We start from the raw sequence: 227,853 nt of genomic DNA on the forward strand, positions 1-227,853 counted from the left end.
GCGCGGCCATCAAGGTGGCGTAGTTCGGGGCCAGGGCGCAGAGAATATTGCCGAGGATGAACATCAAGGTCATGCCCAGCAGGGTGGCCTTGCGCGGCATATTGGCGGTACCGATCGCCAGAATGGGTGCGCCGAACACCACGCCCAGGGCGTAGCCGGTGATCAACAGGCCGGCATCGGGAATGCTCACCCCAAGGTCTCTGGCGACGTCTGGGAGCAAACCCATGATGACGAATTCAGTGGTGCCGATGCCGAAAGCGGCAACAGCCAGTGCAAGCAAAGCGAGTGGCATGCGCAAGGTCTCTGTCTGTAGTCTTGACGCTCTGATCAGGCATACGCATGCCAGCTGCCGTCTCCGGTGGAGTGGGGCAGCAGCAAAAATTTATTGGAATAGGTATGTGCGCAACTGAGTGCGGCGTGGTCGGTTGCAGTATAAACAGCTGCCGACATATGGCGAATCAATTCTCTAAGTCCGGACAAGGAGTATGCCGTGCTTGCGACGGCTCTGGTGTTGGTGGCGGCGCTGTTGCATGCGGCCTGGAATACCCTGATCAAGTTCAGCGGCGAGCGGTTGCTGGTGGTGGCTTGCATGGACAGCGTGGCGATGCTGTTCGTGGCGCTGATGCTGCCTTTCGTCTCGCTGCCTCCGGCTGAAATGTGGCCGTGGATCCTCGCCTCGGCGGCATTCGAGTTGCTCTATCGCTATCTGTTGATCCAGGCCTATCGGGTCGGTGATCTGGGGCTGGTGTATCCGCTGATGCGCGGGCTGTCGCCGTTGGTGGTGCTGGCCTTGACTCTGATTTTTGCCGGCGAGGTGCTGAGTACCCAGCAGATCCTCGGCATTGTGTTGATTCCGTTCGGCATGCTCTGCCTGCTCTGGCAAGGGGGCGGCGGCGAGCGCCTGCCGTGGTCGATGCTGCCGGTGGTGGTGTTGATCGGCCTGTGCATCGGCTGCTACACCTTTATCGATGGCCAGGCCTTGCGGCGCTGGTCGCATCCTCTGGATTACCTGGTCTGGGTGACGCTGTTCAGCGCCTGGCCGTTTCCCTTGCTGGCGCTGGTGCGCAAGCGTCCGGCGTTTCTGTTGTTCTGGCACGAGCAATGGCGCCTGGGGTTGAGCGTCGGATTCTGCGTGCTGTTCAGCTACGCTTTGGTGCTATGGGCCATGCAGCTGGGCTCGATTGCCGAAGCGGCAGCGCTGCGTGAGATCAGTGTGATTCTGGTGGTGCTGTTCGGGATGCGCTACTTGAAAGAACCTTTTGGCCGGCCGCGGCTCTTAGCCTGCGGGCTGGTGCTGATCGGCATGCTGGTCATGAAGTTTTAAGCCGGACCTCAATAGAACTCTAAAAAGGAATCTGCAATGACCGTCGCGTTCTGGTGTGTGTTGATCGCTATTTTTCTTCCGTACCTGTGCACAAGTGTCGCCAAGTTCAGTGGCGGTAGGTTCGGGTTACGGGAAAACCATGATCCGCGGGCCTTTCTCGACAATCTTGACGGGTTCGCCAGGCGTGCTCATTCTGCGCAGCTGAACAGCTTCGAAGTGACGCCGGCGTTTGCCGCTGCGGTGATCATTGCGTACATCAGCGAAAATGCCGAGCTGGTGACCATTGATGTGTTGGCGGTGTTGTTTATCACCAGCCGCTTGCTCTACATCATTTGTTATCTGGCGGACTGGGCGGTCTTGCGTTCGCTGGTGTGGTTTGTGGGTATGGCGCTGATTGCGAGTTTCTTTTTTGTGTCGGTGTAGAAGGATTACGCAGTTTTCATAGCAGCTGGCATAGCCTGCGTCCGGCTCGGTCCGCATTCGGCGAAGCGGTCGTAGTGATGCCATACCGCGATTTACCAGGCAGATTGCGGTCGTCGGTTTACGACCGCTTCGCGGCCGGACGCAGCCTTCGCCAGCTGCTACGGGGCAGTGGGCACGTCGGGCACTTTGGGCAACACCGCGCCTTTGGGCCACAGCATCCATATCTGCCCCTGCTGTTTCATGTCTCCAGCCAAATGCCCCGCCGCATCGCCGGTGCCCCAGAACAGGTCGGCACGGACTTCACCAGTGATTGCGCCGCCAGTGTCCTGTGCCGCCACCGGACGTACCAGTCCGGTACCGTCAGGGCGGGTGGTCGAGAGCCATAACAGACTGCCCAGTGGAACCACCTTGCGGTCTACCGCGACGCTGTAGCCGGCGGTCAGCGGCACGTTCAGCGAGCCGCGCGGGCCTTCATTACTGTCGGGATTGCGATTGAAGAACACATAGCTGGGATTGCTGCCGAGCAACTCGGGTATCCGTGTCGGGTTCGCCTTGGCCCAGGCGCTGATGGTGCCCATGGTCACCTCTTCTTTTTTCAGCTCGCCCTGATCAACCAGCCAGCGACCGATTGGCCGATACGGGTGGCCGTTCTGATCGGCATAACCGATGCGCAACTGACGACCATCGTCCAGCCGAATGCGCCCCGAGCCCTGAATCTGCAGAAATTGCAGGTTCATCGGATCGGTGAGCCAGGCAATGACCGGTGCCTTGACGCCTTTGGCATCAATCGCGGCGGCGTCGTCATAGGGCTTGAGTACCCGGCCTTCGAGCCGGCCGCGCAGGCGCTTGCCTTTGAGTTCTGGGTAAATGCTGTCGAGCGACACGATGATCATATCTTCGGGCACGCCGTAGACCGGAACGCTTGCTTGCGCAGTCTGGGTCAGGCTGCCGGGATAAACCGGTTCGTAATAGCCGGTAATCAGGCCGTTGCCGCTGCCATTGGCGGACCGCAGGCCATAAACATCCAGATGCTCCTTGAGAAAACCACGGATATCTCCAGGCGACTGCGGCACGTTAGCGGCCGAAGCGCAGGTGGTAGCCCAGATAGGGTCGGCCTTGAGTCGAGTGCAGGCGCTGCGCCAGGAGCCGAAACCGGCCAGCAAATCTTCGTCGGAAACAGCGGGCAGGGCCTCCCAGGTCGCGCTGACATAGGTTGCAATCGCATGTGTTTCCGGCTTGGTGCTGTCGCCACCGTTGCAGCCGGCGAGCAGGGCGACCATCGGTAGGGTCCAGGCCAGGCTACGACGCCATGCCTTGAAATGACTGTTCATTCGGTACTTCCTTTGCCGGTTGCCCAAGCGCTCGAGGCGTTCAAACAACCCATATTATTAATAGGGCTATTGGTCTTTGCGGGTGACGCGAGGATACTGGGCGCCGTTTCCCGTGACCTGAAGCCCCCATGACTTTTAAAAGACTTTCAGTTGTATTGCTGGCCTGCCTGACGTTGTCCGCCTGCGGTGGTGTCGACCCGAATTCGCCGCTGGGTCAACGCAAGGCGATTTTCAAGCAAATGCTCAAGACCAGCGAAGACCTGGGCGGCATGCTGCGCGAGCGAATTCCCTTCGACGGAGCGCGTTTTGCCGAGGGCGCAGTGAAGCTGGATAGCTTGTCCCGTGAGCCGTGGAAGCATTTTCCCCAGGTCAGAGAAGAAGACCACAGCAGCGCCAAGGACGATGTCTGGCAGCAGCAGGCACGCTTTCAGGAGCTGGCCCGCACGCTGGAAGCGGCCACCGGTGAATTGGTGATCGCCAGCCAGGTTAAGCCCTACAAGGCCAGTGACCTGGGCCCGGCAGTGCAGAAGGTCGAAGACGCCTGTAGCGCGTGCCATAAACAGTTTCGTGATCATTGATTTTGCAGCTCGATAGCTAAGCCTGTGGCGAGGGGGCAAGCCCCCTCGCCACAAAAACCCTTCACCACAACGGTTTATTACTTATCCAGCTCATCCAGCGCTTCCTGCAATTCTTTGCGGGACTTGGCGAGTTTGTCTTTGAGTTTGTTGATCTTCTCGGAATCATCCTTCTTCATGGCCTTCTCAAGGTCACCCTGACGGCGGCTGACTTCGTGCTTTGCATCCAGCACCTTGTTTTCCCGTTCTTTCTTCAAAGACGCGTCGGTGCAGTTGGCCGTAACTTCGCTCAGGGCTTTTTCCAGGCCCGCTTGCTGTTCACTATTGCCCTGGGCCTTGGCCTGCTCGATCTGGGTGCTGATAGCCTGACGTTTAGCCGCGCAGCCGGTAAGTTCAGGGGCTTCTTCAACGGCCAACAGAGGGGCAGCCATCAGGCTGCAAACGGTGAACAGGGCGAGCGGTGACAAAAAATTCATGAAAGCTCCGTGAAAAAGATCGCTATCAGGTCAGCGTACAGATCGCTATTGGAGTTCATCTGTACTCTTGGGTTCAAAGCTGCCAGGCATCCTGGCTTCGAAAAAACCATCGATCCCGGCAGTGCGTAGTTCTTCGCTCAGGGCCAGTACCTGCGGGTCGCGAAAAAATGCGCTCAATTGCGCTGCGCGTCCCGGGCCGATCCCGGTTTCGGTCTGCCATTGTGCGGTACTTCTTGCCGCCAGCGTCTGCCATGGCCCGCCAAGGTCGACGTCGGCGGTCGGTGGCATGCCCAGTGCTTTGAGCCAATTGTCGAAGGGACGCTGCCTGGCACTTTGCAAACTGCTCAGCAAGCGGGCACTGCTGCGCTCGCCGAAGCCGTCAATGTTAGCAAGCTCTTGCGCATCGAGGGTCAACCAATCGAGCAGGTTGTTGATGCGCCCGGCGCTGATCAGTTTTTCCCAGGTGCCGGGGCCGATATGCGGCAGCGCCAGTCCCTGTTTGCCACTGAGCCAGGTCAAGCGTGCCAGGAACTGGCTCTCGCACCCTGGGGTGGACTGCCAGCAGCTCAGTTGATGAAAGTCCTGTGCCCGTGGCGCAACCACCTCCAGGCGCTGGGTGCCGCGTAAAACAACGCTGTCGAGGCGAGGAATGGTCAGGCCCGCCAGGCTTATCGCGACTTGATCTCCGGGTCGAATATCCAGGGTCTGCCAACGTTGCAGTGAACCGACACTGACGTGTTTGACCTGCCGGTCATCGAGGGTCAATGGTTTGAGTTCCAGTACGGGGGTAATTCTCCCGGTGCGACCAATATTGAATTTCACCCCGCGTACTTCTGCCAGTGCCTGAGCGAAGGGGTATTTCCAGGCAACGATCCAATAGGGCGCCTTTACCTGCCAGCGCTGCGCGGGCGGGCGTTGGCTCTGACGTAGTACGAGGCCGTCGGTGGCAAACGGCAAGGGTGAGCGATACCAGTGTTCGCGCCATCGTTCGGCGTCGGCGAAGCTGGTAATCGGTTGGCTATAGTGCGCACTCTGGGCAAACCCAAGCGCCTTCAGGCCTGCCAGCCGTTCGGCCAAGGTCGGCGGGCCTTGCGGCCAATCCCAGACAAACAGCCCGATGCCGCCTGCGTCTACGGCACTGAGCTCCTTGCGTGCCATCAACCGGGCAACGCTGCTACGGGCGTTGAGGCTACCGGCCGTGGCCTGGATATGGTCGGTGAGATGCCAATAAAGCTCGCCTTGAAGCACCAGGTCCAGTGGTTGTGGCAGTTGCGCAGGGATAGCCCCGACCTTGCGCGCCGAGGCGGTCCAGTCTTGTCCGCGCACGCCATTACCACGACTGATCACTCGCTCCAGTTGGCCCTGGCGATAGACCAGCGTGACTGCCACACCGTCGACTTTCGGTTGAGCCCAGACGTCCTCGCGGTCCTTGAGCCATTTAGCGATGTCACGGCCATCGGCGAGCTTTTCCAGGCCGGTCTGGGGGATGGGGTGGGAAATCGGGCCTCCTGCCGTGCGCAGCGGATTGTCCGGTTGCCGGTTGATTGTCGGAAAACACTCACGCCATTGGCTGAGCAGGGCGCGGGATTGATCGTAAAGTTCGTCGGCAACCAGCGAGCGACCTTGCCGGTGATAACTGTCGTCCCAGCGATTGAGCTGTTGTCGCAGTTGAGTGATTTCGTCCTTGGCGCGACTGAGCGACCAGTCTGGGCAGGTGTTCTCGTTGGCGTTGGCGTTCAGGAAATAGAGGGTTAGCCAAAAACCGACTAACAGGCGTGCAGTAGCAAGCATCATGAGCATCCTTGCTCGAGAGGAATGTCTTAAGGCTATATCAGGAGGGGTGTTGGCATTCGGCGAGTATTTTTCCGAGTGTGTCGGTAGGCAGATGTCGGGTCTCTGCGCGATGGAGGGTAGCTATAAGGACGCTTTCGCGGGCAAGCCCGTTCCCACAGGAAGGGCGGGGGCGGCACGCATGAAAAAGCCCCGCAGGGCGAACCGTGCGGGGCTTGGGTGCAGCCGAAGAGCGCTTACAGACCGGCAGCAACGCGCAGGGCGTCGACGCGGTCGGTTTTTTCCCAGGTGAACGTGGTGAAGGTGTCGTCGCCGACGGTCTTCACTTGCGGCGTACGACCGAAGTGGCCGTAGGCTGCGGTTTCCTGGTACATCGGGTGCAGCAGGTCGAGCATGGTAGTGATCGCGTATGGACGCAGATCGAAGCACTCGCGGACCAGGTTGATGATCTTGTCATCGCTGATCTTGCCGGTGCCGAAGGTGTTCAACGAGATCGAAGTCGGTTGAGCGACGCCGATGGCATAGGACACCTGGATCTCGCAACGCTCGGCCAGGCCGGCAGCGACGATGTTTTTCGCCACGTAACGACCGGCGTAGGCCGCGGAACGGTCAACCTTCGATGGATCCTTGCCGGAGAACGCGCCGCCGCCATGACGGGCCATGCCGCCGTAGGTGTCGACGATGATCTTGCGGCCGGTCAGGCCGCAGTCGCCCACCGGGCCACCGATGATGAAGTTGCCGGTCGGGTTGATGTGGAACTGAGTGTCCTTGTGCAGCAGTTCGGCAGGCAGCACGTGCTTGACGATCAGCTCCATCACGCCTTCGCGCAGGTCTTTGTAAGACACGTCCGGGTTGTGCTGAGTCGACAGAACAACGGCGTCGATGCCCACTACCTTGCCATTTTCATAGCGGCAGGTGACTTGGGATTTGGCATCCGGACGCAACCACGGCAGCAGGCCGGATTTGCGGGCTTCGGCCTGGCGCTGCACCAACTGGTGAGAGAAGGTGATTGGCGCTGGCATCAGCACGTCGGTTTCGTTGCTGGCGTAGCCGAACATCAGGCCCTGGTCGCCAGCGCCCTGGTCTTCCGGTTTGCTGCGGTCAACGCCCTGGGCGATGTCTACCGACTGCTTGCCGATGATGTTCATCACCGCGCAGGTGGCACCATCGAAGCCGACGTCGGAGCTGTCGTAACCGATGTCGATGATGACTTTACGGACGATGTCTTCGAGGTCAACCCAGGCCGAAGTGGTGACTTCGCCTGCAATGATCGCTACGCCGGTTTTCACCAGAGTCTCGCACGCCACACGGGCGAACTTGTCTTCAGCAATGATGGCGTCCAGCACCGCATCAGAAATCTGGTCGGCGATTTTGTCCGGATGCCCTTCAGACACGGACTCGGAGGTGAAGAGGGAGTATTCGCTCATCTCGATGTTTTCCTGAATTTACCGATGGTGAGTGTCGCCAGCCGGTCGCTGAAAGTGGCGGACCTGGATCTGGAAACCATTACGTAAGCCTACATAGAGGCTTTCCCCGGGAGCGAGTCCCGCAGCGGTGGCCCAGCGGGCCAAATCGTCCTGTTCAAAACCCAACCAAAGATCACCGCAGGCCTCCTTGGCCCAACTTTGATTGTGGCTACACAACTCTGTCACTAACAGGCTACCGCCTGGTTGCAGCAATTTGGCCATGTGCTTGAGCGCATCGGCCGGTGCCGCGAAATGATGCAGCACCATGTTCAGTACTACGCAATCGGCCTGCAGACTCACGCCATTCAATGCATCGGCCAATTGCAGGCTGACGTTAACCAGCGCTTCACGCTCACAGACCTGACGCGCCAGCTCGAGCATCGCCGGGCTGTTGTCCAGTGCCGTGACCTGGCTGAAGCGACGTGCCAGTTCCGGCAGAAAGCCGCCGTCGCCGGGGCCGACTTCAATGGCGGTGGCCTCGTCGATGAAGCTCAACTTGTCGAGCAGCGCCACCACGCTTTCACGGTACTGCGCCAGGCCGGCGATCAAGTCCTGCTGGGCGCGAAATTTTTCCGCGACCCGGGAGAAGAAGTCCTGACTGGCTGCGGCCCGTTGCCCGTGGACCTGACTGATCCGCGACCGCACATCGGCCGACAGGGTCAGGTTATCCACTTCGTCGAGCAGGGCCGCGTGCAGCTTGCCGCCCAGCAATTCACTGTGGGGCAGGGCGCGGCGGTAGAAAATCGCGTTGCCTTCGCGCCGGCTCGCCACCAGGTCGGCCTGGGCCAGGACCTTTAAATGGTGGCTCATGCCGGACTGCCCAATGTCGAAGATCTGCGCCAGCTCCAGCACGCCGAACGAATCGTTGGCCAGCGCCCGCAACACATTCAGCCGCAACGGATCGCCGCCGGCTTTGCACAGGGCAGCCAGCTCATCACAGTCGTCATGGCGAATGGAGGGCACGCGTAGGTTCATAGGGCTGGCAGTCTAGTGAGGGGCCTGAATCCTCGCAAGAGCAATATCAAAAAGTTTTGATATTGCTCGATAGATGGCACTTCTGAGGCCTGGGCTCACTCTACAAACCAACAGCAGAATGGTTTCACCAAAAGATTAGGCCTTTATCCACAGGAAAAAGTCGCTTCAGTGACTATCTGTCATTGCCCCAAGGCATGCCGCTGGGGGAAAATGCTCGCCTTTTTTCCGTTTCGTTTTACTTAATCCCCAGGAGATCAGCGATGCCCAGCCGTCGTGAGCGTGCCAACGCCATTCGTGCCCTCAGCATGGATGCCGTGCAAAAAGCCAACAGCGGCCATCCAGGTGCCCCAATGGGTATGGCGGATATCGCCGAAGTACTTTGGCGTGACTACCTCAAGCACAACCCGAGCAATCCATCGTTCGCCGACCGTGACCGCTTCATCATGTCCAACGGTCACGGCTCGATGCTGATCTACTCGCTGTTGCACCTGACCGGCTACGACCTGTCGATCGATGACCTGAAAAACTTCCGTCAACTGCACAGCCGCACTCCGGGTCACCCGGAATTCGGTTATACCCCGGGTGTCGAGACCACTACCGGCCCGCTGGGTCAGGGTCTGGCCAACGCCGTCGGTTTCGCCCTGGCAGAAAAAGTCCTGGCGGCGCAGTTCAACCGTCCTGGCCACAACGTTGTCGACCACCACACCTATGTGTTCCTGGGTGACGGTTGCATGATGGAAGGCATTTCCCACGAAGTCAGTTCCCTGGCCGGTACTCTGGGCCTGGGCAAGCTGATTGCCTTCTACGATGACAACGGCATCTCCATCGACGGTGAAGTCGAAGGTTGGTTCACCGACGACACCCCCAAGCGTTTCGAAGCCTACAACTGGCAAGTGATCCGCAATGTCGACGGTCATGACCCGGAAGAGATCAAGATCGCGATCGACACTGCACGCAAAAGCGCGCAACCGACACTGATCTGCTGCAAAACCACCATCGGTTTCGGCTCGCCGAACAAGCAAGGCAAGGAAGACTGCCACGGTGCCCCACTGGGTGACGCGGAAATCGCTCTGACCCGCGCCGCGCTGAAGTGGAACTACGGCCCGTTCGAAGTTCCGGCCGAGATCTACGCCGAGTGGGATGCCAAAGAAGCCGGTCGTGCTACCGAAGCCGAGTGGGACCAGCGTTTCGCTGCCTACTCCGCTGAATTCCCGCAACTGGCCAATGAGTTGATTCGTCGTCTGAGCGGTGAATTGCCGGAGGACTTCTCCGAGAAGGCTGCGGCCTACATCGCTGAAGTGGCTGCCAAAGGCGAATCCATCGCCAGCCGTAAAGCCAGCCAGAATACATTGAATGCCTATGGCCCGCTGCTGCCGGAACTGCTGGGCGGCTCCGCTGACCTGGCCGGTTCCAACCTGACCCTGTGGAAAGGCTGCAAAGGCGTCAATGCTGAAGACGCCAGCGGCAACTACATGTACTACGGCGTTCGTGAGTTCGGCATGAGCGCAATCATGAACGGCGTGACCTTGCACGGCGGTCTGTTGCCTTACGGCGCAACCTTCCTGATGTTCATGGAATACGCCCGCAACGCGGTGCGCATGTCGGCACTGATGAAGAAGCGCGTGATCTACGTCTACACCCACGACTCCATCGGTCTGGGCGAAGACGGCCCGACTCACCAGCCGATCGAGCAGTTGTCCAGCCTGCGCTGCACACCGAACCTCGACACCTGGCGTCCAGCCGATGCGGTTGAATCGGCGGTGGCCTGGAAATTCGCGCTGGAGCGTGACGATGGTCCGTCGGCGCTGATCTTCTCCCGTCAGAACCTGCAGCACCAAACTCGCGATGCGGTGCAGATCGAATGCATCAGCCGTGGCGGTTACGTGCTCAAGGACTGCGCAGGCGAGCCTGAGCTGATCCTGATCGCCACAGGTTCCGAAGTCGGCCTGGCGGTTCAAGCCTTCGACAAACTGACAGAACAAGGCCGCAAGGTGCGTGTGGTTTCCATGCCATGCACCAGCGTCTTCGACGCTCAGGATGCTGGCTACAAGCAGGCAGTTTTGCCGTTGCAGGTCAGCGCCCGGATCGCCATCGAAGCCGCTCATGCCGACTACTGGTACAAGTACGTGGGCCTGGAAGGTCGCGTCATCGGCATGACCACCTACGGCGAGTCGGCGCCTGCGTCTGCCCTGTTCGAAGAGTTCGGCTTCACCCTGGAAAACATCCTGGGTCAGGCTGAAGAGTTGCTGGAAGACTAAAAAGCACGAACGCGGTGGCCACTGGCTGCCGCGATTCCCCCGTAGGAGCTGCCGATAGGCTGCGATCTTTTGATCTTGTTTTTACAAGCAAAATCAAAAGATCGCAGCCTATCGGCAGCTCCTACGGGGGGGTGTGTTGTTCATAAGAATTCGTCTGTCCGCGCATTATCGAGAACCCCATGCCTCAACCGCGTCCCTACAAAGTTGCACTCAACGGCTACGGCCGGATTGGTCGTTGCGTCTTGCGTGCTTTGTTCGAGCGAGGAGCGGCGGCCGGGTTTGAAATAGTTGCGATCAACGATCTGGCCGACATGGCCAGCATCGAATACCTGACACGCTTCGACTCCACTCACGGGCGTTTTCCCGGTGCGGTGAAGGTCGACGGCGATTGTCTGCATATTAATGGCGACTGCGTGAAGGTTCTGCGCAGTGCCACCCCTGAAGGCATCGACTGGGCAGCACTGGGTGTCGATCTGGTGCTCGAATGCTCGGGTGCCTACCACACTCGGGTCGACGGCCAGCGCTTCCTGGATGCCGGCGCGCCGCGGGTGCTGTTCTCCCAACCGATGGCCAGCGAGGCGGATGTCGACGCCACCATCGTCTATGGCGTCAACCAGGATTGCCTGACTGGCGACGAGTTGCTGGTGTCCAACGCTTCCTGCACCACCAATTGCGGTGTGCCGCTATTGCGCCTGCTGGATCAGGCCATCGGCCTGGAGTACGTGTCAATCACCACCATTCACTCGGCGATGAACGATCAGCCGGTGATCGACGCCTATCATCACGAAGACCTGCGCCGCACCCGTTCGGCGTTTCAGTCGGTGATTCCGGTGTCCACTGGTCTGGCGCGTGGCATTGAACGGCTGTTGCCGGAACTTGCCGGGCGAATTCAGGCCAAAGCAGTGCGAGTGCCGACGGTTAACGTGTCCTGCCTGGATATCACCCTGCAGACCGCACGCGATACCAACGCCACCGAGGTCAACCGGATCCTGCGCGAGGCCGCCACCAGCGGCCCGCTCAAAGGCCTTTTGGCCTACACCGAGTTGCCTCATGCCAGTTGTGATTTCAATCATGACCCTCACTCGGCGATTGTCGACGCCAGTCAGACCCGCGTTTCCGGCCCACGGCTGGTTAACCTGCTGGCCTGGTTCGACAACGAATGGGGGTTTGCCAATCGAATGCTGGATGTTGCGGAGCACTATCTGCACACCGCTACTCCAAAACCAGCTCTCTAATACAGTAACCCAGGAAATGCGACCCATGACCGTGTTGAAGATGACCGACCTCGATCTGCAAGGTAAACGCGTACTGATCCGTGAAGACCTCAATGTCCCAGTCAAGGACGGTGTTGTCACCAGCGATGCGCGAATCCTGGCTTCGCTGCCGACCATCAAGCTGGCCCTGGAAAAAGGCGCGGCCGTGATGGTCTGCTCACACCTGGGCCGTCCGACCGAGGGCGAGTTCTCGGCCGAGAACAGCCTCAAGCCGGTTGCCGATTACCTGAGCAAGGCCCTGGGCCGCGAAGTGCCGCTGGTCTCCGATTATCTGGGTGGCGTCGACATCAAGGCCGGCGACATCGTGCTGTTCGAGAACGTGCGCTTCAACAAAGGCGAGAAAAAGAACGCTGACGAACTGGCCCGGCAATACGCGGCCCTGTGCGACGTGTTCGTGATGGACGCCTTCGGCACCGCTCACCGCGCCGAGGGCTCGACCCACGGCGTGGCCAAATTCGCTAAAGTCGCGGCCGCAGGCCCGTTGCTGGCGGCCGAACTGGACGCACTGGGCAAAGCCCTCGGCGCCCCGGCCCAACCAATGGCCGCCATCGTTGCCGGCTCCAAGGTCTCGACCAAGCTCGATGTGCTCAACAGCCTGAGCCAGATCTGCAACCAGCTGATCGTTGGCGGCGGCATCGCCAACACCTTCCTCGCTGCGGCCGGTCACCCGGTCGGCAAGTCGCTGTACGAACCGGACCTGCTGGACACCGCCCGCGCCATCGCCGCTAAAGTCAGCGTGCCATTGCCGGTCGACGTGGTGGTTGCCAAGGAATTTGCCGAAAGCGCTGTGGCCACCGTCAAGCTGATCGCTGATGTCGCCGAAGACGATATGATTCTGGACATCGGCCCGCAAACCGCGGCGAACTTCGCTGAGCTGCTGAAATCGTCCAGGACCATTCTGTGGAACGGTCCGGTCGGTGTATTTGAGTTCGACCAGTTCGGTAACGGCACCAAAGTTCTGGCCCAGGCTATCGCTGAAAGCTCGGCGTTCTCCATTGCCGGTGGTGGCGACACACTGGCGGCCATCGATAAATATGGCGTTGCAGCGCAAATCTCCTACATTTCTACCGGCGGTGGTGCGTTCCTCGAGTTCGTCGAGGGCAAAGTACTGCCAGCCGTTGAAGTGTTGGAAAGCCGCGCGAAAGCCTAAGGGTTTATCTGGCCTGAAAAAGGAATATTCAAATGGTCAAGACGTTAGCGCTGTTGCTCTTCGCGGGTTTGTTGGCCGGCTGCGGGAGTACCCCTAAGACCCAGCCTGAGCCTGCCGCGGGCGAGCCGGAACGCGGCTGCTATCAGGCCGATTGGCAGGCCGAAACCGCCCCGGTGATCAACAAGCGCTCGGGGCCGGAAGGTCTGGACAAATATGAGACTCCAGCCAAGGCCAAGGAACATGGCTGCCCTTGACGGGTCAGATTCAATAACGCGCGGTGCTTGCGGCTGTCAGCCGTAAGCCGAGGGACGCCGATGAAAGGCTTTATCGCCGTGACGGCGCTGGTAGTGCTCGCAGGATGCGCCAACCTGAACCTGTTTGAGTCGCCGCAGCAGGACAGCTGGACGACCTGGAGCTGCGACAGCCAGGCTCAAGTAGTCTGGCGCTACGCCGACAGTAACCGTACGCAAGTCGATTTACGTCTGGGCGGGGCCGATCGGGTCTACCGCCTGAAACTTGAGCCAAGCGGCTCGGGTTCGCTGTACAGCAATGACATGCTGGCGTTTCACATAAAAGGTGAGGAAGGCCTGGTTTACTGGGTCGCCACCAATGATTTGATCGGCCGCGGCTGTAAATAACCGTAAGGCCGGATATCCGTAGCAGCTGCCGCCAGGCTGCGTTCGGCCACGAAGCGGTCGTAGAACCTGGCACCTCGGTTTGTCAGGATAATCCGGATGACCGTTTTTACGACCGCTTCGTCCGAGTGCGGCCCAGACCGAACGCAGGCTTCGCCAGCTGCTACGGACTGTAGATTTATGCACCACCGAATTGGCAGCCAGGGCTTACCCCCGATCTGCAATAACTTGAATAGCAGCCGCCGCTACGGCAGGCTTGCACGATTAACGACCCTCAACCGGGAGATACACACCCAATGGCACTTATCAGCATGCGCCAGATGCTGGACCACGCAGCCGAGTACGGCTACGGCGTTCCAGCCTTCAACGTCAACAACCTTGAGCAGATGCGCGCCATCATGGAAGCCGCTGACAAGACTGACTCCCCGGTGATCGTCCAGGCTAGCGCCGGTGCGCGTAAATACGCCGGTGCACCGTTCCTGCGTCACTTGATCCTGGCCGCGATCGAAGAGTTCCCGCACATCCCGGTGTGCATGCACCAGGACCACGGCACCAGCCCTGACGTCTGCCAGCGCTCCATTCAACTGGGCTTCAGCTCGGTGATGATGGACGGTTCCCTGGGCGAAGACGGCAAGACCCCGACCGACTACGACTACAACATCCGCGTTACCCAACAAACCGTAGCCATGGCTCACGCCTGCGGTGTTTCGGTAGAAGGCGAGCTGGGCTGCCTGGGTTCGCTGGAAACCGGCATGGCCGGTGAAGAAGACGGCATCGGCGCAGAAGGCGTGCTCGATCACAGCCAGATGCTCACCGACCCGGAAGAAGCCGCTGACTTCGTCAAGCGCACCCAGGTCGACGCTCTGGCCATCGCCATCGGCACCAGCCATGGCGCCTACAAATTCACCAAGCCACCTACCGGCGACGTGTTGGCTATCGACCGCATCAAAGAAATCCACAAACGCATCCCTAACACCCACCTGGTGATGCATGGTTCTTCTTCGGTTCCGCAAGAGTGGCTGGCGATCATCAACCAGTACGGCGGCGACATCAAAGAAACCTACGGCGTACCGGTTGAAGAAATCGTTGAAGGCATCAAGCACGGCGTGCGCAAGGTCAACATCGACACCGACCTGCGCCTGGCATCCACTGGCGCCATGCGTCGCCTGATGGCTACCAACCCGAGCGAATTCGATCCGCGTAAATTCTTCGGCGCCACCGTGACTGCCATGCGTGACGTGTGCATCGCGCGTTACGAAGCTTTCGGCACTGCGGGCAATGCTTCGAAGATCAAGCCAGTCTCGTTGGAAGCGATGTTCCAGCGTTACGCCAAAGGTGAGTTGAACGCCAAGGTCAACTAAGCCTGGGTGTTTGATAGCGTTCATAAAAAACCCGCAGAGATGCGGGTTTTTTTGTGGGAGCGTTCTGGCGAGTCTGCAATCAGGCAGTAGGTAAGTGTACGTTCCCCTGTGGCGAGGGAGCTTGCTCCCGCTGGCCTGCGCAGCAGGCCCGAAACCTGCAATCGCGTTTTATCGGCTAGAACGCATCGGCCGGTTTTGCGAGTGCTGCGCACTCGAGCGGGAGCAAGCTCCCTCGCCACAAAAGGCTGCATTCCTGCAGGGGCCGCAATCCACCACTACTTATTGTGATCGATATCCAGCCTGGAAAACGTCGCTTTGCCGCCTTCGCTTTTGTAGCCGGTATTGTCCTGGACGTAGACCCCAGCCTTGAAGTACAGCGGTTTGTCGCGCCAGGCAGCACCGATCTGCGTGTCCCACTTGTAGCCGGCAGCGCTGATGCCGAGGGCGCCACCAGGGCTGAGGTGGATCTGGTAGGAGAACTCACTGTTGAGTTTCACGCCCTGGGCGATATTGATCACCCGGCCTTCGTTATCATCGGGGCGCATGCGCACTTTGGCGACAATGTTGCCGCTCTTGGAGCTTTCCTTGTACTGGTACTCGACCTTCACCATGGGTCTGGTGCTCTTGTAGGCGTGGATCTGGCCGATGACGATCTTGCCAGTGGATGGCACCTGGTTTATCACCAGGGTGGCACGCAGCAGATTGTCGGCGGCGGGGTAGAGCCAATTGTGCAATTTGCCGTTGGAGTAGGTTTCGCGTAATTCGGTACGCGGAAATTTGGCATTTGCAGTGCGTGTACCGGTCACGGGTGTCCAGAAATATACGGTGCTGCCATCGGAATTGAAGTACTGATCTTTGAAACCATTCACCAGTCTGGAGGTTTCGATGGTCGCCGGAGGGCTGCCGACGGGAACGCTCAAGTTCCAGGATGCCATATCGATCATGTTCAAACCTTTTGCTGATTCATGCTGCGCGCGAACCGCCAGAGGCTTTAGCTCGCGCTTTTAGAGGGCAGTCTTTATAAACGCGCAGCGTCAATTTGTTAACGCCCATATGGCGGAGAGTTGACGTCAACCTTCTGGCTAAACGCCATCTTTCCCGGTTTACGGGGCCTGTGGAGCATACCGTTAGTCGGGTGCCTGAAGGATTGGCGCAATGATGGCTTGATGACACCTACTGCTTTCGCGGATCCGGGTCTAGAGTGAAACCTCAGTATTTGTCCGGTTTTCCCTCCGTTACCGGCACGACACCCAGACAAGAGAAGCAGCATGGAATGCGCGCAACCCAAGCCAGGTGAAGTCCGTTCAGTCCTTTTGATAGTTGATGACTATCCCGAAAATTTGATCAGCATGCGTGCGCTGCTGCAACGCCAGGACTGGCATGTCATCACGGCGGCCTCTGGAGTCGAGGCGCTGGGCTTGTTGCTCGAGCATGAAGTCGACCTGGTACTGTTGGATGTGCAGATGCCCGGCATGGACGGTTATGAAGTGGCGCGCCTGATGCGCGGCAGTCAACGAACTCAGCAGACCCCGATCATTTTCCTCACCGCCAACGAGCAGTCCCAGGCCTCCGTGATCAAGGGCTATGCCAGTGGCGCAGTCGACTACCTGTTCAAGCCGTTCGACCCGCAGATTCTCAAACCCAAAGTCCAGGCATTGCTCGAGCATCAACGCAATCGACGGGCATTGCAGCGTCTGAGTCATGACCTGGAGGTGGCGCGGGCGTTCAATGCCTCGGTGCTGGACAACGCGGCAGAAGGGATTTTGGTGGTGGATGAAGGCGGCTTGATCCGCTTTGCCAACCCGGCGATCTCACGGTTGCTCAATGCGCCGGTGGGAGAGTTGCAGGGTGCGGAGTTTGTGAGTTTTCTGCAAAGTCCGCATGTGCCCTGCTGGATCGATTCAGAGCTTTATCTGGTCTACCGCCGCGGTGAAACCTGGCGCTTGCACGATGCCATGCTGCGCACCGCGCCGGGTCAGCAGGTGCCCGTGGCGCTGTCGTGCGCGCCGTTGCCGGCGGACCAGAAAGCCATGGTGGTGACGGTGCTGGATATGTCGGTGGTGCGCCATCTGCATCAGCAACTGGAGTTTCAGGCCGTCACCGATCCCTTGACCGGGCTGCTCAACCGCCGTGGGTTCTACCAGACCGTGGAGACTATTCTGCTGCGCACCGAGCGTTCGAACTCCACGCCGGTGCTGCTGTATCTGGACCTCGATGGCTTCAAACGAGTCAATGATTCTTTGGGACACGATGCCGGGGATCGGGTGCTGCGCTGGGTGTCGGAGCAATTGAAGGCCTGCCTGCGCTCATCCGATATCCTGGCGCGCATGGGGGGCGATGAGTTTACCGCGCTGCTGGATCTGGAATTCCCCGAACAGGCGGCAAAAATAGCGGAAAAGCTCATAGAGCGAGTGTCGATCTGTCAGCAGATAGAGGGGCTGGACATGACGCTTGGTGTAAGTATCGGAATCGCCACCTACCCGGACTGCGGCTCCAATCTCGACGGCTTGCTGCGGGCGGCCGATATCGCCATGTACGAGTCCAAGCGCGCCGGACGTCAGCAGTATCGATTCTACGATCACGAAATGAATGGCCGCGCCCGTTCGCGCTTGATGCTCGAAGAAAGCGTGCGCTCAGCGATTGAGAACAAGGATTTCAACCTGGTGTATCAGCCTCAGGTAGCGATAGCCGATGGTCGCCTGCGCGGCTTCGAAGCGTTACTGCGCTGGCAGCACCCGAGTGTCGGTGATGTGCCACCGGGGCTGTTCCTGCCATTACTGGAAGAAGCACGACTGATCAGCCGCCTGAGCAGTTGGATCTATCAGCAGAGCGCGGTTCAGCGCAGCGCCTGGGAGGGCGTGTTTGGGGACGACCTTGTGCTCTGTGTAAGCCTGAGCGGGAGCCAGTTCAGCATGCCGAACCTGGTCACCGAATTTCGGCAGGTGCTTGAGCGTCATGGCTTGCAGCCGCGCCAGCTGGAAGTCGAAGTGACGGAGAGCGCGCTGATGCAGAATTTCGAGGAGTCGCGCAAACAATTGCGTCTGCTGCGCAACCTTGGGGTGCGGGTGGCGCTTGATGATTTTGGGGTGGGCAACTGCTCTCTGGCGCACCTGCGAGACCTGGAGTTCGATAGCCTCAAGCTCGATCGGCAGCTGATCGCCCGACTGCTCGACTCGCCGCGGGATGCTGCGATGGTCCGTAGCGTTATCGAGCTGTGCAGACAGTACGGTTTGCAGGTGATCGCCGAAGGGGTGGAAACGCTTGAGCAATTCCAGTGGTTGCAGGCCAATGGGTGTGAGTACGTGCAGGGGTTCCTGGTGGCGCTACCGCTGACGGCCGGTGATGCCGGCCGCTTCGCGCAGCCGTTTGACTGGGGCGCGCTCAGAGGCTGAATTCGCTACACTGTTAACCTTTCGTGACTGTGTTGCCCGCTCCCATGACCGCGTTGAAGTACCTCCAGGCTTATCCCGCCGCACTGCAAGAGCAAGTGCGCCAGCTGATCGCGCAAGATCGGTTGGGCGACTATCTGAGCCAGCGTTATCCCGACAAACATGCGGTGCAAAGCGACAAAGCGCTGTACAGCTTTGCTTTGGCCTTGAAGCAGGAACACCTGCGTAACGCGCCAGCCATCGATAAAGTGCTGTTCGATAACCGCCTGGACCTGACCCATCGCGCCCTTGGCCTGCACACGGCGATTTCCCGGGTGCAGGGCGGCAAACTCAAAGCCAAGAAGGAAATCCGCATCGCCGCATTGTTCAAGGATGCGGCGCCGGAATTTCTGCGCATGATCGTTGTGCATGAACTGGCGCACTTCAAAGAGTCCGACCACAACAAGGCGTTCTATCAGCTCTGCGAGCACATGCTGCCGGGCTACCACCAACTGGAATTCGACCTGCGCATCTACCTGACTTATCGGGACATGCAGGGCAAGGCTGTTGTGGCCCCGTAACGGTACCGAGAAGGAGTTTGTGAATGGACGTAAGCAAGACCAAGAGCAGCTTTTACCGGCGCTTGTATGTGGCATATCTGATCGACAGCCAGCTGGCCAGTAGCGTTCCGGCCATCACCGAGGTCACCGGCATGCCCCGGCGCACGGCGCAGGATACGATTGCCGCGTTGGCGGATCTGGATATCGTCTGCGAGTTCGAGCAAAAGGATGGCGCGCGCAACCATGCCGGGCGTTACCAGATCCATAGCTGGGGGGCGATCGACAAAGGCTGGATTACCCAGCACCTGGGGCAGGTAAAGGCGGTGCTGGGGTATCCCTGAAATCTGGCGACTACTTGTGGCGAGGGAGCTTGCTCCCGTCGGCCGGTCCGCGCTCGGGCGAAGCAGTCGTAAAATCGCTGAATGCGGTGTGCCTGATACAACACCTTTGCAGTTTCTAGGGCCGCTGCGCAACCCAGCGGGAGCAAGCTCCCTCGCCACAGGGTTCACCTGAAAGCATTTTCAAGGCTTACGCATCCCGATATGCGGAATATCGTCTTCCAGGTACTCCTCGCCCGCCACGACAAACCCATAGCGCTCGTAATAACCCTGCAAATGCGCCTGTGCCGACAGATAGATCGGCACCTCGGGCCAATGCTTTTCAGCCTGCTTCAAGGCATTGGCCATCAGCTCATGGCCCAGGCCTTTGCCTCGTGCCTCTGGCGCAATCACCACACGGCCGATGACCACGTCACCGCCTTGGGAAACCGGGTCGAGCAAACGTAGATAAGCCACCAGCCGATCACCCTCCCAGGCCATCAAATGGCAGGTGTCGCCCTCCAGGTCCTGGCCATCGACATCCTGATAAGCGCATTTCTGTTCGACCACGAAGACTTCCGTGCGCAATTGCAGAATGGCGTACAGCTGTTCTTTGCCCAGATCGCTGTGGTGTTTGCAAATCCAATCAATTGTCATCACTTCATCCTGTAAGAACTCTGGTTCTGATACTAGGCGCCATTCAAATGGATGTCTGCTGGCGGAAAAGGTCGTTTATGTAAACGCAATCAAATTGCCATCATTCATTTTTGCTCGGCACGGTCATCTTTGTGTAATCTGTTTTGCAGCTCTTTGCAGTGGCTCCCATGAGCTAATGTCAGGACCGGAGTTGTGGCCGTTTGCCGGCACACGGACCTTCGAGTTGGCTAAACACACGCTGGGCACCCCCCGCTAAGGATGTTTTAGCATGCCGCGATTGCTTCGAGCCTTTGCATTGATAGGATTGCTCTTGCTGGGTCAGAGCGTTTATGCGGAAAAATTGCGTCTGGTAGCCGATGCGTGGCCGCCGTTTACCGACTCCACGCTGGTCAATGGCGGGTTAGCCACCGATATTGTCAGTACTGCCTTGGCGCGGGCCGGCTATGCCAGTGAATTCGAACAAGTGCCTTGGGCCCGGGCCTTGCTGGGGGTTGGCGAAGGGCGTTACGACGTGCTGGTGAATGCCTGGTTCAACGAGGCCAGGACCCGGTTCGGGCAATACTCCAGTGAATACCTGCTCAACCGGGTGCGCTTCATCAAACGCAAGAGCGAGCCGATCGAGTACCACAACCTGCAGCAGCTGCATGAGTACCCGATCGCGGTGGTGCGCGGTTACGCCTATTCGTCGACGTTCGACAGTGACCCGGACCTGCAGAAAGTGCCGGTGCATAGTTTTTCGATGGCGGTGCGTATGCTGGCTGCGGACCGGGTGAAACTGACCCTGGAGGATGAATTCGTCGCACGCTATTACCTGGCCCGCGAGTCGCCCAAGGTGCGCAATGCGGTGGAGTTTGTGCCACAGCCGTTGAGTGAAAACAGCCTGCACATTCTGGTCAGCCTGAAAAACCCCAGACACCAACAGATCGTCGCCGGATTCGATCGGGAGATAGCCGCGATGAAGGCCGACGGCAGTTATGACCGGCTGCTCAGGCAGCACGGGATGTAACGTCTCAAAGGGCCGCGGGCTCTCAAGCCTCGCTCGTATCCTTGATCAAATGCGCCGCCAATGTCCGCAACGGCCCCAGTTGCCGGCAGATCAGCGCCAACTGCGACTGCACCAACCGTTGACCTTCATCAATTTCGTCGGGCATTAGCTCCAGATCATTGGCCAGCGCTTCTTCGGCATCGCTCTGAATCGCAATCGGCAGTTTACTTGCCAGCCCTTGGGCAATTTCGTCGATGCTCGCTGCCAGGCTGACACCGGCACCATTGATCAAATGCTCGCGCACTTCGCCGGGTAGCTGGGTTTCACGGTGGGCGCCGAGGCCCGACAGGTAGCTGAGCAAGGTGTGGGAGAGCACCAGGAAACGGAAGCCGACATCGGCTTCCTTTCGAAAATGCCCTGGTTCCATCAGCATATTGGCCAGGGTGGTCGACAGTGCTGCATCGGCGTTATGGGCATTGCGCCGGGCCAGGCGATACGCCAGATCGTCACTTTTGCCAGCCGCGTATTGCTGCATGATCTGCCGCAGGTAGATGCTGTTGCAGGTCAGGGTATTGGCCAGCACCTTGTTCAGGCGGCGACCCTGCCAATCCGGCAGGAACAGGAAGACCGCCAGGCCGGCAATCAGGCTGCCCAGCAGAGTATCGAACAGTCGCGGCAGTAACAGGCCGTAGCCGTCACCCACCTGGTTGAAGCAGAACAGCACCATGATAGTGATCGCTGCGGTCGCCAGTGTGTAACGGGTAGTGCGGTTGATAAAGAACACTACCCCGGCGGCAATCGCGAACAGCGACTGGATCAAGGGGCTCGGGAACAGGTCGAACAGCGCCCAGGCTACGATCAAGCCGATAGCGGTGCCGATGATCCGCTGGCCGAGCTTGCGGCGGGTGGCGCCATAGTTCGGTTGGCAGACGAACAGTGTGGTGAGGATGATCCAGTAACCCTGGGACGGGTGGATCAAATGCACCATGCCATAGCCGATGCTCAGCGCCAGGGGCAAACGCAGGGCATGCCGGAACAACAGCGACGTCGGCGTCAGTTGGGTCCGCAGGCGGGTCCAGACGTCCTTGAGGCTGCGCGGCGAACGGTCCAGCAGGCTGCTGTCGGTGGCGTCGGCAAGAGTATCCGGGTTACTCGCGTCGCTGATCAGCCGGTCGAGGGTGCCAAGATTCGCCGCCAGCGCCCGCAAAGAGCGCAGCAGGCCGCGCCAGGCCGGGTTGTTCTGCATGCGCAGGTGGTCGAGGGAGGCATGCAGGTCGCTCAGGGCTTCGGCGAAGCTGGCGTCATAGACGAACGGCTGACGCATCTGGATCGACTCCGCCAGTGCCCGGCAGGCCTTGCCCTGTTGGCGCAGCAGGCGTTGGCAGCGGAACAGCACGTCGCTGTGAAAGAAGGCTTCGGCCAGGGCGTTGTAGGGATAATGGGAAGAGCTGGCACGTTCGTGGATGTCTTGCGCGAGGAAGTACAGCTTCAGGTAGCGACTGACTTTCGACCCCGGCCGGCCATTGCCGACCCGGTGCAGGATGATTTCCTTGGTGGTATTGAGCGCTGCGACGACCCGACCGTTTTGCTGGGCCAGTTCCAGACGCCGTGCTTCGACATCCAGTTGGTGGATCGGTTCGAGCAGCGACGACTTCAGCTTCAGGTAGTACCCCAGCTCCCGGAACAGTCGCGCCAGGCTTTGCTGCACCGGTTGGTTGGAAAACAGTACCTGCCACAACACCGACAACAAGCCGTACCACGCTGCACCGGCCACCAGCAGGACCGGTTCATGCCAGAGGTCGGTGACCTCGCCACCACGCTGCTCCACGCCGATCATGGTGTAGACCGAGAGGATCAAGGTTGCCGAAGCAATCGCCCCATAGCGCTCACCCAATGCGCCGAGCATGGTCAGGCCGAAACTGGCCAGTGCCAGCGCCACGACGAAAATCAGCGGGTAGGGAAACAGCAGTTCGACGGAAAACGCCGCAACGCTGAAGCACACCAGAGTCACGGCCAGGGCATTCAGGCGGCCTTGCCAACTGTCGTCGGTCTCGGCCAGGGCGCTGGCGATAATCCCCAGGAACAACGGGATCAGCAACGCCATTTCATCCTGGTACCAGCACAGCGCCATGCTGCCGGTCAGAGCGATGAATACCCGCACGCTGTAGCTGAATTTATCCAGCGCCCAGAGGCGACGCAGAGACTGACGAAACGAAGTCGATGACATGTAGTGGAAAGGCCTTCCGGGGCAATGCAGCTAAATTGAGCCAGTAATGACGACGATGCAATGGCGCCGATCACATCTGGCAGCAAAATCTGTTCCGCCCTTGAAGTACGGTCCCTTGGAAACCCATGCCGTGGCTTTGAAATACGGTCTCATGTAGGAGCTGCCGCAGGCTGCGATCTTTTCGGGACCGGCACCTATTGAAGATCAAGATCAAAAGATCGCAGCCTGCGGCAGCTCCTACAGTGAGCGTTGGGTCAGACGAATTGCGCTGCAGCGTAGCCCGAGGCCCAGGCCCACTGGAAGTTGAAGCCCCCGAGGTGGCCGGTGACGTCCAGCACTTCGCCGATGAAATACAGGCCAGGGCTTTTCAGCGATTCCATGGTTTTCGACGAAACCTCGCGGGTGTCGACGCCGCCCAAGGTCACTTCGGCGGTGCGGTAGCCTTCGGTGCCGGCCGGGACCAGCCGCCAGCTCGCGAGTTTTTCGGCGATATCGGCCAATTCAGCGTGGGTGTACTGCTTCATGGGCTTGGAAACGAACCAGCTATCGGCGAGCAGGTTGGCCATCTTTTTGGTGAAGATCTCGCCGAGCAGGGTTTTCAGCTCGCTATTGGGGCGTTCGGCCTGTTGCTGCTGCAACCAGCTCGGTACGTCATGATCCGGCAGAAGGTTGATTTCCAGCGTGTCGCCGGATTCCCAATACGAGGAAATCTGCAGAATCGCCGGGCCGCTCAGACCGCGGTGGGTGAACAAAATGTTCTCGCGAAAGCTCTGATTGTTGCAGCTCACCAGGCAATCCACCGAAGTACCGGACAGCTCGGAGCACAGCTCCTTGAGCTGATCGGTAATGGTGAACGGCACCAGGCCGGCGCGGGTTGGCAGCAGCTCGTGACCGAACTGCCTGGCCACCTGATAACCGAAGCCGGTAGCGCCCAATGTCGGGATCGACAAGCCGCCCGTGGCAATCACCAGGGATTCGCAGGTCAACTGGCCCAACGTGGTTTCCAGCAGGTAGCCGCTTTCGAGTTTTTCGATGTTCTGGACCGAGGTGTCCAGGTGCAGGCTGACGCCGACCTGAGCACATTCGTCGAGCAGCATGCCGAGGATGTCGCTGGACTTGTTATCGCAGAACAACTGGCCGAGTTTTTTCTCGTGGTAGGGCACGCCGTGCTTGGCCACCAGCCCGATGAAATCCCATTGGGTGTAGCGGGCCAGGGCGGATTTGCAGAAGTGCGCGTTCTGCGAGAGAAAATTGTTCGGTTCGGTGTACATGTTGGTGAAATTGCAGCGTCCACCACCGGACATCAGGATTTTCTTGCCGGCCTTGTTTGCATGGTCGATCAACATCACCTTGCGCCCACGCCCGGCGGCAGTCAGGGCGCACATCAAACCTGCGGCGCCAGCGCCAATGATCACGACTTCGGTAGAGCGCAAAACGGTGTCCTCAAAATAAACAACCCAAGGAGCTGCCGAAGGCTGCGATCTTTTGATCTTTCGGCGATTAACCGCCGAAAAAAGCAAAATCAAAAGATCGCAGCCTGCGGCAGCTCCTGCAGTCAGGTACGTAGCGTTCTTACAAAATCCGCACGCGCAACGAGCGGCCTTTGATTTTACCTTCGCTCAAACGCTGCACGGCCTGCTTGGCCATGCTGCGTTCCACGGCCACATAGGCCTGGAAATCGAAGATGGCGATTTTGCCGACCTGGGCACCCGGGATGCCGGCATCGCCAGTCAGTGCGCCGAGGATATCGCCCGGGCGAACCTTGTCTTTACGGCCGGCACCGATGCACAGGGTGCTCATGGCCGGCAGCAGCGGGGCGCCGCCCTGGGATTTCAGGTTGTCCAGCTGGTCCCAGCTCAGTGGCGATTTCTGCAACTGCTCGATGGCCTGGGCGCGATGTGCTTCGGACGGCGCGACCAGACTGATCGCAATGCCTTTCTCACCGGCACGACCGGTACGGCCGACGCGGTGAATGTGGATTTCCGAGTCACGGGCCAGTTCGACGTTGACCACCATGTCCAGCGCATCGATGTCCAGGCCGCGAGCGGCAACGTCGGTGGCGACCAGTACCGAGGTACTGCGGTTGGCGAACATCGCCAGCACTTGATCACGATCGCGTTGTTCCAGGTCGCCATGCAGGCCGACGGCGGAAATGCCTTTGGCGGTCAGATGGTCAACGGTTTCCTGGACCTGCTGCTTGGTGAAGCAGAAAGCCACGGTGGATTGCGGACGGAAATGCGCAAGGACTTTGACCACCGCGTCCATGCGCTCTTCTGGCGAGATCTCGTAGAAACGCTGCTCGATCTGCGTGTCGTCGTGGAACGCCTCGGCCTTCACTTGCTGCGGGTTGCGCATGAATTTCGACGCCAGCTGCTTGATGCCCACCGGGTAGGTGGCGGAGAACAGCAGGGTCTGACGACGTTCCGGACACTGGGCGATGATTTCTTCGATGGAATCGTAGAAACCCATGTCGAGCATACGGTCGGCTTCGTCGAGGATCAGGGTGTTCAGGCCGTGGAGCACCAGCGAACCCTTGCGCAGGTGCTGCTGGATGCGCCCCGGGGTGCCGACGATGATGTGGGCGCCGTGTTCCAGGGAACCGATCTGCGGGCCGAACGACACGCCACCGCACAGGGTCAGGACCTTGATGTTGTCTTCGGAGCGGGCCAGTCGACGGATTTCCTTGGCGACCTGGTCGGCCAGCTCACGGGTCGGGCAGATGACCAGCGCCTGGCAACCGAAGAAGCGCGGATTGATCGGGTTCAGCAGGCCGATACCGAAGGCCGCGGTCTTGCCGCTGCCGGTCTTGGCCTGGGCGATCAGGTCCATCCCCTTGAGGATCACCGGCAAGCTTTGCGCCTGGATCGGCGTCATCTGGGCATAACCGAGGGAGTCGAGGTTAGCCAGCATGGCGGCGGACAGCGGCAAAGTATTAAAAGCGGTGGCAATGGTGGTCACGGGACTGGCCTGCAAAACAAAATGTCGCGCAGTGTACCAGTCCCCAGCATTTTCCCTGCAAGTTCTGGACGAAAAGTAGCCAAGGTAGCCACCTTTTGTCAGAAATCAGGGCTCGATGTGCTCCTGAGGGCGTCGAACCCGCCTGCCGTCCGTGGGCGATAGCTGGGAAAAGATCGCCGCTGCCAGCATCGCCATGATGCCGACGGTCACGAAGGTCAGCTGAAACGCCTCCAGCACGCTGTTCACGCCGTCATTGCCGGTCTGTGCGGTAAAGCCCCCGAGGAGGGCGCCGGCGCAGGCCACGCCCAGACTCAGGGACAATTGCGCGACCACCGACAGCAGGCTGTTGCCGCTGCTGGCGCTGGCATCGTCAAGGTCGATCAGGGTCACGGTGTTCATGGCGGTGAACTGCAGGGAGTTGATCGCACCCAAAATAGCGAGCTGGAACAACAGTAACCCGTAAGGCGTCTGCTCGCTGACCAGGCCCATGCTTGCCAGCATCAGGCCGAGCGCCAGGGTGTTGCCGGTGAGCACGATGCGATAGCCGAAGCGCTCGATCAATGGTCGGGCGACGGATTTGGCAATCATCGCCGCCGCCGCCAGTGGCAGCATGCTCATCCCGGCCTGGGACGGTGAATAACCCAGGGCGATTTGCAGCAGCAACGGCACCAGGAACGGCAGCGCGCCGCTGCCCAGACGGGCGAACAGATTGCCGAGGATGCCCACGGCAAAGGTCCGGGTCTTGAACAGCGAGGGCGCAAACAACGGATTGTCGATATGCCCGGCCCGCAGCCAGTACGCCGCGAGGCAGGCCATGCCGGCGAATAGCAGCAACATCACCCGCAGATGCGGCAAATGCAGTTCGCCGAGACCTTCCATGGCGATGGTGATCAACACCATGGCCGCGCCGAACAGCACAAAGCCCACACCGTCGAAGCGCGTGCGCTCGCTGCCGCGTAAATCGGGAATGAAGCGCCACACCGCGTAGCAACCGATCATGCCGACCGGAAGGTTGATCAGGAAGATCCAGTGCCAGGTCAGGTACTGCACCATCCAGCCGCCCATGGTCGGGCCGAGTAGCGGACCGAGCAGCCCGGGAATGGTGATGAACCCCATGATCCGCACCAGTTCCGAGCGCGGGTAGGCCCGCAGCACCACCAGCCTGCCCACCGGCAGCATCAGTGCGCCGCCGAGACCTTGCACGACCCGCGCGCCGATCAGCATGCTCAAGGAGCTCGACAATGCGCAGAGCAGCGAGCCAAGGCTGAACAGCAAAATCGCGCTGAAGAATATCTTCTTGGTGCCGAAGCGGTCGGCGATCCAGCCCGAAGCGGGAATCAGCAGGGCCACGGTGAGCATGTAGGCAATGATGACGCCTTGCATGCGCAGCGGGTCTTCCGCCAGATCCCGGGCCATGGCGGGTAGCGCCGTGTTGAGGATCGTCCCGTCGAGGGACTGCATGAAAAAGGCGATCGCCACCACCCAAGGCACCCAGTAGGCGGTTGTTGCATCGAGAGCCGGGCGGTTGGGCATGGAACCTCTTGTGGGTGTGAGTCGTTTTCGTGTGTGCCTTGAAAAGATCGCAGCCTGCGGCAACTCCTACAGGATTTGTGTACATCGGCAATATCACGGGTGTATTGGGCCGGCGTAGGAGCTGCCGCAGGCTGCGATCTTTCACGGTGTCACAGGGTCAAGGTGAGTCGGCTGACCAACGCTCCCGGCAGCAGCGCCGAGGCGGTTTGTCGTTGGCTGTAGGTGCTCGCCGACAAGATCAGTTCACGCTCGCGGGTCAGCGCCTCCAGTTGCGAGCCGAGCAGGCTATAGGCGCTGTCGTCGAAACGCATGGTGCTGACGGGGGCCTGGATTTCGCCATTTTCCACCCAGAAGGTGGCGAAACGGGTCATGCCGGTCAGGCGTGCGGCCGGCTGGTCCGAGTAGTTCAGGTACCAGAGGTTGCTGATGTACAGGCCGGTTCCCAGCTGCTTGAGAATCTCTTCCGGTGCCAGTGAACCCGCCGCCATGTTTAGCGCGCTCGGCGATTCGCCGTCGCTGGCACCGTTGGCACTGAGGCCGTATTCGGCGGCACTGCGTGAGTTGACCAGCTGCGCGTCGGCCTTGCCGGCGTTGATCAGCGTCAGGTCGCTGCGCGGATAGCCTTCATTGGAAAACGCCGGGCTCAACGATCCGGTGACTTTTTCATCGAGGGACAGCAGCGGGCTGAACTGGCTTTCACCGCCATACAGCCGTTGCAGCGGACTGTTCTTGTTGGCGATCGACTGCGCCGAGAAACCACCCCAGCAAAGCATGCCGATGATTTCCTCGAGGGCAGCCGGGGCGAGGTACGCTCGGTAGTGTCCCGGCGCCAAGGTGCGCAGTGGCCGGCTCAGGAAGTCCAGCTGCTCGCGGGCTTGCTCGAAGCGTTTGGCAAAACCCTCATTGCTCCAGTCATGCCCGGCGTAGCTGGCTTTGACTGCCTGGCCGTTGGCGTGGAACAGGCTGAAATCGAAGTTGAAACTATTGGCCTGGTGCCAGCCGAATGCTCCGGCAGAACTGGCAAAGCCACGGCTGATGGGACCGGCGGCATAGAAACCGACCAGGTCGAGGCCGTCAGCGGCGCGAGCGATTTCGGCAACCACCTGCTCGGTATCCGGTAGCGGGTGGTCCTGCACATTCTTGCTCTTCCAGCCAGTGTGGTTGAGCAGCAGATATGGGTCCTGCGGCAACAATGGCAAGGTTTCGCGCAGCTGTTGCAGCCCCTCGGCCAGGCGTTGGCGATCGACTTGCGGGTCGCCCGCCAGGGTGATGCCAAGGTCTGCGTGACGTCCGGCGTTGATCAGTTTGAAGCTCAGGCTGGCCTGCTGCACATGCCCGGCCTGGCGCACCTTGGCGTGGTTGAAGCGAATGAATTCCGAGGACTCGGCATCGTAGCCGAGGGTGAACTGTTCCGGCTCGCGCAGGTTGTTGCGCAGCCAATCGACCAGTGTCTGGAATTGTTGCACCTGACTCGGGGCAGTACTCATCAGGCATCTCCTCCAAACACATCAACGTTACTGAACACACAGGCCGGCGACGCATGGCCGACCCGAATCACCTGATTCGGTTCGCCCTTGCCGCAGTTCGGCGTGCCGAGGACCTTGAAGGTGCTGGTGTCGCCAACGGCACTGAGGTTGCGCCAGAACTGCGCGGAAATCCCTCGGTAGTTGGGGTTCTTCACCACCCCTTTGAGTTCACCGTTTTCAATCAGCTGGCCCCATTCGCAGCCGAACTGGAATTTGTTGCGCGCATCGTCGATCGACCAGGAGCGGTTGGTCGACATCAGTACGCCGCGCTCGATGCCGCCGATCAATTGCCCAAGCGACTGATCGCCCGGCTCGATGTTCAGGTTGGCCATGCGATCGATCGGCGGACGGTTCCAGCCGCAGGCGCGGCTGTTGGCGACGCCGTCGAGGCCGGATCGGTACTGCGACAGCGCACCGCCCAATGGGCGCAGCAGCAACCCTTCGCGGATCAGCAATTGTTTGTTCGCGGCGGTGCCGTCGTCGTCATGGGTGTAGCTGGCGAGCTGTTCGGGAATGTCCGGGTCGAAGCTGACATTGAGCAGTTTCGAGCCGTATTGCAGGCTGCCGAAGTCGCTGGCCTTGACGAAACTGGTGCCGGCGTAATTGCGTTCGTCGCCGAGAATCCGGTCGAGCTCCAGCGGATGGCCGATGGACTCGTGGATCTGCAGCATCATCTGGTCCGGCATCAGCAACAGGTCGCGAGGGCCTTGCGGGGTATTCGGCGCCAGCAGCAGTTGCAAGGCCTGTTCGGCGACTTTGGGCCCGGCACCCACCAGCCCGCAGCGGCTGACTACGTCAAAGCCGCCTTGCTGGCCGAAGTTCTCGCGGCCCAGGCTGCGGGTCTGGCTGTCATTGCCGTCGTAGGCGGTGACCTCCAGGCTCGGGTAGACGAAACGTTGGGCCTGACGCAGTTCGGCTCCCGCGCTGTTGAGATAGATCTGCTCGACGTGGGCGATGCCGATACTCACCTCCCAGTTCACCAGCCGTTGGTCTTTCGGCACGGCGGCGGACTCGTCGCCGAGCAATTGGTAGCAATCGCTGAGGGACGGGAAGGGTTGTTCGAGGTTCGGCGAAAGGTAATCGGCGCGTTCACTGGATACTGGCTGTTGGCGCAGGTCGAGCAAGGCGTGGGCGGCAATCAACCGGGCTTGCTGCTCGGCCCTTTCGAGGGCGGCTTGCAGGCCGGCTTGGGACAGGTCGTTGGTCGCGGCGTAGGCTTCAACGCCATTGACTCGTGCGGTCAGCATTACGCCTTCGTCACGGCCAAGGTGGGGAGGCTCCGCAACGTTCTTGCGCACCGACAGGTACTGGCCCGACTCGCGCACATAGCGCAACGAAAAGAATTCAGCGCTTGTGCGCAAGGCAGCGAAGCGCTGCTTGAGCCGGGGGTGGAAATCGAACATTCGGGGACCTCCTTGTTATGGAGTGGCGGCAGTGGGAACCACCCTCACCCTGGCCCTCTCCCCACTGGGGAGAGGGGTGGATCTCAAACTCTACACAATCAGACCGGACAACCCTTGGCCCGCAGAATCGCATCAAACCGATCCGGGTCCAGGGTGCCGGCTTCGATCGCGGCCAGCGTGGCTTTTTCGCGGGCCAGCAGGTCGTGGCAGCGAGTCAGCAGTTCCGGCAGTTCGGAGCGCGAAGCTGCGACCACGCCGTCACCGTCGCCGATCATCAGGTCGCCCGGTGCGACGAGCATCCCGGCACAGGAAATCGGCACGTTGATCTCGCCGCCACCATCGGTGCTCGGACCCCGGTGAACGCCGCCGATGGCGTAGGCCGGCAGTTCACCGGTCTGCCACTCGTCGAGGTCGCGCAGGGCGCCGTTGATCACTACACCGACGATCCCGGCCTTGAGGGCCATGGCACGCATGATGCCGCCAAACACGGCACGGGTGAGGTCGGCGCTGCCGTCGATCACCAGCACATCGCCGGGGCGGGCCATCTGCATGGCTTTGAGAATCATCAGGTTGTCGCCAGGGCGCACACGCACGGTCAGCGCGCTGCCAAGCATCGGGGCGTTACCATGGAAGGCCTTGAGGCCCAGGCCGCCGACATTGCGACCCAGGCAGTCGCTGACAGCAGCAGCGGGGATCTTGCTGAATTCCTTTAGCCATTTTGGATCGAGGGGTTCAGCGTTTGGATTGATCATGTAGCCGGTGGGCCATTTGCTCGAAGAGACGACATCAAACATGAGAAAGCCTCGTGGCCAGTCTAGTGGCAGCTTGTCGATTGGGGCGGGGGTGAAACGATTGCGCGGCACTAGATTAGGCCTGCGCAGGGGGTTGGATCAAGGGTGAAGCGGTAGAGGGAGGGTTTACGCAAACCCGTAGCAGCTGGCGCCAGCCGTTGCGGTTGGCGCCATTCCGGTTATTGCGCAGTCCGGCTCACTTCCCGCAGCGGCTTGCCGCGTACCGGCGCATCACCTGCGACGTAGTAGTCGGCGGTGCTGCGTGGCAGTGGTTTACGGCCACGGATCTTGTCGGCGATTTTCTCGGCGATCATGATCGTCGGCGCGTTCAGGTTGCCGGTGGTGATGATCGGCATGATCGAGGCGTCGACCACGCGCAGGGCTTGCATGCCATGCACACGACCTTCGGCATCGACCACGGCCATCTCGTCGGTGCCCATCTTGCACGAGCAGGACGGGTGGAACGCGGTTTCGGCGTGTTCGCGGATAAACGTGTCCAGCTGCTCGTCGGTTTGCACGTCGATACCCGGGCTGATCTCACGACCACGGTACGCGTCGAGAGCCGGCTGTTGCATGATTTCCCGAGTCAGGCGGATGCCATCGCGAAATTCCTGCCAGTCCTGCTCGGTGGCCATGTAGTTGAACAGGATGCTTGGGTACTGGCGTGGGTCCTTGGACTTGGCCTGGATGCGCCCGCGGCTTGGCGAACGCATGGAACCCATGTGCGCCTGGAAGCCATGTTCTTTCACGCCGTTGCTGCCGTTGTAGTTAATCGCCACCGGCAGGAAGTGGTACTGGATGTTCGGCCATTCGAAATCCGGACGGGTGCGGATGAAACCACCGGCCTCGAACTGGTTGCTGGCACCGATGCCAGTGCCATTGAACAGCCACTCGGCACCGATGCCCGGCTGGTTGTGCAGCAGCAGCGACGGGTACAGCGAGACGGGTTGAGTGCAGGCGTATTGCAGGTACAGCTCAAGGTGGTCTTGCAGGTTTTCACCGACGCCCGGCAGGTCGTGGACCACCGGGATGTCGAGGCTTTCCAGCAGTTTGGCCGGGCCGACACCGGAGCGTTGCAGGATCTGCGGCGAAGCGATGGCGCCGGAGCACAGCAGCACTTCCTTGCGTGCTTTGACTTCAACACGCTCTTCGGCGTCGCCCACCAGATAACGTACACCGACTGCACGCTTGCCTTCGAACAGGATCTTGTCGGTCAGGGCGTGGGTGACGATGGTCAGGGTCGAGCGCTTCTTGGCGATGTCCAGGTAACCACGGGCGGTGCTGGCGCGACGGCCGCTCGGCGTCACGGTACGGTCCATCGGACCGAAACCTTCCTGCTGGTAGCCGTTCAGGTCTTCGGTACGCGGGTAACCGGCTTGCACGCCGGCTTCGACCATGGCACTGAACAGCGGGTTATTGCCGGCTTTGGGCGTGGTCACGCTGACCGGACCGTCGCCACCGTGGTAGTCGTTCGGGCCGATGTCGCGGGTTTCAGCCTTGCGGAAATACGGCAGGCAGTCGAGGTAAGTCCAGTCTTCCAGACCTGGCAGCTTCGACCAGCCGTCGTAGTCCATGGCATTACCGCGGATGTAGCACATGCCGTTGATCAGCGACGAGCCACCCAGGCCTTTGCCACGACCGCATTCCATCCGGCGACCGTTCATGTGTGGTTCCGGATCGGTTTCGTAGGCCCAGTTGTAGCGACGACCTTGCAGCGGAAACGCCAGGGCGGCCGGCATTTGCGTGCGGAAGTCCAGGCGATAGTCCGGGCCGCCTGCTTCGAGCAGCAGTACGGTGACGCCTTCGTCTTCAGTCAGACGGGTCGCCAGGGTGTTACCGGCAGAGCCGGCCCCGATGATGATGTAATCGAATTCTTGGGACATTGAATGCACCCTCTTTGTGTTGGGTCAGGTCGCAGTCGCCGAGCTGTCACTCACTGTGGCGAGGGAGCTTGCTCCCGCTCGGCTGCGCAGCAGTCGCAAATCAGCGACCGTGTTCTGTCTGAATGAGTGCCGAACCTGAGGTTGGGGCCGCTTCGCAGCCCAGCGGGAGCAAGCTCCCTCGCCACAAAAGGCCCTCAGCCTCAGGTTTTGCGTCAGATCAGAAAACCGAGGCGTAATCGCCCAGCTCGACCTGTACCGATTTGATGCGCGTGAAGTTGTTCAGCGAGCTGATCCCGTTCTCACGGCCCACGCCCGACTGCTTGTAGCCGCCGACCGGCATTTTGGCGTCGGACTCGCCCCAGGCGTTGATCCAGCAGATACCGGCTTCCAGCTGGTGAATCACGCGGTGAGCGCGGTTCAGGTCCTTGGTGACGACACCGGCCGCCAGGCCGAAGTCGGTGTCGTTGGCGCGACGGATCACTTCTTCTTCGGTTTCGTAGGTGAGGATGCTCATCACCGGGCCAAAGATTTCTTCGCGAACGATGGTCATGTCGTCGGTGCAGTCGGTGAACACGGTCGGTGCCACGAAGGCGCCTTTGGCGAATTCGCCGTCGGTCAGACGATCACCGCCGCACAGCACACGAGCGCCTTCTTCCTTACCTTTGGCGATGTAACCCAGCACGCTTTCCATGTGGGCGAAGCTGACCAGCGGGCCGAAGTTGGTGTTCTCGTCTTGCGGGTTGCCGATGCGGATGCGCGCCACACGCTCAACGATCCTGGCTTCGAAAGCGGCTTTCAGGTGGCTCGGTACGAACACGCGGGTGCCGTTGGTGCAGACCTGACCGGAGCTATAGAAGTTGGCCATCATCGCGGTGTCGGCGGCGCGATCGAGGTCGGCGTCGTCGAAAATGATCAGCGGGGATTTGCCGCCCAGTTCCATGGTCACGTCTTTCAGCGAGGAGCCGGAAGCGCTGGCCATGACCTTCTTGCCGGTGTCGGTACCACCGGTGAAGGAGATTTTTTCGATGCGCGGATGCTCGGTCAGCCAGGTGCCGACTTCACGGCCGCTGCCGGTCAGAACGTTGAACACGCCCGCTGGCAGGCCTGCTTCGGTGTAGATCTCGGCCAGTTTCAGGGTCGTCAGGGAAGTGACTTCGCTTGGCTTGAAGATCATCGCGTTACCGGCCGCCAGGGCAGGTGCGGATTTCCACAGGGCGATCTGGATCGGGTAGTTCCATGCGCCGATACCGGCCACGACGCCCAGCGGCTCGCGACGGGTGTAGACGAAAGAAGTGGTGCGCAGCGGGATCTGCTCGCCTTCGATGGCTGGAACCAGGCCTGCGTAATACTCCAGCACGTCAGCGCCGGTAACGATGTCGACGTAGCGGGTTTCGGAGTACGACTTGCCGGTGTCCAGGGTTTCCAAGGCGGCCAGTTCATCGTTGCGTTCGCGCAGGATATCCACGGCGCGACGCAGGATGCGCGAACGCTCCATGGCGGTCATCGCGGCCCAGATTTTCTGGCCTTTTTCAGCGCTGACTACAGCGCGCTCAACGTCTTCTTTGGTCGCACGCTGTACTTTTGCGAGGACTTCACCGTTAGCCGGGTTGATGGCTTCGAAGGTGGCGTCGCTGCTGGCGTCGGAGTAACCGCCATCGATGTAAAGTTTTTGCAGTTCGAAACGGGCCATAGTGTCCTCGCAAGTGCATAAGTGGTTGGCGTTGACCACCAGGCGTGCCGTAAAGCAGTTGGCATCGCCCATCGGTAGCGTTCAGGGGCTGAGCGTTTTATGTGTGCTCTAACTCACCTGCTTGGCCAGTTGGAAATCCATGTATTCGTAAGCGATCTGGTGCGCCTGCCCGGTGTCGAAAGCATCTCCTGACAGCGCGCCGCGCAACCACAAACCGTCAATGAGGGCTGCCAGGCCGCGGGCGGCGCTGCGCGCTTGATCAAGCGGCAACACACGGCGGAACTGGCAGCACAGGTTGGAATACAGACGGTGATCGTTGATCCGCTGCAACCTGTGCAAAGACGGGTGGTGCATGCTGGTGGCCCAGAAGGCCAGCCAGGTTTTCATTGCCGGGCCATTGACCTGGCTGGCGTCGAAGTTGCCTTCGATAATCACCTGCAGATGCGCCCGGGGGCTGTTATCTGCCAGCGCCTGCCGGCGCGCGGTGACGTTCTCGCTGAGGACACTCATCAGATACTGCGCCGTGGCAGCGATCAGGCCGTTCTTGTCCTGAAAGTAGTGACTGATGATGCCGTTCGAGACACCGGCCAAACGGGCGATCAGCGCAATGCTGGCGTCCCCCATTCCGACCTGATCGACGGCCTGCAATGTGGCTTCGATCAATTGCTGGCGGCGGATGGGTTGCATACCGACCTTGGGCATCTTGCACATCTCCTTAGGCCTTCCGGCAGACGCAAAACGTCTATCGGATTGAAGGCCAGTCTATTTTGTTTTGATTGAACGTTCAATCAACAAAGAATAAGATCTGCGACAAATCGTCGCTGCCTACAGATTTTTCCTACGCGTAGTTAGCGGAAAAACGACATCTGAAAACGCTCGAAACCCAAGCGCACTAGCGCTCCCGGGCTTCGGGCTTTTTTCGGGGTGTCTTTATATCACCCGCCGGTCGGCTGCCAACTAATCGATTGGTCGGGTAACGCGTTGCCTTGTGTTCTTCTCTCGCACTGCCTGGAGCATCTGTGCCATGAGTTCTGCCTCTCTTATAAAGACCCCGCCCGAGAAGGTGACGGTCAACGGTTGGGTGTTCTACACCTCTACCGCGCTGATCCTGCTATTGACCGCCATTCTGATCATCGCCCCGCAAGAGGCCGGCAGAATGCTCGGCATTGCCCAGGCCTGGTTGTCCCGCAGCTTCGGCTGGTACTACATGGTGGTGATCGCCGCCTATCTGGTGTTCGTCATTGGCCTGGCGTTTTCGTCCTACGGCAAGCTCAAGCTGGGCAGCAAGGACGACACCCCGGACTTCAGTTATGGCGCCTGGGCCGGGATGCTGTTCTCGTCCGGTATCGGCATCTCGCTGCTGTACTTCGGGGCGTCGGAGCCGCTGGACCACTATTTCAATCCACCGGAAGGTGTCGCGGGCAGCAACCTCGCCGCGCGTCAGGCGGTGCAATTGACGTTCCTGCACTGGGGCCTGCATGGCTGGGCGATCTACGCGCTGGTCGGTCTGGCCGTGGCCTACTTTGCTTATCGTCATAACCAGCCGCTGGCCCTGCGTTCGGCGCTGTACCCGCTGGTGGGCGAGCGTTGGGTCAAGGGCGCGGCCGGTCATGCGGTGGACGGCTTTGGCATGTTCGTGACCCTGCTGGGCCTGGTGACTAACCTGGGGATAGGCTCGCTGCAGGTGTCGTCGGGGCTGGAAAACCTGTTCGGCATGGAACACAGCAACACCAACCTGCTGATCGTAATCATCGTGATGAGCACCGTCGCGACCATCGCGGCTGTGTCCGGCGTGGAAAACGGCATCCGCCGGTTGTCCAACCTGAACATCGTGCTGTTCAGCGGTCTGCTGATTTTCGTGCTGCTGTTTGGCCCGACCCTGCACCTGCTCAACGGCTTTGTGCAAAACATCGGCGACTACCTCAACGGTGTGGTGTTGAAGACCTTCGACCTCTATGTGTACGAAGGCGACAGCGACAAGTCCGACCGCTGGCTGGGCCTGTGGACTCTGTTCTACTGGGCCTGGTGGATTTCCTGGGCCCCATTCGTCGGCATGTTCATCGCGCGTATTTCCCGTGGCCGTACGGTGCGTGAACTGGTGGCCGGCGTGTTGCTGATTCCACTGGGCTTCACACTGGCCTGGCTGTCGATCTTCGGCAACTCGGCGCTGGACCTGGTGATGAACCATGGGGCGGTGGAACTCGGGCGAACAGCCCTGGAGCAACCATCCATGGCGATCTACCAGCTGCTTGAGCACTACCCGGCGTCGAAGATCGTGATCGGTGTGTCGATCTTTGTCGGCTTCGTGCTGTTTCTGACCCCGGCGGATTCCGGTGCGGTGATGATGGCCAACCTGTCCTGCAAGGGCGGCAATGTCGACGAAGACGCGCCGCACTGGCTGCGGATCTTCTGGTCGGTGGTTATCACCCTGGTGACCATCGGCCTGTTGTTTGCCGGCAACTTCGAAGCCATGCAAACCATGGTGGTGCTGGCGGGGCTGCCGTTCTCGGTGGTGCTGGTGCTGTTCATGTTCGGCTTGCACAAGGCCATGCGCCAGGACGTGCAGATTGAACAGGAGCAAGCGGAACTGGCCGCTCGCGGTCGCCGTGGTTTCAGTGAGCGATTGACCCAGTTGGACCTGCAACCGAGCCAATCGATTGTTCAGCGTTTCATGGACAAGCACGTCAGCCCGGCGTTGGAAGATGCCGCTGCTCAACTGCGTGCTCAAGGTCTGGACGTGCAAACGTTGTTGGGCAAGGCCAAGCGTTGCATGGGCGTGCGGCTGGAGATGGAAGAGGGCAACCCTTTTGTCTACGAAGTGAGCCTGGAAGGTTATCTTGCGACGCCGACCGAATCGGCTCAGTCCGATGAGGCGCGTCAGCGTTACTACCGCGCCGAGGTGTATCTGCACAACGGCAGTCAGGACTATGACTTGATGGGCTTCACTCAGGATCAGATCACCCGTGACGTGCTCGATCAGTTTGAAAGCCATCGGCAGCTCCTTGGCCGGGTGTATAGCTAGGATTTGAGTGGGCGCGGTGGAGGTTTGTGTACACCCAGCCCATCGCGGGTGTACCCGGTCGGCGCGTAGGAGCTGCCGCCAGGCTGCGATCTTTTCGGCGGCGCCACCAATGCCGGATCAAAAGATCGCAGCCTGCGGCAGCGCCTACGAAGGTTTGTGTACACCCACCCCATTGCGGGTGTACCCGGTCGGCGCGTAGGAGCTGCCGCAGGCTGCGATCTTTTCGGCGGCGCCACCAATGCAGGATCAAAAGATCGCAGCCTGCGGCAGCTCCTACGGGGGTTGTGTACACCGCCCCATTGCAGGTGTACCCGGTCGGCGCGTAGGAGCTGCCGCCAGGCTGCGATCTTTTCGGCGGCGCCACCAATGCCGGATCAAAAGATCGCAGCCTGCGGCAGCTCCTACGGGGGTTGTGTACACCGCCCCATTGCAGGTGTACCCGGTCGGCGCGTAGGAGCTGCCGCCAGGCTGCGATCTTTTCGGCGGCGCCGCCAATGCCGGATCAAAAGATCGCAGCCTGCGGCAGCTCCTACAGGGGTTTGTGTATACCCAGCCCATTGCGGGTGTACCCGGTCGGCGCGTAGGAGCTGCCGCCAGGCTGCGATCTTTTCGGCGGCGCCGCCAATGCCGGATCAAAAGATCGCAGCCTGCGGCAGCTCCTACAGGGGTTTGTGTATACCCACCCCATTGCGGGTGTACCCGGTCGGCGCGTAGGAGCTGCCGCCAGGCTGCGATCTTTTCGGCGGCGCCACCAATGCCGGATCAAAAGATCGCAGCGAAACCGTCCATGACCGATAAAACAAAAACGCCGCGATCATCGCGGCGTTTTTGTGTGGGCTGTCCTTACCCCAGATTCTTCCCTAGCAACGCGTGGTAGAGCTCGCTGTCGCCGAGTATCCCGACCACATGCTGGTTGTCATGCAGCACCAGTTTGTTGCCGGTCTGGTAGCGGATCTGCAGCGCTTCGCGCATGCCGATGCTGGAGTCCACCAGGGTTGGCCGACGGCCCAGGCCTTCCACTGCCTGACCCGGTACCCAGTTCTGCAGATCAAGGCTGGCGCCGTTCTGGCGTGCGCCCTTGATGGTGTTGCCTTCGGCCAGGTCGAGCCAGGAGTCGCCGCCCGGGTCCAGGCATACAGAGCCGTTGATGCGTTTGCAGTTATCCAGGGTGCGCATCAGGCTGCGACCGCAGAGGACGTTGAGCGGATTGGTATGGGCGACAAAGGTCCGTACGTAGTCATCGGCCGGGTTCAGCACGATTTCTTCCGGCTTGCTGTACTGGACGATCCGGCCGTCTTTCATGATCGCGATCCGGCTGCCCAGCTTCAGGGCTTCATCGAGGTCGTGGCTGACGAACACGATGGTTTTGTTCAGCTTGTTTTGCAGTTCCAGCAATTCATCCTGCAGGCCCTGGCGGATCAGCGGGTCGAGTGCCGAGAAGGGTTCGTCCATCAGCAGGATGTCGGCGTCCATCGCCAGCGCACGGGCCAGGCCGACTCGTTGCTGCATACCGCCGGAGAGTTCATCGGGCTTCTTGTTGCGCCATTGGGTCAGGCCCACCAGTTCAAGCTTTTCATCGACCAGCTTGCGCCGTTCCTTCTCGGGCCGGCCCTGCATCTCGAGGCCGAAACTGATGTTCTCGCGCACCGTCAGCCAAGGCATCAGGGCGAACTTCTGGAAGACCATGGCGATGCGCTTGGTGCGCATCATTTTAAGTTCGGCCGGGGTGCAGGAGGCGATGTCGATTTGCCTGCCTTCATGCTCGACGAACAGTTGCCCGCGGCTGACGGTGTTCAACCCGTTGATGCAGCGCAGCAGGCTGGATTTGCCGGAACCGGAGAGGCCCATCAGTACACAGATTTCGCCTTTATCGATGTCCAGGCTGGCCTTTTCGACACCGACAATCTGCCCGGTCTGTTTCAGGATCTGGTCACGCGTCATGCCCTGGTCCAGCAGCTTGAGGGCCTCACGCGGATCTTTGGAGAAGACAACGTCTACCTTGTCGAAGCGGATTATGCTCATGCCTCACCCCCTACCTTAGCGTCGGGTTGTTTGCAGATACGGTCGAGCATGATCGCCAGCAATACGATCGCCAGGCCGGCTTCGAAGCCCAGGGCGATATCGGCAGTGTTCAGTGCGTTGACCACGGGTTTACCCAAGCCATCAGCACCCACCAGCGCGGCAATCACCACCATCGACAGTGAGAGCATGATGCACTGGGTGATGCCGGCAGCGATGCTTGGCATGGCGTGGGGCAGTTCAATGCGCGAGAGCAACTGACGTCGCGAGCAGCCAAAGGCCTTGCCGGCGTCCATCAACTCTTGCGGTACATCGCGGATACCCAGGTAGGTCAGGCGGATGGGCGCGGCAATCGCGAACACCACCGTTGAAATCAGACCAGGTACCACACCCAGGCCGAACAGGGTCAGGGTAGGAATGAGATAAACGAAGGTCGGTACGGTCTGCATCAGATCGAGTACCGGACGCATGAAAGTGTAGAACATCGGCTTGTGCGCCGCGACTATGCCCAGAGGCACGCCGATGACCACACAGACCAGTGTCGCGAACAGCACCTGGGCCAGGGTCTCCATGGTTTCCTGCCAGTATCCCAGGTTCAGGATCAGCAGGAAGGACAGTGCGACAAAGGCCGTGAGACCCCATTTGCGTTGAATGAAATGTGCCAGTAGCGCGATCAGGCCGATCAATGCCAGCGGATTGAACCAGGTCAGCGCAAACGTCACGCCGTGGATCATCGTTTCCAGTGTCACGGCGATCGCATCGAAAGTGCTGGCGCCATTTTGCGTCAACCATTCAACGAAGGCAGAGATGTACTGGCCCAGGGGAATTTTTTGATCAGTCAGCATGGTATTGAACGTCCACATGCAAGGAAAATTACGTATCCAGGCGGGCGAACCCGCCGGGAGCCTGCGGTTACTTCGCCAGCTTGGCTTTAACGGCCTCCAGGCCTGGTTTACCGTCAATGGTGGTCACGCCAGCCAGCCAGGTGTCGAGCACCTCCGGGTTTTTCTTCAGCCAGGCCTTGGCTGCTACATCAGGCTTCATCTTGTCGTCCAGGACGTTGCCCATCAGGGTGCTTTCCATGTTCAAGGTGAACGACAGGTTTTTCAGCAACTGGCCAACGTTGCTGCATTCCTGTGTATAGCCCTTGCGGGTGTTGGTGTAGATGGTTGCCTGGCCGAAGTTGGGGCCGAAAAAGTCGTCACCGCCAGTCAGGTACTTCATCTTGAAGCGAGTGTTCATCGGGTGCGGTTCCCAGCCCAGGAAGACCACCGCGGTGTTGCGGCGCTGAGCGCGATCGACCTGCGAGAGCATGCCTGCTTCGCTGGACTCGACCACCTTGAAGCCGGCGTCCTTGAGGCCGAAAGCGTTCTTGTCGATCATGCTCTGGATCAGGCGGTTACCGTCGTTGCCCGGTTCGATGCCGTAGATTTTGCCGTCGAGTTCCTTCTTGAACTTGGCAATGTCGGCGAAGTCCTTCAGGCCCTTGTTGTACAGGTCTTCTGGCACGGCCAGGGTGTATTTGGCGTTTTCCAGGTTGGCGCGCACGGTGTCCACGGTGCCGGCTTCGCGGTAGGCCTTGATGTCGTTCTCCATGGTCGGCATCCAGTTACCGAGGAAGATGTCCATGTTCTTGCCGTCGGCCAGAGACTTGTAGGTCACTGGCACGGAAATCATCGTGGTCTTGGTTTTGTAGCCCAGCGCATCGAGGACGACGCTGGTGGTCGCGGTGGTGACCGTAATGTCGGTCCAACCGACATCGGAGAAGTTTACGGTGCTGCATTGAGCCGGTTCTGCGGCTTGAGCCAGAACCGGCAGACTCAGCATGGCGGCCAACAACAACGACTGGGAACCTTTCATGGGTGGACTCCTTGGTGTTTTTTTCGGCGGTGTTCCAACTGGACGACCGCGCTTATATGTTGCGGTTGGATGGCGTTTTGGGGACTGCTCTGCCACGGCGCCTTGCAATCGAGTCGATACGATCATGTACCAGTGAAAATCTGACGCCTACAGGGGGAGTCGTATCCAGTACAGGGAGGGTCGCATCCAGTGTCGGTGACGTCGTTTACAGGTTTTTTCAGCCCGGCAACCGCACTTTTTGCCCATCTGCACCGCAAAAAACGGCCAGAACCTGCGGTTGGCAGATAGCGACGTTAGTGAGCATGAGTGGGTCGGTGTGAGACGTCGTGCCTTGCTGCAAAAGCCTGATGATGCGGGGGTCTCGGCGTTGAGCGTAGCAGCTCCGTCACCGGGCGCCTTGGCGCCTGGAGTGTGCTCATCAGGAGGTTTGCGGTAATGGCTATCAGTGTGTTTGACCTGTTCAAGATTGGTATCGGCCCGTCCAGTTCGCATACGGTTGGGCCGATGCGCGCAGCCGCGCTCTTCGTGCAGGTTTTGCGTGAACACAATGTGCTGGAACAGGTGCGGCGAGTTGAAGTTCAGCTTTATGGCTCGCTGTCGGCCACCGGTATCGGTCACGGCAGCGACAATGCGGTGATCATGGGCCTGATGGGCGAATGGCCGGATGCTATCGATCCGTCGCAGATCGGCGTGCGTATCGAGACCCTGCGCGAAACCGACACCTTGCTGCTCGACGGTCGTTTACCGGTTCCCTTCGTTTGGGCGCGAGACATGCGCCTGATCGATGAGAACCTGCCGTTTCACCCCAATGCCATGACCCTGATCGCCGAAGGTCAGAATGGCGAGCTGCATCGCGACACCTATTACTCGATCGGCGGCGGTTTTGTCGTCGATGAGGCGCAAGCCAGCAGTGGTGTGGCGGACCTTGATCGCACCGAGCTGCCATACGACTTCTCCAGCGCGGTCGAATTGCTCAGCCTCTGCCAGAAGCACAACCTGCGCGTTGCCGAACTGATGCTGGCCAACGAGAAGGTCTGGCGCTCGGAGGAAGAGATTCGCAGCGGTCTGATGACGCTCTGGCGCGCCATGCAGGATTGTGTCGAGCAAGGGCTCAAGCACGAAGGCATCTTGCCGGGTGGGCTGAATGTACGGCGCCGCGCGGCCAAGCTGCATCGCAGCCTGCTGGAGTTGAACAAACCCAATGTGATCGGCTCGACCCTGAGCGCCATGGAGTGGGTCAACCTGTTCGCCCTGGCGGTCAATGAAGAAAATGCCGCTGGTGGGCGCATGGTCACCGCACCGACCAACGGCGCAGCGGGGATCATCCCGGCGGTGCTGCACTATTTCATGAAATTCAGCGAAGTGGTGACCGAGGCGAATGTCGTCGACTATTTCCTCAGTGCGGCGGCAGTGGGGATTCTGTGTAAAAAGAACGCCTCGATTTCCGGGGCCGAGGTCGGTTGTCAGGGCGAGGTCGGTTCGGCCTGCGCCATGGCCGCGGCCGGGCTCGCGGAAATTCTCGGCGCGACCCCGGAGCAACTCTGCAACGCGGCGGAAATCGGCCTGGAACACAACCTGGGCCTGACCTGCGATCCGGTCGGCGGCCTGGTGCAAGTGCCGTGCATCGAGCGCAATGCGATTGCTGCAGTGAAGGCGATCAATGCCGCGCAGATGGCCTTGCGTGGAGATGGTCAGCACTTCATCTCCCTGGACCGGGTGATCCGTACCATGCGCGATACCGGGGCTGACATGCACGATAAATACAAGGAGACATCGCGGGGTGGGTTGGCGGTGAGTGCGGTGGAGTGTTGAGTCGGTTCAGGCTGTGATACCGGGGTGCTCCCAATCGCGATGAGGCCAGACCTGGCAAAACTGCGCGTTAAGTGAACACTGATTCGAATAAGCGCCGCTTTTTGGCGCGTCGTTTACAGATAAGAGAAACATCCTCAGGTCAGGGCTCGAATTCGACCCTGACCGTCGGTCGCCCGTGCTTCTGGTGACACTCCATTACGACGGTTCTCAACGTCGTTCCCAAAAGTGCTACCGATTTGCTCAAACGCAACGGGCTAGAGCACTTGCCTGCCTTGTTGGCACACATAACCCCACTCGGCGCACGGCGTGTATAGACACATCGCGACGTCGTTTTCAGGAGTTATTGAATACGCATTCAACTTTAGGCATGGCAATTGCTCTGTCATAACAAAGCCCGTCTCCCACGCGAGAACGATGGCAATAACAAGAGCCTCCGCCTGAGGCCATCACCCGCTTTGTGTGAGGAGATACCGCGATGACGTCGTTCAACTCCGGGGCCCAACCCCAGAACCGTGCGCCTCAATCCATCGGCTTTTTGCTGCTGGACAATTTCACGCTTATTTCTTTGGCTTCCGCAGTAGAACCCCTGCGCATGGCCAACCAATTGTCCGGTCGCGAGCTGTATCGCTGGACGACCCTCACCGCTGACGGCGGCCAGGTCTGGGCCAGCGATGGCTTGCAAATCACCCCCGACGCCTCGATGCACAAAGCGCCCGCCATGGACACCATCATTGTCTGCGGCGGTGTGGGTATTCAGCGCACTGTGACCCGTGAACACGTGTCATGGCTGCAAAGCCAGGCGCGTCAGTCCCGTCGCCTCGGTGCGGTCTGCACCGGTAGCTGGGCGCTGGCCTGCGCCGGCCTGCTGGACGGCTTTGATTGCAGCGTGCACTGGGAATGCCTGGCGTCGATGCAGGAAGCATTCCCGCGGGTCTCCATGAGCACCCGTTTGTTCACCCTCGACCGCAACCGTTTCACCAGCTCCGGCGGCACCGCGCCGCTGGACATGATGCTGCACCTGATCAGTCGCGATCACGGTCGTGAGCTGTCGGCAGCGATCTCCGAGATGTTCGTCTACGAACGCATTCGTAATGAGCAGGATCACCAGCGCGTACCGCTCAAGCACATGCTCGGCACCAACCAGCCGAAGTTGCAGGAAATCGTCGCGTTGATGGAAGCCAACCTGGAAGAGCCGATCGATCTCGACGAACTGGCGGTGTACGTCGCCGTGTCGCGACGTCAGCTGGAGCGCCTGTTCCAGAAATACCTGCACTGCTCGCCGTCGCGCTATTACCTGAAACTGCGCCTGATCCGCGCGCGGCAGCTGCTCAAGCAAACGCCCATGTCGATCATCGAAGTGGCCTCGGTCTGTGGCTTCGTCTCAACGCCGCACTTCTCCAAGTGCTACCGCGAATATTTCGGCATTCCACCACGTGATGAACGCGTCGGCTCCAACACTGCTCAACAGGTGGCAATGTTGCCGCTTCCACAGGCATTGGTACTGGCCCCGTTGTCCGGACCACTGTCTGCGTTGAGCCAGGCAAGGAATGAGTCGACGTTTGCCAGTGTGAGGCTGTAGGGCTGCTGGACCGAGCGGGCTTTTTGTGGCGAGGGAGCTTGCTCCCGCTCGAGCGCGTAGCGGTCGCAAATCCGGCTGATGCGTTTTACCTGACAAAAATGCATCAGCCGATTTCAGGACTGCTTCGCAGCCCAGCGAGGGCAAGCCCCCTCGCCACAGGTCGGTGTCATCTGCTGCTCCAGCATTAGCGGGAGCGGTGATCAATCAAGCGCTACGTCTTTGTTTGTACTGCGCCAAAGCTGGCAACAATTGCTGGTCGATAGCCTGGCGCACGGCGGGGAGGATGGTCGCGTTGCCGGTGAGCATCTGCTCAACCATGCCTTTGAGTGCCTTGGCCCGGGCATCGCTCAAACCGCGTACCGCGTATTCGCAAGCCTGGTCGGCGGTCGCACCTGCCGGCATTTCAAAACCCAGGGCTCTCAACTGGCCCAGCAGGTCATCCTGGTCAATCAAATCTGCGTGCATCATGACTCTTATCCTTATTCAGGGAGTGTGGTCGTGGCCCGATTCTGGTTGGCACCCGAGGGCCTCGGCAAGGGCGATTTGTCGTTATGGCCGCAATGACTATGAACAGGTCGTTTTCGGCTAACTCACAGGGGATATGAGTGGGCACACTGGACTCAGCTCATGTGTCGAACGGTTTGGTCACCCTCCGCGCAAAGCTCCTCAGCAACAAACCTCTGCCTCGATCTTGTCACGGCTTGATCGGGGCTTTTTTTGTCCGGGTGTTGGGGTATTCAGGTCGATGTGTGTTGCCTGGGAGCAAGCCGGATCGCCGCACCGCTGCTCCCACAAGGACAATGCATATCCTGTGGGAGCAGCCGGTCGACGCTCGATTGCTCGCGATGAACGATGACGAGGTCTAGCGCTGCAACACCAATATCCGCGACAACAACTCATCACGGTCAATGTAGCAACCCTGGAAGTGCCGGGCGCCGGTGGCGGGGTCGAAGGCGTTGCGGGCGTGGAGGGTGCGGCGATTGTCGAAGCACCACATTTCGCCGGGGTTGAGTCGGGTTATCAGGCGAAAGCGTGCCTCGCGGGTCATGGCGATAAAGCGGCGATAGGCCTGATACAGCCTGGGCATTTGTTCCGCCGATGCGTCGAACGGCCCGCGCAGAAAGTTGGCCATGCGGATCTCGCTGACCTGGCCAAGCGCATCCAGAGCAATGATTGGCGCCAGGCAGCGGTAGTCGCTATGGCGGTCCTTGTTGCGAAATTCCACGGGGATTTCGCAGAGGCTGTGAAAGGCTTGCGGATCTTCCTGGCGCAAGGCTTGGGCGATCGCAAAACCATCGACAAAAATGCTCTCGCCACCGTCCGCCTCATTGACCAGACAATGCAGAAATTGCAGCCCCGGTTGCAACTCGCGGGTCGGCAAGTCGCTGTGCAGCGGCAGGTTGAAAGCGGTGTAAGCATTGCTGTCGGCGTCGGCCTTGGATTGCACGTTGAACAGCACGCCGAAGTTACTCTCGCGGATAAAGGAAATGCGCTTGGCAATCTGCGTCAGCGAGCCTGGTTCGGTGGGCACGCCACGTACTTGTGTGAGGCCGATATCACGCAGCGCCAGCAGCCATTGCAGCAGCGCCTGGGGATCGTCCATCACGGCTTGATACTCGAATACCGGCAGCTTCAGTTCGCTGTTCCATAATTGGCTTTTTGGCCGGCCGGCGCGCCGTTCGGCACGAGATTGATCGTCATAAGCATGAGCTCTCAACCAACCGGGATCGAAGCGGCTGCCGTGGCCATCCTGCCACTCGATGCACAGGCAACCGTCGTCATCGATATGGGTCAGGAAGGGCGCCAGGTCTTCGGCGACGTCGACGATTTCCAGCACCTGCTCACGAGTCACGCTATAGACGCAGGTCGGACACGGGCAGTTGTCCCGTAGCCACTGATGGTGAAACGGGCTTGATCGGCCGTCGGCCCACTGCACCTGAACCCGATCCGCCAGGGATTGCGCGGCGGTCAGGGCACTGATCAGTGGATAACTGCGGAAGTCGGCAAAAGCGGCGGCGGTGTTCATGCGGTCTCCTTGTTTTTGGCTTGTTATTTTTCCGCTGGCAGGCCAATTACCCGGCCAATGTAGGCCGGTCTTGGCAGATCGGTCTGTAGTGCAGTAATGGCCCGCAATTTGTTCAGCACTGCTTCGCTGAATGGCGCGGAGCGTGGGCCGGCGAGGTCGACGTGCAACAGCATTTGCTCGTTGCCCGCCAGCTCCTGTTCTTCACCGACCAGGTGCAGGCTGTGATAGAGGTGCAGGCGTTTGCGGTCGTGACCGATGATCTGGGTGTGTACCTCGACTTCGGCGCCAAGTTTCACCTCGTGCAGATAGTTGAGGTGCAGTTCGAGGGTAAATAGTGAGTTGCCGCTGGCTTCGCGGTTGTCGCTGTCCATGCCCAGTTGATCCATCAGCGCATCGGTGGCATAGCTGAAGATCAATAGGTAAAACGCGTCGCGCAGGTGGCCGTTGTAGTCGACCCAGTCGGGGATGATGGTGGTTTTGTAGGTGGTGAGGGTTGGCATGGTGTGGGTTCCGACATTGGTAGTGACTGGACTGATGCTATCGCGAGCAAGCTCGCTCCCACATTTAACCGCATGCCTCTGATAGAACTCGGTCACCTGTGGGAGCGAGCTTGCTCGCGATGGGGGCGGGCCTGCTGGCGGGTTATTCGCTAAACGCCATCCCATGCTTGGCCTTTGTGATCTTCACCGCCTCAAGCACCGCCAGCAGGCAATCATCACGATAGCGCTCCAGGGCCGAAATGCTGTGTTTGCCGAGTTGCTCGCTGGTGCCGTCGACCACGTCGTCGATCAGCTTGTCGGTCAGTTCCGGCGCCGGCAGATAGGTCCAGGGTAGTTTCAGTGCCGGGCCGAACTGGGCCATGAAGTGCCGCATACCGGCGTCGCCACCGGCCAGGGTGTAAGTCAGGAATGTGCCCATGAACGACCAGCGCAGACCCGCTCCAAATCGAATCGCATCGTCGATTTCGCCGGTAGTCGCCACGCCATCGTTGACCAGGTGCAGTGCCTCACGCCATAAGGCTTCGAGCAGGCGGTCGGCAATGAATCCCGGGACTTCCTTGCGCACATGCAGCGGGCGCATCCCCAGGGATTCGTAGACTTTCATCGCCGCCTGTACCGCTTCTGGCGCAGTGTTTTTGCCACCGACCACTTCCACCAGCGGCAACAGGTATACCGGGTTGAACGGATGACCGACCACGCAGCGTTCCGGATGGGTCGAACCCTCGTAGAACTCGCTCGGCAGCAGGCCAGATGTGCTGGAGCCGATCAGTGCGTCGGGCTTGGCCGCGGCGCTGATTTTGCCGTGCAGTTCAAGTTTCAGTTCCAGGCGTTCCGGAGCGCTTTCCTGAATGAAATCGGCGTCCTTCACGCACTCTTCAATGGTCGCGACAAAACGCAGCCGGTCTTGCGAAGCACCCGGTGCGAGCCCTTGTTTCTCAAGCGCGCCCCAGGCATTGGCGACGCGCTTGCGCAAGGCTGCTTCGGCGCCCGGCGCCGGGTCCCAGGCCACGACGTCCAGGCCGTGGGCGAGGGCGCGGGACACCCAGCCGCTGCCGATGACACCGCTGCCCAGCGCCGCGAAAGTTTTGATTTCGGTGATAAAGCTCATGGTGACTTCCTGAATGGTTCGGTGGTCCCCTGTGAGAGCGGGCTTGTGTGGCGAGGGGGCAAGCCCCTCGCCACATACGCCTGCTCCCACAGATGAGGTGTAAGTTCGGGTTAGCCGCGCTTGGTCAGACCCATTTTTGCCCGGCCTTCAGCCGGGCTCAGGACGCGGGCGCCCAGGCGGCTGAGGATTTCCGAAGCGCGTTCGACCAGTTGGCCGTTGGTCGCCAGCACGCCTTTGTCCAGCCAGAGGTTATCTTCCAGGCCGACCCGCACATTGCCGCCGAGCAGTACCGCTTGAGCCGCCATCGGCATTTGCATGCGGCCGATGCCGAACCCGGCCCAGACCGCATTGGCCGGCAGGTTGTCGACCATGGCTTTCATGGTGGTGGTGTCGGCCGGCGCGCCCCATGGGATGCCCAGGCACAGCTGGAACAGCGGATCGTCCAGCAAGCCTTCCTTGATCATCTGTTTGGCGAACCACAAGTGACCGGTGTCGAAGATTTCCAGCTCGGCCTTCACGCCCAGTTCTTGAATGCGTTTGGCGCCAGCGCGCAGTTGCGCCGGTGTGGAGACGTAAATAGTGTCGCCGTCGCCGAAATTCAGGGTGCCGCAGTCCAGCGTGCAGATTTCCGGCAGCAGAGCTTCAACGTGGGCCAGGCGGGTCAGGGGGCCCACCAGGTCGGTGTTAGGGCCGAACTCCATCGGGTTTTCACCGGCGCCGATTTCGAGGTCGCCGCCCATGCCCGCGGTGAGGTTGACGATGATGTCGACGTCCGCTTCGCGAATGCGCTCCATCAGTTCGCGGTACAGCGCCACGTCACGGCTGAACTTGCCGGTTTCGGGGTCGCGAACGTGACAGTGGACCACGGTGGCGCCGGCCTTGGCGGCTTCCACTGCGGCAGCGGCGATTTGTTTCGGGGTGACCGGCACGTGTGGGCTTCGGCCGGTCGTGTCGCCAGCACCGGTGAGTGCGCAGGTGATGATGACGTCGTGGTTCATGAGGCGGTTTCCTTCAGACGGTGTGAGTCACTGCGCAGCCGTTTGGCGCTGCGCAGATTGATTTGGGGCGGGTTATTTGCTGGTCAGTTTCAGGTTTTCAGCAGCCGGCTTGCCGTCGAAAGTGGTCACGCCTTCAAGCCAGCGCTGCTGGTCTTGCGGGTGATCCTTGAGCCACTGTTTAGCTGATTCGAACGCGTCTTTGTGATCGAGCAGCGGTTGCATCATCCGGCTCTCGTCCTCGGCGGTGAAGGTCAGGTTGCTCAGCAGGCGGCTGACGTTCGGGCATTGCTCGGCGTAGTTCGGCGCGGTGACGGTCCAGACGGTAGCCATGCCTTCATTCGGGCCGAGGGCGTCCTGGCTGCCGGTGAGGTAGGTCATTTTCTGGTTGACGTTCATCGGGTGCGGCGCCCAGCCGAAGAACACGATGGCCTCGTTGCGTTTCACCGCCCGGGTCACCGCCGACAACATCCCGGCTTCACTGGATTCGACCAACTGGAATTTGCCGAGACCGAACTGGTTCTTGGCGATCATCGCTTTAATCTGGGTGTTGGCGCCTGAGCCAGGCTCGATGCCGTAGATCTTGCCGCCCAGCTCTTTCTCGAATTTGGCGATGTCGGCGAAAGTTTTCAGGCCTTTGTCGGCGAGGTAGGTCGGTACTGCCAGGGTGGCGCGGGCATCTTTGAGGCTTGGCTCGGCCAGGACTTTGACTTGCTTGCCATCGACGAACGGGGTGATGGTCTGGGTCATCAACGGATTCCAGTAGCCAAGGAACATGTCCAGGCGCTGGTCGCGGATGCCGGCGAAGATGATTTGCTGGGAGGCGCTGGTTTGTTTGGTCTTGTAGCCGAGGCCGTCGAGCAGGACTTGGGTCATGGCACTGGTGGCGATTACGTCGGTCCAGTTCACCACGCCCATGCGCACGTTCTGGCACGCGGCGGCGTCGGCCGCCATGGCGCCGGAACTCAAGAAAGCGGTACCGCTGAGTGCAAGGACACAGCTGCTGATCAGTCGTTTCATGGAGGGTTCCTCGGCAGATCGTTATTGTGGGTTCCGGCATCTTCGTGCGCCGGTGATGCCAAGTTACGCAGCTCAAGGCCCGTGAAAGAGCACTGCGGCGACCAGCTCTTGCACTGCAGCGACCTGCGCTCTTGAATGCCGCGTGCAACTGGCGTATCAACGTCCACACGCTACCCGCCAACCGAGTGCGCTCCATGTCCCAGGATTTCTACTTCTTGTTGATGCCGGGTTTCTCGGCCATCGGCTTTATCTCGGCCATCGAACCGCTGCGCGTGGCCAACCGCTTTCGTGGCGAGCTGTACCGCTGGCATGTGCTGAGCGGCGATGGCGGAGCGGTGCTGGCCAGCAATGGCATGTCGGTCAATGCCGATGCGGCGCTGGAACCGTTGAAGAAGGGGGCGACCTTATTGGTAGTGGCCGGATTTGAACCGCTGAAATTTGCCACGCCCGCTCTGGAGCACTGGCTGCGCCGTCTCGACCATGAAGGCGTGATCCTCGGCGGGATCGACACCGGCAGTGTGCTGTTGGCCGAGGCCGGCCTGCTCGAAGGCCATCGGGTCACCCTGCATTGGGAAGCCATCGATGCCTTCAAGGAATCTTATCCACAGCTGGAAGTGACTCAGGAACTCTTCGAAATCGACCGCCGGCGCATCACCTCCGCCGGCGGCACCGCCTCCATCGACCTGATGCTCGATCTGATTGGCCAGGCCCATGGCCCGGAACTGGCGATCCAGGTGTCCGAACAATTCGTACTCGGCCGGATCCGCCCGCGCAAAGACCACCAGCGCATGCAGATCGCCACCCGCTACGGCATCAGCAACAAGAAGCTGGCACATGTGATTGGCGAAATGGAACAACACAGCGAACCGCCCCTGAGCACTCTGGAGCTGGCGGACTCGATCAAGGTGACTCGTCGCCAGCTGGAGCGACTGTTCCGCCTGCACCTCAATGACACACCGAGCAACTTCTACCTGGGCTTGCGCCTGGAGAAGGCCCGGCAGCTGCTGCGCCAGACTGACATGAGCGTGCTGGAGGTGAGCATTGCCTGTGGCTTTGAATCGCCATCGTATTTCACCAGGAGTTATCGGGCGCGGTTTGCGCGTTGTCCGCGGGAGGATCGGCGGGGGGTGGGGGATCGGCAAGGCGTGGAAGCGGATGCGCAGTGACAATGCAGCGCACAACGACTGATCGCGTTTAGGTCTTGGAGGGGGCTGCTTGGTGCTGCACGCACCTATCTTTAGTGAGTGGGCTCGCGCCTGAATTGAAGGGCGAGGGCAGTCAAGCTATCAGCGTTGTGAGTTGTGATCGCTATTTGTGCGTTCCACGGCAGACTTGCTTTTGCCTGGGAAGTTGCTCGTGCATTTGAAATGAGTTTCTGGAACGCAGGTTTGTTCTTTTCTTTGATTTTTGAGCGGTCAGGTGAGTTGCTGGCAATCGCCAGGGATTTCTCAAGTGCGTCATTCATGTTGCCCTCAATAGTTGCTTCCGTATCGTCGCGCGATGAATCGGAAAACAGATACCAAAAGTCCTTGGTTTTAGCATGAACATGGCTGAGTTCATGAAACATCGTCCCCGCTCTTCGTGAAGCTGATTGTTGGCGAGCCTTGAGGTGAAAGTAGATAAAGTCCGACCCCTGACTCCTGGATTTTACCCGGTGTGCACGTTGCTCTGGTTTTAGGGGGTTGTTCTCGGTGAATACAAAACGTTCACCTTTGGCCTGGTCATTTAACGCGCCGCGAAGGGTTTGCTTAAGTTTTTTTCTAGCAACACGCGCAGCGATATTCAGGTGTTGCTCATCCATGTATGGACCGTAAATGTGCCTCAGTTTTTCCTGCGTCTTATCCGACAGCAGAGGACCTGCGAGAGCGGCAATCGCTTTTTTGGTGAAATCGACCATCACTGCAAAATCTTCGAGGAACTCGGCCTTCTCATCGTCAGGTAAGTGATCTGCGCGTCGGTAAAGTATCGACTGTCCGGCCGCGGCCATCTTTCTTTCGAATTCATTCAGGGGCTCGACCGGCGCGAGGCCTTCGCGGTCCTTGAATCTCAGCGGATTGTTATGAACCATCCGGTACCTGTTCAACCCATCGATGTCTCCTGCCGGATCCGGATTGACCCAGCGCTGTAACCAATGGGCGTAATATCGAAGTCCATAGTAGTAAAGTCCGGTTGCATCTCGCTCTTTCCCGGAGTAACGAATGCTTTTGTACTTGGCTTCAGTTTCATTCCGGGCTGCCCACCAGGCTGTACCGCCGAAGGGGTAGTAACCTTCCTGGCTTAACAGGGCTGCATCCTCGTCCAGCTCTAGCATGCTGGAACCCAGAAGGTCGCCCAGGCTGTAACGGATCTGGTCATTGGCGATGTTCTTGGGAGGTATTTCATTCCAATGCAATACCCGCACGCTGCTGGTGCCGGCCTCAATGCTTACCACATGACGTACCTCGGCAGTGCCGCTGTAATGGACTTCCAGGCCTGGCAAATAACGTACTTCGGACGTTCGGGTTGCAGATTTGGTTCTGGTGCTGAGGACCTTGCGTAGCCGCTGGCCGTGGCCGTCGTAGCAATAAAGTTCGTTGTCGTTCTGCGCATCCTCTCTGGCGACCTGAATGACTTCACTCAATTGGTTTCGCGTGTTCCAGCGCATGGCCTGTGCGCCAGGTATTAAGGTCTGAAGATTGCCGTTGCTGTCGAAGCTCTTGATGAAGTCCGGTTCACCATTCGGTGTTTTCAACAGGCTACGGTTACTGAAAGGCGCCGTTACCATCTCTCGGGTGTAGCAGCGGCTGCCTTCATGGACGAGGGTGTGCAGATTGCCTGCAGGGTCGTAGGAAAATGTCTGTTTATAAGAACCCATCCGCTTTGGATCGATGACAGGTTTTTGCAATTCGGGCAGTTCGGGGCCTTGGCTTGCCGGGATGGATTCGCGACCGGTCGCTTCAATCAATTGATAAAGCGTGTCGTATTGATAAGTGTTGGCAGGTTCCGTGCGCTGATTCCTGAAATAACGGATAGCCTGCACGGAGTCCCGGATGCTGGTGATATTGCCGACCGGATCATAGAGGTAGCAATAATCCTGAAAGAGGTGGCCGGGACGGCTTGAGGTGAGTTGTAGCAGGCGATCACTTTGGGCCTCATAACGCCGCGTCGTCTCGACACCATTGCCCGCAGTCTCACGTTCGATCTGGCCTGTGGCACTGTAGATAATAGTGCTGAGCAGCGTTTTGTCGGGCAAGTTCTTGCGTTTCAGTTGGATCTGATCGATCTGGCCGGCGACGTTATGCGCCAGTACCTGTTGATTGCCCCGTGCATCGGTCTGGATCAGCACATCGCCCATGGCGTTGAATTGCCACTGAGTAGTTGCGGTCTCGACTTCGAGTTTTTTATCGCGATCAGTCTCAGCGGCTGGCCAATTCGGGGTCGGCAGGTCATTCATGAATCGCCGGGACTCGTTCAATTTAGAACCCGCCAGGCTGTAATCATTGATGCAAAGGCAGCCTGCCGTGTCGTCGTGGCGAATCAATTGCCCGCATTGATTATGCGCAGAGAATTCAATTCTGCCATCGGCGTAGGTCAACCGCTCGGTTACGGATGGGAACTCGTTGGCAGCTTGTTCCAACACCGCAACAGGGCGTAGCAATCTGTCGTACTCGATCTGGCGCAGGTTTTGTCGACCATCCCATTCACAAAGCATTTCGTCCGCCTCTCCCAGAAGCTTCAACCGCCAGCCGGCATCGACGCTTTTGGTCAGTAATGGCTGAACGGAAAGGGAGAATGTTGTCGCCAGATTCGGTTCGCTCTGAGCTGCCAGTAAACGTGAGTCCCAACTAGCCACCGGGCGTGCGCCAGTGTCGAAAGCCTGGCGGGTGATGCGTGCCTCAGATGTCTGATCTGGATGGGAGCGATGATAAGCCACGCTTCGAATCTGCAGGCCGCGTGGGTCTATTACCGAAAGAGTCGGTGTGGCGCCATGAAGATTCACTTGCGAGATTATGGTCATCTGATAAGCGAGCATTCAATCTAGGACAAGTTCGAATGTGCGCTTTTTGGGAGAGGCTGCCTACTGTCAGAAATAACAGGTGTGCAGTGTTTTGAGGTGGACGTTTACCCTAAGTAAAGTCAGTAGCGGTTCGAGGTCAAGGAAACCGGGGGCTGTCGACGTGATAGGGATAGCCGTGGTGGCTTCCATTCATACCCCATTATTGCCGCGACTATAAAATGTAGTCAGGTCAATAATCGGGTATGAATCACTAGAAAACGCCTCACTTACTTCTTCATTAGCGCCGAACATGCCGCCTTGTAAGCTTCATGTTGATACTTGTTCAGCGTCGCCGGCAGTTCGAAGTCGAATTTCTTGTTCTGCGCGTTGATGGTCTGCGGGGAGAGCAGGGTGACGTCACAGTTTTCCAGCAACTGGAAAATCCCTTCGATCTTGAAGGTGGTCGGGCCGCCGGCGAATTCGCCTTTCTTGCTGCGCTTTTTGATGGCGATCCGGTCGATGGAGTTTTCGCGAACAAAAGACCCAACCTGAGCGGCAAATATTTTGACGTTGGCGGCTTCGTCATCGTCGTCGAGGGCGATTTTCTTGGTGGCCAGGGCGACGTGGGTCAGGAGCCGATTGTCGAGGGAGGCGACGGCGATGATTGCCTCGCTGGCTTTGATTTCGATGCCGCAGACTTTCATGGAAGGATGGACCCCTGTGAGTGAACCGGTTTGGCCATCGATGGTGACGTACTTGAAGTGTGAAGTCATCTTGAGGGTGGCGTTTGCGGATCTGATACCGGAGACCATTCGTCAGTCAATACTCAAGACTGTTATTTCTGACAGTGGGCGCTGATCGGTATCCAGCCTGGGTTTTCGCCCCGGTGTCCGCGGACTCAGGCATGCCGACAACAGCGTCGGTGCAGCCTGTGGGCGCGAAGGTTGCCCAAAACCGTCACTCCTGCCCGATCGACTCCAGGAATTCCGACCGTTCGTCACTCATCCGCGCCACACAATCATTTTGCGCAATGGTGTAGGCCTTGCTGCCGGGTTTGGCAGGGAAGGATTCCACTGCACAGTCGGCATCGCGTTGTTTTTGCCACAGTTGCTGGGCATTTTTAACTTTGCCGGTGATGTCGTTGAGCTGGGCCTTGTCGTTGCCATACAGGGTACCCAGTCGCTCGAACAGGGCCTGGACGTTGTCGTTGAGCAATTGTTCGGCAGTCGTTTTGTTGAACGTCGCGCATTCCAGAGTCTGTTGCTCATGTTCCACTTCATCGCACGGCGTGATATCGGCTTCTTCAGCCGCCTGTGCGGCGGTCGCTATTAGTGCCAAAGCCAGGAAGATCGATTTCATTGCGTCGCCCCAAATTCGTTGATGCGGCGAATTCTGGCCCAAGCGCAAGGCAAAGAACAGATGAGCTTTGGTCGTGTCTTGAGACCCTTTGTCGCGGATTGACGCTTTCGGCAATTCCCCTGTCGTTTTTGCACCCGGCTGCCCCAGCCCTCAGGCATATGCTGACCCCAAAGCGCCGGCAGACGATTCGGCGCATGAATCGCTAATAGGGGACAGCCTGATGAGCCCAGCCGAATTGCACGCCGACAGCATCGTTATCGACGGGCTGATTATTGCCAAGTGGAACCGTGAGCTGTTTGAAGACATGCGCAAGGGCGGTCTGACCGCGGCCAACTGCACCGTGTCGGTGTGGGAGGGCTTCCAGGCCACCGTCAATAACATCGCCGCCAGCCAGAAGCTGATTCGCGAGAACAGCGACCTGGTGATTCCGGTGCGTACCACCGCTGATATTCGCAAGGCCAAGGAACAGGGCAAGACCGGCATTCTCTTCGGCTTCCAGAATGCCCACGCCTTCGAAGACCAGATCGGCTACGTCGAGATCTTCAAGCAGCTGGGCGTCGGTATCGTGCAGATGTGCTACAACACCCAGAATCTGGTGGGCACCGGTTGCTACGAGCGAGACGGCGGCCTGTCGGGCTTCGGTCGCGAGATCGTTGCCGAGATGAACCGCGTCGGGGTCATGTGCGACCTGTCCCACGTCGGTTCCAAGACCTCCGAGGAAGTCATCCTCGAGTCCAAGAAGCGGGTCTGCTATTCCCACTGCCTGCCGTCGGGCCTTAAAGAGCACCCACGCAACAAGTCCGATGAAGAGCTGAAGTTCATCGCCGACCACGGCGGTTTCGTCGGCGTGACCATGTTCGCGCCGTTCCTGGCCAAGGGCATTGATTCGACCATCGACGACTACGCCGAAGCCATCGAATACACCATGAACATCGTCGGCGAAGACGCGATCGGTATCGGTACCGACTTCACCCAGGGCCATGGCCAGGACTTCTTCGAGTACCTGACTCACGACAAGGGCTACGCCCGTCGTCTGACCAGTTTCGGCAAGATCATCAACCCGCTGGGCATCCGCACCGTGGGCGAGTTCCCGAACCTCACCGAGACCCTGCTCAAGCGCGGTCACCCTGAGCGCGTGGTGCGCAAGATCATGGGCGAAAACTGGGTGACAGTCCTCAAGGACGTCTGGGGCGAATAAGCCCAAACCCCAATCCATTCCCCCTCTGCCGTCCGCGCAGAGGGCAACAAAACGAATTTTCTGGAGTTAAGTTTCCATGGCCAAGATCGCCCCGCAATTGCCTATCGAAGTCGACAGTGAGACTGGTGTCTGGACCTCTGACGCCCTGCCGATGCTGTATGTGCCACGTCATTTCTTTGTTAACAATCACATGGGTATCGAAGAAGTACTGGGCGCCGACGCCTACGCAGAAATCCTCTACAAGGCCGGCTACAAATCCGCCTGGCACTGGTGCGAGAAAGAGGCTGAGTGCCACGGCCTGGAAGGCGTCGCGGTATTCGAACACTACATGAAACGCCTGTCGCAACGCGGCTGGGGCCTGTTCAAGATCCAGGACATCGACCTGGAAAAAGGCACCGCCAGCGTCAAGCTCGAGCATTCGGCGTTCGTCTACGTCTACGGCAAGGTCGGGCGCAAGGTCGATTACATGTTCACTGGCTGGTTCGCCGGCGCCATGGACCAGATTCTCCAGGCCCGCGGCAGCTCGATCCGTACCGTAGCAGAACAGGTTTACGGTGGCTCTGAAGAAGGCCACGACGACGGCTTGTTCACCGTCAAGCCGTTGTAAGTCGAGGAACCCGCCATGGCTTTCGAAGCAATGTTTCAACCGATCCAGATCGGCAAACTGACCATCCGCAACCGCGTGCTCAGCACCGCGCACGCCGAGGTCTACGCCACCGACGGCGGGATGACCACCGATCGGTATGTGAAGTACTACGAAGAGAAAGCCAAGGGCGGGATCGGCCTGGCGATTTGCGGCGGTTCTTCCAGTGTGGCCATCGACAGCCCGCAAGGCTGGTGGAAATCGGTCAACCTGGCCGACGACCGGATCATTCCGCACTTCCAGAATCTGGCCGATGCCATGCACAAGCATGGCGCCAAGATCATGATTCAGATTACCCACATGGGTCGTCGTTCGCGCTGGGATGGCGAGCATTGGCCAACCCTGCTGTCGCCGTCGGGCATTCGTGAACCGGTGCACCGTGCGACCTGCAAAACCATCGAGCCGGAAGAAATCTGGCGGGTGATCGGCAACTACGCCACCGCTGCCGGGCGGGCCAAGGCCGGTGGCCTGGATGGCATTGAGTTGTCGGCGGTGCACCAGCACATGATCGACCAGTTCTGGAGCCCGCGAGTCAACAAGCGTACTGACGAATGGGGCGGCAGCTTCGAGAACCGCATGCGTTTCGGTCTGGAAGTGATCAAGGCGGTGCGCAAGGAGGTCGGTCCGGACTTCTGCGTCGGTATCCGTCTGTGCGGCGACGAGTTCCATCCCGATGGCCTGAGCCATGAGGACATGAAGCAGATCGCCAAGTACTACGATGACACCGGCATGATCGACTTCATCGGTGTGGTCGGTTCGGGGTGTGACACTCACAACACCCTGGCCAACGTTATCCCCAACATGAGTTATCCACCGGAGCCGTTCCTGCATTTGGCCGCCGGCATCAAAGAAGTGGTCAAGGCCCCGGTGCTGCACGCGCAGAACATCAAGGACCCGAACCAGGCCACGCGGATTCTGGAAGGCGGCTACGTCGACATGGTCGGCATGACCCGCGCCCACATCGCCGACCCGCACCTGATTGCCAAGATCAAGATGGGCCAGGTCGACCAGATCAAACAATGCGTGGGTGCCAACTATTGCATCGACCGTCAGTACCAGGGCCTGGACGTACTGTGCATCCAGAACGCCGCGACCTCCCGTGAATACATGGGCGTACCGCACATCATCGAGAAATCGACCGGTGTGAAACGCAAGGTGGTAGTGGTCGGTGCCGGTCCTGCCGGCCTGGAAGCCGCACGGGTATCTGCCGAGCGTGGCCACGACGTGACCCTGTTCGAGAAGAAAGACACCCTTGGCGGGCAAATCACCACCGCGTCGAAAGCCCCGCAGCGGGATCAGATCGCCGGTATTACCCGCTGGTTCCAGCTGGAGCTGGCTCGCCTGAAAGTCGACGTGCGCCTGGGCACCGCCGCCGATGCCGCGACCATTCTCGACCTGCGTCCGGATGTGGTGGTGCTCGCTGTCGGCGGTCATCCATTCCTTGAGCAGAACGAACATTGGGGCGCCGCTGAAGGCCTGGTGGTCAGCAGCTGGGACGTGCTCGACGGCAAAGTCGCGCCGGGCAAGAACGTGCTGGTCTACGACACCATTTGTGAATTCACCGGAATGTCGGTCGCCGACTTCCTGGCCGACAAAGGCAGCCAGGTCGAGATCGTCACCGACGACATCAAGCCGGGCGTGGCCATCGGCGGAACGTCGTTCCCGACTTACTACCGCAGCATGTACCCCAAAGAAGTGATCATGACCGGCGATATGATGCTGGAAAAGGTCTACCGCGAAGGCGACAAGCTGATTGCGGTGCTGGAAAACGAATACACCGGCGCCAAAGAGGAGCGGGTGGTCGACCAGGTGGTGGTGGAAAACGGCGTGCGTCCTGACGAAGAAATCTACTACGCGCTGAAGGAAGGTTCGCGCAACAAAGGCCAGATGGACATCGAAGCCCTGTTCGCGATTCAGCCGCAGCCTTCACTGAGGGCTCTTGATGAAAGGGCGGCGGGTGACGGCTATTTGCTGTTCCGCATCGGCGACTGCGTGGCCCAGCGCAACACCCACGCGGCGATCTACGACGCGCTGCGGCTGTGCAAGGATTTCTAAGCCAGGCGAACCCCCTGCGTAGGAGCTGCCGAAGGCTGCGATCTTTTGATGTTGATTTATCGCGCCTCATGAAGATCAAAAGATCGCAGCCTTCGGCAGCTCCTACGCGCCGACCGCGTTTTTCCGAGATGTACTGGTGGGAGCTTCACCATGTTAAACACCCTTCTTCCAATCCTGTTGTTCGCTGCCCTGGGCCTGGCTGTCCTGGGCGCGTTGCGGCGGGTGGCTATGTGGCGCCAGGGCCGGGCTTCCAAGGTCGACCTGATCGGTGGCCTGTTCGCCATGCCCAAGCGCTACATGGTCGATTTGCACCATGTCGTGGCACGGGACAAATACATCGCCAATACCCACGTCGCCACCGCCGGCGGCTTTGTGCTGGCTGCGCTGCTGGCGATTCTGGTGCACGGCTTCGGCCTGCATAACCGCATCCTCGGCTATGCCTTGCTGTTCGCCTCGGTGCTGATGTTCGTTGGCGCGGTCTTCGTTGCCCTGCGTCGGCGCAACCCGCCAGCGCGCTTGTCGAAAGGCCCCTGGATGCGTCTGCCGAAAAGCCTGATGGCGTTTTCCGTCAGCTTCTTCCTGGTGACCTTGCCGGTGGCCGGCATTCTCCCTGCCGACTTCGGTGGCTGGTTGCTTGCCTGCGTACTAAGTCTGGGAGTGCTGTGGGGCGTGTCGGAAATGTTTTTCGGCATGACCTGGGGCGGGCCGATGAAGCACGCCTTCGCCGGTGCCCTGCACCTGGCCTGGCACCGCCGCGCCGAGCGCTTTGGCGGTGGTCGCTCCACCGGGTTGAAACCGCTGGACCTGAACGATCCAAACGCACCGCTGGGCGTAGAGAAACCCAAGGATTTCACCTGGAACCAACTGCTCGGCTTCGACGCCTGCGTGCAGTGCGGTAAATGCGAAGCCGCATGCCCGGCGTTCGCCGCCGGCCAACCGCTGAACCCGAAAAAACTGATTCAGGACATGGTCGTCGGCCTGGCCGGTGGCACCGATGCCAAGTTTGCGGGCAGCCCTTATCCCGGCAAGGCAATTGGTGAACACGCGGGCAACCCGCATCAACCGATCGTCAACGGTCTGGTGGACGCTGAAACCCTGTGGTCCTGCACCACCTGCCGCGCCTGCGTCGAGGAGTGCCCGATGATGATCGAGCACGTCGATGCGATCGTCGACATGCGTCGTCACCTGACCCTGGAAAAAGGCGCGACCCCGAACAAGGGCGCCGAAGTCCTGGAAAACCTGATTGCCACCGACAACCCCGGCGGTTTCGCCCCGGGCGGTCGGATGAACTGGGCGGCGGATCTGAACCTGAGCCTGCTCAGCGAGAAGAAAACCACCGACGTGCTGTTCTGGGTCGGCGACGGTGCGTTCGACATGCGCAACCAGCGCACCCTGCGCGCCTTCGTCAAAGTGCTGAAAGCGGCCAAGGTCGACTTCGCGGTGCTGGGGCTCGAAGAACGCGACAGCGGCGACGTGGCACGACGCCTGGGCGATGAAGCGACCTTCCAGACCCTGGCCAAACGCAATATTCAGACCCTGGCCAAGTACAGCTTCAAGCGCATCGTCACCTGCGACCCCCACAGTTTTCATGTGCTGAAAAACGAATACGGCGCCTTCGACGGTAACTATGTGGTGCAGCACCACAGCACCTACATGGCAGAAATCATCGGTGCCGGCGCGCTCAACCTCGGCCAGCACAAAGGCAGCAGCGTGACCTATCACGATCCTTGCTACCTGGGCCGCTATAACGGCGAATACGAGGCGCCGCGTGAAGTGCTGCGGGCGTTGGGGATCGAGATCAAGGAAATGCAACGCTCCGGTTTCCGCTCGCGCTGCTGCGGCGGCGGCGGCGGTGCGCCGATTACCGACATTCCCGGCAAGCAGCGGATCCCCGACATGCGCATGGAAGATATTCGCGAAACCGGCGCCGAGCTGGTGGCCGTGGGTTGCCCACAGTGCACCGCGATGCTCGAAGGCGTGGTCGAGCCCCGGCCGCTGATCAAGGACATTGCCGAACTGGTAGCCGATGCGTTGCTCGAGGACGCCGCGCCGGGAAAGCCATCGGCACCGGCCAAACGTGAACCTGCGGAGGTGCATTGATGAGCGATATTATCCGCCGCGACCCTCACGCTGAATGGATCGCCCGCAACCGCCTGCACCCGCTGCACGCGGCCATGCAGCCGGTGCAACACAGCTGGATGGGGCCTAACGGCATCATTCGCAAAAACCCCCACGGCATCGGTTTTATCGGTCCCAACGGAATCAAGCGCATTGACCGCAGCGGTGCCCAGCAGGGTGGGGCGGCCAAGCGTTCGGCCACGGTTGAAGTGCAATTGCCACTGCATCAAGTGGTGCAACCGGCGTTCTACATCAGCGTCGTTCCGGACATGGTCGGTGGTCGCTTGAGCAGCCACGACCGCGACCTGCTGGGCCTGGCCCATCAATTGGCCGGCAAGGACGGTGCAGTGCTGGCCGTGGTCTTTGGCGAGCACAAAGAAAACGCTTTTGCCACGGCGGGCGTCGACCGCTTGCTGGTACTCGAAGGCGATGAGTTCAGTGGTTATGCACCGGAACAACGGGTCCAGGGACTGCGGTCTGTGGATAACCAGTTCAATCCGCGGCACTGGTTGCTGCCGGACAGCCGCAGCGGTGGTGGCGAGTTGGGCCGGCGCTTTGCTGCTGCCCTGGGCGAACGCCCGGCGACAAGGGTCTGGCAGGTCAAGGGCGAGGAATGTATCGGCCGCGCCGGTGCCGGCCTGCAGGATCTGGCACGGCCAGTCGCACGCTTGATTCTGGCAGCTGCCGAGTGTGCCGAACCGGTCAGCGAAACCCGCCACGAGGCCCTGCCGGTAGAGTTATCCACAGCGGCTGCGCGCAGTTTGTCGCGCATCGAAGACCTCGGCGCGGTGGCGGTCGATCCGGCGGCGATTCCGATGGCCGAAGCCGAGTTCATTTTCTCCGGCGGCAATGGGGTCAAGGACTGGTCGTTGTTCCATAAGACTGCAGCGGCCCTTGGCGCTACCGAAGGCGCTTCGCGGGTGGCGGTGGACGATGGTTTCATGGCCCGCGACCGTCAGGTCGGGGCCAGCGGCACCTGGGTCACGGCGCGGGTCTATGTTGCCGTGGGGATCTCCGGGGCGATCCAGCACCTGCAAGGCATTGGTGCCTGCGACAAGGTGGTGGCGATCAACCTCGATCCGGGTTGCGACATGATCAAACGCGCCGATCTGTCGGTGATCGGCGAGAGTGCAGAAATTCTTCAAGCCTTGATCGCGGCGGTAGAGGCTTACCGCAACGAAGCCAAGCGCGATGCGGCTTAAGGGAAGGACTTAGCTTATGAGTACCAATGTGATCAGTCTGGTGTCCATCGGCGCCCACCCGACCTCAGGCCGCCCTCGGCGTGCCGAACAGGATGCCCGGGCGGTTGAGCTGGGTCTGCAATTGGCGGGAGACAAGCTGCAGGTGCTGCACGCCGGCGATATCGCCGAACCGGCGCTGCGTGCCTATCTGGGCATGGGCCTGGACCGGCTGCATGTGCTGGAACAACCACCCGGTGCCGATGCGCTGCCAGCATTGACCGAGTATTTGCGCGGTGCCGGGGTTCAAGTGGTGCTCACCGGCAGCCAGGCAGAAACCGGTGAAGGTTCGGGCATGCTGCCATTCCTGTTGGCCGAGAATCTGGGTTGGCCGCTGGTGGTGGGCCTAGCCCAGGTCGAGTCCATCGACAGCGGCGTGGCCCTGGTGCTGCAAGCCTTGCCGCGTGGTCAGCGTCGACGCTTGAAAGTCCGTCTGCCGTTCCTCGCCACTGTGGATAACGCCGCGCCCAAGCCTCGGCAGAGCGCCTATGGCCCGGCACGACGCGGGGTATTGCAGGCCGATGAAGTGGAAGTCGTCGACGATGAGTTGCTCGCCGTCGCAACGCTGCAGCCGGCCAAACCGCGGCCAAAACGCCTGAAAGTGATCAAGGCCAAGAGCGGCGCCGATCGGATGAAAGCGGCCACCGCCAAGGCCAGCGGTGGTGGTGGGCAGGTGCTCAAGGGCGTGAGTGCCCAGGAAGGCGCCGAGGCAATCCTCAAATTGTTGATTGAAGAGGGCGTGGTTCGTCAGGGTTGAGCTGCGACGGTCAGGCATTCGGGCAGGACGTTATTTGACGTGTGGGGATTGGGGTAATGACGGTTGAATTTCGTTCGGCTCAGCGCTCAGACGCGCGTGAGATTGCTCGTTTGTTCCAGATTTCCTCAGAGGGCGCTGCAGATTACATCTGGAGCCAGCTCTCGCGACCCGGGCAGGATTTACTGGATGTAGGCGCCAGTCGATATGCTCGGGAAGATGTGGATTTTTCCTATCAGAACTGCCTCATCGCCGAGGCAGAGGGGCGCGTTGTTGGCATGATGCACAGCTACGTGATGCGTCACGATCCTCAAGCCGCTCCCGTCACCGACCCGGTCCTGGCGCCTTATGCCGACCTGGAAATACCCGACACACTCTATATTTCGAGCCTGGCGCTTCATGAAGGCTGGCGAAACCAGGGCCTCGGCGCTCAATTCCTCGAATATGCCCGCAAGCGTTCCAGTGATCTCAAGCTCGTCGGTTTAAGTTTGATTGACTATGCGGCCAATACCGGAGCCTGTCGTTTTTATCAGCGGCATGGGTTCCGCATCGTCGACACCTGTCAGGTCACTCCACATCCGATGATCCGGGTGACGGGCGAAGCCTATTTGATGCAGTGGCCATAGCTCGGCGACCACTTTACCCACAATCCCTGTTAGCGCTTCTGTGGATAAGATGTTTGCGCCTCGCTGCACGCCATGCAATTCAACGCTTACAGCCCTCTGTACGAAAATCAACCAGCCTGACTTCTGGTTTTCCTGAGCTTTTTTCTGTGGATAAAGAAATCCCCAAGCTCCCTCCCGGTGAATAGTTGCCCCCAAAGTCTGTTGGCGCTTCTGTGGATAAGATGTTTGCTCTCGGCTACAGGCCTTGTGAATCAATGCTTACAAGCTTTTGATCATAAAGTGATCAATTGCAGTTTTTGGCAGGCTAAACAACGCTGAAAGCCCTCTATTTCCCGGTTTTAAGCGGTTTTCCACAGAAGAGTGGCTTTGCTCGTAAGTTGCCCCCAAAGTCTGTTGGCGCTTCTGTGGATAAGGTGTTTGCCATCAGCTACAGGCCAGGCTCTGCGTGGCTTTGCGCGATATGATTAAAAAATAGCCAGCCTTTGATGAAAACCGGGCTTCTGGATAAGTCACGGATTTTTTTGGGTTTGTGTGGAGAAAGTTGTCGAGAAATTCCGACTTGCCCACATTAGCTGTGGGTGGCTTTGTGGATAACTTGTTGGCGAAGCGCCAGGACCTGTGCTGTGTATAGGCTCGGCAGCTATAGATCATATTTCGTACAGTTATAAGGATTTTCTCGAAGTGCGGCGGCTGTGGAAAACATCATCGAGGAGTTTATTGGAGAGGGGATAAGGTGGACGTCGAATGGAGCGGGTTTACAGCCTTGGATAGGTGGTGATGGTCAGGACGCTTTCGCGGGCAAGTCGAATCGGCGGTGCGGCGATCCGACTTGCCCGCGAAGTTTTTACTGCGCCGCGACGCCCTTGAGGTAGGCCGGAGCTTCGGCGCCCAGGTTGTTCAGCAGACGCTCGCTGTACCAGTCCACAAAGTTAACCACGCCGAACTCATAGGTCTTGGAGTACGGGCCCGGCTGATAGGCAGTGGAGTTGATCCCGCGCTGGTTCTCTTCGGCCAGACGACGGTCCTGGTCGTTGGTCGCATCCCAGACCTGGCGCATGCGCTCGACGTCGTAATCCACACCTTCGACCGCGTCCTTGTGGACGATCCATTTGGTGGTGACCATGGTTTCCTGGGCGCTGATCGGCCACACGGTGAAGACGATGATGTGATCGCCCATGCAGTGGTTCCAGGAGTGCGGCAGGTGCAGGATGCGCATCGAGCCCAGGTCCGGGTTCTGGATCCGGCCCATGAGTTTTTTGCAGCCTTGCTTGCCATCGATGGTCATCGACACGGCACCCTTGAGCAGCGGCATGCGCACAATACGGTTACGCAGACCGAAGCTGGCATGCGCGTAAGGGATCTTCTCGGCTTCCCAGGAAGCGGCGGAGGCGGCCACGTGGTCCTTGAACGCCTGGTCGGCGCGCGGGTCGGTGACGTCATCCCATTCCAACAGGGTTTTCAGCAGTTCCGGGTGCGAGGCGTTGCAGTGGTAGCACTCGCGGTTGTTTTCCAGCACCAGCTTCCAGTTGGCTTTTTCGAACAAGGTGGTCTGAATCGCCACCTTGGTGTTCTCCATGTCGTACGGTTCCATGTAATGGTTCAGCGTCGACAGGAAGTCATCAATGGCCGGTGGATTCTCCGCCAGGCTGATAAAGATGTAACCACCAGCGGTCTTCACATTCACCGGCTTGAGGCCGTACTGCTTCATGTCGAAGTCGGCGCCCATCTCGGTGCCGGCAAACAGCAGCCGACCGTCCAGTTCGTAGGTCCATTGGTGGTAATGGCAAACCAGCTTGGCGACCTTGCCTTTTTCACTGGTGCATAGCCGTGAACCGCGGTGGCGGCAAACGTTGTGGAACGCATGCACCTGACCTTCAGCGCCACGAATGACGATGATCGGGTTCTTGCCGATTTGCAGGGTCAGGAAGTTGCCCTTGGTCGGGATTTCGCAGGTCATGCCGGCGATCAACCACTCTTTCTGGAAGATTTCCTGCATATCGATATCGAACAGCCGTTCATCAGAGTAAAACGGCTGCGGCAGAGAAAAAGTCCGCTCGCGGCTTTGCAGCATCTCTGCGGTGGCCTTGCGTGCGGGTTCCAGCGGATCGCCCAAGCTCAGGGTTGCGGTGACGTCCATCGTTTAAGTCCTCATGGCCATTCTGTGTGGCCGGCGAAAGTGGCTAACTGTGGCCTGTGTGGCGGGTTTTGCTGGTCGAGTTCGGCGCCTGAAGTCCTGATCCTGCGTTGCCGCTCCTCGCCATAGCGGGCTATGACTCGTCGCGTCGCCTTGGCTAAGAACTCCATGCATCCGAACTTGATCCAGCCAAACCTGCCGTACAGGCCATGGTGCTACGCAAGGCTATTAAAATAGCTGTTATCTGTTGAAGCGAGTGTGCGGTCGCGCGCATCCCGAACCTTATCTATGGGCGACATGGCCCAATCTGTTCCCGACGCGCAAGCCCCGGTGGTTGGGGGCTGGTCGCGATAAGTATGTGAATGTCGCAGATAGGTAAGTGGTCGATCTTCACCTTGAGCAGAATCGCCAACATGAGGCCGACAGTCGGCCGTGGAGACCCGCATGTCCAACAGCTTCCTGAACCCGGTAACAACCCAGACCTGGGCCAATGGTCGGCACATCGTCCGTTGCGTCAAAGTCATCCAGGAAACCTGGGACGTGCGCACCTTTTGTTTCATGGCCGACCAGCCGATCCTGTTCTTCTTCAAGCCCGGGCAGTTCGTCACCCTGGAGCTGGAAATCGACGGAGTGCCGATCATGCGCTCCTATACCATTTCCAGCTCGCCTTCGGTGCCTTACAGTTTTTCCGTGACCATCAAACGCGTGCCCGGCGGCAAGGTGTCGAACTGGTTGCACGACACCTTGCATGAAGGCCAGGAACTGGCGGTGCACGGTCCGGTCGGGCTGTTCAACGCCATGGACTTCACCGCGCCGAAAGTGCTCTACCTCAGCGGCGGCGTCGGCATCACTCCGGTAATGTCCATGGCCCGCTGGTTCTATGACACCAACGGCAATGTCGACATGGTGTTCATTCACAGCGCCCGCTCACCGAAAGACATCATCTATCACCGCGAGCTGGAACACATGGCGTCGCGGATCGACAACTTCAGCTTGCACCTGATCTGCGAGAAACATGGTCTGGGCGAGCCTTGGGCCGGTTATCGCGGTTACCTGAATCACAAGATGCTTGAACTGATGGCGCCGGACTTCCTTGAGCGCGAAGTGTTCTGCTGCGGCCCGACGCCGTATATGAACGCGGTCAAACGCATGCTGGAAGCCCAAGGCTTCGACATGTCGCGTTACCACGAAGAATCCTTCGGTGCGACTCCGCCGGAAGCGCGTGCCGATGCCGTGGAACAAGCCGAACAAGCGGCCGAAGCCCCGGAAATTGACGTCGCCGACCTGCACCAGGTGGAATTCACCGCCTCCGGCAAAAGCATTCGCGTCGCACCGGGCGAAACCGTCCACGCCGCCGCGGCCAAGCTCGGCCTGCTGATTCCCAAAGCCTGCGGCATGGGCATCTGCGGCACCTGCAAGGTGATGAAACTCGGCGGGGAAGTCGAGATGGAACACAACGGCGGAATTACCGAAGAAGACGAGGCCGAAGGTTTCATTCTCTCGTGCTGCAGCGTGCCGAAGGGTGATGTACGAATTGAGTTCTGACAGGCTCAGCACTGTCCCCCGTAGCAGCTGCCGAAGGCTGCGTTTGGCCGCGAAGCGGTCGTAAAATCAGCCACTACGGTGTTCCAGACAAACCGTGCAAACAGGATTGCGACTGCTTCGCAGCCGAACGCAGCCTTCGGCAGCTGCTACGGACCGTTAGCGCAAGCCCACAAGGCTCGATGTTGTTCTCAGGTGCGATGCTGGATCAGTTTGTTGCGCAGCTCGGCGCTAGCCTGCTGATCCAGTTCCAGCCAGTAGTACTGCTTGCCGGCGATTTCCGCGGCGGCGGGCAGGCCGTCGCGATACACCAGTCGATTGCTGGCCAGCGCCGGAACTTTGTTACCCGGCAGCAGCGTGCCGGCGAGGTTCAGCGGATCGACACCGCAGACTCCGATCAGGCTCCCGTCATGGGGCCGCCGACGCACTTCGCGCAATAGCGGAATCGCCTCTGGCAACGCGAACTGCTCGCCCGCCAGGCCACTGACAAAACGTCCACCGCGAATCTCGCCTCTGGCCTCCAGCCGGTGGAAGGTGCGCAGCAGCTCGCGCCAGCTGGGCAGCCAGTCGGCCTCGCGCTCCAGCAGGCGCCAGAACACCACGCCATAACGCCGCAGCAAGGTCATTGCAACATGCTCCAGGGTCGCCGCGGGCGTTTGCCCGGGACGAGTGACTTCGCTCACTGCAGTGGGCGCCGGACGGCGCAACAGTGCCCAGCGCCCGGCATCGTCCATGCCGCCGATAAACGCCCCGCGTCCACGCCGACCGCTGCGGGCCTGACGTTTGCTGGCCGGGGTAATCAGCGCGCGCAGCCCGGCGAAGCTGTCGGCATTCACCAGCCCGGCGCCCACCAGTTCCTGCAATGCGCTTTCCAGTTCGCTACGCAGCAGATGGGCTTCGTGCAGCAGTTCGTCGAAAAACAACGCGCCATGTTGGCTCAGGGCCAAGTGGACTTTTTGGGTTTTTGGCGACAACTCGCTGCTGTCGGTCTGCTCGGTCAAACTACTCCAGAGCGCTACCTGGCTGCGCGGCAGCAACACGATTGGAGTACTGCGCAGCGCCGCACTCGCCGGCTTGTTGTGCGCGGTCAAACGGCTCCAGACCAGTTTTCCGCTACGGCATAGGTCATCCAGCCAGCTGGCGCTATAGCCTTTGAGGCGGGCCGGCAGGATGTCGCTGTCCCAGGCCGCCGCCGCGGCCGGATAGCCTTCGAACTGGCTGACGATTTCTGGCAAAACGGCATTGCCCTGGCCTTGGGTAGCTGTGGACACATGCTGCCAGTCGAATAGAAAGCGCATGAAGTCCTGCAACGCCACCGGTTCGATTTCCCTGCGCAGGCGTCTGACCGTGTAGCGATGAATGCGCGCGAGCAAATGTCGCTCGCACCATTGTTCCTGAGTTGCACCGGGGCTGAAGTGGCCGCGCAGCACGTATCCTTCAGCTTCCAGTTGCGCCAGGGCCTGAGTGATGCGGGCTGGCGGCAATGCCAGTGGTTTGGCGATCTCGTTTAATGGCAGCGGCCCGAATCCGCTGAGTCGGGCACGGAGCACTTCCACCAGTGCCTCATCGCCATCCCAGGCCTCATCGAAGCCGGGCAGGGCTTGCAACTCAGGTTGCAACGGGGCCTCGGGATAGAGCGCTCGCAGCAGCGTCAGACGCTCCAGCGCCAGCCACAACGGCTGCCCGGCATTGATCTGCAAACGACCGGCGCGGCCAGTCTCGGCCAAGGCCTGCAGCCAGGTCAGCCATGGCTCATTGGCCTGTGCTTCGGCATCAGTGATACACGCCAGACTCATCAAGGCTTCGTGCATTTCATCGACACCGGTGGGCCCCGGCCAGGCTTCGTCACGCACCGCTTGAATCGCCTCGGTATCCAGCGCACCAAGGTCATCGGTCGATTGCGGGTCGCTCCAGCGGCGGTTGAGCACGGCCTGGGTGCGCCGCTCCTCCAGCGGTGCGTCATCGAGAAAGGTGTAGGGCCGCGCGCTCAGAATCTCTGCGGCCAGGGGCGAGGGAGCCGGCAGCTCGCGGCTGATCAGGCGGATTTCGCCGTTCTCGATCCGTCGCAGCAAGGCGAGCCAGCCCTCGCTGTCCATGGCCTCGTGCAGGCAGTCATCAAGGGTTTGTTCCACCAGCGGATGCTCGGGGATTTCCCGTTCCCCGGCGAGGTTTTCCAGGCAGGCAATCTGATCGGGAAACACGCTGGCGATCAAGTCTTCACTTTTCATCCGCTGGATCTGCGGCGGGACTTTGCGGCCGCCGCTATACCGTGGCAGGGCCAGTGCAACGCCGGCATTCCAGCGCCAGCGCACGCCGAATAACGGCGCCTCCAGCACGGCCTGAATCAGAATGTGCTCGGCGCTGTTGCTGTTGAGGTAGCGCCAGACTTCATCCAGCTCGAAGCTGTGACTGCTGGACAGCGACAACACGATGGCGTCCTCGCTGGCGGCAGCCTGCAACTCGAAGTTGAAGGTGCGGCAAAAACGCTTGCGCAGCGCCAGGCCCCAGGCGCGATTGATCCGGCTACCGTACGGGCTGTGGATGATCAGCTGGGTACCGCCGGACTCATCGAAAAACCGCTCCATGATCAGCGTGTCTCGGGACGGCAAGGCGCCCAGGGCCAAACGTGCGCGAGCCAGGTATTCCACCAGCTGCTCGGCACTGGCGAAATCCAGGCCGAGGCTGTCGGTCAACCAGTCGAGGCTGTTTTGTAGCTCGCCGGGCGTCGCGCCGAGCAATTCATCGAGGCGGGCTTGCAAGCGCGCCACGGCGAACGACAGTTGCGCACTGCGCCCTGGCGCTTCGCCGAGCCAGAAGGGAATGGTCGGCGGTTGTCCCTGGGCGTCTTCGACCCGAACCTTGCCGGTTTCGACCCGCAGGATCCGGTACGAGGTATTGCCCAGCTGGAAGATGTCGCCGGCGATGCTTTCAACGGCAAAGTCCTCGTTGACGCTGCCGATGTTCAGACTCTGGGGTTCCAGCAGTACGCTGTAGTCAGCATTGTCCGGGATGGTTCCGCCGCTGGTCACGGCCGTCAGTTTGCTGCCGCGCCGACCGCGCAGGGTGCGGGTCAGCGCATCGCGATGCAGGTAGGCGCTGCGGATGCCCTGCCGACCGTTGTAGCCCTCGGCGAGCATCCGCAATATGGCCTGATAGTGCTCTTCATCGAACCCGACATAGGGCCAGGCGCGGCGGATCATCTCCAGCAATGGCTGCTCTTGCCATTCCTGGCAGCTAACCTCGGCGACGATTTGCTGGGCCAGAACATCCAGCGGTGCCGTGGGGATCAACAGGGTGTCGAGTTCACCGCGGCGCACGCAGTCGAGCAGGGCTGCGCATTCGATCAGGTCATCGCGGGTGGTGGCGAACAACCGCCCCTTGGGGGTGCCGCCGACCTGGTGTCCGGAGCGACCGACCCGTTGCAGGAACGCAGCGATAGACCGCGGCGAACCGATCTGACAGACCAGGTCGACATCGCCGATATCGATACCCAGCTCCAGCGACGCGGTGGCGATCAGTACTTGCAGCTCGCCGCGCTTGAGCCGTTGTTCGGCGTCCAGGCGGAACTCCTTGGCCAGGCTGCCATGGTGGGCCGCCACCGCTTCTTTGCCGAGGCGTTCGCTCAAATGTCGGCTCAGGCGTTCGGCCAGACGCCGGGTGTTGACGAAAATCAGTGTGGTCCGGTGTTCGCGGGCGAGCACGGCGAGCCGGTCATACACCCGTTCCCAGATGTCATTGGCCATCACCGCCGATAACGGTACTGGCGGCACCTCGATGGCCAGGTCCCGTGAGCGGGCGTGGCCAATGTCGATAATCTCGCAAGGGCGGTCGCGGCCTGCCAGAAAGCGCGACACCGCTTCGATGGGTTTTTGCGTGGCTGACAGGCCGATGCGCATCAAGGGTTCGCGACACAGTGCCTGCAAACGCTCCAGGCTCAAGGCCAGATGACTGCCACGCTTGCTGCCAGCGACGGCGTGAATTTCGTCGACGATCAAGGTGCGCACACTGCCCAGCATGCGTCGGCCGGAGTCCGAACCGAGCAACACATACAACGATTCCGGAGTTGTCACCAGAATATGCGGGGCACTTTTGCGCATCGCCGCGCGGTCTTTTTGCGGGGTGTCGCCGGTACGCACTGCGGTGTTGATCTGCAATTGAGGCAAACCCATGCGCCGCAATTGCTCGGTAATCCCCTCCAGCGGATTCTGCAGATTGATCTGAATGTCGTTGGACAGCGCCTTGAGCGGCGAGACATAGACCACCAGCGTTTCGTCCGGCAGTTGGCCACCGTGCTCGAGGCCGCGATGGACCAGGTCATCCAGCACTGCGAGAAACGCAGTCAGGGTCTTCCCCGAGCCGGTGGGCGCGGCGACCAGGGTCGAGCGACGCTGGCGGATCAACGGCCACGCCCGGGCCTGGGCGGCGGTGACCGAGGGGAAAGTCGCGTTGAACCAGGCGCTGACGGCGGGGTGAAAGCCCGTCAGGGCGTTGTCCGCTGATTCGGGAAGATTCATGAAGAGATTTATGCTGCCGATGGGCAGAAGTTGCAACCCTGGTAGCAGCTGCCGAAGGCTGCGTTCGGCCGCGAAGCGGTCGTAAAACATGCCGTCGTGATCTGTCAGGTTAAACGAGTGAGTCCAATTACGACTGCTGCGCAGCCGAACGCAGCCTTCGGCAGCTGCTACGCCGGGATGTTATGCAGCACTTTATAAGTGACGGTTGCGCTGGAAACCCGCAAAATGCAACGATTCTGGTAATTATCAACGGCAAGGCCCATAAGGCTTTGCGATAAAACCATCGTTCTACACAGACTGGGCCTGCTGACTCTATGCGAATGCGCCTTATGTTACTGGGCGGCGGAAATGCCCTTGGGCAGGCGCTGATTCGCCTCGGTGCGGAGGAAGACATCGGTTTCCTCGCCCCCCGTCCGCCAGAAGCCGGCTGGGATGCCGCGAGCCTGACGCAACTGCTCGACGACACCCGGCCGGATGCCTTGATCAATCTTGCGTACTACTTCGACTGGTTTCAGGCGGAGTCGGTACCCGAGGTGCGCCTGGCCGGCCAGGAACGGGCGATCGAGCGCCTTGCCGAGCTGTGCAAACATCACAACATCGTCCTGCTGCAGCCTTCCAGCTACCGGGTGTTCGATGGTTCGCGGGCCACGGCCTACAGCGAAAAAGACGAACCGGTACCGCTAGGCCTGCGTGGCCAGGCCTTGTGGCGGATCGAGCAGAGTGTGCGTGCAACCTGTCCGCAACATGTCTTGCTGCGATTTGGCTGGCTGCTCGATGACAGTCCCGACGGAACCCTTGGGCGTTTCCTGGCGCGCGCAGAACAACCTGAAGAATTACTGATGGCCGACGACCGGCGGGGTAACCCGACCCCGGTGGATGATGCGGCGCGAGTGATTATCTCGGTGCTCAAGCAACTGGATTGCGCGGCGCCGCTGTGGGGCACCTACCACTACGCCGGGCATGAGGCGACCACGCCGCTGGCATTGGGTCAGGCCATCCTGACCGAAGCGCGTCAGCTACACTCCTTAGCGATTGAATCGCCGACTGCACAAGCCCATGCCGCGCGCCCGGATGCTGCGGAAGAGCCACAGCACGCGGTATTGGCCTGCAAGAAGATTCTGCACACATTCGGGATCAAGCCGCGTGCCTGGCGCGCGGCACTCCCGGGCTTACTGGATAGGTTTTATCGCCATGGCTGACGGCCCTGTTTTGATCACCGGCGGTGCCGGCTTTATTGGTTCGCACCTGGTCGACGCCTTGCTCGCCAAGGGTCATTCGGTGCGGATTCTCGATGACTTGTCCACCGGCAAACGCAGCAACCTGGCACTGGACAACCCTCGGCTTGAACTTATCGAGGGGGATGTCGCCGACGCTGCTCTGGTGGCTCGGGCCATGCTCGGTTGCCAGGCGGTCGCTCATCTTGCGGCCGTGGCTTCGGTGCAGGCTTCGGTGGATGACCCGGTGCGCACACATCAGAGCAATTTCATTGGCACCCTGAATGTCTGCGAAGCGATGCGTCAGGCCGGGGTCAAACGCGTACTGTTCGCCTCGAGCGCGGCGGTCTATGGCAACAACGGCGAGGGTGAGTCGATCGACGAAGACACACCCAAGGCACCGCTGACGCCTTATGCCGTGGACAAATTGGCGAGCGAGTACTATCTCGACTTCTACCGCCGTCAGCACGGGCTGGAGCCGGTGGTATTCCGCTTCTTCAACATCTTCGGTCCACGCCAGGATCCGTCATCGCCGTACTCCGGGGTGATCAGCATTTTCAGCGAGCGGGCGCAAAAGGGTCTGCCGATCACAGTGTTCGGTGACGGAGAGCAGACTCGCGATTTCGTGTATGTCGAAGATCTGGTGGACGTGCTGGTGCAAGCCATCGAAGCGCCGCAGGTGGAAACGGGCGCAGTCAACGTCGGGCTGAACCAGGCGACCACGCTCAAGCAAATGCTCGCGGCACTGGCCGAGGTGGTGGGAGAGTTGCCGCCGGTGACCTATGGCCCGGCGCGTTCCGGTGATATCCGTCACTCGCGGGCGAATAATCAACGGCTGCTGCAGCGTTTCAAGTTTCCCGAGCAGACACCGATGAGTGTCGGACTGGCGCGGTTGTTGGGACGTTGAGGTTTTATTGAAGTCATGAAAAAGGCGCCCGGTGAGGCGCCTTTTTTATCTGGCCTGAATTAGATCCAGTGTTGGCGCTCTTGTGGAAGAGGCTGACTCAGAACTTGTAACCGATACCCACCATGTAGACCCATGGATCGACGTCCACGTCGACTTTGGTGCGGCCGACGCCCAGGGCGGTCGGGCCGTCAACGCTGGCTTCGGTGTCGATGTCGACGTACCAGACCGAGGCGTTGACCAGCATGTGATCGGTAATCATGTAGTCGAAGCCCAGTTGCCCGGAGATACCCACCGAATCATTGAGGTCCAGGTTACTGAAGCCTTCTTTTTTACGCTGGCTGGTCAGTTCTTCGTCGAAGAACAGGGTGTAGTTGATACCGACACCGGCATACGGCTGGAACCTGGACGAAGCGTCCAGCGGGTAGTACTGCAACGACAAGGTCGGTGGTAGTTGCTTGACGTCGGCAAGCTTGCCGTCCAGCGCCGGGCCAAGACCTTTGACGCCGACTTCGTGCTGGAACGGGGTGGCCGCCAGCAACTCGAGACCGAAGTGGTCGGTGAGCATGTAAGCGAATGTCAGGCCTAGTTGGGTGTCGCTGGTCAGGGTCGCTTTGGTGCCGGATATTTTCGCACCGTCGAGCTTTAGCTCACCGCTGTCTTCGTTAGGCGCAGTGGTAATGGCACCGGCACGAACGATGAAATCACCGGTCTGGTGAGCGTGAGCGAGCGGGGCTGCGAGCGCGAGGGAAAACAGGGAAGCGCTAAGCAAAGACTTGTGCATGGGGGCTCCAAAGGACGATTCAAATTATCTGTGTCCAATGGTAAAGAGCATCAAGGATGGGGCTTTGACTCAGCTCAATGAAAGCGTGATGGCCAAAAAAGATCGCAGCCTGCGGACGCGCCCTGTAGGAGCTGCCGCAGGCTGCGATCTTGGCGTCATCGCGGACAACGAACAACTGTTGGTCTTACTCCGGCAACTCATACACATAAATCTTCTCGGCATCCATCTGATACCCCGCGTCCGCCAGCTCACTGCTGGAGGCTTTGACCTGCAACGCACCTTCGATCCAGTACGGCTGATACAACTCGTCGAGTTTCACTCCAACCTCGCTTTTTACGTGGACGATCTGGTTCGACGGCGGTGGCGGCACGTGAATGCAGGCGCCGAAATACGGCACCAGCAGGAACTCCGTGGTGCGGCCTTCTTCGCTGACTTCCAGCGGCACGATATAGCCGGGCAGTCTGATCTCTTTGCCATCGAGGCTTGTCACCACCGGTGCGTTGGGCATGTCCTGCCTGGCCACCGGTGCAGCTTCGGCGGCCAGGGCGTCGCCGAGCTTCGACAGGTCGTGCAGCGGCGTCATGTTCGGGACTTGCGGCGCGGCACCCGGCGGGATCATTTCCGACCAGGTCAGGTCGATCGGTTCGGCGGCCCACGATGGCATGGCGACCAGGAATAACAGCGCAAACAGGGCGCGGGACATGACGTGCTTCCTCATAAACAGAGAGCGATAAAACGGGGCGGTCAAACAGATGCTCATAACCGAATGGACAGGCCATCGGCCAACGATTGTCGATAGGCGCGCCAGGCAGGCACGCTGCCCATCAGCAGCGCGGCGAGCAGGATACCGCCAAGCAGCGTCCACTCATACTCGCTCGGCCAGGCCAGCGGCAGGTACAAACCGTAAGTCGACTGCACATAACCTTGCGCGAGGGCGATGCTCAGGTACAACAACCCCAATCCGGCAATTACCCCGGACAACGCCAGGGCAAAGGCTTCAAGCACCAGAAGGGTCGCGATGTGCCACGGCCGGGCGCCGACCGAACGCAGGATCGCCATCTCTCGACGGCGTTCGTTGAGGCTGGTGAGAATCGCCGTGAGCATGCCGATCAGCCCGGTCAGCACCACGAACAAGGAAATTACAAACAAGGCTTTTTCCGCCGTGCCCATCAAGCTCCAGAGCTCCTGCAGGGCCACGCCCGGAAGGATCGCCAGCAGCGGTTCGCCACGGAACTCATTGATCTCGCGCTGCAGGGCAAAGGTCGAAATCTTGCTGTTGAGACCAAGCATGAACGCGGTGATGGCTTGCGGTGTCAGGTCCATATTGCGGGCCTGATCGGCGTTGATGCGACCGTTGCCTCGGGCCGGCGCGCCGTTCTGCCAGTCGATATGGATGGCTTCCATGCCGCCGAGGCTGATGTGCAGCGTGCGGTCCACCGGAGTACCGGTGCGCTTGAGAATGCCGACCACGGTGAACGGTTTGTCGTCGTGTTTGACCAGGCTGATCACCGCCACGCCGTGGGCCAGCACCAGTTTGTCAGCGAGTTTGTAATGCAAGGCGTCAGCCACCTCGGCACCGAGTACCACTTCAAACGGGTCGCTGGCGAAGGCGCGGCCGCTGGCCAGTTGCAGGCGTTGTTGACGACCGTACTGGTAGTGCTGGAAGTAGGCGTCGGTGGTGCCCATCACCCGATAACCCCGATGGGAATCGCCGAGGGACATCGGGATCGCCCACTTCACCTTCGGGTTGTTGGCGAAATGCTCGAAGCTGTCCCAGCGGATATTGTTGGTGGCGTTGCCGATGCGGAACACCGAGTACAACAGCAGGTTGACCGAGCCGGAACGGGCGCCAACGATCAGGTCAGTGCCACTTATGGTGCTGGCGAAACTGGCGCGGGCTTCGGTGCGCACTCGCTCGACCGCCAGCAACAGACACACCGACAAGGCGATGGCGAACGCGGTGAGGATCGCGGTGAAGCGGCGGTTAGCCAGGCTGGCCATGGCTAGACGAAACAAATACATCTCAAACCTCGAACGGCGTGGCGGCGCGATTGAGTTCGGCCAGCGACAGATTACGATCGAACAACGGCGCCAGGCTCTGATCGTGGCTGACGAACAGCAGGCTTGATCCGGCTTCGCGGCATTCGGCGAACAACAAGCGGATAAACGCCTCGCGGGCGTCATAGTCCAGCGCCGAAGTCGGCTCGTCGGCGATCACCAGTTCCGGCTGGCCGATCAACGCCCGGGCCGCGGCAACCCGTTGTTGCTGGCCAATGGACAATGAATCCGCGCGTCGGCCGAGCAGCGCTGGATCTTTCAGCCCCAGGTGGGCGAGCAGTGTGGCAGCGGCCTGATCGATACTGCCGTGGCGCTGGATAGCGCGGCTGGCGCGCAGTTTCGAGAAGTGGCAGGGCAACTCGACGTTCTCGCGCACCGAGAGAAACGGCAGCAGGTTGAACTGCTGGAAGATGTAGCCGGTGTGATCGACCCGAAAATGGTCGCGAGCGCCGGCCGAAAGTTCGGTCAGTTCCTGGCCGAGCAGGCGAATGCTGCCGCGATCGGGCTTTTGCACCCCGCCGAGCAGGCCGAGCAGGGTGGTCTTGCCGCTGCCGCTGGGACCTTTGAGGAACAGTGTTTCACCGGCTTGCAGGCGAAACGTCGGGATGTCCAGCAATTGCGGATGCCCTGGCCAACTGAAGCCCAGGTCGGACAGTTCGATAAGTGCTTGGGTCATGTGAAACCGGTCAGGATGAAAGTGAACCCCTGTGGGGCGCGAGCTCCCACATCAGGATTGGGGGGGAATCAGAATTTCAGTGCCGCGGCCTTGGCCGTCACTTCAACCCCTTGTTGCCCATTTGGGCTGATCAGTTGTACCTGAATTGTCCGGGTCGCCGGGAAGGTGTTGAAGATGTTCGCCAGGTTTAGAGTCTTCAGTGCACCAGGTGTGGCACAGGTGAATTGGTAATGGGCGTGGATTTCGCTGTGGTCATGGTGATGCTCATGGCCGTCGGAGTTCTTGGTATCTTTGTCGTGGTCGTCATCGGTATCCGGCTTGTCGCCAAACAACGGGCTTTCCAGTTCCTGACTGGCTACCACGCAGCCTGCAGCATTCGGCAAGTTGAACAGTGCCAGGGGTTTTTCCAGTTGTGCACGGGTGGCGGTGACCTTGGCCTTGTCGGCGTCCGAGGTGGCGATATGTTCGAAACCCACCAGGTTCATCGCCGGGCTTTCCAGTTCCAGCTCCAGGGTCTGACCGTCCAGCGCCGCATTCAATCGCCCGACGCCATGTTCGTGGGTGCCGAGGCTGCCGTGTTGATGCTCGTGATCATGCTCATGGACCTCGGCGGCCTGGACGACAGCCAGCGGCAACAGGGCAAACGGCAAGGCGAGTAGCAGACGGCGCATGACAGGACTCCGGGAAAGAAGATATAAATATTGTTATGTGATCTTATAACAATATCGGCGAGAGTTTGACCGCCTGCTTGGCGTTATGCAAGGCGCATGGGAGCATGCTCATCAGAAACCTGAGGGAAAACCTATGTTGCGGATTCGTGGAAGCATCGGCGAATGGCCGGTGGATTTGACCCTGGAGCTCGATGCAGGTGATTGGGCGCAGTTGGGTGCGCAGCTGCAGGCGGCCAAACCTGAGAGCATTAAGTCGGTGGTCATGCCGGCGAATCAGGACGATGCGCTGTGGCAGGCCGCCAAGGACCTGCTGCGCAAGGCCGGGCAATTGAGCGGGCCGGATCTGCTTGAGCAGATGGAGGCTCTGGCCGGCAGCGCAGCGGCTGGCAAACGCTTGTTGGTGCGCTTGCGCCACTGTGCCGAGGTCAAGGTGGTGAGCGGCGGGGATACGCCGATCTACAGCTGGCGCCAGCCAGCGTAGGAGCTGGCGCAGCCTGCGATCTTTTGATCTTGTTTTTGCGGCGGTTGAATCACCTGAAAATCAAAAGATCGCAGCCTTCGGCAGCTCCTACGCCGTCCGCGTGTAAACCCAATCCGTAGGAGCTGGCGCAGCCTGCGATCTTTTGATCTTGTTTTTGCGGCGGTTGAATCACCTGAAAATCAAAAGATCGCAGCCTTCGGCAGCTCCTACGCCGTCCGCGTGTAATCCCAATCCGTAGGAGCTGGCGCAGCCTGCGATCTTTTGATCTTGTTTTTGCGGCGGTTGAATCACCTGAAAATCAAAAGATCGCAGCCTTCGGCAGCTCCTACGCCGTCCGCGTGTAATCCCAATCCGTAGGAGCTGGCGCAGCCTGCGATCTTTTGATCTTGTTTTTACGGCGGTTGAATTGCATGAAAATCAAAAGATCGCAGCCTTCGGCAGCTCCTACGCCGTCCGCGTGTAAACCCAATCCGTAGGAGCTGGCTCAGCCTGCGATCTTTTGATCTTGTTTTTGCGGCGGTTGAATCACCTGAAAATCAAAAGATCGCAGCCTTCGGCAGCTCCTACGCCGTCCGCGTGTAATCCCAATCCGTAGGAGCTGGCGCAGCCTGCGATCTTTTCGGGGTCGCTCAATACAGCGCGGCGAACAGCTTGCGGCGGTAGGTGGTCACCAGTGGGTGATCGTTGCCCAGCAGGTCAAACACTTGCAGCAACGTTTTGTGCGGCAGGCCTTCGCTGTAGCTGCGGTTGCGGATGAACAGTTTTAGCAGCCCGTCCAGTGCCGCGTCGTATTGCTGGCGGGCCAGTTGCTGAATGGCCAGTTGGTAGGCCGCTTCATCGTCCAGCGGATTTTGTGCCAGGCGGGTTTTCAGGTCGGCGACATCCGGCAAGTCAGCGGCTTGTCCGAGAAACTCCAGCTGCGCCTTGGCACCGGCCAGCGCGGCTTTATGTTCGTCGCCCTGGACTGAGTCAAGCACGGTCTGTGCTTCACTCAGCTCGCCGCGTTCGGCCAGGCAGCGGGCATAGAGGATCAGCGCCTTGGCGTTGCTGTTGTCTTCGCCCAAAAGGGTTTTCAGCGCGGCTTCGGCGTCAGCGAAACGACCTTCGCTGAACAGCGCCTGAGCCTGTTCGAAGGGATCGGCAGCGGCTGGCGGTGGCATTTGTACATGGGGCTCGAGCAACGCCCGGACCGCGGACTCCGGTTGTGCACCGGCAAAGCCGTCTACCGGTTGACCGTCCTTGAACAGCACCACGGTCGGCAGGCTGCGAATGCCGAAGCGGGCGACGATGTCCGGTTCGGCATCGCAATTGACCTTGGCCAGCAGCAACTCGCCCTGATAGCTCTCGGCAATCTGCTGCAGCATCGGCATCAGCGCCTTGCACGGCGCACACCATTCGGCCCAGAAATCCACCAGCACCGGTTTGTGGAAGGAGTTCTCGATCACCGACTGGTCGAAATCGGCAGTGCTGGCGTCGAAAATGTATGGGGTGTCCTGGCTCATTGGGGATCTCTTGGGAGCGTGAATTCACTCACTATAAGGGTTGGCGCAAAAGATCGCAGCCTTCGGCAGCTCCTACAAGGGTTGGCGCAAAAGATCGCAGCCTTCGGCAGCTCCTACAAGGGTTGGCGCAAAAGATCGCAGCCTTCGGCAGCTCCTACGGATCGGATTGACACGCGGATACCGAAAAAGATCGCAGCCTGCGGATCGGATTGACACGCGGATACCGAAAAAGATCGCGGTCGGCGTAGGAGCTGCCGAAGGCTGCGATCTTGGCGGTATCAGCCACGCCGCGCGTGGTACAGGCTCACATTGCGAAACTCTTCCGGCTCTGCCAGATCCGGCAAGGTGAAGGCTTCCAGCATCTCCAGTCGCTGATACAACGGATGCCGAAAGTCTCGCACCCGCGAATCCGCCACCAGGGCTTCCCGACCTCGGCTCAGGAATTCGTCGAGCAACGGCAGGTTGGCTCGGTCATACAGCACATCCGCCACCAGGATCAGGTCGAAACGGTCTGCCTCGTCGAAGAAGTCACTTGAATAGCTCAGTTCCACGCCATTGAGTTCGGCATTCGCCCGGCAAGCGGCAATGGCCAGTGGGTCGAGATCACACGCCACCACCTCCAGCGCTCCGGCCTTGGCCGCGGCAATGCCGGCAACGCCTGAGCCGGCGCCGAAATCCAGCACCCGTTTGCCTTCGACCCAGTGCGGGCGTTCGGCCAGATAGCGCGCCAATGCCAGGCCACTGGCCCAGCAGAAACTCCAATAAGGCGGCTCATGCAGAATCCGCCGGGTTTCTTCCGGGGTGAAGGCGCGGTCCATGTTGTGTGCATCGATCAGCCAGAGCTTCAGTTCGGTCGCGGGCAACTGACAGGCGACAAGCTGTGCATCTCCAAGCAGTTCGCCCAGCGCCTGCTGCAGGTCGAGCGGTGCATTCATGGCGCTTTGACGAATTGCAGCTGGCCCAGGGCCTGGGTGGTCGGTTGGCTGATGCGTTGCGTTGGCAAGTGCAGAATCAGCTGCCCGGACTGACTGGCGCGACCTCGCAATTCGACGCGAGCACCGACCGGGAAGGACTCCGGATTGAAACGCAGGCGGAACGGCAGCACATGGTCGTTGCCGATCAGGTTAGAGTTGGCCAGCAATTGTTGAGGCCGGCCGCGCTCGTCGATCACCAGCAGCGCCAGTTCGACTTCAGCGCCGGTTGGCACGCCCTGCAGGGTGCCGCTCAATTCGCGTTGAAAGGCCGGCAGCGGACCGAGGTTGACCGACTCCTGAGCTTTCTTCTGCGCCTGCTGTGGCGCCGGCCCGGGCAGAGGCGGTGCGGGCTTGGGCGCACTGCTGCACGCGACCAGCAGGCTGAAAAGACTGAGCAAAACGAGCGGTCGTAGCGGCATGTGTAGCTCCAGCAAGGCTAAATTCCGTGTGCATACATAGTATGCCGGTCTATATACCGTAAAGCCTATGGCTTGTCTTGCCAGTGGGATGCGCTACCATGGCCCTCCCTTTTTTTGTTGCCTGCCACCATGCACTGTCCCTTCTGCGGTGCCAACGACACCAAGGTCATCGACTCGCGTCTGGTCGCCGAGGGCGAACAGGTGCGTCGTCGGCGTGAATGCCTGGCCTGCGGTGAGCGTTTCACCACCTTCGAAACCGCCGAGCTGGTGCTGCCGCGCCTGATCAAGACCGACGGCAGCCGTCAGCCGTTCGACGAAGAAAAACTGCGTGCCGGTATGCAGCGCGCCCTGGAAAAGCGTCCGGTGAGCGTCGAGCGCCTGGAATCGTCGCTGGCGCATATCAAACACAAACTGCGAGCCACCGGCGAGCGCGAGGTCAAATCCCTGGTAGTTGGTGAACTGGTGATGGCCGAGCTGCAAAAGCTCGATGAAGTCGCCTATATTCGTTTCGCCTCGGTGTATCGACGCTTCCAGGACCTCAATGAGTTCCGCGAAGAGATCGATCGCCTCGCCCGTGAGCCCGCCAAAGAATGACTATTTCCTCAGAGCAGGCCGTTCTCGATGCCCACTACATGGCGCGAGCCCTGGAGCTGGCGCGCAAAGGCCTTTACACCACTCACCCTAATCCGCGAGTGGGGTGTGTGATCGTGCGTGACGGGCAGATTGTCGGCGAAGGCTGGCATGTGCGCACCGGCGAGCCACACGCCGAAGTCCACGCCTTGCGCGCCGCCGCTGAAAATGCCCGCGGTGCCACCGTCTATGTGACCCTTGAGCCTTGCAGCCATCACGGCCGTACACCGCCGTGTTCCGATGCGCTGGTGAATGCCGGCGTGGCGCGGGTTGTCGCGGCCATGCAGGACCCCAATCCTCAGGTTGCCGGCCGTGGCATGCAGCGTCTGGCTCGGGCCGGCATCGCGATCCACAGCGGTGTGCTGGAAAGCGAGGCGCGGGCGATCAATCAAGGTTTCCTCAAACGCATGGAACACGGTCTGCCCTTTGTGCGGGTCAAACTGGCCATGAGCCTGGATGGTCGTACGGCCATGGCCAGCGGCGAAAGCCAATGGATCACCGGCCCCGCCGCGCGTTCTGCGGTGCAGCGCCTGCGAGCCCAGGCCAGTGTGGTTCTGACCGGTGCCGACACGGTGTTGGCGGACGGTGCCCGGTTGACGGTGCGTGCTGACGAGCTGGGACTGGATGCCGAACAAACCGCGCTGGCACTGAGCCGGCCGCCCCTGCGCGTGCTGATCGATGGTCGCTTGCGGGTACCCCTCGACGCGCCGTTTTTCAAGGCCGGGCCGGCGCTGGTCGCCACCTGTGTCGCGGTGCAAGAGCAATACGCCAATGGCCCGGAGTGCCTGATCGTCCCCGGCGACGATGGCCAGGTTGATCTGCGCAAGCTGCTGAGCGCACTGGCGGCCCGTGGCGTCAATGACGTGTTGGTGGAAGCCGGTCCGCGTCTGGCAGGGGCTTTCGCTCGGCAAGGGCTGGTGGACGAGTTTCAAATCTTCATCGCCGGCAAGTTTCTCGGTTCATCGGCACGTCCATTGCTGGACTGGCCGCTGGAGCTGATGAGTGAGGCGCCGCAGCTGAAAATCATAGAAATGCGCGCGGTTGGCGATGACTGGCGAGTCACTGCCGTTCCTCTGCCACCTGCGGGCGTATAATTCCCGGCCTGCGCCAAGCGACGGCCCCGTTCTCGAGGAGGACTCCATGTTTACCGGCATCATCGAATCCATCGGCAGCATCCGTGCATTGACCCCTAAAGGCGGCGATGTGCGGGTTTATGTAGAAACTGGCAAGCTTGATCTGGGCGACGTCAAACTCGGCGACAGCATCGCGGTCAACGGCGTCTGCCTGACCGCGGTCGAGCTGCCGGGTGACGGTTTCTGGGCCGATGTCAGCCGCGAAACCCTCGACTGCACAGCCTTCAACGAATTGAAGAGCGGTAGCCGGGTCAACCTGGAAAAAGCCCTGACCCCGACTACCCGTCTGGGCGGTCATCTGGTCAGCGGTCACGTTGACGGAGTCGGTGAAGTGATTGCCCGGGAAGAAAATGCCCGGGCGATTCAATTTCGCATCCGCGCGCCCAAAGACCTGGCCAAGTACATCGCCCACAAAGGCTCGATCACCGTCGACGGCACCAGCCTTACGGTCAACGCGGTCAATGGTGCCGAGTTCGAACTGACCATCGTCCCGCATACACTGGCCGAAACCATCATGGCCGACTACCGGCCGGGGCGGCAGGTCAACCTCGAAGTCGACTTGCTGGCACGTTACCTGGAGCGTCTACTTTTGGGCGACAAGGCCGCAGAGCCTGCCCAGGGCAATATTACCGAAAGCTTTCTGGCCGCCAACGGCTACCTCAAATCCTGACCCAAGGGGGTGCCGCGTGGCGCTCAATAGCATCGAAGAACTGGTCGAAGACATCCGCCAAGGCAAGATGGTCATCCTCATGGATGACGAAGACCGCGAGAACGAAGGCGACCTGATCATGGCCGCCGAGTGCTGCCTGCCCGAGCACATCAACTTCATGGCCAAGCATGCCCGCGGCCTGATCTGCATGCCGATGAGCCGCGAGCGCTGCGAACTGCTCAAGCTGCCATTGATGGCGCCGCGCAACGGTTCCGGCTTCGGCACCAAGTTCACCGTCTCGATCGAAGCCGCTGAAGGCGTGACCACCGGCATCTCCGCTGCCGACCGTGCGCGCACCGTGCAGGCTGCTGCCGCCAGGGATGCCAAGGCTGAAGATATCGTCAGCCCCGGCCACATCTTCCCGCTGATGGCCCAGGCCGGTGGCACCCTGGCTCGCGCCGGTCACACCGAAGCTGCGTGCGATCTGGCACGGATGGCCGGTTTCGAGCCGAGCGGGGTGATCTGCGAAGTGATGAACGACGACGGCACCATGTCCCGTCGCACCGAACTGGAAGCTTTTGCCGCCGAACACAACATCAAGATCGGCACCATCGCCGACCTGATTCATTACCGGATGATCCACGAACGTACCGTTCAGCGGATTGCCGAGCAGCCATTGGACAGCGAACTGGGTCAGTTCAATCTGGTGACCTACCGTGACTCAGTGGAAGGCGACGTGCACATGGCGCTGACCCTGGGCACCATTTGCGCCGATGAACCGACCCTGGTTCGCGTGCACAACATGGACCCGCTGCGCGACCTGTTGATGGTCAAGCAGCCCGGCCGCTGGAGCCTGCGCGCGGCTATGAGCGCAGTGGCCGAGGCCGGCAGCGGTGTGGTGCTGTTGCTTGGTCACCCGCTCGATGGTGATGTGGTGCTGGCGCATATCCGTGAAACCGCGGAGCACCTTCCGGTGAAAAAACCGACCACTTACAGCATCGTCGGTGCCGGTTCGCAGATCCTGCGTGACCTCGGCGTGCGCAAAATGCGCCTGATGAGTGCGCCAATGAAATTTAATGCGATATCCGGTTTCGATCTGGAAGTTGTAGAATACGTGCCCTCCGAATAAAGACCGGCAGTTCCGGCCTTTGATTCGCGGTTCAAATATCACTGAGGGACGCGTACTGAACGCGTCCCGGCTCTTTAAGAGATTTGTCGAATGACCCTGAAGACCATCGAAGGTACCTTCATCGCCCCCAAAGGCCGCTATGCCCTGGTGGTCGGCCGCTTCAACAGCTTCGTCGTCGAAAGCCTGGTAAGCGGTGCCGTTGATGCCCTGGTTCGCCATGGCGTGAGCGAAAGCGACATCACCATCATCCGTGCGCCTGGCGCCTTCGAAATTCCGCTGGTTGCGCAGAAAGTCGCTCAGCAAAGCGAATATGCGGCGATCATCGCCCTGGGCGCGGTCATTCGTGGCGGCACTCCGCACTTCGAATACGTGGCTGGCGAATGCACCAAAGGCCTGGCCCAGGTGTCCATGGAGTTCGGCGTGCCGGTCGCCTTCGGCGTGCTGACGGTCGACTCGATCGAACAAGCCATTGAACGTTCCGGCACCAAAGCCGGTAACAAAGGTGCCGAAGCTGCCTTGTCCGCTCTGGAAATGGTCAGCCTGCTGGCGCAGTTGGAGGCCAAGTGATTAGCGACGAAAGCGATCGTTTCAACCCCCGCGATCCGAAACCTGCGGACGCTGGCAAGCCATCCAAGAGCGTCAAGCGTCGCGAAGCCCGTCAGCTCGCGACTCAGGCGCTGTACCAATGGCACATGGCCAAAACTTCGCTGAACGAGATCGAAGCGCAGTTCCGGGTCGATAACGATTTCAGCGATGTCGATGCCGCCTACTTCCACGACATCCTGCACGGCGTTCCGGCGCACAAGACCGAGATCGATTCTGCCCTCGCTCCGTGCCTGGATATCACCATCGACGAGCTCGATCCGGTTGAACTGGCGGTGTTGCGCCTGTCCACCTGGGAGCTGCTCAAGCGCGTCGACGTTCCATACCGCGTGGTGATCAACGAAGGTATCGAGCTGGCCAAGGTCTACGGTTCCACTGACGGCCACAAGTTCGTCAACGGTGTGCTCGACAAGCTGGCTCCACGTCTGCGTGAAGCTGAAGTGAAGGCGTTCAAGCGCTGATTCGCGCTTGCAGTGCCCTGTCTCGCCAATACGTTCCTTTTTTGGCGCGTGGCTGTTGTTGCCAGGCAAGGCGTCGCGACAAGTCATAGCCCGCTATGGCGAGGAGCGGCAACGCAGTATGGCGATAACAGACGCCGCTCAAAAGGAACAGTATTGGTGAGACAGGACACAAAGCCATGGGCGAGTTTGAGCTGATCCGTAACTACTTCGCCACCGCGCCTTGTGCGCTGGTCGGCGCTGGCGTGGCACTGGGGATCGGTGACGACTGCGCCCTGTTGGCTGTTCCCCCTGGGGAACAGTTGGCTATCTCCACCGACACCCTGGTGGCCGGTGTACATTTCGCAGACCCCTGCGAGCCTTTTCTGCTCGGCCAGCGTTCGCTGGCGGTGGCGGTCAGTGATCTGGCAGCCATGGGTGCAACACCTCTCGCGTTTACCCTTGCCCTGACCTTGCCGACGGTTGCTGCCGATTGGTTGCAAGCCTTCGCCCGTGGATTGAACGCCATGGCGCAAAGCTGCGGTGTGCGTCTGGTGGGCGGCGATACCACCCGTGGCCCGCTGAGCCTGACCATGACCGTGTTCGGCCGTGTACCCGCCGGTTTGGCCCTGACCCGCAGCGGCGCGCAGCCAGGGGATCTGTTGTGCGTCGGTGGCGAGCTGGGCAATGGGGCGGGCGCCTTGCCGCTGGTGTTGGGTCAGCGTACGGCGCAAGCGGCTATCGCCGAGCCATTGCTGGCGCACTACTGGTCGCCACAGCCACAGCTGGCATTGGGCCTGGCACTGCGTGGCAAAGCGACCTCGGCACTGGATATCTCGGACGGATTGCTGGCGGACTGTGGGCACATCGCGCTCGCCTCCGGCGTCGGTTTGCGGGTTGAGCGGGACAAGCTGCCGCTGTCCAGGGCGTTGGTGGCGTTTCTCGGCCAGCAAGCCGCTGAAGAGGCCGCCTTGAGCGGTGGTGACGATTATGTGCTGGCCTTTACCTTGCCTCCCGTCGAGCTGCCGCAGTTACTGGCCGAAGGCTGGCCGGTGCATGTGCTCGGTCGTGTCGTGGCCGGCGAGGGCGTAACGCTTGTGGCCGCCGATGGGCGCGACATCACCCCGGCAAACCGGGGTTATCAACATTTTCGGGAGACACCGTGACAGATCACCCCAAGCAGGTCCCGGCAGAGTTCGTGCCGCCTTCGGTCTGGCGTAATCCCTGGCATTTCCTGGCGTTCGGCTTCGGTTCAGGCACCCTGCCAAAAGCGCCGGGCACTTGGGGCTCGCTGGTGGCGCTACCCTTTATCCCGTTGTGGCAGATGTTGCCGGACTGGGGTTACTGGCTGATGCTCGGCATCACCATGCTGTTCGGCTTCTGGCTGTGCGGCAAGGTGGCGGACGACTTGCGGGTCCACGACCACGAAGGCATCGTCTGGGACGAAATGGTCGGAATGTGGATAACCCTGTGGCTGGTACCGGAAGGTTGGTATTGGCTGCTGGCGGGGTTCCTGATGTTCCGCTTCTTCGACATTCTCAAGCCGTGGCCGATTCACTGGATCGATCGGCATGTACACGGCGGTGTCGGGATCATGCTCGATGATGTGTTGGCGGGTGTGTTTGCCTGGCTGGCCATGCAGGGATTGGTGTGGTTTTTCGTCTGAGGGAACAAGGATGACTGGCCGTTGGTTATTGATACTGCTTTGCGTGTTGTCATGCACTGCGGCACGGGCGCATGAATCGCCGAAGATCCCCAGCCAGATCCGCCTCGCCAGCGAGGAGTGGATCGACTACACCGCCGCCGATGGCCGTGGTCTGGCCTGGGATGTGTTGCGCGCAGTCTTTGAACCGGCCGGGGTCACGGTGCAGATTCGTTTAGTGCCTTACACTCGCTCGATCGGGCTGGTGCAGCGCCAGGAGGTGGATGCCGTGGTCGGCTCCTACCGCGATGAGGTGGGCAATGTGCTGTATCCACGGTGGCACTATGATGTCGACCCCATTTACGCACTGGGCCTGGCCAGTAATCCGGCACCGACGCTGGCCACTCTGGGTAAATATCGACTGGCTTGGGTGCGCGGCTACAAGTACGAGAAATACTTGCCGAATATCCACGGTTTCAATCAAATCGAGCGCCGCACCGGCATTTTGCCGATGCTCAAGCTCGGTCATGCAGATTACTATCTCGACGCCCGGAGCGAGATCGACTATGTACTGAGTGAAGCGCCGGATCGGTCGTTATACAAACGCACGTACCTGGCTCAACTACCGCTGTTTCTGGGGTTCTCCGACACTCCTGAAGGCCGGGCACTTTTGGCGCTGTTCGATCAACGCATGACGTTGTTGGTGAAAAACGGTCAGTTGCGACCGATCTTCGAACGCTGGAAACAACCTTACCCATTCGAAGAAAGGTAGGGGGTTGCAAGGTTTTTCAGGCTAGTGATCAAACATCCTGATCATTATGGCCGATAATTCAGCCTAAGCGTCTGTAGGAACCTGCTGTTACAATGCCGCCTCTGCGAATCTCCAGTCCTCATACAGATCAGGAGCACACGGTGCCCGTCGTTTTCGTCGCTGCTTCCAAGCTGCCAACCCCTTTTGCGCAATTCACCATGCATGGTTTCCTCGATGAGGCCACCGGCCGCGAGCACGTTGTGCTCAGCCTGGGTGAGTTCGCTGATGGCGCACCGGTGCTCGGCCGGTTGCATTCCGAATGCCTGACCGGCGATGCCTTGTTCAGCCAGCGTTGCGACTGCGGTTCGCAACTCGAGGCGGCGTTGCAGGCGATTGCCCGTGAAGGCCGTGGCGTGTTGCTGTATTTACGTCAGGAAGGCCGTGGCATTGGCTTGCTGAACAAGATCCGCGCCTATGAACTGCAGGATGGCGGTGCCGATACGGTCGAGGCCAACGAACGCTTGGGCTTTGCGGCCGACCAGCGTGACTACGCCATCTGCCTGCCGATGCTCGAGCACCTGGGGGTAAAATCCCTGCGGCTGATGACCAACAACCCACGCAAGGTCAAAGCCATGACCGACATGGGCATCGTGGTCGCCGAACGCGTCCCGCTGCACACTGGCCACAACCCGCACAACAAACTCTATCTGGCGACCAAGGCCAGCAAGCTCGACCACATGATGGGCAACGAGCACCAGGGCGAGGTTGATCGGGCGTGACCCGCGGTCAAGTACGGCGGCGCCTGGCCGTCAACTGGTGGCAGTACCTGGCGCTGGCCTTGCTGCCGCTGTTCGTGATCAATATGGTGTTTGGCCGGACCGAAGCGATATTGCCGATGCTGGCCATGCCGTTCTTTATCGCTGGCATGGCGTCAATGTTCGTCAGCCTGCGTTTCTTTGGTGGCTACAAGCATGGCTTGATCGCCACCCAGCAAGCCCTCGATACCCCTGAAGAGCCTGCCGCCTGGGTGGATTTGGCGGCCAAGCGTCGCACGGCGTTCCTGGCTGCCGGGTTACCGGCCTGGATCGGTGCAGTGGCCGTGTTCGTCGGCCTGGAAGCCGTGCCGCTGATTCTGCTGGCGCTGTCGACGACGGTGCTGTTTTACCTCTACCGTATTCCGCGTCAGCTCGGTTGATGCGCGGCTGGCTGGCGCTCCTGCTGCTGGCCGTCAGCGGTTCGGCGCTGGCCGTGGAACGGGTGGTCAGCCTCGCGCCATCGCTCTCTGAAATCGTCGTTGAGCTGGGCTCTGCCGATCTGCTGGTCGGTGTGCTCGATGCCGGTGAGCGACCTCCTGAGTTGAGCGCTGTGCCCTCGGTCGGGCGCTACGGTCAGCTGGACATGGAGCGTCTGCTCAGCCTCAAGCCCGACTTGCTGTTGCTCTGGCCTGGCAGCGTCGGTCCGGCGCAGCGCGAGCAACTCAAACGGCTGAATATTCCCACCTACGTCGCCGAACCCCACAGCCTCGAACAACTCACCACCCAGATCGAAGCCATTGCCGAACAACTCGGGCGGCCTCAGCGCGGGCAAAAACTCGCCGGTGACTTGCGCAAGCGGTTGGCTAACCTGCGCCAGCGCTATCAGCGGGACGCGCCGTTGCAGGTGTTCTATCAGGTCTGGGATCAGCCGCTGTACACCGTCGGCGGAGGGCAGATCATCAGTGATGCGCTGGAGGTCTGCGGCGCTCGTAATGTGTTTGCCGAGCTGCAACTGCCGGCGCCGCAGGTCAATCTGGAGTCGGTGTTGCAGCGCAACCCCGAGGTCATCCTGGCCGGCGATCAGGCGCAGCTCGATGCCTGGAAAGCCTGGCCGCAGGTGAGGGCGGTGGCTCAGGGGCGATTGCTGTTGGTGACGGACAAGGGCCTGGAGCGGCCGAGTGGGCAGATGATCAATGCCACGGCCAAGCTGTGTGAGTTGATAGCGCCGGGTCGCTGAAACCGAGGCGCCTGCTTCGCGGGCAAGCCACGCTCCCACAAGTTATCAGGCGTTCACGGAATTGATGTCAGGCTCATACCCTGTGGGAGCGAGCTTGCTCCGGGCGGCGATCCGACGATGGCTAGATCTCCGGCATCCAGGTCACCCCAAACATCCAGGCCCGTCCTTCTTCGCGATAGCCATAGTTATTCCCGTCAAAGCTGTAGAGCGCCCGGCTGTAAGCCTTGTCCAGCAGGTTATCGACTTTCAGTTCCAGCCGGATTTCGCGATTCACCGCCCAGCTGCTGCGCAAGCCGAGCAAGGTATAACCGCCTAGCGGTTCCTGGTTATCCTCGTCATCGTAGCTGCTGCTCACCGCTTGCCAGGTGGCGCCGATGCCGAGTCGATCGAATTGCCGATCCAGGTCCAGGCTCAAGGTGCGTCGGGCGCGGCGGCTCAGGGTGTGGCCGGTATCGCGGTTGCGCGGGTCGATGATCGCCAGGCCGAGGTTGCTCTGCCAGCCGAACAGCTCTTGTTTGAGCGCGGCTTCGAAGCCATTGATCCGCGCCGAAGCGACGTTTTCCGGACGAAAGTTCTTGCCGAAGATAATCGCGTCTTCAAGGTCGGTGCGGTACAGCGAAGCTTCCAGGCGGCTGGAATCGCTCAACTGACTGCGCCACTGCAGCTCATAGCTTTGGGAGGTCTCGGGCTTGAGGTTCGGATTGCTGAAACCCGGGTAGTACAGGTCATTGAAGGTCGGTGCGCGGAAGCCTTCGCTGTAGGTCAGCAGCACATCGTTGTCCGGGTTCAATGGCAGGGTGAAGGTACCGCTCCAGCTATTCTGGCTGCCAAATTGCTGGTTCTGGTCGCGGCGCAGGCCCAACTCGGTGGAGAAGCTTTCTGCCTGGAAGCGATGCTGGATAAATGCGGCACGGTTCCAGCGGCTGTCTTCATCGAAGGCGGTGCTGCTGTTGATCCGGTCTTCGTACCAGTCGGCGCCGAGGATCAGGCTGTTGCGGTCATCGAGTGTCAGGTCATTCTGCCAGTTGAGCGAATCGCGATAGGTGTTGAACACGCTGCGCTCGTCGCTGAGCGTGTCGATGGTTTTCTCGCGGTTTTCGCTATGGCCGAACTCGACGCGGGATTTCCAGATGTCATTGATACGCGCGTCGAGGTAGCTGCTGACGCTGCTCACGGTGAAATCGCTGTAGGGCTGCTGCTGGACTGACTCAAAGGTGTTCATGTCGAAGCGACCGAAGGGGCTGTCGAACTCGCTTTTACCACGGTTATCCAGCAGGCTCAGGCCCGCTTCGAGGTCATCATTGAAGGCGTGACTAAGGCTCAGGCTCAGGGACTTGTTGCGGTAAGCATCGTGGTCGCCGTCGCTGGGGAAAGATTCATGAGTGCGATTGATCCCGGCGCTTTCATCGAGGCTGGCGCCGAGATTGAAGCGGGTTTGTGCGTCACCGCCGGACAGCCCCAGGCTGCGCTCCCAAGTCTGATTGCTGCCAAACCCCAGCTGCAGGCGCGGTTTCAGACCCTGTTCGGCGCCACGGCGGGTGAAGAGCTGAATCACCCCGCCAATCGCGTCACTGCCGTAAATCACCGAGCGTGAACCGCGCAGCACTTCCACGCGTTCGATCTGATCGATGTTCAGGTGTTGCAGGTTGCTGTCGCCGGAAGTCGAGTTGCCGATGCGCTGGCCGTCCACCAGCACCAGGCTCTGCGCCGATTTGGTGCCACGAATGAAAACCCCCGGCAGGCTGCCACGCCCGCCCGCTTGCGCGATCTGCACGCCCGGCACCCGACTGAGCAAGTCAGTCACACTGCTCGGTTGCAGGCGGTCGATGTCTTCGCGGGTGAACACTGTGTTGGCGGCGCTGCTATCGTTACGGGCTTCAACCTGGCGATTGGCGCTGATCAGCACATCGGGCAGTTTCAGGGCTTGTTCGCGTTCGAAGGTGTCAGCCAAAAGCGGTCCGGCAGGCAAAAGGGTCAACGTCAGGGCGATGCGGGAGAGATTCATGGGCACTACTTTCAAAATGCGCCGCAGCCCCCGTAGGAGCTGCCGCAGGCTGCGATCTTTTGATGTTGATCTAACGGCGATTCTGGAGCTGCCGAAGGGCAGGATCAAAAGATCGCAGCCTGCGGCAGCTCCTACGGGGGGGTTACAGCCCCAAAAGTTGCAGGCGCTCGCGAACCGACGCTTCGATCCCCGCTGCGTCCAGCCCGCACTCGGCCAGCATTTGCGCCGGCTTGGCGTGTTCGACATAGGCGTCCGGCAAGCCCAGGTGCAGCATCGACCTGAGGATGTTCTCGCGAGCGAGGAACTCGCTGACCGCGCCACCGGCGCCGCCCATGATCGCGTTTTCTTCGATGGTCACCAGCAACTCGTGGCTGCCGGCGATTTCCCGCACCAGAGCTTCGTCCAATGGTTTGACGAAACGCATGTCGACCACCGTGGCATCGAGCTTCTCGGCAACCTTCAGCGCTTCGGCCAGTTGCACTCCGAACACCAGCAGGGCAACGGTGCTGCCCTGACGGCGAATCACGCCCTTGCCGATCTCGATCGGTTCGAGGTTTTTCTCGATGGTCGCATTCGGGCCAGTGCCGCGTGGGTAACGCACTGCGGCCGGGCCGTTGTAGAGGTGGCCGGTGCTGAGCATTTTGCGCAGTTCGTTCTCGTCGCTCGGGGTCATCACCAGCATGCCGGGGATGCAGCGCAGGAACGACAGGTCGAAACTGCCGGCGTGGGTTGGACCGTCTTCGCCCACCAGGCCTGCGCGGTCGATGGCGAACAACACGTCGAGGTTCTGCACCGCAACGTCATGCACCAGCTGATCGTAGCCGCGTTGCAGGAAGGTCGAATAGATCGCCACCACCGGTTTGGCACCTTCGCAGGCCATACCGGCGGCGAAGGTCACGGCGTGCTGCTCGGCAATCGCCACATCGAAATAACGCTGCGGGAAACGTTCGCTGAAGGCCACCAGGTCGGAACCTTCCTTCATCGCCGGCGTTATCCCGACCAGTCGCGGATCGGCGCTGGCCATGTCGCACAGCCACTCGCCGAACACGCTGGAATACTTCGGCCCACCGGCTTTTTTCGGCGCAGTCGCCGGAGCATCCAGGGGTTCGAGCTTGGTGATCGCGTGGTAACCGATCGGGTCGACTTCCGCCGGAGCGAAGCCTTTGCCTTTCTTGGTGACCACGTGCAGGAACTGCGGCCCCTTGAGGTCACGCATGTTGCGCAGGGTAGCGATCAGGGTCGGTAGATCGTGGCCGTCGATCGGGCCGATGTAGTTCCACCCCAGCTCTTCGAACAACGTGCCCGGGACCAGCATGCCCTTGGCGTATTCTTCGGTACGACGGGCGATCTCCCAGGCGCCGGGCAGGCGCGACAGCACTTTCTTGCTGCCTTCACGCATGCTTGCGTAAGTGCGGCTGGAAAGAATTTTCGCCAGATAGTTGGACAGTCCGCCGACATTGCGCGAGATCGACATGTCATTGTCGTTGAGGATCACCAGCATGTTGGCGTTGACTTCCGGCGCATGATTCAGCGCTTCGAAAGCCATGCCTGCGGTCAATGCACCGTCGCCGATCACTGCGATAGCCTTGCGTTCACTGTTTTGCAGGCGAGCAGCAATGGCCATGCCCAGCGCGGCACTGATCGAGGTGCTGGAGTGGCCGACGCCAAAGGTGTCGTACTCGCTCTCGGAACGGCGCGGGAAGGCCGCAATGCCGTCCTTTTGGCGCAGCGTGCCCATGCGCTCGCGACGGCCAGTGAGGATCTTGTGCGGATAAGCCTGATGGCCGACGTCCCACACCAGCCGGTCGTCCGGGGTGTCGAAGACGTAATGCAGCGCAATGGTCAGCTCAATGACGCCAAGGCCGGCACCGAAATGCCCGCCCGTCTGGCCCACGGAATAGAGCAGCTCCAGGCGCAATTCATCGGCCAGGGTTTCGAGCTCGGCTTCACCTAACCGGCGCAGGCCAGCCGGCGTGTCGGCACGGTCGAGCAGGGGCGTGGTCGGGCGTTTGCGGGGAATCTCATGAAACGTCGTGGGCATCAGGCGAATCGTTATAGGTATAGAAGAGGCGGCAGTTTACCTTATGCATCGCAAGCTGCCCACGCAGAGCTCAGAAGTTGGCCAACAATATGCAGTCGTGCGTAGCGGCGGTTTTAGCTGCGACGTTCAACGATATAGCGCGCCAGGTCGCGCAACGGCTCAGCCGCCGCGTCGAACGGTCGCAGGGCGTGCAAGGCTTGATCGCGCAGTTCCAGGGCATAGGCTTTAGCCGCATCCAGGCCGAGCAAGGCCGGGTAGGTCGGCTTGTCCCGGGCGATATCGGCGCCCTGGCGTTTGCCGAGCGTCGCGGTATCGCTCTCGACATCGAGAATGTCGTCCTGCACCTGAAACGCCAGGCCGATGGCTTGGGCATAGGTCTGCAAGGATTTCAGTTCATCTGGTTCCGCATGGCCACTGGCCAGGGCACCGAGCTTGACGCTGGCTTCGATCAACGCGCCGGTCTTGTGCCGATGCATGTATTCGAGTGCTCGCTGATCGAGTTTGAGACCGACCGAGCCGAGGTCGATGGCCTGGCCGCCGACCATGCCCGCCGGACCCGCCGCCAATGCCAGGGTGCTGACCATGCGCAAACGGGTTTCGCTATCCACGACGCTCAGCTGCGGATCGAGCAAGGCACTGAACGCCAGGCTTTGCAGGCCGTCACCGGCGAGAATCGCGCAGGCTTCGTCAAAGGCCTTATGCGTAGTCGGCTGGCCGCGACGCAAATCGTCATCGTCCATCGCCGGCAGATCGTCATGCACCAGCGAATAAGCGTGAATCAATTCCACCGCGCAGGCGGCGCCGTTGGCGTGTTCCGCTACGCCACCCAGGGCTTCGCAGGCCGCATAAGCCAGCAGCGGCCGCACGCGCTTGCCGCCATTCATCACGCTGTAGCGCATGGCTTCATAGAGGCGAGCCAGTTCAGGGCTTGGAGCGCGGAACAGGGTTTCCAGTGCAGCATTGACGCGGGCCTGGCTGCTGGCCTGATAGACGGCAATCATTCTGGCTGTTCCGGGTCGAAGGGTTCCTCGGCCAGCTCACCATCGCGTTCCAGCAGGATCTGCACCTTCTGCTCAGCCTGGGCCAACGCCGCCTGGCAATCGCGGGTCAGGCCGATGCCCTGTTCGAAGGCCGTCAACGAGTCTTCCAGCGACAGCTCGCCGTTCTCCAGACGCTCGACCAGCGTTTGCAGGTCAGCGAGGGATTGTTCGAAATCCAGTGCAGCTTTTTTGCGGGCCATGGCGGCAATTCCGGTTGACGGTAAACCGGCGCGACACTAGCAGAGAGAGGCTTTTTGGGCAAATGAGCGGGCGTATAGATGAGCCAGGAGTGCCTTGCGCGGGGCTCACCGGTTCAGCGTTTTCCATCGCCCGGATAGTTGATCTGGTAGCGGGTACTACGGCCGCCGCCGGGCAAGCGGATCAAGCAACCCTTGTCCAGCAGGTCAGCCAAGTGCCGAGTCGCAGTCGCCTTGGAGACCTTTGCTACGGCCTGGTACTGGGCGGCACTGATGCCTTCTTCAAATCCTTTCTCGCCACCATCGAGCAGGCGGTTGAGCACTTTGGCCTGTTCCGGGGACAGAGCCTGACCCCGGTGGTTCTGCCAGAAACGGGCCTTGCCGAGTACCAACGCGATACGGGCCATGGCTTGCTGCAGGCTGCGCAATAACGTCTGCAGGAACCATTCGAGCCAGTCAGTGATATCCAGGGTGGCTTTCTGACTGGTTTCCAATACACGGTAGTAGCCCGAACGATCGTCGAGAATGCTTGCCGACATGGCGTAGAAGCGGATGGCCTGGTCCTCGGCCTGGGCGAGGGCCAGGTCGGTGATAGCCCGAGTCAGGCGGCCGTTGCCGTCGTCAAAGGGATGGAGCGTAACGAACCAGAAGTGAGCGATGCCGGCCCTCAGCAATGGATCGAGCCGGGGTTGGCTACGGCTGGCTTCGAACCAGTCGAGGAACGCGTCGAGCTGTTGTTCCAGGCCTTGGCGCGCAGGTGCTTCAAAATGCACGATGGGTCTGTCCAGGCTACCCGATACCACCTGCATCGGTTCATCGCCACGCAGCACGCCAACTCGAATGTGTTGCGGGATCAATCCTTCGTCTTGAGCGGGAAACAACCATTCATGCCAATTCAGCACGCGCGCGAGGGTCAGAGGCTGGTCGAAATGCTGGGTCGCGTCCAGCATCAACTCCGCCAGTCCCTCACTACGCTTGCTCACATGGTTGCCTTCAATCTGTTCCATGCCCAAGCGACGCGCCAGAGATGAACGCACCGAGCCAAGGTTCAACTGCTCACCTTCAATGGCGGATGAAGTCACGATGTTCTGCAACAGCGTGTCCAACTCGCTTTGCGCACTGAGTTCTCCACCTGCGGAACTGGACATGCCCAACAGCCGTCCTTGCGCCTGCACACACTCGCGCAACAACGGGGCGAGGCGCTCGGGTTGCATTTGAAAATGCGGCCAATCAGGCTGTTGCCAGATCCAGCGGGGGTGTTCCATGGGTTCGTGCTCTAGATGATGAGCCGAATAAGAATTTATTCGGCTCATTTAGTGAGCCGATTGTGCGAGCTATTCGGCTCAGCGTCTAGTGTTTTGAGGGACTGAACCTAATTGGCTCATCGACCAGTTTGGGCAGCAGGCTGCTGCACAATTTCCTTGGTCGCGTCTCCTCACCGATTCCTGATGTTTGAACGCAGCAGCGAGCATGCGTCCAGGCGAGCATCTTATGAAAAGTTTGTTATGTTTCGTCAGTCGTTTGCGATGTCGGTGCGCAGGCTAATGCGACCCACGCCAAATTTTGTGTTCGGTAAGGAATGTCGAATGAGTGATATCAAGCTATTCCAGTTAACCAACGGTATGGCCACGGAGCTGAATGGGCAGGCCTCTGATCTGGAAAAGCCATTACAGACACTAATCGAACGCAACCTCGACCCACTGCTTAGCATTCGGTTTCTCGCGACTGAATATTCGACCGGCAAGACTCATGCTGGACGCATCGACACCTTGGGGTTGGATGAGAACTTCAGCCCGGTGATTGTGGAATACAAGCGTTCGGTCGGGGAGAACGTCATCAACCAAGGGTTGTTCTACCTGGACTGGCTTCTGGACCACCAGGCGGAATTCAAACTCTTGGTTATGGAGGGCTTGGGGAACGAAGCTGCAGCACGGATTGACTGGACCTCGCCGCGCCTGCTGTGTATCGCCGCCGACTTCACGAAATATGACATCCATGCCGTTCAGCAGATCAACCGGAACGTCGAGCTGATTCGGTATCGCCGCTTTGGCAATGATTTACTGTTGTTGGAACTGGCCAGCGCAACCAGTGCGAGCTATAAGACCAAGTCTGTAAAAGCTGCAAAGGCGAAAGTCGAACCTGCCCAAATTAAGCCAACCAATGGCGACAAAGGTTACACCGAATGGTTATCCATTTTGCCAGCCCCGATGCTGGAACTGCTGACCTCTCTGGAAAACTTCATCGGTTCCTTGGGGGACGACATCCAGCGCAAAGAACTCAAGCTCTATGTCGCATTCAAGCGGCTTAAGAACTTCGCCACGATCGTGCCGCAGAAAAATCGATTGCTGCTTTTTCTACACTTGAATCCTGACTCTTTGGAATCGTTACCTGCCAATACACGAGATGCTCGGCTATTTGGTCACTGGGGAACAGGAGATCTGGAGGTGGCTATTAGCAGTTTTGCGGATATGGAGCAGAGCAAGGGATTGATTTTGAGTGCTTATGAGGGGCGGGGGGGATCTGCGGTCAGTTTGCCTGTCTGAGTGCTCAATTTGGTCAGCAGCTTGCTGACCAAGCTAAGCATCTTGCCGAGCAGTGAAATTGTCCAACAGACTGTTGGACAATTTCACCGTTTGGCAAGGTCTGGGTAAAGATGCGAGTGGCGAATACTCACCTCGTGCGTACCCAGCCCGGATTGCGCGGTTTTACATGTCCTAACCTCTTGCGTATGCGCTAGTTTTACGAGGCATACAGGCATGACACAAAAGTCTCAGCACTGCTGCGACAATTACCCTGCCCCCAAAACCTGATTATCCTCAATCAAAGCAAGCAGCCTGAAGAGCGCGAGTTTTACCTGCGGATGGCGATTCAGGAGAAGTGGTCGAGCCGGGAGCTCGAACGCCAGTTCAAGGCCGCGCTATTTGAGAAAAGTCTCGCCCCTGGTGAGGCAAATGCATCCAGAAGCCTTGAGCGTGTTCAATGACGCGTACATGGTTGAATTTCTCGATCTGGCACACGGGGATGTCGATGCTGATTTGCATGGTGGGTTGCTGCGAAAGCTCAGGGATTTCCTGATCGAGTTGGGAAGGGACTTTTGTTTCGTTGGCTCGCAGTATCCGTTGCAGGTTGGCGGCCGCGATTTTGCCTTGGATCTACTGTTCTTCCATCGGGGGTTGAATTGCCTCGTGGAGATTGAGCTCAAGGTCGGGCGCTTCGAGCCAGAGTACGCGGGAAAGTTTGATTTCTACCTGGAGGCTCTGGATCGCAATGTCCGCAAACCTCATGAAAACCCGGCGCTCGGGGTTTTGCTGTGCGCAAGCAAAGATGATGAAGTCGTCGAGTACGCCCTCAACCGTTCACTTTCGCCAGCATTGATCGCGAAATATCAGACTCAGCTGCCGGACAAAAAGCTGTTGCAGGCCAAGTTGCATGAGTTTTATGCACTGAATGCAGATGGGGCTTGAGCGATTTCCCGTTGTGAATCACTTTCTTTCAGACATTAAAAAGCCGGCTTGTGGCCGGCTTCTCGGGGACTGGCTTGGCTTATTTTTGGTAAGCCGCGCCAGCCTTCAAAACGTACACCCGGATCTTGCGTCCGGCTGTGGGACTTGGCGAGAAAATCATCTGCCGCGTCGGGGCGATCTGGCCGTGCTGGACGGTCGATGCCCGAATGTGGGGCGCAGCATACTGATTTTTTTGAAAAATTCCCAGCCCAAAGAGCAATCCAGAGCTCTCGCATGCTGAACGGCGGCCCAAAGGTTACTTGAGTGGTAAGGATGGGCGGCGTTTGTTGAGTGTCGACCACCAGAATACCCAGCCCAGGATCTGGATGTTTTGCGCCTTGATTTGTTCGGCGCTGAATATTTCATCCGGGTAGTGGGCGTTGTTGTGGCTGTGTAGTCGAAGCGCGCCAGCAGGGAGACGGTACAGGTAGTTCACCCGGAGCCTGCCGTGGTGCTGGAGGGCGTAGATTTCGCCGTCGACGATTTGGCTCAGGCCTCGGTCAATGGCGATGGTGGATCCGTCCTGGATCCTCTCCGCCATGCTGTTGCCGATCATTGGTGCGCAGACAGCCTGGTCTGGATCGACTTCCAGTGACTCCAGATAGTGGCGTGGCAAACGCACGCTGTGACCGGACACTTCGATGGATTTATTTGAATCGGCTTGGGTAGAAGCATCTTTATAACAAAGGATTTCTACATCCGCCGACGGCAACTGGTCTTTATAAATGCCAATAGTTTCCGTGGTCGCATAGGCAGCGGTGTGTTGCCGGTGAGTGGGGTATTTAGGGCCTTCGCCGGTGTACAGCCACTTGCTGTTGACGGATAACAGCCGGGCAAACTCGTCCATACGCCAGAGGGGCACGCCGCGCTTGTACCAGTTGTTCACGTGCTGAGGCTTTGCATTGCAAAATTTTGCAAACTCTGTGGGCTTGAGATTGACCTCTTTGAGGAGTGCCTTGAAGCGATCGCCGGATGTATTCATGAAGACGGATTTTACGGAGGAGCGATAATTGTTTAAATAAACAAAGTGTTCAATTTTTATAGGAAGTAGTTAGTGTTTCTGACGGTATTAAGTGCGATATAAACAAATAGTACTATTTGTGTTTAATTGGGGAGGTTGTGTAAGTTGTTGTGTTTTCCAAGGCATAAAAAAACCCCGGATAACCGGGGTTTTTAGCTTGCTACGCTTGCGAGCGAAGGCAGGCTCAGCCTTTATAGGCTTCAACCGACTTCATGATCTCGGTGCGAGCGGCCTCTGCGTCGCCCCAACCTTCGATCTTCACCCATTTGCCTTTTTCGAGGTCTTTGTAGTTCTCGAAGAAATGCTGGATCTGCTCGATCAGCAGTTTTGGCAGGTCGGTGTACTCTTTGACGTCGACGTACAGCTGGGACAGCTTGTCGTGTGGAACTGCGACCACTTTGGCATCGCCGCCGCCATCGTCGGTCATGTGCAGGATGCCGACCGGACGTGCGCGGATCACCGAACCAGGAGCAACCGGGTAAGGGGTCACGACCAGCACGTCGAGGGGGTCACCGTCGTCAGCCAGGGTGTTGGGGATGAAACCGTAGTTGGCCGGGTAGAACATTGGGGTGGCCATGAAACGGTCAACGAACAGGCAGTCGCTGTCTTTGTCGATTTCGTATTTGATCGGCGCGTGGTTGGCCGGAATCTCGATGGCGACGTAGATGTCGTTCGGCAGGTCTTTGCCAGCCGGAATCTTGCTGTAGCTCATTGGGCGGTGCCCCCGTGATTGGCCAATTGACTTGGCCGGATTGACCTAAAAGTGGCGGCGATTATAGGCATATTCCGCCGTCGATGCCACGTACCAGAGGTCGTGTAGACCTTAGTCGTGTACCCGGTAGTCCGGATGGACTGCCTGCAGTTGCTTGAGTCTGGCCAATGGGTCCTGACGATAAAACAGCTGCAATTGCTGGTAAACCCGCGGATAAGCGCCACTGAGCAGGTCTGGAGCGCTGAAGAAATATTCGCTGGTGACGGCAAAGAACTCGGCGGGATCTTGCGCAGCGTACGGATCGATTGCTGTTTCGGCGTCGGGATTGCGATCCAGTTGGCGATTGAGGTCGTCGTAGGCGTGTTGCATCACCGATGACCATTCGCTGGCGCGCATGTCGCTGTGCAGTGGTGGCATGCCATTGGCGTCGCCGTTGAGCATGTCGAGTTTGTGCGCCAGTTCGTGGATAACCAAGTTGTAACCTTCCCAGCCGCCGCTGGCAAGGACTCCGGGCCAGGCCAGAATCACCGGCCCCCGTTGCCAGGCTTCGCCGCTGTGTTCGCCCTCCCACTCATGCTCGACGCCGGCGGCATCGCGGTGCCGCTGTGGGCTGAGAAAGTCGTCCGGGTACAGCACGATTTCGTGAAACCCCTGATACCAGTTCAGTTCGCCCAGATGCAGCAGCGGCAATTGCGCCTGCGCCGCCAGCAGCAGGCGCTCCTCCTGGTGAAGTTCGACACCCGGCAGGGTGGTGAGGTGCTTGGCTTGCAGGAACAGCACGCTGGACTCGCGCAGCCATTGGTCTTCGGCGTCGCTCAGGCCATCGAGAAAACGCAGGTGTTCATGCACTCGTTGCCAGGTTTCAGCAGCAACCGGGTGTTTGGCCAGCGTGCGCTGCCGGCGCCAGGCATTGAGTGACCACATGGGCGGATCAGCGCGATCCGGCCTTTGAGGCTGCGTTGGCCAGGCGGCTGCGGACGATGCCGATAATCATCGGCAGCAACGACACCAGGATAATGCCTACGACCAGCAGCGACAGGTTCTGCTTGATGAACGGGACATTGCCGAAGAAGAAGCCGAGTGTCACCAGCCCGCCAACCCAGAGGAGGGTGCCGGCAACGCTGAAAGCAAGGAATCGTGGGTAGGGCATCTTCGCCACGCCGGCGACGAACGGCGCGAAGGTCCGAATGATCGGCATGAAACGCGCAAGCGTTACTGTCTTGCCGCCATGCTTGTCATAGAAATCGTGGGTTTGCTGCAAATAGTCGCGGCGGAAGATTTTCGAGTCGGGATTACTGAACAGGCGTTCGCCGACCGTTCGGCCAATTATATAGTTGGTGCTGTCACCAAGGATCGCCGCCACCATCAACAGGCCCGCCAGCAATACCGGGTCCATGCCGCCGCCTGCTGCTACGGCTCCGGCGATGAACAGCAGCGAATCGCCAGGCAGGAACGGCATCACCACCAGACCGGTTTCGCAGAAGATCACTAGAAACAGGATGGCGTAGATCCATGACCCGTAGTTGGTTACCAGCAAATCGAGATACACGTCGAGATGCAGGATAAGGTCGAGCGGGTTGAAATCCATGGAGGGTACCTGTGGTGATGGCCCGCCTCGGCAGATCCGTGCGAAGGCTTCGAAATAGGTGGCTACAGAGCGCTGTAATTTTTCTTACAGGCTGCAAGGGTCGGCATTATACGGTCTGTGAGGTGAGTTGCGTGTCGAGAGTGTAGCGGGGGATTTCGCCTGGGGGCGGCGGGGTAGGGCTTTCAGGGATTTGAAGGTGTTGGACATACCTTTGTGGCGAGGGAGCTTGCTGTGGTGAGGGGGCAAGCCCCCTCGCCACAAAAAGCCCCACTCACCACAGAAATCCGCCTCAGCCACAGGGATTGCGTTTTAATCGTCGCTGATAGGCAGTATGTAGTTCTTGAACTCGGTGTCTTCGCGAAAACCGATGGATTCGTAGGTTTTCTGCGCCACTTCGTTGTTGCTGCTGGTGGATACCCGCATGCGCACGGCATGGGTTTCCTTGGCCATTTTTTTTGCGGCGCGGATCAAGTTATCGGCCACCAGCTGTCGACGGGACTCTTCGGCGACATAAATATCGTTGAGGATCCACACGCGTTTCAGCGACAGGGAGGAAAAACTCGGGTACAGCTGGCAAAAGCCCAGCAACTTGCTGTTGTCTTCATCGGACAAGGCCAGGTAGATCACCGATTCCTTGCGTCGCAGGCGCTTTTCGAGAAAGGCTCGGGAGGAGTCGGGATACGCCAGCGAACCATAGAACTCACGGTATTTGACGAATAAGGGAGTCAGCAGATCCAGGTGTTCCAGCGTCGCTTGAGTAATGCGCATGGCAGGCCTCAACTTCAAGTGGGAGTGACGGCAGACGGATCATTACTCGGGTAGCCGTGATCCGATGCTGCCTAAAGCCTACAAAAAGCGCAATCAGGATACTGCCATTTATAGCGGTTTTGAGAGTAGGAAGTTGCCATTTGAGTGGGTGGAAGTGTCTGAATCCAGCGTCTGAATCTGTGTATCGTCTTTCAAATTGACCCCGGAAAGCTGCCGGCGACAGGCTTCGCGCATCAAATACAGCAGGCGATGGGCGGCCATGCCGTAACTCAGCCCTTCCAGCCGTACATTGGAAATGCAGTTGCGGTAGGCGTCGGTCAGGCCGACCTTGGGCTCGTAGGTGAAATACAGGCCGAGGCTGTCCGGCGAGCTGAGGCCGGGGCGTTCGCCGATCAGGATCACTACCATCCTGGCGCCGAGCAGCTCGCCGATTTCATCGGCCACCGCGACCCGGCCCTGTTCCACCAGGATGACCGGTGACAGCGACCAGCCTTCGGCCTGGGCCTGTTCTTCCAGACGAGCCAGAAACGGCAGGGTATGGCGATGCACGGCCAGCGCTGACAAACCATCGGCGACTACCACCGCCAGGTCAATGCCGCCGGGATTGACCTGGGCATGCTCGCGCAACTTCTGCGCCGAGTCGTCGCTCAGCCGTCGGCCGAGGTCGGGGCGTTGCAGGTAGCTGTTGCGATCGGTAGCTGCGCTGTGCAGCAACAGGCTGTCGCGCCCACGCTCGGCCAGTTGCGTGCCCAGGCCCGCGTGATCGAAGGGGAGGTGCACCGCATCCCGGGCCTGCGCGTGTGCGTACTGGAAATCCAGCTGCGCAGCAGTCGGCATGCTGGTGCCGGTGCGGCCGAGGGCGATTCGGGCCGGGGTCAGGCGGCGCAGTTCCAGCCAGGGGTTCTGGTTGTCGGTAGGGGGCTTATCCATCACTCGATCATTCATCCCAGTTGCGCCATGGCTTGGCGGAAGGCCGGCGGCAGGCTGTTGCCAAACTGCACTTTGCCATCCGTTTGAGTAAAGATGCCCATTTTTGCCAGCCATTGCTCGAATTCCGGCGCCGGCTTGAGGCCCAGGGTCTGCCGGGCATAGAGCGCGTCGTGGAACGAGGTGGTCTGGTAATTGAGCATGATGTCGTCGGAGCCGGGAATGCCCATGATGAAGTTGATTCCCGCCACGCCGAGCAGGGTCAGCAGGGTGTCCATGTCGTCCTGGTCGGCCTCGGCATGGTTGGTGTAGCAGATGTCGCAGCCCATAGGTACGCCCAACAACTTGCCGCAGAAGTGATCTTCCAGCCCGGCGCGGATGATCTGCTTGCCGTTATAGAGGTATTCCGGACCGATGAAGCCGACCACGGTGTTTACCAGGAACGGCTTGAAGTGCCGTGCCACGGCGTAGGCGCGGGTTTCGCAGGTTTGCTGGTCGATGCCATGGTGGGCGTTGGCCGACAGCGCGCTGCCCTGGCCGGTCTCGAAATACATCAGGTTCTGCCCCAGCGTTCCGCGATTGAGGCTCAAGCCGGCGTCGTAGCCTTCCTGCAGGAGATTCAGATTGATCCCGAAACTGGCGTTGGCCGCTTCGGTGCCGGCAATCGACTGGAACACCAGATCCAGCGGTATGCCGCGGTTGATCGCCTCGATGGAGGTGGTGACGTGTGTCAGTACGCAGGCCTGGGTGGGGATTTCGTAGCGCTGGATGATCGCGTCGAGCATTTCCAGCATGGCGCAGATCGAGGAAGTGCTGTCGGTGGCCGGGTTGATCCCGATCATCGCGTCGCCGTTGCCGTAGAGCAGGCCGTCGAGGATGCTCGCGGCGATTCCGGCCGGTTCGTCGGTCGGGTGGTTCGGTTGCAGGCGGGTCGACAGGCGCCCGCGCAGGCCCATGGTGCCGCGGAATTGGGTCACCACACGAATCTTCTGCGCCACCAGCACCAGGTCTTGCACGCGCATGATCTTCGACACGGCGGCGACCATTTCCGGCGTCAGGCCCGGTGCCAGGGCGCGCAGGCTTTGCTCGTCGGCTGCATCACTGAGCAGCCAGTCGCGGAAACCGCCGACGGTGAGGTGACTGACTGCGCAAAAAGCGGCTGCATCGTGGCTGTCGATGATCAGCCGGGTCACTTCATCGGCTTCATAGGGGATCAGCATCTCTTCGAGAAAGTGCTTGAGTTCGATATTGGCCAGGGCCATCTGCGCGGCGACCCGTTCGCCATCGTTGAGCGCGGCGACACCGGCCAGAAAGTCTCCAGAGCGGGCCGGGCTGGCTTTGGCCATGACCTCCTTGAGGCTGTCGAAGCGATAGGTCTGGGTGCCGACCGAGTGGGAAAAACTTGCCATACAGGTTCTCCATGACGACGCAGTCAGTGCCTGCGTCGTGGTTTTCGGCGTTTAGTGCAGGGCTTTTTCAGCTTTCTGAATGGCCGCGAATTCTTCTTCCGGCGTGCCTGCTACCAAGTGGTGACGACTGTAGAAGGCAAAGTAAGCAATTAATACTCCATAGATGATCACCGCACCAATGACCACCCGTGGATCGACCAGGAACCCCGCCACCACCGCGACACAGGCCAGCACCAGGGCCACGCCGGAGGTAAAGATGCCACCCGGTGTACGGTATGGGCGCTCCATTTTGGGGCGGCGAATGCGCAGGGTGATGTGGGCGGCCATCATCAGCACGTAGGAGATGGTTGCGCCGAATACGGCCACCAGAATCAGCAAATCGCCCTGGCCGGTCAGCGACAGGCCGAAACCGATGATGCCGGGGATGATCAGTGCCAATACCGGTGCTTTGCTTTTGTTGGTCTCGGACAGCTTGCGCGGCAGGTAGCCGGCGCGGGACAGGGCAAAAATCTGCCGCGAGTAGGCGTAAATGATCGAGAAGAAACTGGCGATCAAGCCGGCCAGGCCCACCAGGTTGACGAAGTGGCCCATCCAGGTCGAACCGCCATAGGCTTTGGACAGGGCTTCCACCAAGGGATTGCCGGACGTCATCAGTGCATTGGCACCGGCGCCGCCGGGACCGATCACCAGAATCAGCAAGGCAAAGCTCACCAGCACCAGCATCGCGCCGATCAAGCCGCGTGGCAGGTCGCGTTTCGGGTTTTTGGTTTCTTCGGCCGCCAGTGGCACGCCTTCGACGGCCAGGAAAAACCAGATCGCGTAGGGGATCGCCGCCCACACACCCACATAACCGAACGGCAGGAAGCTGCTGGCGCCTTTGGCATTGGTGACCGGAATGTCCAGCAGATTGGCGACGCTGAAGTGCGGGACCATCGCCATCAGGAACACCGCGAGGGCAATGGCCGCCACGGCGGTGATGATGAACATCAGCTTGAGCGCTTCACCGACCCCGAATATATGGATGCCGATGAAGATGATGTAGAACGCCAGATAGATCATCCAGCCGCCGATACCAAACAGCGACTCGCAATAGGCACCGATGAAAACCGCGATCGCCGCGGGCGCGATGGCGTACTCGATAAGAATCGCCGTGCCGGTCAGGAAACCGCCCCAGGGGCCGAAGGCGCTGCGGGCAAAGCCGTAACCGCCGCCTGCGGTGGGAATCATCGAGGACAACTCGGCGAGCGAGAAGCACATGCACAGGTACATGGTGGCCATCAGCAGGGTGGCGAGAAACATCCCGCCCCAACCGCCTTGCGCCAGGCCGAAGTTCCAGCCGGCATAGTCACCGGAAATCACATAGGCAACGCCCAGGCCGACCAGCAGGACCCAGCCTGCGGCACCTTTTTTCAATTCGCGTTGCTGAAAGTATTCGGAGCCGACTTTTTCAAAGTCGACGGAAGAGCCGGCCGCCGGGGCGCCGATAGGTTCGCTAGGCATAGCAGTTCACCTGTTTTTATTGTTTTGTCCGACCTTTTTGGGCGGATCGGTGTAGCGGGGTTGAATCTTTGCTGCCTGGAAGATCGCTTTCGCGGGCAAGTCGGATCGCCGCACCGCCGCTCCCACAGGAGCGAGCTTGCTCGCAAAGGCAATCCTGAGGGCGATACAGCATCCTGCATCGCCCTCGCGGGCTTGCTTAGAAGAAGCCCAGTGGATTGATGTCGTAGCTCACCAGCAGGTTTTTGGTCTGCTGATAGTGGTCGAGCATCATCTTGTGGGTTTCACGACCGACGCCGGACTTCTTGTAGCCGCCGAACGCGGCGTGCGCCGGGTACAGGTGGTAGCAGTTGGTCCAGACGCGACCGGCCTTGATCGCCCGGCCCATGCGGTAGGCGCGGTTGATGTCGCGGGTCCAGAGACCGGCACCCAGGCCGAACTCGGTGTCGTTGGCAATCGCCAGGGCTTCGGCTTCGTCCTTGAAGGTGGTGATGCTCACCACCGGGCCGAAGATTTCTTCCTGGAACACCCGCATTTTGTTGGTGCCCTTGAGCAGGGTCGGCTGGATGTAATACCCGGTCGCCAGGTTGCCCTCGAGTTTTTCCACCTTGCCGCCGGTCAGCAGTTCGGCGCCTTCACCCTTGGCGATTTCCAGGTAGGACAGGATCTTGTCGAATTGCTGCTCGGACGCTTGGGCGCCGACCATGGTGTCGGTGTCCAGCGGGTCGCCACGTTTGATTTGCAGGACCTTCTTCATCACCACTTTCATGAAGTCGTCGTAGATCGACTCTTGTACCAGCGCCCGTGATGGGCAAGTGCAGACTTCGCCCTGGTTGAAGAACGCCAGCACCAGGCCTTCGGCGGCCTTCTCGATGAAGGTCGGTTCGGCTTGCATGATGTCTTCGAAGAAGATGTTCGGCGACTTGCCGCCCAGTTCAACGGTGGACGGAATGATGTTCTCGGCGGCGCATTTCATGATGTGCGAGCCGACCGGGGTCGAGCCGGTGAACGCGATCTTGGCGATGCGCTTGCTGGTGGCCAGGGCTTCACCGGCTTCACGGCCGAAGCCTTGCACCACGTTCAGCACGCCCGGCGGCAGCAGGTCGCCGATCAGCTCCATCAGCACGGTGATGCCCAGCGGGGTTTGTTCTGCAGGTTTGAGCACCACACAGTTACCGGCAGCCAGGGCCGGGGCGAGTTTCCAGGCGGCCATCAGGATCGGGAAGTTCCAGGGGATGATCTGCCCGACTACGCCCAGTGGTTCATGAATGTGATAAGCCACGGTATTGCCGTCGATTTCCGCGGCGCTGCCTTCCTGGGCGCGAATGCAGCCGGCGAAGTAGCGGAAGTGGTCCGCGGCCAACGGGATGTCGGCGTTCAGGGTTTCGCGCACGGCTTTGCCGTTGTCCCAGGATTCGCTGACCGCTAGGACTTCCAGGTTCTGTTCGATGCGGTCGGCGATTTTCAGCAGGACCAGCGAGCGAGCCTGAGCCGAAGTACTGCCCCAGGCCTCGGCGACGGCATGGGCGGCGTCCAGCGCTTTGTCGATATCTTCGGCGGTGGAGCGCGGGAATTCTGCGATAGGTTGGCCGTTTACCGGCGAGGTGTTGGTGAAGTACTGACCTTTGACAGGCGCGACGAATTCGCCGCCGATGTAGTTACCGTATTTGCTCTTGAACGAAACGATTGCGCCTTCAGTACCGGGGTGAGCGTAACGCATGGTGGGTATCTCCTGGCTTTTGTTATTGGGGAGGACGCGCTGTAGCGCTTATATAAGCGTAGAGCAAAGGTCGGGCCAGTGCTTTGCAGGGTAATAAAATCAATAGGTTACGAGTTGCCCGGGAGAGGGTTGGGCCTTCGCTGTGACAGTTGTGGCACGGCCTGGGTGACACTTTGTGCCATAAGCGGTACAGCCTGTGACTCATAGGTCGAGCCGGGATTGCAATGCGTCGGAGGCTGGAGGATGCTGGGCCCCTCTCGATTGCTTCGCTTTTGTAGCAGCTGCCGAAGGCTGCGTTCGAGTGCGAAGCGCTCGTAATAGGGTTGATCTCGGTTTTTCAGTTAGATGTGGGATTCAGGTTTCACGACCGCTTCGCGGCCGAACGCAGCCTTCGGCAGCTGCTACACGGAGCGAGCCAGGCTCTGCCGGGAGAACAATAAGAAATGCACAACAATCATCTGAGTCGGCACGCCCAGCAGGTGCTGACCGTGACTCAGGGCAAAACCCACTTGCATGGCCCCGGTAGCGATCCGTCCATCGCCCGTTCCTGGTTGCGCTGCCTCGAGGACTATCACCTCGACCCGGCCCTGAGCATCGCGCCGACGGTGCTCGAGCATGGGCGGGTGCTGGAAAGCCGCGAGCGCTTGCAGCAGGTGCTGCAGATCGCCGGCAACGAAATGGCCAGCCTGCATCAGCAACTCTCCGGTGCCGGCCATGCCGTGCTGCTGACCGATTCCCGTGGGGTGATCCTCAACTGTGTCACCGCGCCCGCCGAGCGGAAGATTTTCGAACGTGCCGGGCTCTGGCTCGGTGCGGACTGGAGCGAGGCCTGCGAAGGTACCAACGGTATCGGTACCTGCTTGGTGGAGCGCCAGTCACTGACCATCCATCAGGACGAACATTTTCGCGGTCGCCACACCGGGCTGACCTGCTCGGCGAGCCCGGTGTTCGATCCCCATGGTGAGCTGCTGGCGGTGCTTGATGTGTCGTCGGCGCGCCATGAAGTCTCGCGTCAGAGCCAATTCCATACCATGGCGCTGGTCAACCTCTCGGCGAAGATGATCGAAAGCTGTTATTTCCTGCGCTACTTCGACAATCAATGGTTGCTGCGCTTTCATTTGCAGGCCGAGTCCGTGGGACTGTTCAGCGAAGGATTGTTGGCGTTTGACGGCGAGGGGCGGATCAGTGCAGTCAATCAGAGCGCCTTGAACCTGCTGGGGCATGTGCGTGGTGGGTTGCTGGGCAAGCCGGTGGAGGCCTTTTTCGATTGCTCCCTGGATGAGCTGCTGGGTCGCGCCAGTGTGAACGCCAGCGCCAGTTGGCCGCTGCGCACCCGCGACGGGCGCGGCTTGTTCGCGCTGTTGCGCGGTCAGCCGCGCAGCGTGCCGACCCCGGTTATTTCAGCTCCGCTGGTCACCGAGCGTGTCCGGCTGTCCGGCATCTGCCTCGGCGATGCGGCGCTGCAAAACGACTTCCGCAAAGCCTTGCGGGTGTTCGAACGTGATGTGCCGCTGCTGATCAATGGCGAAACCGGCTCCGGCAAAGAAGCCTTCGCCAAGGCCGTGCACCAGGCCAGCCAGCGAACGGATAAAGCCTTCGTTGCGCTCAATTGCGCGGCGATTCCGGAAAGCCTGATCGAGAGTGAACTGTTCGGCTATCGCGGCGGCAGTTTTACCGGCGCGCGCAAGGAAGGCATGCGCGGCAAGTTGCAGCAGGCCGATGGCGGCACCTTGTTCCTCGATGAAATCGGCGACATGCCGCTGGCGTTGCAGACCCGTCTATTAAGGGTTCTGGAGGATCGGCTGGTGGTGCCCATCGGCGGCGAGCCGCAGGCGGTCGACGTGCGAATCATCAGCGCGACCCACCGTAACTTGCTCGAACGAGTGCAGGACGGCAGTTTTCGCGAGGATTTGTACTACCGGCTCAACGGCCTTGAAATCGCCTTGCCGGCGTTGCGTGAGCGCAGCGACAAGTCGCAGTTACTGGACTTCCTGCTGGCCGAAGAGGCCGGCGAACAAAACGTTCTGCTCGACGGGCCAGCGCGCCAGGCGCTGCTGGACTTCGCCTGGCCGGGCAATGTGCGGCAATTGCGCAACGTGCTGCGTACGTTGGCGGCGCTGTGCGAGGACGAGCGGATCGGCTTCGAGGATTTGCCGGTGATGATCCGTCAAAGCCGTCCGGCTCCGCTGCTGATGGCCGTCGACGAGCCTTCAGAGCGCCCGCTGGACGACGCCGAACGCCTGGCGTTGCTCAATACCCTGGAGCAACAGCGCTGGCACATGACTCATACCGCCGAGCAGTTGGGGGTCAGCCGCAATACGCTTTATAGAAAGCTGCGCAAGCATGGGATCGCGCGGTAGAACGGTGCCGTTGATTTTGTGGGAGCGGGCAAGTCCCAAATCAGGCGACTCAATCTTACAGTAAGTACCGAGTCGACTGATTTTACGACTGCTTCGCAGCCGAGCGGGGGCAAGCCCCCTCGCCACAGGGGGACGCGTCACGCTTACTAAAGAGTGCGAATTTTTCCACCCTACGCTAACCTGCCTCGATGTTTTACGAGGTCGACTATGCACATTCATATTCTTGGTATTTGCGGCACCTTCATGGGTTCGATGGCAGTTCTGGCCAAAGAGCTGGGCCATCGCGTGACCGGCTCCGATGCCAACGTCTATCCGCCGATGAGCACCCAGTTGCAGGCGCAGGGTATTGAGCTGACTCAGGGATATGATCCCGCCCAGCTTGATCCGGCTCCGGATCTGGTGGTGATCGGCAATGCCATGTCTCGCGGCAATCCGGCGGTCGAGTACGTCTTGAACAAAGGCCTGCCGTACGTTTCCGGTCCGCAATGGCTGGCCGACCATGTGCTGCAAGGTCGCTGGGTGCTGGCGGTAGCCGGTACGCACGGCAAGACCACCACCAGCAGCATGCTGGCCTGGGTGCTGGAGCATGCCGGCATGAGCCCGGGCTTCCTGATCGGTGGTGTGCCGCAGAACTTTGCGGTGTCAGCGCGTTTGGGCGATACGCCATTCTTTGTGATCGAGGCCGATGAATATGACAGCGCCTTTTTCGACAAGCGCTCGAAGTTCGTTCACTACCGCCCACGCACGGCGATCCTGAACAATCTTGAGTTCGATCATGCGGATATCTTCCCCGATCTTCCAGCCATCGAGCGACAGTTCCACCACTTGGTGCGGACTATTCCGAGCGAAGGGCTGGTGATCCATCCGACCACTGAGCCGGCGCTGCAGCGAGTCATCGACATGGGTTGCTGGACCCCGGTGCAAACCACTGGGGCCGGCGGACAATGGCAGGTCAAACTGCTCAGCGCAGATGGCTCGAAGTTTGAAGTGATGTTCGACGGCGTGGCTCAAGGCGTGGTCGATTGGGACATGACCGGTCAGCACAACGTCGCCAACGCCCTGGCTACCCTGGCAGCCGCCAGGCATGTCGGCGTGGTGCCGGCCATGGGTATCGCCGCGTTGAGCGCGTTCAAAAGCGTCAAGCGCCGGATGGAGAAGGTGGCTGAAGTCCACGGCATCACCATTTACGACGACTTTGCCCATCACCCGACGGCGATTGCCACCACCCTTGATGGCCTGCGTAAACGCATCGGCGACGCACCGCTGATCGCAATTATCGAGCCGCGCTCCAATTCCATGAAGCTTGGCGCGCACCGTGATGGCTTGCCGGAAAGCGTGGTCGATGCCGATCAGGTGATCTGGTATGCGCCGGCCAACCTTGGTTGGGACCTGGGCGCAACCGCGGCACTGTGCACGGTACCGTCGATCGTCAGTGATTCGTTGGAAGGCATCATCGAGCGGGTGAAATGCCAGGCTCAACCCGGCACCCACGTGGTGATCATGAGCAATGGCGGCTTCGGCGGCCTGCACGGCAAACTGGCCGAGGCGCTGCAATGAACAACGGCCCGGAACGCATCACCCTGGCGATGACTGGCGCCTCCGGCGCGCAATACGGTTTGCGCCTGCTCGACTGTCTGGTGCGTGAGGATCGCGAGGTGCATTTCCTGATCTCGAAAGCCGCCCAATTGGTGATGGCCACCGAGACCGACGTCTTGCTGCCGCCAAAACCCCAGATGATGCAGGCCTTCCTCACTGAATACACCGGTGCCGCCGCCGGGCAGATTCGCGTGTATGGCAAGGAAGACTGGATGTCACCGGTAGCCTCCGGTTCTGGCTCGCCGAGTGCGATGGTCGTGGTGCCATGCTCCACCGGTACCCTGGCGGCAATCGCCAGCGGCGCATGCAACAACCTGATCGAGCGCGCCGCGGACGTCACGTTGAAGGAGCGTCGTCAGCTGATTCTGGTGCCTCGCGAAGCACCGTATTCCAGCATTCACCTGGAAAACATGCTCAAGCTGTCGAACATGGGTGTGACCATCCTGCCAGCTTCGCCGGGCTTCTATCACCAGCCGCAGACCATCGACGACCTGGTCGATTTCGTGGTGGCGCGGATTCTCAATCGGCTGAACATCCCGCAAGACATGCTGCCGCGTTGGGGTGAACACCATTTGAGCAGCGATGAATAAACTACTGAGCCTGGTCCTGGCCCTGCAGTTGGCCGGTTGTGCCACGGCCCGAACCCTGGATGCTGCCAAGCCGGGGGCGCCGGTCGTGTATTCGGGCACGCGCCTGGATTTGTATGCGATGCAGGGCGGGTGTTGTGCCATGGACCGTTTCGGCGCTGAAGCGCCGAGCTATCCCGGCGTCGACCTGCCGGCCAGCGCCTTGCTCGACACCCTGCTGTTGCCGTTGTCGTTGTTGACGGTGATTGGGGTTGAGTTTCAGGCGACGGGTGGGTTGTAGCCGCTAAAAGATCACAGCCTATCGGCAGCTCCTACGGGTGTACGCGGTCAATGTAGGAGCTGCCGCAGGCTGCGATCTTTTGATCTTATTTACCCAGCCTGCGCAACTCATCCGACTCGACGATTCGCACGCCATCCTGTTCTTCCAGTGCCAGGCGCCACATGGCTCGGGCCAGTTGGCAGGCTTCGATGCCGTGGTACTTGCCGGGTAACAGTCTGGAAAATGGTGCTGCCAGTTGTTCGGCCAGGCGCGGTTCCAGACGCTCACCCAGCAACAGGGAAGGACGGACAATGGTCAACTGCGGCCAGTTCTGGGCCTTCAAGGCATATTCCATTTCGCCTTTGACTCGGTTGTAGAGTGCCGAGGACCTCCGATCGGCGCCGATGGCACTGATCACGATCAGATGGCGTGCGCCCATTTCCCGGGCGCGTTTGCCGAAGGCCACGACCATGTCGAAGTCCACCGCACGGAAGGCTTTCTCGGAGCCAGCCTTTTTGATCGTGGTACCCAGACAGCAGAAAGCGATATCGACGCGTCCGCTTAGCTTTGGAAATAAGACTTCGGGGTCGCCCACCGGGTTTTCCAGGTGAGGATGCTTGGCCAATGGCCTGCGTGAGGGTGCCAATACACGGCTGATCGTCGGCTCGTTGAGTAGCCGGTCAAGTAGATGTTCACCGGTCAGGCCGGTGGCTCCTGCAAGCAAGACATGCTGAGGCGTCAAGTACATAGTGTTTCTCCCTTGATACTGCTCAGCTTAGTTGTTCTTTGCTTGAATGCCTTTGGGCGGAGCGCTTTCGGGTGTTTTATGTGCTTGCGTGCCTTTTAAAGAGACGTTTTCGAGTGCTTTGCGGGCTTGCTGCTTGCGTAACAACTGCCAGCGCGCAAGGACGCCCTTGGGTGCCCAGATCTGTGGTTCCGAGGCTTCGAAGTTGTCGGCCAGTTCCCGTTTGGCGACCGTTGCCCTGGCCAGGACGAAGGCTTGTTGCAGGTCGTCGGTCTGGTTCAGTGCCTGGGCGAACAGTGCATCGCCGAAGTAGGTGAAGTCCGCCTCTTCCGAACAGCCGAAGGACACCCGATCAGTTCGCGAGGCGGTCATGATCAGCGTCCGGTCATCCTTGAGTGCAGGGATAAAACCACCGGAATAGCAGGCCGAGATCACAATGATCTTGTCGCGATTTTTCAAGGGTGCGAGCACGCTGGCCAATTCGTCGGCAGGCACGTCGGCCAGTTCCATGCGCGGCTGGTCCAGCACCAGTTCATGTTGGTGGGTGCCGTGGCTGGTCAGATAGATGAACAGCAAATCTTCCGGGCCGCTGCGCTCGGCCAGCGTCAGTGCGGCGCGCCGCAGGCTCTCGCGACTCGCCATGGGGCGGTCACCCAGGTGGTCGCGGTGGTTGACCAGGCGGATCTGGCCATAGGCGCCAAAGCGGCTAACAAGCATGTTGCTGACGTAGTCGGCCTCGCGCAGGAATACACTTTGTTTGCCGTCACCGGCCAGCGTCAAACTGTACAACTCCACCGCCGGGGTGGACGCGGGTACATTGGCCAAGGCTTGATCAAGCAAGTGGCCCTGAGCCAACACCCCGACCTCAAGGGTATCTGGCAACAGCTGGCCACTGGCATCACGCACCCGTTGGCCGTTGACCCAATAGCCGCTTTGCACCACGCCATCGTGAAGCACCAGTGTGCCGTAGCCCTGGTAAGTGTCATTGCCGAACTGGCCGACATAAAAACTGCCATCGCTGAGATTCAAGCGGCCTTGGCCCCGCAGGCGCCAGTCGCTGAACTGGCCCACATAATGGCTGCCATCGACACCGATCAGCTCGCCTTTGCCGGTCAGCGCACCCTCCTTGAACTGGCCGACCCAGACATCACCGTCAGCATTCTCGTAGCGGCCTTTGCCGTGCAGCTGGTTCTGCTTGAAGGCGCCGACATACTGGTCGCCTTCGGCGCTATTGAAGGTGCCGTTACCTTCCAGTTGGCCATTGACGAAGTGCCCGGTGAACTGGTTGCCGCTGGCATCGCCACGCTGACCTTCGCCGTTGGGTTTGCCGTGGGCGAACTGGCCCTGGTACTGGCTGCCGTCTTCGAGTTCCAGGCGACCGAGCCCGGAATACTGGTCAGCCTTGAATTCGCCACGGTAGGTCATGCCGCCTTCTTTGAGGGTGCCTTCACCGTCGCGCCGACCGAGCTTGAAACCGCCGGTGTAACGGCTGCCGCTGGTGGTCAGGGTTCCCTGGCCGTGGAACAGCCCGTGCTCGAATTGTCCGCGGTACACCTCGCCATTGTTGCCGTGCCATTCGCCCTGGCCATGCCACTGACCCTGGTCGAATTGCCCGGCGTACCAGCCGCCATTCGGGTAGTCGACGCGGCCCTGGCCCTGCAGCAATCCGTTGACCATATCGCCGCGATAGCGCCCACCGTCCGGCAAGCGGGCATCGGGCGGTAACAGCGATTCGCCGTCGCCGCATGCGGCGAGCAACAGGATTAGAGCGAGGGGTACAAGTGGGCGCATAGCGGGATCCGGGCAATTAGGTGATCGAGTATGCCGCAGCTATGTGTCGTATAAATAGAGCCGAGCGAAACAGCGTGGGCTGTTCCGCATCAGGGAAGGCTTAAACGAAGCAGAGAGAAAGTGGTTCAGCGATGTAGGCCGGTTTTTCCTGCCCTTCGATTTCCAGGGTGGCGGTGATTTTGAGCAGCCATTGACCGGGTTTCTTTTCGGTGACTTCGGCCAGGTCGACCTTGAGTCGAACCCTGGAGTCGACCTTGACCGGCTGGATGAACCGCACGCTGTCCAGGCCGTAATTGATGGCCATCTTCAAGCCTTCTGGCAATACCAGAATGTCTTCCATCAGTTTGGGGATCAACGACAGAGACAGGAAACCGTGGGCAATCGTGCTGCCAAAGGGTGTTTGTGCAGCCTTTACCGGATCAACGTGGATGAACTGAAAATCACCCGTGGCTTCGGCGAACAGGTTGATGCGTTCCTGATCGATAGTGAGCCATTCGGAACGTCCGAGTTCCTTGCCAACATAATCTTTGAGCTCTGCAACTGGAACATAGGGCATTGAGACTCTCCTTGGGTTTATCGATTTTATATTTTTGGATTGGGGGCTCCAGCCCCTTGGCAACCACTTTAGATCATCATGGCCAATGGCTGCGGTCAACCATTTATGGTGTTTGCGAATGCCGGTTCATAGCGCTCGGCATGCTTATAATGCCCGGCGCGATTTTGCGGGAGATCACAGATGTTGTTACGCGGCTTGACCTGGCTGGTGCTGTTTCAATTGCTCGGCACGGCTATCAACCATTTATTTTTACCGGTACTGCCGGGGCCGATTGTCGGCCTGCTGCTGTTGCTGGTGTTTCTGATTAGTCGTGGCCAGGTCGGTGAGCCGCTGAATCTGGCGGCCAGCAGCCTGTTGCGTTATTTGCCGTTGTTGCTGGTGCCGCCAGCGGTCGGGGTGATGGTTTACGCCCGCGACATCGCTGCGGACTTCTGGGCGATCGTTGGCGCGTTGGTGCTGTCGCTGGTGATCTCCATGGCCTTCGTTGGCGTGTTGATGCACACGTTGATCAAGCGCCAGGCTCGCCACGAGGATACCCAATGACCTTCGATTGGCAGGGGGCGTGGGCGGCAGTGATCCATCATCCGCTGTTCGGCATTGGCATCACCCTGGGGGCCTACCAGTTGGTGCTGATCGGGTTCGAGAAAACCCGTTGGATTTTCTTGCAGCCAGTGCTGGTGTCTATGCTGCTGGTGATTGGCGTGCTGGTCGGTTGTGGCCTGAGTTACACCGAATACCGCAAAAGCACTGAGATTCTCAGCATTCTGCTGGGGCCGGCCACTGTTGCCCTGGCGGTACCGCTCTACCTCAATCTGCGGCGGATTCGGCAGTTGTTCTGGCCGATATTTACTACGCTGGTGATAGGGGGTGTCGTGGCTACCAGTCTCGGCGTGGTGCTGGGTTGGTGGTTCGGTGCCGAACACATGATTCTGATGACCATGGCACCAAAATCGGTGACCTCACCGATTGCCATGCTGGTGGCCGAGCAAATTGGCGGGGTGGCGGCACTCGCAGCAGTCTTCGTGTTGATAACCGGAGTGATCGGCGCGATTTTCGGGCCGGGTATTTTGACTCGTTTGGGTGTCCATAGCCCTGAAGCCCGCGGCATGGCATTGGGCATGACGGCACATGCGGTCGGTACCTCGGTCGCCTTGCAGGAAAGTGAGGAATGCGGTGCCTTTGCCGCATTGGCGATGAGTTTGATGGGCGTGGCCACGGCGGTATTCCTGCCGCTGGCTGTGTCAATGATGGTTTAAGGATACCCATATGAGCCTGGCGCTTTTCCCTCTGAACACGGTGTTGTTCCCCGGTTGCACCCTCGATCTGCAGATTTTCGAGGCGCGTTACCTGGACATGATCAGCCGCTGCATGAAGCAGAACGCCGGCTTTGGCGTGGTGTGCATTCTCGAGGGTGAAGAGGTGGGCATCGCACCCGAGGGCTATGCCCTGGTCGGTTGCGAGGCGCTGATCCGTGATTTCAAGCAGCAGGACAACGGACTGCTGGGCATTCGTGTCGAGGGTGGGCGCAGGTTCCGGGTGCTGCGCACCGAAGTGCAGCGCGATCAGCTGATGGTGGCCGACGTCGAGTGGATGGACGACGTGCCCGAACAACCACTGCAGGATGAAGATGCCGACCTGGTCGCCTTGCTCAGGGCATTGGCCGAGCACCCGATGGTCGAAGCACTGAATATGGGCAACGAAGCCACCGGCCAGCAATCCCTGGCCAATCAGTTGGCCTACCTGCTGCCATTCTCCGAACTGGACAAGATCGATCTATTGCAACTCGACGATCCGCAGCAGCGGCTGGATGCGATTCAGGCGTTACTTGATGAGTTGCAGGGGGAGTTGTTTGCTTAGTCGCACTTTGTTTAACTTTGTTTGTTGTGCCAGTATTGTCTCGGTATTGTCCATCCATTAGTTTGAAGTTTCTCGCGTGAAGCGGGCTTTTTAACACTAAAGGAGTAGTGCTGTGACGATTTATGAAGATGAGTTCGCGTTCTGGGATGACATTGCCGGGCGCTATATATTGAAGTATGCCGCGAATGATCCCAGTGCCAAGGATGTATTCGAATCGGCGGCTTTTTATGCGGATTCAATGTTGATTGAGCGCCGTAAGCGCAAGCGCGCCAAGAATCCTGAAGCTTAAGTATTTTGGCTGGTCCAGGAGCAAGTCTCGGGATTCGCTGATCGTTGTCTCGTGATTTTGTTGATGGGCCAGCTGATTATGCACTTTTTGCGGGGTGAACCTGTTCGCAGGTGCATTTCTGACGTAATCATATTTTTCAATGTCAATAATTGAGGTGGACTTATGGCTTTTGAAAATCGCGCGGATGTATTTACCGCTCATCTTTTTGTAAACGGAGCTCCGTTGGTTTTGAACCAGCAATATATGGAGCGGCGGTTGCTTGATCCACGTATACCAGCGCGTGAGCGTCTGGACACTGAGGCCGCCTTGGTGGATAGCGCCCTCCCACGATTGGTTACGCTGGCGGCCCATGACGACGACGAACCATTGTTGTTTCAGTTCGTCCCCGAGGGGAATAAAACATATGCGGTCTACACAAAACTTTCCGGGAAGTACGACGGTTGGCGTTTGAGCATGGATTCGGTTATCCGGCACTGGATTGTTAGTGAAGCCACGCAGTCGCTTTTCTCTCTCGTAGGGGAGGCAGGGGAAAGAGTGACCTTTAAGCGCTCTAGTCCTGGCGTGGCTTACGTGTTGGTGGTGAGTGAGGAAAAGCAAGCATCCTTGCACTTGGCAAAGACAAACTACAGGGATAAGCATAAGAGTGGAACAGGTCACAGGACAATTTTTGTCGATGTAAATCCAAATATCACTGGGCATGACGCTTTTAATAAACCGCCAGTAACCTTTGTTCTGAAGCTTGTTGATAAGCCGGTGGTGGATGATTGATGATTTTCGTCGTCGGTCATCACCTGTCGCTTCGGAGTGCATTATTGAAAAAACATCCTCAATAGACATGTCGCAACATGGCCTCAAGCAGAAGACATAGCCAATTAGTGCGATCAACTGATAATGGCCGAACATCGATGATCGAAGCCCTGAATATGGGCGCCGAAACCACCGGCCAACAATCCCTGGCCAATCAGTTGGCCTGCCTGCTGCCATTTTCCGAGCTGGACAAAATCGACCTACTGCAACTCGACGATCCGCAGCAGCGGCTGGATGCGATTCAGGCGTTGCTTGATGAGTTGCAGGGGGGTTGTTTGTCTGAGTGCACCAGCACTGTAAAGATCGTTCCCGCGCAGAGCATGGGAACGATCGAACGGCGCATCAGCGGGTACGCGGCCACGCATGTTCGATGGACTGGTCGACCATGGCTTTGGCAATTTCCAGCAGGTGCCACACGGCGAAGACCATGGCGCGTTCAGTGCCTTTGAAGTGCTCCCCACACTCGTAAGCGGTGACCGATGCACAGCGCAGCAAGTCGGCGGTGTAGAGCAGCGAGTCTTCGATGCTCACATCCTTGCTGACGTTATAAAAGCGCATGGCGTCAGGCGAGGTTGGATTGGCATCGGGCAGGTAGTGATCAAGGGCGCGGTACAGTGCGGCGCGGTGAGGGTTAAGACGGTATCTACGCCGACCGAGTACACCCGTGAATGTGTGGGTGTACGCAAAATCTGTAGGAGCTGCCGCAGGCTGCGATCTTTTTAGCGGGCAAACATCTGTATTGGCTCAATACGCATACCGCAGCACCGCATCAGGCAAATGGGTCAACGCAAAGAACCCAAACAACGCCACCAGCGCCGGCAGCACCAGCCACCAGACTTTGGCAGACATTGCACTCAAGGAGGTCTGGCGTTGGCTCAGGTTCAGGCTGGCGGCGCAGAAACAGGCCGCGAGCATGGCGCCGGCCAATACATCGGTCGGCCAGTGAACCCCGAGATAGACCCGCGACATAGCGATCGCCATTGCAGGCAAGCACCCGACCAACAGCCAGGTCAGGCGCATTCGAGGCGGTTGACCGCGGCCGGCGAGAACCGCCAGGGTCAGGAATAGCGCGAACGAACCGGAGCTGTGGCCACTGGGCATGCTGAAGCTGGTCAGCGGGTCGCTTAGCACCTCCGGGCGCATGCGCGCGAAAAACCACTTGGTGCCGGTATTGGCCAGCGCCGTGCAGAGCAGGGCGCTGCCAGCGAAAATCGCTTGGCGCCATTGGCGCGCCACCAGCAGCAAAATCGTCAACAGACTGCTGGCGAAGAGTAGTGTGCGAAAATCGCCGAGGCGGGTCACCAGCACGGCGGCGGAGTCCATGGTCGTGCTGCGATGTTCCTGGATCAGGGTCATCAAGCCCTGATCGAACTGATTCAGGTAGCGATAGCCGATAAACATCCCGGCCAGAATCGCGAAGCTCATGGCTGTGATCAGCCGAGTGGCACTGCGGTGACGGCGTAAGGTGCTATTGATGCTCAGGCCGATCATTACGACGATGCTGCCGACGACTACCCCGGCTTGCGGCCAGAAACCTTCCGGCAGGGGCAGGCGGATTGCCGCACCGGTCGCCCAGCCCGGCAACAGGTATGCCACGGTCCAGCCCGCTGCCGCCAATACGCTCACCGCGGCAAACCGCGGGAACGGCATGTCGAACATCCCGGCAACCATCGGTAGCATCGGCCGCAACGGACCGATAAAGCGTCCGACCAGCAGACTGGCGATGCCGTAACGCTGGAAGTACGCTTCGGCTCCGGCCATCCATTCCGGGTGATGGCGCAACCCCGGCAGGCGGCGAATGTTCTGGTGAAAGCGCCGCCCCAGGAAATACGACACCAGGTCTCCCAGCAAACCGCCGACAAATCCCAGCAGCAAGGTCTCGCCCAGGGACAGCGCGCCACTGCCGGCCAATACCGCGACGGCGAACAACAGGACCGTCCCCGGCACGATCAGCCCGGCAATTGCCAGGCACTCGACGCAGGCCACTATGAAAACCGCGGCAGCCAGCCATTGCGGGTTTGCCGTCAACCATCCGGTCAGGCCATCGAGCCATGGGCCCATAGATTCAACTCCATTTTTGTGTATTAACCGGTAAGGGCGATGTTTCAGATCAAGAAATAGTCGCGGCCTTCGACCTGGCCACGGCGCAACGGGTTCCGGGTGCAGTAAGGGGCGTATGCGGCATCGATGAAGCGGTACATCAAGTGCTCGTCGCGTCCATGAGGGATGCCCAGGCGAGTAGTTTGAATGATGTGGATCGGCGGCAGGCCGACATCTTCGACTAACAGCAGCTCATGATCGAAGCGTTTGGCGTCCCAGACGGGTACTTTCAGGCCCAGCGCCTTGCAGAGCAGGGTTTGCCCGGCGCAAAGCTTCTGCGATGGGCGCGGATGACCATTGGCATGGGGATTGTTCAACAGCATCTGGGCCAGGCTTGCCGGGCCGGACGCTTCGTCGATCCACGGATAAGCCGATTTGATCAGGACCGCATTGCCTGGTCCATGAGCGCTGAAGTTCAGCGAATCGCCACCACGGGCGTAATACATATAGATGTGGCCACCATTGAGAAACAAAGCCTTACGTTTTTCTGTGTAGCCAAGGGAAGCATGGCTGCCTTTCTCGGCGCAGTAATAGGCTTCGGTCTCGATGATTCGTGCACTGAGCCACAGATCGCCGACCCGATGGCGGATGATTTTGCCCAGCAGTTCGCGGGCCAGCACTTGAGCGTCACGGTCGAAAAACTCATCAGGCAGCGCCTTGGGCATGCTCGAAGCGGTCAGATTGGACATGATGGCTAAGTGTATTTGAGGCTGAATGAGTCGCGATGATAGCAATTTCAAGCTTAATTACGGCTGAACGTCCTCTATTTGCCCTCCATTTCGACCATCCGCCCGTCACTGCTGTTAGTAGGAGAGCGCGACAGCTATAATCTGCCGCTTTCCTCTTTGCCAAGACCATTGAGACCATGACTGAGTCCGTTCTTGACTACATGACCCGTTTGGGTCGCGCTGCCCGCGAAGCCTCCCGCGTGATCGGCCGTGCCAGTACCGCGCAGAAAAACCGCGCACTGTACGCTGCCGCCGCGGCTTTGGATGCCGCTCGCGTCGAGTTGGCCGCCGCCAATGAGCTGGACCTGGCCGCTGGTCGGGCCAATGGCCTGGAGCCGGCCATGCTCGAGCGCCTGGCACTGACCCCGGCACGGATCGACAGCATGATCGTCGGCCTGCGTCAGGTGGCCAGCCTGCCGGACCCGGTTGGTGCGATCCGCGACATGAGCTATCGGCCGTCGGGCATCCAGGTCGGCAAGATGCGTGTACCGCTGGGCGTGGTCGGGATCATCTATGAGTCGCGGCCGAACGTGACCATCGACGCCGCGAGCCTGTGCCTGAAGTCGGGCAACGCGACCATTCTGCGTGGCGGTTCCGAGGCGATTCATTCCAATCGCGCCATCGCCATCTGCATTCAGCAGGGCCTGGCCGAGGCCGGTTTGCCGGCTGCCGTGGTGCAGGTCGTCGAAGTGACCGACCGTGCTGCGGTTGGCGCACTGATCACCATGCCCGAGTACGTCGATGTGATCGTGCCCCGTGGCGGCAAAGGCCTGATCGAGCGGGTCAGCCGTGATGCCCGAGTGCCAGTGATCAAGCACCTGGACGGCATCTGCCACGTTTATGTCAGTGCCCACGCCGAACTGCCAAAGGCCCAGCGCATCGCGTTCAACGCCAAGACTTACCGTTACGGCATTTGCGGCGCCATGGAAACCTTGCTGGTTGACCAGGCGGTGGCCGCCGATTTCCTGCCGGCGATGGCCGAGCAGTTCCGCGCCAAGGGCGTCGAGCTTCGCGGCTGCGAACGCACGCGCACGATCATCGAGGTGGTTGCGGCCACCGAAGAAGACTGGAATACCGAATACCTGGCGCCAATCCTGTCGATACGTGTGGTCGACGGGCTGGATCAGGCCATCGAACACATCAATCATTACGGCTCGCATCACACCGACTCGATCGTCACCGAGCACCAGGGCGAAGCCCGGCGCTTCGTTGCTGAGGTCGACTCAAGCTCGGTCATGATCAACACCCCGACCTGCTTTGCCGATGGCTTCGAATATGGATTGGGTGCCGAGATTGGCATTTCTACTGATAAGCTGCACGCCCGCGGCCCGGTGGGCCTCGAAGGTCTGACCTGCGAGAAGTACATCGTGGTCGGTGATGGCCAGTTGCGCGGTCAGGAGTCGGTCTGACTTGGCCGATATCCGCCAGTCAGCTGCCGTGACGCCCAGCGAACCCCAGCCTAGACGTATTGGCGTGCTGGGCGGGACCTTCGATCCGGTGCATATCGGCCATTTGCGCAGTGCGCTGGAGGTGGCTGACTCGCTGGAGCTCGATGAGCTGCGTCTGACACCCAGTGCCAGACCGCCGCATCGGGGGACGCCACAGGTGCCCGCCGTCGACCGTCTGGCGATGGTCGAATGTGCAGTGGCGGGTATTGCGCCGCTGGTGGTGGACGCCCGAGAGCTGCAACGGGACAAACCGTCGTACACGATCGACACTCTGGAGCTGATGCGGGCCGAGTTGGCCGCTGATGACCAGTTGTTTCTGCTTTTGGGCTGGGACGCATTTTGCGGCCTGCCCACTTGGCACCGCTGGGAGGAGTTGCTCCAGCATTGCCACATCCTGGTGCTGCAACGCCCGGATGCCGACAGCGAACCGCCGGATGCCTTGCGCAACCTGCTGGCAGCGCGCTCGGTGAGCGACCCGCTGGCCCTGAAAGGGCCGAGCGGACAGATTGCATTCGTCTGGCAGACACCGCTCGCGGTATCCGCCACCCAGATCCGTCAACTGCTGGCCAGCGGTAAGTCGGTACGTTTCCTGGTGCCCGACGCGGTCCTGGCCTACATCGATGCGCACGGTCTTTACCGTGCGTCGAACTGAAAAGGAGTGCTTCAAGGCACGTGAATGCGTGTATTGAAGCGCCCGAACATACGAGCAAAACGAGTTTTATATGACTGACAAAGACGTAACTAAAGTAAAGCGCAAAGGCACGTTCAAGAGCGCCCCGCTGCCAGTAGAGGCTCAAACCGGTGTGGTACTGGCCGGTGAAGAGCTGGTCAAGGTTGCCGTAGCGGCCCTGGAAGACGTCAAGGCCCAGGACATTCTGGTGATTGATGTTCGTGAGAAGCAGAGCATCACTGACTTCATGATCATCGCCACAGGTACGTCCAACCGCCAGATCGGCGCGATGCTGGATAAGGTCCGCGAGGCGGTCAAGGCCAAAGGCGTCAAGCCGTTGGGTGAAGAAGGCAAGGGTGACAGCGACTGGGTGTTGCTGGATATGGACGATGTCATCGTGCACATGATGACCGCCAACGCTCGTCAGTTCTACGACCTGGAGCGTCTGTGGTCCGGTGCAGAACAAAGCCGTGCGATGAACGCTGCTCACCACAGCCCGGAAAATACCCACGAGCACTTCATCAAGCTCAACAAAGACCAGCAATAAGGGACCGCTGTGCGACTGCGACTGATCGCCGTCGGTTCCCGCATGCCCAAATGGGTGGAAGAAGGCTGGCATGAATATGCCAAGCGTCTGCCATCCGAGCTGGCGCTGGAACTGGTGGAAATACCGCTCAACACCCGTGGCAAGAACGCCGACGTGGCGCGTTTCATCCGTCAGGAAGGCGAAGCCATGCTGGCCAAGGTCGGCCCGAATGAGCGGATTGTCACCCTCGAAGTGCACGGCAAGCCCTGGAGCACCGAGCAGTTGGCGGTCGAACTCGACCGCTGGCGGCTGGACTCGCGCACGGTGAATTTCATGGTCGGTGGCCCTGAGGGGCTGGCGCCGGAAGTTTGCGCGCGCGCCGATCAGCGCTGGTCGCTGTCGCCCTTGACGTTGCCGCATCCGCTGGTGCGGATTCTGATCGGTGAACAGCTGTATCGCGCCTGGACAGTTCTGTCCGGGCACCCTTATCACAAATAGCATCGCGCCCTACTAAATGTCCCAACCGATCCGCATCAAGGACCACGAGAAAGACGCCCGTCTGGTGCGTGGCCGGGTCGTGTTCGGTGCAATAGCAGTGGTGTGTCTGATCGGGGTGCTGATCGCCCGGCTGTATTTCCTTCAGGTGATCCAGTACGAGTATCACTCCACGTTGTCGGAGAACAACCGCGTTCATGTGCAGCCTATTCCACCGACCCGCGGGCTGATTTTCGACCGCAATGGCGTGGTGGTGGCCGATAACCGGCCCAGCTTCAGCCTGAGCATGACCCGCGAGCGTTCGGGGGACTGGAAGCAAGTGCTCGATGTGATCGTCGAAGTGCTGGAGCTGACGCCGGAAGATCGGCAACTGTTCGAGAAACGCATGAGGCAAGGGCGCCGGCCATTCGAGCCGGTGCCGATCCTGTTCGAGCTGAACGAAGAGCAGATTGCCCGAATCGCCGTCAACCAGTTCCGTTTGCCAGGCGTGGAAGTGGTCGCGCAGCTGGTGCGGCATTATCCGCAAGGGGCGCACTTCGCGCACTCCGTGGGTTACATGGGGCGGATCAACGAGAAAGAGCTCAAGAGTCTCGATCCGGTCAATTACAGCGGTACCCACCATATTGGCAAAACCGGCATCGAACGCTTCTACGAGCCAGAGCTGCATGGCCAGGTGGGTTATGAAGAGGTCGAGACCAACGCCCGCGGCCGCGTGTTACGGGTGCTCAAGCGGACCGATCCGATTCCCGGCAAGGACATTGTCCTGAGCCTCGACATCAAACTGCAGGAAGCCGCCGAGCTCGCGCTGGGTGGTCGACGTGGCGCAGTGGTGGCGCTGGACCCGAACACCGGCGAGGTGCTGGCGATGGTCAGTCAGCCGAGTTTCGACCCGAACCTGTTCGTCACCGGCATCAGCTTCAAGGCCTATGCCGAGCTGCGTGATTCGATCGACCGCCCGCTATTCAACCGCGTGTTGCGTGGCCTCTATCCGCCAGGTTCGACCATCAAGCCCGCGGTAGCGATAGCCGGGCTCGATTCGGGCGTGGTCACTGCTTCGACGCGGGTCTACGATCCGGGTTACTACCAGCTGCCCAACTACGATCACAAATACCGTAACTGGAACCGCACCGGCGACGGCTTTGTGGACCTGGATACGGCGATCATGCGTTCCAACGACACCTATTTCTACGACCTGGCCCACAAGCTGGGGATCGATCGGTTGTCGGCCTATATGGGCAAGTTCGGTATCGGCCAGAAGGTCTCGCTGGACATGTTCGAAGAATCGCCGGGGCTGATGCCTTCGCGCGAGTGGAAGCGCGCGACCCGACGTCAGGCCTGGTTCCCGGGCGAAACATTGATTCTCGGCATCGGTCAGGGCTACATGCAATCAACCCCGCTGCAACTGGCCCAGGCTACTGCGCTGGTGGCCAGCAAGGGCAAGTGGTATCGCCCGCACCTGGCAAAAACCATCGAAGGCGAGAAGCCACTCGACGAGAACCCGATGCCGGACATCGTCCTGCGCGATCCGGCCGATTGGACCCGGGTCAATCACGGTATGCAGCAGGTAATGCATGGCGCACGCGGTACGGCACGCAAGGCGTCCATCGGCGCGCAATACCGGATTGCCGGCAAAAGCGGCACGGCCCAGGTGGTCGCCATCAAGCAAGGCGAGAAGTACGACCGCTCCAAGGTTCAGGAGCGCCATCGTGACCACGCCTTGTTCGTCGGTTTTGCCCCTGCCGATAATCCGAAAATCACCGTGTCGGTCATGGTCGAGAACGGCGAGTCCGGCTCCGGCGTCGCGGCTCCGGTGGTTCGCCAGATCATGGACGCGTGGTTGCTCGATCAGGACGGCCGGCTCAAGCCTGAGTTCGCCAGCCCTTCAAACGCGGAGGCTACGGCCCGTGAAGAGTAATTTTGATCGCATCCTCTCCAGCGAGGATGTGATGCGTCGCCGGGCGACGCTGTTGCAACGCATGCACATCGACGGACCTTTGCTGATTCTGTTGCTGACCCTCGCCGCGGGCAGTCTGTTCGTGCTGTATTCGGCCAGCGGCAAGAGCTGGGACCTGCTGGCCAAGCAAGCAACTTCTTTTGGTATCGGCCTGGTGTCGATGTTCATCATCGCCCAACTCGAGCCGCGTTTCATGGCGCGCTGGGTGCCATTGGCCTATGTGTGCGGCGTAGTGCTGCTGGTGGTGGTGGACGTCATGGGCCACAACGCCATGGGCGCTACGCGCTGGATCAACATTCCCGGGGTGATTCGCTTCCAGCCATCGGAGTTCATGAAGATCATCATGCCGGCGACTATTGCCTGGTATCTGGCCAAACGCTCACTGCCACCGCAGCTCAAGCATGTAGGCATCAGCCTGATGTTGATCGGAGTCCCGTTTATTCTGATCGTGCGCCAGCCCGACCTCGGCACCTCGTTGCTGATTCTCGCCGGTGGCGCCTTCGTGCTGTTCATGGGCGGCCTGCGCTGGCGCTGGATAGTCAGCGTGATCGCTGCTGCAGTGCCGGTGGCCGTTGCGATGTGGTATTTCGTCATGCACGACTACCAGAAACAACGAGTCCTGACCTTCCTGGATCCGGAAAGCGATCCGCTGGGCACTGGCTGGAACATCATCCAGTCCAAGGCGGCCATCGGTTCCGGCGGCGTCTTCGGCAAAGGCTGGCTGCTCGGTACTCAGTCCCACCTGGACTTTCTGCCGGAGAGCCACACCGATTTCATCATCGCGGTCATGGGCGAAGAATTCGGGCTGGTGGGCATCTGTGCCTTGCTGCTGATCTATTTGCTGTTGATCGGCCGTGGGCTGGTGATTACCGCTCAGGCGCAGACGCTGTTCGGCAAATTGCTCGCCGGCAGCCTGACCATGACGTTTTTTGTTTACGTTTTCGTCAACATCGGTATGGTCAGTGGCCTGTTGCCGGTAGTGGGGGTGCCATTGCCATTCATTAGCTATGGCGGAACTTCGCTGGTGACGCTGCTGTCAGCGTTTGGGGTTTTGATGTCGATCCATACCCATCGTAAGTGGATCGCGCAGGTTTGAATAAGGTGAAGATTTCAATGCAAGTAATGCGTGGCTGGGCGACTCGATACGCTCCGTGGGTCGGCCTGGTAGGCATCCTTGGTGCAGCGCAGGAGGCGCTGGCCGGCGATTATGAAGGCACGCCGCAGGTGGCCGAATTCGTCGGTGAAATGACCCGCGACTACGGATTCGCCGGAGAGCAGCTGATGGGGGTGTTCCGCGAAGCCGAGCGCAAGCAGTCTATTCTCGATGCGATTTCCCGGCCTGCCGAGCGGGTCAAGCAGTGGAAAGAATACCGCCCGATGTTTCTCACCGATGCGCGTATCGCCCGTGGCGTGGATTTCTGGCGTCAGCACGAAGCTGTGCTGGCTCGCGCCGAAAAGGAATACGGCGTGCCGGCCCAGGTGATTGTGTCAATCATCGGCGTTGAGACCTTTTTTGGTCGTAATACCGGCAATTACCGGGTGATCGACGCATTATCGACCTTAGGCTTCGACTACCCGCCGCGCGCCGATTTTTTCCGCAAGGAGCTGCGTGAGTTCCTGCTGCTGGCCCGTGAAGAGCAGGTCGACCCAATGACGCTCAAGGGGTCTTATGCTGGCGCCATGGGCTTGCCGCAGTTCATGCCGAGCAGTTTTCGCGCCTATGCTGTGGATTTCGACGGTGACGGCCATATCAATATCTGGACCAACCCGGACGACGCCATCGGCAGTGTTGCCAGCTACTTCAAGCATCACGGCTGGGCAGCCGGCGAGCCGGTGGTCAGCCTGGCCACGGTGCGTGGTGACAAGGTCGACGCAGGTTTGACCCAGGGAATCGAGCCGGTCAAAACGGTCGGGGAGTTGCGAGCGCTGGGCTGGTCAAGTCATGATGCGCTGCGCGATGATATGCCGGTCACAGCTTTTCGCCTGGAAGGCGACAATGGCCCCGAGTACTGGATGGGGTTGAATAATTTTTACGCGATTACGCGCTATAACCGCAGTGTGATGTACGCAATGGCCGTGCATCAACTGTCTGATTTGCTGGTCCAAGCACGGGGCGTCAAGTAATGCGGGCAATGCCGATACATAAACCCCTGAAGCTGGCGGCTTTTGCTGCACTGTCGTTGTTGCTGGTCAGTTGTTCGACCAGCCGTGCGCCACAGCAGAAATCACCGACCGTCGTTCGCGCGACACCTGGCCTGGACATCAACCGCGCCCATAAAGATGGCGCGCCGTGGTGGGATGTCGATGTTTCGCGCATCCCCGATGCCACACCGACCCTGCACACCGGCGCTTACAAGGCCAACCCCTATACGGTGCTGGGCAAAAGCTACTTTCCAATAAGCGAGTCGAAGAATTACGTCGCCTCGGGTACGGCCTCCTGGTACGGCACCAAGTTCCACGGTCAGAATACCGCCAACGGCGAAGTCTATGATCTGTATGGCATGAGCGCCGCGCACAAGACCCTGCCGCTGCCGAGCTATGTCCGGGTGACTAACCTGGACAACAACAAGAGCGTGATTCTGCGGGTCAACGATCGTGGGCCGTTCTACTCGGACCGGATCATCGACTTGTCCTACGCTGCCGCCAAGAAGCTCGGTTATGCCGAAACCGGCACGGCAAGGGTCAAGGTCGAGGGGATCGACCCGCAACAGTATTGGGCCCAGCGCGGCCGGCCGGCGCCGCTGATGCTCAACGAACCTCGGGTGGCGCAAGCTGCCGCTCCGGTGATGACGGCTTCGGCCGGCACCGTCGAGCAATGGACGCCACCACCGCAGCAGCATGCCGCACCCGTTGTCCCGGTACCGCTGGATGCAAAAAAAAACGCTTCTGCAACAGCCTCTGGCCAGTATCTTCAGGTGGGCGCCTTCGCCAACCCGGACGCTGCCGAACTGTTGAGGTCGAAGCTGAGCGGGATGGTGCAGGCTCCGGTGTTCATCAGCTCGATCGTGCGCAATCAACAGACACTCCATCGGGTGCGTCTGGGGCCGATCAGTACGCCGGGTGAAATCCAGCAAGTGCAAAACAGTGTGCGACTGGCCAATCTCGGTCAGCCAAAGCTGGTAACAGCGGAATAAGCGACATCAGATTGAGGGCCTGGCCTTGGGGCCGGGTTCCGGTTGTTGGCTCGTCAAAGAACAAAAAACCGAGCACGGTTTAGGGCGAACAACTGAACACGCGATAACCGGGGACCGGTTGTCAGATTAGTTTTGCCCGCGAGGGCAAGTTTCCATTAGCAATTTCGAGAGACGGATGAACATCACCACCTTTGCCAAACGCCTGTGCCTGCTTGTCCCGCTGCTCATCACGCCTGCCGCCTGGGCGGTAGAGATGATGCCGTCGCCACCGCAACTGGCCGCCAAATCCTATGTGCTCATGGACGCCAGCAGCGGCAATGTGCTGGTCGAGAACAATGGTGACCAGCGTCTGCCGCCGGCCAGTCTGACCAAGCTGATGACCGCCTACATGGCGACCCTGGAAATCCGTCGCGGCCAGATCGGTGAAAACGATCCGGTAACCGTTAGCGAGAACGCCTGGCGTACCGGCGGTTCGCGGATGTTCATCAAGGTTGGCACGCAGGTAACGGTCAGCGACTTGCTGCACGGCATCATCATCCAGTCGGGCAACGACGCCAGCGTTGCGCTTGCCGAGCACATCGCCGGTAGCGAAGACGCGTTCGCCGACATGATGAACAAAACCGTTGTCGATCTGGGCATGACCAACAGTCACTTCATGAACCCGACCGGTCTGCCGAACCCTGAGCATTACTCGTCGGCTCATGACATGGCCGTGCTGGCCCGCGCGATCATCCACGAGGACCCGGCTCACTATGCGATCTATTCGCAGAAAGAGTTCTTCTGGAACGGCATCAAGCAACCGAACCGCAACCTGCTGCTGTGGCGTGACAAGACGGTCGACGGCCTGAAAACCGGTCACACCGACGAGGCCGGCTACTGCATGGTGTCTTCGGCTGTACGTGACGGCATGCGTTTGATCGCAGTGGTCTTCGGCACCAACAGCGAACAGGCTCGTGCTGCTGAAACCCAGAAGCTGCTGACTTACGGTTTCCGCTTCTTCGAAACCCAGACCTTCTACCAGAAGGGCGCCGAGCTGGCTCAGGCTCCGGTCTGGAAAGGCACCACCAATCAGGTCAAGGCCGGTCTGGCTCAAGACCTGACCATGACTATGCCAAAAGGCCAGCTGAAAAAGCTGCAGGCCAGCATGAGCATGACACCGCAACTGATCGCGCCGATCGCCAAGGGCGACGTGATTGGTAAAGTCGAAGTGAAACTGGACGATAAAGTCGTGCACAGCGCCGACCTGATCGCACTGGACGCCGTCGACGAGGGTGGTATCTTCCGCCGCATGTGGGATAGCATCCGTCTATTCTTCTACGGCTTGTTCAACTGATTATTGTGGTCCAGCGTGCCTCTCGTTCTGACATAGAACGGGAGGTATGTCCGTCGCCACGGCTTACGAGGCCGTTACGCCATGACAGATACTGAAGTAAAGGCGCCAAAGATCGAATTCCCCTGCGCGGATTACCCGATCAAGGTAATCGGCGACACTGGCGTGGGTTTCAAGGACAAGATCATTGCAATCCTTGAGAAACATGCGACCGTTGACCACCGGACCCTGGCCGAGCGCCAGAGTACCAACGGCAAGTACACGACCATCCAGTTGCACATCATCGCCACCGGTCAAGAGCAGCTGTACGACATCAACAGCGAGTTGCGGGCTACCGGTTTCGTGCACATGGTGCTGTGATGTCTGGCACGCTGGGCTTTCGCGAGCTCGGCCAGATGGCTTACGAGCCGGTCTGGCAGGCCATGCAACGCTTTACCAACGAACGCGGCAGCACGGCGCCTGACGAGGTCTGGTTGGTGCAGCATCCGCCGGTCTTCACTCAAGGCCAGGCGGGCAAGGCCGAACACCTGCTGCTACCTGGGGATATTCCGGTAGTGAAGGTCGACCGCGGCGGGCAAGTGACCTATCACGGTCCCGGTCAGCTGGTGGCTTATTTGTTGCTGGATGTGCGCAAGCTGGGGTTTGGCGTGCGCGACCTGGTCAGCCGGATGGAGTTGTGCCTGATCGAACTGCTGGCCAGTTATGGCGTTACTGCGGTGGCCAAGGCCGACGCGCCGGGTGTCTACGTCGACGGGGCGAAAATCGCTTCTCTGGGTCTGCGGATCCGCCACGGTTGCTCCTTTCATGGCCTGGCCCTGAACGTGGATATGGATCTGGAACCGTTCCGACGGATTAATCCCTGTGGCTACGCCGGGCTGGCGATGACCCAGCTGCGCGATCACACAGGACCGATTGAATTTGCCGAGGTAAGTGCCCGGCTGCGCGCGCAGCTCGTCAAGCACCTCGACTATGCTGAGCAGACGACCCTAACGGGCGGAATCGACTGATATGACTACTGCGCAAGACGCTGTGCAAACCCTGATCCCGACGCTGGATGTATCCGAGCGCGTCGCCCGTCCAAAAATCGAAGCCGGCGTTAAGTTGCGCGGTGCCGAAAAGGTCGCGCGCATTCCGGTGAAGATCATTCCGACCACCGAGCTGCCGAAAAAGCCTGACTGGATTCGCGTGCGTATCCCGGTTTCTCCGGAAGTCGATCGCATCAAGACCCTGCTGCGCAAACACAAGCTGCACAGCGTTTGCGAAGAAGCCTCCTGCCCGAACCTGGGTGAGTGCTTCTCCGGTGGCACCGCGACCTTCATGATCATGGGCGACATCTGCACCCGTCGCTGCCCGTTCTGCGACGTGGGCCACGGTCGTCCGAAGCCACTGGACGTCAATGAGCCGCAAAGCCTGGCCATCGCCATCGCCGACCTGAAACTGAAGTACGTGGTGATCACCTCGGTAGACCGCGACGACCTGCGTGACGGCGGTGCCCAGCACTTCGCCGACTGCATCCGCGAGATCCGCAAGCTGTCGCCGAACGTGCAGCTCGAAACCCTGGTTCCGGATTACCGTGGCCGTATGGATGTGGCGCTGGAAATCACCGCCGCCGAGCCGCCGGATGTGTTCAACCACAACCTGGAAACCGTGCCGCGACTGTACAAGGCTGCGCGCCCGGGTTCGGATTACCAGTGGTCGCTGACCTTGCTGCAGAAGTTCAAGCAAATGATGCCGCATATTCCGACCAAGTCCGGCCTGATGCTGGGTCTGGGCGAGACCGACGAAGAAGTCATCGAAGTCATGAAGCGCATGCGCGAACACGACATCGACATGCTGACCCTCGGCCAGTACCTGCAGCCATCGCGCAGCCACTTGCCGGTGCAGCGTTTCGTGCACCCGGACGTGTTTGCCTGGTTCGCCGAAGAAGGCTACAAAATGGGCTTCAAGAACGTTGCGTCGGGCCCGCTGGTACGCTCCTCGTACCACGCCGACGAACAGGCGAAACTGGTTAAAGCCAGCTTGATGTCCTGATCTGCAACCGCCCGCGAGAATCTTCATTCTTGCGGGCGGCCTGCTTTTTCGCGGGTGCAGAGCAACGTTGCCACCACTATCAAGAATTTCCCTTCGCGTCCTGTAGCGCTTATCCCCTTCTATTTGCCTGCTTTCGTGTCTACTGTGCGTTGAAGAGTCCACGCAGGGAGAACCATGGATGACGATTCGATCAACAGAACAAGTCTGCGCTCATACGGCAGTGCCCGCATTGCCAGCCAATGGCGTGATCGCCTTGATCGCACCGGCTGGCCCCGCAACGCTGGATGCCGAGAAGGCCATGCAATGGATGCAGGCCAGGGGCTACGAGTTACGTATTTTTCCCGGGGTCGAGCAGCAAGAGGGGTATCTGGCCGGAAGTGATGAGGTTCGCTTGAGCGACCTGCACGCGGCGTTCGCCGACAGCAGCATCGATGCGATTTTGTGCCTGCGGGGCGGTTATGGAAGCCCGCGAATACTGGACCGGATCGATTTCGAGCTGCTGCGCCGCAATGCCAAGCCTTTTGTCGGCTACAGCGATCTCACTGCGCTGCATCTGGCGATCAGTCGCTATGCAGGTTTCGTGACCTTCCATGGGCCGATGTTCAACGCCGATCTGCTGGGGGATAAACAGCAGCCTACAGAATCTTCGTTGTTCAATATGCTCAAAGGGGATTCAAAGCCCGGGAGTGTGTTGAGCCATCCGCCAGCTTATCCATTGACCACGATTGTGCCGGGCGTCGCGCGCGGCCGCTTGTCGGGAGGCAATCTTTCGATGATTGCCAGCACCCTGGGCACGCCTTATGAGATCGATGCCGAGGGCATCATTCTGTTCATTGAGGACATCAACGAGCCGCTGTACCGCATCGACCGGCTACTGACCCATCTGCGGCTCGCGGGGGTGCTGAACAAGCTCTGTGGGGTCCTGGTGGGCGATGTTGCCGGGGTAGACGAGCAGGCATTGGCCGGGCTGCTCAAGCAAACCTTCGAACCGCTACAGATTCCGGTGCTGGCTGGCTGGCGCAGTGGCCATTGCGATCCGAACCTGACTCTGCCGATGGGGGCGTTGGTCCGGTTGGATGCGGATGCTCAAGAGTTGGTGCTGGAGCAGGATGTGGTGGTTCGCTCCTAGGTTGTCTTCCCATGCGAGAGCGTGGGCATAACAGAAAAGATCGCAGCCTGCGGCAGCTCCTGCACCAACCGCGTACACCCGTTAATTCCGGGTGTGCGCAAATCCCGTAGGAGCTGCCGCAGGCTGCGATCTTTGCCTAGCGGCTACGCAGGCTTTCCAGCAACTTATGCGTCGGATAACCATCCGCCGGCCAGCCAAACGACTGCTGCGCAGCACGTATCGCCTTGCGAGTGTTGGCGCCGATGATGCCGTCGGCAGTGCCGGCATCGTAGTTGTTCATGCTGAGCAGGCTTTGCAGTTCGATCCGCTCGGAACGGCTCAACGGCAGGTCATCCTTGGGCCATTCACCGCTGATCAGGCCGGCACCGCTGAAGCGCTCGGACAACAGACTGACGGCCAAGGCATAGGACGACGAGTTGTTGTACTTGAGAATCGCCCGGAAATTATCGAGGATCAGGAATGCCGGGCCCCGATAACCGGCCGGCAGCAACAGGGCCGCGGACAGTTGTCCGGAACCGGCCGGTACACTCGTACCCGCAGGCAGCTTGAGCCCTAGCTGCATCCACTCGGCGACGGACTTGCGAATCGAGCCATCGGCCAGCGCATAGTCGAAACCGCTCGCCAGTTGCACCTCGAAGCCCCAGGGCTGACCTTTCTGCCAGCCGGAGCTTTGCAGGTAGTGAGCGGTCGAGGCCAGGGCATCGGCCGGGCTACCCCAGATATCGCGCCTTCCATCGCCATCGAAGTCCACCGCGTGGGTGTTGTAGGTGGTCGGAATAAACTGGGTCTGCCCCATGGCGCCAGCCCAGGAGCCGAGCATCTTCTCGGGCTCGATATCACCTTGCTGCAGAATCTGCAGGGCGGCCAGCAATTGGGCGTGGGCAAAGCCTGGGCGCCGGCCTTCGTAGGCCAGGGTGGCCAGCGAGCGGATCACCGATTTGTCGCCCTGGAAACTGCCGAAGTTGCTTTCCATGCCCCATACCGCTACCAGCGCCTGGCGATCAACGCCATAACGCTGTTCGATGCTTTGCAGGGTGTCGGCGTATTCGTAGAGCAGCCCCTGGCCTTTGCGGACCCGCGTGGCAGACAGCGCGCCATCGAGGTATTCCCATACCGGACGGGCAAACTCCGGTTGGCTGCGGTCGGCGCGGATCACGCTCATGTCCGGTGTAACCCCGGCAAACGCGCGATCGAACAGGCTTGGGCTGATGCCGGCGACCAGGGCGTCCTGGCGAAAGGCGGTCTGCCATTCATTGAACGACTGCGTCGGCTGGATTTCCAGGTTCTCGCCAGTCGGGACGACGGGAGCAATCACGGCGGGCGCGGGGACCACAGCAACGTTCTGAAGCGGTTGGGCGTCGGCGGCGGTGGGTTTTTCCGCGCAGGCGACTAACAGAATAAGGCTGGAGGCAGCGATCAATTGGCGTAGATGCCAACGACGGGAAAGACAAAAGGGCATGCACAGGTCCAGAAAATACGAATCAGGTGCCGACCTTAACATGTTGAGGGATTGCTTGCTTTTCAGGCGGTCTGAAAGTAAGAAGCCTCCCAGCTTTTAGACTGGAAGGCTTCGCGGCGGTAGCTGCCTTTGCCTTTGCCTGGTTGTTCCTGACGGCTACGGAACAGAGGCTGGGCGATAATGGATTTGGCCTTGTTGGGGCCATGGGTAGATGGCTTTTTGCTCATGATGGGATCTCGCTCGTGGGTGGGTTTTGCGCTGCCGATCATCGGACAAAGCGGGGAGTCTGTCCAGACCCTGCGATGCGTAGGAAATATCCGATCATTCCGCCGGCAATGCCAACCGCTGTCCGGCCATCAACAGCGACAAACGGCTAAGGCTCATCCAGGGCGAGCCCGCCGCCTGACCTTTGATCTGTGCGTCGATACGCTGAGCATCGAGCAGCAGTTGCCCCCAACGCTGCGCCGAGTGGCGCTGCAGGGCTTTGCTCATCAGCGGCTTGCGCTTGTCCCAGACCGGTGGTCGGGCCTGGCTGAAGGCTTTGTCCAGTGGAATGCCCTGGCTGTATTGCAGCGACAGGTTGGCCAGCAAGCGCAGTTCCCGAGCCAGCGCCCAGAGAATCACCGGCGGTTCGACGCCTTCGCCGCGCAGGCCCTCGAGCATACGCAAGGCGTGGGCGGCTTCGCCGTTGAGAATCGCATCCACCAGGCCGAATACATCAAAGCGCGCACTGTCAGCAACAGCTGCTTGCACCGTCTCGACGGTGATCTGACCGCCTTCTGCCATCAGTTTGAGTTTTTCGATTTCCTGAGCGGCCGCCAGCAGGTTGCCTTCCACGCGCGCCGCAATCAATTCGACGGCGTCCTGGCTGGCGCTAAGGCCGGCCTGGGACAGGCGTTGACGAATCCATTGCGGCAACTGGTTGGCGTCCACCGGCCAAATCTGCAAGAACTGGGTGTGCTGACCTTCGATCAGGGCCTTGCCCCACTTGGTCTTCTGCGCACTGCCGTCGAGTTTGGGCAGGCTGATCAGCAGCAGGGTGTCTTCAGGGGGGCGTGAGCAGTATTCGATGAACGCCGCGGCGCCTTTGTCACCGGGCTTGCCGGAAGGCAGGCGCAGCTCCAGCAAGCGTTTTTCGGCGAACAGCGACATGCTGGCGCCCGCTTGCAGCAGCGTGCCCCAATCGAAGCTGGCGTCGGCGCTGAACACCTGGCGCTCATCGAAGCCTTGCTGGCGGGCGGCGGCACGGATGGCGTCGGCAGCTTCCTGGCACAGCAGCGGATCATCACCGCTGATGATGTACACAGGCGCAAGGTTGCCTTGCAGGTGTTTGGCGAGTTGGGCGGGGGCGAGTTTCATAGGAGAAGGCGAACGGGGCGCTTGAGCGCCCCGTAAGGCTTACTGGTTCTGCAGCTGCAGAGGCGACTGGCGAGGCGTTTGCGCTTCAGCCTCTTGTGCCGCTCTCAGGGCGTCGGCCTCGGCCTTGGCTCTGGCATCGGCGGTTTGCTGCAGTTGATCCAGTTGAGCCGGGCTCAGCTGCTGCAGACGCAGCATCATCCGTTGCACGAGGTCGCGACGCAATTCCTGGCGCACTTGGGCGGCTTCCTGGTCAGAACCTATCAGGTTGTTACCATCGTGGAGGAAGACCTTCTGCACCTGCAATGTGTCACTGAGCAGCGGCAGGTTGTCGTGGCCCTGGATTTCGTAATACAGCACGGTGGTCAGCTCATACTCGGCCGAGCGTCCTGCGCCGGCATAACTGAGGCTGCGCTGGGATTCCTGTTCATTGGTCAGCGTCAGCTTGTACGGCGCGCCGGCATAGACTTTGACGCCGCTGCCTTGCAATACCTGACGCAGCTGCGTGACGGTCTCGCCGTAGGCGTTACGGGCACTCAGGTCGAGCTCTCTGATAGCGAGATCGGTAGTGCCGGTGCCGCGCAGCTGGAAGCCGCAGGCGCTCAGCAGTACTGCGAGGCCCATAACCAGCAGATTGCGTTTGATCATCTTGATGCTCCCCTTGAAACCATGTGGGCCGACATCGCGGCCCTGGAGGTTTTTTTCGGCGTCAGATCCGGGGCCTGGCGCCTGATCCAATTAGCTAGCGACGATATTGACCAGCTTGCCAGGCACTACGATCACCTTGCGAATAGTCAGGCCTTCGGTGAAGCGCAGTACGTTTTCATTGGTCCGTGCTGCAGCTTCCACCTCTTCGCGGCTGGCGCTGGCGGGCATTTCGATGTGACCGCGCAGCTTGCCATTCACTTGAATGACCAGCTGCAGGCTGTCCTGCACCAAGGCATTTTCGTCCAGTGCCGGCCAGTTGGCATCGATGACCGCGCCTTTGTGACCCAGTTGGTGCCACAGCTCATGGCTGATATGCGGAGTGATCGGCGCCAACAGCAAGGCAACGGTTTCCAGGCCTTCGTGCAACAGCGCGCGGTCCTGGCCAGTGGCTTGCGGAGCTTTTTCCAGCACGTTCATCAGCGTCATCACCTGGGCAATGGCGGTGTTGAATTTGTGATGCTGGCCGACATCCTGGCTGGCTTGCTTGATCGCCAGGTGGATCGCCCGGCGAATGACCTTTTGTTCGTCGTTCAGCGAAGCGAGGTCCAATGCGCCCGACAGGCCCTGGCTGACGTGGGTTTGCGCCAGGCGCCAGACGCGCTTGAGGAAGCGATGGGAGCCTTCGACGCCGGAGTCGGACCACTCCAGGCTCATGTCCGGCGGCGAGGCGAACATCATGAACAGTCGGCAGGTATCGGCACCGTACTGGTCGATCATCGATTGCGGGTCAACGCCGTTGTTCTTCGACTTGGCCATCTTCTCGGTGCCACCGATTTCCACCGGCAGACCGTCGCTGATCAGCTTGGCGCCGATGATTTTGGCCTTGCTGTCGCGTTCCAGTTCGACATCCGCCGGGTTGAACCAGGTCAGGCTGCCGTTGGCTTCGCGACGGTAGTAAGTCTCGGCGATCACCATGCCTTGGGTCAGCAGGTTCTTGAACGGCTCGTTGGAGCTGACCAGGCCTTCGTCACGCATCAGCTTGTGGAAGAAGCGTGCATAGAGCAGGTGAAGAATCGCGTGTTCGATACCGCCGATGTACTGATCGACGGGCAACCAGTGGTTGGCCGCGGCCGGATCGACCAGGCCACCCTCGTAATGTGGCGAGGCGTAGCGGGCGTAGTACCAGGACGACTCGACAAAGGTGTCCATGGTGTCGGTTTCGCGCTTGGCCGGCTTGCCGCATTTCGGGCAGCTGCATTCGTAGAACCCGGGCATGCGCGCCAATGGCGAACCGGCGCCATCGGGTACGACGTCTTCGGGCAGCACCACTGGCAGTTGGTCTTCCGGCACCGGCACGTCACCGCAGCTGTCGCAGTGGACGATCGGGATCGGGCAGCCCCAGTAGCGCTGACGGCTGATACCCCAGTCGCGCAGACGGAACTGGGTGCGGGAAGCGCCAAGGTTTTTCTTGATCAGCGCCACTTCGATCGCATCGAAAGCGCCAGAGAAGTCCAGGCCGTCGAACTCGCCGGAGTTGATCAGCTGGCCATACTCGCCGTAGGCATCCTGCCACGGAGCAGGCGTTTCATCGCCGGCGCTGGTGCGCACTACAGGTTTGATCGGCAGGTTGTACTTGTTGGCGAATTCGAAATCGCGCTCGTCGTGCGCCGGTACGGCCATTACCGCGCCGTCGCCGTAGTGCATGAGCACATAGTTGGCGACCCACACGGGCAGTTTTTCACCGGTCAACGGGTGCTCTACGAACAGCGAAGTCGGCAGGCCTTTCTTCTCTTGAGTGGCGACGTCGGCTTCCGCCACGCTGCCGCCTTTGCATTCGGCAATGAAGGCTTGCAGCTCAGGGTGGTCTTTTGCTGCCAGGGTCGCCAGATGGTGTTCGGCGGCCACTGCGACGTAGGTCGCGCCCATCAGGGTGTCCGGACGGGTGGTGAAGACTTTCAGTACGCCGGCTTCGCCAATGGAGGCCTGGTCGTAAGGGAACTGCACTTCCATGCCACGGGATTTGCCAATCCAGTTACGTTGCATGGTTTTGACTTGCTCGGGCCAGCCCGGCAAATCGTCGAGACTCTCCAGCAGTTCATCCGCGTAGGCGGTGATCTTGAAGTAGTACATCGGGATTTCGCGCTTCTCGATCAGCGCGCCGGAACGCCAGCCGCGGCCGTCGATCACCTGTTCGTTGGCCAGAACGGTCTGGTCCACCGGGTCCCAGTTGACGGTGCCGTTCTTGCGGTAGATCACGCCTTTTTCGAACAGGCGAGTGAACAGCCATTGTTCCCAGCGGTAGTAATCGGGCTTGCAGGTGGTCACCTCGCGGGACCAGTCCACCGCCAGGCCCAGGCTGCGCAGCTGGGTTTTCATGTAGGCGATGTTTTCGTAGGTCCACTTGGCGGGCGCTACGTTGTTTTTCATCGCGGCGTTTTCCGCCGGCATGCCAAAGGCGTCCCAACCCATGGGTTGCAGGACGTTTTTGCCTTGCATGCGCTGGTAGCGGGAGATCACGTCGCCGATGGTGTAGTTGCGCACGTGCCCCATGTGTAGCTTGCCGCTGGGGTAAGGGAACATCGACAGGCAGTAGAAAGTCTCCTTGCCTGGCTGTTCACTGACTTCAAAGGACTTTTGCTCGTCCCAGAATGACTGGGCGGCGGCTTCGATTTCACGGGGCTGATATTGTTCGTGCATGGCTACTTTTGAACTGAATAGGGGTGGCCTAATCCTCTTCAATGCGACGCTGGACGGTGATGACGCCAAATCTGGCGTTTTCGGTGCCCAGTCGAGCTGGAAGTGGAGTTACAGGAAGCGCCGTAGCATACATGACCGCGCTCTGCCGTGGGAAACCCTGATTGTACCAGCGGGCCTGCGCGGGCCGTTGGTCGCGGCATCAGGCCTGTTGCTTCAGCGAGACTAAGCTCTTAAAGGGGGAGTGAGTCTTATCTTCAATGAGGTGAGCGGATGGTTGAGTCGCAGCGAAAAGTAACAAAACCCGAGCTGTACGAACGGCTGATAGACCGTCTGGGTCTGGCCTTGGATGCGGCAAAAACGGCAGGTCGGTTACGCGATGAACGTCCTGTCGAGTTGGAGTTACGTGGTTTGAGTCACGCTGAGTTCGAGTTGATCAAGGCCTATCTGGACCGTAGTGAACGTGAAGCGCATTCCAACGTATTGGAAGCTATCAAACATAAAGAAGCGCCACGTTCGGCCAAGATCATCTGGTTGCGGGACAAGGCAGTCAGCGGGGACGCGGTAAAGGTCCGGTCCCTCCAATTCAAGTAAGTATATGCAGCCCTTTCGGGCACTCTGCATGACATCAAAAATCAAAGGCTTTCGAAGGAAATGCCTTCAGCAACTATTGTTGCATAGCTTCAACCCCCTTAGGCTTCGAGCATCTATGGAGATGCTCGATGCCTTTTCGCTATTTCGTCAAACAACTGCTTTTGCCTCCCGGCATTTTATTGCTGCTGCTTTTGTTCGCCTGGTGGTTTCGTCGCTCCCGGCCACGTCTGGCGAGGCTGTGCTTTGTACTGGGGGTGGGTGGCTTCTGGCTGATGAGCCTGCCGATTGTCGTCGAGTGGAGCGCCCATGCGCTGGAGCGTGAACCGCCGCTGGCCCGTAGCGAATGGGCGACGCTGGCCGAGCGCGCGGATGCGATTGTGTTGTTGGGCTCGGGTCGGGAGCGCGGCGATCCGGCCTGGGGCACTGATCAACCGACCGGTATCGGATTGGAGCGCGAGCGCTATGCGGCTCGCCTGGCCAAGGCCTCGGGACTGCCGGTGTTGACCAGTGGCGGTTTGCATTATGGAACACCGCCCACCGAGGCGGCGCTGATGGCCGAGTCGCTGCTGGACGATTTTGGCGTGACGGTCCGGTGGCAGGAAGGGCGCAGCCGCACGACCTGGGAGAACGCTCGGTTCACCGCCGAAGTGCTTCAGCCATTGGGCATCAAGCGAGTGGTGGTGGTCACTCAGGCGGCGCACACGCCGCGCTCGGTATGGAGTTTCGAGCGGGCAGGTTTCACTGTTGTCGCGGCGCCGGTAGGTTTTTTAGGCGGGGATAACGCCCGGCCACTGGGTGGCTGGATGCCAGAGTTCAAGTCGATCTGGCAATCGGGGCAGTTGCTGAATGAGGCGGTGGGGCAGGTCGGGTATTCGTTGTTTTACCGTTAAATCAAAGGATCGCAGCCTCGCGTTGCTCGACAGCTCCTACGCGAGGCTGCGATCTTTTGCGGCACCCCTAAACCGTCTTGGCCATTCGGCTGGCCAGCAGCGCCCAGCCAAACAGCAGCACACAGACAATGATCAGCGGCCACGAGCGCCATTGCAGGTAGGGCGTCAGGTTGTGCATCGGCACCACTTCGCCGTAGAGAATCCCACGCTGGAACTGTGGGATCTGCACGGTGATCTTGCCGAACGGGTCGATCAAGCCTGTGACGCCGTTATTGGTGGCACGAATCATCCAGCGTCCGGCTTCCAGCGCGCGCATCTGGGCCATCTGCAAGTGTTGCAGCGGGCCGATGGAGGTGCCGAACCAGGTATCGTTGCTGATGGTCAGCAGCAGGTCGCTGCGGGCCGAAAGGCTGGCGGCGAACTCCGGGTAAACCACTTCATAGCAGATGAACGGCGCAATCTGGTAGCCCTTGGCTTGCAGCAATGGCTGATCGGCCGGACCGCGTGCGAAGTCCGACATCGGCAAGTCGAAAAAGGCGATCAGTCCGCGCAGCAGATCCTGCAGCGGTACGTATTCGCCAAACGGCACCAGTTTCTGTTTCAGGTAAGTGCCATCGCCTTCGCCGACCACGGTGATGCCATTGAAATAGCGTTTTTCCTTATGTACCACCTGGCGGATCGGTACCCCGGTGATCAGTGCGGAATCGCGCTCTGCGGCGAAGTTGCCGAGCATGCTCAGGTAGCCTTCGGCCGATTCTTTCAACACCGGGATCGCCGTCTCTGGCCAGATCAGCAAGTCGACACGCTTGGAGCTGAAACTCATGTCGCGGTAGAGCGCCAGTTGCGAGTTCAACTGCTCCGGGTCCCACTTCATGTTTTGTTCGATATTGCCCTGGATCGCCGCGACGGATAGCGGGTCGCCGGAGGGGCTGGTCCAGGCGTGGCCCTTGAGTGCCAGGCCAATGCCCCAGGGCGCGACCAACAACAGCAGACCTGCGGCGACGAACGACTTGCGTCCGCTGCGAACCAGTCGCGGCAAGTTGTACAGCAGCGCCGCAGTCAGGGCCAGGGTGAAGGAAATCAGCCACATGCCACCCAGTGGTGCGAGGCCCGCGAGAGGCCCGTCGAGCTGGCTGTAACCGGAGTACAGCCAGGGGAAGCCAGTGAGAAACCAGCCGCGGAAGGCTTCCTGGGCCAGCCATAGGGCGGCAAAGGCCAGGGCGTCGGCCAGGGGCGCTTCGTTGCGCCGCAGCCAGCGTGCCCAAATCCAGGCGGGCAGGGCAAAGAACCAGGCGATGGCGGCAAAGAAGGCAAACATCAGCAGGCCGGCGAGCAAGGCCGAAGCGCCGCCGTAGGTGTGGATGCTGACGTAGATCCAGCTGGTGCCGGAGGCAAACAGGCCGAAGCCATAGCACCAGCCACGACCCAGCGCCTGGCGTGGGGTCAGATCGCGCAAGCCGGCGTAGAAGATCCCCAGTGCGAGCAGCGCCAGTGGCCAGATATTGTACGGTGCCAGTGTCAGGGTAGTGAGCGCACCGGCCGCCACGGCCAGCAGATTACCGGGCCAGCCGGGACGGGTTAAGCGCAGCATGTCGATCCTTAACGGGATATGGGTGTCAGGCGCAGCAGGTGAATCCGCCGGCTATCGGCGTTCAGGATGCGGAAGCGATAGGGACCGATCTCGGTGATTTCGTTACGTTTGGGCAGGTGCCCGAACGCGCTCATCACCAGGCCGCCGACCGTGTCGAATTCATCGTCGGAGAACTCGCTGCTGAAGAACTCGTTGAAGTTCTCGATCGGAGTCAGTGCCTTGATCAGGAAGTCACCGCTGGGCAGTGGCTTGATGTAGCTGTCTTCCTCGACGTCGTGTTCGTCTTCGATGTCGCCGACTATCTGTTCCAGTACGTCTTCAATGGTTACCAGACCCGCCACACCGCCGTATTCGTCGATGACGATGGCCATATGGTTATGGTTGGCGCGGAATTCGCGCAGCAACACGTTCAGGCGCTTGGACTCGGGGACAAAGGTCGCCGGACGCAGTAAATCCCTGACGTTGAAGCAGTCACCGTTTTCCTTGAGGATCAGCGGTAGCAAATCCTTGGCCAGCAGGACGCCCATGACGTCGTCGTGGCTTTCACCGATCACCGGGTAGCGCGAGTGCGCGGAATCGATGACCGCCGGTAGAAATTCGCGGGGTGTCTGAGTCGCCTTGATGCTGATCATCTGCGAGCGCGGAACCATGATGTCCCGTACTTGCAGGTCCGCGACCTGGATGGCGCCTTCGACGATGGCCAGCGCTTCGCTGTCCAGCAATTTGTTCTGATGGGCTTCGCGCAGCAGCTCCAGAAGCTCCTGACGGTTTTTCGGCTCGTGGGCAAAAGCTTGGGTGAGTTTACCCAGCCAGGACTTTTGCCCGTTGCTCGATCGATCTTCGCTCATAGCGATTACTCTGAATCCTTTGTTGTATCAGTGGGTGAGGAATCGGTTTCGTCGTCCGCATAAGGGTCGGGATGACCCAGCTCGGCAAGCAACGTTCGTTCCAGTGCTTCCATTTCTTCGGCTTCATCGTCATCTATGTGGTCGTAACCCAGCAGATGCAAGCAGCCGTGAATGACCAGATGTGCCCAGTGTGCGTCGAGTGCCTTGCCTTGTTCGGCGGCTTCGCGCTCGACTACCGGTACGCAGATCACCAGATCGCCGAGCAGCGGGATGTCCAGCAATTCATCGGGCACATCGGCCGGGAAGGACAGCACGTTGGTGGCGTAATCCTTATGCCGCCAGGTGTGGTTCAGTTCACGGCCTTCGGGTTCGTCGACCAGGCGAATGGTCAGTTCCGAGTCGGCAGTGCGCTGGCGCAGGGCCAGTTCGCACCAGTGGCGGAATTCGGCTTCGCTGGGAGCGGGCATTTGGCTTTCAAGTTGCAGATCAAGCTCAAGCATCGCGGCGAGTGTCCCTGGCGGTAGAGAGCCGGGTCGATTCGTCGTCGACGCGATTCTCGAAGCGCTCGTAGGCTTCGACAATCTGCTGCACCAATGGATGGCGCACCACGTCCTTGGGCATGAAGTGCGTGAAGCTGATGCCTGGCACACCCTTGAGCACATCGATCACATGGGACAGCCCCGAGCGCGTGCCTTTTGGCAAGTCGACCTGGGTGATGTCACCGGTGATGACGGCTGTGGAGCCGAAGCCGATCCGCGTCAGAAACATTTTCATCTGCTCGACGGTGGTGTTCTGGCTTTCGTCGAGGATGATGAAGCTGTTGTTCAGCGTTCGTCCGCGCATATAGGCCAGCGGCGCGATCTCGATGACCTGACGTTCGATCAGTTTGGCGACGTGTTCGAAACCGAGCATTTCGTACAGTGCGTCATACAGCGGGCGCAGGTACGGATCGACTTTCTGTGCCAGGTCACCGGGCAGGAAGCCGAGCTTTTCGCCGGCTTCAACCGCTGGGCGCACCAGCAGGATGCGGCGGACTTGCTCACGCTCCAATGCGTCTACCGCACAGGCAACCGCCAGATAGGTCTTGCCGGTACCGGCGGGGCCGATGCCGAAGTTGATATCGTTACCGAGAATTTCCTTCACGTAGCGCTGCTGATTCAAGCCGCGAGGGCGAATCATGCCTTTTTTGGTGCGCAATGCGACGGCGGGCTCGGCGGCCAGGTGGCTGTCCAGTTCTTCCACGGCCGATTCCTGCAGGAACAGGTGAACCACGTCCGGCGACAGCTCGGTACTTTTGGTTTCCCGATACAGGCGGCGCAGAAGGTTTTCCGCGGAGGTGGTGTGTTTGGGTTCGCCAATCAGCTCGAACTGGTTTCCGCGGTTGCGGATTTCGATCGCCAGGCGTTGTTCGATCAAGCGCAAATGCTCGTCGAGCTGCCCGCACAGATTGGCGAAACGGCGAGCCTCAAAGGGCTCGAGGATAAAGCGATGTGGTTCGATGGGTGCGTTCAAGGTCGTTTTTAGCCGCCCTGGGGCAATTAAGATGAAATCAAGGATAGCGCCAGTGGGCCGGGTGCGAAAGCTCTTAAACAACTTGCTGTGTTTCGACGATACACCTGTGGCGAGGGGGCTTGCCCCCGCTGGAGCGCGAAGCGGTCCCAAATGGAGCGCCGCATGCTTTCAGGTGGACCGAGTTCGACGGTTTTACGACTGCTGCGCCCGAGCGCGGACCGGCCGGCGGGGGCAAGCCCCCTCGCCACAGAAAGCCCGTGCCGACATTTATTGCAGCAAAGAACCGCGCAGCGAGTGCGGTTGTGCGGCATCGATATGCACGTCGGCGAATTGTCCGATCAGTTGCGGATTGTCGCAGCGGAAGTTGACGATACGATTATTCTCGGTCCGCCCCTGCAATTCGCCCGGGTCTTTCTTCGAATAATCGGTCACCAGAATGCGCTGGATCGAGCCGACCATTTGTCGGCTGATCTCAAAGCCTTGCTGGTTGAGTCGATGTTGCAAAGCATTCAGGCGTTCTTTTTTCAGTTCTTCCGGTGTTTCGTCGGGCAAATCGGCTGCCGGGGTGCCCGGGCGCTGGCTGTAGACGAAGGAGTAGGAAAAGTCGAAGCCGACGTCTTCGATCAGTTTCATGGTCTGCTGGAAGTCTTTTTCGGTCTCGCCGGGGAAGCCGACGATGAAGTCCGAGCTGATGCAGATCCCCGGTACCGCGGCTCGCAGCTTGCGCAGCTTGGACTTGTATTCCAGTGCCGTGTGATTGCGCTTCATCGCTGCCAGAATACGATCCGAGCCCGATTGCACCGGCAAATGCAGGTGTTTGACCAGTTCCGGTACTTCGGCGTGGGCCTGGATCAGGCTGTCGGAGAATTCCAGCGGGTGCGAGGTGGTGTAGCGGATGCGCTCGATGCCGTCGACGGCGGCAACCACCCGGATCAGCTCGGCGAGGTCCGCCAGGCGACCATCATGGGTCTGGCCGCGGTAGCCGTTGACGTTCTGGCCGAGCAGGGTGACTTCGCGCACACCGTTTTCAGCCAGGTGAATGATTTCCGCGAGCACATCGTCGAACGGTCGGCTGACTTCTTCACCGCGAGTGTAAGGCACCACGCAGAACGTGCAGTACTTGCTGCAACCTTCCATGACCGAGACGTAGGCGCTCGGGCCATCGATGCGCGGTTCCGGCAGGTGGTCGAATTTTTCGATTTCCGGGAACGAGACGTCGACCTGCGGCAGCTTGGTCAGGCGCGCGGCGTCGATCATTTCCGGCAGGCGGTGCAAGGTTTGCGGGCCGAACACCACGTCGACATACGGCGCGCGGTCGCGGATCGCCGCGCCTTCCTGGCTGGCCACGCAACCGCCGACGGCGATTACCATGTCCGGGTTGGCCAGTTTCAATTCGCGCCAACGGCCGAGCTGGGAGTACACCCGATCCTGCGCGCGTTCGCGGATCGAACAGGTGTTGAGCAGGATGACGTCCGCGTCTTCGGCGCGGGCGGTGACTTCCAGGGCCTGATGTTCACCCAGCAGATCAACCATGCGCGAGCTGTCGTACTCGTTCATCTGGCAACCGTGGGTTTCGATGTAAAGCTTCTTGGCCATGGAGGGGTCATCAAGTGATTCAAAGAACCGCGCATTATAGTGGTCATCACCCGAGGTTCCTAGCGTTGTGCATCGGGTAGCTATGCTATAGTTCGCGACCTCATATATATCCCCCGATTTGTTGCCCTCCCACCATGACCAAACGTGAAGCTCCAATCTACAAGGTGATTTTCCTCAACCAAGGCCAGGTGTTCGAAATGTACGCCAAGCAGATCTATCAAAGCGATCTGTGGGGTTTCCTGGAAGTGGAAGAGTTCGTCTTTGGCGAGCGCACACAGCTGGTTGTCGACCCCGGCGAAGAAAAGCTCAAGGCGCAATTCGAAGGCGTGGTCCGCAGTTTTGTGCCGATGCATTCGATCGTGCGCATCGACGAAGTCGAGCGACTGGGTACACCGAAGATCACCGAAGCCCGCGGTATGAGCAATGTCATGCCGTTCCCGATGCCGATGCCGGAAAAGTAACGCTCAGTACTTTGTGGTGAGCGGGGCTCTCTGTGGCAAGGGCGCTTTCTGTGGCGAGGGGGCTTGCCCCCGCTGGAGCGCGAAGCGGTCCTGAAACCTGCGACCGATTTTTATCTGGCACCGCATTAACCGATTTTACGACTGCTGCGCAGCCGAACGGGGCGATGCGGCGTTCCGACAAGCCCCCTCGCCACAAAAGCTCACCAGGCTTTCGGCCAGCTAGAATTCAAGGCAACGGCGCAAATGGCGAACGCCCGTCGGCGCTTTGCAATTCCAACAGGTACTTGCGGAAAATCTGTCCCAGCACCTGGGTCGCGACTTCCAGCTCGTCGCGCTGCATGTGCTCGGCGACTTCGTCGGCGGTGTCCAGCGCATCTTCGGCGCCATTGACCGCCGCCATCTTCAGCACGATATAGGCCTGGACGTTATTGGCCGGCACACCTTCGCCATGGAAAAACATGCTGCCGAGCTTGAATTGCGCTTGGGCGTGGCCTTGCAGAGAGGCTTTCTCGAAGTAATTCAGGGCTTGATTGAGGTTGCGCGGGGTATTTTTTCCGGCGTAATAGAATTCGCCCAACTCGTATTGTGCCTGTGCATCCCCGGCATCCGCTGCTTGTTGGCAGGCGGCGAGCGCCTCGGCCAGGTCTTGCGGCTGAGTATTGAGGGTGCAACGACCCATCGCTGGGATCAACAACGAGTTGCCGCCTGCTTGTGCATGCGCGAGCAGGGGCTGAAGGAGCAACAGGCAGCCCAATGCAAGGGCGCGGCCGGTGCGGTTCATGGGAATCGACTTACCTCTGAGGGGCGCGTGGATCCACTGGGGGATCCAATAAGCGCGCATTATGAAATAAGCAGGGGCAACCTTACAAAGTCTTTACTCGTTTTTCTGCTGCGCGGGGATTATATCTGCCGCTTTCGGGGATTTTGCCGGTACGCGGGAGGAAAATCGGCTGTGGCAGGAGACAAAACTGACGCCGGTGTCCACCGGCATCAGTCTGGAGGGGCTTACTTCAGTGCGGCAAAAGCGCGTTCGGCAGCATCGAGAGTCAGTTGCAGCTCGGCATCGCCATGGGCGATCGAGGTGAAGCCGGCTTCAAAGGCGCTGGGTGCCAGGTACACGCCACCCTCGAGCATCAGGTGGAAGAAGCGTTTGAACAGGTCGGCGTCGCTGGCCATGACATCATCGAAGGTGACAATGTCGTCAGCGCCACTGAAGTACAGGCCGAACATGCCGCCGGCCTGGGTGGTCACGAACGGAATACCGGCCGCGTCGGCACGCTGTTGCAGGCCGTCGAGCAGGCGACTGGTGTAGTCGCTCAGCTCGGCGTGGAAGCCCGGACGGCTGATCAGGCGCAGGGTGGTCAGGCCCGCAGCCATGGCCAACGGGTTGCCGGACAGCGTACCGGCCTGGTAAACCGGGCCCAAGGGGGCAATGTGCGACATGATTTCGCGTTTGCCACCGAAACAGCCAACCGGCATGCCGCCGCCAATGATCTTGCCGAAGGTGCTCAGGTCCGGGGTAACGCCGTAGTGGGCTTGGGCGCCACCCAGGGCAACGCGGAAGCCAGTCATGACTTCGTCGAAAATCAGCACCACGCCGTGTTTGTCGCAGAGGGTGCGCAGGCCTTCGAGGAAACCCGGTGCCGGTGGCACGCAGTTCATGTTGCCGGCCACTGGCTCGACGATGATGCAGGCCACTTCCTGACCGACTTCGCTGAGCATCTGCTCGACGGCGCCGATGTCGTTGAACGGCAAGGTCAGGGTGTGTCTGGCGAATGCGGCGGGTACCCCGGCAGAGCTGGGAACGCCTTGGGTCAGCGCGCCGGAGCCAGCCTTGACCAGCAGGCTGTCGGAGTGACCGTGGTAGCAACCTTCGAACTTGATGATGCTGTCGCGGCCGGTGAAACCACGGGCCAGGCGAATCGCGCTCATGGTCGCTTCAGTGCCGGAGCTGACCATGCGGACCATTTCCATCGAGGGCACGATGGAGCAGACCAGATCGGCCATCTGGGTTTCCATTTCAGTCGGCGCGCCATAGGACAGCCCGTGTTCGAGCTGCTTGCGCACCGCGTCGAGCACATGCGGGTGGCTATGGCCGAGGATCATCGGACCCCAGGAGCCGACGTAGTCGACGTAGCGTTTGTCATCTTCGTCCGTTACGTAGGCACCTTCGGCGTGCTTGAAGAACAGCGGGGTGCCACCGACGCTCTTGAAGGCACGAACGGGCGAGTTCACGCCGCCGGGAATGTGTTTCTGGGCATTGGCAAACAGGGTTTCGGAACGAGACATGATGGGCTCTCTGAATCAGGATTCGGCTATTTAGATATCAAGCAGGGCTTTGAAGGCGCGCGCGCGCTGCGTCACTTCCTGGGTGGTCGCGGCACCGAACAGGCCGTGGACCACGGCCAGCAGGTCGGCGCCATGGGCCACCAGCGGGGCGGCGTTTTCCAGGGTGATGCCGCCGATCACGCAGATCGGCAAGTGCAATTTGCTGCGGGCCTGGTCGAGCAACTCGAGAGTGGCCGCCGGCGCGCCGGGCTTGGTGTTGGAGTTGAAGAAGCGGCCGAAGGCGACATAGCTGGCACCTTCCTTGGCGGCTTGTTCGGCGAGTTCGAGCTGCGCGTGGCAGGTCGAGCCGATGATCGCCTTGCGCCCGAGCAGAGCCCGGGCCGGAGTCAGTGGGCCGTCGGTCTGCCCCAGATGGACACCGACGCCAAGACGTGCGGCCAGTTCGGCATCGTCATTGATGATCAACTGGGCGTTGTAACGCTCACACAAGGTCCGCAGGGCTTCGGCTTCGCGCAGCCGGCGGGCTTCGTCGGAACTTTTGTCGCGGTACTGCAGCAGCGTGACGCCGCCCTCCAGTGCCGCTTCCACATAGGGCAGGAACTTGCCGGCCAACAGTTGACTGTCGGTAATGGCATACAGGCCACGTAGTTTCATCGAGCAGGCCTCAAGGCGTTACGAGCAAAAATCCAGCGGCAGCCGGCGCGGGACGAACTGGCCTTTGCCGAGCTGTTCGGCATCGCGCAGAGTGCGCCAAGTGTAGTTCAGGGCCGATTGCACGGCGCTGGCGAGGTTTTCACCCAGGGCCAGACGACCCGCCAGGGCGCTGGCCAGGGTGCAGCCCGAACCGTGATAGCTACCCGGCAAACGCTGGCAGGTATAGGTCTGGCGGCTGCCATCGCGGCTGTACAGGCGGTTGTGCACTTCATGCTCATCGCCATGGCCGCCGGTGATCAGCAGGTGTTTGCAGTAGGGCAGGAGTTTTTCTGCACACTCGTCAGGGGTGCCTTCAGGCAGTTCAGCGAGAATGCGGGCTTCAGGAAGGTTAGGGGTCGCAATGGTCGCCAGCGGCAGCAGGCGTTCGCGCATGGCGTAGCCGACTTCATCCTTGCCCAGGCGCCCGCCGCCACCGGCGCGCAACACCGGGTCGCAGACCAGCGGCAAATGCGGATGCGCCTGGAGCAGCTCGACTACGGTGTCGACCATTTCCAGCGAGCCGAGCATGCCCAGCTTGACCGCCGCGACGGTCGAGTCGTTGAGCACGGCATTGGCTTGAGCCAATACCCACTCACGGTCGAGAACGCGGAAGTCGCTGACGTTGACTGTGTCTTGCACAGTCAGCGCGGTAACTGCCGGGGCAGCATGACAACCCTGAGCGAGCAGGGCTTCGATATCTGCCTGCAAGCCGGCGCCACCACTTGGGTCGTGGCCGGAGAGACAGAGGACAACGGGGCGAGAACTGTAGATATTCATGGTGCGCGAGCTTACCACCAAACGCTTTTTTTCGAAGCTGTCCGCAGCGTATCGGGTTTACTTTTTATAGCTGCGCCCGAATGGCATCGGGCAAACAGCTCTAGATCAACGGATAGCGCTGAGACGCCCGTGCTAGAGCCTTTAAAGTAAAAATTTCAATGGTGTTCAATGGCCATCAACGGCTATGCTAGAGTGGATCCAAGTCAATGACAGATATTGCCGGTCTTACGTCTACTCAAGGGAAATGGGGGGCTTCCTGACTCAACCGGACAGGCCATGCTGGGGCTCTATGCGCTATTTGCTGATGTTGCTGCTGAGTTTGCCGATGCTGGCCGATGCAGCCGAGTTCAATGAGAACACTCAAAGCCTCCCCTTGGGGCGAGTGATGCAGGTGTTCGAAGACGTGAGCGGCGAGGCGACTATCGCCGATGTCAGCTCGCAGGCTTTGGCCGGCAGCTTCAAGACGCATGATAAGACCACCCTCAATGCCGGTTACTCGCGCTCGGCGTTCTGGCTGAAAATCGACTTGCATTATCGTCCGGGCGATCCGGTGGTCCAGCGCACCTGGCTGTTGGAACTGGCCTATCCGCCACTCGATCATCTCGACCTGTACCTGCCCGATGCCGCTGGCGGCTATCGACTGGCCCAGCGTACGGGCGATGCCTTGCCATTCACCAGTCGGCAGATCCGCCAGAACAACTATCTGTTCGACCTGGATTTCGCCCCTGATCAACGCAAAATCCTGTACTTGCGCCTGCAAAGCCAGGGTTCGATCCAGGCACCCCTGACGCTTTGGTCGAGTACTGCCTACCTGGAAGAGCAACCGCAGCGCCTGTACGTGCTGGGCATGATCTATGGCGTGTTGCTGGGCATGCTGATCTACAACCTGTTCATCTACCTTGCCGTCCGGGACACCAGCTACCTCTACTACATCTTCTACATAGCGTCGTTCGGTTTGTACCAGCTGTCGGTGAACGGCGCAGCGGTGGAGTATTTCTGGCCAGACAACCCCTGGTGGGCCAACGCTTCGACGCCCTTCTTCATTGGCGCTGCGGGGCTTTTCGGCAGTCAGTTTGCCCGCAGCTTTTTGCAGACCGCCAGCCACAGTCGCTGGCTCGACCGGTTGCTGCTGGTGCTTATCGGGTGCAGTGCGGTAGTGGTGGCACTGTCGTTGATGGCCAGCTATGCCTTGGCCTTGCGCCTGGCGACGGCGTTGGCCCTGGCCTTTACCGTGACGATCTTTGCGGCCGGGGTGTTCGTCTGGTGCCGCGGTCTGCGGGTGGCCCGGTATTTCATCATCGCCTGGTCGGCGTTTCTGGTCGGTGGAGTGATCAACACGCTGATGGTACTGGGCTACCTGCCTAACGTGTTCCTGACCATGTACTCCAGCCAGATCGGTTCGGCACTTGAGGTGGCATTGCTGTCACTGGCATTGGCCGATCGCATTAACTCGATGCGCGAGCAACAGGCCCAGACCTTGTTCGATGCCGGTCAGAAGCTCGAAGTGTTGAACCAGCAGCTGGCCCATAGCAACCGGCTCAAGGACGAGTTTCTCGCGACCTTGACCCATGAGTTGCGCACGCCGATGAATGGGGTAATCGGTTCGCTGGAACTGATGCAGACCGTCGATCTCGATCCGGAGCTGGAGCAATACCAACAGACGGCCGCGGCCTCGGCGCGGGACATGATGCGCATGGTCAACGGGATCCTCACCCTCACCGAGTTGCAGGCCGGCAGGCTCAAGGTGCAACAGCAAGACTTCAGTCTGCGTGGGGTGCTCGATGCACTGCAAATGCAGTTCGCCGCGAATGCCCTGAGCAAGGCGCTGGATTTTCGGGTCGAGGTGGCGAAGGGCTTGCCAGACCGCTTGCAAGGCGACAGCGCAAAACTGGCTCAATGCCTGGAATGCTTGCTCGATAACGCCATCAAGTTTACCCGGGTGGGTGGCCTGGTTCTGCGAGTCACCGGGAAGTCGGCACGTGAGGGTCGGGTCGCGTTGTGCTTCGCGGTGATCGACACCGGTATCGGCTTCATAAACCTGGATGAAGCCACCCTCTATCAGCGATTTTTCCAGCTCGATGGTTCAATGACCCGCGAATATGGCGGGCTGGGTGTCGGCCTGGCGATTTGCCGGCAACTGATCGAGTTGCTCGGTGGGCGTTTGACCCATCAATCAGAACCGGGCCGCGGCAGTTGTTTCCAGTTGGAAGTCGAGTTTGATAGCGATAGCGCGCAACCTTCAACTGTCGAGCAAACCTTCCCGGCGAATGGGCCGACAACCCTGCGTACGCCTCAGGAATGCCGCGTATTGTTGATCGATGACAGCAGCATTGATCAGCTGGTGGTCCGTGGCATGCTGCTCAAGTTGGGCTATCGGGTGCGCACGGCGGACAGCGCTCGGGCGACGCTGGATCTGCTGCGGCGCGAATCCTTCGATGCAGTGTTGCTTGATAGCCAGCTGGCGCTACTCGACGGCGTTTCGCTCTGCTGCCAATTGCGGGCTCTGCCAGGTTACGCACAGCTGCCGGTGCTGGCGGTGACAGCGAATGCCGATCGCGAGCGTTGCCAGGCGGTGGGGGTAACCGAGTATTTGAGCAAACCGGTGAAATTCGAAGAGTTGCAGGCGATTTTGTATCGCCGGGTGCTATGTCCGAAACAAGGTGAAAGTGCCGATATTTAGGCGTGTATGCCACTTTTTTCGAGTAAGGGGTGGTGCTTAACTGGGGTTCTGATCCACCCCAAAGGAGCCCCGCCATGAACCTGCATCAGTTCGCCGAAACCCACGAGGTCACCAATCAGCCGCCCTCCCTGGATGGCACCAACCTCTATCGCATCGACCTGCCGCTGCAGGAATGGGCGCGGCGATTTGGCGCTGGTTGGGCCGAATCACGGATTGATGGCTACGGTGCGCTGGCGGGTGGGCCGTTGATGGAAGCAGGGTTTCTGGCCAATCAGAACAAGCCTGTGTTCGTCAGTCATGACCGTTATGGTCATCGTATCGATCTGGTGGAGTTTCACCCGGCCTACCACCAGTTGATGCGGACCGCCGTCGAGCATGGTTTGACCTCATTGCCCTGGACCGATCCGCAGTCTGGCGCCCATGTCGCCCGCGCGGCCATGACCTACCTGCATAGCCAGGCCGAGGCCGGCAGCGGGTGCCCGCTGACCATGACTTTTGCCTCGGTGCCGGCGCTGCGCTTGCAGCCGGATATCGCCGAACAATGGCTACCGAAAATTCTTGCCACCGAATACGACCCGCGCAACGTCGGCATTGCCCACAAGACCGGCGCCACTATCGGCATGGCGATGACCGAGAAGCAGGGCGGCACCGATGTCCGGGCCAACACCACCAAGGCTTTCCCGGTAGGGGCTGCAGGTCCGGGCCAGGCCTATGAACTGATGGGTCACAAATGGTTCTGTTCGGCGCCGATGTGCGATGCCTTCCTGACGCTGGCCCAGACCGACAAGGGTTTGACCTGCTTCCTGCTGCCGCGCCATCGCCCGGACGACACCCGCAACCAGTTCTACATCCAGCGCCTGAAAAACAAACTCGGCAATTGCTCCAACGCCTCCAGCGAAGTGGAGTTTCGCGGCGCCCTGGCCTGGATGGTTGGTGAGGAAGGCCGCGGCGTGCCGACCATCATCGAGATGGTTGCCATGACCCGCTTCGATTGCATGGTCGGTTCCAGCGCCCTGATGCGCCAGGCGCTGACCCAGGCCAGCCATCACTGTGCGCACCGGATGGTCGGCGGCAAGCTGCTCAGCGAACAACCCTTGATGCAGAACGTGCTGGCCGATCTGGCCCTGGAAAGCGAGGCCGCCCTGGCCTTGAGCCTGCGCATGGGACGAGCATTGGATCAACTGGATGACTCCCAGGAAGCCAAATTCGCCCGTCTGGTGACGGCAGTGGGCAAGTACTGGATCTGCAAACGGGCGCCGGCGATGATCAACGAAGCCGCCGAATGCATGGGCGGTGCCGGTTATGTCGAGGAAAGCATCTTGCCGCGTCTGTACCGCGAGGCGCCAGTGAACTCGACATGGGAAGGTTCCGGCAACGTGCAGTGCCTCGACGTGTTACGGGCTTTGTCGAAAGAATCGGGGGTGCTGGATGTATTGTTCAGCGAATTGGGTGATGGTCATGGCGACAAGCGCCTGGCGGCGCACATCAGTCAGTTGCAGATGGCGTTCAAGGACACCGATGACATTCAGTACCGCGCTCGGCAGCTGACCGAAGACATCGCACTGGGGCTGCAGGCCAAGCTGTTGCTGGAGGCGGGCAATGCCAGCGTCAGCGATGCTTTCATTGCCAGCCGCCTGGGAACCGCCGGTCGGGTCTATGGCACGCTGCCACGAGGTCTGGACGTCGAGGCGATTGTTGCGCGTTCGACTCCTCAGGGCTTCTGATCGCGCTGACTTGCAGGCAAGATGAAGGCCTGCAGATCAGAACACAGGATGCTTATCGTGACCGAAGCTTTTATTGTCGTTCAAACCGCCGAGCAAGCCGTGGACCGGCTTGCCGTTCTGCACGAACGTGCTACCACCGCGTTGAGCCAGGCCCTCAAGCAGTACCTGAAGGATCGCATCGAGCCGGACGCCGAGCAGCGCGCTCTGTTTCGTTACCCGGAACTGCGCTTGACCTATCTCTGCCAGGGTGAAGTCCCACAGACCACTCGGGCTTACGCCAAGGTCCAGCTGCCCGGCACCTACAGCGTCACCGTCACCCACCCTGCAGCCTTTCGTAATTACCTGCTGGAGCAACTGGTGCCGCTGATGCACGACTTCACCGTGACGGTGGAAGTGGGCGTCAGCGAGCAGAATATTCCGTATCCCTACGTGGTCGAGCAGGGCGATGAGCTCGGTGGTTCCGGTGTCACCGCTGCGGCGTTGGCGCGGGTATTCCCCAGCACCGACCTGTCGGCAGCCAGCGATGGCATCGCCGATGGCCTGTACGATTGGGAAAACACCGACCCGTTGCCATTGGCGCTGTTCGACGCGGCACGAGTCGATTTCTCGCTGCGTCGTCTGGTGCATTACACCGGCAGCGACTGGCGGCATGTGCAGCCGTGGATCCTGCTGACCAACTACCATCGCTACGTCGACCAGTTCATCGTTCATGGCCTGGAGCAATTGCGCAGCGACCCGCGCTTCGTGCGCATGGTGTTGCCGGGCAATGTGATCATCGAAAAGGGCATGGACCACGACGAAGCCTCGGCGATTGCCGCCGGGGTGGTCTGGCACCGTTACCAGATGCCGGCCTATCACCTGCAAGCCAGTGACGGTCATGGCGTGACCCTGGTGAATATCGGCGTCGGCCCGTCCAACGCGAAAAACATCACCGACCATTTGGCCGTGCTGCGTCCGCACTGCTGGCTGATGATCGGGCACTGCGGCGGCTTGCGTCAGTCGCAGACCATTGGCGATTACGTGCTGGCTCACGCCTATATGCGCCGCGACGGGATCCTTGATCGGGTAGTACCACCCAATATTCCGATCCCGGCCCTGGCTGAAGTGCAGATGGCCTTGCAGCAAGCGGCGGCCAACGTCACCGGCGAGAAAGGCGATGATCTGAAAAAACGCCTGCGCACCGGTACCGTGCTGACCTACGACGACCGTAACTGGGAACTGCGCTGGGCTCAGGAGCGTCCGCTGATCAACCTGTCGCGAGCCGTGGCGGTGGACATGGAAAGCGGCACCATCGCGGCCCAGGGTTACCGTCTGCGGGTGCCTTACGGCACCTTGCTGTGTGTTTCGGATAAGCCGCTGCACAGCGAAATCAAACTGCCAGGTTCGGCCAACGCGTTCTACGAGCGTGCGGTCAGCCAGCATTTGAAGATCGGCATCGCCGCGGTGGATTTGCTGCGTACCGAGCTCAATTCGCTGCACTCACGCAAACTGCGCAGCTTCGACGAACCGCCGTTCCGCTGATCCGCGATGGTCATTTGACGGTCGGGCCACTAGCATAGTGAGCCCTGACCGTTAGATGTTCTCCCATGTCACGTCCTCCTCGTCCCGTTTCCCGCCGCCCTGGCGCGAATAACCCGCACACTTCCTCAGCGCCACAGCGTGTCGCCAAGGCGCCACCGGCCGAGCCAAAGCTGATTCTGTTCAACAAGCCATTTGATGTGCTGACTCAATTCAGCGACGGCGAAGGGCGGGCGACGCTCAAGGACTTTATCGAGATCCCCGGCATTTATCCGGCGGGCCGGCTGGATCGGGACAGTGAAGGCTTGCTGTTGCTGACCAACGATGGCCAGCTCCAGGCGCGGATCGCCGATCCGAAGCATAAGCTGGCAAAAACGTATTGGGTGCAAGTGGAAGGCGAGCCCAGCGCTGAACAATTGCAGCGGTTGCGCGACGGCGTCGAGTTGAATGACGGCATGACCTTGCCGGCCGAGGCGCGGCAACTTGAAGAGCCGCAGCTGTGGCCGCGCAATCCTCCGGTGCGGTTCCGCAAGAGTGTGCCGACCAGTTGGCTTGAACTGGTGATTCGCGAAGGGCGCAACCGCCAGGTGCGACGAATGACTGCTGCGGTGGGCTTGCCGACCCTGCGTCTGGTGCGGGTGCGAATCGGTGACTGGTCTATCGAAGGCCTTGATCAGGGCCAGTGGAAAGAAGTCCCCCCGCGGTTATAAGGTGCCGGACTCGATCATCCCGATGACCACGCTTTTGACCACGAAGGCGGCAACGCCCAGACCCAATACGAAGAACAGAATAAAAGAGCCAAACCGCCCGGCCTTGGACTTCTTCGCCAGATCCCAGACGATGAAACCCATGAAAATGATCAGGATGGTCACCAGACCGGTCATCATCCACTCTTCGAATACTGCAGGATCCATTAAACTCTCCAGCGCGGCAGGGCAAAAAAAGGCCGGCGGAGTATACGCGAAGGGAGATTGCTGGAGTATTGACGTGTGTCGGCTGGAAAAGATCGCAGCCTGCGGCAGCTCCTACAGGATTTGCGACCACCTGCGAGATCGCAAATGTATGCGGTCGGCTGCGATCTTTTAGCTGCGCAGGTGAGTCAATGGCAACTCGGTGCTGTTGAGCACCTGATTGAGCACAAAGCTCGAGCGCACGCTGGTCACGCCTTCGATGCGGGTCAGGTGGCCGAGCAATAGTTTCTGGTAGTGATCCATGTCCGGTACCACCACCTTGAGTTGATAGTCGGCATCCATACCCGTCACCAGGCTGCATTCGAGCACTTGGGGCAGGTTGCGGATCGCCGCTTCGAAGTTCTCGAAGCGCTCGGGGGTGTGCCGGTCCATGCCGATCAGCACGTAGGCGGTCAGGCTCAGACCGAGCATTTTGCGGTCGAGCAGGGCGACCTGGCGGGAAATATAACCGTCGTCTTCCAGTTGCTTGACCCGCCGCGAGCAGGGCGAGGGTGACAGGCCGATACGCTCGGCCAGCTCCTGATTGGAGATGCGCGCGTCCCGCTGCAATTCCGCCAAAATACTCAGGTCGTATCGGTCCAGTTTGCTCATGGATCAGGCCTTTGTCATAACTATTGCGGCTAATTATCTATCTTTAGTTAAAAATTGCGCAAGCTATGTTTATTTGAGCAATCTTCGCAATCCTCTGCCGACGCCTCAAGCCTATTCTTATTACCAGAATCACTGCCCGGACAAACAGTCCAGTGCGGCTCGCCGAATCAGGCCAGCTGCGGTCGCCAATCCCACAGGGTTGAGTCGGCCCCCGGGCTACACACTGTCCAGAAGACGGAGTGAGGTGAGCCGGCGTCATAAGCGTCGAGCACGGACGAAGTTCTCAAAGGGAGGCCGACGGGTCTCCTTTTTTTATGCCTGCGAAATAAGTCTCGTGCCTGATAACCTGTTGCAGAACCGCCCCAGGCTTTTCCAGTCTGATGGATAGGTCCTGAACCGCAGTGAGGAATAGCATGAAGTCGCGCATCTGGCGTTTGGCAGGTGTTGGTTTGCTGTGTATGAGTGTCGGCGCGCAGTTGCTGGCCGATGAGCGGGATGAAGGGCAACGTCCTCAACACACTGGTTCCAGTAGCGGCGGCCAGCATGATCCCGATGGGCAAGGCCGGCCTGCGTCGCAGCCGAGCAATAACCTGCCGATTCAAAGTCGCCCGGACACCGTCCGCCAGACTCAGCAACCACAGCGTGGTTACTATCAGGACGTTCCCCGGCGCAACGATAATAACCAGCATTGGCAGGCAGGTGGCCCCGGTTCGCGCTCAGGCTACAACGATCACTCCAATGACCATCGCTGGCCGGGCCGTCCGGACGGGCATGGCAACGGTTGGGGCCCTGGCCCGCACTATCGTCCGGGTTATGTGATCGATCGATTCCCGGATCGCAATTACCGCGTGCCGTATCGCGGTCAGGACTACTTCTACTCCGGCGGTTACTGGTATCGCCCGCAAGGGCCGCGTTATGTAGTGGTCAGGCCGCCCCACGGGATCCGCGTCAGCTACCTGCCGGATTACGCGCAGGAAGTCTGGATCGGCGGCGCGTTGCTTTTTTTGGCGGCCGGCTCCTACTACGCGTATGAGTCCAGCACCCAGCAATACGTGGTGGTTGACCCACCGATGGGCAATCCTCAACCGCAACCGGTCAGCAATGGCTACGACGTGGTCGCCTACCCGGCGAACGGGCAGACGCCCGAGCAGGTCAATCAGGATGGCTACGACTGCTATCGCTGGGCGGTCGAGCAGAGCGGCTTCGATCCGGCGGCGGTCACCTATCAACCGGCGCCAGCGGTGGTGCAAACCTATCGCCAGGCCCAGGGCAATTGCCTGAGCAGCCGCGGTTACCAGGTCAGTTATTAGTCGAAGACCTCAGCTCTTCGCAGCGTTCACCACTTCCTGCGGGTCGGCATGCACCAGCACCTCGGCCCGCGGGTAAGCGGCGGTGATCGCTTCGGCGGCGCGATCGCTGATGCCGTGGGCGACGGATAAGGTCAATTCACCCGGAAGTTCCAGATGCAATTGCACGAACCAGTGATTGCCGGAGATCCGTGTGCGCAGGTCATGGGCGCCGAGCACGCCGGGCACGCTGCAGGCGAGCTCAAGCATGTGCTGGCTGACGTCCGACGGCAATTCTTCGTCCATCAGTACCGCAATACTTTCCTTGGCGATGTGTACGGCGCTCCAGAGGATGTACACCGCAATCGCCAGACCAAACCAGGCATCCAGCTGTTCCCAACCGAAACTGGCCAGTACCAGCGCCACCAGGATGCTGCTATTGAGCAGCAGATCGGAACGGTAATGCAGCGAGTCGGCCCGTACCGCGGTCGAGCCGGTTTCGCGGATTACCCGGTGTTGCAGCATCAGCAGCGCGACCGTCAGTACCAGTGACAGCAGCATCACGCCGATACCCACCCAAGGGGCTCCCAAGGGTTCCGGGTGCTGCAGGCGTTCGATCGCCTGCACGCCAATCAATACCGAGCTGACGGCAATGAACAGCGCCTGGGCCATGCCCGAGAGTGACTCGGCCTTGCCATGTCCGTAACGGTGATCCTCGTCTGCCGGCCGTAGCGCGTAATGCACTGCCAGCAGATTGAGCAATGATGCAGCGCCGTCGAGCAGGGAATCGGTCAGACCCGCCAGCAGGCTGACCGAACCACTCAACCACCAGGCGATCGCCTTGGTCACGATCAGAATGCTCGCCACCGCCAGCGAGGCGCGGGTCGCCAGACGCAGCAGACGAGCGTGTTCGGGGCTACTGGTCATAGGTGTTTACGTTCCTTCGAATACGCCACCTCAAGCGGCGGGTTGCAGGCCGTACATGGCCAGTTGCTGCGCGCTGCCTTTGTGCTGCATCAGCCGTGGATCATCCAGCGGGAAGCTGCGGCCCAGTTCGCTTTCGAGAATGGCCTGCAACTTGCTGTTATCGACCTTGCCGTCGGCACCGATGGCCTGCTGGAGTTTTTCCGGGGCGACCTGGGTGGTCCTGCCGGGTTCCAGGTAGATGGCTCCCGTGGCGAAGTCCACGCCAAAGGCGATCAATCCTGGAATGACATAGAACAATATGCCCACGGCGTCGAGGGCGGCCACCACCGGGTCGATCTTGCCTTCGATCTGGCCGCGGCGGTCCGGGAAGAAGATCGTGCCGCAGGCGGTTATTTGGGTCAGCAGTGCAGCGACCAGAACGCCGCCAACAACACGGAAGGGAGTACGCATATAAATCTCCTGAGTAAATTCGAAGTGAAAAAGCGTCCTCGGTATCCATACAGACCGTGATTAACGCCACGCAGTTCGCCGTTATACTCGCCGCTCTGTTTTGGAGCCAGCATGATTTCTCTGCCGATTGATGAAGTTTTACCCGCGCTGCGTGAAGCCTTGGCGATACGCCACGAAGCCGTGCTCGAAGCACCGCCCGGCGCCGGTAAAACCACCCGCGTGCCATTGGCGTTGTTGAATGAACCGTGGCTGGCCGGGCAAGCCATTCTGATGCTCGAACCGCGCCGCCTTGCCGCCCGCGCGGCCGCCGAACGACTGGCCAGTGAGCTGGGGGAGAAGGTCGGCGAAACCGTGGGCTATCGCATTCGTCTCGACAGCAAAGTAGGGCCCAACACCCGTATCGAAGTGGTCACCGAGGGGATTCTCACTCGACGCCTGCAAGATGACCCGGCACTGGACGGTGTCGGTCTGCTGATTTTCGACGAGTTCCACGAGCGCAGCCTCGACGCTGATCTGGCGCTGGCCCTGAGCCTGAATGGCCGTGACCTGTTTCGTGACGAGCAGCCGCTGAAAATTCTCTTGATGTCGGCGACTCTGGAAGGTGAACGCCTCGCAGACCTGCTGGATGACGCGCCGATTTTGCGCAGCGAAGGGCGCATGTATCCGGTGACGATGCGCTGGGGTCGGGCGTTTCAGCCAGGGGAATTCATCGAGCCACGGGTGGTGCAGACCATTCTTGAGGCTTTGAACGACGAAAGCGGCAGCCTGTTGGTGTTTTTGCCGGGCCAGGCGGAAATCCGTCGGGTCCATCAACAGTTGGTCGAGGCGCTGGGTGAGCGTACTGAAGTGTTGCTGTGTCCACTGCATGGTGAACTGGACCTGAACGCGCAACGCGCCGCCATCGAACCGGCACCGCCCGGTCAGCGCAAAGTGGTGCTGGCCACCAATATCGCCGAAACCAGCCTGACCATCAATGGTGTGCGGGTGGTGATCGATGCCGGGTTGGCGCGGGTGCCGCGTTTCGATCCGGGCAGCGGCATGACTCGCCTCGACACGCAACGGATCTCCCGCGCCAGTGCTACCCAGCGCGCCGGACGAGCAGGTCGCCTGGAACCGGGCGTGTGTTATCGCCTGTGGTCCCAGGACCAGCATGAGCAGTTGGCGGCTTACGCCAGTGCGGAGATTCTTTCGGCTGACCTGGCCGGCCTGGCCCTGCAGTTGGGGCGTTGGGGCGTGCTGCCTGGGCAATTGATCTGGCTCGATGTGCCACCGGCGGCGGCTTATGCACAGGCTCAGGATCTGCTTGAGCGTTTGGGCGCACTGGAGGGCAAGACCGCCGCGGACTGGAAGTTGACCCGTCACGGTCAGGCGATGGCCGAGCTGCCGGCCCATCCGCGCATCGCCCATTTGTTATTGCGAGGGCAGGCGCTGGGGTTGGCGGATATGGCCTGCGACGTCGCCGCGTTATTGGGTGAGCGGGACATCTTGCGCGGTGCCGGCGCGGATGTGCACAGCCGGCTGGCGCTGTTGTCCGGCGAAGAGCGAGCGGCACGCGGTGCTCAAGGTGGCGTTCAGCGAGCCCGGCAACTGGCTCGGCAATATCGCGGTTATCTGCGGGGCAAGGCACTGGAACCGGTCAGCGATCCGGATCATCCGCGCTGGCTTGGCGCGCTGCTGGCCCTGGCCTATCCGGATCGCGTCGCGCAGCAGCGGCGTGCCGGTGGCGCCGAATATCGCCTGGCCAACGGTCGCGCCGCGCTATTCGCCGAGACCGATAGTCTGATGAAGCAACCCTGGTTGGTGATTGCCGATCTGGGCAGTCGACAGGGGCAACGCGAAGAACGAATTTATCTGGCGGCGGATTTTGATCCGGCGCTGTTTGATTCGGTGTTGGCTGAACAAGTGCGCACTGTCGATCAGCTCGATTGGGATGAGCGCGAAGGTGTGCTGCGGGCCGAGCGCCAGCGCAAGGTGGGCGAGCTGATACTCAGCCGCGAGCCACTGACCGGGCTGGATGAAACCGCACGCAGCCAGGCACTGGTCAATCTGGTGCGGCGTAAAGGGCTCGAACTGCTGCCATGGACGCCGGAATTGCGCCAGTGGCAGGCACGGGTGGCGTTGTTGCGGCAGTTGGATCTGGAGGGGAAAGGGCAGAGCGAATGGCCGGATGTCAGCGATGTGGCGCTGCTGGCAGGTCTGGAGCATTGGTTGTTGCCGTATCTGGGGCGGGTGTCGCGACTTAGCCACTTCGCCAATCTGGATCTGTCCAGCATCGTCCATAACCTGCTGCCGTGGCCATTGCCTCAACGCCTGGATGAGTTGGCGCCGCATCATCTGACAGTGCCTTCCGGCTCGTCGATTCGCCTGGACTACAGCGAGCAGCCGCCGATTCTGGCAGTGCGTTTGCAGGAGTTGTTCGGACTGGCTGAAACCCCGCGCATTGCCGGTGGCCGGCAAGTGGTCAAGTTGCACCTGCTATCCCCGGCGCGGCGTCCGGTGCAGGTAACGCAGGACCTGGCGAACTTCTGGCGCAGTACCTATGCCGAGGTGAAGAAGGATCTGAAGGGGCGTTATCCGAAACACTACTGGCCGGATGATCCGCTGGTGGCGCAAGCGACAGCGCGGATCAAACCCAGGAAGTAAGTCAGGTATTTTGTGGTTGATCTACAGCGCCGCAGGCAACAGGAACCGTGCAATCACCGGCAAGTGATCGGAGATCCGCAGCGTGTCGTCCTGCCTCACCCGGGCCTCGACCCGTTTGATCCGTGGGCTGTAAAACAGGTAGTCAAGGGTGCGGTCCGGGCCGTTGAGGGCCGGGTCATTGGGGTAGTGAGTCAGCCAGTGCGCACGGTCGATGCCGCTGGCTTCGCTGTTGGTGGGAATCATCGGGTACTTGTCCCAGAGTACATGCAGCGCGCTATCGGCGGAGTAGGGTGAGCGTTGTTCGGGGGCGAGTCGTTGATACTGGCCCAGGGGCAACAAATTGAGATCGCCGCCAATCAACCAGGGCGTGCCACGGCTTTCGAACTTGTCGAGCACCTTGGCGATGGCGCTCACTTGCTCTCGCAGAGTGTCGCCAGGCTGCATCGATCGATCCAGATGGGTATTGAGCACTGCCATCTGCCCGCCATCGCTCAACGGTAGATAACTCACCAGCAGCGCATTTTTCGGCTGGAATTGTCGGCTGATGATATTGGCCGGTGCCTCGGGTAATTGCAGGCGTTCGGCGTGTTCGATCTGGTAGCGGCTCAATGTCGCCAGTTGCCGGCCGACACTGCCGAAAATATGCGGGTCCGGAATAAAGTCAGCCTTCCAGTCGAATGCATGGGTGCTGCAGGGGTAAAGATCAGTCAGGCGTTCCTGGAGCAGTTTCAGCTGGTGTTGATAGTCGCTGGCCTTGGCGCCTTCATCGAGCTCTTGCAGCAGGACGATATCGGGTTGCTCATCACGGATCACCCGCGCCACTTCATCAAGGCTGAAGGCCATGTCTTCGGTGGTGGGGCGTTCGTCGTTGCCGTTGGCCAGGTCATTCCAGAACACATAGCGTTTGCCCGCCAGGTACTGGACGTTCCAGGTCATGACCTTGAGCGCCTGGCCGGGCACCAGGGGCGGTGCCTGGGTACTGCAACTGACCGGCAGCAGCTCCTTGGCTTCCGGGCGCCAGGTCAGGCTATAGATCACGACTGACATCAGACCGGCAATAATCAGCAGGCCCAGCAGGGTGTAGCGCAGTAGACGGGTCATCGGCTCGGCTTATGGCGTTGCAGGATTGAGCATGAGCATACCCGAGAGCCGTGTCGGATCCAAAGGCCAGTCCTGTCGGACTGTTCCGCTATTTCTCGTCGGATACTTCGCTAATGAGCATAAAAAGGCGAAACAACACCACGCTGGTAAACAGCTGCAGAAAGCTGTGGACGCTGTCGATCAACAGTGCGAATGCCGGATTCTGTGGCTCGGGGTACACCGAAAGACTGGCGCCCTTGAGTATCCACAGCGGTGTCATGACGCACAGAATGCAGGTCAGGATGCGCAGGAAATTGCCACGGGTCAGGCGAAAGCTTTCCTTGATCGCAGCCAGTGGTTGCAGGCCCCGCAGTACCAGCAGGTACTCGGCGAAGGCCAGCGTCACCATCAGCCACAATCCTGGCAGGAAGTACAGCGACAGGCCCACCAGAATCAACAAGGTGTTGATCGCTGTCAGCAGCGCGAAGCGCGGCCAGAGACTGGTCGACATGGCCAGCAGATCTCGGGTGCGCGGTGATTCGCCGCGACTGCGGGCATCCAGAAAAAGGATCAGCGCAGCCGTGTACAGGGGATAAATCAGCAGCCCGACGATCACGCTGTAACCGGGAAAGGCATCCGGGCCCTGGGAGTGTTCGACCAGTTGTTGCAGCAGCGCTTCGAGCACCACCAACGGCAGGCACAACGGCACGATCTGGCCTAGATTGCGTTTGAAGAAGTACAAAGAGTCGCGGAGCACATCTAACGGATTCATCAGTTGGTATCGCAGGTAAAAAGCAGTTCGACACTTTAACCGATGCAGGGCCCGCAGGAGCAAACGTAAACGTTGGGTAAAGGCCATTGAAAGGCGGCGCAGCACCCCCATTACTGCTGGGCACCTTATCCACAACGGAAAGGGCGATGATTTTTCCGGCAATCTAACGAGGTCGCCATGAACAGCGAAGAACAAACCCTGATCGATGGCCTGTTTTCACGGCTGCAGCAAGCCGAGGCGGATTCTGCCCCGCGCGATGCCCAGGCCGAGACGCGGATCAAGGAACATCTGAATCGCCAGCCTGCGGCAGGGTATTTCATGACCCAGGCGATTCTGGTGCAGGAGGCTGCGCTCAAAAGCCTCGACGAACAGAACAAACAACTCGCTCAGCAAAACCAGCAACTGCAGGCCGAACTGCAACTAGCCAAGACCCAAATGGCCGCTCCCGCGCCAAGCGGTGGTGGCGGTTTCCTGTCGAGCATCTTCGGTGGTGGTCCCCGAGACTCGCAACCGACTGCGGCCGCTGGCGCTCCGGCCTCGACCGGTGGCTGGCGCGAGCCGGCACGGCCGTCGTTCAACGCCCAGCCAGGCGTAGCGCCCCGGCAAAACTTCGGTGGTCCGCAACAGAACTATGCGGCACCGCAGCAGCAGGCTCCGGCAGGTGGCAACAGCTTTCTGGGTGGCGCGTTAAGAACCGCGGCCGGGGTAGCTGGCGGGGTGATGCTGGCGCAAGGCATCAGCAGCCTGTTCCACAGCAATCAGCAACCGCCGGAAGTCGCCGAAGTCGCCAAGGAAGAGCCGGCCCAGGTCAATGACAGCGGCAATGACCTGGGCAATGACGATCAGCGCATGGTCGGTAACGATTCCTACGGTAATGACCAAGGCGGGTTTACCGACGCCGACTACAGTGATGACAGCTCATCCTTCTTCAGCGACGACGATTCCTTCGTCTGATGCACCACTCGTCCGGAGCGCCACGGCGCTCCGGTCCGATTATTCGCGGAAATTTCCTTCTGGCTGGCATACTGGGCGACTTTTCGGGCGTTGCGCCTGATCCAGCCTGCGCCATGAGGATTTGCGGTGAAAAAAATCGCGGTGTTCGCCGATGTCCAGAACCTCTACTACACCGTGCGTCAGGCCTATGGCTGTCACTTCAACTATGCGGCCCTGTGGGCAGACATCAGTCAGCGCGGGCAGATTGTCGAGGCCTACGCCTACGCCATCGATCGCGGTGACAGCAAACAGCAGCAGTTCCAGCAGATCCTGCGCAACCTCGGTTTCACGGTAAAGCTCAAGCCTTATATCCAGCGCAGCGACGGTTCGGCCAAGGGCGACTGGGACGTGGGCATCACCATCGATATCATGGACGCCGCGGCGAACGTCGATGAAGTGGTGCTGGCCTCCGGTGACGGTGATTTCGACATGCTGCTCGAACGCATCATCAACAAGCACGGAGTTGAAGCAGTCGCCTACGGCGTGCCGGGCCTGACCGCCAACTCGTTGATACGCGCCGCCAGCCGCTATGTGCCGATCGAAGGCGCGTTGCTGCTTAAAAACTGAAATTGATTACTTTTTGATGGAGTGGGAACAGGTTTGGAACGGATAGCGGTCATCGACTTTGAAACCACCGGAATCTCCCCGAGCAGCACCTGCCGGGCCACGGAAATTGCCGTGGTGATCCTCGAACAGGGGCGCATTGTCGAGCGTTACCAGAGCCTGATGAACGCCGGCGTGCGTATTCCGGGCTTCATCGAAAGCCTGACCGGTATCAGCAACGCTATGGTGCGCACCGCACCTTCGGCAGATCAGGTGATGAACGAAGTCAACGAATTCGTCGGCACCACACCGCTGTTGGCCCACAACGCTGCGTTCGACCAGAAGTTCTGGGACTACGAACTGGGGCGGATCAAACGCACCCGCCTGCAGAACTTCGCCTGCTCCCTGTTACTCGCCCGGCGCCTGATGCCGGCCGCGCCGAACCACAAGCTCGGCACCCTCACCACCTTCGCCAAACTGCCCCATACCGGCCAGGCTCACCGGGCCATGGCTGACGCCGAAATGGCCGCCAACCTGACGACGCATCTGGCTCAGGAACTGCGGCAGCGGCATGGCCTGCGGGAGTTGTCCCACGATCTGTTGTGCAGCTTGCAAAAGGTCCCGGCGGCGAAGATCAATGAGCATCTCAAGCGCCATCGGGGCTTTTAGAAGCAAGATCGAAAGCTCGCCCCCCATTCCTGCCATTCCCCTCCAGATGCCCCAGCGGCACGCGCTTTTCAATCGCACTTGATAGCACGATCGAGGTTTTGCTGAACCCGAATTGGGCGACGCGGTTGATCAGGTCTTCGAGTTCCGACATTGAGCCAACAGCGGCTTGCATGATCACGCAGGGGTCGCCGGTGACTCGGTGGCATTCGGTCAGTTGCGGGATTTTGATCAGTTCGTCGTAGGTTTTCTGGTTGCCGTGGTGGCTCAGGCGCAGTTCGATGACGCACTGGATCGGCAAGCCGACCTTGGCCATGTCCACTTTCGCCTGGTAGCCGGTGATCACCCCGCTGGCTTCGAGTTTGGCCACGCGCTCGGCTACGGCCGGGGCAGACAGGTTGACCTTGCGCGCCAGTTGCGCGTAGGTCGCCCGGCCGTTTTCCAGCAGGGCATTGAGGAGCTGGCGGTCGTATTTGTCCATGATTCGGCTCCTGGAACGTGGGGCTTTCGAAAACACGGTTTATAGCCTTGATCTCCGTGTTTTGAAAAGTGCACGGGCGCTACAAACAGGTTTTGTAGCTTAAATTCGCTGTTGGAGCTTTCTAAAATAGCGCACCACCTCTCCAGTTTCGAGCTTCCCATGTCTGCCATCGAGCTTTCCATGCCTGGCCCACGCCGAATTACGTTGCCGCTGATTTCTGCGTTTTTTGCGTTGTATGTGATTTGGGGATCCACCTATCTGGTGATTCGAATCGGCGTGCAGCACTGGCCTCCGCTGATGCTCGGCGGGATTCGTTTCATCATTGCCGGAGCCTTGATGTATGGCTTTCTGCGCTGGCGTGGGGTGCCCGCACCGACCTGGCCGCAATGGAAGGCGGCGGGGATGATCGGATTCCTGCTGCTCAGTTGCGGGAACGGTGCGGTGACGGTGGCGGAGCATATGGGCGTGGCCTCCGGGGTCGCGGCGCTGGCGGTGGCGACGGTGCCGCTGTTCACCTTGCTCTGCGGCTACTTCTGGGGTGCGCGTAATACTCGTCTGGAGTGGGCCGGGATTGTTCTCGGGCTGATGGGCATTGCCATGCTCAACCTCGGTTCCAACTTGCAGTCGAGCCCGCTGGGCGCGGCGTTGCTGATTTTCGCGGCAGCAGCCTGGGCGTTTGGCTCAGTCTGGAGCAAACACTTGACGTTGCCTCAGGGGGCGATGGCCAGTGCTGCGCAAATGTTGGTCGGCGGTGTGGTGCTGATGATTGCCAGCACGCTCAGTGGCGAGCACCTGGACAGCCTGCCGCCCATAGAGGGTTGGCTCGCCCTGGCCTATCTGATCGGCTTCGGCTCGATCATCGCCTTCAACGCCTATATGTACCTGCTGAATAACGTCCGTCCGGCCGCGGCGACCAGCTATGCCTATGTCAACCCGGCGGTGGCCGTATTGCTGGGTATCGTCTTTGCCGGTGAAAGCATCGGTATCGAAGAGGCTCTGGCGATGGCGGTGATCATCAGCGCCGTGGTGTTGATCAGCTTGCCGCAGTGGCGCAGGCAGAATCCGCAGTGAATTAGGGTAAACTGCGGCGCATTGCTCACATGCGCTGACATTTCCCTACGGTACCCCCATGACTTTCGCCACTCTTGGCTTGATCGAACCCTTGCTGCGCGCCCTTGAGACGCTCGGTTACCAGACCCCGACGCCGGTGCAGGTGCAGGCCATCCCGGCGGTGCTGGCCGGTCGCGACTTGATGGCCGCGGCCCAGACCGGTACCGGCAAGACCGCCGGCTTTGCCGTGCCGCTGCTGCAGTTGCTGGCGATGGAAGGGCCGAAGGTCGCCCATAACTCGGTGCGTGCGCTGATCCTGGTGCCAACCCGCGAGCTGGCCGAACAGGTTCACGAAAGCGTTCGCCAATACGCCGAGAACCTGCCGTTGAGCACCTACGCGGTGTACGGCGGCGTCAGCATCAACCCGCAGATGATGAAGCTGCGCAAGGGTGTTGATGTACTGGTGGCGACCCCGGGCCGCTTGCTCGACCTGTATCGGCAGAAAGCGCTGAAGTTCAACCAACTGCAAACCCTGGTCCTCGACGAAGCCGATCGCATGCTCGACCTCGGATTTTCCGAAGAACTGGGGAACATTTACCGGGTCCTGCCGAAACAACGTCAGACGCTGTTGTTCTCCGCGACCTTTTCCGAGGCGATCCGCCTGCTGGCCGGGCAGATGCTCAATGATCCACTGAGCATCGAAGTCAGCCCGCGCAACGTCGCTGCCAACACTGTCAAGCAGTGGGTGGTGACCGCCGACAAGAAGCGCAAGGCGGAGCTGTTTATTCACCTGATGCGCAAAAATCGCTGGAAGCAGGTGCTGGTGTTCGCCAAGACCCGTAACGGCGTCGATCAACTGGTGGAAAAACTCCAGGGCCTGGGCGTCAACGCCGACGGCATCCATGGCGACAAACCACAAGCCACTCGCCAGCGCGCCCTCGACCGTTTCAAAGCCAGCGAGATTCAGATTCTGGTGGCGACCGACGTCGCGGCCCGCGGGCTGGATATCGAGGACCTGCCATTGGTGGTGAACTTCGACTTGCCGATCGTGGCCGAGGACTACATTCACCGCATCGGCCGTACCGGTCGTGCGGGCGCTACCGGCGAAGCGATTTCGCTGGTGTGTGCCGATGAGGTGAATCTGCTGTCGGCCATCGAGACCTTGACCCGTCAGACACTGACCCGTCACGAAGAGCAGGATTTCGAACCCGAGCACCGTGTGCCGGACACCGATGCCAGCGGCCAGGTGATCAAGAAACCGAAAAAGCCGAAGAAACCTAAAGTCTCGGGTGGCAGCAAACGCAACCTGGGCAAATGGGTGGACAGTGGCGAAGTGGCCGCTGAAGCGCCAGCGATCAAGCCAGTGCGCAAGGTACCGGTGTTTAACACCGGGCCGCGTAAGCGCAAGCCTTAAGCCAGACAGTCGATCATCGTGGCGAGGGGGCTTGTCGGAACGCCGCACCGCCCCGTTGGGTCGCGGAGCGGCCCTAAAAACTGCAAAGGCGTTGTATCAGGCACACCGCATTCGCCGATTTTACGACTGCTTCGCCCGAGCGCGGACCGGCCGGCGGGGGCAAGCCCCCTCGCCACAGTTACGGTGTACGGCGCTTCAACCACTCCACCATCCCCAACCCCGCCGCGCGGCCACTGGCGAAGCATGCGGTGAGCAGGTAGCCGCCAGTCGGCGCTTCCCAGTCGAGCATTTCGCCAGCGCAAAAAACGCCGGGCAACTGCTTGAGCATCATACGGTCATTCATCGCTTCGAACGGCACGCCACCCGCACTGCTGATGGCTTCGTCCAATGGCCGGGGTTTGACCAGGGTCAAGGGTAGGGCCTTGATTGCGCTGGCCAGCAGCAGCGGATCGGCAAAGCATGCGGCAGGTGTCAGTTCGCGCAGCAAGGCGGCTTTCACGCCGTCGATGCCGAGCTGGCTGTGCAGGTGCTTGCTCATTGAGCGAGAGCCACGAGGCTTGGCCAGCGCGGCTTGAATCCTGTCGAGGGTTTTGCCCGGCAGCAGGTCGAGGTGAAGGGTCGCCGAACCGTTTTGATTGATGGTCTCGCGGATCGGTGCAGACAGTGCATAAACCAGGCTGCCTTCGATGCCGGTCGCAGTGATCACGCATTCCCCCAGTCGCGGGACATCGTCATTCAGGCCAATGGCAATGTTTTTCAGCGGCGCGCCGGCGAATTTGCTGACCAGCAGATCACTCCAGGCCGTCACGTCGAAACCGCAGTTGCTCGGTTGCAGGCGCGTCAGGGAAATTCCACGTTGTTCCAGTGACGGCATCCAGGCGCCATCCGAGCCCAGGCGTGCCCAACTGCCACCGCCAAGGGCCAGCAACAACCCATCGGTTTGCACAGCTTTTTCGCCTTCCGGGCTGTCGATACGCAGGCTGCCATCGCTGTTCCAGCCGAGCCAGCGGTGACGGGTGTGGATAACTACGCCGGCTTCACGCAGGCGCTTGAGCCAGGCGCGCAGCAGGGGAGCGGCTTTCATGTCGGTTGGAAATACCCGGCCGGAACTGCCGACAAAGGTTTCGATCCCTAACCCATGAATCCACTCGCACAGCGCCTCGGCGCCGAACTCGCGCAGCAGCGGAGCAATCTGCGGCGCCCGTTCGGCATAACGCGAGAGAAACGCCGGGTAGGCTTCGGAATGGGTGATGTTCATCCCGCCGACGCCAGCCAGCAGGAACTTGCGACCCACGGAGGGCATGCCGTCGTACAGCTCGACCTTGACCCCGGCCTGGCTCAATACCTCAGCCGCCATCAAGCCGGCGGGGCCGCCACCGATGATGGTGACGTGGTGGGGGAGGTTGGCGGAGGGCTGGGTCATGGCTTGAGCTGCGGTTCGGCGGAATAAGCGGCGCATTCTATCAGCACAATTGGCGTGCACCTTAATCGCGAATTTTTTACTGATCAAAAAACAACCAGTGCTCCGCAGGCTATACGCAATCTGGCCTGCAGGGCCTTTCACTCAGGTTATCCACAGGCAGTTCCACAGGCATTGTGGGTAAAGCACCCACAACTCAGTGACAACCTGATGACGCCCAGACCCGTTGCGCGCTGTGATGAAGAATCCCATGGCGTCGCGCCAGCGCTTTACGGTCCTTGCTGTAACCGCCACCAATCACTCCGACCACCGGAATGTCGCGGCCCAGACAGTGGCGCAACACGCTTTCATCACGAGCGGCGACCCCCTGATCGGTCAGCTTCAGATAGCCCAGCGCGTCATCCTTGTGTACGTCGACCCCGGCGTCATACAGCACCAGGTCCGGTTGGTAGAGCGGCAGCAGGTAGTTCAAGGCATCGTCGACCACCTTGAGGTAGTCCCTGTCACCCATGCCCATGGGCAACGGGATGTCCCAATCGCTTTGGGCCTTGCGTGCGGGAAAGTTCTTTTCGCAATGCAGGGAAACGGTCACGGCGTCCGGGGTGTCTTGCAGAATGCGTGCAGTCCCGTCGCCCTGGTGCACGTCGCAATCGAAGATCAGGACCCGACCCACCCGGCCGCTTTCCAGCAGGTAGCGGCTGATCACTGCCAGGTCATTGAATATGCAGAACCCGGCCGGATGGTCGTAATGGGCGTGATGGGTGCCGCCAGCCAGGTGGCAGGCCAGACCATGTTCCAGCGCCTGCTCGGCGGCCAGCAGCGAACCGCCGACCGCACGCACGGTGCGCCGGGCCAGCGCTTCGCTCCAGGGCAGACCGAGACGTCTTTGGTCTTCGCGGGACAACTCGCCGCTCATGTAACGTTCGATATACCCAGGGTCATGAGCGAGGGCGAGAATCTCCGACGGGCACAGTTGTGGACGCAACAGCTCCGTGTCACGGGTCAGACCACTGTCGATCAGGTGATCGCGCAGCAGGCGAAACTTGTCCATGGGGAAACGATGTTCCGCCGGAAACTCGGGACTGTAGTCTTCGTGATAGATCAGCGGCAGGGGCATGGCAGATTTGTCTAGGAAGGCATGTAGGAATGAGTGAAGGATCCTACCAGCGATGTAGACTTGCGACATGGAAACGGGAGAGGGGAACGATGGAGCCGATACTGAAACTTGAGAGCGCACGACTGTTGTTGCGTCAGTGGCAAGATGGTGATTTGCCGGAATTCGCAGCCATGTGCGCCGATCCCCAGGTCATGCGTTATTTTCCGGCACCCTTGAGTCGTCTGGAAAGTGCAGCATTGATCGGGCGAATACGCGGTCATTTTGCCGAGCATGGCTTTGGTCTGTGGGCGCTGGAGCGTAAGGATACCGGGGATTTTATCGGCCTGACCGGCCTGGCGCATGTCGGCTTCGACGCTAGGTTCACTCCGGCGGTGGAAATCAGCTGGCGCCTGGCTCGCGAGCATTGGGGGTTGGGCTACGCCAACGAAGCGGCCTGGGCCGCTCTGCGTTGCGGCTTTGACCGGTTGTCGCTGAAGGAGGTCGTGGCGTTTACTACCGCGAAAAACCTGCCGTCGCAGAAAGTCATGCAAGCAATCGGCATGCATTACGACCCTGCGCACGACTTCGAACATCCGAAGCTCGGCAGCGATGATCCATTGCGCCATCATGTGCTGTACCGCATTACCCGAGAACAATGGCTGGAAACCTTGCATGGATAAGCAGGCCTGGGCGTTTATGATGTGTCCCTTGTTGGCTCGGGCCAAAAACTGAATCGACCGCCGCAGCCAAGACTGCGCGGCATTGCGAGGAGAGTCTGAATGAGCCACGTTTTGGAAGATCTGGTCAACCTGCTGACCCTGGAGCCGATCGAAGAAAACCTGTTTCGCGGTCGCAGCCAGGACCTGGGCTTTCGTCAGTTGTTCGGCGGCCAGGTGCTTGGCCAGTCATTGTCGGCTGCCAGTCAGACCGTCGAAGAGACGCGTCACGTGCATTCGATGCATGGCTATTTTCTGCGCCCCGGCGACGCCGGTCTGCCGGTGGTCTATCAGGTCGACCGGGTGCGTGATGGCGGTAGCTTCAGTACCCGTCGCGTGACGGCGATCCAGAAGGGCAATCCGATCTTCACCTGCAGCGCTTCGTTCCAGTACGACGAAGTGGGTTTCGAACATCAGTTGCAGATGCCGCAAGTGGTCGGCCCGGAGAATCTGCCGTCGGAACTGGAGATCACCCAGCAGCATGCGCACCTGATCCCGGAAAACATGCGCGATAAGCTGCTGTGCGCCAAGCCGATCGAAGTACGGCCGGTCACCGAAAAAGACCCCTATAACCCACAACCCGGCGATCCGATCAAATACGTCTGGTTCCGTGCCGATGGCGCCCTGGCCGACTCGCCGGCACTGCACAAGTACCTGCTGGCCTACGCGTCGGACTTCGGCCTGTTGACCACCTCGTTGCTGCCCCATGGCAAGTCGGTCTGGCAGAAAGACATGCAGGTCGCCAGCCTTGACCATGCCTTGTGGTTCCACGGTAATCTGCGCGCCGATGACTGGCTGCTCTATGCGATGGACAGCCCGTGGGCCGGTAATTCCCGCGGGTTTTCCCGTGGCAGCGTGTTCAATCGCGCCGGTCAATTGGTGGCTTCGGTCACTCAGGAAGGCTTGATTCGTCACCGCAAGGATTGGGCATGAGTCTGGGCGAGGTGCGGTACTGGGTGTTCGACATGGACGGCACGCTGACGATTGCCGTGCACGATTTCGCGGCGATTCGCGAAGCGCTGGCGATTCCCGCCGAACACGACATCCTGACCCACCTCGCCGCGCTGCCAGCTGATGAGGCAGCGGCCAAACATGCCTGGTTGCTTGAGCATGAACGGGATCTGGCGCTGGGTTCGCGGCCGGCCCCCGGGGCGGTGGAGTTGGTGCGCGATTTGGCGGGGCGTGGCTATCGCCTTGGCATCCTGACCCGCAACGCCCGTGAGCTGGCCCATGTGACCCTGGAGGCGATCGGTCTGGCGGACTGCTTTGCGGTGGAGGATGTGCTGGGCCGCGATGAAGCTCCACCAAAACCTCATCCGGGTGGTTTGCTGAAACTGGCCCGGGCCTGGAATGTCGCACCGAGCGAGTTGGTGATGGTCGGTGATTATCGCTTCGACCTGGACTGCGGTCGCGCGGCGGGAGCGCGGACCGTGCTGGTCAATCTGCCGGATAATCCGTGGCCGGAATTGACTGATTGGCATGCGCAGGATTGTCTGGCGTTGCGGCAGATGTTGTCCGTTTGAAGATCAAAAGATCGCAGCCTGCGGCAGCTCCTACAGGTGAACGCGGTCACCTGTAGGAGCGGCGGTGCGGCGATCCGACTTTACCGCTAGGGCGTCGAAGCCTGGATTTGGACTACCTGAACAACGCCTTTTGCCCCTCCGGCGAGGTAAACATTCCATCCCTATCATGGCCAACCCCGGGCACTACGATCAGTTGCTGAGTCAACCCTTGAGGGTGGCGCCGCTTCAGATAGTTGAAAAAATACTGCCCGCGGATCAATCGATTCGCGCCTTGGGCCTGAGCCTCACACTTTTTATCCAGCATCGGATGATTCGGGTCGTTGTCCTGCTGCCCCAGTAGATAAACAATGTCACGTTGGGTGTATTTTTCCTCCAGTTGTATGGCTGTTTGCCCACCGGCATAGGCGGGCAAGTCCTTCAGCCCGTACTTCCAGCGATGGAAGGCCGGACAACCGGCGTGACTGAAGGCCACCGGCCGTTGCTCATTGAAATAGGCGTACGAAGAAGGATTGGCGATCACGTAGCGCACCTGCACGCCGGCCGTCTTGAGGGCCGGCTGGTCCTGACTCAACAACGCGTAACGCTGGACTACCTGCGCGCCACCGGAGTGACCGGCGATGACGATTTCCTTTACGTCCGGAAACTGTTGGTGATCACCCAGTCGGGCGACGATTTCGTCGATAACACTGTAGGAACTCAGAGGATATTGACCTGAGGATAAGCCGCCGGCCATCCAGTCATTGCCCTGCCAGCGCAATACGCTGTCAGGCAGTTGATGGCTAGCGATATCGGTTTCATTGAGAAATTGCGGGGCGACCACCAGAGTGGTCATGTTTTGCCCGGCCTTATCGACTGCTTGTTCAGCGCTCTGGCGGTAGGTTTCAGCATTGCGTGAACGACCATGAATGACGATCAGCACACGCTCGATTTTAGTCGGCGCGGGGCCTACGCTCACCGCCATCTCGCCGCCTTTCAACTGCAAGCGCCCAGAGCTGATCGCCTTCACCTCCTGCTCGGCAGCCTGGGTGCTGGCGCAGATGATCAGTAGGGCCAGCAGCCACGTACGCATTACAGGTTTTTCGCCGCGAAGGTGTCGCATTGGCTGACCTGACCTTGGGTGAAGCCGGTCTTGAACCAGCGAACCCGTTGCACTGAGGAACCATGGGTGAACGAGTCCGGCACCACACGGCCCTGACCCTGCTGTTGCAAGCGGTCATCACCGATGGCATTGGCCGCGTTCAGCGCTTCTTCGATGTCTCCCGGCTCCAGCCAGTTCAAACGTTTCTGCGCATTGTTGGCCCAGACACCCGCCAGGCAGTCGGCCTGCAGTTCCTGACGCACCAGCAAACCGCCGTCGCCTTCCATGCGCTGGCCCTGTTGCCGCGCAGCCTGGATTTTCGCGGAAACCCCGAGCAGGGTTTGTACGTGATGGCCGATTTCGTGGGCGATCACGTAGGCTTGAGCAAAGTCGCCGGCAGCAGAGAAACGCTGGGACATTTCGCGGAAGAAGCTCATGTCCAGATAAACCTTCTGGTCCGCCGGGCAATAGAAGGGGCCGGTGGCGGAGGTGGCAAAGCCGCAGGCGGAGTTCACTCCGTTGCTGAACAGGATCAGCGTCGGGTTCTTATAGTTGCGCCCGGCCTGCTGGAAAATCTGACCCCAGGTGTCCTCTGTGTCACCCAGGATGGAGCGGACGAATTCTGCCTGCTCATCGTTGGCCGGTGGCGCCTTGCGAGTTTGTTGAGTAGCCGGTGCCGATTGCTCGGTCATCTGCCCGGTCAGTTCGCCGATAATCTGCATCGGATCCTGGCCGGTCAGCCAGCCAATGCCGACGATCAGCACAATGGCCGTCAGACTCAGGCCCTTGCCACCACCGAAACGCATCCCACCGCCGCCAACACTCGTATCGTCACCGCGAGCATCCACCACGTTGTCGCTGCGTCGGCCTTTTTTCCATAGCATGTGGCAATCCTCTACTTAAGCTTGGTGATGAGTGTTGCTGGTGAGTGGGACTGACGCCAGTCCGGTCGTCCGGCATTTGTCTCGCACGTTAGCATTCACGGCACTGTTTCTCAGTGGCCGGAGAATATCCAGAACTCCATAGAGCATGGAAATCCCATCTAATTCCGTCAGGTGATGGTTTTATGCAGTTTGCCAACAGAACGTCGAAAACAACCAAATGATTGTTATTTTATGGAACTTGATTTCAAAATATAATCAAAAAACAAAGGCTGATTTTGCATTGGGACTCAGTTCCGGATTTCAAAGTCAACCTGCTGTCTTCTAGAATCAAGCAAATTTCTCTGGACCCTCACCCATGGCCGGCAGTCAAATCGAGCGCGTTTTCAGCGTTCTGGAAAGTCTCACCAGTGACCCGCGAGGTCTGCCGATGCAAGCCTTGGCGGAGCAGCTGGACATCCCGAAAAGCGCCACCCACCGTCTGCTTGCCGAGCTGATTCGCCTGGGTTATGTACGGCAGAATCCAGACAATCTGCGTTATCACCTGTCGACCAAACTGGTCGCCATGGGCTTTCGTTACCTGTCCAGCAGCGGGGCCGATATCGTTCAGCCGGTGCTTGATCGCCTGGCTCAGGAAACCGGTGAATTGGTTCGCCTGGGGGTGATCGAGGGCGAACGCCAGACCTGGATCGCCAAGTCCCAGGGGGCTCGTTCCGGCCTGCGTTACGACCCGGACATGGGGCGCGATGCGCCGTTGTCCTACACCGCTTCCGGGCATGCCTGGCTGGCCTGTTTGAGCGATGCCGAGGCCTTGTCGCTGGTTGAAAGGCAGGCCACGGACGTGCCGTTGGAGCTGGGCCCGAATGCCCCACGTTCCAACATCGAGCTGCTCGAACGCCTGCGTCTGGCCCGCGAGCACGGCTATGCCTGGGTCGAAGAGAGTTCGGCAGTCGGCACCTCGGCCATTGCCGCGGTGGTGCGTCATCCACTGGATGGGCGGGTCATCGGAGTGCTCAGCGTTGCCGGGCCGAGTGCGCGAATGCCCCAGGCACGACTGCATGAGCTGGCGCCGCTGCTGCTGAAGTTTGCGGACGAGTTGTCGGCGGCGAGCCAGGCGTCGGAGTTGTTTAGTTGAGCCTTTCGGGCTGACCTCATCGTAGGGATGGCGTCGAGCGTTTCACAATTTGTTCGCTGTTCGCACACTATCTTGCTACCCTCTTGATTGAAAGTGGAACTGAGTTCTAAATAATCGAAATTCACTTCGTCGCCTATTAAGGGTTTTCATGCCCTTGATGCATGACTCAAGAGAGCTCTCATGACCCTCAGCACCCCCCTTTCCGGTGTCAATCAGCCCCTAAAGGGCATTCTGTTGGTGGTGGTGGCGACCTTTCTGTTTTCCAGTCATGACGCCTTGTCGAAATACCTCTCTGGTTTCTACCCGGTGGTGATGGTGGTATGGGCTCGGTATGTGGTTCACACCTTGTTGATGGCCGGGATTTTCCTGCCGCAATCGGGTTTGCGGGTATTGCGCAGCAAACGCCCGCTGTTGCAGCTTTTGCGGGCGCTGTGCCTGCTCAGCACCAGCCTGTTGTTCACTACCGGCCTGTTATTCATCCCGCTGGCAGAAGCGACGGCGGTGAATTTTCTTGCGCCGGTATTGGTCACGGCGCTGTCGGTGCCGCTGCTCGGTGAGCATGTAACCCGCGGCCAATGGCTGGCGGTGATCTGCGGTTTCATCGGGGTACTGATCATCGTCCATCCCGGCGGCGAGTTGTTCACTGCGGCGGTGCTGTTGCCATTCTGCTCGGCACTGTTTTTCTGCTTCTATCAATTGCTCACGCGCAAGCTCAGCGAGTTCGACAGCCCGACGACCAGTAATTTCTTCGCCGGCCTGTGCAACACCTTGGTGATGAGTGCTTTGGTCCCGTTCTTCTGGCAAGTGCCGGGCGTTGTCGATGGTTTGCTGATGGTCGCGCTGGGGGCCTGTGGCATGACTGCACATCTGTTCCTGACTCAGGCGTTCCGCCATGCGGCACCCGCGTTGCTGGCCCCCTTTGGTTATTGCCAGATTGTCTTCGCCGGTCTGCTCGGTTGGCTGCTGTTTTCCCACACGCCGAGCCTGGCCACTGTGTTTGGCATCGGGGTGATTTGTCTGAGTGGGTTGGCGGCGGTCTGGCAACAGCGGCGTCAGTGATGGATCGACGCCGCCGAGGTGTGCAGGCCTGGAGCCAGGCCTGCGGGAGAGGCTGGATCAGTCTTCGATTTTCGGGATCTTGCGCGGCGCCATGAAGTACATCCAGATCAGCGCAATGAAATACATCGCCGGAATCATGGTGAACAGCACGGTGTAGTTGTTGTTAGTGATGGTCAGGATATGGCCGACCAACTGGGTCATGAACATCCCGCCGATGGCTGCACACATGCCGCCGAAACCGAACACCGTGCTCATCATGTGCTTGGGCGTGTAATCCATCACCAGGCTCCAGATGTTCGCGGTCCAGGCCTGGTGCGCACCGATGGCCAGGGAAATGGCGAACACCGCGACCCACAGATTGCTCGAACCAGCCGCCATGACCACACCGATGATGCAGCAGGCGAACAGCAGCATCGACATCAGCCGTGCCTTGATCGGGTTGATTCCACGACCGATCAGGAATGAAGACAGAATGCCGCCGCCGACGCTGCCGAAGTCGGCGGTCAGGTAAATGATGATCAGCGGGATACCCATTTGGGTCACGTTGATGCCCAGGTTGTATTGCTGGTTCAGAAAGGGTGGCAGCCAGTACAGGTAGAACCAGAACACCGGCGCGGTGAGCGAATAGGCAAGGGCGAAGGCCCAAGTGCCACGCATACGCAGGATTCGCGAGAAGGGCACGCGGGTGGGTTCTGGTTCGACTTCCTGCTGGATGTAGTCCAGTTCGGATTGTTTGACCGAAGGGTGATCTTCCGGGTTGAAGTATTTCAGGCCCCAGAACACCAGCCAGATCCCGCCCAGCGCCGACATGCAGAGGAACGCCGTCTGCCAGCCCCAAACGTGGAGGATCAGCGGTAGCAACATGGGAGTGAACATTGCTCCGACGTTGGTCCCGGCGTTGAAGATACCGGTGGCCACGGCGCGCTCACCGGCGGGGAACCACAGCCGGGTGGTTTTTACGCAGGCCGGATAGTTGGCCGCTTCGGTCAGTCCGAGGATGAATCGGCAGACCATGAAGCCGACCGCGGAAGTCGCCAGGCCGTGGGCACCGGTCGCCAGGCTCCAGAGCAGCACTGCGCAGAAGAACACCCGCTTGACGCCGACCCGGTCGATCAATCGACCCTGCAGCACGAAGCCGATGGCATAGCCGACCTGGAACCAGAAGTTGATGTTGGCGTAGTCCATCGCCGTCCAGCTCATTTCCTTGGCAAGGATGGGTTGCATCACCCCCAGTGCGGCGCGGTCGATGTAGTTCAACGTAGTGGCAAAAAACACCAGTGCCAGCATGCCCCAACGGGTCTTGCCGACGGCCATTGCCGAGCGAATCTTGTCACCTACGCCGCCGGACGAGGCACCCAGGCCAGAGGTCATGCGTGAGCTTTGAGTAGGAATCATGTGGGCCATCCGTTCAATGACTGACGAGCGATGCTCGTCGGGACTTCAAGGGCGCGTGATCAATCGTCGGGGGCGCGGGCAAACCCTGGGCCAACTCAATGATTGATCGGCTGAGTGTTCTCGTCGACTCAAGCCTGAACTGAGCGGACGAAAGCGGTTTATTCAGCGAGCAGGCACGGTTCAGCCAAGGGCACTTGAAGTGTCCGGAAGAGGGGTGCGAGTGGGCGCCAGGCAAGGCGCTGGGTCTATTGAGCGGAAGAGCAAGGCGTTGAATGTGAGCATGTGGGTGTACCCGGTTTTTGAAATTTTTATGGTCTGTTCTGGGTCTTTGGTCACTGAGCCGCGCTTTTGCCAGCGGGCTCAATGTGCTGTCGATGGTGCGCAGTGGGCGAAAAATCGTCAATTCGTCAACGGCCATTGTGTTCGATAATCGCCCATAAAACTAACCAGTTCGTACACTTTGAATTGCTGTATGGAGGGTCCGGCTCAATAATTCACATCGCTGACTGCGTAGCAGCTGCCGAAGGCTGCGTTCGGCCGCGAAGCGGTCGCAATCAAGCTGACTCGGTGTATCAGATGAATCGCGGTCGCCCATTCTACGACCGCTGCGCGGCCGAACGCAGGCTCCGCCAACTGCTACGAGTTCTGTGCACATAACATCGGGAGTTGAAACATGCAGCGTTCCATTGCCACCGTTTCCTTGAGCGGCACCCTGCCGGAAAAGCTTGAAGCCATTGCCGCTGCCGGTTTCGACGGGGTGGAGATTTTCGAGAATGACCTTCTCTACTACGACGGCAGCCCGCGGGAAATCAGGCAAATGTGCGCCGACCTCGGTATTGCCATCACGCTGTTTCAACCGTTCCGCGATTTTGAAGGCTGCCGCCGCGACCGCTTGCCACGCAACCTCGAACGGGCCGAGCGTAAGTTCGACCTGATGCAGGAGTTGGGTACCGACCTGGTGTTGGTGTGCAGCAACGCCTCGGCAGACTGTGTCGGCGATGAGCAGATCCTGATCAACGACTTGCGTCTGCTGGCCGAGCGCGCCGGCACCCGCGGCCTGCGCATTGGCTATGAAGCCTTGGCCTGGGGCCGGCATGTGAACACTTATCAACAGGTCTGGAACATTGTTCGTCAGGCCGATCACCCGAGCCTTGGAGTGTTGCTGGACAGTTTTCATACCCTGTCGCTCAAGGGCGACCCGAGTGCCATTGCCGAGATTCCCGGCGACAAAATCTTCTTCGTGCAAATGGCCGATGCGCCGATTCTGGCTATGGACGTTCTGGAGTGGAGTCGGCATTTCCGCTGTTTCCCGGGACAAGGCGAGTTTGACTTGCCAGGTTTCCTCGCACCGATCATCAAGAGCGGCTACAGCGGGCCGCTGTCGCTGGAAATCTTCAATGACGGCTTCCGCGCCGCGCCGCCTCGGGCCAATGCCGCGGATGGTCTGCGTTCGCTGCTCTATCTGGAAGAAAAGACTCGCGAGCGCCTGCAACAAGAAGCCGTGCCGGTGGCCAACCTCGATACGCTGTTCGCTACGCCTGCGGTCAGCGAGTACGACGGTATCGAGTTTCTTGAATTCGCGGTGGATGAAAGCCTCGGCGCCAAGCTGTCCCACTGGCTGGAGCGACTGGGTTTCGTCAAGGCCGGCCAGCATCGCTCCAAGAGCGTCAGTCTGTTGCGTCAGGGTGATATCAACCTGATCCTCAACTCCGAACCCTATTCCTTTGCCCACAGTTTTTTCGAAGCCCACGGCCCGTCGCTGTGCGCCACCGCGATCAGGGTCAAGGACAGCGCCAGCGCGCTGGCCCGGGCAGTGGCTTATAAAGGTCAGCCTTATCGCGGCCTGGTCGGGCCAAACGAGCTTGAACTGGCGGCGGTGCGGGCACCGGATGGCAGCCTGATTTACTTGGTGGACCGGGACGCCGACGGGAAAACCCTCTATGACACTGACTTCAACCTGCAACCGGCGTCGACCGCCAGCGGTGGCCTCAAGCGCATCGATCATATGGCCATGGCTCTGCCGGCGGACAGTCTCGACAGCTGGGTGCTGTTCTACAAAAGCCTGCTGGATTTCGAGGCCGACGATGAAGTGGTGCTACCGGATCCTTATGGCCTGGTGAAGAGCCGAGCGCTGCGCAGCCGATGCAGTTCGATTCGTTTGCCGCTGAACATCTCCGAAAATCGCAACACGGCGATTTCTCACGCCCTGTCCAGTTATCGCGGTTCAGGGGTGCACCACATCGCCTTCGATTGTGAGGACATCTTCGTCGAAGTCAGGCGGGCCAAAGAGGCCGGTGTGCCGCTGCTGGACATCCCGCTCAACTACTATGACGACCTCGCGGCACGCTTCGATTTCGACGACGAATTCCTCAGCGAACTGGCGTACTACAACGTGTTGTATGACCGCGACGCACAAGGTGGCGAGCTGTTCCACGTCTACACCGAACCCTTCGAAGGACGTTTCTTCTTCGAGATTATCCAGCGCAGGAATGGCTACGCGGGCTATGGCGCGGCAAACGTCGCGGTGCGTCTGGCAGCGATGGCCAAGTCGCGCAGCGGGGGTGTGCGGCACGCCAAGTTGTAGGCATTTCGTAAGGGGAGGGGGTAAACAGCCCCCTCCGTGCTTTCTTTCACTGCGCGGTGCGGCTCATAATCGGCAGACTGTGCAGTGATGGCTGTGAGCCCAGAATGACAATGACCTCAGAACTCTCTATAGCGCCCGACGAACCTGCTCTCGAGCGGCGCAAGAGTCGCAAGAACAACCCGGAAAAGACCCGCGAGAACATTCTTCAAGAAGCCATTGTCGAATTCGTTCAGCAGGGGCTTTCGGGTGCTCGTGTTGATGCCATCGCCGAGCGCATCCACACCTCCAAGCGCATGATCTATTACTACTTCGGCAGTAAGGAACAGCTCTACGTTGAAGTGCTGGAAAAGCTCTACGGCGATATCCGCAACACCGAGAGCCGTCTGCACCTGACTGCGCTGCAACCTCGTGAGGCCATACGACGGCTGGTGGAATTCACCTTCGATCACCATGACCGCAATGTTGATTTCGTGCGTATCGTCAGCATCGAGAACATCCACAACGCCGAGTATGTGAAGCAGTCCGACGCGATCAAGGCGATGAACAACACCATCCTTCATGCACTGGGTGAAATTCTGCAGCGCGGGGTCAAGGACGGAGTGTTCCGCAGCGGGCTTGAGCCGCTGGACGTGCATTTGCTGATCAGTTCGTTCTGCTTCTACCGGGTCTCGAATCGTCATACCTTCGGCGAAATCTTTCAGATCGACCTGCCGGATGAAGCGATCAAACAGCGCCATCGCGAGATGATTTGCGAGTCGGTGTTGAGGTATCTACAGGCCTGACGCTTCAAGTCAGGTGTGCTGCCTAAAAGATCGCAGCCTGTCGGCAGCTCCTACGGGCTGCGGAACGGCATGACACGCCGCCGTTTGTAGGAGCTGGCTGCGATCTTTGCTTTTCAACCATTCATGCTCTGAAAATGCTCCAGCATCCGCTGCGCATCCGGCGCCACCCCACTGAACAATTCAAATGCTTTCACCGCCTGGAACACCGCCATGGTGCCGCCATCCAGTGTGCGGCAACCCAACGCACGGGCGTTGCGCAGCAGTTCGGTTTCCAAGGGGAAGTAGACGATCTCCGCGACCCACAAGGCCGCGTGCAGCAACTCCACTGGCACCGGCATTCCAGGCAGCTTGGCCATGCCCATCGGTGTGGTGTTCACCAGGCCATCGGCTTGCGCCAGTGCGCTCGGCAGATCGCTTCCTGAATGGGCGCGGCCGGTACCGAAGTGCTTGTTGAGATTGTCTGCCAGGCTTTGCGCGCGACTGGTTTCCACATCGAAAATGCTCAGCTGTTGCACACCTTCGCTCAGCAACGCATGGGCCACCGCTGCCCCCGCACCGCCAGCCCCCATCTGCACCACTCGCTCGCGGGCGACGCCCTTCAGGCCGCGCCGAAAACCCTCGGCGAAACCCAGGCAATCAGTGTTGTGACCGATGCGCTTGCCATCCTTGAGCACCACGGTATTCACCGCGCCGATACCGCGGGCTTCCGCTGAGAGTTCATCGAGCAATGGCAGGATCATTTGCTTGCATGGGAAGGTGATATTCAGCCCGGTGAAACTCATTCGCTCGGCGGCCATCAGCAGGTCGGACAGGGCGCTACTGTCGAGCTTCAATTGATCCAGGTCGATCAGCCGATAGAGGTAGCGCAGGCCTTGGGCATCGCCTTCGTGTTCGTGCAGCGCTGGTGTGCGCGAGGCCTGGATTCCCGCGCCAATCAGTCCTGCCAGCACACTGTTGTTTCGCGACATATCGATCACCCCTTCAACCGCTGGCTAAAATGCGCCAGCGCCAGGCGATAGCCATTGCTGCCGAATCCACAGAGCACCGCCGTGGCGATCGCTGATACGAACGAGTGATGACGGAACGGCTCGCGGGCGTGGACGTTGGACAGGTGTACCTCGATCACTGGCAGTTCGCTCGCCACCAACGCATCGCGGATCGCCACCGAAGTGTGGGTCCAGGCTGCCGGGTTGATCACGATCCCGGCGCAGCGGCCGCGGGCACTGTGAATCCAGTCGAGCAACTCGCCTTCGTGATTGGTCTGGCGAAACTCCACGGCCAGACCGAACTCCTCTGCGGCGCGGCCGCACAAGATCGAAATGTCCGCCAGGGTTTCACGACCATAAGTCGCTGGCTCGCGAGTACCGAGCAAGTTCAGGTTTGGGCCATTGAGCACCAGAACGATAGGTGGCATGGGGTATCTCCATTGTTGTTTTTGGCTTTGGCCGAGAGGATCAGCCTGCGGAGATAAAATGTACTAACTAGTTAATACGGTCAATTGCAGTACGGCCGTAAACGGGGAAGGACGCAAAGAAGTGTTCGCTGATCGGACATTCAGCTGCAGCGCCGAGGGCAAGCTTGTAAGGAATGCTTACTACTTTGCGGCCTGAGGCGAGAGCCGTTGCCCGTCGCCAGAACTAATCTCAAGACCGGATAGGGGTATGGAAAAACTGCCAGCCGTCGGATCATCGACGAAAAACGGGCTTTACGGATTTATAAACCTAACGGATGGGTTAGCATGAAGGTATGCAAGTACAAAGGATTGGTGATGGTGGTCATGCTGCGCGACGAACATTGTCCGCCTCACGTGCATGTGGACGGCGGCAGATGGAGTGCCCGTTTCAAATTCAGCTTCTGGCACAACGGCGTCGAACTCTGGGATGTCATTCCTTATTCGCGTCGACCCCCTCTGGCGGTGCTTGAGAGGCTACGCCAGGAACTGAAACAACCTGCCCATTTGCAGCAGGCTCGCAGAGTCTGGTGGAGCAGATTAAGTACGGTCTGCCTGGACAATCAGTCATGGGATTGGCTGGCGGATGAAGTGGTTGCAACGAAGGGATCTGGGGGCACGACTTATCTGATTGAGTCTGCTCGCTATGAGATAGAAGGAAATAGAACCCTGCTGGGGCTGCTTGAAGCGCCGGACGGGGTGGAGATCGAATTATGAAAACGCTAAAGGCCAAGGCGCATATCGACCGGCCGGTGACCGAGGCTGTTCTGGATCAGGCGATAGAGCGTGGCCAGGCGCGCCGCAGTGGTGGGGTGAATGCGACCACGGTGAAATTTCAGGAGCAGTGCCTGTCGATCGGTTTTGCAGACGACAGCAGAATTCTTCTACCGATAAAGAACTACCCAGAGTTCGATGATTTCACCGTCGCGGATTTCGACAGCCTGGAAGTAGGTTTTGCAGGTACCGCGATCTGTCATCAGGCGCGGGACTTACAGGTTTCCATTGCCGGTCTGATATCGGCCAGCAAGCCGTTGATGGACATGGCGGCGGTAGTGGTCGCTTCTCGTAATGGTCGCCAGAGCAGCATTGCCAAAGCCCAGGCGGCGCGTGCCAACGGCAAGAAGGGTGGTCGTCCGCGCAAGGTCGATGTGGCTCTTTGAACAGCCCGAATGCTCCAGACAAAACAGCCGTCATTACGACGGCTGTTTTGTTTGTCAGATCGGTTTCAGCGTCGGGTCAACAACACCCCGGACTCCATGTGATGGGTCCACGGGAACTGGTCAAACATCGCACATTGGGTGATGCGGTGGGTGTCATGCAGTTGCGCGATGTTGGCCGCGAGGGTTTGCGGGTTGCACGAGATATAGAGGATATTCTCGAAGCGCCGGGTCAGCTCGCAGGTGTCCGGGTCCATGCCGGCGCGCGGCGGGTCGACGAACACGCTGCCGAACTCGTAGCTCTTGAGGTCGATGCCGTGCAGGCGGCGGAACGGGCGAACCTCATTCAGCGCTTCGGTCAGTTCTTCGGCGGACAATCGCACCAGACTGACGTTATCCACTGCGTTTTCACTGAGGTTGCTCAGGGCGGCATTCACCGACGTCTTGCTGATTTCGGTGGCCAGCACTTTGCGTACGCGGGTCGCCAGCGGCAGGGTGAAGTTGCCGTTGCCGCAATATAACTCGAGCAAATCATCGGAACGCTCGCCGAGAGCCTCGAAAGCCCAGTTGAGCATCTTCTGGTTGACCATGCCGTTTGGCTGGGTAAAGGCACCCTCTGGTTGGCGGTAGCTGAACATGCGGCCGCCGACGTCGAATTTCTCGACCACATAATCGCGACCGATTACTTCACGTTTGCCCTTGGAGCGGCCGATCACGCTGACATTCAAATCGGCGGCCAGCTGCTTGGCAGCCACTTGCCAGTGCTCGTCCAGTGGGCGGTGATAGCACAGGGTGATCATCGCATCACCCGCCAGGGTGGTCAGGAAATCCACCTGAAACAGCTTGTGACTCAAGGCTGCGCTGGCTTGCCACGCGGCTTTGAGCTGCGGCATCAATTGATTGATGCGCAGGCTGGCGATCGGGAACTCTTCGATCAGGATCGGCGTGCGATTGTCCCCCGGAGCGAACATCGCATAGTGGCGCTGGCCGTCTTCGCGCCAAAGGCGGAATTCGGCACGCAGCCGGTAATTTTTCAGCGGTGAATCGAACACCTGAGGCTCGGGCGCATCGAAAGGCGCCAGCAACTCGCGCAGGCGCGCAGTTTTTTCATCGAACTGAAGGGTGTAGGACCCGGAATCGAAAGACGGAGCACTCATGCGTTGAACCAACCCAACTTGATCACGAACAGAATCGACAGAATCACCAGCGCCGAGTTCAGTTCACGGCCACGACCGGACAACAGCTTGATGGCGGTCCAGGAAATAAAGCCGAAGGCAATGCCGTTGGCGATGGAGTAGGTGAACGGCATGGCCAGGGCGGTGACGACCACAGGCGCGGCAACGGTGATGTCGTCCCAGTCTATTTCAGCCAGGCCGGAGGTCATCAATACCGCGACGAACAGCAAGGCTGGCGCGGTAGCGAAGGCTGGAACGCTGGCGGCCAGTGGCGAAAAGAAAAGCGCCAACAAGAACAGGATCGCCACGACAACGGCGGTCAAACCGGTACGGCCACCGGCACTGACGCCTGCTGCCGATTCGATGTAACTGGTGGTGGTCGAGGTGCCCAGCAAGGAACCGGCCATGGCCGCGGTGCTGTCGGCGATCAACGCACGGCCCATTTTCGGCATGTGGCCGTCCTTGCCCATCAGCCCGGCGCGTTTGGCCACACCGATCAGCGTGCCGGAGTTGTCGAACAGGTCAACGAACAGGAAGGCGAAGATTACGCTGACCAGTCCGATGTCCAGCGCGCCCATGATGTCCAGTTGCAGGAAGGTCGGCGCCAGCGATGGCGGCATCGACATCACGCCGCCGAACGGGGTGAAGCCCAGCGCAATGGAAACAATAGTCACCGAGAGGATGCCGATCAGCACCGCGCCGCGAATCTTCAGCGCTTCAAGGGCGACGATCAGGGCGAAACCGAGAGTGGCGAGGATCGGAGCCGGTTGTTTCAGATCGCCCAGGCCAACCATGGTGGCCGGGTTGCCGACCACGATACCTGCGTTATGCAGGGCGATCAGCGCCAGAAACAAACCAATACCCGCGGCAATTGCCGAGCGCAACGCCAGCGGGATGCTGTTGATGATCCATTCGCGAATGCGGAAGATCGACAACAGGAAAAACATCACCGCTGAGATGAACACCGCCCCCAATGCCACTTGCCAGGTATGGCCCATATTCAGGACCACGGTGTAGGTAAAGAAGGCGTTCAAGCCCATGCCCGGCGCCAGGGCGATCGGGTAGTTGGCGATCAGGCCCATCACGGTCGAACCGATGGCCGCCGCCAGACAGGTCGCGACAAACACCGCACCCTTGTCCATGCCGGTCTCGCCGAGGATGCTCGGGTTAACGAACAGAATGTAGGCCATGGCCAGGAAGGTCGTGAGGCCCGCAAGAATCTCGGTCCGCACGTTGGTGTTGTGTTCCTTGAGTTGAAACAGCCTTTCCAGCATGTCTGCTCCCCGTGGCGCACCGGGCGCCGTGAATGTATCGACCTGAATAGCAAAGCACAGACGACTTGAAGCACCTGTGGATTTTCTGTGGGTCGGAAAAAGCCGCGCATCATACCAGCAGCGTGCGCGAATGGCTGCGATCGTCGGCGTTGTTTTGCCATGGCAGGGAGTGGGGCATACTGCGCGCAGGTTTTGGGGGTAGATATGTATTGCACAAAGAACAGTGTGGTTTTCGGCCTTGGGCTGCTGGGGGCCTTGCTGATGAGCGTGCAAGCGGCCTTGGCGGCCTCGGCTGCGCCGTTGACTGAGGTCAGGGTTCTCAAGGTCGAATCGCCGGCCTGTGGTTTTGAAGATATGGCGCAAGACCAGGTGCAGACGCGCTGCGATCACAAGGGGCCGAATATCAAGGTCTACGTGCTGGAGCAGGGCTATGGCCGGGAGCCGCGGGTTGCGCTGGATGGGCTCGGTGTGGACGGTACTCGTACGCGGGTTTGCGCAAACGCTAACGACAAACTGGTGGAATGCTCCTCCACGGCGAAAATCGTCGGCTATCTCTACATCTTCGATCTGGCCGGTAAGCAGCAAGGCCATTTTACTTTCAGCAATACATCGATCAATCCACCGCAAAACACTCTATCGGCACAGATCTACATCAAGTAATCGAACTGCTCGGACCTTTGTCGGGAAAAGCTGACTACGCTTTAACAAACCTAGTGTGGAAACAGCCCATGACCTTTAGAGCCCTGATCACCCTCGCCGAAGGCATCGACGACCTGCAAAGCGTGACCCTGATCGATGTGTTGCGCCGCGCCAAAATAGAAGTGGTAGTGGCCAGCATCGAGGCGCGGCGCATGCTCACCTGCGCCCGCGGCACCCGGGTGACTGCCGATGGCATGCTGATGGATGTGCTGGCACAGCATTTCGACTTGATCGTATTGCCCGGAGGAATGGTTGGCGTCCAGCATTTGGCGGCCCATCAACCCTTGCTGCAATTGGTCAAGGACCAGGCGGCGGCGGGACGCCTGTTCGCAGGCATCGCCGAGGCCCCGGCGGTGGCCTTGCAGACTTACGGCGTTCTGCGCCAGCGACGCATGACCTGCCTGCCAATGGTCAGCCATTATTTGTCCGGCTGTACCTTCATCGACCAGCCGATCGTGGTGGACGGCAACTGCATCACTGCCCAGGGCTCCGGCGCGACGCTGGAGTTGGCTCTGACCCTGGTGGAGAAATTGTGTGGCAAGGGCAAACGGGCTGCGGTGGCAGGGGATTTGCTGGTTTAGCGGCATTCAGGCATGGACAGCAATAGGTTCGATGATCGGCTGCTCGCGGTGCTCGGCTTGCCAGAGGTCGTAGTCGGCCTGAACACCTAGCCATGTCCGCGCCTTACCAATACCAGCACGCTCGAGGCGAACCGCCAGGTCCGGACTGATCGGCGCATGGCCATGCAAAACCCTGGAGAAGTGCGGACGCGCATAGCCCAGCCGGTGGGCCAGTTCGGTGATGGTAATGCCGAGTTCGGGTAATACATCCTCCAGAAGGGTTTCGCCAGGGTGCGGCGGATTGTGCATGGGCATTGGCAAGTAGGTGCGGGACTTCCCCATCACCCTCGACAAGCTGTCTTAGGCTTTTACTACCTCTGCTGGCACCTGCATGTGGTCGCGCCTGGCCAGGGATGGGAACAGCTTGACCCACACCCCGGTGACCACCAGGGTGCCGATCCCGCCGAGCACCACCGCCGGCACGGTACCCAACCAATGAGCGGTCACTCCGGATTCGAACTCGCCCAACTGGTTCGAAGCACCAATGAACAATCCATTCACAGCGCTGACCCGGCCGCGCATTTCGTCCGGGGTTTCCAGTTGCACGAAGGAGGCGCGGATCACCATGCTGATCATGTCCGCCGCGCCCAGCACCACCAGCACCGCGAGAGAGAACCAGAACGAGGTCGACAGGCCAAAGGCGATAGTCGCGACACCGAACACGCCGACTGCGGTGAACATGATTCGCCCGACCTGGCGTTCCACGGCGAAACGCGCCAGCCACAACGACATCAACAAGGCACCGACCGCAGGGGCGGAGCGCAGCAATCCAAGACCCCAGGGCCCGGTGAGCAGGATGTCTTTGGCGAATACCGGCAGCAGCGCTGTCGCACCGCCCAGCAGGACGGCAAACAGGTCCAGGGAAATCGCCCCGAGAATATCCGGGCGACTGCGAATGAAGCGAATCCCCGCCAGCAGCGAGTCGAGCGTGGCCTTGCCTTTGTTCAGCGGCGTTTGCCGGGCCGGCAGGTTGAGCATCAGCAGGCAGGCAATGAGGTACAAAAGCACTGTCGGGCCATAGACCCAGACGCTGCCGAAGGCGTAAAGCAAACCACCCAGGGCCGGCGCGACGATGGTCGCCGATTGCTGGGCCGACTGTGACGCCGCAACGGCTCGCGGGAACAGTGCGCTGGGGACAATAGTCGGCAGCAAGGCTTGAGTCGTCGGCATTTCGAACGAGCGGGCGGCACCCAGCAGGAACGCGAGGATAAAGATCATTTCCCGAGTGACGTTGTCGGTGGCGCTGCCGATGACTAGCGCCAGGGCGATCAAGGCTTGCAGGGACTGGCAGAGGGCCGCGACCTTGCGTCGGTCATAACGGTCTGCCACATGCCCGGTGTGGAGCATGAACAGCACCCGCGGTGCGAACTCCACCAACCCGACCCAGCCGAGGTCCAGGACATTGCCGGTCAGTTGGTAGAGGTTCCAGCCGATGGCCACGGTGAGCATCTGGAAACCACTGGCGGTAAACACCCGAGCCAGCCAGAACGCAATGAAAGGGCGATGATGGCGCAACAGCAGCGGGGTTTGGCTAGGCATCTGAAGACAGGTCTGGGCCGGGGGAAGGGCAAGATTATCAGCAAGCTGTAACCAGAAGTTGCAGTCTCAGGAAATTTAGTTAGCTAGACACCTATTTAGAACGTGACGATGTTCCCCTGTGGCGAGGGGGCTTGCCCCCGCTCGGCTGCGAAGCAGTCGTAAACCGGCTGACTCGGTATGCCTGAGGAAATGAGGTGATCGGGTTTGGGGGGGCTTCGCACCCCAACGGGGGCAAGTCCCCTCGCCACAGTGTTCGGTTCTGTAACTGGCATTGCGCATGGTGAGGCAACCTGTCACGCGACAAAAGACCACACAGTCCAGGCCGGGAAATGGGACTACTCTTTGAACGTTGCTTGATCCAGATCAATTCCATTTCGGAAAAGTTCTGATGGCCAGATGGCCAGAATCCCTGCGTTGTGCTGTTTGAAAAAGAACGAATTTGAATTCGCCGCACTCCATATCCGTGGGGGCCGTGGGTGCAGGCCTTTAGCCGGCAGCCGGTATTACCTGACAGAGGAAGACTTATGTTCGGTTTGGAGGCACTTGATCTCGCCCGAATTCAGTTCGCGTTCACCATTTCGTTCCACATCCTGTTCCCGGCCATCACCATTGGCCTGGCGAGTTACCTGGCGGTGCTCGAAGGCCTGTGGCTGAAGACGAACAACGACACTTACCGCGATCTGTACCATTTCTGGTCGAAGATCTTTGCCGTCAATTTCGGCATGGGCGTGGTTTCCGGTTTGGTCATGGCCTATCAGTTCGGCACCAACTGGAGCCGATTCTCGGACTTCGCCGGTTCCGTGACCGGTCCGTTGCTGACGTACGAGGTACTGACAGCGTTCTTCCTTGAGGCCGGTTTCCTTGGCGTCATGCTGTTCGGCTGGAACAAGGTCGGACGCAATCTGCACTTCTTCGCCACGGTCATGGTGGCCATCGGCACCCTGATCTCGACCTTCTGGATTCTCGCGTCCAACAGCTGGATGCAGACGCCGCAAGGCTATGAAATCGTCAATGGCCAAGTGATTCCGGTGGACTGGCTGGCGGTGATCTTTAACCCGTCGTTCCCGTATCGCTTGATGCACATGGCGACTGCAGCGTTTGTCGCTACCGCCTTCTTCGTCGGCTCCTCGGCGGCCTGGCACTTGCTGCGCGGCAAGGACAACCCGGCGATCCGCACCATGCTCTCGATGGCCATGTGGATGGCATTGATCGTGGCGCCGATTCAAGCCGTCATCGGTGACTTCCACGGCCTCAACACGCTTAAGCACCAGCCGGCGAAAATTGCCGCGATTGAAGGCCACTGGGAAAACCATGGCGATGAACCGACTCCGTTGATTCTGTTCGGCTGGCCGGACATGAAAGAAGAGCGGACCAAATTCGCGGTAGAGATTCCGTACCTGGGCAGCCTGATCCTCACGCACACCCTGGACAAACAGGTACCGGCGCTCAAGGAATTCCCACCTGAAGACCGGCCGAATTCGACGATTGTGTTCTGGTCGTTCCGGATCATGGTCGGCCTTGGCTTCCTGATGATTTTCACCGGTTTGTGGAGCCTGTGGCTGCGCAAGCGCGACAAGCTGTATACCTCGCGCCCGTTCCTCTACCTGGCATTGTGGATGGGCCCGTCTGGCCTGATCGCAATCCTCGCCGGTTGGTTCACCACTGAAATCGGCCGCCAGCCGTGGGTGGTCTACGGTTTGATGCGCACGGCGGATGCTTCCTCCAATCACAGCTTCATGCAGATGAGCATCACGTTGGTTCTGTTCGTGGTGGTTTATTTCGCGCTGTTCGGTGCCGGTCTGGGCTACATGATGCGCCTGGTGCGCAAAGGGCCGAAGATCAACGAAGGCAAGGGAACCAACGACGGTGGTCCTGGGCAGAAACGCACGCCGGCCCGTCCGCTGTCCGCAGCCGACGACAACGGTGAAGGCGATCACAGCCACAGCCTGAACAAGGAGATTTGAATCATGGGTATTGATCTTCCGCTGATCTGGGCCGTGATCATCATCTTCGGCATCATGATGTACGTGGTCATGGACGGTTTTGACCTTGGCATCGGGATCCTCTTCCCTTTCATCAAGGGCAAGAGCGACCGTGACGTGATGATGAACACCGTCGCGCCGGTCTGGGACGGTAACGAGACCTGGCTGGTACTGGGCGGCGCGGCGTTGTTCGGCGCTTTCCCGCTGGCCTATTCGGTGGTGCTCTCGGCGCTGTACCTGCCGTTGATTTTCATGTTGATCGGGCTGATTTTTCGCGGCGTGGCCTTCGAGTTTCGCTTCAAGGCCAGAGACGACAAACGCCACCTCTGGGACAAGGCCTTCATCGGTGGCTCGATCGCCGCAACCTTCTTCCAGGGCGTGGCGCTGGGTGCGTTTATCGATGGATTTCCGGTGGTCAACCGCCAGTTCGCCGGCGGTTCACTGGACTGGCTGACGCCGTTCACAATGTTCTGTGGTGCGGCATTGGTGGTGGCTTATGCGTTGCTGGGTTGCACCTGGCTGATCATGAAGACCGAAGGCAAGCTGCAGGAGCAGATGCATGACCTGGCGCGGCCGTTGGCCTTCGTGGTACTGGCGGTGATTGGCATCGTCAGCATCTGGACACCGCTGGCTCATGCCGATATCGCCGAGCGCTGGTTCACCTTGCCGAACCTGTTCTGGTTCCTGCCGGTGCCGATTCTGGTGCTGGTGACCATGTATGGTCTGATCCGCGCTGTGGCCCGCAATGCCCATTACACGCCATTCCTGCTAACCCTGGTGCTGATATTCCTTGGCTACAGTGGCCTGGGTATCAGCCTGTGGCCGAACATCGTGCCGCCGTCGATCTCGATCTGGGACGCCGCCGCGCCGCCGCAAAGTCAGGGTTTCATGCTGGTCGGCACGCTGTTTATCATCCCGTTCATCTTGGGGTATACCTTCTGGAGCTATTACGTGTTCCGCGGCAAGGTCACCCACGAAGATGGGTATCACTAGGTAGGAGCTGCCGATAGGCTGCGATCTTTTGATCTTGATCTTTCCCACACTAGGTACCACCGAACCCCAGAGAGGATTCCAGGCAATGACCGGTAAACATTCCTTGCAGGAAATCGAACAGGCCGAGAAAAAACCGCTCTGGCAGCGACTCGGCTGGCTGGCGGTGATCTGGACCGGCAGCGTGCTGGCCCTGGCCATTGTTGCCGGCCTGATGCGCATGTTCATGAACGCCGCCGGGCTGAGCACACACTGATATTCGCCATACCCAATCCCATCCCGTTGCCTTGCGGCACGGATTTATAACCCTCCATCGGAGGGTTTTTTTTTGATTTGCAGGATGTACGCAATTCCGTAGGAGCTGACGAGTGAAACGAGGCTGCGATCCTTCCAGGGTCGCCGCTAAACCAAGATCAAAAGATCGCAGCCTTCGGCAGCTCCTACCACCAAGGTGTACAGCCGTGAGAAACGGGATTGGTTATTTCCGTGCTTTGAGAATCACGAACTTGGGCGTGGCCGCCACTTGCTCGACGCCGCGGAACAGTCGCGCCAGTTTACTGTGATAACCCAGATGACGATTGCCGACGATATACAGTGCGCCGCCAACCACCAGTGCTTCGCGGGCTTGCTGAAACATCCGCCAGGCGAGGAAATCGCCGACCACCTGTTGCTGGTGAAATGGCGGGTTGCACAGCACGACGTCAAGCGATTGCGGATCTTGTCCAGCCAGGCCATCGCCCGCGCGGACGATCACTTCGCGCTCGCCAAGGGCCGCGCGCCAGTTTTCGCTCGCCGATTGCACCGCCATGAAGGATTCGTCGACCAGCGTGTACCGGGCCTGAGGGTTTTGCAGCGCACTGGCGATGGCCAGTACGCCGTTACCACATCCCAGATCCGCAACCTGTGCGTTACCAAGGTTTCTCGGCAGATGCGGGAGAAACGCCCGAGTGCCAATATCCAGCCCTTCGCGGCAGAACACATTGGCATGGTTCAACAATTCGATCGCAGGCTCATCGAGGGTGTAGCGAGTCGGGTAGGGCGAGACGCTCGGTTTTTTATTTTCGGAGGTGGCGATTAACAGGCGGGCCTTTTTCATCGCCAGCGAAGCTTGTACCGGACCAATATAACGTTCCAGCAAATCGCCAGCGGCGCGGGGCAGGTGCTTGACCATGGCGCCCGCAATCACTTGGGCCCCGGGAGCCAGTTGGTCTTGCAAGCGAATCAGCTGTTCTTCCAGCAAGGCCAGGGTCTTCGGCACCCTGATCAGCACCCGGTCGAATGGTCCGGCCAGCATTGCGCTGGCGGGAACGAACGACACGGCGTCGAAGGCCCGGCCGTTGCGCACCAGGTTTTTTTCCAATGCCTGGCTGGCCAGAAACGAGTCGCCGCTGCTGATGATCTGTACATGCCCGACCAGGCTGGCGGCCAGAGCGCCGAAACTGTCGTTGAGCACCAACACCCGGGTATCTGCTGCCGGCTGTTGCTCAGCCAGATAATTGAGCAGGTATTCATCGGCTGCATCAAAGGCCTGCAAGGGTTCATTCTGTTGTTCAGGCTGGCGGATCAGGTCGAGCTGGGTGAAGGGGCTTTCGAGCAGGGGCATGGGGCGGGGACTCTGGGTAATCAACGGGGTCCCGCAGGGCCTGGGCGGCAGGGGGCTTGCGGGACTGTCTGAGTGAACTGCATCGCGGTGCCGGGCAACTCGCGTCATCACTCGGATAGGGTGGTAAATGGTACGTTTTTTTCTTCTGGATTACTTGCAGGTTTTATCGATTTGCGCAGCGCGCCTCCGTGGAGCTGTAGCTGTAGCTGTATTTGTAGCTGTCGTACAGTATGGGTTAAACAATCCCTCCATTACCGCATGGACGACGGCTGCGATCTTATTGTTGACCCCCATCTTCTTTATTGCAGTGCTCACATGGAAATTCACGGTCCGTTCCGAGAGGTTGAGAATGGTTGCGATGTCCGAGGCGGTCTTGCCTTCGGCTGACCATTTCAGGACTTCGGTTTCCCGGGGGGATAAACTGCCGGAGGTTCGAAAGGGGGAGTCACGTAGCAACTGCTCCACTACGGCAGTGTGCAAGGCATGGCAAAGCCAGATGATGTGGGCGGCCTTCTCATAGAGTTCGCTGCCACTGATGGGCTCATGGCTTCGAGAAAGGCTCAGGATGCTGCAGACCCCGCGGGGGTCATGCACTGACTGCGAAATTCCGTGGAGCATGCCTTGGTTTTGCATGTCCTCCCAATAGGCAGGGGTGTTGGCGAAGTCCTGAACATTCCAGACGATGGGAATCACCGATTGATTGCAATGCTGAACAATTGGATCGAGTGCCACGTAATTGCAAGCTTCGTATTTTTCGTTCCAGTCGCTCGAGTAATTGTTGATTCTCAGGGCCCGTGTCGGGTGATGATGTGAGTGAGCGTTCATTGTGAGCGCGCAAAACTCAAAGCCTATTTCGCGAGTCAAATTCAAGGCTATTTCAAAGACAGCGTGTAAATCATGCTCTTGATTCAACCTTCGAAGCTGGGCTTCCGTCCAGATGTCCATACGACTCTCCCTGTGTGTGCTTCGGGGTGCTGATATTGGATCCGAAATCCGAAAAACGAGTGTAGGACATGTCTTACGTGTTTAGAGTGAGTATTTTCTTCTTGAAATGGATTGTTGGGTTCTTATTTGCTTCTAAGACCGGTAAATAAAGTCAGGTTTTTTGGCATGCTACTTATCATTTAGCATGCCGGCGTTGTGTTTAGCTGAATTACCATCCAGCACTGATGGCAATAAGTCATTATTTGTGAAGAATTGTATAGCAGAAGCTGTTCTTAAGGTTTTTCCGCTACAGCGGAATAGTTAGTTAATTATTTTAGTTTAAGTTTGTTCAATCTGGCTGAATGAACTCCTCCATAGGGCGGCTATAACACTACAAACTCACGGTATTTTTCTGCCGGCCTTTGCGAGACACTGGGGTTACCTGACCCTAGGAGCGCCCCATGACCGCCAGCGCCGAAAAGTTCACCCGGCAAACCCTGCTCGACGTTCAGCCCTTGACCCCAGGCCTGTTCACTCTGCGTACCACGCGAGATTCCGGCTTCCGCTTTCAGGCTGGGCAATTCGCGCGCCTGGGTGTGTGCAAAGCCGATGGCAGCGTAGTCTGGCGGGCCTATTCCATGGTCTCTTCACCTCATGACGAATTTCTTGAGTTCTTCTCCATCGTGGTGCCAGGTGGCGAGTTCACCAGTGAGCTGAGTCGCTTGGTCGAGGGCGACACGTTGCTGGTCGACCGGCAGGCGTTCGGTTTTCTGACCCTGGATCGGTTTGCCGACGGCCGTGATCTCTGGTTGATGGCCACAGGTACCGGAGTCGCACCGTTTTTGTCGATCCTTCAAGACTTCGAAGTCTGGGAAAAATTCGAGCGAATCATCCTTGTCTACAGCGCGCGCGAAGCACAAGAACTCGCCTACCAGGAGTTGATCGCCGGGCTGGCACAGCGCGAGTACCTGGCAGAGTACGGGTATAAGCTGCAGTTCATTGCGACAGTCACCCGCGAGCAGCAGCCAGGGGCGTTGAACGGGCGGATCACCCGGCTGATCGAGAATGGCGAACTGGAACGTGTGGCTGGTGTGGGGCTGACGGCCGAGCATTCGCGGGTGATGCTCTGCGGTAACCCGCAAATGATCGATGACACGCGCAAACTGCTTAAAACGCGCGATATGCGGCTAAGCCTGAGTCGCCGGCCCGGGCAGGTTGCGGTAGAGAATTACTGGTAAACGGCGCCGTGATGGCGCCTTTTACCACGGCGACAGGTCCGTTCAGGGTCTGTTGTTCTGCACTTTGAGCAGGTCGCGGATCTCTACCAGCAGTTCCTCCTCCTTGGTCGGAACCGGTGGCAGGGTTGGCGCGACGGCCTCTTCGCGTTTTAGTCGATTGATGGCTTTGACACCCATGAAAATCGCAAAGGCGACGATCACGAAGTCGATCAGGCTTTGGATGAATTTGCCATAGGCCAGCACCACCGCCGGTGCATCGCCTTGGGCGGCCTTGAGCGTAATCGCCAGATCACTGAAGTCCACCCCACCAATCAGCAGACCAATGGGCGGCATCACCACGTCGCCTACAAATGACGAAACGATTTTGCCGAAGGCCGCACCGATGATAATACCGACGGCCATATCGACCACATTGCCTTTGACCGCGAAGGCCTTGAACTCACTTATCACGCCCATAGGTTATTCCTTGTTACAGATGAGGTTGGTGAAAGCAGTGTAATTCAGTAAAAGGTATCCTGCTCGAAACACCTGTTTACAGTGCTGCCTGTAATCGATCTGCATAACGACAAATAATTCGTAAAGTGCTATCAGGCGCACGGGAACTAACCTTTCTAATCCGGCATTCCCAGAAGCTTTACTCAATCATATTCTTACGAATTTTCTATTTATGTTTGGCCTCCCCGGTCACTAGCCTCTATGTGGGCGCACCTGGATGCGCCCTATAAAACCAGAGGAATTTCGTATGAACACCACCATGGGCCTCGGGGCTTTTCCCCTGCGTAGCACCTTGGGCATTTTGACCGTCAGCCTGCTCTCCTTTTCCGTTCAGGCCACTCCACTGACCCGTGATAACGGTGCGCAAGTGGGCGATGACCAGAACTCGCAAACCGCCGGCGCAAGCGGCCCGGTGCTGCTGCAAGACGTTCAATTGATGCAAAAGCTCCAGCGTTTCGATCGCGAACGTATTCCCGAACGTGTGGTGCATGCCCGTGGTACCGGTGCCCATGGGACGTTCACGGTAACCGACAATCTCGCAGACCTGACCAAAGCCAAGGTATTTGCCGCAGGTGAAAGAACACCCGTATTCGTTCGCTTTTCCTCGGTAGTGCATGGCAGTCATTCACCGGAAACGTTGCGCGATCCGCGAGGTTTTGCCACGAAGTTCTATACCGCGGACGGCAACTGGGATCTGGTGGGCAACAATTTTCCAACGTTCTTCATTCGCGACGCTATCAAGTTCCCGGACATGGTCCACGCGTTCAAGCCGGATCCGCGTACCAATCTGGATAATGACTCACGACGCTTTGACTTTTTTTCCCATGTTCCGGAAGCCACTCGCACGCTGACAGAGTTGTATTCCAACTCGGGTATTCCCGCCAGCTATCGAGAAATGGACGGCAATGGTGTACATGCCTACAAGTTGATCAACGCCAACGGCAACGTTCATTACGTCAAATTTCACTGGAAGAGTTTGCAAGGCATTAACAATCTGACGCCAAAAACGGTCACTGAAGTTCAGGGACAGGATTACAGTCATATGACCAATGACCTGGTGGCTCATATCAATAAAGGCGATTTCCCCAAGTGGGATTTGTACGTCCAGATTCTAAAACCGCAAGATTTGTACAAATTTGACTTCGATCCACTGGATGCAACCAAGATCTGGCCTGGCGTACCAGAGCGAAAAGTTGGACAAATGGTATTGAACCGTAATCCGAATAATGTCTTTCAGGAAACTGAACAAGTTGCCATGGCTCCGGCCAACCTTGTTCCGGGTATAGAACCGTCGGAAGATCGGTTGCTGCAGGGGCGAGTATTCTCTTATGCCGATACCCAGATGTATCGCCTCGGGGCCAACGCCATGCAATTACCGATCAATGCACCCAGGATTGCGGTGAACAATGGCAATCAGGATGGAGCACTGAATATCGGTCAGAGCAGTACAGGGGTGAACTATCAGCCGAGTCGTCTGGCGCCTCGTGAGGAGCTGCAAAGCGCGCGCTATAGCCAGCAGGCACTGACTGGCAGCACGCAACAGGCAAAAATAAGCCGTGAGCAAAACTTCAAGCAAGCGGGTGATCTTTATCGCTCGTTCAGCAAGACGCAGCGCAAGGACCTGATCGAGAGTTTCGGTGGTTCGCTGGCCACCACGGACGATGAAAGCAAGCACATCATCCTGTCTTTCCTCTACAAGGCTGATCCGGAATACGGCGCCGGCGTGGCCGCAGTCGCCCAGGGAAATCTGACCCGCGTCAAAGCACTTGCGGACAAGCTGGTGGACTGATCCCGGTGGCTTCAAACGACCTCACGCCAGGGTGGCGTGAGGTCATGGCGAAGTGGAGGAGCCAACTCATGCGTGTCTACCTGTTATCCCTGCTGTTAAGCGGTCTGTCATTCAGTGTTTGTGCCGAGTCGAAGGCAAATACTCTATTGGCCGAAGACTCCGTCGCGCTTAAAGCGCAATTGCAGAACTACTACTTCGACGCCGCTCGTCGCGGTGACGTACAGATGCTCGATAGTTTTATCGAGGCGGGCTATTCCCTTGGCACCCAGGACAGCAAGGGCTATACCGCGCTGATTCTGACGGCCTACCACGGCCACGCCGCGGCAGTGGAACGCTTGCTGACGGCCGGTGCTGACGCTTGTACTCAGGATCAGCGGGGTAATACGGCGCTGATGGGGGCCATTTTCAAAGGTGAGGTGCAGATCGCTCGTCGTCTCTTGTCAGTCGACTGCAATCCGGATCAACGCAATGGTGCGGGGCAGACGGCGGCGATGTATGCCGGTTTGTTCAAACGGGTGGAACTGCTCGATGCGCTGGCGGCCAAGGGCGCTGACCTGCATGCCGAGGACCCGGTGGGCAATAGCGCTACGCGCCTGGCCAATGGCGAAATCCGCACCGCTGCACCGCGCTGATCGCTGCCAGCTGAGCTATCATCGCGGTTTTTCGTTGGAGTTCCGATGGCCAAGGCAAAGCGCATGTACGGCTGCACCGAGTGCGGCGCAACCTTTCCCAAGTGGGGAGGCCAGTGCGGCGAGTGCGGCGCCTGGAACACGCTGACCGAAACCATGGTGGAAAGCGGTGGCGCAGCGGCCCCCAGCGGTCGTACCGGCTGGACCGGGCAGCAGGCTCAGATCAAGACCCTGGCCGAAGTCAGCGTCGAAGAGATTCCGCGCTTTTCCACGGCATCCGGTGAACTCGACCGAGTACTGGGCGGTGGTCTGGTGGACGGTTCGGTGGTGCTGATCGGTGGCGATCCGGGCATCGGCAAGTCGACCATTTTGTTGCAGACCTTGTGCAGTCTCGCGATACGTATGCCGGCGCTGTACGTCACCGGTGAAGAATCCCAGCAGCAAGTGGCCATGCGTGCCCGTCGCCTGGGACTGCCTCAGGACAAGCTGCGGGTGATGACTGAAACCTGCATCGAGACCATCATCACCACGGCGCGGGTAGAAAAGCCGAAAGTCATGGTGATCGACTCGATCCAGACGATCTTCACCGAACAGCTGCAATCGGCACCCGGCGGTGTCTCTCAGGTGCGCGAGAGTGCGGCGTTGCTGGTGCGTTACGCGAAACAGAGTGGCACCGCGATATTCCTGGTCGGTCATGTCACTAAAGAGGGCGCACTGGCCGGGCCGCGGGTACTGGAGCACATGGTCGATACCGTGCTGTATTTCGAAGGCGAATCGGATGGTCGCCTGCGTCTGCTGCGGGCGGTGAAAAACCGCTTCGGTGCAGTCAACGAACTGGGCGTGTTCGGCATGACCGACAAAGGGTTGAAGGAAGTCTCCAACCCGTCGGCGATTTTCCTGACTCGAGCGCAGGAAGAAGTGCCGGGCAGTGTGGTGATGGCAACATGGGAAGGCACCCGGCCGATGCTGGTGGAAGTCCAGGCGCTGGTGGACGATAGCCACCTGGCCAACCCGCGTCGAGTGACCCTGGGCCTGGATCAGAATCGACTGGCCATGCTCCTGGCAGTGCTGCATCGACATGGTGGCATCCCTACTCACGATCAGGATGTCTTCCTCAACGTGGTCGGCGGGGTCAAGGTATTGGAAACGGCTTCCGACCTGGCCTTGATGGCGGCGGTGATGTCCAGTTTGCGCAACCGGCCGTTGCCCCATGATCTGCTGGTGTTTGGCGAAGTGGGACTGTCTGGCGAGGTGCGGCCGGTGCCCAGCGGTCAGGAACGGCTGAAAGAAGCCGCCAAGCACGGCTTCAAGCGGGCCATCGTACCCAAGGGCAATGCGCCGAAAGAGGCGCCGCCCGGGCTGGAAATTATTGCTGTGACTCGCCTTGAGCAGGCATTGGACGCGTTGTTCGCATAGTCACCTGGCAAACTGGAGCGGTGATCAAACTTCGATCAGCGCTCCCAGTTCCCGCTCCAGCTCTTCTGCATCCCCCAGATTCAACGCAATCAGCCTTCGCAGGTGTTCGATCGATTCGAGGTTGATGTGCAGGCAGAAAAAACCCAGCCGGCCGTGATCGTCGTGGGCCAGGCTTACGTCCATCCTGACTTCGACGTCGTCGCTCAAATGTATATCCGCTGCGAAAGGTTGCGCCTCATCACCCGTCCAGGGATCTGGGCGTTGGACCAGCAGACCTTTGAGCGACAGATCAATCAACTGCACCGGCCAACGATTTTGCCCCTGGCTGAGTTCGGTTTTTGCATCGAAGGCAAAACGTTTGAAGCGGCGGCGATCTGCAGGGTGGTCGCTCATGGCGCAATCCTCTTGATGTGCGCTGACTATAGACCGGCATTTGCCAGAGTCGCTACTGGCGACGTCGAAGTGCTTCGCACTAGGGTATGGCCTTTGGTGTAATCGGGGCTAAACTCGGTTTGGCTTTATCTCAAGTCCACCCTGGCTGGAATAAAAAAGATGAAAAATAATAATAGCCTGCTCCGCCACTTACCTTGGCTGCTGCTGGCAATCCTGGGAGCCTGTGCCCTGGGCGTAGTGGCCTTGCGCCGCGGCGAGGCGATCAACGCCTTGTGGATTGTGGTCGCGGCAGTGGCCATTTATCTGGTTGCTTATCGTTACTACAGTCTGTTCATCGCTAACCATGTGATGCAGCTCGATCCGCTTCGGGCCACTCCCGCAGTGCTCAACAATGATGGCCTGGACTATGTGCCGACCAACAAACACATCCTTTTCGGTCACCACTTCGCGGCCATTGCGGGCGCGGGGCCGCTGGTCGGCCCGGTGCTGGCGGCGCAAATGGGCTACCTGCCCGGCACGCTCTGGCTGATTGCCGGGGTGGTGCTGGCCGGTGCGGTTCAGGACTTCATGGTCCTGTTCATGTCGACCCGACGCAACGGTCGCTCCCTGGGTGACATGGTCCGTGAAGAAATGGGCCGTATCCCCGGCACCATCGCGCTGTTTGGCTGCTTCCTGATCATGGTCATCATCCTCGCGGTGCTGGCGCTGATCGTGGTCAAGGCCCTGGCCGAGAGCCCGTGGGGCATTTTCACGGTGATGGCGACCATTCCGATCGCGATGTTCATGGGCATTTACATGCGCTACATCCGCCCGGGCCGCATCGGTGAAATCTCGATTGTCGGGGTGCTGTTGCTGTTGGGTTCAATCTGGCTGGGCGGGCAAATTGCCGCTGATCCGGTGTGGGCCAAAGCCTTCACCTTCACCGGAATCCAGATCACCTGGATGCTGATCGGCTACGGCTTTGTGGCCGCGGTCCTGCCGGTGTGGCTGATTCTGGCGCCGCGCGACTACCTGTCGACTTTCCTCAAGATCGGTACCATCGTTGCCTTGGCGATCGGCATTCTGATCACCATGCCCGAGCTGAAAATGCCGGCGCTGACCCAGTTCACCGACGGCACCGGACCGGTCTGGAAGGGCGGGCTGTTCCCGTTCCTGTTCATCACCATTGCCTGTGGTGCGGTGTCGGGTTTCCACGCGCTGATTGCCTCCGGAACTACCCCGAAACTGCTGGCTAACGAAAGTCATGCCCGCTACATCGGTTACGGCGGCATGCTGATGGAGTCCTTCGTGGCCATCATGGCCATGGTGGCCGCCTCGGTAATCGAACCGGGCGTCTACTTCGCGATGAACAGTCCCGCGGCTATCGTCGGTGGCGATGTGGTTGCGGTGGCCCAGACAGTCAGCAGCTGGGGCTTCGCGATTACTCCGGAAGCCCTGCAAACCGTGGCCAAGGACATCGGTGAAACCACCATCCTGGCCCGTGCCGGCGGTGCGCCGACCCTGGCGGTCGGTATCGCGCAGATCCTGCACACGCTGCTGCCGGGTGAGAACACCATGGCGTTCTGGTACCACTTCGCGATCCTGTTCGAGGCGCTGTTCATCCTGACCGCAGTCGATGCCGGCACCCGTGCCGGGCGCTTCATGCTCCAGGACTTGCTCGGTTCCTTCGTTCCGGCGCTCAAGCGTACTGAATCCTGGACCGCCAACCTGATCGCGACCGCTGGTTGCGTGGCGATGTGGGGTTACCTGCTGTATCAAGGCGTGATCGATCCGTTGGGCGGCATCAACACCCTGTGGCCACTGTTCGGTATCTCCAACCAGATGCTGGCGGGTATCGCGCTGATGCTGGCGACGGTCGTGCTGATCAAAATGAAACGCCAACGCTACGTCTGGGTCACCATGTTGCCCGCCGTGTGGCTGCTGATCTGCACCACCACCGCCGGCTTCATCAAGCTGTTCGACGCCAACCCGGCGATCGGCTTCTTGTCTCTGGCCAGGAAGTACAGCGATGCCTTGGCCAACGGTCAGATTCTGGCGCCGGCCAAGAGCATCGAACAGATGCAGCATGTGATCTACAACGCCTACACCAATGCGACCCTGACGGCATTGTTCCTGTTCGTGGTGTTCAGCATCCTGTTCTATGCGCTCAAGGTCGGTATCGCCGCCTGGGGCACCAAGGAACGCACGGATAAAGAAACGCCATTCCAGGCCCAACCGGATGCGTGATCGAGGATTGCAGACATGTTCAATGACCTGAGTCGCCTCGGTAAATACCTCGGTCAGGCCGCGCGCCTGATGGTCGGCATGCCCGACTACGACAACTACGTCGAGCATATGCAAAACAAACATCCGGACAAGCCGGTGATGACCTACGAAGCGTTCTTTCGCGAACGCCAGGAGGCTCGTTACGGCGGCAAGGGTGGTCCGAAGTGCTGCTGAGCCCTTGAAATAAGGGCAGTGTCAGATCGAACGCGTCACGCCAGTCGTGGCGCGTTTTTATTTCTGGAATCATCAGGCAGGGCGGGCATTTTCAACGAACAATCAATCCATGCTCCATCGCGTAGTTGAGCAATGCGGCAGGTTTGTCGATATTCAGTTTGCGGCGGATGCTCAGGCGGTGGGTTTCGACGGTGCGCACGCTAATGTCGAGCTCCCGAGCCATTTCCTTGTTGTTCAACCCCTGAACCATCCTCGACAGGACCTGATTTTCGCGTGGGGTCAGTTCGTTATGAGGGTGTTTCTCGGCAGCCAGTTTTTGCGCAATTTCGGCACTGTAGAAGGTACCGCCGCTGGCAATCGCTTCGATCGCTGCGATGATTTCGCGCGAAGGTGCATTTTTCAGCACATAGCCACTGGCCCCTGAACGTACGGATTCGCTCACGTACTCATGGTTGTCGTACATGCTCAATATGAGAATCTTGATCGATGGATATTGCTGGCGCAACGCTCGAGTCAGCTCCAGCCCATTCATGTCTTTCAGGCCAATATCGACCAGCAGGAGGTCAGGGAGGGTCCGACCGACCATTTCGATAGCCTCGGTGCCGCTCTCGGCTTCGCCTACTACGTCTAAAGATTCCATCACCGCCAGCAAGGCGCGGATGCCATCGCGAACCAGTGAATGATCGTCGACCAAGGCGATGCGGATCGGGTAGGGCAGGCTCATAGGGGCATTCACTCTTGTTGTTATCGAAGGATCAACTTCAGGTGTTGGTTATGGCCATGGGCAGCAGGACGTCCAGTTCACTCCTTCCAGGCACTGAATGAAGATCGAATCGGCCGCCGAAATGCTCGACCCTTTCACGTATGTTGCGCAGTCCTATACCGCCATTCAGGCGCTCGACCCGAGTGACATTAAAGCCGATACCGTCATCGATGACGATCAAGCGTAAAGCATTTCCAGAACCGTGCAGAGTGATGGATACATTGCTGGCGTGAGCGTGCCGCTCAATGTTGGTCAGGGCTTCTTGCGCGATACGGAACAAAGCAACTGCGGCACCGTCGACCAGATGACAATCGAACAGGTTGCTTTCATAGTTCACGAGCAGGCCGCTGCGCTTTTCAAATTCGGCCGCCAACTGCCCGATGGCGGCGGGCAGCCCCAGAGTGTCGAGCAGCGATGAGCGCAGGTCGTGGGAGATAGTGCGGATCTCCCCGATAGCGACACCCAAACGCTCGGAGGCCTCTCGCAAAATGCTCAGGCCATTCTCGCGACCCGCTTCCAGCACATGGCTTGCCAGTTCGAATTGAAACTTTATCGACACCAGCAACTGACTGATACCGTCATGCAGCTCACGGGACACGCGCGACCGCTCTTCTTCCTGCAGGCTGACGATTCGCTGATTGAGTCTCTGAAGCTTTTTGTCTGCCAGGCGGTGTTCACTGACGTTCAAGGTCATGCCACTGGCGAAGACCAGTAGTACAGCGACCAGCGCAACGGCTGCGATCGCCAGCATGGTTGCATAAATGCCTTGCGCGACTTCATCGCGGGCTTGTTGAGTGGCCAGTTCGACATCTTCAAGGTAGATGCCGGTGCCGAGCATCCAGCCCCAGCGTTCAAGCATGACGACATAGGCCAGTTTGTCCGTGACCTGGCCGGTCGATGGCTTCTTCCACGCGTAACGCTGGAAACCTTCTCCGGATTCAGCGCTTTTCAATAATGCCTGGATCACTGGCAAACCGTGTGGGTCGGTCATTTCCCAGAGATACTTGCCAACCAGTTCCGATTGCCGGGCGTGCATCAGACTGCGGCCCTGGCGGTCATACACAAAAAAGTAGCCATCGATACCAAAGCTGAGTTTGCTTAACTCTTCGAGTACTCGTTGCTGCGTCAGCTCATCACCCTGACCACCGGCATACAAGGGTTCGATCAAGCTTTTGGCCATTTCAACGTAGTTTTTCAGTTCCGCGCGCTTGCTGGCGAGGATGCTGTCTTCGATAAGTTGCGCCTGCTGATCACCCAGTTGGCGATTCTGGAAAATCACCAGTGCGCAAATAACTGCAACGGCCAGTATCAGCGGCAAAATACCCAAGGCTACGATTTTGTGTTTGAGCTGCATGGTGACTCCTGTCCAGGCCGGGTGGCAGTGCGGCAGGGCTGTCGGAGGGGTGTCAGGGATTGGGCATGATATGTCAAAAAGGCTTCGGTCCTACACGCGTATCGACATTGCCAGGAGCTGTCTCGGTAGTACTACGTAGAAAGGTCTTACGTAGTACTGCGGATTTCGTTATTGAGGACATGCGCGGATATTAGGCGAGCTGCGCATAACGCGGCACTTATAATAATTACCGCCGCAGTCCACCGCTGTCGGCAGGAGAGACGCAATGTCCCGTCTGGTGAAACACCTCGCCTGGTTTGCGCTGGCTGTCATTGGAGCGGTTGCGCTGAGTGTCGTGGCCTTGCGCCGCGGTGAAGCGATCAACGCCCTGTGGATCGTAGTTGCCGCAGTCGCTATCTACCTTGTTGCCTACCGCTATTACAGTCTGTTCATCGCCAAGCATGTAATGCAGCTCGATCCGCTTCGGGCCACCCCCGCAGTGCTTAACAATGATGGTCTGGACTATGTGCCGACCAACAAACATGTGCTTTTCGGTCACCACTTCGCGGCCATTGCGGGCGCGGGGCCGCTGGTCGGCCCGGTGCTGGCGGCGCAAATGGGCTACCTGCCCGGCACGCTCTGGCTGATTGCCGGAGTGGTGCTGGCGGGTGCGGTTCAGGACTTCATGGTCCTGTTCATGTCGACCCGGCGCAACGGTCGCTCCCTGGGTGACATGGTCCGTGAAGAAATGGGCCGTATCCCCGGTACCATCGCGCTGTTTGGCTGCTTCCTGATCATGGTCATCATCCTCGCGGTGCTGGCGCTGATCGTGGTCAAGGCCCTGGCCGAGAGCCCGTGGGGCATTTTCACGGTGATGGCGACCATCCCGATCGCGATGTTCATGGGCATTTACATGCGCTACATCCGCCCGGGCCGCATCGGTGAAATCTCGATTGTCGGGGTGCTGTTGCTGTTGGGTTCAATCTGGCTGGGCGGGCAAATTGCCGCTGATCCGGTGTGGGCCAAAGCCTTCACCTTCACCGGAATCCAGATCACCTGGATGCTGATCGGCTACGGCTTTGTGGCCGCGGTCCTGCCGGTGTGGCTGATTCTGGCGCCGCGCGACTACCTGTCGACTTTCCTCAAGATCGGTACCATCGTTGCCTTGGCGATCGGCATTCTGATCACCATGCCCGAGCTGAAAATGCCGGCGCTGACCCAGTTCACCGACGGCACCGGACCGGTCTGGAAGGGCGGGCTGTTCCCGTTCCTGTTCATCACCATTGCCTGTGGTGCGGTGTCGGGTTTCCACGCGCTGATTGCCTCCGGAACTACCCCGAAACTGCTGGCTAACGAAAGTCATGCCCGCTACATCGGTTACGGCGGCATGCTGATGGAGTCCTTCGTGGCCATCATGGCCATGGTGGCCGCCTCGGTAATCGAACCGGGCGTCTACTTCGCGATGAACAGTCCCGCGGCTATCGTCGGTGGCGATGTGGTTGCGGTGGCCCAGACAGTCAGCAGCTGGGGCTTCGCGATTACTCCGGAAGCCCTGCAAACCGTGGCCAAGGACATCGGTGAAACCACCATCCTGGCCCGTGCCGGCGGTGCGCCGACCCTGGCGGTTGGTATCGCGCAGATCCTGCACACGCTGCTGCCGGGTGAGAACACCATGGCGTTCTGGTACCACTTCGCGATCCTGTTCGAGGCGCTGTTCATCCTGACCGCGGTCGATGCCGGCACCCGTGCCGGGCGCTTCATGCTCCAGGACTTGCTCGGTTCCTTCGTTCCGGCGCTCAAGCGTACTGAATCCTGGACCGCCAACCTGATCGCGACCGCTGGTTGCGTGGCGATGTGGGGTTACCTGCTGTATCAAGGCGTGATCGATCCGTTGGGCGGCATCAACACCCTGTGGCCACTGTTCGGTATCTCCAACCAGATGCTGGCCGGTATCGCGCTGATGCTGGCGACGGTCGTGCTGATCAAAATGAAACGCCAACGCTACGTCTGGGTCACCATGTTGCCCGCCGTGTGGCTGCTGATCTGCACCACCACCGCCGGCTTCATCAAGCTGTTCGATGCCAACCCGGCGATCGGCTTCTTGTCTCTGGCCAGGAAGTACAGCGATGCCTTGGCCAACGGTCAGGTGCTGGCGCCGGCCAAGAGCATCGAGCAGATGCAGCACGTGATCTACAACGCCTACACCAACGCAACCCTGACGGCGCTGTTCCTGCTTGTAGTGTTCAGCATCCTGTTCTTTGCGCTCAAGGTCGGTATTGCCGCCTGGGGTACCAAGGAACGTACGGATAAAGAAGCGCCGTACCAGGCTGTACCGGATGCGTGATCGAGGATTGCAGACATGTTCAATGACCTGAGTCGCCTCGGTAAATACCTCGGTCAGGCCGCGCGCCTGATGGTCGGCATGCCCGACTACGACAACTACGTCGAGCATATGCAAACCAAGCACCCGGACAAACCGGTGATGACCTACGAAGCGTTCTTTCGCGAACGCCAGGAGGCCCGCTACGGCAGCAAGAGTGGTCCGAAGTGCTGCTGAGCCACTGATCGCGGTCATCTGATGTGATGTGTGTGGGAGCGGATTTGTATTGCGATACGACCGCCCCGGTTTAACTGTTAAACCGAGGTGATACCATCGCGAGCAATCCCGCTCCCATTTTTTATTTCGGTCATCCAGGAGAATCGAGTTTGTCCTCTCCCATCCCCGTCACAATCCTCAGCGGCTTTCTCGGCGCCGGCAAAACCACGCTGTTGCGCCATCTGCTCAAGGCCGAGCACGGCTTGAAAATTGCCGTAATCGAAAACGAATTCAGCGACGCCGGCATTGACACCCAGCTACTGGGCGACGAGCCGGTGCAAGTCATGACGCTGTCCAACGGCTGCGTCTGCTGCACCATCCACACCGATCTGACCAAGGCGCTGTACTTGCTGCTGGAGCGTCTGGACAGCGGCGAAATCGCCTTCGACCGGCTGGTGATCGAATGCACCGGGCTGGCCGATCCGGCGCCTGTTGCACAGACTTTCTTCATCGATGAAGAGCTGCGCGAGCGCTATATCCTCGACGGCATCATCACCCTGGTCGACGCGGCCCATGCCGAGCACCACCTGACCCAGACCATCGCCCAGGCGCAGATCGGCTTCGCCGACCGTTTGTTGGTGAGCAAGCGCGACTTGGTGGATGAGCAGGCCTTTACCGCACTCAGCGAACGGCTGACCCGGATTAACCGGCGCGCACCGATTCGCGTGGTCGATCACGGCAAGATCGACCTGGCCGAACTGCTGGATGTCCGCGGTTTCAATCTCAATGCCGATCTGGGCGGCGGCTTGAGCCTGCGGCCAGTGAGCAAGGCGCCGACCGTCGACCGCATCTCCAGCCTGGTGCTGCGCACTGACAAACCGCTGGATATCGACAAGCTCAGCGAGTTCATGAACGAGTTGCTGGAAGCGCACGGCAAGCAATTGCTGCGTTACAAAGGTGTGTTGAACATCGTCGGCGAGCCACGGCGCATGGTATTTCAGGGGGTGCTGAAACTTTATGGTTTCGACTGGGATACCGAGTGGGCAGAGGGCGAGGCGCGGGAAAGCGTGATCGTGTTCATTGCCGATGAGTTGCCGGAAGAGAAGATTCGCGCGGGGTTTGCGCAGGTCGAGGCGTAGGAGCTGCCGCAGGCTGCGATCTTTTGATCTTGATCTTGTGGGAGCTTGCCCGCGATGAAGACGGTTTTGCTGCCAGCGCAAAAAGTGCGTTACCCCGATACGGTGTTCGCCCTGAGCAACTTCTCCTCAAGATGATCCAGATGCTCACTCATCAGGCGTACCGCTGCCTCGATATCACCTTGCTCTACCGCATCGACAATCGCCGCATGCTCTTGCCAGGCACAGTAGCTGCAAGCCTGTTCTTCATATTGGGCGATCACCAACGAGGTCAGCGGCACCAGGCTGCCGAGAAACTGCGCCAGTGGTGCATTGCCGGCTATTTCGGCCAGTTGCAGGTGGAATTCCCCGGACAGGCGAATGGCCGGCCCACGCAGGTCGCGCTCAATGCATTCGCGTTCCTCGGCGATCAACTTGCGCAGCTGCTTGAGTTGCCCCGGGGCAGGCTTCAGGCAGGCCAGTTTGACCAGGGTGGTTTCGGTCAGCCGTCGAGCGTGCAGTATCTGCCGGGTTTGCTCTGCATCTGGCGCGGCCACCTGAGGTCGATGATTGGGGCGCAGGATGACCACCTGTTGATGGGACAAGCGCGCTAACACATGACGAATGATGCTGCGACTGACGCCAAACACCTGACCGAGGCTTTCCTCGGTGAAACGGCTGGCGGGGGCGATACGTTGTTCAAGGATGGCATCGAAAATCCGTGGGTAGATATCGTCGGCCGAAAGCTTCTTCTCACCCTGGTGCTGCAAAGGGGAGATATAAGGAACCGTGAAGTGTTGTTTCTGTGAGGCGCAGATAGTCATGGCCTGTCTCCAGTCCGGTTGCCGATACGGGATGTTCTACAGCGTTGAGCTGCCCAGATTGTCTTCCGGGATATTCAGTTCGATACTCATGCGCAGCCCTTCCTGAATAATGTGCCGACGCATTTCGGCGCTGGCCAGAGCACTGTTCTTGCTGCGGATTGCACGGACCACGGCTTCGTTTTCCTGCAGGCGTTCGGCCAGGTGCTCCGGCGAGTTACGCAGGATCTCGGCACTTTGCTTGAGCGCATTGCTGGTCTGCTGCACCACGTTCTGAAAGATCGGATTAGAGGTCAGGGTGAACAACTCTTCATGGAACGCGATGTAGGCGTTCATCCCGGCTTCACTGTCATTGGCTTCGAGCGCTTCGCGCATATCCATCAAGGTCAGGCGCAGTTGACCGACTTCCTTGCTGCTGATCGACTGCGCGACCAGCCCGACAATAAAGGGCTCAAGGGTGTAGCGCAGTTGCAGGACATCCTCGAGACTCGCGCCAGCCACGCCGGTGTCCGTGGTCTGGGTATCGTTGACGGTAGCCTCGAGTACCACAACGCCTTTGCCGGGCATGGAGCGCACCAGTCCGAGGGTTTCCAGAACAATCACTGCTTCGCGCAGGCTCGGCCGACTGATGCCCAGTTGCTCAGCGAGTTCGCGTTGCCCTGGCAACATCTCGCCAGAGCGCCACTGGCCACGAGCCAGTGCGGCGCGCAGCTTTTCTACCACTGAATTTACAACCGTCGACGAGGTGATCACTGTTCGCTCCATTGAGTTTCGCTAAAAACGCCACTTGAAGGCGCTGATTGTTGTGCCTGCCGGGGGGCAGGCACAAGGTTCGGTCAAAATTCCTGCTGGTGGGCCGGGACCGCGGACTTTCTCGACTGGAAGGTATATCCCTCCTGGCCGGACAGTACTTTGTTCGCTCGCTGAGTATCGATGTCTTTTTCCCAGCGGGCGATAGCCACGGTGGCGACACAGTTGCCGATCAAGTTAGTCAGTGCCCGGCCGATGCCCATGAACCAGTCCACCGCCAGCACCAATACCAGACCGACCACCGGAATCGCCGGGATCGCGGTCAAGGTCGCCGCCAGAATCACCAGTGCCGAGCCGGGAATACCATGGGCACCTTTGGAGGTTATCAGCGAAACCAGCAGGATGGTCAGCAGGTCGGACATGGCCAGCGGTGTGCCGGTGGCGTTGGCGATGAACACGATGGCCAGCGTCAGGTAGATCGAAAAGCCATCGAGGTTGAACGAGTAACCGGTAGGAATCACCAGCCCGACTGTCGAACTGCCAATGCCCAGGTGTTCGAGCTTGCGCATGATTTGCGGCAGTACCGCGTCGGACGAGGCTGTACCCATGACGATCAACAGCTCTTCGCGCAGGTACTTGAGAAACGGCAGCATCCGCAGGCCCGAAAGACGCATTACCAGACCGAGAATCAATGCGACGAACGCGATACAGGTCAGGTAGAACAAGGCTACCAGGCCACCCAGGTGTTGCAGCGATTCCAGGCCGTATTTGCTGGTGGTGAACGCAATGGCGCCGAACACCCCGATCGGTGCCAGACGCACGATCATGCCCATGATGCGGAAGATGACATGGCTGAGTTCATTGATCAGCCGGGAGATGCCCGAAGCAGCTTCGCCCACCAGGTTCAGTGCACTGCCGAACAGCACCGAAAACAGCAGCACTTGCAGGATGTTGTTTTCGGCAAACGCCCCGATCACCGAAGTCGGGATCAGATCCATCAGGAACTGAGTGGTGGTGTGCATGTGCTGGCTGCGCTGGGCGATGTCGCCCATGTCTGCAGTGGAGAGCTGGTCCAGATGAATATTGGCACCGCTGCCAATGCCGGTACTGAAGGCAAACACCAGACCGATCACCAGCGCGATGGTGGTCAGCACTTCAAAGTAGATCACCGACTTGAGGCCGATGCGCCCGACCTTCTTCAGGTCTCCGGCGCCGGAGATGCCGCTGACCACCACGCAGAACACGATCAGGCCGATCAGCATTTTGATCAGTTTGATAAAACCGTCACCAAGGGGTTTTAGCTGTGAGGAGTATTCGGGGAGGGTGAGGCCGCAGGCGATGCCGAGCATCAGTCCTAGGACAACCTGGAGGAAAATCGAACGCGAGCACCATCTGATCATGAGGGGGATCCTGGTCGGTGTCCTGGCTGCCGTACGCTGAGCGCATCAGATTCAGGACTTAATTATTGTGGTCTTACCGGTATGTCCAGTGCAGGCGCAGTTTACGCTCGGTTTTCGGATGGAAACAAGCAATATTTGTGAAATTGGTTTTACCGGTCTGACCGGTGGTGCTGGTCCCGTAGGAGCTGCCGAAGGCTGCGATCTTTTGACGTTGATTTTGGCGCCTGAGAAGCCGATGAAGATCAAGATCAAGATCAAAAGATCGCAGCCTTCGGCAGCTCCTACAGGGATCGAGTGCAGCCGTTGAGGATTTTCAGGCAAAAAAAAGCCCGGCCATCACTGGTCGGGCTTTCTTGCAGCGGGTGATGCGGGCTGATTAAGCGCCGTATACCGGCAGCTTGGCGCAGATGGCCTTGACCTTCTCGCGGACGGCGTCGATAACGGCGTCGTTGTTCAGGTCAGCCAGGATGTCGCAGATCCAGCCGGCCAGTTCTTTGCACTCAGCCTCTTTGAAGCCACGAGTGGTGACTGCCGGAGTACCGAAGCGCAGGCCAGAGGTGACGAACGGGGAGCGTGGATCGTTCGGTACCGAGTTCTTGTTCACGGTGATGAACGCCTTGCCCAGAGCAGCGTCGGCATCTTTACCGGAGATTTCCTGTTTGATCAGCGACAGCAGGAACAGGTGGTTCTCGGTACCGCCGGACACTACGTCGAAACCGCGCTCGATGAACACACCGGCCATGGCCTGGGCGTTCTTGACCACTTGTTGCTGGTAGGTCTTGAACTCAGGCTGCAGCGCTTCCTTGAAGCAAATCGCTTTGGCCGCGATCACGTGTTCCAGCGGACCGCCCTGGGCGCCCGGGAATACCGCGGAGTTCAGCTTCTTCTCGATGTCGGCGTTGGCACGGGCCAGGATCAGGCCGCCACGTGGACCGCGCAGGGTCTTGTGGGTGGTGGTGGTCACGACGTCAGCGAAAGGCACCGGGTTCGGGTAGACGCCAGCGGCGACCAGACCGGCTACGTGAGCCATGTCGACGAACAGGTAGGCACCGACTTTGTCAGCGATTTCACGAAAGCGTGGGAAGTCCAGGATCTGCGAGTAAGCAGAGAAACCGGCCACGATCATTTTCGGCTTGTGCTCGACTGCCAGACGCTCGACTTCGTCGTAGTCGATCAGGCCGTTGCTGTCGATGCCGTACTGCACGGCGTTGTACAGCTTGCCGGAGGAAGAAACGCTGGCACCGTGGGTCAGGTGACCGCCGTGGGCCAGGCTCATGCCCAGGATGGTGTCACCGGCTTGCAGCAGTGCCAGGTAAACCGCGCTGTTGGCCTGGGAGCCGGCGTGTGGTTGAACGTTGGCGTAATCGGCACCGAACAACTCTTTGGCGCGATCGATCGCAAGCTGCTCGACCACGTCGACGAACTCGCAACCACCGTAGTAGCGCTTGCCCGGGTAACCTTCGGCGTACTTGTTGGTCAGTACCGAGCCTTGAGCTTCCATCACCGCTGGGCTGGTGTAGTTTTCCGAAGCGATCAGCTCAATGTGCTCTTCCTGGCGCTGAGCTTCTTGTTCCATGGCGGCAAAGAGATCGGCGTCGTACTTGGCAATAGTCAAATCACGGCTGAACATGGCGGTCCTCAAGGATCGGGGCAGAAAAGGAGGGCATTCTAACCTAATGGGTTTTAGATGGCATATGAAAGGACATCATGTCGCAGACAAGTGGTGTTCATGCGGGGCGGAATTAGGGGATGGCCGAAAAGATCGCAGCCTGCGGCAGCTCCTGCACAGACCAGGTACATCCGCTATCAATGTGTGAACGCAATCCGTAGGAGGGGCCGCAGGCTACGATCTTTTTCGGGACACCACAAATCCCGGCTCTTCAATCAAACATGAACAACGCATCATTGCTGAACTGCGCTTCGAAGCGGTTGGCCGGCATCGGGCGGCCGAACAGGTAGCCCTGAACCTCGTCGCAGCCATGCTCGCGCAGGAAGTCGAGCTGCTCATGGGTTTCCACGCCCTCGGCGATTACCGCCAGGTTCAGGCTGTGGGCCATGGCAATGATCGCTCGGGCGATCTGTGCGTCCTGTTCGCCAGAGGGCAGGCCGTCAACGAAGGTGCGGTCGATTTTCAGCACATCGATCGGAAACTGCTTGAGGTAGTTCAGCGATGAATAGCCGGTGCCGAAGTCATCGACCGCAATGCTCAGGCCGAGGTTTTTCAAGCTGGCGAGGATCTGCATCGCCTCATTGACCTCGCGCATCAGAATACTTTCGGTCAGTTCCAGCTCCAGACAGGCTGGTGGCAGGCCGGTTTCCTTGAGGATAGTGGCGATCCGCGTGCCGAGCTGGCCGTCGGAGAACTGCCGGGCGGAGATGTTCACCGAGACTTTTGGCACCCGGACCTTGGCCTGATGCCAGGTCTTGAGCTGACGGCAGGCCTCGCTGATCACCCAGTCGCCGACATCCACCACCAGTCCGAGCTCTTCGAGCACCGGAATGAAATCTCCCGGCGGCACCAGCCCGCGCCGCGGATGGCGCCAGCGCAGCAGGGCTTCGGCGCCGGTCAGGCGTTTACCGTCGCCACTGAATTGCGGTTGGTAGTAGAGAACGAATTCATCTTGCTCCAGGGCATGGCGCAGATCGCTTTCCAGTTCCAGGCGCTCCAGGGCGCTGGCGTTCATGTCGGCCTGGTAGAACTGGAAGTTGTTCTTGCCACGTTCCTTGGCGTGGTACATCGCGGTGTCGGCGTTCTTCATCAGCTGGCTCAGCTCATTGCCGTCCTGTGGGCTCAAGGCAATGCCGATACTGGCGGTGACAAAGAATTCCCGGCCTTCGAGGACGAACGGTTTCACCAGGCTGGCGAGGATTTGTTCGGCCACGTGAATGGCCCGGTTCAGCGCCATTTCGCGGCTGGCCCGCGGTTGCAGGAGCAAGGTGAACTCATCGCCGCCCATGCGCGCCACGGTGTCGTCATCATCGACACAACCAAGCAGGCGCGTGGCCATTTCCTTGAGCATGCGATCGCCGGCGGCGTGGCCGAGGGAGTCGTTGATCGGTTTGAAACGGTCGAGGTCGAGGAACATCAGCACTACCCAGGACTTCTGCCGTTCGGCCGATTGCAATGCGGTATGCAGACGGTCCTGGAACAGCGTGCGGTTGGGCAGATGGGTCAGGGCGTCATAATAGGCCAGGCGATGGATACGCTGTTCACTGGCCTTGCGTTCGCTGATGTCGCTAAAGAAGCAGACATAGCTGGCCAGATCGCCCTCGTCGTCGAACACGGCGGTGATCCCGACCCAGGCCGGGTAATGTTCGCCATTGCGCCGCTTGAGCCAGACTTCGCCTTCCCAGGTGCTGTGCTGATGAAGCTGTTTGAGTACATAACGCAGATGAGCGTCCTGCTGCTCGTCGACGGTGAGCATGTTCGGCAACTGATCGAGGACCTGGGTCACGGCATAACCGCTGACGCGGCTGAAGGCCTCGTTGGCCTGGACGATATATCCGGCCGGGTCGGTGATCAGAATCGCCGAGGTCGAGTGCTCGAAAACCGTGGCCGCCATGCGCAGGTCTTTTTCCGCGCGGCGTTGCTGGCTGATGTCGCGACCGACACCGAGCACGCCTTCGAAGGCGCCGTGTTCATCCCATACCAGCACCAGTCGTAGCTCGATCGGAATTTTGCGTCCGTCGGCCCGCAGGCAGTCGAAGAGGAACAGTTGGGTCTGCACCTGGCTGCGCAATTGAGCCAGCTGTTCCGGTTGGCCCAGGGCTTTGCTGACGCGCTCCATCAAGGTGTAGATGCCGGTCAGCTGTTGCGGGTTGGCGATGATCGATTGCCAGCCGTTGGAAAAAAACCACTCGGCGTCATAACCGAGTACCGCCTGCACCGACGGGCTGACGTAATTGAGTGCCAGCTTGCTGTCGGTGGAGAAAATCACGTCGCTGATGCTTTCGGCGAGCATGCGGTAGCGCTGTTCGCTGTCGCGCAGGGACTCGCTGGCCTCGATCTGGTCAGTAATGTCCTTGGCCACGCCGATGATGCGCGTTACCTGATCATCCTTGTCGCGGGCCAGCGCCTGTTCGCGGATATCGAAGCGCCGCCATTGATTGTTGCGATGACGGAAGCGCAGCTGGCATTGCATTAACTGCGCATAGCCGGACTGGCGCTGTTCCTGACGCAAACGGTGATAGTGATCGGAGTCTTCGGGGTGCAGCAGGATCTCCCAGAAATACTCGCCCATCTGTTGCAGTTCGGACTTGTTGTAACCGAGTGTCTGGCCCAGGTGGTGGTTGCTGAAGATCATCCGCTGGCTGATCACATCCTGCACATACAGATGATCGGGTACGGTGCGCACGACATCCGACCAGAAGCCTTCGCGCTCAAGCAGGGACAGTTCGATGAGTTTGCGACTGGTGATGTCACTGATGCTGAGAATCACTGCTTGATAGTCGTGCGGATCTTCCGGCAGACGCATAACCAGCCACAGGTGCTGATCGTTGCCTTGAGCGTCCTTGAGCTTGATTTCCAGCTCAAGCTGCTTCTGTTGATTGAGCACCGCGTCGAGCAATTGGTCGCCGATGGCACTGTTATCCAGCGGCGGGCCTTCGATCAACAGCCGCCAGGCCTGCTGGCAGGATTCAACATTAAGCAGTCGCAAGGCGACCTGATTGACCTCGGTGATGCGCAACTCTTGCAGCAATTGCTGGCGCTGTTCGCAGTTCTCCAGCCAGCACCGCAGCTGTTGGCTATCGTGCAGTTGAACTTTGTCGAAGAGCGCTTGCAGTCCTGAAAGATCGAGCACGCACAAGGCCACGCCCGTGCCCTCGAAAATATCCTGGTAACGACGGCGGCCGTCGTGCAACTGACGCTGGCGCCGGCGCATGTTCAGCAGGGCAATCACCGGTAACAATGAGAAGGCCAGCCCCAACAGGCATTTGGCGATAAAGGCCGGCAGCAGCTGTTCAATCACCCGTTGCCGGTCGAACAGTCCGCGTAATTGCCAGTCGCTGTTACTGAGCGGTACCGCCAGTACGCTATTGGCCAGGTCATCGGGCGTCAGTGTTTCGGGTTTGAGCCTGGGCAGCGCATCGTCACGGATGATGACCTGGTGAGTGAGGCGATTTTCCACCACCCACAGCGGGCGAATGTCGGCTTCGCCCTGCTTGGTCAGCGAGGAGAAGAATGTCGGAGCCAGGCGCAACGCCCAATAGCCGCGACGACTGCCCCCGGTCTGACGCAGCAGCAAATGCACCACTGAACCGTCATCGGCGTTGCTGAAATAGTGGGCCTGGACATGACTGCGTCGGACCAGTTCGCTCAGGTAGTCGGCGTCCTGGCTGTCTTTGGCGCTATCACTGAGGAGGGTTCCCGAGGGACTCAGCAACGCGATGCTGCGTAGAGCGGGCAAGGACTGTTGGAGCCTGCGTAGCAACGCCTGCTGTTGTTCATCAGTTTGTGGTTGTTCGACGATGGGTAGCAGATTCAGGGCGATTTGCGCGTTCAGCGCCATATTAAGGCTGATCTGCGCAGCCAGGTCGGCGCTGTAGTCGATAGTGTATTGGCGCTGGTTTTTCTGGGTTTCCCGCAGTTGATCCAGCAACTGCCAGAACAGCAGGGCGAGCAGCAGCAGGACCAGCGTCGCCAACCCGCCTTTGAGCGTGCCGCGCAGGGTCGAGCCGGGCGCAGGGATCGACGCGCTCATGGAAGATGGCGGATTGACATTGGGCAAACTGAAATCCTGCGGTTTGGCTGGACTGGCGCGACATGCACTATAAGCCGGACGCCCGGAGGGCGGCTAGCATGCCTTGAGTTGTGGCAAAGTGCCAGCCCTTGCTGGCTGGACTGGTTTCCTACATTAGGGTAGCTTTGCCGGTTACGCGGGGGCGTTCCAGCTCCTGAACTCAGGCTTTTTCCGCGCGCAGGTATCGATTGAAATCAATCGCTGGTGCCGCGCATGGCCTGGCCCGAGCTTCGCTCGCGCTTTAATTCATCAGTCACTGACGCTAGGTTCTCCATGGCTCAATACGTCTTCACCATGCATCGGCTGAGCAAAGTTGTTCCGCCGAAGCGGGAAATCCTGAAAAACATTTCTCTGTCATTCTTCCCTGGCGCCAAGATCGGCGTGCTCGGCCTCAACGGATCGGGTAAGTCCACCCTGTTGAAAATCATGGCGGGCGTCGACTCCGAGTTCGATGGCGAAGCACGGCCAATGCCCGAGCTGAACATCGGCTATCTGCCGCAAGAACCACTGCTGGATCCGACCAAGACCGTGCGTGAAGTGGTCGAGGAAGCGGTCAGCGTGATCAAGGACGCCCAGGCGCGCCTGGATCAGGTCTACGCCGAATACGCCGACCCGGACGCCGACTTCGACAAGCTGGCGGCCGAACAAGCCAAACTCGAAGCTATCCTGCAAGCAGGCGACGGTCATAACCTTGATCGTCAACTGGAGGTTGCTGCCGATGCGCTGCGTCTGCCGGCCTGGGACGCGAAGATCGAATTCCTGTCCGGTGGTGAAAAGCGTCGTGTGGCCTTGTGCCGCCTGCTGCTGTCTGCGCCGGACATGCTGCTGCTCGACGAACCGACCAACCACCTGGACGCTGACTCCGTGGCCTGGCTGGAGCATTTCCTCCACGACTTCCCGGGCACCGTGGTTGCGATCACGCACGACCGTTACTTCCTGGACAACGTCGCTGGCTGGATCCTCGAGCTCGACCGCGGCGCCGGTATTCCTTACGAGGGCAACTATTCGGGTTGGCTGGAAGCCAAGTCCGATCGTCTGGCCCAGGAATCCAAGCAGCAGTCGGCCCACGAAAAGGCCATGAAGGACGAGCTGGAATGGGTGCGCAAAGGCGCGAAGGCTCGACAGTCGAAATCCAAGGCTCGTCTGCAACGCTTCGAAGAAATGCAGTCGCAGGAATTCCAGAAGCGCAGCGAAACCAACGAGATCTACATCCCGGCCGGTCCGCGCCTGGGTGACAAGGTCATCGAATTCAAGAACGTTTCCAAGGGTTACGGCGATCGCGTGCTGATCGACAACCTGTCGTTCTCCATGCCTAAAGGGGCGATCGTCGGCGTAATCGGTGGTAACGGTGCCGGTAAGTCGACCCTGTTCCGCATGTTGATGGGCAAGGAAACTCCGGATTCCGGCAGCATTGAAGTCGGTGAGACCGTGCAGCTGGCCTGCGTGGATCAGAGCCGCGAAGACCTCGACGGCAGCAAGACGGTGTTCCAGCAGATCTCCGATGGTTCCGACCAGATCCGCATCGGTAACTATGAAATCCCGTCGCGTACCTATGTCGGTCGCTTCAACTTCAAGGGCGGCGATCAGCAGAAGTTCGTCAAGGACCTGTCCGGTGGTGAGCGTGGTCGCTTGCACCTGGCGCTGACCCTGAAAGAGGGTGGCAACGTCCTGCTGCTCGACGAACCGTCCAACGACCTCGACGTCGAAACCCTGCGTTCCCTGGAAGAAGCCTTGCTCGACTTCCCGGGCGCCGCCATTGTGATCTCTCACGATCGGTGGTTCCTTGACCGCGTCGCGACTCACATCCTGGCGTACGAAGACGACTCGCAAGCGGTGTTCTTCGAAGGTAACTACAGCGAGTACGAAGCCGATCGCAAGAAGCGTCTCGGTGAAGCTGCTGCCCAGCCGCACCGGGTACGGCACAAGAAACTGGCCTGATCAGGCAGGTTGCATGAAAAACGGAGCCCTTCGGGGTTCCGTTTTTTTTTGCATGTTTTTTCAGCTGCACCGTGGCGTCTGTATTAAAAGATCGCAGCCTGCGGCAACTCCTACGCGGACCGGGCTCGGCACCTATGCGATGTGAACGCAAAACCGTAGGAGCTGCCGCAGGCTGCGATCTTTTCGGGCGCGCTTACCTGGTGCGCCGACCACGGGCGGCTTTCCTGTTTCGGTGCGAAATACCATTGAATTCCGCAAAATTTATATCAGGCGCACCATTTAAATTCATAAATGCGACATTTCGCTCTGTCGCGGTGCGGCATGAATTGATAAAGTCCCGGGCAAATTGCCTTAACGACATAAATTTGCCGAGACCTTTCATGATCGAATCCGTTGAAGACTTCCTTGCCCGCCTGAAAAAACGCGACCCTGACCAACCCGAATTCCATCAGGCAGTGGAAGAAGTTCTGCGTAGCTTGTGGCCGTTTCTCGAGGCCAATCCGCACTATCTGACTTCAGGAATTCTCGAGCGGATCTGTGAACCGGAGCGGGCCATCGTGTTCCGGGTTTCCTGGGTCGACGATCACGGCAAAGTCCAGGTCAACCGCGGTTTCAGGATTCAGATGAACAGTGCCATCGGTCCTTATAAGGGCGGTCTGCGCTTCCATCCCTCGGTGAACATGGGCGTGTTGAAATTCCTCGCCTTTGAACAAACCTTCAAAAACTCCCTGACGTCCCTGCCCATGGGCGGTGGCAAGGGCGGTTCGGACTTCGACCCGAAAGGCAAAAGCGACGCCGAGGTCATGCGCTTCTGCCAGGCGTTCATGAGTGAGCTGTACCGGCATATTGGTGCGGATCTGGACGTGCCGGCCGGCGACATCGGTGTAGGGGCTCGCGAGATCGGCTTCCTGTTCGGCCAGTACAAGCGTCTGAGCAACCAGTTCACCAGCGTGCTGACCGGCAAGGGCATGAGCTACGGCGGCAGCCTGATTCGCCCGGAAGCCACCGGTTTCGGTTGTGTGTACTTCGCCGAAGAAATGCTCAAGCGCAGCGGTGAGAAGGTCGAAGGCAAGCGGGTGGCGATCTCCGGTTCCGGCAACGTCGCGCAATACGCTGCGCGCAAAGTCATGGACCTGGGCGGCAAGGTGATTTCCCTGTCCGACTCCGAAGGCACGCTTTTCTGCGAAGCCGGTTTGAGCGAAGAGCAATGGCTGGCCGTGCTGGAACTGAAAAACGTCAAGCGCGGACGCATCAGCGAGTTGGCCGCTCGTTTCGGTCTGGAATTCCGCGCCGGTCAATGCCCTTGGGACCTGGCCTGCGACATCGCCCTGCCATGCGCGACCCAGAACGAGCTGGACGCCGATGCGGCGCGGACCTTACTGCGCAATGGCTGTATCTGCGTGGCCGAGGGCGCCAACATGCCGACTACCCTGGCGGCGGTGGATATCTTTATCGAAGCCGGGATCCTGTTTGCGCCGGGCAAAGCCTCGAACGCCGGCGGTGTGGCGGTCAGCGGCCTGGAAATGTCGCAGAACGCCATGCGCCTGCTGTGGACCGCGGGTGAAGTCGACAGCAAGCTGCACAACATCATGCAGTCGATCCACCACGCCTGCGTGCATTACGGCGAAGAGAATGGCCGGATCAACTATGTCAAAGGGGCGAACATCGCCGGCTTCGTCAAAGTTGCCGATGCCATGCTGGCTCAAGGCGTGGTGTAAGCCGGTTCAATGCGCAGGACTTCGATCAGCTGATCGCCGGCCGGTCGCTTCCACAACACTTCATCGCCAGGGTGCGCGCCAAGTAGCGCACGCCCCAGCGGCGAACCCCAATTGATCAGGCCACGGGCGGCATCGGCCTGGTCTTCGCCGACCAGTTGCACGCGCTGCTCGACGTTGTGCTCGTCGGCAAAGGTGACCCAGCTGCCAATCTGCACTTTCTCGGTCGACGACGCCTGAGTGACCACCTGAGCGCTTTGCAGGCGCTGATTGAAGTAGCGCAGGTCGCGTTCGATATCGGCCAGGCGCTGCTTGTCCGCACGCTCCCCCAGCGCCGATTGCTCACTGTGTTGCGCCTGCAGTTCAGCGACCTTGGCTTGCAGCAGGCCCAGCCCACCGGGGGTGACGTAATTGGGTTGCGCGCTGACCTGGCGTTCTACCGGTTGGTCGGCTTGCGCAGCGGCTTGATCTTCATTGACGAAGGCGCGGCTCATGACATTTCTCCCTTGATGGAGTTTGGGCCATGGTCGCAGCCATTTAGTTTCGACAAATGCCCGAA

General features: G+C 59.7%; 207 protein-coding genes and 2 pseudogenes (1 of these 209 running past the window's edge). 105 read left to right on the top strand and 104 right to left on the bottom strand.

What is annotated here, in order from left to right:
- On the bottom strand, positions 1-292 hold the beginning of the coding sequence (locus AC3IUA_RS02345) for an MFS transporter (protein WP_489358927.1). 878 nt of this gene lie to the left of the window's left edge; 292 of the gene's 1,170 nt are visible here — the first part of the coding sequence; it begins with the start codon at positions 290-292; its stop codon lies off the left edge, out of view.
- A gap of 198 nt (positions 293-490) precedes the next feature.
- Here AC3IUA_RS02345 and AC3IUA_RS02350 point away from each other — a divergent pair, with 198 nt between their 5' ends.
- On the top strand, positions 491-1,324 hold the full coding sequence (locus AC3IUA_RS02350; protein WP_489358928.1) for an EamA family transporter: 834 nt from the start codon (positions 491-493) through the stop codon (positions 1,322-1,324).
- A 36-nt stretch (positions 1,325-1,360) separates the two neighbouring features.
- Positions 1,361-1,747 carry an MAPEG family protein gene (locus AC3IUA_RS02355; protein WP_489358929.1) on the top strand — a complete coding sequence of 129 codons (387 nt, stop codon included), beginning with the start codon at positions 1,361-1,363 and terminating at the stop codon, positions 1,745-1,747.
- Between the two features lie 158 nt (positions 1,748-1,905).
- Here AC3IUA_RS02355 and mltA read toward each other — a convergent pair whose 3' ends face one another.
- Positions 1,906-3,078 (bottom strand): murein transglycosylase A, encoded by a 1,173-nt coding sequence (gene mltA, locus AC3IUA_RS02360; protein WP_489358930.1) that lies wholly within the window; start codon positions 3,076-3,078, stop codon positions 1,906-1,908.
- Positions 3,079-3,206: 128 nt separating this feature from the next.
- On the opposite strand from mltA, the gene AC3IUA_RS02365 reads away from it, so the two are divergent.
- Complete coding sequence (locus AC3IUA_RS02365; protein ID WP_489358931.1) at positions 3,207-3,656, top strand: c-type cytochrome; 450 nt, start codon at positions 3,207-3,209, stop codon at positions 3,654-3,656.
- Positions 3,657-3,733: 77 nt separating this feature from the next.
- Here the strand turns inward: AC3IUA_RS02365 and AC3IUA_RS02370 are convergent, their stop codons facing one another.
- The 4 genes from AC3IUA_RS02370 to AC3IUA_RS02385 all read right to left on the bottom strand — a co-directional run bounded on the left by AC3IUA_RS02370 (position 3,734) and on the right by AC3IUA_RS02385 (position 8,361).
- A complete protein-coding gene (locus tag AC3IUA_RS02370) occupies positions 3,734-4,129 on the bottom strand; it encodes a DUF1090 domain-containing protein (protein ID WP_489358932.1) in 396 nt (131 codons plus the stop codon).
- Positions 4,130-4,174: 45 nt separating this feature from the next.
- Entirely contained in the window at positions 4,175-5,920 is a 1,746-nt protein-coding gene (gene ligB, locus AC3IUA_RS02375; RefSeq protein WP_489362208.1) for an NAD-dependent DNA ligase LigB, read from the bottom strand.
- Positions 5,921-6,156: 236 nt separating this feature from the next.
- Positions 6,157-7,347 carry a methionine adenosyltransferase gene (metK, locus tag AC3IUA_RS02380; protein WP_489358933.1) on the bottom strand — a complete coding sequence of 397 codons (1,191 nt, stop codon included), beginning with the start codon at positions 7,345-7,347 and terminating at the stop codon, positions 6,157-6,159.
- Between the two features lie 18 nt (positions 7,348-7,365).
- A complete protein-coding gene (locus AC3IUA_RS02385; protein WP_489358934.1) occupies positions 7,366-8,361 on the bottom strand; it encodes an ArsR/SmtB family transcription factor in 996 nt (331 codons plus the stop codon).
- A gap of 260 nt (positions 8,362-8,621) precedes the next feature.
- On the opposite strand from AC3IUA_RS02385, the gene tkt reads away from it, so the two are divergent.
- The 6 genes from tkt to fba all read left to right on the top strand — a co-directional run bounded on the left by tkt (position 8,622) and on the right by fba (position 15,039).
- Positions 8,622-10,619, top strand: coding sequence for a transketolase (tkt, locus tag AC3IUA_RS02390; RefSeq protein WP_489358935.1), 1,998 nt, complete (start codon positions 8,622-8,624; stop codon positions 10,617-10,619).
- A 179-nt stretch (positions 10,620-10,798) separates the two neighbouring features.
- Complete coding sequence (gene epd, locus AC3IUA_RS02395; RefSeq protein WP_489358936.1) at positions 10,799-11,854, top strand: erythrose-4-phosphate dehydrogenase; 1,056 nt, start codon at positions 10,799-10,801, stop codon at positions 11,852-11,854.
- 25 nt (positions 11,855-11,879) lie between these two features.
- A complete protein-coding gene (locus tag AC3IUA_RS02400; protein ID WP_489358937.1) occupies positions 11,880-13,043 on the top strand; it encodes a phosphoglycerate kinase in 1,164 nt (387 codons plus the stop codon).
- A gap of 32 nt (positions 13,044-13,075) precedes the next feature.
- Entirely contained in the window at positions 13,076-13,297 is a 222-nt protein-coding gene (locus tag AC3IUA_RS02405; RefSeq protein WP_489358938.1) for a hypothetical protein, read from the top strand.
- A gap of 60 nt (positions 13,298-13,357) precedes the next feature.
- Positions 13,358-13,681, top strand: a complete 324-nt coding sequence (locus AC3IUA_RS02410; RefSeq protein WP_489358939.1) for an MliC family protein — start codon at positions 13,358-13,360, stop codon at positions 13,679-13,681.
- 293 nt (positions 13,682-13,974) lie between these two features.
- On the top strand, positions 13,975-15,039 hold the full coding sequence (gene fba / locus AC3IUA_RS02415; protein ID WP_489358940.1) for a class II fructose-bisphosphate aldolase: 1,065 nt from the start codon (positions 13,975-13,977) through the stop codon (positions 15,037-15,039).
- 275 nt (positions 15,040-15,314) lie between these two features.
- On the opposite strand, the gene AC3IUA_RS02420 is transcribed toward fba, so the two are convergent.
- Positions 15,315-15,983 carry a polysaccharide lyase family 7 protein gene (locus tag AC3IUA_RS02420; protein ID WP_489358941.1) on the bottom strand — a complete coding sequence of 223 codons (669 nt, stop codon included), beginning with the start codon at positions 15,981-15,983 and terminating at the stop codon, positions 15,315-15,317.
- Positions 15,984-16,307: 324 nt separating this feature from the next.
- Here AC3IUA_RS02420 and AC3IUA_RS02425 point away from each other — a divergent pair, with 324 nt between their 5' ends.
- Genes AC3IUA_RS02425 through AC3IUA_RS02435 form a run of 3 tightly spaced genes read left to right on the top strand, consistent with a single transcriptional unit; the run spans position 16,308 to position 19,308 of the window.
- Complete coding sequence (locus AC3IUA_RS02425) at positions 16,308-18,431, top strand: putative bifunctional diguanylate cyclase/phosphodiesterase (RefSeq protein WP_489358942.1); 2,124 nt, start codon at positions 16,308-16,310, stop codon at positions 18,429-18,431.
- Between the two features lie 44 nt (positions 18,432-18,475).
- On the top strand, positions 18,476-18,988 hold the full coding sequence (locus AC3IUA_RS02430; protein ID WP_489358943.1) for a M48 metallopeptidase family protein: 513 nt from the start codon (positions 18,476-18,478) through the stop codon (positions 18,986-18,988).
- Between the two features lie 23 nt (positions 18,989-19,011).
- The gene (locus AC3IUA_RS02435) at positions 19,012-19,308 is read left to right on the top strand and encodes a winged helix-turn-helix domain-containing protein (RefSeq protein ID WP_150644437.1); all 297 of its coding nucleotides are present in this window, start codon (positions 19,012-19,014) and stop codon (positions 19,306-19,308) included.
- Positions 19,309-19,488: 180 nt separating this feature from the next.
- On the opposite strand, the gene AC3IUA_RS02440 is transcribed toward AC3IUA_RS02435, so the two are convergent.
- Positions 19,489-19,941, bottom strand: a complete 453-nt coding sequence (locus AC3IUA_RS02440) for a GNAT family N-acetyltransferase (protein WP_489358944.1) — start codon at positions 19,939-19,941, stop codon at positions 19,489-19,491.
- A gap of 268 nt (positions 19,942-20,209) precedes the next feature.
- Here AC3IUA_RS02440 and AC3IUA_RS02445 point away from each other — a divergent pair, with 268 nt between their 5' ends.
- Positions 20,210-20,947, top strand: a complete 738-nt coding sequence (locus AC3IUA_RS02445) for a substrate-binding periplasmic protein (protein WP_489358945.1) — start codon at positions 20,210-20,212, stop codon at positions 20,945-20,947.
- A gap of 22 nt (positions 20,948-20,969) precedes the next feature.
- Here AC3IUA_RS02445 and yccS read toward each other — a convergent pair whose 3' ends face one another.
- The 10 genes from yccS to betI form a co-directional block, all read right to left on the bottom strand.
- Positions 20,970-23,153, bottom strand: coding sequence for a YccS family putative transporter (gene yccS, locus AC3IUA_RS02450; protein WP_489358946.1), 2,184 nt, complete (start codon positions 23,151-23,153; stop codon positions 20,970-20,972).
- Between the two features lie 254 nt (positions 23,154-23,407).
- Positions 23,408-24,586: a BaiN/RdsA family NAD(P)/FAD-dependent oxidoreductase gene (locus tag AC3IUA_RS02455; RefSeq protein ID WP_489358947.1), complete on the bottom strand. Its 1,179-nt coding sequence runs from the start codon at positions 24,584-24,586 to the stop codon at positions 23,408-23,410.
- A 139-nt stretch (positions 24,587-24,725) separates the two neighbouring features.
- A complete protein-coding gene (gene dbpA, locus AC3IUA_RS02460) occupies positions 24,726-26,063 on the bottom strand; it encodes an ATP-dependent RNA helicase DbpA (protein WP_489362210.1) in 1,338 nt (445 codons plus the stop codon).
- A 153-nt stretch (positions 26,064-26,216) separates the two neighbouring features.
- On the bottom strand, positions 26,217-27,644 hold the full coding sequence (gene mdtD / locus AC3IUA_RS02465) for a multidrug transporter subunit MdtD (protein ID WP_489358948.1): 1,428 nt from the start codon (positions 27,642-27,644) through the stop codon (positions 26,217-26,219).
- 149 nt (positions 27,645-27,793) lie between these two features.
- A complete protein-coding gene (locus AC3IUA_RS02470) occupies positions 27,794-29,131 on the bottom strand; it encodes a TldD/PmbA family protein (protein ID WP_489358949.1) in 1,338 nt (445 codons plus the stop codon).
- Positions 29,131-30,573, bottom strand: a complete 1,443-nt coding sequence (locus tag AC3IUA_RS02475; RefSeq protein WP_489358951.1) for a TldD/PmbA family protein — start codon at positions 30,571-30,573, stop codon at positions 29,131-29,133. Before AC3IUA_RS02475 ends, AC3IUA_RS02470 begins: the two co-directional genes overlap by 1 nt.
- Before the next feature lie 98 nt (positions 30,574-30,671).
- Positions 30,672-31,367: an RraA family protein gene (locus AC3IUA_RS02480; protein ID WP_489358952.1), complete on the bottom strand. Its 696-nt coding sequence runs from the start codon at positions 31,365-31,367 to the stop codon at positions 30,672-30,674.
- Between the two features lie 176 nt (positions 31,368-31,543).
- On the bottom strand, positions 31,544-33,247 hold the full coding sequence (gene betA / locus AC3IUA_RS02485; protein WP_489358953.1) for a choline dehydrogenase: 1,704 nt from the start codon (positions 33,245-33,247) through the stop codon (positions 31,544-31,546).
- Between the two features lie 217 nt (positions 33,248-33,464).
- Complete coding sequence (gene betB / locus AC3IUA_RS02490) at positions 33,465-34,937, bottom strand: betaine-aldehyde dehydrogenase (protein WP_489358954.1); 1,473 nt, start codon at positions 34,935-34,937, stop codon at positions 33,465-33,467.
- 108 nt (positions 34,938-35,045) lie between these two features.
- A complete protein-coding gene (gene betI / locus AC3IUA_RS02495) occupies positions 35,046-35,639 on the bottom strand; it encodes a transcriptional regulator BetI (protein ID WP_489358955.1) in 594 nt (197 codons plus the stop codon).
- Between the two features lie 379 nt (positions 35,640-36,018).
- Between betI and AC3IUA_RS02500 the strand changes: the two genes are divergently transcribed.
- Positions 36,019-37,959, top strand: coding sequence for a BCCT family transporter (locus AC3IUA_RS02500; RefSeq protein WP_489362211.1), 1,941 nt, complete (start codon positions 36,019-36,021; stop codon positions 37,957-37,959).
- Between the two features lie 843 nt (positions 37,960-38,802).
- Here the strand turns inward: AC3IUA_RS02500 and choV are convergent.
- The 3 genes from choV to AC3IUA_RS02515 form a co-directional block, all read right to left on the bottom strand.
- Positions 38,803-39,981, bottom strand: a complete 1,179-nt coding sequence (gene choV, locus AC3IUA_RS02505; RefSeq protein WP_489358956.1) for a choline ABC transporter ATP-binding protein — start codon at positions 39,979-39,981, stop codon at positions 38,803-38,805.
- Positions 39,978-40,823: a choline ABC transporter permease subunit gene (gene choW, locus AC3IUA_RS02510; RefSeq protein WP_489358957.1), complete on the bottom strand. Its 846-nt coding sequence runs from the start codon at positions 40,821-40,823 to the stop codon at positions 39,978-39,980. The genes choV and choW overlap by 4 nt, the downstream gene beginning before the upstream one ends.
- A gap of 67 nt (positions 40,824-40,890) precedes the next feature.
- Entirely contained in the window at positions 40,891-41,838 is a 948-nt protein-coding gene (locus AC3IUA_RS02515; RefSeq protein WP_489358958.1) for a choline ABC transporter substrate-binding protein, read from the bottom strand.
- Between the two features lie 435 nt (positions 41,839-42,273).
- Here AC3IUA_RS02515 and AC3IUA_RS02520 point away from each other — a divergent pair, with 435 nt between their 5' ends.
- Both AC3IUA_RS02520 and gbdR read left to right on the top strand, forming a co-directional pair.
- Positions 42,274-43,650 carry an L-serine ammonia-lyase gene (locus AC3IUA_RS02520; RefSeq protein WP_489358959.1) on the top strand — a complete coding sequence of 459 codons (1,377 nt, stop codon included), beginning with the start codon at positions 42,274-42,276 and terminating at the stop codon, positions 43,648-43,650.
- A gap of 475 nt (positions 43,651-44,125) precedes the next feature.
- Positions 44,126-45,229 carry a choline metabolism transcriptional regulator GbdR gene (gene gbdR, locus AC3IUA_RS02525; RefSeq protein WP_150645519.1) on the top strand — a complete coding sequence of 368 codons (1,104 nt, stop codon included), beginning with the start codon at positions 44,126-44,128 and terminating at the stop codon, positions 45,227-45,229.
- Positions 45,230-45,433: 204 nt separating this feature from the next.
- Here gbdR and AC3IUA_RS02530 read toward each other — a convergent pair whose 3' ends face one another.
- The 6 genes from AC3IUA_RS02530 to choX form a co-directional block, all read right to left on the bottom strand.
- Positions 45,434-45,697: a hypothetical protein gene (locus tag AC3IUA_RS02530; protein ID WP_489358960.1), complete on the bottom strand. Its 264-nt coding sequence runs from the start codon at positions 45,695-45,697 to the stop codon at positions 45,434-45,436.
- 394 nt (positions 45,698-46,091) lie between these two features.
- Entirely contained in the window at positions 46,092-47,255 is a 1,164-nt protein-coding gene (locus tag AC3IUA_RS02535) for a gamma-butyrobetaine dioxygenase (RefSeq protein ID WP_489358961.1), read from the bottom strand.
- A gap of 23 nt (positions 47,256-47,278) precedes the next feature.
- Positions 47,279-47,755, bottom strand: coding sequence for a thioesterase family protein (locus AC3IUA_RS02540; RefSeq protein ID WP_489358962.1), 477 nt, complete (start codon positions 47,753-47,755; stop codon positions 47,279-47,281).
- 142 nt (positions 47,756-47,897) lie between these two features.
- Positions 47,898-48,863 (bottom strand): L-carnitine dehydrogenase, encoded by a 966-nt coding sequence (locus AC3IUA_RS02545; RefSeq protein ID WP_489358963.1) that lies wholly within the window; start codon positions 48,861-48,863, stop codon positions 47,898-47,900.
- Between the two features lie 110 nt (positions 48,864-48,973).
- A complete protein-coding gene (cdhC, locus tag AC3IUA_RS02550) occupies positions 48,974-49,861 on the bottom strand; it encodes a 3-dehydrocarnitine:acetyl-CoA trimethylamine transferase CdhC (protein WP_489358964.1) in 888 nt (295 codons plus the stop codon).
- A gap of 72 nt (positions 49,862-49,933) precedes the next feature.
- The gene (choX, locus tag AC3IUA_RS02555; RefSeq protein WP_489358965.1) at positions 49,934-50,878 is read right to left on the bottom strand and encodes a choline ABC transporter substrate-binding protein; all 945 of its coding nucleotides are present in this window, start codon (positions 50,876-50,878) and stop codon (positions 49,934-49,936) included.
- Positions 50,879-51,072: 194 nt separating this feature from the next.
- On the opposite strand from choX, the gene AC3IUA_RS02560 reads away from it, so the two are divergent.
- Positions 51,073-52,044, top strand: a complete 972-nt coding sequence (locus AC3IUA_RS02560) for a GlxA family transcriptional regulator (RefSeq protein ID WP_489358966.1) — start codon at positions 51,073-51,075, stop codon at positions 52,042-52,044.
- Between the two features lie 71 nt (positions 52,045-52,115).
- On the opposite strand, the gene AC3IUA_RS02565 is transcribed toward AC3IUA_RS02560, so the two are convergent.
- The 3 genes from AC3IUA_RS02565 to AC3IUA_RS02575 form a co-directional block, all read right to left on the bottom strand.
- A complete protein-coding gene (locus AC3IUA_RS02565; RefSeq protein ID WP_489358967.1) occupies positions 52,116-54,890 on the bottom strand; it encodes an RHS repeat domain-containing protein in 2,775 nt (924 codons plus the stop codon).
- Positions 54,891-55,141: 251 nt separating this feature from the next.
- Positions 55,142-55,558: a DUF3010 family protein gene (locus AC3IUA_RS02570; RefSeq protein WP_489362213.1), complete on the bottom strand. Its 417-nt coding sequence runs from the start codon at positions 55,556-55,558 to the stop codon at positions 55,142-55,144.
- Positions 55,559-55,811: 253 nt separating this feature from the next.
- Complete coding sequence (locus AC3IUA_RS02575) at positions 55,812-56,213, bottom strand: lysozyme inhibitor LprI family protein (RefSeq protein WP_489358968.1); 402 nt, start codon at positions 56,211-56,213, stop codon at positions 55,812-55,814.
- A 220-nt stretch (positions 56,214-56,433) separates the two neighbouring features.
- Here AC3IUA_RS02575 and AC3IUA_RS02580 point away from each other — a divergent pair, with 220 nt between their 5' ends.
- The 7 genes from AC3IUA_RS02580 to AC3IUA_RS02610 all read left to right on the top strand — a co-directional run bounded on the left by AC3IUA_RS02580 (position 56,434) and on the right by AC3IUA_RS02610 (position 64,845).
- Positions 56,434-57,411, top strand: coding sequence for a dipeptidase (locus AC3IUA_RS02580; RefSeq protein ID WP_489358969.1), 978 nt, complete (start codon positions 56,434-56,436; stop codon positions 57,409-57,411).
- A 76-nt stretch (positions 57,412-57,487) separates the two neighbouring features.
- Complete coding sequence (locus AC3IUA_RS02585) at positions 57,488-58,018, top strand: DUF5943 domain-containing protein (RefSeq protein ID WP_150807153.1); 531 nt, start codon at positions 57,488-57,490, stop codon at positions 58,016-58,018.
- A 15-nt stretch (positions 58,019-58,033) separates the two neighbouring features.
- On the top strand, positions 58,034-60,109 hold the full coding sequence (dgcA, locus tag AC3IUA_RS02590) for a dimethylglycine demethylation protein DgcA (protein ID WP_489358970.1): 2,076 nt from the start codon (positions 58,034-58,036) through the stop codon (positions 60,107-60,109).
- A gap of 150 nt (positions 60,110-60,259) precedes the next feature.
- Entirely contained in the window at positions 60,260-62,209 is a 1,950-nt protein-coding gene (gene dgcB, locus AC3IUA_RS02595; protein ID WP_489358971.1) for a dimethylglycine demethylation protein DgcB, read from the top strand.
- A complete protein-coding gene (etfA, locus tag AC3IUA_RS02600; protein WP_489358972.1) occupies positions 62,209-63,429 on the top strand; it encodes an electron transfer flavoprotein subunit alpha in 1,221 nt (406 codons plus the stop codon). The genes dgcB and etfA overlap by 1 nt, the downstream gene beginning before the upstream one ends.
- A 16-nt stretch (positions 63,430-63,445) precedes the next feature.
- Positions 63,446-64,222, top strand: coding sequence for an electron transfer flavoprotein subunit beta (gene etfB / locus AC3IUA_RS02605; RefSeq protein WP_489358973.1), 777 nt, complete (start codon positions 63,446-63,448; stop codon positions 64,220-64,222).
- A 56-nt stretch (positions 64,223-64,278) separates the two neighbouring features.
- Positions 64,279-64,845, top strand: coding sequence for a GNAT family N-acetyltransferase (locus AC3IUA_RS02610; RefSeq protein WP_489358974.1), 567 nt, complete (start codon positions 64,279-64,281; stop codon positions 64,843-64,845).
- An 844-nt stretch (positions 64,846-65,689) separates the two neighbouring features.
- On the opposite strand, the gene gbcA is transcribed toward AC3IUA_RS02610, so the two are convergent.
- The gene (gene gbcA / locus AC3IUA_RS02615) at positions 65,690-66,982 is read right to left on the bottom strand and encodes a glycine-betaine demethylase subunit GbcA (RefSeq protein WP_489358975.1); all 1,293 of its coding nucleotides are present in this window, start codon (positions 66,980-66,982) and stop codon (positions 65,690-65,692) included.
- A 441-nt stretch (positions 66,983-67,423) separates the two neighbouring features.
- On the opposite strand from gbcA, the gene gbcB reads away from it, so the two are divergent.
- A complete protein-coding gene (gene gbcB / locus AC3IUA_RS02620; RefSeq protein ID WP_489358976.1) occupies positions 67,424-68,524 on the top strand; it encodes a glycine-betaine demethylase subunit GbcB in 1,101 nt (366 codons plus the stop codon).
- 188 nt (positions 68,525-68,712) lie between these two features.
- Here gbcB and AC3IUA_RS02625 read toward each other — a convergent pair whose 3' ends face one another.
- The gene (locus AC3IUA_RS02625) at positions 68,713-73,035 is read right to left on the bottom strand and encodes a DEAD/DEAH box helicase (protein WP_489358977.1); all 4,323 of its coding nucleotides are present in this window, start codon (positions 73,033-73,035) and stop codon (positions 68,713-68,715) included.
- A gap of 314 nt (positions 73,036-73,349) precedes the next feature.
- On the opposite strand from AC3IUA_RS02625, the gene AC3IUA_RS02630 reads away from it, so the two are divergent.
- Positions 73,350-74,234 carry a sugar nucleotide-binding protein gene (locus tag AC3IUA_RS02630; RefSeq protein WP_489358978.1) on the top strand — a complete coding sequence of 295 codons (885 nt, stop codon included), beginning with the start codon at positions 73,350-73,352 and terminating at the stop codon, positions 74,232-74,234.
- Positions 74,227-75,156 carry an NAD-dependent epimerase/dehydratase family protein gene (locus AC3IUA_RS02635; protein ID WP_489358979.1) on the top strand — a complete coding sequence of 310 codons (930 nt, stop codon included), beginning with the start codon at positions 74,227-74,229 and terminating at the stop codon, positions 75,154-75,156. The genes AC3IUA_RS02630 and AC3IUA_RS02635 overlap by 8 nt, the downstream gene beginning before the upstream one ends.
- 97 nt (positions 75,157-75,253) lie before the next feature.
- Here AC3IUA_RS02635 and AC3IUA_RS02640 read toward each other — a convergent pair whose 3' ends face one another.
- From AC3IUA_RS02640 to AC3IUA_RS02660, 5 genes are all read right to left on the bottom strand, one after another.
- Entirely contained in the window at positions 75,254-75,937 is a 684-nt protein-coding gene (locus AC3IUA_RS02640) for an OmpW/AlkL family protein (protein WP_489358980.1), read from the bottom strand.
- A gap of 184 nt (positions 75,938-76,121) precedes the next feature.
- Positions 76,122-76,640, bottom strand: a complete 519-nt coding sequence (locus AC3IUA_RS02645) for a DUF3299 domain-containing protein (RefSeq protein WP_489358981.1) — start codon at positions 76,638-76,640, stop codon at positions 76,122-76,124.
- Positions 76,641-76,693: 53 nt separating this feature from the next.
- Positions 76,694-77,959 carry an ABC transporter permease gene (locus tag AC3IUA_RS02650; RefSeq protein WP_489358982.1) on the bottom strand — a complete coding sequence of 422 codons (1,266 nt, stop codon included), beginning with the start codon at positions 77,957-77,959 and terminating at the stop codon, positions 76,694-76,696.
- Position 77,960: 1 nt separating this feature from the next.
- Complete coding sequence (locus AC3IUA_RS02655; RefSeq protein WP_489358984.1) at positions 77,961-78,671, bottom strand: ABC transporter ATP-binding protein; 711 nt, start codon at positions 78,669-78,671, stop codon at positions 77,961-77,963.
- A gap of 68 nt (positions 78,672-78,739) precedes the next feature.
- Complete coding sequence (locus AC3IUA_RS02660; protein WP_489358985.1) at positions 78,740-79,342, bottom strand: DUF2796 domain-containing protein; 603 nt, start codon at positions 79,340-79,342, stop codon at positions 78,740-78,742.
- 133 nt (positions 79,343-79,475) lie between these two features.
- Here AC3IUA_RS02660 and AC3IUA_RS02665 point away from each other — a divergent pair, with 133 nt between their 5' ends.
- Positions 79,476-79,823, top strand: a complete 348-nt coding sequence (locus AC3IUA_RS02665) for a hypothetical protein (protein ID WP_489358986.1) — start codon at positions 79,476-79,478, stop codon at positions 79,821-79,823.
- 629 nt (positions 79,824-80,452) lie between these two features.
- Here the strand turns inward: AC3IUA_RS02665 and trxA are convergent.
- The 3 genes from trxA to AC3IUA_RS02680 all read right to left on the bottom strand — a co-directional run bounded on the left by trxA (position 80,453) and on the right by AC3IUA_RS02680 (position 82,718).
- Positions 80,453-81,325, bottom strand: a complete 873-nt coding sequence (gene trxA / locus AC3IUA_RS02670) for a thioredoxin (protein WP_489358987.1) — start codon at positions 81,323-81,325, stop codon at positions 80,453-80,455.
- Between the two features lie 278 nt (positions 81,326-81,603).
- Positions 81,604-82,260 carry a class I SAM-dependent methyltransferase gene (locus AC3IUA_RS02675; RefSeq protein ID WP_489358988.1) on the bottom strand — a complete coding sequence of 219 codons (657 nt, stop codon included), beginning with the start codon at positions 82,258-82,260 and terminating at the stop codon, positions 81,604-81,606.
- Complete coding sequence (locus AC3IUA_RS02680) at positions 82,257-82,718, bottom strand: hypothetical protein (protein WP_489358990.1); 462 nt, start codon at positions 82,716-82,718, stop codon at positions 82,257-82,259. Before AC3IUA_RS02680 ends, AC3IUA_RS02675 begins: the two co-directional genes overlap by 4 nt.
- 129 nt (positions 82,719-82,847) lie before the next feature.
- Between AC3IUA_RS02680 and nrdR the strand changes: the two genes are divergently transcribed.
- The 12 genes from nrdR to AC3IUA_RS02740 all read left to right on the top strand — a co-directional run bounded on the left by nrdR (position 82,848) and on the right by AC3IUA_RS02740 (position 91,684).
- Positions 82,848-83,312 carry a transcriptional regulator NrdR gene (gene nrdR, locus AC3IUA_RS02685; RefSeq protein ID WP_419116602.1) on the top strand — a complete coding sequence of 155 codons (465 nt, stop codon included), beginning with the start codon at positions 82,848-82,850 and terminating at the stop codon, positions 83,310-83,312.
- Positions 83,309-84,442, top strand: a complete 1,134-nt coding sequence (gene ribD, locus AC3IUA_RS02690; RefSeq protein ID WP_489358991.1) for a bifunctional diaminohydroxyphosphoribosylaminopyrimidine deaminase/5-amino-6-(5-phosphoribosylamino)uracil reductase RibD — start codon at positions 83,309-83,311, stop codon at positions 84,440-84,442. Before nrdR ends, ribD begins: the two co-directional genes overlap by 4 nt.
- A 46-nt stretch (positions 84,443-84,488) precedes the next feature.
- On the top strand, positions 84,489-85,151 hold the full coding sequence (locus AC3IUA_RS02695; protein WP_489358992.1) for a riboflavin synthase: 663 nt from the start codon (positions 84,489-84,491) through the stop codon (positions 85,149-85,151).
- A gap of 16 nt (positions 85,152-85,167) precedes the next feature.
- Positions 85,168-86,259, top strand: coding sequence for a bifunctional 3,4-dihydroxy-2-butanone-4-phosphate synthase/GTP cyclohydrolase II (ribBA, locus tag AC3IUA_RS02700; RefSeq protein ID WP_489358993.1), 1,092 nt, complete (start codon positions 85,168-85,170; stop codon positions 86,257-86,259).
- A 90-nt stretch (positions 86,260-86,349) separates the two neighbouring features.
- Positions 86,350-86,826 carry a 6,7-dimethyl-8-ribityllumazine synthase gene (ribH, locus tag AC3IUA_RS02705; RefSeq protein WP_028944446.1) on the top strand — a complete coding sequence of 159 codons (477 nt, stop codon included), beginning with the start codon at positions 86,350-86,352 and terminating at the stop codon, positions 86,824-86,826.
- Entirely contained in the window at positions 86,823-87,323 is a 501-nt protein-coding gene (gene nusB, locus AC3IUA_RS02710) for a transcription antitermination factor NusB (RefSeq protein WP_489073749.1), read from the top strand. Before ribH ends, nusB begins: the two co-directional genes overlap by 4 nt.
- 176 nt (positions 87,324-87,499) lie before the next feature.
- Positions 87,500-88,465, top strand: a complete 966-nt coding sequence (gene thiL / locus AC3IUA_RS02715) for a thiamine-phosphate kinase (protein WP_489358994.1) — start codon at positions 87,500-87,502, stop codon at positions 88,463-88,465.
- A complete protein-coding gene (locus AC3IUA_RS02720; RefSeq protein WP_008073949.1) occupies positions 88,462-88,965 on the top strand; it encodes a phosphatidylglycerophosphatase A family protein in 504 nt (167 codons plus the stop codon). The genes thiL and AC3IUA_RS02720 overlap by 4 nt, the downstream gene beginning before the upstream one ends.
- A 10-nt stretch (positions 88,966-88,975) precedes the next feature.
- Positions 88,976-89,713 carry a substrate-binding periplasmic protein gene (locus AC3IUA_RS02725; RefSeq protein WP_489358995.1) on the top strand — a complete coding sequence of 246 codons (738 nt, stop codon included), beginning with the start codon at positions 88,976-88,978 and terminating at the stop codon, positions 89,711-89,713.
- A gap of 140 nt (positions 89,714-89,853) precedes the next feature.
- Positions 89,854-90,471, top strand: a complete 618-nt coding sequence (ribA, locus tag AC3IUA_RS02730; RefSeq protein ID WP_489358996.1) for a GTP cyclohydrolase II — start codon at positions 89,854-89,856, stop codon at positions 90,469-90,471.
- Positions 90,468-90,887 carry an MFS transporter gene (locus tag AC3IUA_RS02735; protein ID WP_489358997.1) on the top strand — a complete coding sequence of 140 codons (420 nt, stop codon included), beginning with the start codon at positions 90,468-90,470 and terminating at the stop codon, positions 90,885-90,887. Before ribA ends, AC3IUA_RS02735 begins: the two co-directional genes overlap by 4 nt.
- Positions 90,887-91,684, top strand: a complete 798-nt coding sequence (locus tag AC3IUA_RS02740; protein ID WP_489358998.1) for a cobalamin-binding protein — start codon at positions 90,887-90,889, stop codon at positions 91,682-91,684. The genes AC3IUA_RS02735 and AC3IUA_RS02740 overlap by 1 nt, the downstream gene beginning before the upstream one ends.
- A 121-nt stretch (positions 91,685-91,805) precedes the next feature.
- Here the strand turns inward: AC3IUA_RS02740 and AC3IUA_RS02745 are convergent, their stop codons facing one another.
- The 5 genes from AC3IUA_RS02745 to AC3IUA_RS02765 all read right to left on the bottom strand — a co-directional run bounded on the left by AC3IUA_RS02745 (position 91,806) and on the right by AC3IUA_RS02765 (position 98,232).
- Positions 91,806-93,689: a TonB-dependent receptor domain-containing protein gene (locus AC3IUA_RS02745; RefSeq protein ID WP_489358999.1), complete on the bottom strand. Its 1,884-nt coding sequence runs from the start codon at positions 93,687-93,689 to the stop codon at positions 91,806-91,808.
- Positions 93,690-93,831: 142 nt separating this feature from the next.
- Entirely contained in the window at positions 93,832-95,730 is a 1,899-nt protein-coding gene (dxs, locus tag AC3IUA_RS02750) for a 1-deoxy-D-xylulose-5-phosphate synthase (protein ID WP_489359000.1), read from the bottom strand.
- A 113-nt stretch (positions 95,731-95,843) separates the two neighbouring features.
- Positions 95,844-96,731 (bottom strand): (2E,6E)-farnesyl diphosphate synthase, encoded by an 888-nt coding sequence (gene ispA, locus AC3IUA_RS02755; protein ID WP_489359002.1) that lies wholly within the window; start codon positions 96,729-96,731, stop codon positions 95,844-95,846.
- Entirely contained in the window at positions 96,728-96,970 is a 243-nt protein-coding gene (locus AC3IUA_RS02760) for an exodeoxyribonuclease VII small subunit (RefSeq protein ID WP_150643960.1), read from the bottom strand. Before AC3IUA_RS02760 ends, ispA begins: the two co-directional genes overlap by 4 nt.
- Before the next feature lie 113 nt (positions 96,971-97,083).
- Complete coding sequence (locus AC3IUA_RS02765; RefSeq protein WP_489359003.1) at positions 97,084-98,232, bottom strand: Fic family protein; 1,149 nt, start codon at positions 98,230-98,232, stop codon at positions 97,084-97,086.
- 321 nt (positions 98,233-98,553) lie between these two features.
- Here AC3IUA_RS02765 and AC3IUA_RS02770 point away from each other — a divergent pair, with 321 nt between their 5' ends.
- Together AC3IUA_RS02770 and AC3IUA_RS02775 are read left to right on the top strand one after the other, a co-directional pair.
- Positions 98,554-99,510, top strand: coding sequence for a DUF5655 domain-containing protein (locus tag AC3IUA_RS02770; protein WP_489359004.1), 957 nt, complete (start codon positions 98,554-98,556; stop codon positions 99,508-99,510).
- A 128-nt stretch (positions 99,511-99,638) separates the two neighbouring features.
- Positions 99,639-100,431, top strand: a pseudogene (locus AC3IUA_RS02775) (PDDEXK nuclease domain-containing protein); the annotation flags it as partial.
- Positions 100,432-100,726: 295 nt separating this feature from the next.
- On the opposite strand, the gene AC3IUA_RS02780 reads toward AC3IUA_RS02775, so the two are convergent.
- The 9 genes from AC3IUA_RS02780 to exaC form a co-directional block, all read right to left on the bottom strand.
- Entirely contained in the window at positions 100,727-101,452 is a 726-nt protein-coding gene (locus AC3IUA_RS02780; protein WP_489359005.1) for a S24 family peptidase, read from the bottom strand.
- A 223-nt stretch (positions 101,453-101,675) separates the two neighbouring features.
- Positions 101,676-102,203 carry an inorganic diphosphatase gene (gene ppa, locus AC3IUA_RS02785; protein ID WP_489359006.1) on the bottom strand — a complete coding sequence of 176 codons (528 nt, stop codon included), beginning with the start codon at positions 102,201-102,203 and terminating at the stop codon, positions 101,676-101,678.
- A gap of 111 nt (positions 102,204-102,314) precedes the next feature.
- Positions 102,315-103,127 (bottom strand): M90 family metallopeptidase, encoded by an 813-nt coding sequence (locus tag AC3IUA_RS02790; protein ID WP_489359007.1) that lies wholly within the window; start codon positions 103,125-103,127, stop codon positions 102,315-102,317.
- Between the two features lie 7 nt (positions 103,128-103,134).
- Entirely contained in the window at positions 103,135-103,791 is a 657-nt protein-coding gene (locus AC3IUA_RS02795) for a DedA family protein (RefSeq protein WP_489359008.1), read from the bottom strand.
- Between the two features lie 309 nt (positions 103,792-104,100).
- Positions 104,101-104,559: a GNAT family N-acetyltransferase gene (locus AC3IUA_RS02800; protein ID WP_489359009.1), complete on the bottom strand. Its 459-nt coding sequence runs from the start codon at positions 104,557-104,559 to the stop codon at positions 104,101-104,103.
- Positions 104,560-104,667: 108 nt separating this feature from the next.
- Positions 104,668-105,489: an ethanolamine ammonia-lyase subunit EutC gene (gene eutC / locus AC3IUA_RS02805; protein ID WP_489359011.1), complete on the bottom strand. Its 822-nt coding sequence runs from the start codon at positions 105,487-105,489 to the stop codon at positions 104,668-104,670.
- A gap of 11 nt (positions 105,490-105,500) precedes the next feature.
- On the bottom strand, positions 105,501-106,895 hold the full coding sequence (locus AC3IUA_RS02810) for an ethanolamine ammonia-lyase subunit EutB (protein ID WP_489359012.1): 1,395 nt from the start codon (positions 106,893-106,895) through the stop codon (positions 105,501-105,503).
- A 51-nt stretch (positions 106,896-106,946) separates the two neighbouring features.
- Entirely contained in the window at positions 106,947-108,395 is a 1,449-nt protein-coding gene (gene eat / locus AC3IUA_RS02815; RefSeq protein ID WP_489359013.1) for an ethanolamine permease, read from the bottom strand.
- A gap of 196 nt (positions 108,396-108,591) precedes the next feature.
- Positions 108,592-110,112: an acetaldehyde dehydrogenase ExaC gene (gene exaC, locus AC3IUA_RS02820; RefSeq protein ID WP_489359014.1), complete on the bottom strand. Its 1,521-nt coding sequence runs from the start codon at positions 110,110-110,112 to the stop codon at positions 108,592-108,594.
- Between the two features lie 443 nt (positions 110,113-110,555).
- On the opposite strand from exaC, the gene AC3IUA_RS02825 reads away from it, so the two are divergent.
- The 4 genes from AC3IUA_RS02825 (at position 110,556) to AC3IUA_RS02840 (ending at position 114,935) form a co-directional block, all read left to right on the top strand.
- Positions 110,556-112,472 carry a sigma-54-dependent Fis family transcriptional regulator gene (locus AC3IUA_RS02825; RefSeq protein ID WP_489359015.1) on the top strand — a complete coding sequence of 639 codons (1,917 nt, stop codon included), beginning with the start codon at positions 110,556-110,558 and terminating at the stop codon, positions 112,470-112,472.
- A gap of 207 nt (positions 112,473-112,679) precedes the next feature.
- Positions 112,680-114,029, top strand: coding sequence for a UDP-N-acetylmuramate:L-alanyl-gamma-D-glutamyl-meso-diaminopimelate ligase (mpl, locus tag AC3IUA_RS02830; protein WP_489359016.1), 1,350 nt, complete (start codon positions 112,680-112,682; stop codon positions 114,027-114,029).
- On the top strand, positions 114,026-114,658 hold the full coding sequence (gene ubiX / locus AC3IUA_RS02835) for a flavin prenyltransferase UbiX (protein WP_489359017.1): 633 nt from the start codon (positions 114,026-114,028) through the stop codon (positions 114,656-114,658). The genes mpl and ubiX overlap by 4 nt, the downstream gene beginning before the upstream one ends.
- On the top strand, positions 114,651-114,935 hold the full coding sequence (locus AC3IUA_RS02840) for a YceK/YidQ family lipoprotein (RefSeq protein WP_489359018.1): 285 nt from the start codon (positions 114,651-114,653) through the stop codon (positions 114,933-114,935). Before ubiX ends, AC3IUA_RS02840 begins: the two co-directional genes overlap by 8 nt.
- 85 nt (positions 114,936-115,020) lie before the next feature.
- On the opposite strand, the gene AC3IUA_RS02845 is transcribed toward AC3IUA_RS02840, so the two are convergent.
- From AC3IUA_RS02845 to AC3IUA_RS02855, 3 genes are all read right to left on the bottom strand, one after another.
- Complete coding sequence (locus AC3IUA_RS02845) at positions 115,021-115,662, bottom strand: oxidoreductase (RefSeq protein ID WP_489359019.1); 642 nt, start codon at positions 115,660-115,662, stop codon at positions 115,021-115,023.
- Between the two features lie 27 nt (positions 115,663-115,689).
- Positions 115,690-117,450, bottom strand: a complete 1,761-nt coding sequence (locus AC3IUA_RS02850) for a C13 family peptidase (RefSeq protein WP_489359020.1) — start codon at positions 117,448-117,450, stop codon at positions 115,690-115,692.
- A 100-nt stretch (positions 117,451-117,550) separates the two neighbouring features.
- Positions 117,551-118,006 carry a MaoC family dehydratase gene (locus AC3IUA_RS02855; RefSeq protein WP_489359021.1) on the bottom strand — a complete coding sequence of 152 codons (456 nt, stop codon included), beginning with the start codon at positions 118,004-118,006 and terminating at the stop codon, positions 117,551-117,553.
- A 180-nt stretch (positions 118,007-118,186) separates the two neighbouring features.
- Here AC3IUA_RS02855 and AC3IUA_RS02860 point away from each other — a divergent pair, with 180 nt between their 5' ends.
- From AC3IUA_RS02860 to AC3IUA_RS02885, 6 genes and pseudogenes are all read left to right on the top strand, one after another.
- Positions 118,187-118,549 (top strand): CidA/LrgA family protein, encoded by a 363-nt coding sequence (locus AC3IUA_RS02860; RefSeq protein ID WP_489359022.1) that lies wholly within the window; start codon positions 118,187-118,189, stop codon positions 118,547-118,549.
- A complete protein-coding gene (locus tag AC3IUA_RS02865) occupies positions 118,546-119,262 on the top strand; it encodes an LrgB family protein (RefSeq protein WP_489359023.1) in 717 nt (238 codons plus the stop codon). Before AC3IUA_RS02860 ends, AC3IUA_RS02865 begins: the two co-directional genes overlap by 4 nt.
- A 10-nt stretch (positions 119,263-119,272) precedes the next feature.
- Positions 119,273-119,863 (top strand): LON peptidase substrate-binding domain-containing protein, encoded by a 591-nt coding sequence (locus AC3IUA_RS02870; protein ID WP_489359024.1) that lies wholly within the window; start codon positions 119,273-119,275, stop codon positions 119,861-119,863.
- 112 nt (positions 119,864-119,975) lie between these two features.
- The gene (locus AC3IUA_RS02875) at positions 119,976-120,152 is read left to right on the top strand and encodes a hypothetical protein (RefSeq protein WP_489359025.1); all 177 of its coding nucleotides are present in this window, start codon (positions 119,976-119,978) and stop codon (positions 120,150-120,152) included.
- Positions 120,153-120,314: 162 nt separating this feature from the next.
- Positions 120,315-120,920 (top strand): hypothetical protein, encoded by a 606-nt coding sequence (locus tag AC3IUA_RS02880; RefSeq protein ID WP_489359026.1) that lies wholly within the window; start codon positions 120,315-120,317, stop codon positions 120,918-120,920.
- Between the two features lie 137 nt (positions 120,921-121,057).
- A pseudogene (locus tag AC3IUA_RS02885) lies at positions 121,058-121,228 on the top strand (LON peptidase substrate-binding domain-containing protein); the annotation flags it as partial.
- A gap of 73 nt (positions 121,229-121,301) precedes the next feature.
- Here the strand turns inward: AC3IUA_RS02885 and AC3IUA_RS02890 are convergent.
- From AC3IUA_RS02890 to AC3IUA_RS02900, 3 genes are all read right to left on the bottom strand, one after another.
- Entirely contained in the window at positions 121,302-121,574 is a 273-nt protein-coding gene (locus tag AC3IUA_RS02890; protein WP_489362215.1) for a DUF6124 family protein, read from the bottom strand.
- Between the two features lie 129 nt (positions 121,575-121,703).
- Positions 121,704-123,020: a bifunctional DedA family/phosphatase PAP2 family protein gene (locus tag AC3IUA_RS02895; protein WP_489359027.1), complete on the bottom strand. Its 1,317-nt coding sequence runs from the start codon at positions 123,018-123,020 to the stop codon at positions 121,704-121,706.
- A 44-nt stretch (positions 123,021-123,064) separates the two neighbouring features.
- Complete coding sequence (locus tag AC3IUA_RS02900; protein ID WP_489359028.1) at positions 123,065-123,748, bottom strand: DNA-3-methyladenine glycosylase; 684 nt, start codon at positions 123,746-123,748, stop codon at positions 123,065-123,067.
- Positions 123,749-123,924: 176 nt separating this feature from the next.
- Here AC3IUA_RS02900 and AC3IUA_RS02905 point away from each other — a divergent pair, with 176 nt between their 5' ends.
- The 13 genes from AC3IUA_RS02905 to AC3IUA_RS02965 all read left to right on the top strand — a co-directional run bounded on the left by AC3IUA_RS02905 (position 123,925) and on the right by AC3IUA_RS02965 (position 136,504).
- Positions 123,925-125,196 (top strand): glutamate-5-semialdehyde dehydrogenase, encoded by a 1,272-nt coding sequence (locus AC3IUA_RS02905; protein ID WP_489359029.1) that lies wholly within the window; start codon positions 123,925-123,927, stop codon positions 125,194-125,196.
- A complete protein-coding gene (nadD, locus tag AC3IUA_RS02910) occupies positions 125,165-125,887 on the top strand; it encodes a nicotinate-nucleotide adenylyltransferase (protein ID WP_489359030.1) in 723 nt (240 codons plus the stop codon). Before AC3IUA_RS02905 ends, nadD begins: the two co-directional genes overlap by 32 nt.
- Positions 125,888-125,957: 70 nt before the next feature.
- Complete coding sequence (gene rsfS, locus AC3IUA_RS02915) at positions 125,958-126,452, top strand: ribosome silencing factor (protein ID WP_489359031.1); 495 nt, start codon at positions 125,958-125,960, stop codon at positions 126,450-126,452.
- A 9-nt stretch (positions 126,453-126,461) separates the two neighbouring features.
- Positions 126,462-126,929 carry a 23S rRNA (pseudouridine(1915)-N(3))-methyltransferase RlmH gene (gene rlmH / locus AC3IUA_RS02920; RefSeq protein WP_003185785.1) on the top strand — a complete coding sequence of 156 codons (468 nt, stop codon included), beginning with the start codon at positions 126,462-126,464 and terminating at the stop codon, positions 126,927-126,929.
- 16 nt (positions 126,930-126,945) lie between these two features.
- Positions 126,946-128,841, top strand: coding sequence for a penicillin-binding protein 2 (gene mrdA, locus AC3IUA_RS02925; RefSeq protein WP_489359032.1), 1,896 nt, complete (start codon positions 126,946-126,948; stop codon positions 128,839-128,841).
- 31 nt (positions 128,842-128,872) lie between these two features.
- Complete coding sequence (rodA, locus tag AC3IUA_RS02930) at positions 128,873-129,976, top strand: rod shape-determining protein RodA (RefSeq protein ID WP_489362217.1); 1,104 nt, start codon at positions 128,873-128,875, stop codon at positions 129,974-129,976.
- Positions 129,977-129,993: 17 nt separating this feature from the next.
- On the top strand, positions 129,994-131,004 hold the full coding sequence (gene mltB / locus AC3IUA_RS02935) for a lytic murein transglycosylase B (protein ID WP_489359033.1): 1,011 nt from the start codon (positions 129,994-129,996) through the stop codon (positions 131,002-131,004).
- The gene (locus AC3IUA_RS02940) at positions 131,004-132,014 is read left to right on the top strand and encodes a septal ring lytic transglycosylase RlpA family protein (RefSeq protein WP_489359034.1); all 1,011 of its coding nucleotides are present in this window, start codon (positions 131,004-131,006) and stop codon (positions 132,012-132,014) included. Before mltB ends, AC3IUA_RS02940 begins: the two co-directional genes overlap by 1 nt.
- Before the next feature lie 175 nt (positions 132,015-132,189).
- On the top strand, positions 132,190-133,347 hold the full coding sequence (locus tag AC3IUA_RS02945; RefSeq protein WP_489359035.1) for a D-alanyl-D-alanine carboxypeptidase family protein: 1,158 nt from the start codon (positions 132,190-132,192) through the stop codon (positions 133,345-133,347).
- Positions 133,348-133,428: 81 nt separating this feature from the next.
- Positions 133,429-133,704, top strand: a complete 276-nt coding sequence (locus AC3IUA_RS02950) for a DUF493 domain-containing protein (RefSeq protein WP_489359036.1) — start codon at positions 133,429-133,431, stop codon at positions 133,702-133,704.
- Complete coding sequence (gene lipB, locus AC3IUA_RS02955) at positions 133,704-134,351, top strand: lipoyl(octanoyl) transferase LipB (RefSeq protein WP_489359037.1); 648 nt, start codon at positions 133,704-133,706, stop codon at positions 134,349-134,351. Before AC3IUA_RS02950 ends, lipB begins: the two co-directional genes overlap by 1 nt.
- 1 nt (position 134,352) lies before the next feature.
- Entirely contained in the window at positions 134,353-135,375 is a 1,023-nt protein-coding gene (lipA, locus tag AC3IUA_RS02960; protein WP_489359038.1) for a lipoyl synthase, read from the top strand.
- Positions 135,376-135,553: 178 nt separating this feature from the next.
- On the top strand, positions 135,554-136,504 hold the full coding sequence (locus AC3IUA_RS02965; protein WP_489359039.1) for a S66 peptidase family protein: 951 nt from the start codon (positions 135,554-135,556) through the stop codon (positions 136,502-136,504).
- A gap of 136 nt (positions 136,505-136,640) precedes the next feature.
- On the opposite strand, the gene AC3IUA_RS02970 is transcribed toward AC3IUA_RS02965, so the two are convergent.
- The 5 genes from AC3IUA_RS02970 to leuS form a co-directional block, all read right to left on the bottom strand.
- On the bottom strand, positions 136,641-137,963 hold the full coding sequence (locus AC3IUA_RS02970) for a lytic murein transglycosylase (protein WP_489359040.1): 1,323 nt from the start codon (positions 137,961-137,963) through the stop codon (positions 136,641-136,643).
- A 62-nt stretch (positions 137,964-138,025) separates the two neighbouring features.
- On the bottom strand, positions 138,026-138,190 hold the full coding sequence (gene arfA / locus AC3IUA_RS02975; RefSeq protein ID WP_489359042.1) for an alternative ribosome rescue factor ArfA: 165 nt from the start codon (positions 138,188-138,190) through the stop codon (positions 138,026-138,028).
- Positions 138,191-138,284: 94 nt separating this feature from the next.
- On the bottom strand, positions 138,285-139,322 hold the full coding sequence (gene holA / locus AC3IUA_RS02980) for a DNA polymerase III subunit delta (protein WP_489359043.1): 1,038 nt from the start codon (positions 139,320-139,322) through the stop codon (positions 138,285-138,287).
- A gap of 39 nt (positions 139,323-139,361) precedes the next feature.
- Positions 139,362-139,967: an LPS-assembly lipoprotein LptE gene (locus tag AC3IUA_RS02985; protein WP_489359044.1), complete on the bottom strand. Its 606-nt coding sequence runs from the start codon at positions 139,965-139,967 to the stop codon at positions 139,362-139,364.
- A 90-nt stretch (positions 139,968-140,057) separates the two neighbouring features.
- A complete protein-coding gene (gene leuS / locus AC3IUA_RS02990; RefSeq protein WP_489359045.1) occupies positions 140,058-142,664 on the bottom strand; it encodes a leucine--tRNA ligase in 2,607 nt (868 codons plus the stop codon).
- 270 nt (positions 142,665-142,934) lie between these two features.
- Between leuS and AC3IUA_RS02995 the strand changes: the two genes are divergently transcribed.
- Together AC3IUA_RS02995 and AC3IUA_RS03000 are read left to right on the top strand one after the other, a co-directional pair.
- Positions 142,935-143,255 carry a hypothetical protein gene (locus AC3IUA_RS02995; protein ID WP_489359046.1) on the top strand — a complete coding sequence of 107 codons (321 nt, stop codon included), beginning with the start codon at positions 142,935-142,937 and terminating at the stop codon, positions 143,253-143,255.
- 128 nt (positions 143,256-143,383) lie between these two features.
- Positions 143,384-144,145, top strand: coding sequence for a YdcF family protein (locus AC3IUA_RS03000; protein WP_489359047.1), 762 nt, complete (start codon positions 143,384-143,386; stop codon positions 144,143-144,145).
- 67 nt (positions 144,146-144,212) lie between these two features.
- On the opposite strand, the gene lnt is transcribed toward AC3IUA_RS03000, so the two are convergent.
- From lnt to miaB, 5 genes are all read right to left on the bottom strand, one after another.
- Complete coding sequence (gene lnt / locus AC3IUA_RS03005; RefSeq protein WP_489359048.1) at positions 144,213-145,736, bottom strand: apolipoprotein N-acyltransferase; 1,524 nt, start codon at positions 145,734-145,736, stop codon at positions 144,213-144,215.
- Between the two features lie 8 nt (positions 145,737-145,744).
- Positions 145,745-146,584 carry a CorC family transporter gene (locus tag AC3IUA_RS03010; protein ID WP_489359049.1) on the bottom strand — a complete coding sequence of 280 codons (840 nt, stop codon included), beginning with the start codon at positions 146,582-146,584 and terminating at the stop codon, positions 145,745-145,747.
- Positions 146,585-146,589: 5 nt separating this feature from the next.
- Positions 146,590-147,084, bottom strand: a complete 495-nt coding sequence (gene ybeY, locus AC3IUA_RS03015; protein WP_489359050.1) for an rRNA maturation RNase YbeY — start codon at positions 147,082-147,084, stop codon at positions 146,590-146,592.
- Positions 147,077-148,096: a PhoH family protein gene (locus AC3IUA_RS03020; RefSeq protein WP_489359051.1), complete on the bottom strand. Its 1,020-nt coding sequence runs from the start codon at positions 148,094-148,096 to the stop codon at positions 147,077-147,079. The genes ybeY and AC3IUA_RS03020 overlap by 8 nt, the downstream gene beginning before the upstream one ends.
- Before the next feature lie 267 nt (positions 148,097-148,363).
- Positions 148,364-149,692 (bottom strand): tRNA (N6-isopentenyl adenosine(37)-C2)-methylthiotransferase MiaB, encoded by a 1,329-nt coding sequence (gene miaB / locus AC3IUA_RS03025; protein WP_489359052.1) that lies wholly within the window; start codon positions 149,690-149,692, stop codon positions 148,364-148,366.
- Positions 149,693-149,826: 134 nt separating this feature from the next.
- Between miaB and AC3IUA_RS03030 the strand changes: the two genes are divergently transcribed.
- The gene (locus AC3IUA_RS03030; RefSeq protein ID WP_419116665.1) at positions 149,827-150,153 is read left to right on the top strand and encodes a DUF1820 family protein; all 327 of its coding nucleotides are present in this window, start codon (positions 149,827-149,829) and stop codon (positions 150,151-150,153) included.
- Between the two features lie 226 nt (positions 150,154-150,379).
- Here AC3IUA_RS03030 and AC3IUA_RS03035 read toward each other — a convergent pair whose 3' ends face one another.
- From AC3IUA_RS03035 to AC3IUA_RS03050, 4 genes are all read right to left on the bottom strand, one after another.
- Positions 150,380-150,934, bottom strand: coding sequence for a tetratricopeptide repeat protein (locus AC3IUA_RS03035; RefSeq protein ID WP_489359053.1), 555 nt, complete (start codon positions 150,932-150,934; stop codon positions 150,380-150,382).
- A 224-nt stretch (positions 150,935-151,158) separates the two neighbouring features.
- Positions 151,159-152,442: a glutamate-1-semialdehyde 2,1-aminomutase gene (gene hemL / locus AC3IUA_RS03040; RefSeq protein WP_489359054.1), complete on the bottom strand. Its 1,284-nt coding sequence runs from the start codon at positions 152,440-152,442 to the stop codon at positions 151,159-151,161.
- A 30-nt stretch (positions 152,443-152,472) separates the two neighbouring features.
- Positions 152,473-153,096, bottom strand: coding sequence for a thiamine phosphate synthase (gene thiE, locus AC3IUA_RS03045; protein WP_489359055.1), 624 nt, complete (start codon positions 153,094-153,096; stop codon positions 152,473-152,475).
- Positions 153,097-153,114: 18 nt separating this feature from the next.
- Positions 153,115-153,912, bottom strand: coding sequence for a hydroxymethylpyrimidine/phosphomethylpyrimidine kinase (locus AC3IUA_RS03050; protein WP_489359056.1), 798 nt, complete (start codon positions 153,910-153,912; stop codon positions 153,115-153,117).
- A gap of 289 nt (positions 153,913-154,201) precedes the next feature.
- Between AC3IUA_RS03050 and AC3IUA_RS03055 the strand changes: the two genes are divergently transcribed.
- The 4 genes from AC3IUA_RS03055 (at position 154,202) to AC3IUA_RS03070 (ending at position 160,544) form a co-directional block, all read left to right on the top strand.
- The gene (locus AC3IUA_RS03055; protein WP_489359057.1) at positions 154,202-156,592 is read left to right on the top strand and encodes a hybrid sensor histidine kinase/response regulator; all 2,391 of its coding nucleotides are present in this window, start codon (positions 154,202-154,204) and stop codon (positions 156,590-156,592) included.
- 74 nt (positions 156,593-156,666) lie between these two features.
- Complete coding sequence (locus tag AC3IUA_RS03060) at positions 156,667-158,316, top strand: acyl-CoA dehydrogenase family protein (protein ID WP_489359058.1); 1,650 nt, start codon at positions 156,667-156,669, stop codon at positions 158,314-158,316.
- A gap of 21 nt (positions 158,317-158,337) precedes the next feature.
- Positions 158,338-159,837 (top strand): AMP nucleosidase, encoded by a 1,500-nt coding sequence (gene amn / locus AC3IUA_RS03065; RefSeq protein WP_489359059.1) that lies wholly within the window; start codon positions 158,338-158,340, stop codon positions 159,835-159,837.
- Between the two features lie 65 nt (positions 159,838-159,902).
- The gene (locus AC3IUA_RS03070) at positions 159,903-160,544 is read left to right on the top strand and encodes a pseudouridine synthase (protein WP_489359060.1); all 642 of its coding nucleotides are present in this window, start codon (positions 159,903-159,905) and stop codon (positions 160,542-160,544) included.
- Here AC3IUA_RS03070 and AC3IUA_RS03075 read toward each other — a convergent pair.
- Together AC3IUA_RS03075 and AC3IUA_RS03080 are read right to left on the bottom strand one after the other, a co-directional pair.
- The gene (locus tag AC3IUA_RS03075) at positions 160,539-160,748 is read right to left on the bottom strand and encodes a DUF2788 domain-containing protein (protein ID WP_489359061.1); all 210 of its coding nucleotides are present in this window, start codon (positions 160,746-160,748) and stop codon (positions 160,539-160,541) included. The genes AC3IUA_RS03070 and AC3IUA_RS03075 overlap by 6 nt on opposite strands.
- 168 nt (positions 160,749-160,916) lie before the next feature.
- The gene (locus AC3IUA_RS03080; protein ID WP_489359062.1) at positions 160,917-161,396 is read right to left on the bottom strand and encodes an Lrp/AsnC family transcriptional regulator; all 480 of its coding nucleotides are present in this window, start codon (positions 161,394-161,396) and stop codon (positions 160,917-160,919) included.
- 413 nt (positions 161,397-161,809) lie between these two features.
- On the opposite strand from AC3IUA_RS03080, the gene AC3IUA_RS03085 reads away from it, so the two are divergent.
- Positions 161,810-162,706, top strand: a complete 897-nt coding sequence (locus AC3IUA_RS03085) for a DUF6515 family protein (RefSeq protein WP_489359063.1) — start codon at positions 161,810-161,812, stop codon at positions 162,704-162,706.
- A 9-nt stretch (positions 162,707-162,715) separates the two neighbouring features.
- Here AC3IUA_RS03085 and AC3IUA_RS03090 read toward each other — a convergent pair whose 3' ends face one another.
- Together AC3IUA_RS03090 and AC3IUA_RS03095 are read right to left on the bottom strand one after the other, a co-directional pair.
- Complete coding sequence (locus AC3IUA_RS03090; protein WP_489359064.1) at positions 162,716-163,609, bottom strand: cation diffusion facilitator family transporter; 894 nt, start codon at positions 163,607-163,609, stop codon at positions 162,716-162,718.
- A 30-nt stretch (positions 163,610-163,639) separates the two neighbouring features.
- Positions 163,640-164,059 (bottom strand): polyribonucleotide nucleotidyltransferase, encoded by a 420-nt coding sequence (locus AC3IUA_RS03095; protein ID WP_489359065.1) that lies wholly within the window; start codon positions 164,057-164,059, stop codon positions 163,640-163,642.
- Positions 164,060-164,170: 111 nt separating this feature from the next.
- Between AC3IUA_RS03095 and hrpB the strand changes: the two genes are divergently transcribed.
- The gene (gene hrpB, locus AC3IUA_RS03100; protein ID WP_489359066.1) at positions 164,171-166,702 is read left to right on the top strand and encodes an ATP-dependent helicase HrpB; all 2,532 of its coding nucleotides are present in this window, start codon (positions 164,171-164,173) and stop codon (positions 166,700-166,702) included.
- 21 nt (positions 166,703-166,723) lie between these two features.
- Here hrpB and AC3IUA_RS03105 read toward each other — a convergent pair whose 3' ends face one another.
- A complete protein-coding gene (locus tag AC3IUA_RS03105) occupies positions 166,724-167,803 on the bottom strand; it encodes an endonuclease/exonuclease/phosphatase family protein (protein ID WP_489359067.1) in 1,080 nt (359 codons plus the stop codon).
- A gap of 88 nt (positions 167,804-167,891) precedes the next feature.
- Complete coding sequence (locus AC3IUA_RS03110; protein WP_489359068.1) at positions 167,892-168,554, bottom strand: YciC family protein; 663 nt, start codon at positions 168,552-168,554, stop codon at positions 167,892-167,894.
- A 177-nt stretch (positions 168,555-168,731) separates the two neighbouring features.
- Here AC3IUA_RS03110 and AC3IUA_RS03115 point away from each other — a divergent pair, with 177 nt between their 5' ends.
- The 3 genes from AC3IUA_RS03115 (at position 168,732) to AC3IUA_RS03125 (ending at position 170,759) form a co-directional block, all read left to right on the top strand.
- Positions 168,732-169,508 (top strand): DUF2076 domain-containing protein, encoded by a 777-nt coding sequence (locus AC3IUA_RS03115; protein WP_489359069.1) that lies wholly within the window; start codon positions 168,732-168,734, stop codon positions 169,506-169,508.
- A gap of 126 nt (positions 169,509-169,634) precedes the next feature.
- Positions 169,635-170,114, top strand: a complete 480-nt coding sequence (locus AC3IUA_RS03120; RefSeq protein WP_489359070.1) for a LabA-like NYN domain-containing protein — start codon at positions 169,635-169,637, stop codon at positions 170,112-170,114.
- A 33-nt stretch (positions 170,115-170,147) separates the two neighbouring features.
- Positions 170,148-170,759 carry a 3'-5' exonuclease gene (locus AC3IUA_RS03125; protein WP_489359071.1) on the top strand — a complete coding sequence of 204 codons (612 nt, stop codon included), beginning with the start codon at positions 170,148-170,150 and terminating at the stop codon, positions 170,757-170,759.
- Here AC3IUA_RS03125 and AC3IUA_RS03130 read toward each other — a convergent pair.
- Complete coding sequence (locus tag AC3IUA_RS03130) at positions 170,737-171,237, bottom strand: Lrp/AsnC family transcriptional regulator (protein ID WP_489359072.1); 501 nt, start codon at positions 171,235-171,237, stop codon at positions 170,737-170,739. The genes AC3IUA_RS03125 and AC3IUA_RS03130 overlap by 23 nt on opposite strands.
- 180 nt (positions 171,238-171,417) lie before the next feature.
- On the opposite strand from AC3IUA_RS03130, the gene yedA reads away from it, so the two are divergent.
- Both yedA and rhlE1 read left to right on the top strand, forming a co-directional pair.
- A complete protein-coding gene (yedA, locus tag AC3IUA_RS03135) occupies positions 171,418-172,308 on the top strand; it encodes a drug/metabolite exporter YedA (RefSeq protein ID WP_489359073.1) in 891 nt (296 codons plus the stop codon).
- Positions 172,309-172,366: 58 nt separating this feature from the next.
- The gene (gene rhlE1 / locus AC3IUA_RS03140; RefSeq protein ID WP_489359074.1) at positions 172,367-173,701 is read left to right on the top strand and encodes an RNA helicase RhlE1; all 1,335 of its coding nucleotides are present in this window, start codon (positions 172,367-172,369) and stop codon (positions 173,699-173,701) included.
- A 178-nt stretch (positions 173,702-173,879) separates the two neighbouring features.
- Here the strand turns inward: rhlE1 and AC3IUA_RS03145 are convergent, their stop codons facing one another.
- Together AC3IUA_RS03145 and AC3IUA_RS03150 are read right to left on the bottom strand one after the other, a co-directional pair.
- Positions 173,880-175,124, bottom strand: coding sequence for a TIGR03862 family flavoprotein (locus AC3IUA_RS03145; RefSeq protein WP_489359075.1), 1,245 nt, complete (start codon positions 175,122-175,124; stop codon positions 173,880-173,882).
- Between the two features lie 193 nt (positions 175,125-175,317).
- Positions 175,318-176,238, bottom strand: a complete 921-nt coding sequence (locus AC3IUA_RS03150) for a histone deacetylase family protein (RefSeq protein ID WP_489359076.1) — start codon at positions 176,236-176,238, stop codon at positions 175,318-175,320.
- Between the two features lie 89 nt (positions 176,239-176,327).
- Here AC3IUA_RS03150 and AC3IUA_RS03155 point away from each other — a divergent pair, with 89 nt between their 5' ends.
- The 3 genes from AC3IUA_RS03155 to AC3IUA_RS03165 all read left to right on the top strand — a co-directional run bounded on the left by AC3IUA_RS03155 (position 176,328) and on the right by AC3IUA_RS03165 (position 178,456).
- Positions 176,328-176,897 carry a GNAT family N-acetyltransferase gene (locus AC3IUA_RS03155; protein WP_489359077.1) on the top strand — a complete coding sequence of 190 codons (570 nt, stop codon included), beginning with the start codon at positions 176,328-176,330 and terminating at the stop codon, positions 176,895-176,897.
- A gap of 99 nt (positions 176,898-176,996) precedes the next feature.
- Positions 176,997-177,866, top strand: coding sequence for an acyl-CoA thioesterase II (tesB, locus tag AC3IUA_RS03160; protein ID WP_489359078.1), 870 nt, complete (start codon positions 176,997-176,999; stop codon positions 177,864-177,866).
- Entirely contained in the window at positions 177,863-178,456 is a 594-nt protein-coding gene (locus tag AC3IUA_RS03165) for an HAD family hydrolase (RefSeq protein WP_489359079.1), read from the top strand. Before tesB ends, AC3IUA_RS03165 begins: the two co-directional genes overlap by 4 nt.
- Positions 178,457-178,568: 112 nt before the next feature.
- On the opposite strand, the gene AC3IUA_RS03170 is transcribed toward AC3IUA_RS03165, so the two are convergent.
- Both AC3IUA_RS03170 and ypfJ read right to left on the bottom strand, forming a co-directional pair.
- A complete protein-coding gene (locus tag AC3IUA_RS03170) occupies positions 178,569-179,525 on the bottom strand; it encodes an alpha/beta hydrolase (RefSeq protein WP_489359080.1) in 957 nt (318 codons plus the stop codon).
- Entirely contained in the window at positions 179,525-180,418 is an 894-nt protein-coding gene (gene ypfJ / locus AC3IUA_RS03175) for a KPN_02809 family neutral zinc metallopeptidase (RefSeq protein WP_489359081.1), read from the bottom strand. The genes AC3IUA_RS03170 and ypfJ overlap by 1 nt, the downstream gene beginning before the upstream one ends.
- Positions 180,419-180,773: 355 nt before the next feature.
- Here ypfJ and AC3IUA_RS03180 point away from each other — a divergent pair, with 355 nt between their 5' ends.
- Both AC3IUA_RS03180 and AC3IUA_RS03185 read left to right on the top strand, forming a co-directional pair.
- Positions 180,774-181,550 carry an IclR family transcriptional regulator gene (locus AC3IUA_RS03180; RefSeq protein ID WP_489359083.1) on the top strand — a complete coding sequence of 259 codons (777 nt, stop codon included), beginning with the start codon at positions 180,774-180,776 and terminating at the stop codon, positions 181,548-181,550.
- Positions 181,551-181,730: 180 nt separating this feature from the next.
- On the top strand, positions 181,731-182,609 hold the full coding sequence (locus AC3IUA_RS03185; RefSeq protein WP_489359084.1) for a DMT family transporter: 879 nt from the start codon (positions 181,731-181,733) through the stop codon (positions 182,607-182,609).
- A 57-nt stretch (positions 182,610-182,666) separates the two neighbouring features.
- Here the strand turns inward: AC3IUA_RS03185 and AC3IUA_RS03190 are convergent, their stop codons facing one another.
- Complete coding sequence (locus tag AC3IUA_RS03190) at positions 182,667-184,004, bottom strand: MFS transporter (protein ID WP_489359085.1); 1,338 nt, start codon at positions 184,002-184,004, stop codon at positions 182,667-182,669.
- Positions 184,005-184,677: 673 nt separating this feature from the next.
- Between AC3IUA_RS03190 and quiC the strand changes: the two genes are divergently transcribed.
- Together quiC and AC3IUA_RS03200 are read left to right on the top strand one after the other, a co-directional pair.
- Positions 184,678-186,588 carry a 3-dehydroshikimate dehydratase QuiC gene (quiC, locus tag AC3IUA_RS03195; RefSeq protein WP_489359086.1) on the top strand — a complete coding sequence of 637 codons (1,911 nt, stop codon included), beginning with the start codon at positions 184,678-184,680 and terminating at the stop codon, positions 186,586-186,588.
- Between the two features lie 104 nt (positions 186,589-186,692).
- Positions 186,693-187,370 (top strand): TetR/AcrR family transcriptional regulator, encoded by a 678-nt coding sequence (locus tag AC3IUA_RS03200; RefSeq protein WP_489359087.1) that lies wholly within the window; start codon positions 186,693-186,695, stop codon positions 187,368-187,370.
- A gap of 113 nt (positions 187,371-187,483) precedes the next feature.
- Here the strand turns inward: AC3IUA_RS03200 and AC3IUA_RS03205 are convergent, their stop codons facing one another.
- Complete coding sequence (locus tag AC3IUA_RS03205) at positions 187,484-188,338, bottom strand: shikimate dehydrogenase (protein WP_489359088.1); 855 nt, start codon at positions 188,336-188,338, stop codon at positions 187,484-187,486.
- Between the two features lie 5 nt (positions 188,339-188,343).
- Positions 188,344-188,784, bottom strand: coding sequence for a type II 3-dehydroquinate dehydratase (gene aroQ, locus AC3IUA_RS03210; RefSeq protein WP_489359089.1), 441 nt, complete (start codon positions 188,782-188,784; stop codon positions 188,344-188,346).
- A gap of 324 nt (positions 188,785-189,108) precedes the next feature.
- On the opposite strand from aroQ, the gene AC3IUA_RS03215 reads away from it, so the two are divergent.
- Positions 189,109-189,537, top strand: coding sequence for a DUF4160 domain-containing protein (locus tag AC3IUA_RS03215; protein WP_489359090.1), 429 nt, complete (start codon positions 189,109-189,111; stop codon positions 189,535-189,537).
- Complete coding sequence (locus AC3IUA_RS03220; RefSeq protein ID WP_489359091.1) at positions 189,534-189,980, top strand: DUF2442 domain-containing protein; 447 nt, start codon at positions 189,534-189,536, stop codon at positions 189,978-189,980. Before AC3IUA_RS03215 ends, AC3IUA_RS03220 begins: the two co-directional genes overlap by 4 nt.
- A gap of 65 nt (positions 189,981-190,045) precedes the next feature.
- Here AC3IUA_RS03220 and trmA read toward each other — a convergent pair whose 3' ends face one another.
- Both trmA and AC3IUA_RS03230 read right to left on the bottom strand, forming a co-directional pair.
- Positions 190,046-191,134 (bottom strand): tRNA (uridine(54)-C5)-methyltransferase TrmA, encoded by a 1,089-nt coding sequence (gene trmA / locus AC3IUA_RS03225; protein WP_489359092.1) that lies wholly within the window; start codon positions 191,132-191,134, stop codon positions 190,046-190,048.
- Positions 191,131-192,426 (bottom strand): NCS2 family permease, encoded by a 1,296-nt coding sequence (locus AC3IUA_RS03230; RefSeq protein ID WP_489359093.1) that lies wholly within the window; start codon positions 192,424-192,426, stop codon positions 191,131-191,133. The genes trmA and AC3IUA_RS03230 overlap by 4 nt, the downstream gene beginning before the upstream one ends.
- Before the next feature lie 204 nt (positions 192,427-192,630).
- Here AC3IUA_RS03230 and AC3IUA_RS03235 point away from each other — a divergent pair, with 204 nt between their 5' ends.
- Entirely contained in the window at positions 192,631-193,086 is a 456-nt protein-coding gene (locus AC3IUA_RS03235) for a DUF4879 domain-containing protein (RefSeq protein ID WP_489359094.1), read from the top strand.
- 68 nt (positions 193,087-193,154) lie between these two features.
- Positions 193,155-193,706, top strand: a complete 552-nt coding sequence (locus AC3IUA_RS03240) for a DJ-1 family glyoxalase III (RefSeq protein WP_489359095.1) — start codon at positions 193,155-193,157, stop codon at positions 193,704-193,706.
- 6 nt (positions 193,707-193,712) lie between these two features.
- On the opposite strand, the gene AC3IUA_RS03245 is transcribed toward AC3IUA_RS03240, so the two are convergent.
- Positions 193,713-194,000, bottom strand: coding sequence for a HigA family addiction module antitoxin (locus AC3IUA_RS03245; RefSeq protein WP_489362219.1), 288 nt, complete (start codon positions 193,998-194,000; stop codon positions 193,713-193,715).
- 45 nt (positions 194,001-194,045) lie between these two features.
- The gene (locus AC3IUA_RS03250) at positions 194,046-195,284 is read right to left on the bottom strand and encodes an MFS transporter (protein WP_489359096.1); all 1,239 of its coding nucleotides are present in this window, start codon (positions 195,282-195,284) and stop codon (positions 194,046-194,048) included.
- Between the two features lie 524 nt (positions 195,285-195,808).
- Here AC3IUA_RS03250 and AC3IUA_RS03255 point away from each other — a divergent pair.
- The 3 genes from AC3IUA_RS03255 to AC3IUA_RS03265 all read left to right on the top strand — a co-directional run bounded on the left by AC3IUA_RS03255 (position 195,809) and on the right by AC3IUA_RS03265 (position 198,512).
- Positions 195,809-197,248 (top strand): cytochrome ubiquinol oxidase subunit I, encoded by a 1,440-nt coding sequence (locus AC3IUA_RS03255; protein ID WP_489359097.1) that lies wholly within the window; start codon positions 195,809-195,811, stop codon positions 197,246-197,248.
- 3 nt (positions 197,249-197,251) lie between these two features.
- On the top strand, positions 197,252-198,259 hold the full coding sequence (gene cydB / locus AC3IUA_RS03260) for a cytochrome d ubiquinol oxidase subunit II (protein WP_489359098.1): 1,008 nt from the start codon (positions 197,252-197,254) through the stop codon (positions 198,257-198,259).
- An 85-nt stretch (positions 198,260-198,344) separates the two neighbouring features.
- Entirely contained in the window at positions 198,345-198,512 is a 168-nt protein-coding gene (locus AC3IUA_RS03265) for a DUF2474 domain-containing protein (RefSeq protein ID WP_489359099.1), read from the top strand.
- A 222-nt stretch (positions 198,513-198,734) separates the two neighbouring features.
- Here the strand turns inward: AC3IUA_RS03265 and AC3IUA_RS03270 are convergent, their stop codons facing one another.
- On the bottom strand, positions 198,735-199,859 hold the full coding sequence (locus tag AC3IUA_RS03270) for a methyltransferase (RefSeq protein ID WP_489359100.1): 1,125 nt from the start codon (positions 199,857-199,859) through the stop codon (positions 198,735-198,737).
- A gap of 150 nt (positions 199,860-200,009) precedes the next feature.
- Entirely contained in the window at positions 200,010-200,804 is a 795-nt protein-coding gene (locus tag AC3IUA_RS03275) for a LuxR family transcriptional regulator (RefSeq protein ID WP_489359101.1), read from the bottom strand.
- A 440-nt stretch (positions 200,805-201,244) separates the two neighbouring features.
- On the opposite strand from AC3IUA_RS03275, the gene AC3IUA_RS03280 reads away from it, so the two are divergent.
- On the top strand, positions 201,245-202,021 hold the full coding sequence (locus AC3IUA_RS03280; RefSeq protein WP_489359102.1) for a ferredoxin--NADP reductase: 777 nt from the start codon (positions 201,245-201,247) through the stop codon (positions 202,019-202,021).
- A 42-nt stretch (positions 202,022-202,063) separates the two neighbouring features.
- Here the strand turns inward: AC3IUA_RS03280 and mscL are convergent, their stop codons facing one another.
- Positions 202,064-202,477 (bottom strand): large-conductance mechanosensitive channel protein MscL, encoded by a 414-nt coding sequence (gene mscL, locus AC3IUA_RS03285; protein ID WP_489359103.1) that lies wholly within the window; start codon positions 202,475-202,477, stop codon positions 202,064-202,066.
- A gap of 286 nt (positions 202,478-202,763) precedes the next feature.
- Here mscL and AC3IUA_RS03290 point away from each other — a divergent pair, with 286 nt between their 5' ends.
- The 3 genes from AC3IUA_RS03290 to radA all read left to right on the top strand — a co-directional run bounded on the left by AC3IUA_RS03290 (position 202,764) and on the right by radA (position 206,350).
- Positions 202,764-204,305, top strand: coding sequence for a catalase (locus AC3IUA_RS03290; protein WP_489359104.1), 1,542 nt, complete (start codon positions 202,764-202,766; stop codon positions 204,303-204,305).
- A 68-nt stretch (positions 204,306-204,373) separates the two neighbouring features.
- Complete coding sequence (locus tag AC3IUA_RS03295) at positions 204,374-204,937, top strand: ankyrin repeat domain-containing protein (protein ID WP_489359105.1); 564 nt, start codon at positions 204,374-204,376, stop codon at positions 204,935-204,937.
- A 45-nt stretch (positions 204,938-204,982) separates the two neighbouring features.
- Positions 204,983-206,350, top strand: a complete 1,368-nt coding sequence (gene radA, locus AC3IUA_RS03300) for a DNA repair protein RadA (protein ID WP_489359106.1) — start codon at positions 204,983-204,985, stop codon at positions 206,348-206,350.
- 24 nt (positions 206,351-206,374) lie between these two features.
- Here radA and AC3IUA_RS03305 read toward each other — a convergent pair whose 3' ends face one another.
- Positions 206,375-206,743, bottom strand: coding sequence for a PilZ domain-containing protein (locus tag AC3IUA_RS03305; protein ID WP_489359107.1), 369 nt, complete (start codon positions 206,741-206,743; stop codon positions 206,375-206,377).
- Positions 206,744-206,902: 159 nt separating this feature from the next.
- On the opposite strand from AC3IUA_RS03305, the gene AC3IUA_RS03310 reads away from it, so the two are divergent.
- On the top strand, positions 206,903-208,969 hold the full coding sequence (locus tag AC3IUA_RS03310; RefSeq protein ID WP_489359108.1) for a carbon starvation CstA family protein: 2,067 nt from the start codon (positions 206,903-206,905) through the stop codon (positions 208,967-208,969).
- A gap of 15 nt (positions 208,970-208,984) precedes the next feature.
- On the top strand, positions 208,985-209,182 hold the full coding sequence (locus tag AC3IUA_RS03315) for a YbdD/YjiX family protein (protein ID WP_191486254.1): 198 nt from the start codon (positions 208,985-208,987) through the stop codon (positions 209,180-209,182).
- 91 nt (positions 209,183-209,273) lie between these two features.
- On the opposite strand, the gene AC3IUA_RS03320 is transcribed toward AC3IUA_RS03315, so the two are convergent.
- Entirely contained in the window at positions 209,274-209,906 is a 633-nt protein-coding gene (locus AC3IUA_RS03320) for a response regulator (RefSeq protein WP_489359109.1), read from the bottom strand.
- 37 nt (positions 209,907-209,943) lie between these two features.
- Positions 209,944-211,299 carry a cache domain-containing protein gene (locus AC3IUA_RS03325; RefSeq protein WP_489359110.1) on the bottom strand — a complete coding sequence of 452 codons (1,356 nt, stop codon included), beginning with the start codon at positions 211,297-211,299 and terminating at the stop codon, positions 209,944-209,946.
- A gap of 265 nt (positions 211,300-211,564) precedes the next feature.
- On the opposite strand from AC3IUA_RS03325, the gene AC3IUA_RS03330 reads away from it, so the two are divergent.
- The 3 genes from AC3IUA_RS03330 (at position 211,565) to yjiA (ending at position 214,953) form a co-directional block, all read left to right on the top strand.
- Positions 211,565-213,622, top strand: a complete 2,058-nt coding sequence (locus tag AC3IUA_RS03330) for a carbon starvation CstA family protein (protein WP_489359111.1) — start codon at positions 211,565-211,567, stop codon at positions 213,620-213,622.
- A gap of 15 nt (positions 213,623-213,637) precedes the next feature.
- Positions 213,638-213,835: a YbdD/YjiX family protein gene (locus AC3IUA_RS03335; protein ID WP_489359112.1), complete on the top strand. Its 198-nt coding sequence runs from the start codon at positions 213,638-213,640 to the stop codon at positions 213,833-213,835.
- Between the two features lie 149 nt (positions 213,836-213,984).
- On the top strand, positions 213,985-214,953 hold the full coding sequence (yjiA, locus tag AC3IUA_RS03340; protein ID WP_489359113.1) for a GTPase: 969 nt from the start codon (positions 213,985-213,987) through the stop codon (positions 214,951-214,953).
- 89 nt (positions 214,954-215,042) lie between these two features.
- On the opposite strand, the gene AC3IUA_RS03345 is transcribed toward yjiA, so the two are convergent.
- The 3 genes from AC3IUA_RS03345 to AC3IUA_RS03355 form a co-directional block, all read right to left on the bottom strand.
- A complete protein-coding gene (locus AC3IUA_RS03345; RefSeq protein WP_489359114.1) occupies positions 215,043-215,753 on the bottom strand; it encodes a GntR family transcriptional regulator in 711 nt (236 codons plus the stop codon).
- Positions 215,754-215,789: 36 nt separating this feature from the next.
- Entirely contained in the window at positions 215,790-216,503 is a 714-nt protein-coding gene (locus AC3IUA_RS03350) for a FadR/GntR family transcriptional regulator (protein ID WP_489359115.1), read from the bottom strand.
- An 83-nt stretch (positions 216,504-216,586) separates the two neighbouring features.
- Positions 216,587-217,900, bottom strand: a complete 1,314-nt coding sequence (locus AC3IUA_RS03355; RefSeq protein ID WP_489359116.1) for a C4-dicarboxylate transporter DctA — start codon at positions 217,898-217,900, stop codon at positions 216,587-216,589.
- 118 nt (positions 217,901-218,018) lie between these two features.
- On the opposite strand from AC3IUA_RS03355, the gene AC3IUA_RS03360 reads away from it, so the two are divergent.
- A complete protein-coding gene (locus AC3IUA_RS03360; RefSeq protein WP_489359117.1) occupies positions 218,019-218,207 on the top strand; it encodes a hypothetical protein in 189 nt (62 codons plus the stop codon).
- Positions 218,208-218,276: 69 nt separating this feature from the next.
- Here the strand turns inward: AC3IUA_RS03360 and glyA are convergent, their stop codons facing one another.
- Both glyA and AC3IUA_RS03370 read right to left on the bottom strand, forming a co-directional pair.
- Positions 218,277-219,530, bottom strand: a complete 1,254-nt coding sequence (glyA, locus tag AC3IUA_RS03365; RefSeq protein WP_489359118.1) for a serine hydroxymethyltransferase — start codon at positions 219,528-219,530, stop codon at positions 218,277-218,279.
- A gap of 250 nt (positions 219,531-219,780) precedes the next feature.
- A complete protein-coding gene (locus AC3IUA_RS03370) occupies positions 219,781-223,629 on the bottom strand; it encodes a bifunctional diguanylate cyclase/phosphodiesterase (RefSeq protein ID WP_489359119.1) in 3,849 nt (1,282 codons plus the stop codon).
- Between the two features lie 285 nt (positions 223,630-223,914).
- Here AC3IUA_RS03370 and ettA point away from each other — a divergent pair, with 285 nt between their 5' ends.
- Both ettA and gdhA read left to right on the top strand, forming a co-directional pair.
- Positions 223,915-225,579, top strand: a complete 1,665-nt coding sequence (gene ettA, locus AC3IUA_RS03375) for an energy-dependent translational throttle protein EttA (RefSeq protein ID WP_489359120.1) — start codon at positions 223,915-223,917, stop codon at positions 225,577-225,579.
- A gap of 380 nt (positions 225,580-225,959) precedes the next feature.
- A complete protein-coding gene (gene gdhA, locus AC3IUA_RS03380) occupies positions 225,960-227,297 on the top strand; it encodes an NADP-specific glutamate dehydrogenase (protein ID WP_489359121.1) in 1,338 nt (445 codons plus the stop codon).
- Here gdhA and AC3IUA_RS03385 read toward each other — a convergent pair.
- The gene (locus AC3IUA_RS03385) at positions 227,282-227,788 is read right to left on the bottom strand and encodes a GreA/GreB family elongation factor (RefSeq protein WP_489359123.1); all 507 of its coding nucleotides are present in this window, start codon (positions 227,786-227,788) and stop codon (positions 227,282-227,284) included. The two genes, gdhA and AC3IUA_RS03385, sit on opposite strands and share 16 nt — an antisense overlap.
- Positions 227,789-227,853: the final 65 nt, after the last annotated feature.

The organism is Pseudomonas sp. KH_050 (genome assembly GCF_057838875.1).

Coding starts and splice junctions, on each gene's coding strand:
- AC3IUA_RS02355 (WP_489358929.1), top strand. CDS start 1,361: ATGACCGTCGCGTTCTGGTGTGTGTTGATCGCTATTTTTCTTCCGTAC.
- mltA (WP_489358930.1), bottom strand. CDS start 3,078: ATGAACAGTCATTTCAAGGCATGGCGTCGTAGCCTGGCCTGGACCCTA.
- AC3IUA_RS02365 (WP_489358931.1), top strand. CDS start 3,207: ATGACTTTTAAAAGACTTTCAGTTGTATTGCTGGCCTGCCTGACGTTG.
- AC3IUA_RS02370 (WP_489358932.1), bottom strand. CDS start 4,129: ATGAATTTTTTGTCACCGCTCGCCCTGTTCACCGTTTGCAGCCTGATG.
- ligB (WP_489362208.1), bottom strand. CDS start 5,920: ATGCTTGCTACTGCACGCCTGTTAGTCGGTTTTTGGCTAACCCTCTAT.
- metK (WP_489358933.1), bottom strand. CDS start 7,347: ATGAGCGAATACTCCCTCTTCACCTCCGAGTCCGTGTCTGAAGGGCAT.
- AC3IUA_RS02385 (WP_489358934.1), bottom strand. CDS start 8,361: ATGAACCTACGCGTGCCCTCCATTCGCCATGACGACTGTGATGAGCTG.
- tkt (WP_489358935.1), top strand. CDS start 8,622: ATGCCCAGCCGTCGTGAGCGTGCCAACGCCATTCGTGCCCTCAGCATG.
- epd (WP_489358936.1), top strand. CDS start 10,799: ATGCCTCAACCGCGTCCCTACAAAGTTGCACTCAACGGCTACGGCCGG.
- AC3IUA_RS02400 (WP_489358937.1), top strand. CDS start 11,880: ATGACCGTGTTGAAGATGACCGACCTCGATCTGCAAGGTAAACGCGTA.
- AC3IUA_RS02405 (WP_489358938.1), top strand. CDS start 13,076: ATGGTCAAGACGTTAGCGCTGTTGCTCTTCGCGGGTTTGTTGGCCGGC.
- AC3IUA_RS02410 (WP_489358939.1), top strand. CDS start 13,358: ATGAAAGGCTTTATCGCCGTGACGGCGCTGGTAGTGCTCGCAGGATGC.
- fba (WP_489358940.1), top strand. CDS start 13,975: ATGGCACTTATCAGCATGCGCCAGATGCTGGACCACGCAGCCGAGTAC.
- AC3IUA_RS02420 (WP_489358941.1), bottom strand. CDS start 15,983: ATGATCGATATGGCATCCTGGAACTTGAGCGTTCCCGTCGGCAGCCCT.
- AC3IUA_RS02425 (WP_489358942.1), top strand. CDS start 16,308: ATGGAATGCGCGCAACCCAAGCCAGGTGAAGTCCGTTCAGTCCTTTTG.
- AC3IUA_RS02430 (WP_489358943.1), top strand. CDS start 18,476: ATGACCGCGTTGAAGTACCTCCAGGCTTATCCCGCCGCACTGCAAGAG.
- AC3IUA_RS02435 (WP_150644437.1), top strand. CDS start 19,012: ATGGACGTAAGCAAGACCAAGAGCAGCTTTTACCGGCGCTTGTATGTG.
- AC3IUA_RS02440 (WP_489358944.1), bottom strand. CDS start 19,941: ATGACAATTGATTGGATTTGCAAACACCACAGCGATCTGGGCAAAGAA.
- AC3IUA_RS02445 (WP_489358945.1), top strand. CDS start 20,210: ATGCCGCGATTGCTTCGAGCCTTTGCATTGATAGGATTGCTCTTGCTG.
- yccS (WP_489358946.1), bottom strand. CDS start 23,153: ATGTCATCGACTTCGTTTCGTCAGTCTCTGCGTCGCCTCTGGGCGCTG.
- dbpA (WP_489362210.1), bottom strand. CDS start 26,063: ATGCTGGCTAACCTCGACTCCCTCGGTTATGCCCAGATGACGCCGATC.
- mdtD (WP_489358948.1), bottom strand. CDS start 27,644: ATGCCCAACCGCCCGGCTCTCGATGCAACAACCGCCTACTGGGTGCCT.
- AC3IUA_RS02470 (WP_489358949.1), bottom strand. CDS start 29,131: ATGAGTACTGCCCCGAGTCAGGTGCAACAATTCCAGACACTGGTCGAT.
- AC3IUA_RS02475 (WP_489358951.1), bottom strand. CDS start 30,573: ATGTTCGATTTCCACCCCCGGCTCAAGCAGCGCTTCGCTGCCTTGCGC.
- AC3IUA_RS02480 (WP_489358952.1), bottom strand. CDS start 31,367: ATGTTTGATGTCGTCTCTTCGAGCAAATGGCCCACCGGCTACATGATC.
- betA (WP_489358953.1), bottom strand. CDS start 33,247: ATGTCCCAAGAATTCGATTACATCATCATCGGGGCCGGCTCTGCCGGT.
- betB (WP_489358954.1), bottom strand. CDS start 34,937: ATGGCCCGTTTCGAACTGCAAAAACTTTACATCGATGGCGGTTACTCC.
- betI (WP_489358955.1), bottom strand. CDS start 35,639: ATGCCCAAGGTCGGTATGCAACCCATCCGCCGCCAGCAATTGATCGAA.
- choV (WP_489358956.1), bottom strand. CDS start 39,981: ATGAGCATAATCCGCTTCGACAAGGTAGACGTTGTCTTCTCCAAAGAT.
- choW (WP_489358957.1), bottom strand. CDS start 40,823: ATGCTGACTGATCAAAAAATTCCCCTGGGCCAGTACATCTCTGCCTTC.
- AC3IUA_RS02515 (WP_489358958.1), bottom strand. CDS start 41,838: ATGAAAGGTTCCCAGTCGTTGTTGTTGGCCGCCATGCTGAGTCTGCCG.
- AC3IUA_RS02520 (WP_489358959.1), top strand. CDS start 42,274: ATGGCTATCAGTGTGTTTGACCTGTTCAAGATTGGTATCGGCCCGTCC.
- gbdR (WP_150645519.1), top strand. CDS start 44,126: ATGACGTCGTTCAACTCCGGGGCCCAACCCCAGAACCGTGCGCCTCAA.
- AC3IUA_RS02530 (WP_489358960.1), bottom strand. CDS start 45,697: ATGATGCACGCAGATTTGATTGACCAGGATGACCTGCTGGGCCAGTTG.
- AC3IUA_RS02535 (WP_489358961.1), bottom strand. CDS start 47,255: ATGAACACCGCCGCCGCTTTTGCCGACTTCCGCAGTTATCCACTGATC.
- AC3IUA_RS02540 (WP_489358962.1), bottom strand. CDS start 47,755: ATGCCAACCCTCACCACCTACAAAACCACCATCATCCCCGACTGGGTC.
- AC3IUA_RS02545 (WP_489358963.1), bottom strand. CDS start 48,863: ATGAGCTTTATCACCGAAATCAAAACTTTCGCGGCGCTGGGCAGCGGT.
- cdhC (WP_489358964.1), bottom strand. CDS start 49,861: ATGAACCACGACGTCATCATCACCTGCGCACTCACCGGTGCTGGCGAC.
- choX (WP_489358965.1), bottom strand. CDS start 50,878: ATGAAACGACTGATCAGCAGCTGTGTCCTTGCACTCAGCGGTACCGCT.
- AC3IUA_RS02560 (WP_489358966.1), top strand. CDS start 51,073: ATGTCCCAGGATTTCTACTTCTTGTTGATGCCGGGTTTCTCGGCCATC.
- AC3IUA_RS02565 (WP_489358967.1), bottom strand. CDS start 54,890: ATGCTCGCTTATCAGATGACCATAATCTCGCAAGTGAATCTTCATGGC.
- AC3IUA_RS02570 (WP_489362213.1), bottom strand. CDS start 55,558: ATGAAAGTCTGCGGCATCGAAATCAAAGCCAGCGAGGCAATCATCGCC.
- AC3IUA_RS02575 (WP_489358968.1), bottom strand. CDS start 56,213: ATGAAATCGATCTTCCTGGCTTTGGCACTAATAGCGACCGCCGCACAG.
- AC3IUA_RS02580 (WP_489358969.1), top strand. CDS start 56,434: ATGAGCCCAGCCGAATTGCACGCCGACAGCATCGTTATCGACGGGCTG.
- AC3IUA_RS02585 (WP_150807153.1), top strand. CDS start 57,488: ATGGCCAAGATCGCCCCGCAATTGCCTATCGAAGTCGACAGTGAGACT.
- dgcA (WP_489358970.1), top strand. CDS start 58,034: ATGGCTTTCGAAGCAATGTTTCAACCGATCCAGATCGGCAAACTGACC.
- dgcB (WP_489358971.1), top strand. CDS start 60,260: ATGTTAAACACCCTTCTTCCAATCCTGTTGTTCGCTGCCCTGGGCCTG.
- etfA (WP_489358972.1), top strand. CDS start 62,209: ATGAGCGATATTATCCGCCGCGACCCTCACGCTGAATGGATCGCCCGC.
- etfB (WP_489358973.1), top strand. CDS start 63,446: ATGAGTACCAATGTGATCAGTCTGGTGTCCATCGGCGCCCACCCGACC.
- AC3IUA_RS02610 (WP_489358974.1), top strand. CDS start 64,279: ATGACGGTTGAATTTCGTTCGGCTCAGCGCTCAGACGCGCGTGAGATT.
- gbcA (WP_489358975.1), bottom strand. CDS start 66,982: ATGGACGTCACCGCAACCCTGAGCTTGGGCGATCCGCTGGAACCCGCA.
- gbcB (WP_489358976.1), top strand. CDS start 67,424: ATGTCCAACAGCTTCCTGAACCCGGTAACAACCCAGACCTGGGCCAAT.
- AC3IUA_RS02625 (WP_489358977.1), bottom strand. CDS start 73,035: ATGAATCTTCCCGAATCAGCGGACAACGCCCTGACGGGCTTTCACCCC.
- AC3IUA_RS02630 (WP_489358978.1), top strand. CDS start 73,350: ATGCGAATGCGCCTTATGTTACTGGGCGGCGGAAATGCCCTTGGGCAG.
- AC3IUA_RS02635 (WP_489358979.1), top strand. CDS start 74,227: ATGGCTGACGGCCCTGTTTTGATCACCGGCGGTGCCGGCTTTATTGGT.
- AC3IUA_RS02640 (WP_489358980.1), bottom strand. CDS start 75,937: ATGCACAAGTCTTTGCTTAGCGCTTCCCTGTTTTCCCTCGCGCTCGCA.
- AC3IUA_RS02645 (WP_489358981.1), bottom strand. CDS start 76,640: ATGTCCCGCGCCCTGTTTGCGCTGTTATTCCTGGTCGCCATGCCATCG.
- AC3IUA_RS02650 (WP_489358982.1), bottom strand. CDS start 77,959: ATGTATTTGTTTCGTCTAGCCATGGCCAGCCTGGCTAACCGCCGCTTC.
- AC3IUA_RS02655 (WP_489358984.1), bottom strand. CDS start 78,671: ATGACCCAAGCACTTATCGAACTGTCCGACCTGGGCTTCAGTTGGCCA.
- AC3IUA_RS02660 (WP_489358985.1), bottom strand. CDS start 79,342: ATGCGCCGTCTGCTACTCGCCTTGCCGTTTGCCCTGTTGCCGCTGGCT.
- AC3IUA_RS02665 (WP_489358986.1), top strand. CDS start 79,476: ATGTTGCGGATTCGTGGAAGCATCGGCGAATGGCCGGTGGATTTGACC.
- trxA (WP_489358987.1), bottom strand. CDS start 81,325: ATGAGCCAGGACACCCCATACATTTTCGACGCCAGCACTGCCGATTTC.
- AC3IUA_RS02675 (WP_489358988.1), bottom strand. CDS start 82,260: ATGAATGCACCGCTCGACCTGCAGCAGGCGCTGGGCGAACTGCTTGGA.
- AC3IUA_RS02680 (WP_489358990.1), bottom strand. CDS start 82,718: ATGCCGCTACGACCGCTCGTTTTGCTCAGTCTTTTCAGCCTGCTGGTC.
- nrdR (WP_419116602.1), top strand. CDS start 82,848: ATGCACTGTCCCTTCTGCGGTGCCAACGACACCAAGGTCATCGACTCG.
- ribD (WP_489358991.1), top strand. CDS start 83,309: ATGACTATTTCCTCAGAGCAGGCCGTTCTCGATGCCCACTACATGGCG.
- AC3IUA_RS02695 (WP_489358992.1), top strand. CDS start 84,489: ATGTTTACCGGCATCATCGAATCCATCGGCAGCATCCGTGCATTGACC.
- ribH (WP_028944446.1), top strand. CDS start 86,350: ATGACCCTGAAGACCATCGAAGGTACCTTCATCGCCCCCAAAGGCCGC.
- thiL (WP_489358994.1), top strand. CDS start 87,500: ATGGGCGAGTTTGAGCTGATCCGTAACTACTTCGCCACCGCGCCTTGT.
- AC3IUA_RS02725 (WP_489358995.1), top strand. CDS start 88,976: ATGACTGGCCGTTGGTTATTGATACTGCTTTGCGTGTTGTCATGCACT.
- AC3IUA_RS02740 (WP_489358998.1), top strand. CDS start 90,887: ATGCGCGGCTGGCTGGCGCTCCTGCTGCTGGCCGTCAGCGGTTCGGCG.
- AC3IUA_RS02745 (WP_489358999.1), bottom strand. CDS start 93,689: ATGAATCTCTCCCGCATCGCCCTGACGTTGACCCTTTTGCCTGCCGGA.
- dxs (WP_489359000.1), bottom strand. CDS start 95,730: ATGCCCACGACGTTTCATGAGATTCCCCGCAAACGCCCGACCACGCCC.
- ispA (WP_489359002.1), bottom strand. CDS start 96,731: ATGATTGCCGTCTATCAGGCCAGCAGCCAGGCCCGCGTCAATGCTGCA.
- AC3IUA_RS02760 (WP_150643960.1), bottom strand. CDS start 96,970: ATGGCCCGCAAAAAAGCTGCACTGGATTTCGAACAATCCCTCGCTGAC.
- AC3IUA_RS02765 (WP_489359003.1), bottom strand. CDS start 98,232: ATGGAACACCCCCGCTGGATCTGGCAACAGCCTGATTGGCCGCATTTT.
- AC3IUA_RS02770 (WP_489359004.1), top strand. CDS start 98,554: ATGAGTGATATCAAGCTATTCCAGTTAACCAACGGTATGGCCACGGAG.
- AC3IUA_RS02780 (WP_489359005.1), bottom strand. CDS start 101,452: ATGAATACATCCGGCGATCGCTTCAAGGCACTCCTCAAAGAGGTCAAT.
- ppa (WP_489359006.1), bottom strand. CDS start 102,203: ATGAGCTACAGCAAGATTCCGGCTGGCAAAGACCTGCCGAACGACATC.
- AC3IUA_RS02790 (WP_489359007.1), bottom strand. CDS start 103,127: ATGTGGTCACTCAATGCCTGGCGCCGGCAGCGCACGCTGGCCAAACAC.
- AC3IUA_RS02795 (WP_489359008.1), bottom strand. CDS start 103,791: ATGGATTTCAACCCGCTCGACCTTATCCTGCATCTCGACGTGTATCTC.
- AC3IUA_RS02800 (WP_489359009.1), bottom strand. CDS start 104,559: ATGCGCATTACTCAAGCGACGCTGGAACACCTGGATCTGCTGACTCCC.
- eutC (WP_489359011.1), bottom strand. CDS start 105,489: ATGGATAAGCCCCCTACCGACAACCAGAACCCCTGGCTGGAACTGCGC.
- AC3IUA_RS02810 (WP_489359012.1), bottom strand. CDS start 106,895: ATGGCAAGTTTTTCCCACTCGGTCGGCACCCAGACCTATCGCTTCGAC.
- eat (WP_489359013.1), bottom strand. CDS start 108,395: ATGCCTAGCGAACCTATCGGCGCCCCGGCGGCCGGCTCTTCCGTCGAC.
- exaC (WP_489359014.1), bottom strand. CDS start 110,112: ATGCGTTACGCTCACCCCGGTACTGAAGGCGCAATCGTTTCGTTCAAG.
- AC3IUA_RS02825 (WP_489359015.1), top strand. CDS start 110,556: ATGCACAACAATCATCTGAGTCGGCACGCCCAGCAGGTGCTGACCGTG.
- mpl (WP_489359016.1), top strand. CDS start 112,680: ATGCACATTCATATTCTTGGTATTTGCGGCACCTTCATGGGTTCGATG.
- ubiX (WP_489359017.1), top strand. CDS start 114,026: ATGAACAACGGCCCGGAACGCATCACCCTGGCGATGACTGGCGCCTCC.
- AC3IUA_RS02840 (WP_489359018.1), top strand. CDS start 114,651: ATGAATAAACTACTGAGCCTGGTCCTGGCCCTGCAGTTGGCCGGTTGT.
- AC3IUA_RS02845 (WP_489359019.1), bottom strand. CDS start 115,662: ATGTACTTGACGCCTCAGCATGTCTTGCTTGCAGGAGCCACCGGCCTG.
- AC3IUA_RS02850 (WP_489359020.1), bottom strand. CDS start 117,450: ATGCGCCCACTTGTACCCCTCGCTCTAATCCTGTTGCTCGCCGCATGC.
- AC3IUA_RS02855 (WP_489359021.1), bottom strand. CDS start 118,006: ATGCCCTATGTTCCAGTTGCAGAGCTCAAAGATTATGTTGGCAAGGAA.
- AC3IUA_RS02860 (WP_489359022.1), top strand. CDS start 118,187: ATGTTGTTACGCGGCTTGACCTGGCTGGTGCTGTTTCAATTGCTCGGC.
- AC3IUA_RS02865 (WP_489359023.1), top strand. CDS start 118,546: ATGACCTTCGATTGGCAGGGGGCGTGGGCGGCAGTGATCCATCATCCG.
- AC3IUA_RS02870 (WP_489359024.1), top strand. CDS start 119,273: ATGAGCCTGGCGCTTTTCCCTCTGAACACGGTGTTGTTCCCCGGTTGC.
- AC3IUA_RS02880 (WP_489359026.1), top strand. CDS start 120,315: ATGGCTTTTGAAAATCGCGCGGATGTATTTACCGCTCATCTTTTTGTA.
- AC3IUA_RS02895 (WP_489359027.1), bottom strand. CDS start 123,020: ATGGGCCCATGGCTCGATGGCCTGACCGGATGGTTGACGGCAAACCCG.
- AC3IUA_RS02900 (WP_489359028.1), bottom strand. CDS start 123,748: ATGTCCAATCTGACCGCTTCGAGCATGCCCAAGGCGCTGCCTGATGAG.
- AC3IUA_RS02905 (WP_489359029.1), top strand. CDS start 123,925: ATGACTGAGTCCGTTCTTGACTACATGACCCGTTTGGGTCGCGCTGCC.
- nadD (WP_489359030.1), top strand. CDS start 125,165: ATGGCCAGTTGCGCGGTCAGGAGTCGGTCTGACTTGGCCGATATCCGC.
- rsfS (WP_489359031.1), top strand. CDS start 125,958: ATGACTGACAAAGACGTAACTAAAGTAAAGCGCAAAGGCACGTTCAAG.
- mrdA (WP_489359032.1), top strand. CDS start 126,946: ATGTCCCAACCGATCCGCATCAAGGACCACGAGAAAGACGCCCGTCTG.
- rodA (WP_489362217.1), top strand. CDS start 128,873: ATGCGTCGCCGGGCGACGCTGTTGCAACGCATGCACATCGACGGACCT.
- mltB (WP_489359033.1), top strand. CDS start 129,994: ATGCAAGTAATGCGTGGCTGGGCGACTCGATACGCTCCGTGGGTCGGC.
- AC3IUA_RS02940 (WP_489359034.1), top strand. CDS start 131,004: ATGCGGGCAATGCCGATACATAAACCCCTGAAGCTGGCGGCTTTTGCT.
- AC3IUA_RS02945 (WP_489359035.1), top strand. CDS start 132,190: ATGAACATCACCACCTTTGCCAAACGCCTGTGCCTGCTTGTCCCGCTG.
- AC3IUA_RS02950 (WP_489359036.1), top strand. CDS start 133,429: ATGACAGATACTGAAGTAAAGGCGCCAAAGATCGAATTCCCCTGCGCG.
- lipB (WP_489359037.1), top strand. CDS start 133,704: ATGTCTGGCACGCTGGGCTTTCGCGAGCTCGGCCAGATGGCTTACGAG.
- lipA (WP_489359038.1), top strand. CDS start 134,353: ATGACTACTGCGCAAGACGCTGTGCAAACCCTGATCCCGACGCTGGAT.
- AC3IUA_RS02965 (WP_489359039.1), top strand. CDS start 135,554: ATGACGATTCGATCAACAGAACAAGTCTGCGCTCATACGGCAGTGCCC.
- AC3IUA_RS02970 (WP_489359040.1), bottom strand. CDS start 137,963: ATGCCCTTTTGTCTTTCCCGTCGTTGGCATCTACGCCAATTGATCGCT.
- arfA (WP_489359042.1), bottom strand. CDS start 138,190: ATGAGCAAAAAGCCATCTACCCATGGCCCCAACAAGGCCAAATCCATT.
- holA (WP_489359043.1), bottom strand. CDS start 139,322: ATGAAACTCGCCCCCGCCCAACTCGCCAAACACCTGCAAGGCAACCTT.
- AC3IUA_RS02985 (WP_489359044.1), bottom strand. CDS start 139,967: ATGATCAAACGCAATCTGCTGGTTATGGGCCTCGCAGTACTGCTGAGC.
- leuS (WP_489359045.1), bottom strand. CDS start 142,664: ATGCACGAACAATATCAGCCCCGTGAAATCGAAGCCGCCGCCCAGTCA.
- AC3IUA_RS02995 (WP_489359046.1), top strand. CDS start 142,935: ATGGTTGAGTCGCAGCGAAAAGTAACAAAACCCGAGCTGTACGAACGG.
- AC3IUA_RS03000 (WP_489359047.1), top strand. CDS start 143,384: ATGCCTTTTCGCTATTTCGTCAAACAACTGCTTTTGCCTCCCGGCATT.
- lnt (WP_489359048.1), bottom strand. CDS start 145,736: ATGCTGCGCTTAACCCGTCCCGGCTGGCCCGGTAATCTGCTGGCCGTG.
- AC3IUA_RS03010 (WP_489359049.1), bottom strand. CDS start 146,584: ATGAGCGAAGATCGATCGAGCAACGGGCAAAAGTCCTGGCTGGGTAAA.
- ybeY (WP_489359050.1), bottom strand. CDS start 147,084: ATGCTTGAGCTTGATCTGCAACTTGAAAGCCAAATGCCCGCTCCCAGC.
- miaB (WP_489359052.1), bottom strand. CDS start 149,692: ATGGCCAAGAAGCTTTACATCGAAACCCACGGTTGCCAGATGAACGAG.
- AC3IUA_RS03030 (WP_419116665.1), top strand. CDS start 149,827: ATGACCAAACGTGAAGCTCCAATCTACAAGGTGATTTTCCTCAACCAA.
- AC3IUA_RS03035 (WP_489359053.1), bottom strand. CDS start 150,934: ATGAACCGCACCGGCCGCGCCCTTGCATTGGGCTGCCTGTTGCTCCTT.
- hemL (WP_489359054.1), bottom strand. CDS start 152,442: ATGTCTCGTTCCGAAACCCTGTTTGCCAATGCCCAGAAACACATTCCC.
- thiE (WP_489359055.1), bottom strand. CDS start 153,096: ATGAAACTACGTGGCCTGTATGCCATTACCGACAGTCAACTGTTGGCC.
- AC3IUA_RS03050 (WP_489359056.1), bottom strand. CDS start 153,912: ATGAATATCTACAGTTCTCGCCCCGTTGTCCTCTGTCTCTCCGGCCAC.
- AC3IUA_RS03055 (WP_489359057.1), top strand. CDS start 154,202: ATGCGCTATTTGCTGATGTTGCTGCTGAGTTTGCCGATGCTGGCCGAT.
- AC3IUA_RS03060 (WP_489359058.1), top strand. CDS start 156,667: ATGAACCTGCATCAGTTCGCCGAAACCCACGAGGTCACCAATCAGCCG.
- amn (WP_489359059.1), top strand. CDS start 158,338: ATGAAGGCCTGCAGATCAGAACACAGGATGCTTATCGTGACCGAAGCT.
- AC3IUA_RS03070 (WP_489359060.1), top strand. CDS start 159,903: ATGTCACGTCCTCCTCGTCCCGTTTCCCGCCGCCCTGGCGCGAATAAC.
- AC3IUA_RS03075 (WP_489359061.1), bottom strand. CDS start 160,748: ATGGATCCTGCAGTATTCGAAGAGTGGATGATGACCGGTCTGGTGACC.
- AC3IUA_RS03080 (WP_489359062.1), bottom strand. CDS start 161,396: ATGAGCAAACTGGACCGATACGACCTGAGTATTTTGGCGGAATTGCAG.
- AC3IUA_RS03085 (WP_489359063.1), top strand. CDS start 161,810: ATGAAGTCGCGCATCTGGCGTTTGGCAGGTGTTGGTTTGCTGTGTATG.
- AC3IUA_RS03090 (WP_489359064.1), bottom strand. CDS start 163,609: ATGACCAGTAGCCCCGAACACGCTCGTCTGCTGCGTCTGGCGACCCGC.
- AC3IUA_RS03095 (WP_489359065.1), bottom strand. CDS start 164,059: ATGCGTACTCCCTTCCGTGTTGTTGGCGGCGTTCTGGTCGCTGCACTG.
- hrpB (WP_489359066.1), top strand. CDS start 164,171: ATGATTTCTCTGCCGATTGATGAAGTTTTACCCGCGCTGCGTGAAGCC.
- AC3IUA_RS03105 (WP_489359067.1), bottom strand. CDS start 167,803: ATGACCCGTCTACTGCGCTACACCCTGCTGGGCCTGCTGATTATTGCC.
- AC3IUA_RS03110 (WP_489359068.1), bottom strand. CDS start 168,554: ATGAATCCGTTAGATGTGCTCCGCGACTCTTTGTACTTCTTCAAACGC.
- AC3IUA_RS03115 (WP_489359069.1), top strand. CDS start 168,732: ATGAACAGCGAAGAACAAACCCTGATCGATGGCCTGTTTTCACGGCTG.
- AC3IUA_RS03130 (WP_489359072.1), bottom strand. CDS start 171,237: ATGGACAAATACGACCGCCAGCTCCTCAATGCCCTGCTGGAAAACGGC.
- yedA (WP_489359073.1), top strand. CDS start 171,418: ATGCCTGGCCCACGCCGAATTACGTTGCCGCTGATTTCTGCGTTTTTT.
- rhlE1 (WP_489359074.1), top strand. CDS start 172,367: ATGACTTTCGCCACTCTTGGCTTGATCGAACCCTTGCTGCGCGCCCTT.
- AC3IUA_RS03145 (WP_489359075.1), bottom strand. CDS start 175,124: ATGACCCAGCCCTCCGCCAACCTCCCCCACCACGTCACCATCATCGGT.
- AC3IUA_RS03150 (WP_489359076.1), bottom strand. CDS start 176,238: ATGCCCCTGCCGCTGATCTATCACGAAGACTACAGTCCCGAGTTTCCG.
- AC3IUA_RS03155 (WP_489359077.1), top strand. CDS start 176,328: ATGGAGCCGATACTGAAACTTGAGAGCGCACGACTGTTGTTGCGTCAG.
- tesB (WP_489359078.1), top strand. CDS start 176,997: ATGAGCCACGTTTTGGAAGATCTGGTCAACCTGCTGACCCTGGAGCCG.
- AC3IUA_RS03165 (WP_489359079.1), top strand. CDS start 177,863: ATGAGTCTGGGCGAGGTGCGGTACTGGGTGTTCGACATGGACGGCACG.
- AC3IUA_RS03170 (WP_489359080.1), bottom strand. CDS start 179,525: ATGCGTACGTGGCTGCTGGCCCTACTGATCATCTGCGCCAGCACCCAG.
- ypfJ (WP_489359081.1), bottom strand. CDS start 180,418: ATGCTATGGAAAAAAGGCCGACGCAGCGACAACGTGGTGGATGCTCGC.
- AC3IUA_RS03180 (WP_489359083.1), top strand. CDS start 180,774: ATGGCCGGCAGTCAAATCGAGCGCGTTTTCAGCGTTCTGGAAAGTCTC.
- AC3IUA_RS03185 (WP_489359084.1), top strand. CDS start 181,731: ATGACCCTCAGCACCCCCCTTTCCGGTGTCAATCAGCCCCTAAAGGGC.
- AC3IUA_RS03190 (WP_489359085.1), bottom strand. CDS start 184,004: ATGATTCCTACTCAAAGCTCACGCATGACCTCTGGCCTGGGTGCCTCG.
- quiC (WP_489359086.1), top strand. CDS start 184,678: ATGCAGCGTTCCATTGCCACCGTTTCCTTGAGCGGCACCCTGCCGGAA.
- AC3IUA_RS03200 (WP_489359087.1), top strand. CDS start 186,693: ATGACAATGACCTCAGAACTCTCTATAGCGCCCGACGAACCTGCTCTC.
- AC3IUA_RS03205 (WP_489359088.1), bottom strand. CDS start 188,338: ATGTCGCGAAACAACAGTGTGCTGGCAGGACTGATTGGCGCGGGAATC.
- aroQ (WP_489359089.1), bottom strand. CDS start 188,784: ATGCCACCTATCGTTCTGGTGCTCAATGGCCCAAACCTGAACTTGCTC.
- AC3IUA_RS03215 (WP_489359090.1), top strand. CDS start 189,109: ATGAAGGTATGCAAGTACAAAGGATTGGTGATGGTGGTCATGCTGCGC.
- AC3IUA_RS03220 (WP_489359091.1), top strand. CDS start 189,534: ATGAAAACGCTAAAGGCCAAGGCGCATATCGACCGGCCGGTGACCGAG.
- trmA (WP_489359092.1), bottom strand. CDS start 191,134: ATGAGTGCTCCGTCTTTCGATTCCGGGTCCTACACCCTTCAGTTCGAT.
- AC3IUA_RS03230 (WP_489359093.1), bottom strand. CDS start 192,426: ATGCTGGAAAGGCTGTTTCAACTCAAGGAACACAACACCAACGTGCGG.
- AC3IUA_RS03235 (WP_489359094.1), top strand. CDS start 192,631: ATGTATTGCACAAAGAACAGTGTGGTTTTCGGCCTTGGGCTGCTGGGG.
- AC3IUA_RS03240 (WP_489359095.1), top strand. CDS start 193,155: ATGACCTTTAGAGCCCTGATCACCCTCGCCGAAGGCATCGACGACCTG.
- AC3IUA_RS03245 (WP_489362219.1), bottom strand. CDS start 194,000: ATGCCCATGCACAATCCGCCGCACCCTGGCGAAACCCTTCTGGAGGAT.
- AC3IUA_RS03250 (WP_489359096.1), bottom strand. CDS start 195,284: ATGCCTAGCCAAACCCCGCTGCTGTTGCGCCATCATCGCCCTTTCATT.
- AC3IUA_RS03255 (WP_489359097.1), top strand. CDS start 195,809: ATGTTCGGTTTGGAGGCACTTGATCTCGCCCGAATTCAGTTCGCGTTC.
- cydB (WP_489359098.1), top strand. CDS start 197,252: ATGGGTATTGATCTTCCGCTGATCTGGGCCGTGATCATCATCTTCGGC.
- AC3IUA_RS03265 (WP_489359099.1), top strand. CDS start 198,345: ATGACCGGTAAACATTCCTTGCAGGAAATCGAACAGGCCGAGAAAAAA.
- AC3IUA_RS03270 (WP_489359100.1), bottom strand. CDS start 199,859: ATGCCCCTGCTCGAAAGCCCCTTCACCCAGCTCGACCTGATCCGCCAG.
- AC3IUA_RS03275 (WP_489359101.1), bottom strand. CDS start 200,804: ATGGACATCTGGACGGAAGCCCAGCTTCGAAGGTTGAATCAAGAGCAT.
- AC3IUA_RS03280 (WP_489359102.1), top strand. CDS start 201,245: ATGACCGCCAGCGCCGAAAAGTTCACCCGGCAAACCCTGCTCGACGTT.
- mscL (WP_489359103.1), bottom strand. CDS start 202,477: ATGGGCGTGATAAGTGAGTTCAAGGCCTTCGCGGTCAAAGGCAATGTG.
- AC3IUA_RS03290 (WP_489359104.1), top strand. CDS start 202,764: ATGAACACCACCATGGGCCTCGGGGCTTTTCCCCTGCGTAGCACCTTG.
- AC3IUA_RS03295 (WP_489359105.1), top strand. CDS start 204,374: ATGCGTGTCTACCTGTTATCCCTGCTGTTAAGCGGTCTGTCATTCAGT.
- radA (WP_489359106.1), top strand. CDS start 204,983: ATGGCCAAGGCAAAGCGCATGTACGGCTGCACCGAGTGCGGCGCAACC.
- AC3IUA_RS03305 (WP_489359107.1), bottom strand. CDS start 206,743: ATGAGCGACCACCCTGCAGATCGCCGCCGCTTCAAACGTTTTGCCTTC.
- AC3IUA_RS03310 (WP_489359108.1), top strand. CDS start 206,903: ATGAAAAATAATAATAGCCTGCTCCGCCACTTACCTTGGCTGCTGCTG.
- AC3IUA_RS03315 (WP_191486254.1), top strand. CDS start 208,985: ATGTTCAATGACCTGAGTCGCCTCGGTAAATACCTCGGTCAGGCCGCG.
- AC3IUA_RS03320 (WP_489359109.1), bottom strand. CDS start 209,906: ATGAGCCTGCCCTACCCGATCCGCATCGCCTTGGTCGACGATCATTCA.
- AC3IUA_RS03325 (WP_489359110.1), bottom strand. CDS start 211,299: ATGCAGCTCAAACACAAAATCGTAGCCTTGGGTATTTTGCCGCTGATA.
- AC3IUA_RS03330 (WP_489359111.1), top strand. CDS start 211,565: ATGTCCCGTCTGGTGAAACACCTCGCCTGGTTTGCGCTGGCTGTCATT.
- AC3IUA_RS03335 (WP_489359112.1), top strand. CDS start 213,638: ATGTTCAATGACCTGAGTCGCCTCGGTAAATACCTCGGTCAGGCCGCG.
- AC3IUA_RS03345 (WP_489359114.1), bottom strand. CDS start 215,753: ATGACTATCTGCGCCTCACAGAAACAACACTTCACGGTTCCTTATATC.
- AC3IUA_RS03355 (WP_489359116.1), bottom strand. CDS start 217,900: ATGATCAGATGGTGCTCGCGTTCGATTTTCCTCCAGGTTGTCCTAGGA.
- AC3IUA_RS03360 (WP_489359117.1), top strand. CDS start 218,019: ATGGAAACAAGCAATATTTGTGAAATTGGTTTTACCGGTCTGACCGGT.
- glyA (WP_489359118.1), bottom strand. CDS start 219,530: ATGTTCAGCCGTGATTTGACTATTGCCAAGTACGACGCCGATCTCTTT.
- ettA (WP_489359120.1), top strand. CDS start 223,915: ATGGCTCAATACGTCTTCACCATGCATCGGCTGAGCAAAGTTGTTCCG.
- gdhA (WP_489359121.1), top strand. CDS start 225,960: ATGATCGAATCCGTTGAAGACTTCCTTGCCCGCCTGAAAAAACGCGAC.
- AC3IUA_RS03385 (WP_489359123.1), bottom strand. CDS start 227,788: ATGAGCCGCGCCTTCGTCAATGAAGATCAAGCCGCTGCGCAAGCCGAC.